Annotated in this window: 182 protein-coding genes (2 of these 182 only partly in view); 80 read left to right on the plus strand and 102 right to left on the minus strand. The window is 61.8% G+C overall.

Annotated elements, in window-relative coordinates; genetic code table 11:
- From ACA046_RS21105 to codA, 5 genes are all read left to right on the plus strand, one after another.
- A protein-coding gene (locus tag ACA046_RS21105; protein WP_459022146.1) for a GNAT family N-acetyltransferase crosses the window boundary here: on the plus strand, positions 1-180 show its 3' end. 273 nt of this gene lie to the left of the window's left edge; 180 of the gene's 453 nt are visible here — the last part of the coding sequence; its start codon lies off the left edge, out of view; it ends in the stop codon at positions 178-180.
- A gap of 10 nt (positions 181-190) precedes the next feature.
- Positions 191-814, plus strand: coding sequence for an NUDIX hydrolase (locus ACA046_RS21110; protein WP_459022148.1), 624 nt, complete (start codon positions 191-193; stop codon positions 812-814).
- A 202-nt stretch (positions 815-1016) separates the two neighbouring features.
- Entirely contained in the window at positions 1017-2285 is a 1269-nt protein-coding gene (gene codB, locus ACA046_RS21115) for a cytosine permease (RefSeq protein ID WP_497674889.1), read from the plus strand.
- The gene (locus tag ACA046_RS21120) at positions 2282-3499 is read left to right on the plus strand and encodes a PucR family transcriptional regulator (RefSeq protein ID WP_497674890.1); all 1218 of its coding nucleotides are present in this window, start codon (positions 2282-2284) and stop codon (positions 3497-3499) included. The genes codB and ACA046_RS21120 overlap by 4 nt, the downstream gene beginning before the upstream one ends.
- Positions 3500-3526: 27 nt before the next feature.
- Positions 3527-4762, plus strand: a complete 1236-nt coding sequence (gene codA, locus ACA046_RS21125; protein ID WP_459022153.1) for a cytosine deaminase — start codon at positions 3527-3529, stop codon at positions 4760-4762.
- 2 nt (positions 4763-4764) lie between these two features.
- Here the strand turns inward: codA and ACA046_RS21130 are convergent, their stop codons facing one another.
- From ACA046_RS21130 to ACA046_RS21155, 6 genes are all read right to left on the minus strand, one after another.
- On the minus strand, positions 4765-6918 hold the full coding sequence (locus tag ACA046_RS21130; protein WP_497674891.1) for a lipase family protein: 2154 nt from the start codon (positions 6916-6918) through the stop codon (positions 4765-4767).
- Between the two features lie 12 nt (positions 6919-6930).
- Positions 6931-7725, minus strand: coding sequence for a hypothetical protein (locus ACA046_RS21135; protein WP_497674892.1), 795 nt, complete (start codon positions 7723-7725; stop codon positions 6931-6933).
- Positions 7718-8560 carry a DUF4123 domain-containing protein gene (locus tag ACA046_RS21140; protein ID WP_497674893.1) on the minus strand — a complete coding sequence of 281 codons (843 nt, stop codon included), beginning with the start codon at positions 8558-8560 and terminating at the stop codon, positions 7718-7720. The genes ACA046_RS21135 and ACA046_RS21140 overlap by 8 nt, the downstream gene beginning before the upstream one ends.
- Positions 8560-10602 carry a type VI secretion system tip protein TssI/VgrG gene (gene tssI / locus ACA046_RS21145; protein ID WP_497674894.1) on the minus strand — a complete coding sequence of 681 codons (2043 nt, stop codon included), beginning with the start codon at positions 10600-10602 and terminating at the stop codon, positions 8560-8562. Before tssI ends, ACA046_RS21140 begins: the two co-directional genes overlap by 1 nt.
- 310 nt (positions 10603-10912) lie before the next feature.
- Positions 10913-11902 (minus strand): diaminopimelate epimerase, encoded by a 990-nt coding sequence (locus ACA046_RS21150; protein WP_497674895.1) that lies wholly within the window; start codon positions 11900-11902, stop codon positions 10913-10915.
- Complete coding sequence (locus ACA046_RS21155) at positions 11899-12660, minus strand: FadR/GntR family transcriptional regulator (RefSeq protein WP_076016736.1); 762 nt, start codon at positions 12658-12660, stop codon at positions 11899-11901. The genes ACA046_RS21150 and ACA046_RS21155 overlap by 4 nt, the downstream gene beginning before the upstream one ends.
- Before the next feature lie 234 nt (positions 12661-12894).
- Here ACA046_RS21155 and ACA046_RS21160 point away from each other — a divergent pair, with 234 nt between their 5' ends.
- From ACA046_RS21160 to ACA046_RS21190, 7 genes are read left to right on the plus strand one after another with little or no spacing between them, the layout of a single operon-like run.
- The gene (locus ACA046_RS21160) at positions 12895-13635 is read left to right on the plus strand and encodes an SDR family oxidoreductase (RefSeq protein ID WP_459022163.1); all 741 of its coding nucleotides are present in this window, start codon (positions 12895-12897) and stop codon (positions 13633-13635) included.
- A 28-nt stretch (positions 13636-13663) separates the two neighbouring features.
- Complete coding sequence (locus ACA046_RS21165) at positions 13664-14509, plus strand: ureidoglycolate lyase (RefSeq protein ID WP_459022165.1); 846 nt, start codon at positions 13664-13666, stop codon at positions 14507-14509.
- A gap of 20 nt (positions 14510-14529) precedes the next feature.
- The gene (locus ACA046_RS21170; protein ID WP_497674896.1) at positions 14530-15807 is read left to right on the plus strand and encodes an L-fuconate dehydratase; all 1278 of its coding nucleotides are present in this window, start codon (positions 14530-14532) and stop codon (positions 15805-15807) included.
- 38 nt (positions 15808-15845) lie between these two features.
- Positions 15846-16706: an amidohydrolase family protein gene (locus ACA046_RS21175; protein ID WP_497674897.1), complete on the plus strand. Its 861-nt coding sequence runs from the start codon at positions 15846-15848 to the stop codon at positions 16704-16706.
- Complete coding sequence (locus ACA046_RS21180) at positions 16703-17476, plus strand: L-fucose dehydrogenase (RefSeq protein WP_497674898.1); 774 nt, start codon at positions 16703-16705, stop codon at positions 17474-17476. The genes ACA046_RS21175 and ACA046_RS21180 overlap by 4 nt, the downstream gene beginning before the upstream one ends.
- The gene (locus tag ACA046_RS21185) at positions 17473-17820 is read left to right on the plus strand and encodes an L-rhamnose mutarotase (protein WP_459022173.1); all 348 of its coding nucleotides are present in this window, start codon (positions 17473-17475) and stop codon (positions 17818-17820) included. The genes ACA046_RS21180 and ACA046_RS21185 overlap by 4 nt, the downstream gene beginning before the upstream one ends.
- 51 nt (positions 17821-17871) lie before the next feature.
- Entirely contained in the window at positions 17872-19092 is a 1221-nt protein-coding gene (locus tag ACA046_RS21190) for a sugar MFS transporter (protein WP_459022175.1), read from the plus strand.
- Here the strand turns inward: ACA046_RS21190 and ACA046_RS21195 are convergent.
- A complete protein-coding gene (locus ACA046_RS21195; protein ID WP_497674899.1) occupies positions 19034-19855 on the minus strand; it encodes an AraC family transcriptional regulator in 822 nt (273 codons plus the stop codon). The two genes, ACA046_RS21190 and ACA046_RS21195, sit on opposite strands and share 59 nt — an antisense overlap.
- A gap of 92 nt (positions 19856-19947) precedes the next feature.
- On the opposite strand from ACA046_RS21195, the gene ACA046_RS21200 reads away from it, so the two are divergent.
- Positions 19948-20193, plus strand: a complete 246-nt coding sequence (locus tag ACA046_RS21200; RefSeq protein WP_459022179.1) for a hypothetical protein — start codon at positions 19948-19950, stop codon at positions 20191-20193.
- Between the two features lie 276 nt (positions 20194-20469).
- Complete coding sequence (locus ACA046_RS21205) at positions 20470-21621, plus strand: MFS transporter (protein ID WP_076016726.1); 1152 nt, start codon at positions 20470-20472, stop codon at positions 21619-21621.
- Positions 21622-21664: 43 nt separating this feature from the next.
- Here the strand turns inward: ACA046_RS21205 and ACA046_RS21210 are convergent, their stop codons facing one another.
- The 7 genes from ACA046_RS21210 to ACA046_RS21240 all read right to left on the minus strand — a co-directional run bounded on the left by ACA046_RS21210 (position 21665) and on the right by ACA046_RS21240 (position 28452).
- Positions 21665-22279: a type III secretion effector protein gene (locus ACA046_RS21210; RefSeq protein ID WP_459022182.1), complete on the minus strand. Its 615-nt coding sequence runs from the start codon at positions 22277-22279 to the stop codon at positions 21665-21667.
- A complete protein-coding gene (locus ACA046_RS21215; protein WP_459022184.1) occupies positions 22269-22616 on the minus strand; it encodes a hypothetical protein in 348 nt (115 codons plus the stop codon). The genes ACA046_RS21210 and ACA046_RS21215 overlap by 11 nt, the downstream gene beginning before the upstream one ends.
- Before the next feature lie 195 nt (positions 22617-22811).
- Entirely contained in the window at positions 22812-23144 is a 333-nt protein-coding gene (locus ACA046_RS21220) for a hypothetical protein (protein ID WP_459022186.1), read from the minus strand.
- Between the two features lie 50 nt (positions 23145-23194).
- Positions 23195-23725 carry a hypothetical protein gene (locus ACA046_RS21225; protein ID WP_459022188.1) on the minus strand — a complete coding sequence of 177 codons (531 nt, stop codon included), beginning with the start codon at positions 23723-23725 and terminating at the stop codon, positions 23195-23197.
- 717 nt (positions 23726-24442) lie between these two features.
- Positions 24443-26848, minus strand: coding sequence for a TonB-dependent siderophore receptor (locus tag ACA046_RS21230; protein ID WP_497674900.1), 2406 nt, complete (start codon positions 26846-26848; stop codon positions 24443-24445).
- A 96-nt stretch (positions 26849-26944) separates the two neighbouring features.
- Positions 26945-27919: a FecR family protein gene (locus tag ACA046_RS21235; RefSeq protein WP_497677123.1), complete on the minus strand. Its 975-nt coding sequence runs from the start codon at positions 27917-27919 to the stop codon at positions 26945-26947.
- Between the two features lie 32 nt (positions 27920-27951).
- Positions 27952-28452, minus strand: a complete 501-nt coding sequence (locus ACA046_RS21240; protein ID WP_318304346.1) for a sigma-70 family RNA polymerase sigma factor — start codon at positions 28450-28452, stop codon at positions 27952-27954.
- 147 nt (positions 28453-28599) lie between these two features.
- Here ACA046_RS21240 and ACA046_RS21245 point away from each other — a divergent pair, with 147 nt between their 5' ends.
- Positions 28600-29157 (plus strand): GNAT family N-acetyltransferase, encoded by a 558-nt coding sequence (locus ACA046_RS21245; RefSeq protein WP_459022194.1) that lies wholly within the window; start codon positions 28600-28602, stop codon positions 29155-29157.
- Here ACA046_RS21245 and ACA046_RS21250 read toward each other — a convergent pair.
- On the minus strand, positions 29135-30019 hold the full coding sequence (locus ACA046_RS21250; RefSeq protein ID WP_459022196.1) for an EamA family transporter: 885 nt from the start codon (positions 30017-30019) through the stop codon (positions 29135-29137). The two genes, ACA046_RS21245 and ACA046_RS21250, sit on opposite strands and share 23 nt — an antisense overlap.
- A gap of 116 nt (positions 30020-30135) precedes the next feature.
- On the opposite strand from ACA046_RS21250, the gene ACA046_RS21255 reads away from it, so the two are divergent.
- The 3 genes from ACA046_RS21255 to ACA046_RS21265 all read left to right on the plus strand — a co-directional run bounded on the left by ACA046_RS21255 (position 30136) and on the right by ACA046_RS21265 (position 32587).
- Positions 30136-30915 carry an AraC family transcriptional regulator gene (locus tag ACA046_RS21255; RefSeq protein WP_497674901.1) on the plus strand — a complete coding sequence of 260 codons (780 nt, stop codon included), beginning with the start codon at positions 30136-30138 and terminating at the stop codon, positions 30913-30915.
- 166 nt (positions 30916-31081) lie between these two features.
- The gene (locus ACA046_RS21260) at positions 31082-32053 is read left to right on the plus strand and encodes a GlxA family transcriptional regulator (RefSeq protein ID WP_459022200.1); all 972 of its coding nucleotides are present in this window, start codon (positions 31082-31084) and stop codon (positions 32051-32053) included.
- Positions 32054-32125: 72 nt separating this feature from the next.
- Positions 32126-32587: a DUF4440 domain-containing protein gene (locus tag ACA046_RS21265; protein ID WP_459022202.1), complete on the plus strand. Its 462-nt coding sequence runs from the start codon at positions 32126-32128 to the stop codon at positions 32585-32587.
- A gap of 124 nt (positions 32588-32711) precedes the next feature.
- On the opposite strand, the gene ACA046_RS21270 is transcribed toward ACA046_RS21265, so the two are convergent.
- Genes ACA046_RS21270 through fmdA form a run of 6 tightly spaced genes read right to left on the minus strand, consistent with a single transcriptional unit; the run spans position 32712 to position 38302 of the window.
- The gene (locus tag ACA046_RS21270) at positions 32712-34067 is read right to left on the minus strand and encodes an MATE family efflux transporter (protein ID WP_497674902.1); all 1356 of its coding nucleotides are present in this window, start codon (positions 34065-34067) and stop codon (positions 32712-32714) included.
- A gap of 22 nt (positions 34068-34089) precedes the next feature.
- Complete coding sequence (locus tag ACA046_RS21275; protein ID WP_459022204.1) at positions 34090-34653, minus strand: DUF2239 family protein; 564 nt, start codon at positions 34651-34653, stop codon at positions 34090-34092.
- Between the two features lie 50 nt (positions 34654-34703).
- Positions 34704-35660, minus strand: a complete 957-nt coding sequence (locus ACA046_RS21280; protein ID WP_497674903.1) for an AAA family ATPase — start codon at positions 35658-35660, stop codon at positions 34704-34706.
- 3 nt (positions 35661-35663) lie between these two features.
- Entirely contained in the window at positions 35664-36707 is a 1044-nt protein-coding gene (locus ACA046_RS21285) for an aliphatic amidase (RefSeq protein WP_497674904.1), read from the minus strand.
- A gap of 15 nt (positions 36708-36722) precedes the next feature.
- On the minus strand, positions 36723-37070 hold the full coding sequence (locus ACA046_RS21290; protein WP_459022210.1) for an FmdB family zinc ribbon protein: 348 nt from the start codon (positions 37068-37070) through the stop codon (positions 36723-36725).
- A 2-nt stretch (positions 37071-37072) separates the two neighbouring features.
- Positions 37073-38302 (minus strand): formamidase, encoded by a 1230-nt coding sequence (fmdA, locus tag ACA046_RS21295; protein ID WP_459022212.1) that lies wholly within the window; start codon positions 38300-38302, stop codon positions 37073-37075.
- 971 nt (positions 38303-39273) lie between these two features.
- Between fmdA and ACA046_RS21300 the strand changes: the two genes are divergently transcribed.
- Positions 39274-40524 (plus strand): IS256 family transposase, encoded by a 1251-nt coding sequence (locus tag ACA046_RS21300; protein WP_497674398.1) that lies wholly within the window; start codon positions 39274-39276, stop codon positions 40522-40524.
- Between the two features lie 95 nt (positions 40525-40619).
- On the opposite strand, the gene ACA046_RS21305 is transcribed toward ACA046_RS21300, so the two are convergent.
- Positions 40620-41090, minus strand: a complete 471-nt coding sequence (locus ACA046_RS21305; RefSeq protein ID WP_076016699.1) for an Lrp/AsnC family transcriptional regulator — start codon at positions 41088-41090, stop codon at positions 40620-40622.
- 124 nt (positions 41091-41214) lie between these two features.
- Between ACA046_RS21305 and ACA046_RS21310 the strand changes: the two genes are divergently transcribed.
- Both ACA046_RS21310 and ACA046_RS21315 read left to right on the plus strand, forming a co-directional pair.
- Complete coding sequence (locus ACA046_RS21310) at positions 41215-42459, plus strand: methionine gamma-lyase (protein WP_459022214.1); 1245 nt, start codon at positions 41215-41217, stop codon at positions 42457-42459.
- 185 nt (positions 42460-42644) lie between these two features.
- Positions 42645-43346, plus strand: a complete 702-nt coding sequence (locus tag ACA046_RS21315; RefSeq protein ID WP_459022216.1) for a helix-turn-helix transcriptional regulator — start codon at positions 42645-42647, stop codon at positions 43344-43346.
- A gap of 123 nt (positions 43347-43469) precedes the next feature.
- Here ACA046_RS21315 and ACA046_RS21320 read toward each other — a convergent pair whose 3' ends face one another.
- From ACA046_RS21320 to ACA046_RS21335, 4 genes are all read right to left on the minus strand, one after another.
- Positions 43470-45428 carry a MacB family efflux pump subunit gene (locus ACA046_RS21320; RefSeq protein ID WP_497674905.1) on the minus strand — a complete coding sequence of 653 codons (1959 nt, stop codon included), beginning with the start codon at positions 45426-45428 and terminating at the stop codon, positions 43470-43472.
- 3 nt (positions 45429-45431) lie between these two features.
- Positions 45432-46583, minus strand: coding sequence for a macrolide transporter subunit MacA (gene macA, locus ACA046_RS21325; RefSeq protein ID WP_318301993.1), 1152 nt, complete (start codon positions 46581-46583; stop codon positions 45432-45434).
- Positions 46584-46906: 323 nt separating this feature from the next.
- Complete coding sequence (locus ACA046_RS21330; RefSeq protein WP_497674906.1) at positions 46907-58324, minus strand: amino acid adenylation domain-containing protein; 11418 nt, start codon at positions 58322-58324, stop codon at positions 46907-46909.
- Positions 58321-71244: an amino acid adenylation domain-containing protein gene (locus tag ACA046_RS21335; RefSeq protein WP_497674907.1), complete on the minus strand. Its 12924-nt coding sequence runs from the start codon at positions 71242-71244 to the stop codon at positions 58321-58323. Before ACA046_RS21335 ends, ACA046_RS21330 begins: the two co-directional genes overlap by 4 nt.
- 1081 nt (positions 71245-72325) lie before the next feature.
- Between ACA046_RS21335 and ACA046_RS21340 the strand changes: the two genes are divergently transcribed.
- Positions 72326-73576, plus strand: a complete 1251-nt coding sequence (locus tag ACA046_RS21340; RefSeq protein ID WP_497674398.1) for an IS256 family transposase — start codon at positions 72326-72328, stop codon at positions 73574-73576.
- Positions 73577-73683: 107 nt separating this feature from the next.
- Here ACA046_RS21340 and ACA046_RS21345 read toward each other — a convergent pair whose 3' ends face one another.
- Entirely contained in the window at positions 73684-79965 is a 6282-nt protein-coding gene (locus ACA046_RS21345) for an amino acid adenylation domain-containing protein (protein WP_497674908.1), read from the minus strand.
- 487 nt (positions 79966-80452) lie between these two features.
- On the opposite strand from ACA046_RS21345, the gene ACA046_RS21350 reads away from it, so the two are divergent.
- Positions 80453-81247, plus strand: a complete 795-nt coding sequence (locus ACA046_RS21350) for a helix-turn-helix transcriptional regulator (protein WP_497674909.1) — start codon at positions 80453-80455, stop codon at positions 81245-81247.
- Positions 81247-82731 carry an efflux transporter outer membrane subunit gene (locus ACA046_RS21355; RefSeq protein WP_497674910.1) on the plus strand — a complete coding sequence of 495 codons (1485 nt, stop codon included), beginning with the start codon at positions 81247-81249 and terminating at the stop codon, positions 82729-82731. The genes ACA046_RS21350 and ACA046_RS21355 overlap by 1 nt, the downstream gene beginning before the upstream one ends.
- Before the next feature lie 777 nt (positions 82732-83508).
- Here the strand turns inward: ACA046_RS21355 and ACA046_RS21360 are convergent.
- From ACA046_RS21360 to ACA046_RS21385, 6 genes are all read right to left on the minus strand, one after another.
- Positions 83509-84849, minus strand: a complete 1341-nt coding sequence (locus ACA046_RS21360) for a PQQ-dependent sugar dehydrogenase (RefSeq protein ID WP_497674911.1) — start codon at positions 84847-84849, stop codon at positions 83509-83511.
- Between the two features lie 134 nt (positions 84850-84983).
- Positions 84984-85949 carry a flavin-nucleotide-binding protein gene (locus ACA046_RS21365; protein WP_497674912.1) on the minus strand — a complete coding sequence of 322 codons (966 nt, stop codon included), beginning with the start codon at positions 85947-85949 and terminating at the stop codon, positions 84984-84986.
- A 2-nt stretch (positions 85950-85951) separates the two neighbouring features.
- A complete protein-coding gene (locus ACA046_RS21370; protein ID WP_497674913.1) occupies positions 85952-86851 on the minus strand; it encodes a LysR family transcriptional regulator in 900 nt (299 codons plus the stop codon).
- Positions 86851-87771: a LysR family transcriptional regulator gene (locus tag ACA046_RS21375; protein WP_497674914.1), complete on the minus strand. Its 921-nt coding sequence runs from the start codon at positions 87769-87771 to the stop codon at positions 86851-86853. The genes ACA046_RS21370 and ACA046_RS21375 overlap by 1 nt, the downstream gene beginning before the upstream one ends.
- A 166-nt stretch (positions 87772-87937) precedes the next feature.
- Positions 87938-88558 (minus strand): glutathione S-transferase family protein, encoded by a 621-nt coding sequence (locus tag ACA046_RS21380; RefSeq protein ID WP_497674915.1) that lies wholly within the window; start codon positions 88556-88558, stop codon positions 87938-87940.
- A 124-nt stretch (positions 88559-88682) separates the two neighbouring features.
- Complete coding sequence (locus ACA046_RS21385) at positions 88683-89555, minus strand: LysR family transcriptional regulator (protein ID WP_497674916.1); 873 nt, start codon at positions 89553-89555, stop codon at positions 88683-88685.
- Between the two features lie 141 nt (positions 89556-89696).
- Between ACA046_RS21385 and ACA046_RS21390 the strand changes: the two genes are divergently transcribed.
- The 3 genes from ACA046_RS21390 to ACA046_RS21400 are packed head-to-tail and all read left to right on the plus strand — an operon-like array spanning position 89697 to position 92903.
- The gene (locus ACA046_RS21390; RefSeq protein WP_459022243.1) at positions 89697-91049 is read left to right on the plus strand and encodes a GntP family permease; all 1353 of its coding nucleotides are present in this window, start codon (positions 89697-89699) and stop codon (positions 91047-91049) included.
- Between the two features lie 20 nt (positions 91050-91069).
- Complete coding sequence (locus ACA046_RS21395) at positions 91070-91843, plus strand: glucose 1-dehydrogenase (protein WP_497674917.1); 774 nt, start codon at positions 91070-91072, stop codon at positions 91841-91843.
- 13 nt (positions 91844-91856) lie between these two features.
- A complete protein-coding gene (locus ACA046_RS21400) occupies positions 91857-92903 on the plus strand; it encodes an L-idonate 5-dehydrogenase (RefSeq protein ID WP_459022247.1) in 1047 nt (348 codons plus the stop codon).
- A 1026-nt stretch (positions 92904-93929) separates the two neighbouring features.
- Here ACA046_RS21400 and ACA046_RS21405 read toward each other — a convergent pair.
- From ACA046_RS21405 to ACA046_RS21415, 3 genes are all read right to left on the minus strand, one after another.
- Positions 93930-94724 (minus strand): ABC transporter permease, encoded by a 795-nt coding sequence (locus ACA046_RS21405; protein WP_076014132.1) that lies wholly within the window; start codon positions 94722-94724, stop codon positions 93930-93932.
- Positions 94721-95398, minus strand: a complete 678-nt coding sequence (locus ACA046_RS21410) for an ABC transporter ATP-binding protein (RefSeq protein ID WP_497674918.1) — start codon at positions 95396-95398, stop codon at positions 94721-94723. The genes ACA046_RS21405 and ACA046_RS21410 overlap by 4 nt, the downstream gene beginning before the upstream one ends.
- Positions 95399-95611: 213 nt before the next feature.
- Complete coding sequence (locus ACA046_RS21415) at positions 95612-96076, minus strand: metallophosphoesterase family protein (RefSeq protein WP_459022251.1); 465 nt, start codon at positions 96074-96076, stop codon at positions 95612-95614.
- 193 nt (positions 96077-96269) lie between these two features.
- Here ACA046_RS21415 and ACA046_RS21420 point away from each other — a divergent pair, with 193 nt between their 5' ends.
- Positions 96270-97475, plus strand: coding sequence for a DUF1835 domain-containing protein (locus ACA046_RS21420; protein ID WP_497674919.1), 1206 nt, complete (start codon positions 96270-96272; stop codon positions 97473-97475).
- A gap of 250 nt (positions 97476-97725) precedes the next feature.
- Here the strand turns inward: ACA046_RS21420 and ACA046_RS21425 are convergent, their stop codons facing one another.
- Positions 97726-98214, minus strand: a complete 489-nt coding sequence (locus ACA046_RS21425) for an Hcp family type VI secretion system effector (RefSeq protein ID WP_497674920.1) — start codon at positions 98212-98214, stop codon at positions 97726-97728.
- A 187-nt stretch (positions 98215-98401) separates the two neighbouring features.
- Here ACA046_RS21425 and ssp4 point away from each other — a divergent pair, with 187 nt between their 5' ends.
- From ssp4 to ACA046_RS21445, 4 genes are all read left to right on the plus strand, one after another.
- Positions 98402-99316: an Ssp4 family T6SS effector gene (gene ssp4, locus ACA046_RS21430; RefSeq protein WP_497674921.1), complete on the plus strand. Its 915-nt coding sequence runs from the start codon at positions 98402-98404 to the stop codon at positions 99314-99316.
- On the plus strand, positions 99313-99873 hold the full coding sequence (locus tag ACA046_RS21435; protein ID WP_307519702.1) for a hypothetical protein: 561 nt from the start codon (positions 99313-99315) through the stop codon (positions 99871-99873). Before ssp4 ends, ACA046_RS21435 begins: the two co-directional genes overlap by 4 nt.
- Before the next feature lie 175 nt (positions 99874-100048).
- A complete protein-coding gene (locus tag ACA046_RS21440) occupies positions 100049-100609 on the plus strand; it encodes a hypothetical protein (RefSeq protein ID WP_459022259.1) in 561 nt (186 codons plus the stop codon).
- 178 nt (positions 100610-100787) lie between these two features.
- A complete protein-coding gene (locus tag ACA046_RS21445; RefSeq protein WP_497674922.1) occupies positions 100788-104258 on the plus strand; it encodes a hypothetical protein in 3471 nt (1156 codons plus the stop codon).
- Positions 104259-104330: 72 nt separating this feature from the next.
- Here ACA046_RS21445 and ACA046_RS21450 read toward each other — a convergent pair whose 3' ends face one another.
- The 14 genes from ACA046_RS21450 to ACA046_RS21515 all read right to left on the minus strand — a co-directional run bounded on the left by ACA046_RS21450 (position 104331) and on the right by ACA046_RS21515 (position 114178).
- The gene (locus ACA046_RS21450) at positions 104331-105041 is read right to left on the minus strand and encodes a hypothetical protein (protein WP_459022262.1); all 711 of its coding nucleotides are present in this window, start codon (positions 105039-105041) and stop codon (positions 104331-104333) included.
- 149 nt (positions 105042-105190) lie between these two features.
- On the minus strand, positions 105191-106237 hold the full coding sequence (locus ACA046_RS21455; RefSeq protein WP_076014141.1) for an EscU/YscU/HrcU family type III secretion system export apparatus switch protein: 1047 nt from the start codon (positions 106235-106237) through the stop codon (positions 105191-105193).
- A gap of 3 nt (positions 106238-106240) precedes the next feature.
- A complete protein-coding gene (gene sctT / locus ACA046_RS21460) occupies positions 106241-107053 on the minus strand; it encodes a type III secretion system export apparatus subunit SctT (RefSeq protein WP_459022265.1) in 813 nt (270 codons plus the stop codon).
- Between the two features lie 6 nt (positions 107054-107059).
- Positions 107060-107329: a type III secretion system export apparatus subunit SctS gene (gene sctS / locus ACA046_RS21465; protein WP_003208314.1), complete on the minus strand. Its 270-nt coding sequence runs from the start codon at positions 107327-107329 to the stop codon at positions 107060-107062.
- Positions 107330-107339: 10 nt separating this feature from the next.
- Complete coding sequence (gene sctR, locus ACA046_RS21470) at positions 107340-107993, minus strand: type III secretion system export apparatus subunit SctR (RefSeq protein WP_003208316.1); 654 nt, start codon at positions 107991-107993, stop codon at positions 107340-107342.
- Positions 107990-108991: a type III secretion system cytoplasmic ring protein SctQ gene (gene sctQ, locus ACA046_RS21475; protein ID WP_459022268.1), complete on the minus strand. Its 1002-nt coding sequence runs from the start codon at positions 108989-108991 to the stop codon at positions 107990-107992. Before sctQ ends, sctR begins: the two co-directional genes overlap by 4 nt.
- Positions 108988-109437: a hypothetical protein gene (locus tag ACA046_RS21480; RefSeq protein ID WP_076014143.1), complete on the minus strand. Its 450-nt coding sequence runs from the start codon at positions 109435-109437 to the stop codon at positions 108988-108990. Before ACA046_RS21480 ends, sctQ begins: the two co-directional genes overlap by 4 nt.
- A 174-nt stretch (positions 109438-109611) precedes the next feature.
- A complete protein-coding gene (locus tag ACA046_RS21485; RefSeq protein ID WP_167664486.1) occupies positions 109612-110934 on the minus strand; it encodes a FliI/YscN family ATPase in 1323 nt (440 codons plus the stop codon).
- Positions 110931-111509: a FliH/SctL family protein gene (locus ACA046_RS21490; RefSeq protein ID WP_497674923.1), complete on the minus strand. Its 579-nt coding sequence runs from the start codon at positions 111507-111509 to the stop codon at positions 110931-110933. The genes ACA046_RS21485 and ACA046_RS21490 overlap by 4 nt, the downstream gene beginning before the upstream one ends.
- Positions 111502-112119, minus strand: a complete 618-nt coding sequence (locus ACA046_RS21495; protein WP_459022273.1) for a type III secretion protein — start codon at positions 112117-112119, stop codon at positions 111502-111504. The genes ACA046_RS21490 and ACA046_RS21495 overlap by 8 nt, the downstream gene beginning before the upstream one ends.
- Positions 112116-112898, minus strand: a complete 783-nt coding sequence (gene sctJ / locus ACA046_RS21500) for a type III secretion system inner membrane ring lipoprotein SctJ (protein WP_459022275.1) — start codon at positions 112896-112898, stop codon at positions 112116-112118. Before sctJ ends, ACA046_RS21495 begins: the two co-directional genes overlap by 4 nt.
- A gap of 4 nt (positions 112899-112902) precedes the next feature.
- Positions 112903-113340, minus strand: a complete 438-nt coding sequence (locus ACA046_RS21505) for a hypothetical protein (RefSeq protein WP_459022277.1) — start codon at positions 113338-113340, stop codon at positions 112903-112905.
- 9 nt (positions 113341-113349) lie between these two features.
- Complete coding sequence (locus ACA046_RS21510) at positions 113350-113580, minus strand: hypothetical protein (protein ID WP_003208330.1); 231 nt, start codon at positions 113578-113580, stop codon at positions 113350-113352.
- A gap of 31 nt (positions 113581-113611) precedes the next feature.
- On the minus strand, positions 113612-114178 hold the full coding sequence (locus ACA046_RS21515) for a type III secretion protein (RefSeq protein ID WP_076014149.1): 567 nt from the start codon (positions 114176-114178) through the stop codon (positions 113612-113614).
- Positions 114179-114226: 48 nt separating this feature from the next.
- Here ACA046_RS21515 and ACA046_RS21520 point away from each other — a divergent pair, with 48 nt between their 5' ends.
- Positions 114227-114991, plus strand: a complete 765-nt coding sequence (locus tag ACA046_RS21520; RefSeq protein ID WP_459022280.1) for a tetratricopeptide repeat protein — start codon at positions 114227-114229, stop codon at positions 114989-114991.
- 542 nt (positions 114992-115533) lie between these two features.
- Here ACA046_RS21520 and ACA046_RS21525 read toward each other — a convergent pair.
- The 7 genes from ACA046_RS21525 to ACA046_RS21555 form a co-directional block, all read right to left on the minus strand.
- Positions 115534-115914 carry a hypothetical protein gene (locus ACA046_RS21525; RefSeq protein ID WP_076014152.1) on the minus strand — a complete coding sequence of 127 codons (381 nt, stop codon included), beginning with the start codon at positions 115912-115914 and terminating at the stop codon, positions 115534-115536.
- A gap of 14 nt (positions 115915-115928) precedes the next feature.
- The gene (locus ACA046_RS21530; RefSeq protein ID WP_497674924.1) at positions 115929-117209 is read right to left on the minus strand and encodes a type II and III secretion system protein family protein; all 1281 of its coding nucleotides are present in this window, start codon (positions 117207-117209) and stop codon (positions 115929-115931) included.
- Entirely contained in the window at positions 117206-119344 is a 2139-nt protein-coding gene (gene sctV, locus ACA046_RS21535) for a type III secretion system export apparatus subunit SctV (RefSeq protein ID WP_497674925.1), read from the minus strand. The genes ACA046_RS21530 and sctV overlap by 4 nt, the downstream gene beginning before the upstream one ends.
- On the minus strand, positions 119341-119676 hold the full coding sequence (locus ACA046_RS21540) for a tetratricopeptide repeat protein (RefSeq protein ID WP_497674926.1): 336 nt from the start codon (positions 119674-119676) through the stop codon (positions 119341-119343). The genes sctV and ACA046_RS21540 overlap by 4 nt, the downstream gene beginning before the upstream one ends.
- Positions 119676-120032: a hypothetical protein gene (locus ACA046_RS21545; RefSeq protein ID WP_497674927.1), complete on the minus strand. Its 357-nt coding sequence runs from the start codon at positions 120030-120032 to the stop codon at positions 119676-119678. Before ACA046_RS21545 ends, ACA046_RS21540 begins: the two co-directional genes overlap by 1 nt.
- A 28-nt stretch (positions 120033-120060) precedes the next feature.
- Positions 120061-120954, minus strand: a complete 894-nt coding sequence (locus tag ACA046_RS21550; RefSeq protein WP_497674928.1) for a SctD/MshK family protein — start codon at positions 120952-120954, stop codon at positions 120061-120063.
- Positions 120955-121069: 115 nt separating this feature from the next.
- Positions 121070-121231 (minus strand): hypothetical protein, encoded by a 162-nt coding sequence (locus ACA046_RS21555; protein WP_003207273.1) that lies wholly within the window; start codon positions 121229-121231, stop codon positions 121070-121072.
- A 563-nt stretch (positions 121232-121794) separates the two neighbouring features.
- Here ACA046_RS21555 and ACA046_RS21560 point away from each other — a divergent pair.
- A complete protein-coding gene (locus tag ACA046_RS21560; RefSeq protein WP_497674929.1) occupies positions 121795-125013 on the plus strand; it encodes a type III effector HrpK domain-containing protein in 3219 nt (1072 codons plus the stop codon).
- 72 nt (positions 125014-125085) lie between these two features.
- Positions 125086-125532, plus strand: a complete 447-nt coding sequence (locus ACA046_RS21565; RefSeq protein ID WP_167664493.1) for a winged helix-turn-helix domain-containing protein — start codon at positions 125086-125088, stop codon at positions 125530-125532.
- Positions 125533-126368: 836 nt separating this feature from the next.
- Here the strand turns inward: ACA046_RS21565 and ACA046_RS21570 are convergent.
- Together ACA046_RS21570 and ACA046_RS21575 are read right to left on the minus strand one after the other, a co-directional pair.
- Entirely contained in the window at positions 126369-127229 is an 861-nt protein-coding gene (locus ACA046_RS21570; protein WP_076014160.1) for a Dyp-type peroxidase, read from the minus strand.
- Positions 127230-127257: 28 nt separating this feature from the next.
- Complete coding sequence (locus ACA046_RS21575) at positions 127258-127980, minus strand: ArsR/SmtB family transcription factor (RefSeq protein WP_497674930.1); 723 nt, start codon at positions 127978-127980, stop codon at positions 127258-127260.
- Positions 127981-128107: 127 nt separating this feature from the next.
- Here ACA046_RS21575 and ACA046_RS21580 point away from each other — a divergent pair, with 127 nt between their 5' ends.
- The 3 genes from ACA046_RS21580 (at position 128108) to ACA046_RS21590 (ending at position 132295) form a co-directional block, all read left to right on the plus strand.
- Positions 128108-129370 carry an MFS transporter gene (locus ACA046_RS21580; protein WP_497674931.1) on the plus strand — a complete coding sequence of 421 codons (1263 nt, stop codon included), beginning with the start codon at positions 128108-128110 and terminating at the stop codon, positions 129368-129370.
- 78 nt (positions 129371-129448) lie between these two features.
- A complete protein-coding gene (locus tag ACA046_RS21585) occupies positions 129449-131074 on the plus strand; it encodes an NADP-dependent glyceraldehyde-3-phosphate dehydrogenase (RefSeq protein ID WP_076014163.1) in 1626 nt (541 codons plus the stop codon).
- A 159-nt stretch (positions 131075-131233) separates the two neighbouring features.
- On the plus strand, positions 131234-132295 hold the full coding sequence (locus ACA046_RS21590) for an FUSC family protein (protein WP_459029359.1): 1062 nt from the start codon (positions 131234-131236) through the stop codon (positions 132293-132295).
- Here the strand turns inward: ACA046_RS21590 and ACA046_RS21595 are convergent, their stop codons facing one another.
- Positions 132296-133159: a LysR family transcriptional regulator gene (locus tag ACA046_RS21595; protein WP_497674932.1), complete on the minus strand. Its 864-nt coding sequence runs from the start codon at positions 133157-133159 to the stop codon at positions 132296-132298.
- A 106-nt stretch (positions 133160-133265) separates the two neighbouring features.
- Here ACA046_RS21595 and ACA046_RS21600 point away from each other — a divergent pair, with 106 nt between their 5' ends.
- Positions 133266-134111, plus strand: coding sequence for an alpha/beta fold hydrolase (locus ACA046_RS21600; RefSeq protein WP_459022305.1), 846 nt, complete (start codon positions 133266-133268; stop codon positions 134109-134111).
- 229 nt (positions 134112-134340) lie between these two features.
- Here ACA046_RS21600 and ACA046_RS21605 read toward each other — a convergent pair whose 3' ends face one another.
- Complete coding sequence (locus ACA046_RS21605; protein ID WP_076014166.1) at positions 134341-135093, minus strand: TetR/AcrR family transcriptional regulator; 753 nt, start codon at positions 135091-135093, stop codon at positions 134341-134343.
- Between the two features lie 366 nt (positions 135094-135459).
- Here ACA046_RS21605 and ACA046_RS21610 point away from each other — a divergent pair, with 366 nt between their 5' ends.
- Genes ACA046_RS21610 through ACA046_RS21625 form a run of 4 tightly spaced genes read left to right on the plus strand, consistent with a single transcriptional unit; the run spans position 135460 to position 140089 of the window.
- Positions 135460-136164 (plus strand): ABC transporter ATP-binding protein, encoded by a 705-nt coding sequence (locus ACA046_RS21610; protein ID WP_459022307.1) that lies wholly within the window; start codon positions 135460-135462, stop codon positions 136162-136164.
- Complete coding sequence (locus tag ACA046_RS21615) at positions 136161-137360, plus strand: ABC transporter permease (RefSeq protein ID WP_318303159.1); 1200 nt, start codon at positions 136161-136163, stop codon at positions 137358-137360. Before ACA046_RS21610 ends, ACA046_RS21615 begins: the two co-directional genes overlap by 4 nt.
- Entirely contained in the window at positions 137353-138834 is a 1482-nt protein-coding gene (locus ACA046_RS21620; RefSeq protein WP_167663121.1) for a TolC family protein, read from the plus strand. The genes ACA046_RS21615 and ACA046_RS21620 overlap by 8 nt, the downstream gene beginning before the upstream one ends.
- Positions 138824-140089, plus strand: coding sequence for an efflux RND transporter periplasmic adaptor subunit (locus ACA046_RS21625; RefSeq protein ID WP_459022312.1), 1266 nt, complete (start codon positions 138824-138826; stop codon positions 140087-140089). The genes ACA046_RS21620 and ACA046_RS21625 overlap by 11 nt, the downstream gene beginning before the upstream one ends.
- A gap of 104 nt (positions 140090-140193) precedes the next feature.
- Here the strand turns inward: ACA046_RS21625 and ACA046_RS21630 are convergent, their stop codons facing one another.
- From ACA046_RS21630 to ACA046_RS21660, 7 genes are all read right to left on the minus strand, one after another.
- Positions 140194-141612: an FAD/NAD(P)-binding protein gene (locus tag ACA046_RS21630; RefSeq protein ID WP_497674933.1), complete on the minus strand. Its 1419-nt coding sequence runs from the start codon at positions 141610-141612 to the stop codon at positions 140194-140196.
- An 86-nt stretch (positions 141613-141698) separates the two neighbouring features.
- Positions 141699-142286, minus strand: coding sequence for a hypothetical protein (locus ACA046_RS21635; protein WP_497674934.1), 588 nt, complete (start codon positions 142284-142286; stop codon positions 141699-141701).
- Between the two features lie 145 nt (positions 142287-142431).
- Positions 142432-143823 (minus strand): LLM class flavin-dependent oxidoreductase, encoded by a 1392-nt coding sequence (locus ACA046_RS21640; protein ID WP_497674935.1) that lies wholly within the window; start codon positions 143821-143823, stop codon positions 142432-142434.
- Positions 143823-144164 carry an acyl-CoA dehydrogenase gene (locus ACA046_RS21645; protein ID WP_497674936.1) on the minus strand — a complete coding sequence of 114 codons (342 nt, stop codon included), beginning with the start codon at positions 144162-144164 and terminating at the stop codon, positions 143823-143825. Before ACA046_RS21645 ends, ACA046_RS21640 begins: the two co-directional genes overlap by 1 nt.
- 12 nt (positions 144165-144176) lie before the next feature.
- Positions 144177-145373, minus strand: a complete 1197-nt coding sequence (locus ACA046_RS21650; protein ID WP_497674937.1) for an SfnB family sulfur acquisition oxidoreductase — start codon at positions 145371-145373, stop codon at positions 144177-144179.
- 237 nt (positions 145374-145610) lie between these two features.
- Positions 145611-145976 carry a GreA/GreB family elongation factor gene (locus ACA046_RS21655; RefSeq protein ID WP_459022322.1) on the minus strand — a complete coding sequence of 122 codons (366 nt, stop codon included), beginning with the start codon at positions 145974-145976 and terminating at the stop codon, positions 145611-145613.
- Between the two features lie 152 nt (positions 145977-146128).
- Complete coding sequence (locus ACA046_RS21660; protein ID WP_003211741.1) at positions 146129-146692, minus strand: helix-turn-helix domain-containing protein; 564 nt, start codon at positions 146690-146692, stop codon at positions 146129-146131.
- A gap of 92 nt (positions 146693-146784) precedes the next feature.
- Between ACA046_RS21660 and ACA046_RS21665 the strand changes: the two genes are divergently transcribed.
- From ACA046_RS21665 to ACA046_RS21700, 8 genes are all read left to right on the plus strand, one after another.
- Positions 146785-147705, plus strand: a complete 921-nt coding sequence (locus tag ACA046_RS21665) for a DMT family transporter (protein ID WP_459022325.1) — start codon at positions 146785-146787, stop codon at positions 147703-147705.
- 139 nt (positions 147706-147844) lie between these two features.
- A complete protein-coding gene (locus ACA046_RS21670) occupies positions 147845-150766 on the plus strand; it encodes a monovalent cation/H+ antiporter subunit A (RefSeq protein WP_076014178.1) in 2922 nt (973 codons plus the stop codon).
- Complete coding sequence (locus tag ACA046_RS21675) at positions 150766-151110, plus strand: Na+/H+ antiporter subunit C (protein ID WP_003192163.1); 345 nt, start codon at positions 150766-150768, stop codon at positions 151108-151110. The genes ACA046_RS21670 and ACA046_RS21675 overlap by 1 nt, the downstream gene beginning before the upstream one ends.
- Positions 151107-152789 (plus strand): monovalent cation/H+ antiporter subunit D, encoded by a 1683-nt coding sequence (locus ACA046_RS21680; RefSeq protein ID WP_497674938.1) that lies wholly within the window; start codon positions 151107-151109, stop codon positions 152787-152789. Before ACA046_RS21675 ends, ACA046_RS21680 begins: the two co-directional genes overlap by 4 nt.
- Entirely contained in the window at positions 152786-153274 is a 489-nt protein-coding gene (locus ACA046_RS21685) for a Na+/H+ antiporter subunit E (RefSeq protein WP_459022330.1), read from the plus strand. Before ACA046_RS21680 ends, ACA046_RS21685 begins: the two co-directional genes overlap by 4 nt.
- Entirely contained in the window at positions 153271-153549 is a 279-nt protein-coding gene (locus ACA046_RS21690; protein ID WP_010209507.1) for a K+/H+ antiporter subunit F, read from the plus strand. Before ACA046_RS21685 ends, ACA046_RS21690 begins: the two co-directional genes overlap by 4 nt.
- Positions 153546-153914, plus strand: a complete 369-nt coding sequence (locus ACA046_RS21695; protein WP_017476995.1) for a Na+/H+ antiporter subunit G — start codon at positions 153546-153548, stop codon at positions 153912-153914. The genes ACA046_RS21690 and ACA046_RS21695 overlap by 4 nt, the downstream gene beginning before the upstream one ends.
- An 87-nt stretch (positions 153915-154001) precedes the next feature.
- Entirely contained in the window at positions 154002-154919 is a 918-nt protein-coding gene (locus ACA046_RS21700; protein ID WP_459022334.1) for an SEL1-like repeat protein, read from the plus strand.
- 155 nt (positions 154920-155074) lie between these two features.
- Here the strand turns inward: ACA046_RS21700 and lepB are convergent, their stop codons facing one another.
- Positions 155075-155743 (minus strand): signal peptidase I, encoded by a 669-nt coding sequence (gene lepB, locus ACA046_RS21705; RefSeq protein ID WP_076014184.1) that lies wholly within the window; start codon positions 155741-155743, stop codon positions 155075-155077.
- 163 nt (positions 155744-155906) lie between these two features.
- Between lepB and ACA046_RS21710 the strand changes: the two genes are divergently transcribed.
- Entirely contained in the window at positions 155907-156458 is a 552-nt protein-coding gene (locus ACA046_RS21710; protein ID WP_076014185.1) for a dihydrofolate reductase family protein, read from the plus strand.
- Between the two features lie 652 nt (positions 156459-157110).
- Here ACA046_RS21710 and cysS read toward each other — a convergent pair.
- Together cysS and ACA046_RS21720 are read right to left on the minus strand one after the other, a co-directional pair.
- A complete protein-coding gene (gene cysS, locus ACA046_RS21715; protein WP_497674939.1) occupies positions 157111-158499 on the minus strand; it encodes a cysteine--tRNA ligase in 1389 nt (462 codons plus the stop codon).
- Between the two features lie 15 nt (positions 158500-158514).
- On the minus strand, positions 158515-160215 hold the full coding sequence (locus ACA046_RS21720; protein WP_076014187.1) for a glutamine--tRNA ligase/YqeY domain fusion protein: 1701 nt from the start codon (positions 160213-160215) through the stop codon (positions 158515-158517).
- Positions 160216-160461: 246 nt separating this feature from the next.
- On the opposite strand from ACA046_RS21720, the gene ACA046_RS21725 reads away from it, so the two are divergent.
- Both ACA046_RS21725 and lpxH read left to right on the plus strand, forming a co-directional pair.
- A complete protein-coding gene (locus ACA046_RS21725) occupies positions 160462-160965 on the plus strand; it encodes a peptidylprolyl isomerase (protein ID WP_076014188.1) in 504 nt (167 codons plus the stop codon).
- Positions 160962-161711: a UDP-2,3-diacylglucosamine diphosphatase gene (gene lpxH, locus ACA046_RS21730; RefSeq protein WP_497674940.1), complete on the plus strand. Its 750-nt coding sequence runs from the start codon at positions 160962-160964 to the stop codon at positions 161709-161711. The genes ACA046_RS21725 and lpxH overlap by 4 nt, the downstream gene beginning before the upstream one ends.
- A gap of 118 nt (positions 161712-161829) precedes the next feature.
- On the opposite strand, the gene ACA046_RS21735 is transcribed toward lpxH, so the two are convergent.
- From ACA046_RS21735 to ACA046_RS21765, 7 genes are all read right to left on the minus strand, one after another.
- Entirely contained in the window at positions 161830-163362 is a 1533-nt protein-coding gene (locus tag ACA046_RS21735; RefSeq protein ID WP_497674941.1) for a DHA2 family efflux MFS transporter permease subunit, read from the minus strand.
- 64 nt (positions 163363-163426) lie between these two features.
- Complete coding sequence (locus ACA046_RS21740; RefSeq protein WP_459022341.1) at positions 163427-164644, minus strand: HlyD family secretion protein; 1218 nt, start codon at positions 164642-164644, stop codon at positions 163427-163429.
- A 15-nt stretch (positions 164645-164659) separates the two neighbouring features.
- Positions 164660-166123 (minus strand): efflux transporter outer membrane subunit, encoded by a 1464-nt coding sequence (locus ACA046_RS21745; RefSeq protein ID WP_497674942.1) that lies wholly within the window; start codon positions 166121-166123, stop codon positions 164660-164662.
- The gene (locus tag ACA046_RS21750; RefSeq protein ID WP_063028678.1) at positions 166120-166593 is read right to left on the minus strand and encodes a MarR family winged helix-turn-helix transcriptional regulator; all 474 of its coding nucleotides are present in this window, start codon (positions 166591-166593) and stop codon (positions 166120-166122) included. Before ACA046_RS21750 ends, ACA046_RS21745 begins: the two co-directional genes overlap by 4 nt.
- A gap of 145 nt (positions 166594-166738) precedes the next feature.
- On the minus strand, positions 166739-170410 hold the full coding sequence (locus ACA046_RS21755; RefSeq protein ID WP_497674943.1) for a translocation/assembly module TamB domain-containing protein: 3672 nt from the start codon (positions 170408-170410) through the stop codon (positions 166739-166741).
- Entirely contained in the window at positions 170410-172137 is a 1728-nt protein-coding gene (locus tag ACA046_RS21760; protein ID WP_497674944.1) for an autotransporter assembly complex protein TamA, read from the minus strand. The genes ACA046_RS21755 and ACA046_RS21760 overlap by 1 nt, the downstream gene beginning before the upstream one ends.
- 64 nt (positions 172138-172201) lie before the next feature.
- A complete protein-coding gene (locus ACA046_RS21765) occupies positions 172202-172852 on the minus strand; it encodes a GNAT family N-acetyltransferase (protein WP_003211798.1) in 651 nt (216 codons plus the stop codon).
- A 202-nt stretch (positions 172853-173054) separates the two neighbouring features.
- On the opposite strand from ACA046_RS21765, the gene xthA reads away from it, so the two are divergent.
- On the plus strand, positions 173055-173867 hold the full coding sequence (gene xthA / locus ACA046_RS21770) for an exodeoxyribonuclease III (RefSeq protein ID WP_459022350.1): 813 nt from the start codon (positions 173055-173057) through the stop codon (positions 173865-173867).
- 97 nt (positions 173868-173964) lie between these two features.
- A complete protein-coding gene (locus ACA046_RS21775) occupies positions 173965-175305 on the plus strand; it encodes a substrate-binding domain-containing protein (protein ID WP_497674945.1) in 1341 nt (446 codons plus the stop codon).
- 58 nt (positions 175306-175363) lie between these two features.
- On the opposite strand, the gene ACA046_RS21780 is transcribed toward ACA046_RS21775, so the two are convergent.
- Positions 175364-176593 (minus strand): acyl-CoA dehydrogenase, encoded by a 1230-nt coding sequence (locus ACA046_RS21780; RefSeq protein WP_497674946.1) that lies wholly within the window; start codon positions 176591-176593, stop codon positions 175364-175366.
- Between the two features lie 150 nt (positions 176594-176743).
- Here ACA046_RS21780 and ACA046_RS21785 point away from each other — a divergent pair, with 150 nt between their 5' ends.
- From ACA046_RS21785 to ACA046_RS21800, 4 genes are all read left to right on the plus strand, one after another.
- A complete protein-coding gene (locus ACA046_RS21785; protein WP_076014198.1) occupies positions 176744-177673 on the plus strand; it encodes a LysR family transcriptional regulator in 930 nt (309 codons plus the stop codon).
- A 144-nt stretch (positions 177674-177817) separates the two neighbouring features.
- The gene (locus tag ACA046_RS21790) at positions 177818-178216 is read left to right on the plus strand and encodes a MerR family transcriptional regulator (RefSeq protein WP_003211806.1); all 399 of its coding nucleotides are present in this window, start codon (positions 177818-177820) and stop codon (positions 178214-178216) included.
- Positions 178217-178228: 12 nt separating this feature from the next.
- Positions 178229-179128 carry a hydroxymethylglutaryl-CoA lyase gene (locus tag ACA046_RS21795; RefSeq protein ID WP_497674947.1) on the plus strand — a complete coding sequence of 300 codons (900 nt, stop codon included), beginning with the start codon at positions 178229-178231 and terminating at the stop codon, positions 179126-179128.
- A 1435-nt stretch (positions 179129-180563) separates the two neighbouring features.
- Positions 180564-181814: an IS256 family transposase gene (locus ACA046_RS21800; RefSeq protein ID WP_497674948.1), complete on the plus strand. Its 1251-nt coding sequence runs from the start codon at positions 180564-180566 to the stop codon at positions 181812-181814.
- Positions 181815-181921: 107 nt separating this feature from the next.
- On the opposite strand, the gene ACA046_RS21805 is transcribed toward ACA046_RS21800, so the two are convergent.
- Entirely contained in the window at positions 181922-183556 is a 1635-nt protein-coding gene (locus ACA046_RS21805) for an AMP-binding protein (protein ID WP_497674949.1), read from the minus strand.
- A gap of 145 nt (positions 183557-183701) precedes the next feature.
- Between ACA046_RS21805 and ACA046_RS21810 the strand changes: the two genes are divergently transcribed.
- From ACA046_RS21810 to ACA046_RS21825, 4 genes are read left to right on the plus strand one after another with little or no spacing between them, the layout of a single operon-like run.
- On the plus strand, positions 183702-184865 hold the full coding sequence (locus tag ACA046_RS21810) for an isovaleryl-CoA dehydrogenase (RefSeq protein ID WP_076014201.1): 1164 nt from the start codon (positions 183702-183704) through the stop codon (positions 184863-184865).
- A 14-nt stretch (positions 184866-184879) separates the two neighbouring features.
- Positions 184880-186487, plus strand: a complete 1608-nt coding sequence (locus ACA046_RS21815; RefSeq protein ID WP_497674950.1) for a carboxyl transferase domain-containing protein — start codon at positions 184880-184882, stop codon at positions 186485-186487.
- 14 nt (positions 186488-186501) lie between these two features.
- Positions 186502-187308, plus strand: coding sequence for a gamma-carboxygeranoyl-CoA hydratase (locus ACA046_RS21820; protein ID WP_076014204.1), 807 nt, complete (start codon positions 186502-186504; stop codon positions 187306-187308).
- Positions 187305-189242, plus strand: a complete 1938-nt coding sequence (locus ACA046_RS21825; RefSeq protein WP_497674951.1) for an acetyl/propionyl/methylcrotonyl-CoA carboxylase subunit alpha — start codon at positions 187305-187307, stop codon at positions 189240-189242. The genes ACA046_RS21820 and ACA046_RS21825 overlap by 4 nt, the downstream gene beginning before the upstream one ends.
- On the opposite strand, the gene ACA046_RS21830 is transcribed toward ACA046_RS21825, so the two are convergent.
- Entirely contained in the window at positions 189239-189886 is a 648-nt protein-coding gene (locus ACA046_RS21830) for a LexA family protein (RefSeq protein ID WP_167663103.1), read from the minus strand. The two genes, ACA046_RS21825 and ACA046_RS21830, sit on opposite strands and share 4 nt — an antisense overlap.
- A 129-nt stretch (positions 189887-190015) precedes the next feature.
- On the opposite strand from ACA046_RS21830, the gene ACA046_RS21835 reads away from it, so the two are divergent.
- Both ACA046_RS21835 and ACA046_RS21840 read left to right on the plus strand, forming a co-directional pair.
- Complete coding sequence (locus ACA046_RS21835) at positions 190016-190378, plus strand: DUF6124 family protein (RefSeq protein WP_497674952.1); 363 nt, start codon at positions 190016-190018, stop codon at positions 190376-190378.
- A gap of 466 nt (positions 190379-190844) precedes the next feature.
- Entirely contained in the window at positions 190845-191996 is a 1152-nt protein-coding gene (locus tag ACA046_RS21840; RefSeq protein WP_459022368.1) for a M14 family metallopeptidase, read from the plus strand.
- A 55-nt stretch (positions 191997-192051) separates the two neighbouring features.
- On the opposite strand, the gene ACA046_RS21845 is transcribed toward ACA046_RS21840, so the two are convergent.
- The gene (locus tag ACA046_RS21845) at positions 192052-192591 is read right to left on the minus strand and encodes a cytochrome b (protein ID WP_076014209.1); all 540 of its coding nucleotides are present in this window, start codon (positions 192589-192591) and stop codon (positions 192052-192054) included.
- A complete protein-coding gene (locus tag ACA046_RS21850) occupies positions 192588-193670 on the minus strand; it encodes a catalase family peroxidase (protein WP_497674953.1) in 1083 nt (360 codons plus the stop codon). Before ACA046_RS21850 ends, ACA046_RS21845 begins: the two co-directional genes overlap by 4 nt.
- A gap of 171 nt (positions 193671-193841) precedes the next feature.
- On the opposite strand from ACA046_RS21850, the gene ACA046_RS21855 reads away from it, so the two are divergent.
- Positions 193842-194348, plus strand: a complete 507-nt coding sequence (locus ACA046_RS21855) for a sigma-70 family RNA polymerase sigma factor (protein WP_167663100.1) — start codon at positions 193842-193844, stop codon at positions 194346-194348.
- Complete coding sequence (locus ACA046_RS21860) at positions 194345-195097, plus strand: anti-sigma factor family protein (protein ID WP_459022372.1); 753 nt, start codon at positions 194345-194347, stop codon at positions 195095-195097. Before ACA046_RS21855 ends, ACA046_RS21860 begins: the two co-directional genes overlap by 4 nt.
- Here ACA046_RS21860 and ACA046_RS21865 read toward each other — a convergent pair.
- The 7 genes from ACA046_RS21865 to ACA046_RS21895 form a co-directional block, all read right to left on the minus strand.
- Positions 195094-196011, minus strand: coding sequence for a Csu type fimbrial protein (locus ACA046_RS21865; RefSeq protein WP_076014342.1), 918 nt, complete (start codon positions 196009-196011; stop codon positions 195094-195096). The two genes, ACA046_RS21860 and ACA046_RS21865, sit on opposite strands and share 4 nt — an antisense overlap.
- An 82-nt stretch (positions 196012-196093) precedes the next feature.
- Positions 196094-198484, minus strand: a complete 2391-nt coding sequence (locus ACA046_RS21870) for a fimbria/pilus outer membrane usher protein (RefSeq protein WP_497674954.1) — start codon at positions 198482-198484, stop codon at positions 196094-196096.
- Between the two features lie 41 nt (positions 198485-198525).
- The gene (locus ACA046_RS21875) at positions 198526-199311 is read right to left on the minus strand and encodes a fimbrial biogenesis chaperone (protein WP_497674955.1); all 786 of its coding nucleotides are present in this window, start codon (positions 199309-199311) and stop codon (positions 198526-198528) included.
- 26 nt (positions 199312-199337) lie between these two features.
- Positions 199338-199838: a Csu type fimbrial protein gene (locus tag ACA046_RS21880; RefSeq protein WP_459022378.1), complete on the minus strand. Its 501-nt coding sequence runs from the start codon at positions 199836-199838 to the stop codon at positions 199338-199340.
- Between the two features lie 4 nt (positions 199839-199842).
- On the minus strand, positions 199843-200379 hold the full coding sequence (locus ACA046_RS21885; RefSeq protein WP_076014343.1) for a Csu type fimbrial protein: 537 nt from the start codon (positions 200377-200379) through the stop codon (positions 199843-199845).
- Positions 200380-200397: 18 nt separating this feature from the next.
- Positions 200398-200940 (minus strand): spore coat protein U domain-containing protein, encoded by a 543-nt coding sequence (locus tag ACA046_RS21890; protein WP_076014216.1) that lies wholly within the window; start codon positions 200938-200940, stop codon positions 200398-200400.
- Entirely contained in the window at positions 200934-201434 is a 501-nt protein-coding gene (locus ACA046_RS21895) for a Csu type fimbrial protein (RefSeq protein WP_442969516.1), read from the minus strand. The genes ACA046_RS21890 and ACA046_RS21895 overlap by 7 nt, the downstream gene beginning before the upstream one ends.
- 218 nt (positions 201435-201652) lie before the next feature.
- Between ACA046_RS21895 and zapE the strand changes: the two genes are divergently transcribed.
- Positions 201653-202768, plus strand: a complete 1116-nt coding sequence (gene zapE / locus ACA046_RS21900) for a cell division protein ZapE (protein ID WP_459022383.1) — start codon at positions 201653-201655, stop codon at positions 202766-202768.
- A 10-nt stretch (positions 202769-202778) separates the two neighbouring features.
- On the plus strand, positions 202779-204101 hold the full coding sequence (locus ACA046_RS21905; protein ID WP_497674956.1) for a leucine-rich repeat-containing protein kinase family protein: 1323 nt from the start codon (positions 202779-202781) through the stop codon (positions 204099-204101).
- A 122-nt stretch (positions 204102-204223) separates the two neighbouring features.
- Here ACA046_RS21905 and ACA046_RS21910 read toward each other — a convergent pair whose 3' ends face one another.
- Positions 204224-204931 carry a YebC/PmpR family DNA-binding transcriptional regulator gene (locus ACA046_RS21910; RefSeq protein WP_459022387.1) on the minus strand — a complete coding sequence of 236 codons (708 nt, stop codon included), beginning with the start codon at positions 204929-204931 and terminating at the stop codon, positions 204224-204226.
- Between the two features lie 109 nt (positions 204932-205040).
- Positions 205041-206354: an MFS transporter gene (locus ACA046_RS21915; RefSeq protein ID WP_459022389.1), complete on the minus strand. Its 1314-nt coding sequence runs from the start codon at positions 206352-206354 to the stop codon at positions 205041-205043.
- Between the two features lie 266 nt (positions 206355-206620).
- Here ACA046_RS21915 and ACA046_RS21920 point away from each other — a divergent pair, with 266 nt between their 5' ends.
- Positions 206621-207493 carry a LysR substrate-binding domain-containing protein gene (locus tag ACA046_RS21920; protein ID WP_076014221.1) on the plus strand — a complete coding sequence of 291 codons (873 nt, stop codon included), beginning with the start codon at positions 206621-206623 and terminating at the stop codon, positions 207491-207493.
- Between the two features lie 125 nt (positions 207494-207618).
- Here the strand turns inward: ACA046_RS21920 and ACA046_RS21925 are convergent, their stop codons facing one another.
- A complete protein-coding gene (locus ACA046_RS21925) occupies positions 207619-208476 on the minus strand; it encodes a LysR substrate-binding domain-containing protein (RefSeq protein WP_093208012.1) in 858 nt (285 codons plus the stop codon).
- A gap of 112 nt (positions 208477-208588) precedes the next feature.
- Between ACA046_RS21925 and ACA046_RS21930 the strand changes: the two genes are divergently transcribed.
- From ACA046_RS21930 to ACA046_RS21940, 3 genes are all read left to right on the plus strand, one after another.
- Positions 208589-209698: a 2-aminoethylphosphonate--pyruvate transaminase gene (locus tag ACA046_RS21930; protein ID WP_459022392.1), complete on the plus strand. Its 1110-nt coding sequence runs from the start codon at positions 208589-208591 to the stop codon at positions 209696-209698.
- Between the two features lie 144 nt (positions 209699-209842).
- Complete coding sequence (gene phnX, locus ACA046_RS21935) at positions 209843-210670, plus strand: phosphonoacetaldehyde hydrolase (RefSeq protein ID WP_459022394.1); 828 nt, start codon at positions 209843-209845, stop codon at positions 210668-210670.
- Positions 210671-210793: 123 nt separating this feature from the next.
- Complete coding sequence (locus tag ACA046_RS21940; protein ID WP_076014224.1) at positions 210794-211354, plus strand: cytochrome b; 561 nt, start codon at positions 210794-210796, stop codon at positions 211352-211354.
- Positions 211355-211451: 97 nt separating this feature from the next.
- Here the strand turns inward: ACA046_RS21940 and ACA046_RS21945 are convergent, their stop codons facing one another.
- Positions 211452-212339 carry a 1-aminocyclopropane-1-carboxylate deaminase/D-cysteine desulfhydrase gene (locus tag ACA046_RS21945; RefSeq protein ID WP_497674957.1) on the minus strand — a complete coding sequence of 296 codons (888 nt, stop codon included), beginning with the start codon at positions 212337-212339 and terminating at the stop codon, positions 211452-211454.
- 57 nt (positions 212340-212396) lie between these two features.
- Positions 212397-214436, minus strand: coding sequence for an oxidoreductase (locus tag ACA046_RS21950; protein WP_497674958.1), 2040 nt, complete (start codon positions 214434-214436; stop codon positions 212397-212399).
- 211 nt (positions 214437-214647) lie between these two features.
- On the opposite strand from ACA046_RS21950, the gene ACA046_RS21955 reads away from it, so the two are divergent.
- From ACA046_RS21955 to ACA046_RS21965, 3 genes are all read left to right on the plus strand, one after another.
- Entirely contained in the window at positions 214648-215778 is a 1131-nt protein-coding gene (locus tag ACA046_RS21955; protein WP_076014227.1) for a carbon-nitrogen hydrolase family protein, read from the plus strand.
- 4 nt (positions 215779-215782) lie between these two features.
- Complete coding sequence (locus ACA046_RS21960; protein ID WP_497674959.1) at positions 215783-216817, plus strand: AraC family transcriptional regulator; 1035 nt, start codon at positions 215783-215785, stop codon at positions 216815-216817.
- 330 nt (positions 216818-217147) lie between these two features.
- Positions 217148-218137 (plus strand): transketolase-like TK C-terminal-containing protein, encoded by a 990-nt coding sequence (locus tag ACA046_RS21965; protein ID WP_497674960.1) that lies wholly within the window; start codon positions 217148-217150, stop codon positions 218135-218137.
- 144 nt (positions 218138-218281) lie between these two features.
- On the opposite strand, the gene ACA046_RS21970 is transcribed toward ACA046_RS21965, so the two are convergent.
- Complete coding sequence (locus ACA046_RS21970; RefSeq protein WP_459022403.1) at positions 218282-218752, minus strand: MarR family winged helix-turn-helix transcriptional regulator; 471 nt, start codon at positions 218750-218752, stop codon at positions 218282-218284.
- A 146-nt stretch (positions 218753-218898) separates the two neighbouring features.
- On the opposite strand from ACA046_RS21970, the gene aceE reads away from it, so the two are divergent.
- Entirely contained in the window at positions 218899-221568 is a 2670-nt protein-coding gene (gene aceE, locus ACA046_RS21975) for a pyruvate dehydrogenase (acetyl-transferring), homodimeric type (protein ID WP_497674961.1), read from the plus strand.
- Here the strand turns inward: aceE and ACA046_RS21980 are convergent, their stop codons facing one another.
- Positions 221569-222399, minus strand: coding sequence for a DUF2242 domain-containing protein (locus tag ACA046_RS21980; RefSeq protein WP_497674962.1), 831 nt, complete (start codon positions 222397-222399; stop codon positions 221569-221571).
- A gap of 89 nt (positions 222400-222488) precedes the next feature.
- A complete protein-coding gene (locus tag ACA046_RS21985; protein ID WP_459022409.1) occupies positions 222489-223388 on the minus strand; it encodes a LysR family transcriptional regulator in 900 nt (299 codons plus the stop codon).
- Between the two features lie 127 nt (positions 223389-223515).
- Between ACA046_RS21985 and ACA046_RS21990 the strand changes: the two genes are divergently transcribed.
- Both ACA046_RS21990 and nhaA read left to right on the plus strand, forming a co-directional pair.
- On the plus strand, positions 223516-224694 hold the full coding sequence (locus ACA046_RS21990; RefSeq protein ID WP_497674963.1) for an MFS transporter: 1179 nt from the start codon (positions 223516-223518) through the stop codon (positions 224692-224694).
- 115 nt (positions 224695-224809) lie between these two features.
- Complete coding sequence (nhaA, locus tag ACA046_RS21995; protein WP_497674964.1) at positions 224810-226144, plus strand: Na+/H+ antiporter NhaA; 1335 nt, start codon at positions 224810-224812, stop codon at positions 226142-226144.
- Positions 226145-226234: 90 nt separating this feature from the next.
- Here the strand turns inward: nhaA and ACA046_RS22000 are convergent, their stop codons facing one another.
- The 3 genes from ACA046_RS22000 to lon all read right to left on the minus strand — a co-directional run.
- The gene (locus tag ACA046_RS22000; RefSeq protein WP_497674965.1) at positions 226235-228109 is read right to left on the minus strand and encodes a SurA N-terminal domain-containing protein; all 1875 of its coding nucleotides are present in this window, start codon (positions 228107-228109) and stop codon (positions 226235-226237) included.
- A 230-nt stretch (positions 228110-228339) separates the two neighbouring features.
- On the minus strand, positions 228340-228612 hold the full coding sequence (locus tag ACA046_RS22005; protein ID WP_003174819.1) for an HU family DNA-binding protein: 273 nt from the start codon (positions 228610-228612) through the stop codon (positions 228340-228342).
- Positions 228613-228758: 146 nt separating this feature from the next.
- Positions 228759-230686: the 3' portion of an endopeptidase La gene (lon, locus tag ACA046_RS22010; RefSeq protein ID WP_497674966.1), read on the minus strand. It continues 469 nt past the right edge of the window; the window shows 1928 of its 2397 coding nt (coding positions 470-2397); its start codon lies off the right edge, out of view; it ends in the stop codon at positions 228759-228761.

A 230686-nucleotide genomic window follows, 5' to 3' on the forward strand; every position in this document is an offset into this window, starting at 1 on the left:
CTATTGCTGGAGTTCACCGAATGCCAGGCCAGGCAGGGCGCCATCCGTCTCTACACGAATGAGGCGATGAGCGAAAACATCATGCTGTACAACCGCAAAGGCTATGTGGAAACCCATCGGGCCCTGGAAAACGGCCTGCGTCGGGTCTACATGCAAAAAGACCTCACCGCCTCGCACTGAAGGAGTTCCCATGGAAAACACCTGGCTGGCCCAGGCCAAGCGCTTGCAAGCATTGGCCTCCACGGGGCTGCACTTCTGCACCGATGACTTCGAGCGCGAGCGCCTCGAGGAAATCGCGCAGATCGCCCACAGCATGCTGGCGCAGTTGGGCGAAGTGCCGCTGGAGCGCATCACCGGGCTGGTGCCGGATTTTGCCAAGCGCTATTCAACGCCGATGATTGATGTGCGGGGCGCGGTGATTGACGGCGACCGGATCCTGTTGGTGCGAGAGCTGACGGATGGCTGCTGGGCGTTGCCCGGGGGTTATGCGGATATTGGCCTGTCGGCGGCTGAAAACATCGTCAAGGAAATCCGCGAAGAGGCCGGCCTGGCGGTCACCGCCCGGGCGCTGTACAGCGTCACCCATAAGGCCAAAGGCTTGTACCGGCCCGATATCCGGGATTTCTACAAACTCTACTTTCTGTGCGAACGGGTTGATCAACTGGCGCCGATGGCCGGTTTCGAAACTACGGAAGTCGGGTTCTTCAGCCTCGACGACCTACCGCCGTTGTCCCGGGGCCGCACGATTGAAAGCGACCTTGAGGCCGCCTTCGCCTTTCATCGCGGTGAGACCACTCACACCCTGTTCGATTGAATAGCCAGTGATCCAATTTGTATCACCACTGCACCGCTTTCGCGCCTGACTGGGCAGAAAGACCAATCCCTGCTGCGCGTCCTCCCTGTTTGGCTATAAATACTGTGCAACCTGCACAGTACTGACCGTGCGCCTGTCACTGCCTTGCACTTGGCACGACGGGTGCAATAGGCCTGCGTCACTCATTCAGGGAGAAAGGCACATGACGCAGAACGAACCGGGCAATGACTACCCTCTCAGCGAGGTGCCCATGCATGCCCGCAAAGGCTTGGCCTCCACCGCCATGGTACTGCTGGGCTTTACCTTTTTTACCGCGACCATGTTCGCCGGCGGCAAGTTGGGGGTAGCCTTCAGCTTTACCCAGATGCTCGGCGTCGTGGCCCTGGGTAACCTGCTGTTGGGTATCTACGCCGCAGGCCTGGGTTACATCGCGTTCAAGAGCGGTTTGAACTCGGTGCTGATGGGGCGTTTTTGCTTCGGTGAAGTGGGCAGCAAGCTGAGCGACTTGATCCTCGGATTCACCCAAATCGGCTGGTACGCCTGGGGCACCGCCACCGCGGCCGTGGTGCTGGGCAAATATTTCGAGTTGAGCCAGGGCAGCGTACTGGGGTTGATGGTGCTGTTCGGCATGGTGTTCTGCGCGACGGCCTACGTGGGCTATCGCGGGTTGGAGATTCTGTCCTACATCGCCGTGCCGGCCATGGGCATTTTGCTGTGTCTGTCGATATGGGTCGCCACGGTAAAGGTCGGCGGGCCGGACGGGCTGCTGGCCGTGGTACCCACCGGTGAGCTGGATATGTCCACCGCCATCACGCTGGTGTTCGGCACCTTCGTCAGCGGCGCGACCCAGGCCACCAACTGGACGCGGTTCTCGCGCTCGGCCAAGGTCGCGGTGCTGGCCAGTCTGATCGGCTTCTTTATCGGCAACGGCTTGATGGTACTGATCGGTGCCTACGGCGCCATCGTCTACCAGCAGCCCGACGTGGTCGAGGTGTTGCTGCTGCAAGGCTTTGCCATGGCGGCCATGGCAATGTTGCTCCTGAATATCTGGAGCACCCAGGACAACACCATCTACAACTTCGCCGTTGCCGGCTGCAACCTGCTGCGCACCAAGCGCCGCAAAACGGTGACCCTGGCCGGCGCGGTGATCGGCACCCTGCTGGCGCTGCTGGGCATGTACGACATGCTGGTGCCCTACCTGATCCTGCTGGGCACGGTGATCCCACCGATTGGCGGGGTGATCATGGCGGACTTCTTCTATCGCTATCGCGGCCACTATCCGCGCCTGGCCGATACGCGGCTGCCGGCTTTCAACTGGCCAGGGCTGATCGCTTACGCCGTAGGTACGGTGCTGGCGTTTCACTCACCTTGGGTGGCGCCGTTGGTGGGGATTGTGGCTGCGTCGCTGACCTACATCGTGCTGACCAGCGTCCTGCGCGTGCGGGCACCGTTGGCTGACGTCCAGGCATGAGCCTGACGATAGCCGATGTGCTGGCCTTGCCTGGCCTTGAGTCGATGTGCCTGCGGGCCGGGGAAGCCGGCCTGGAGAACACGGTGCGCTGGCCCTATGTCGCGGAAAACAGCGGCATTGCCGAATGGGTGTTGGGCGGCGAACTGGTGTTCGTCACCGGCATCAATCACCCACGGGATGAGGCCAACCTGCTGGTGTTGCTGGACGAAGCCTGTCAGCGCCAGGTCGCCGGCCTGGTAATCCTCACGGGGCCGGACTATATCCAGGCAATTCCCCAGCGCTTGCTGGAAGCGGCGCACGATGCGGGCATGCCGCTGATCGAACAGCCGTACTCGTTGAAGATGGTGCTGGTGACCCAGGCCATCGGTTCGGCATTGATCCAGTCGCAACAGCTGGGGCGCTCGCGACATGATGTATTGGAACGCCTGCTGGCCGGTGATTACCAATCCCTGGATTTGCTGTTGCACCGCGCCGCCCAGCTGGGCATGCAGTTGGCCGGGCACTGGCAGCTCGTCCAGCTGCAACTGGACGGCAGCGATGCACTGTTTGCCCAAGGTGAAGCGCCGGTGGTGGAGGCACAGCTTGCCCGTCAGCACGATGCCATTACCCGACGTTTGCGCCAGTTTTCGGCGCAGCATCCGTCGCGCCTGCCTGTGCTAGGGCGTGCCGGACAATGGACGTTGCTGTTGCCAGCGATGGACGCGGGTGCGGCATTGGCCAACCGCCAATTGTTGGCAGGTTGGTTGAAAGCACTGAACCTGCGCCTGGCACCGTTGAAACTGTTTATCGGCCTGAGTGCTGCCGCGCACCCACCCGCGCGACTGGCCCAGGCCCTGGATGAGGCGCGCCAAGCGTTGGCCGCTGCACGACGGTTCAGTGAGCGCGCCGGGCTGTGTGTCTACGACGAGTTGGGGGTACTCAAATTGCTCAGCGGCGTGCGGGATCGCGCCCTGCTCGACCAGTTTCTCAACGAACGCCTGGGGCCGCTGCTGCGGCACGACCTGCATCACGGCCCAAGCCTGATGCCGACCCTGGAGGCCTGGTTCCACGAGAATGGTAACCTTGTGGCCGCCGCCCAGCGGCTGGCGGTTCACCGTAACACCCTGACGCACCGCGTCCAGCGCATCGAAGCCCTGTGCGGACTGACGCTGGACAATTCTTATGACCGCCTGGACATCGGCATTGCGCTGATGATCTGGCGGCTGTCTGCCTGACTGTTTTTTGCCAAGAGGAACTTGCCCATGCACATCATCAACGCCCGCCTGCGCAACCGTGAAGGCCTGCATGATCTGCACCTGGAACACGGCCGGATCGCCAGCATCACCCAACAAGGCGCGGCTCCCATAGCGGGCCCCGACGACCTGGACGCCGCCGGCAACCTGGTGGTACCGCCCTTCGTCGAGCCGCACATCCACCTCGACGCCACCCTGACCGCCGGCGAACCGCGTTGGAACATGAGCGGCACACTGTTTGAAGGCATCGAGTGCTGGGGTGAACGCAAGGCCACCATCACCCAGGAAGACACCAAGACCCGTGCCAAAAAAACCATCCAGACCCTGGCTGCCCATGGCATCCAGCATGTGCGCACCCATGTCGACGTCACCGATCCGGACCTCACCGCGCTCAAAGCCATGCTCGAAGTGCGCGAGGAAAGCGGCCACCTGATCGACCTGCAAATCGTCGCCTTCCCCCAGGAAGGCATCGAGTCCTACCGCAATGGACGCGAGTTGATGGAAGAGGCTATTCGCCTTGGCGCCGACGTAATCGGCGGCATCCCGCACTTTGAATACACCCGCGACCAAGGGGTGAGTTCGGTGAAGTTCCTGATGGACCTGGCCGAGCGCACCGGTTGCCTGGTAGACGTGCACTGCGACGAAACCGACGACCCGCATTCGCGTTTTCTTGAAGTGCTGGCCGAAGAAGCCCGCAGCCGCGACATGGGTGCCCGCGTGACGGCCAGCCACACCACGGCCATGGGCTCTTACGACAATGCCTATTGCGCCAAACTCTTCCGCCTGCTGGGGCATTCGGGCATCAGCTTTGTCTCCTGCCCAACCGAAAGCATCCACTTGCAGGGCCGCTTCGACACCTTCCCCAAACGCCGCGGCGTGACCCGGGTCAACGAACTGCTGGAGGCCGGCATGAACGTCTGCTTCGGCCAGGACTCCATCGTCGACCCTTGGTATCCACTGGGTAACGGCAATATTTTGCGGGTGCTGGAAGCCGGGCTGCATATCTGCCACATGCTCGGCTACCGCACCCTGCAAAGCGCCCTCGACTTGGTCACCGATAACAGCGCCAGGGCCATGGCCTTGGGGGATCGTTATGGCCTGGAGCCAGGGCGTCCGGCGAACCTGTTGATCCTGTCTGCGGACAGCGACTATGAAGTGATTCGCAGTCAGGGATTGCCGCTGTATTCGATTCGCGCAGGCAAGGTGCTGATGAAGCGCCAGCCGGCGCAAGTGGAGTTTTTGTAGGCTCATACGATTGAGTCGATATCGAGGGTTTGCGGCTTTCCCCAGCCGTCATCCGGTTGTGGCGGGATGCTCGCCACTTGGGTGAGTTCGCGGTTTTGCGGGTGGGTGAACCAGCGTTTCAGGCTGGATTGAAGGATGGGTGATGAAGCTTGGCTGCCGTAGACGTCGCGGGCCTGGAGGCGGCGCCAGCGGAGAGTTTCCAGGCGGGCGCGACTGTCTTTCAGCCGGTCTACTTCCTGGCTCATGGGGTCGTGGGGTTCATAGCCACGCTGGTTGGCAGGACGATGCAGATCCAGCTTTTTTCGTTGTTCCCGTAGCTGGTGCTGCATGGTGAACAAGGCTTTGTCGATCAGTTCAAATTCACGGGAAGTCACGAGGGTGCCATGGGTGTCGAGGGTTTGTTGCCAGCGGCGCAACGTGGCCCAGGCGGCGGGGATGTAGCTGACGACCATGGAGTGATGGGCACTCTGAACAAGCTGTTTGATCAGGTTGGCGCGATCCGGCATATCGCCATTGAGCCTCAATGCGCGTTTGCAGGCCGCGTCCTCAATGGATTCACAGCCAGGGGTCCACAAGACGGAGGACTGTGTACCGTCCGGTAGCAGTATCGGCATGAAGTGCTGCTGCGCGCCGTGGTGCTGGTAAGGGTTGCCAGTCAGCCGTACCAAACCCAAGGCAAATAGCAGACCGCCGGGCGCAGGGTTGCTGAATAGCACCACGGCGCCAGGAATCCAGATTTTGGCGGTGGTGTTCATCCAGGGCGCAGGCACACTCGGGACAGGGTCGTTGTGGTTGACGATGCGGTGATGCACCAGAGCGGAGGCACCGTCGGTGAATTCGGAGTCGGCAGCTCGGGGGGCTCCGAAGGTGTATAGGAGGATGTTGTAGTGGGCATCTTCGGTTCGACGTAATCCCTCAGCCAGTAACAAGGCAATCGCACCGCCGAGGCTATGGCCGCAAATGACGATGCGCTGCCCTGTATAAAATTGGTCAAGGTAGCGCCGTACAAAATCATGCATGGCCTGATAAGCCTTGTGAAAGCCTTCATGAGCCTTGCCTACACCCTCGACAAATGCCACTTGATGGGCATTTGCATCCCGCAGTTTATCGGCGCCACTGGCCGTGCCCCTTATCGCAACAAGGATCACTTCATCGTGATGGCAGATATAGGCCTGGGTGTCAGTGCCGTGCTTTTTATCATCGAAAAAGTGCAGTCGTTCCGGATGTTCCTGCTCTGCCCCTAACTCAATGCGATTTTGCTGATACAACTCAGGGTCGAAGGGCAAAATTTCGAAACGTCGGGAATACGGTACGTCTTCATAAACGGGGTAAAAATGTTGCACCAGCTCAACATCGACTTTCCAGGGTTCCTGATAGCCCGATAGCCTGTCGGCAAAGAAATGACCAACGCTGGGCTCCAGTGGAAAGCTGACTTGATCGATGGGTTTTGTTGGAGGCTCTTGTCCAAAATCGCAATAGCTCAACGTGGACATCAGTGCCAATTGATAGACGTTCAAGGCACAGAATTGATCTTCGGTGGACAGCATGGGGCGCAGCGCTCGCAACGGCCGGACCTCAAGTACTGTGTGCCGGTTGGGAAATAAAACGACGCCGACCAACGTCGGCTGAGGCGGCCCGAATCCAAGGTCAGCCATCATTGTTAGAGCATGCCGCGGGGGCCGATGAGTGCGGGATGCCACGGGTGGAAGGTGAGCTGCATGTCGGACCAAATCACGCACTTCAACCTGATAGAAGTGGTCCGTCTGACTCTTCGTAACACTTCGTTCCACACGTTGACCGTCGGGGCGTAGAAAGCGGGTTTGCTCCGCGCGAACCTGCAGTTCAGTAATAGGTAGAGGGTAGCTGTCACGATGTTGCAAAGAGTCATAATAGTCAGCGCCAGCCGCCACATAGGTCGTGTCAAAAATCAGGACAACCGGGCCCCGGTACTGATTCTCCAACTTCGTATAACCTTCTCCATTTAACCGTCCCCTGTATCGTTGCCCTCCGCTGTCGAACGTTGTAAAGGCAAGCCCGCCATACGCTTTTCCGTCGCCCGCTTCGTCAACGAGAGCAAAACTCAGCCAGCATCCACGAAGCTGACATGCAGGCATATATTCACTAAAAAACGGCTGTTTCCATTCATCAAGTGCCATGGCTGAATATCCTTATTCAGTGCAGGTTGGGTAAATCATGCATTCGCGGCCGTCAGGCATTTTGAAAGGTTTAAAATTAGTGGTATTTCCCCGGCAAAAGGCAAATTGATCTTCCTGACTTTTCCCGAAGCAACGCTTCCACCCCTGGGGGAACCGAACCCAGTTATCACCCATGTAAGGTCGCTCTTCGCGCATTAACTCCAATACCATGCGGACGTTTTTTCCATTTAACTGGTCTCGCTGCAAAACTCCACCCGCACGCGCTTTGAGTAGCCGCCCTCCACCGTCCAATGAATTGCACTTCAGGATTTTTCTTATTGCATGCAGCGGACCTACCGTCCGGAACAACCACTGACACCGCCCCCGTAACTCCTGAACACCCGACTCAGGCATCCCGGCCCTACCTTCTTCCAACCGATCCAGCACATTGATGAATGCGAAATCCCCTCCAACATCCGCCGACCGCTCTCCCCACTTCGCATACATATCAAACGTAATACTGCGCAACACCAACGGGCACCCATCCACCCTCTCCGTCAGTGGTACCTCAAAGCTCACCCGATGGGCCACCGGCTTCCCAAGGGTGTCAAAAACTTTGTCCTCCGGCCGCTTACCCCGGCGTTTGGGCAGGGTGCAGGTCTCACCCGTTGCGGGCCGGTAAGCCGCATCACTCTTGAAGCGAAAATTCGCCGGCAAATCGACCTCCAGGGTGAAACTGTCCGCCGGTTTCATCGCACAACCGGAAGCAGCCAACACGCCACAAACGAGCAACCCTCGCCGCACTCTCAACATAACTCCCCTACGCATCCTGCTTCTCCCGCTCCATCCGACTCCACTCCCCAACCACCCGCTGAAAATGATCCTCCGCCACTTCCCCACGCATCGGCTGCCATCGAATAAGCACTTCCCCAGTGGCTTCCACCAATCGCCGCACCACCAAAAACTCCAGCTGTTCCGGCTTCTCCCATTGCCAAGCCCGCGCTTGTTCCAGCACTTGCTCCAGCCAGATTCTCGGGTCCTGAAATTCAGCCAGTTGACTGAGCGCCTCGCTGTACTCAGCCAGCAGATAACGCAGGATGTTGGCCTGCAGAATCGCTCCCGCCTGAGGATTCGGAACCTCCAGCCACGGCGCAGGGTCAGGCACCGGATACATCCCAGGAGCCGGGTTATCACCACGGCACCAACGCTCACCCTGCCAGTAACACACGCTGATCAGCGGCCCGAGAAAAGCGGACCAGTCCTGAGCAGGCAGGTGAACCAAAGCCCGCGCCAAGGTGCGGTTATCGTGGAAGCGGTACAGCGCCTGGCTCCCCGGCGCTCCCACCACTAACCTGTCGCGCCAATGCCGGGTAACACCCGATAAATCATCACCAAGCAGGCTGCCCAACCATCCCCAATTACGCTGAGGGTTTTGCAACAAGCCCACCAATCCGGGCTCGTTGACGTGGTCGAGCAACAGGAACATCGGCCCATCCGCCGCCATTTCCGATGCGACGGTTTCACCATAGAGGCTGCGATACTCAGCGACCGTGCGTGTCGCCAGCAGTACCCCACGCGCATCGCTTTCACCCTGTAGAACCAGGCAAAGCCGGCGCCCTGCCTGCTGCTGTTCAGCCATCCACTGGCCAGGCGCGATCTCCATCAAGCCGCCCTCCCCGTGGATTCGCACAGACCTTCGCGGCAGCGCTCGCACACTGGACAGAAGTCCGCATCCAGTCGTCTGGCCAGCTCCATGATTGCGCCTTGGGTAACCGAAGCCTTCGGCCCGTCCGCTACAAATGTGGCTGAGGCAGTCACGGCGCCCGGCCCGACAGGGTTGGCTGTGCGAGTTCCGGCAGGCACACCGCCCAACGTGATCGGGCGACTGCTGAAGATCCCGCCGGCCTGAATCAGCAAATGCTCACCACCAGCCTTGAGGCTCAACTGCGCGCCGGCATCGATAACCAGGTTGGCACCCGCCTTCAGATGGACCTGTTGTCCCGCTTCGATCACCAGGGTCTGGCCTACATGGGTTTGGCTGTTGCCCTGCACGTGCAGGTGATCATCCGCCTCAAGCCGGACCTTGCGGTGCCCGGCAATGCTGCGATGTTCCTCACTCCCAAGAGTGGCCGCACTCAAGCCGTGAATGGTTTCCTGGCGTTCGCCCAGCACCTCCAGCCGACTGTCATGGCCGACCTGCTGCTCCAGGTCGCGCTGGGCGCGCAGGTAGATGAGCTCCTGGCCGCTGCGGTCCTCGAGGTGCAGCTCGTTAGCTCCCGCCCCGCCCGGCGAACTGCGGCTGCGCAGAACGCTACGGGTCTTGTGTTGCGGCAACGGATAGGCGACCGGTTGCAACGTGTTAGGCAGGCAACCATTGATCACTGGCCGGTCCGGGTCGCCCTCCAGGAACGTCACCAATACCTCCATGCCCACGCGCGGGATCATCACCGCACCAAAGCTGTCACCCGCCCAACCGGATGCCACCCGCACCCAGCAGCTGCTCTTGTCGTCGTTCTTGTCAAGCCGGTCCCAATGAAAGCGAATTTTCACCTGCCCGTGTGCGTCGCAATGCACGTCCTCACCCACGGGGCCGGTGACGGTTGCAGTCTGGCTGCCGCTGATACGCGGTTTGGGGTGCTTGAGCGGCGGGCGGTAAGCGGCGCGCCAGGGCGTTGCGGTAAATCGATTGCGATAGCCTTGAAATGCCTCGGTATCCACCACCGCCTCCTCCAGCACCTGCGGTTGATAGCCTTCGTGGCGCACGCTGGTGATCAGCCACAAGTCGTTGCAGGAGAGGTCCGGGTGGTCGCGCAGTTCCAGGAAATGCCCACTGCGCAAAGCCGGCTGATCACTGCGGCCCAACGCACGATGGCGGTCTCGCTGATGACGTTCCAGGCCCCGACGGGCCAACTGCGAACCTCGCAGGTGCCCCGTGAATCCCGCTGGGTATTGATAGTCCTCAAGTGCCGGGGAAGATCCGGCCTGCTCGTGCAGGCGCGATGACGGATGTTCAAAGTCATAGTCACGCAGAACAACTTGAGCGCTGCGTGTGGCCAGGCGCACATCGAAACGCTGGATCACCAATGCTTCGGCCGCTGGGCCACCGGCCGCACAATAGTGCTGCGCCGGCAAACGACGAAACACCGTCTGATCATCACCAAACACCAGTACATGGCCGTCCGCACTGTGGCGAAAGTGATAGTGGATGCCCTCTTCCTCGCACAGCCGCTGGATAAAATGCAGATCGGTTTCCGCGTATTGCACACAGAACGTGCGTGGCGGGTACACCACCGGCCCTAACTCAAACGCATAGGCATCGGCGAAAATACCGTGATGCTCAAGCACCGCCGCGATGATTTGCGGCACGCTGCGCTGCTGGAAAATCCGCTGGTCGCTACGGTGGACCAGGTACGCCAGACGCGGAGCAAGGGTCAGGTGGTAGCGGGTCAGACGCCGCCCCGGGTCGTCCCGGCCAACGGCATAGATCTGCCCGTGAAGGCCTTCACCCGGCTCACCAAAATCCAGATAGGCCGGTTGGTGAAGCAGCTCCTCCAGATCAAGGCAGGGGTTTTCACTGACCCACTGCACTTCAATGAAAAAAGGCTGGTCAATACTCTCGCTGCCTTTAAACGCCAGCACCTGAACTTCCTGTTTTATTCCTGCGACGATCAACTTGAAGCGTGACGAAACAAGCGTGTTAAACATCCGTTGTTACCCGCCATTCATTGTCGAATTGAAATACCCCCTTCAGAAAACGAAGAGAAAACCACTCAATTCGAAGCCGATAAAAATTGCCAGAACCCCAGGAATACTAGCGCCTTCAGGCAAAAATCGACCGCCTAAAAATAAAAAAGAAGATTCGTACATTGATATTGGAAGAGTCTTTTATGAATTACGGAAATACAGTTAAACAGCCAGCATTCAACAACAGGAATACTCCTACACAACCATTCACCAAGATTACTTATTTATTAAGAACCGACTGACAAAGATAATTAAGCCAGTCATGCCTCTTTCAGAGTTCTTGCACCCGCGCCGTCCCGAACAGGCTGACGCTCAACACTTCACCCGCCTCAGCCTGCAGCCGCACCGGTGCAGTACCGCCAGGCATCACCACCGCCACCTCACCCGCAGTCACCCATCCTACAGACCAAGCGGCGCAAGCCACCGCACTGGCGCTGGTCCCGGAGGACGCCGTCGGCCCCTCACCACGCTCAAACACCCGCGCGATGACGCGGTTGCCTGAATCCCGTGCAACCCATTGCAGGTTGACCCCGGAAATACACGGTTGGCCGGCCCCGACAGGTGGTGCAAAAGCAATCGCCTTAAGCGGATCGAACAACGCTGGCCGATGCATCTGCGCGTTGTCCGGCAACGCCGACGCATCCTGTACCAACGTCACACAATGAGGATTACCCACCCGTACAAACTGGCTGTGGCGCCACTCAGGATTAAGCGCAGCCAGTGGTAAAACATGGCTCACCTCGGCTCCCTCAAGCGAGACCAAGCCAACGCCAACAGCCCCTACCGCCACAGGCCCGAATTCGGGACGCCCCAACGCCAGCCAGAAGCCCTGCACCTGTTCATACTCCGCAGGCTCAACTCGCGTAAGCACTGGCGACAATGCATCCATCTTGTCGTGATGCACCCGCAGGTCGCAGCCTTGCGCCATCAATCCCTGGTCGGTCAACGACTGCGCAAAAATCGTCAGGCCATTGCCACTGCGTTCGGCCAGGGAGCCATCCGTGTTGACGATCAACAGGTCAAAGGGCGGCGCTGCCTGAAACGGCCCCACCAACAAGCCGTCACAGCGATGCTCCTTGGCCTCTGCCGGGCGCGGCAAAGTACCCCAACCGCACTCGGCAGCAATCGCCGCCGATGCCCAGACACCCCGGGTGCCAGCGGCCAAGTCGGCGCGGTACGGCACGTCGATTCCCTTGTTGCGTAACTGCTCCGGGCTTACCACACCGTAGATGTTGCCGCGGGCGTCGTAGAACACAGTCATTGCGCAGTCCGCATAAAGATCCGTACCACTTCCTCCAGATGCTTGCGCATGGCTTGTCGCGCACCTTCCACGTCCCGTTGTTCCAGTGCATCAAGGATCTTGCGGTGTTCGTCTTCCGAGCGATGGGGCATGTCGTCCGAGGTGTAATGCGCCTGCAACCGCTGGAACATGCTGCCGTAACGATGCCCCAGCAGGTGCGCAATCATCAGCGCATAGGCCGGATTGCCCGAGGCCTGGGCGATACGGATGTGAAACAGGCGATCGCCCGGATGGGTGTGGGAGCCTTCGCGATTGTCCTGCACGTTGCGCTCGAACGCCTCGCGGATGCCTGCGAGCTCCTCGTCAGTTGCGTGTTTGGCCGCCAGGGCGGCGGCTTCCGGCTCAATCAGGCGACGGGCCTGGAGCAAGGAAAACGGCGGAATCTCGGCGTTGAAATCGACATGCAGGTTGAGTTCCGGATCGAACTCTTTCCATTGATCCCGGGTGGCCTGGGCCATTACCGGTTCCTGGCTGACTTTCGGTTGCACCGGCTCACACACCAGCACGCCGTTGCCCACCCGCACGTCCACCAACCCGATCACCTCCAGGGCAATCATCGCTTCACGAACGGAGGCGCGACTCACCCCCAACAGCTTGGCCAGTTCGCGTTCAGCCGGCAGACGGCTGCCCGGCGGAAATTCTCCACTGTCGATCAACGCCCGCAACTGGTCGGCGATCTGTCGATAAAGACGTTGGTTATCAATCACTTGAAATGGCATCTAGGCTCAGCTCGATTCATGCACGGCACGGTCCAGGTGATCAACCCGCGAAAAAGCCGCTTGTTGACCGGGAAGACCCATGCTAAAAATTGGATCAATGGCCTGACCATTGGATCGTTTCCAGTGTGCTGATCATAGCAAACCCTCCGGGGTTCGCTATGCCGCAGATGCAGGCGTTTTACGCCCTCAATGGCCTGACCATTGAGCCAATAATAACAATCAAGGGAGTCTGTCATGGACCTCACCGGTAAACGCGTGCTGATCACCGCCGCCGCCCAGGGGATTGGTCGCGCCAGCGTCGAAGCCTATCTGGCGGCCGGCGCCGAAGTGATTGCAGCCGACATCAATCAACAAGCGCTCGCCGAACTGCCGGGCGCGCAAACGGTATTGCTGGATGTCACCGACGCCAGCGCCATCCAACGCCTTGCTGCCGAAATCGGCCCGCTCGATGTGCTGTTCAACTGCGCAGGCGTGGTGCACGCCGGCAATATTCTTGAATGCCCGGAAAGCGACTGGACGTTTGCCCTGGACCTGAACGTCACCGCCATGTACCGCATGATCCGCGCATTTCTGCCGGGGATGCTCGCGGCGGGCGGCGGTTCGATCATCAATATGTCGTCGGTAGCCTCCAGCCTCAAGGGCGTGCCCAACCGCTTTGCTTATTGCGCCAGCAAGGCCGCGGTCATCGGCCTGACCAAGTCGGTCGCGGCGGATTTTGTCACCCAACGCATTCGCTGCAACGCCATTTGTCCCGGCACCGTGGAGTCGCCTTCGCTGCAGCAACGCATCATCGAACAAGCCAGCCGTGAAGGTCGCCAGCAGGATGAGGTGTACGCCGCCTTCACCGCGCGCCAGCCGATGGGCCGCCTGGGCACACCCCAGGAAATTGCCCAATTGGCGCTGTACCTTGGCTCCGATGCGAGCGCCTTTACCACCGGCACCACCCAGATCATTGACGGCGGCTGGAGCAACTGACCGCCCACTTCCAATAAGAGGATTGCTCATGAAACTGCTGCGCTATGGTGAAAAAGGCCAGGAACGTCCGGCCCTGTTGGACGCTGATGGACGTCTGCGTGACCTGTCCGCTCACATCAGCGATGTCGCCGGTGACGCCCTGCTCCCGCAAAACCTCGCTCGCCTGCAAGAGCTCGACCCCGCGAGCCTGCCCCTGGTACCGGGCAATCCGCGTTTGGGTGCCTGTGTCGGCCAAGTAGGAAAATTCATCTGCATCGGCCTGAACTACGCCGATCACGCCGCCGAAACCGGAGCGCCGATCCCTGACGAACCGATCATCTTCAACAAATGGACCAGCGCCATTGTCGGCCCCAACGACAACATCGAAATCCCCCGCCACTCCACCAAGACCGACTGGGAAGTCGAACTGGGCGTGGTGATCGGCCAGGGCGGTCGTTACATCGATGAAAGCCAGGCCATGCAGCACGTGGCCGGCTACTGCGTGATCAACGACGTCTCCGAGCGCGAATTCCAGCTGGAACGCGGCGGCACCTGGGACAAGGGCAAAGGCTGCGACACCTTCGGTCCGCTGGGCCCTTGGCTGGTCAGTCAGGATGAAATCGCCGACCCGCATCAACTGTCGATCTGGCTCGAAGTCGACGGCCATCGCTACCAGAACGGCAACACCCGCACGATGATTTTCCAGATCCCCAAATTGATCAGCTACCTCAGCCAGTTCATGAGCCTGCAACCAGGAGACGTGATTTCCACCGGCACCCCGCCCGGTGTCGGCCTGGGGATCAAGCCCACGCCGGTCTACCTCAAACCGGGGCAAAAGATCCGCCTGGGCATCGAAGGCCTTGGCGAACAGAACCAGATCACGGTCGACGCCTGACTAGAACCAAGGAGCCGTTCATGACCACCATTACCGCGATTCGCGTCGAAGATATTCGCTTTCCTACGTCCCAGTCCCTGGACGGTTCCGACGCCATGAACCCGGACCCGGACTACTCGGCCGCCTATGTGATTTTGCAGACCGACAACCCGGCCCTTGAAGGCCATGGCCTGACCTTCACCATCGGCCGTGGCAACGAGATTTGCTGCGCGGCGATCCAGGCCATGCAGCCGCTGCTGGTGGGCTTGACCCTGGAATGGATCGCCGAAGACATGGGCCGTTTTTGGCGCCATGTCACCAGCGACAGCCAGTTGCGCTGGATTGGCCCAGACAAGGGCGCCATCCACCTGGCCACCGGCGCGATCGTCAACGCCGCGTGGGACTTGTGGGCCAAGGCCGAAGGCAAATCCCTGTGGCGCCTGGTGGCCGACATGAGCCCGGAACAACTGGTGCGGTGCATCGACTTCCGCTACATCACCGACTGCATCACCTCCAGCGAAGCCCTGGCCTTGCTGCGCCAACGCGCTGAAGGCAAGGCCGAACGCATGGCCGACCTGCAAGCCCATGGCTACCCCTGCTACACCACCTCGGCCGGTTGGCTCGGTTATGACGACGAAAAGCTGCGCAGGCTGTGCCAGGAAGCAGTGGATGCCGGGTTCAATCACGTCAAGCTCAAGGTCGGCCACGACTTGCAGGACGACCTGCGCCGCGTGCGCATCGCCCGCGAAGTACTGGGGCCGGACCGCCAACTGATGATCGATGCCAACCAGGTATGGGAAGTCGACACCGCCATTGATTGGGTGCGCGAATTGGCGTTTGCCAAGCCGTGGTTTATCGAGGAGCCCACCAGCCCCGACGATATCGAAGGCCATCGCAAGATTCGCCTGGGTGTGGCACCGGTCAAAGTCGCCACCGGCGAGATGTGCCAGAACCGGATCATCTTCAAGCAATTGATCATGCGCGAAGCCATCGACGTGGTGCAGATTGACGCCTGCCGCCTGGGTGGGGTCAACGAGGTGCTGGCAGTGATGCTGATGGCGGCCAAATATGGCCTGCCGGTTTGCCCCCATGCTGGTGGCGTAGGGCTTTGCGAGTACGTGCAGCATTTGTCGATGATCGATTACCTGTGCATCGCCGGCACTCACGAAGGCCGGGTGATCGAGTATGTCGACCATTTGCACGAGCATTTCGAGGAACCGTGTGTGGTGTGCGATGCGGCTTATCTGCCGCCCAAGGCACCGGGTTTCTCGATCCAGATGAAAGCCGCGTCCCGGGAGCAATTCCGCCACCGGCCGTGACCTGAAGCACACATTTAAATGGACGGAGCACAATAATAATGTCGTCCCCATCACCTCTGAGGCTCGATGCGCACCAGCATTTCTGGCGCTACCGGGCCGCTGATTATCCGTGGATCGGTGCGGCTGAGGCTGACCTGCGGCGGGACTTTCTCCCACAGGATCTACGGCCGTTACTCGACGTTGCCGAACTGGACGGCTGCATTGCGGTGCAGGCCCGCGCGGGTGAGCAGGAAACCGACGCGCTGCTGGATATGGCGCGGCAGCACCCGTGGATACTCGGCGTCGTCGGCTGGGTCGACCTGTGCGACCCAGGCCTTGAACAACACCTGGAACAGTGGCGCGACGCACCGAGACTCAAGGGCTTTCGGCATCAGATTCAGGACGAACCTACACCCGCCAGTTTCATGGCTGACCTGGGATTCGCCCGCGGCCTGCGTCACCTGCAACAACAAGGCTACGTCTATGAGGTGCTGATCCGCTGCGCCGACCTCGACGCCGCCACCGCCCTGTGCCAACGCCACGACCAGCATCATCTGGTGCTGGATCACCTGGGCAAGCCCGACATCGCCAACGGCCCGGCCGGGTGGGCAGAACACCTTGCGCCGCTCGCCGCCCTGCCCCACGTCAATTGCAAGCTGTCGGGCCTGCTCACCGAAGCCGGGCCCGACCAGCGCAACGCGCGTGCATTGCGCCCTTATATCGAATTGGCACTGGAATTGTTCGGCGCCGAGCGCTTGATGTTCGGCTCGGACTGGCCGGTGTGCCTGTTGGCCGGGGAATACCAGGGCACCTGCCAATTGCTGCAACAGACCCTCGGCCAGCTGTCGCCCAATGAACAGCAGGCGATCTGGGGCGGCACCGCCCAGCGGGTCTATCACCTTGAAGGAAACTGCCCATGAATCTGCATTTGCAGGACCGCGTGATCATCGTCACCGGCGGCGGCTCGGGGATTGGCGCCGCCATCTCCCTGGGGCTGATTGCCGAAGGCGCGATCCCGGTGATTTTCGGTCATCAACCGTTGTCGCCAGCGTTCGCGGCAGAGCTGGAACAGCAAGGCCAAAGCCACTTCATCCGCGTCGAGTTGCGTGATGAAGAAGCCTGCCGCGCGGCCGTCAACGAAGTGTTGCAACGTTTTGGGCGCATTGATGGCCTGGTGAACAACGCCGGGGTCAACGACGGTGTGGGGCTGGACGCCGGCCGTGCTGCCTTCGTTGAATCCCTGGAAAAAAACTTGATTCACTACTACCTCATGACCCACCTGTGCCTCGACGCCCTCAAGGCCAGTCGCGGGGCGATCGTGAATATCAGCTCCAAGACGGCCCTCACCGGCCAGGGTGGCACCAGCGGTTATACCGCCGCCAAAGGTGCGCAGTTGTCCCTGACTCGGGAATGGGCAGCCTCCTTGCTGGAGTTCGGCATCCGGGTCAATGCCGTGGTGCCTGCCGAAGTGCTGACACCGTTGTACCAGCGCTGGATCGACGGCTTCGACAACCCCGAGGCCAAGCTCGCCGCCATCGTCGAAAAAATCCCCTTGGGCAAACGGATGACCACCCCCGAGGAAATTGCCGACAGCGTGTTGTTCCTGCTCTCACCCCGCGCCTCCCACACCACCGGGCAATGGCTGGTGGTGGACGGTGGCTACACCCATCTGGACCGGGCGCTGACATGAACGGCCGACGTTACTGCCTGGCCCTGGACCTGGTCGACGATGCGGCATTGATCGACGAGTACCAGCAGTTGCATCAACGCATCTGGCCGGCCGTGGCCAGACATCTGCGCAGCCAGCACATCGTGGAGATGCAGATCTGGCGCCTGGGCACGCGGCTGTTCATGGTCATGGACACTGCGGCCGGGTTCAGCTTCGAAGGACTGGACCACGCCGCACGCGCCAACCCTGAAGTGCAAGCCTGGGAAACCCTGATGTGGTGTTTCCAGGCGCCCACGCCATGGACTGATCCTGGCGGCAAATGGCAGCCGCTGACGCAGGTTTTCAGCCTCACCGACCAACCCTAGCACCCGCTGCATCGCACGCCTTGATCCCATAAAAACAACAGGAGAAGCGTCATGTTAAGCAAAGACACACACCTGGCAGGCACCCGTGCCGTGCCGACCTATCGCTGGGCGCTGATGTTGGTGACCAGTCTGTTCTTCCTCTGGGGCTTGTCCTACGGTTTGCTGGACGTACTGAACAAGCATTTCCAGGAAGTGCTGCACGTCAGTAAGGCCCAGTCCGGGCTGTTGCAAAGCGCGTATTTCGGCGCGTATTTCCTGATCGCCCTGCCGGCCGGATTACTGATGGACCGCCACGGCTACAAGGCCGGGATCCTGTTGGGGTTGTGCCTCTATGCAGCGGGCGCGTTGCTGTTCATGCCAGCGGCAGCGGCGGCGAGTTTTCCGTTCTTCCTGTTCGCGCTGTTCGTCATCGCCTGCGGCCTGGGCTGCCTGGAGACCGCTGCCAACCCGTACGCCACGGTGCTGGGCGAGCCCCAGGGCGCCGAGCGGCGGTTGAACCTGGCGCAATCGTTCAACGGCCTCGGTCAGTTCTTCGGGCCGCTGATTGGTGGCGCAATGTTTTTCAGCGCCGGCAGTACGCCGGCGTCGGACATGAGTTCGCTGCAAACTACCTACGTGGTGATCGCCGTTCTGGTGTTGCTGGTGGCGCTGTTGATCGCCCGCACGCCGCTGCCGGACTTGCGCGCCCAGGAGCAGGCACTGCAACCGGAGACTGGCAAAGGGCTATGGCAATATCCGGAATTCGTCGGTGGGGTGATCACGCAGTTTTTCTACGTGGCGGCCCAGGTCGGGGTCGGTGCATTTTTTATCAACTACGTCACCGAGCACTGGGCACAGATGGGCAATCAGCAAGCGGCTTACCTGCTGTCGATCGCGATGCTGGCCTTCATGTTCGGGCGTTTTTTCAGCACCTGGTTGATGGGACGGGTCAGCGCGCAGAAGCTGCTGCTGATGTATGCGCTGATCAATATCGCATTGTGCGCGCTGGTAGCGATTGGCCTCGAAGGCATCTCGGTGATCGCGCTGATTGCGGTGTTCTTCTTCATGTCGATCATGTTCCCGACGCTGTTCGCCATGGGCGTGAAAAACCTCGGGCCGCATACCAAGCGCGGGAGTTCATTCATGATCATGGCGATTGTCGGCGGTGCCCTGATGCCCTACTTGATGGGCAAGGTCGCGGATAACAGCACGGTGGCGCTGGCTTATTTATTACCTATGGGCTGTTTCGTGATTGTGGCGGTGTATGCCCGTAGTCGGTTGCGCCATCCATGAAGTACCGCCCCGGCGTCGTCCCGAACGTGCGTCGAAACATGGCAATAAAGGCACTGACGTTTTCATAACCCAGGTCCAGCGCAACCCGGGTCACCGGTGCATGGGCCGCCAGCAACTCCAACGCGCGCAACAATCGCGCACGCTGGCGCCATTGGCTGAAGGTGAACCCGGTCTCGGCGCCAAACCGTCGGGCCAGTGTGCGGGCAGAGACTCCGGCCCACTGCGCCCATTGTTCCAGCAGGCGGTTGTCGTCGGGGTTGTCGGCCAGCGCCTGGGCGATGCGCAGCAGGCGTGGGTCCTGGGGCAGCGGCAAGCCGAATGGCTCTTGGGGCAAGCCGGCGATTTCATCAAGGATCACCTGGGCAATCCTTACCTTTGGCGGTTCCAGCATGGGCTCGGCCCAGGTTGCCGCACGTCTGACAGCCTCCAGTAACAAGGCCGACGTGCCGATGACGCATGTCTGTTGCGGCAGACCGGCACACGCCTGAGGGTCGACATACACACTCCAGCCATCAAACGGCCCGTGGGAACGCAAGGCGTGGGAACAACCGGGGGCAATCCACACCGCGTGAGTGGCCGGCACCACCCAATGCTGATGCGCCGCCTGCACCGAGAGCAACCCGCGCTGGGCTCCGAGCAATTGCCCCCGGGCATGCTGATGGGGCGCGGTGGTGCGCTCGACGGGGCTGCTCCGCAACGTTGCCACCAGCAAGGGACCGCCGATTGCGTTGGCGAGTTGAGGTGAAACGAGGGTTGGCAGCATATGGCAGCTTTACCGTATCGAATGGCCCGAATAAGGCAGTGTAGCCATATGTGTGCGCCTAGACTGCGGATTCATTCATTGAGGACTCCGTCATGCGTGCAGAAGATCTGCTTCCCGATCATCTCGACCAAGGCCAGTTCAATGGCGTGACAGTGCGCAAAGGCACGGTGGGGGCATTCCTTGCGAATGCCAGAACCTGGTGCAATCCGGCCACCCCGGGTGAACAGCGATTAGTGGCCGAACAGGACATGCTGCAAGCCCTGCCCGCCCTGCAAGCCCTGGGCTTGTTTGAGGTGTTGCAGGTGCGGGATCCCGAGTTGGCCCGGCTGCTGAAGTGAGAGGATCGGCCTGGAAGGTGGTAATCCACCGCAAGAATCCCGGGGTTCGCCAGTTCTCGCGGGGATTACGCACCTTCCAGACCACCTCGCACAGCAGACGATTACTCGTCCTACAGGCTGATAGTGGTTGGAAAGGCCGATCGCGTTCCATGATTCAGAAAAAATTGTTGCCCCGTGTTCAGGTACACCCAAGGAACCCGGCTCGCTCGATACGGCCTGATGTGCAAGGATGTTGCGCTGCACATCGTTCGTTGAACGCAAAACCAAGGATTTTTCATGACCGCCATCAGCACCCCAGCGCCCGTGGTACCCGGACGGCTGGAACAAATGTCGACCCGCATCGCGTTTTTTATCGCAGGTTTCGGCATCGCCGCCTGGGCACCGCTGGTGCCTTATGCCAAGGCCCGCGCCCAACTCAATGAGGGCACCCTCGGCCTGTTGCTGCTGTGCCTCGGCGTGGGATCGATGATCGCGATGCCGGTCGCGGGTGCCCTGGCCTCGCGCTACGGCATCCGCCGAGTGGCCACTGGCGGGACGATCCTGATTTGCCTGGGCCTGCCGATGCTGGCAACGGTCACTTCGATTCCGCTGTTGATGGCCGCGCTGTTCGTGTTTGGTGCCGGCCTCGGCACGGTGGACTCCACGGTCAACCTGCAAGCGGTGATGGTCGAACGGGCCAGCGGCAAGACCATGATGTCGGGCTTCCACGGGCTGTTCAGCCTGGGCGGGATTGTCGGCGCGGCGGGTGTCAGCGGGTTGCTGGGGTTGGGCTTGTCGCCATTGCAGGCCACCCTCGCCGTCATCGTCGTCATCGCGGTGGCCTTGCTCAAGGCCGGACCGCACTTGCTGCCTTACGGCAGTGAAAGCTCCGGACCGGCCTTTGCCATACCCCACGGCGTGGTGCTGTTTATCGGCTGCCTGTGCTGCATCGTGTTTCTCGCCGAAGGCGCCGTGCTGGACTGGAGCGCGGTATTCCTGAGCGCCGAGCGCGGCCTTGACGAGGCCTATGCGGGCCTCGGCTACGCAGCCTTTGCCTTGACCATGACCGTCGGCCGCCTCACCGGCGACAGGATTGTTCGCCGCCTGGGCGCAACCCGGGTGATTGTATTCGGCGGCGCCCTCGCGGCGGCCGGCATGCTGCTGGCGACGCTATTCCCGGCGTGGGAAACCGCCCTGCTGGGCTATGCGCTGGTCGGCGCCGGGTGTTCGAACATCGTACCGGTGCTGTACACCGCCGTCGGCAAGCAGACCGTCATGCCGGAACACATTGCCGTGCCTGCCATCACCACCCTGGGTTACACCGGCATTCTCGCCGGCCCTGCGGTGATCGGTTTTATCGCCCACGGCAGCAGCCTGAGCACAGCCTTTGTGCTGATTGCCGTGCTGCTGATCGGTGTGGCGATCAGTGGAAAAATACTGCGGGTATGACGGGTAACCCCGTAACGCCTCATTCGTTGAGGCGTTACCCAGGCTATCGGGTTTTGTTGTGCTCGAGCCAGCGATCAAGGGTTTTATTACTCAGCCAACCCTCTTGGTGATAGCTGCCAAAAATACGCCGACCGCCGCTGTGGGCGTTTTCCAGGGACTGCAATAACCCGGGCCGATCCACAATATTCTTTGCCATGTACACCTGCTGCTCATCGTATTTTTTCCGCGCCAGTCCGGTGGCAGGGTCCAGGAGAGGCTCACCCTGGCTGTCGACTTCGTCCGGGTCCTTGCTCATGGCAACCAGCAACTCGATGTTGACGTAGCCGATCTGTTCAAAGAACCCCTTGCGGTCCTGGGACCTGTCACGCAACTCGGTAAACATTGCCTTGAATACCTGGACAAGTTCGGCGTTGCTCTTGGCGTGGAAAGGGTCCGGGCTGAAGGCGCTTGGATCGCTGTTGCCGAACACCACGCTTTCGGCCCTCGACAGGCTTTCCCGGGTGATGTAACCGTTCTGATCGGTGATCGCATCGATCAAGCGCGGGCGCTGGACCAGCGCCTTGGCCAACAGAATCGCAGCGTTGAACACCGGGTTGTCGCCGATTTTTTTGCCGGCGATTCGCTGCAGTGAAGACAGTGTCAGCCCGTCACTTTTCATGAAGTTCTTTCAACGTTGAAAAACTGGTTTTCAGCGCTTTCACCAACTCGCTGTCTGGCAGTTGAAGATTGGGATTCGGTGACCCGACGCGCGGGGCAACGCCGTTTTGCAGCGTACGATGATGGGGCACCACCTCATAGGGCCTGGCCGAGCGCAAAGGGGGCCGGTAACCGGAGGACCGAACAACCGTGGCGCCAGGTTGATGATTGGCTTGCCTACCCGCATCACCCGGTTCACTTGACGTAGCCTGAGCGGCGCGCGGCGCCTCATCCGGTTTTGCGTCAAATCGGCCTGTACCGCCGTGCTGCAAATAGCCTGACCCGTGATCAATTCTCATGATTCATCTCCACCAATTTTAGACCCACGCCTGCCTGGTCATCACCCGGGTAGCGACCGTATCGCTCGCGCGACGTACAAGCCAAAAGTGTGTGGTGTGTTGCAGGCAATGGTTCCTCAGCCACGAAGTGTTCCAATGACAACATGTAAAAACCAAAAAAATCAGGCAGCTTTCCGGGCCTCCGCAAGCCCGCTTTCACCTCCTGCCAAAGGCCTTGATCGCACCCACCAAAGACCCCATCGCTGCGCAAAACTGGCGTAACACAGAAGCTTCAGTCGCCGGCATCTGCCCATTGGGCAACATGCCTTTGATGAAGTCGTCGGCAGCCGGCACGTGAAACGTGTGCTGCCCGGTGAAGTTCTTCACTCGCCGGGCCTCGGCCCCCTGCTCGCGATTTTTACCCGGCGGCGAAACATCACCACCCGACGGCGGATCGCATGCTGGCTGGGGGCCGGGATCGCGCGACCCAAACGGCATTGACGTCATGTCTAAGCCCTGGCTGGGAGAGTAAAGCAACGGATTGATCAAGACGTCATCACGCCACGAAGGACTCGCGGCGTGATCAGGTCATGACAGGGTTAGCGAGACAACTCACGCAGCGCGTGCTTGTTGATTTTGCCGTTGGCATAACCGCTACCCGCCTTGTCCATGGCCTCCAACAGGCTTGAACGCTGAGTGACTTCCCTCGCCAGTTGAATGAGTGCGTCCGCCTGCGGGCGACCGGTCAGCGGCATGGCAGCCAATCGATTCAGATCATTGGTTTTTATCGAATTGCTGAAAAATCCTCCCTTCAACGCGTTGAAATTCTGAAGCATCAGTTGGGCAAGCTCTTTGTCGTCTTGATACTTCAAGGCGTTGTCTGAGCGAACTAACGCATCGATGTCTTGCCTGGTGAGTCGACCGTCCAGTTCGCCGGTCGAGCCGCTACGATCAAGGCCTAGCATCAGGTCTGGACGTCGCAGGATATCCCTGGCCAAGAGGATATTCTGGTCAACCGCCGGGTTGCCTGTTAACCGCCTGCCGGCCATGTTTTCCAGGCCCTGCTGCGTGATGTGTTGCGTTCCCCGGTCCCTGAAGGCATTGAAGCCGCTCAGAAGTCGTTCGGCCAACTGGTCATTCTTGGAATAATGCGGATCCGGCCTTCCATAAACTGGCCCGCAATACCCCGGATCCGGCTTCGGCGGTTTACCGGTACAGGGTCGGCACGGTTCTGGATCCGGCTTTGGCGGTTTGCCAATGCCTGGCCGGCATGCCTCCGGGTCTGGCTTTGGTGGCCTGCCGATGCCCGGCCGGCATGCCTCTGGGTCTGGCTTTGGCGGCCTACCGATACCTGGTCGGCATGCCTCTGGGTCTGGCTTTGGCGGCCTACCGATACCTGGTCGGCACGGTTCTGGATCCGGCATCGGTGGCTTGCCGATGCCTGGCCGGCATGCCCCCGGGTTCGGCTTTGGCGGTTTACCGATACAGGGTCGGCACGGTTCTGGATCCGGCATCGGTGGCTTGCCGATGCCTGGCCGGCATGCCCCCGGGTTCGGCTTTGGAGGCTTGACGATGCAAGGTGGGCACGGTGGCGCAGGGTGGTTATGGATTGAGGCGGTGGTCTGATTGGACACGGATACCGACATAGGCATCTCCTGTTCGGCTGGTTTCTGGGAGCGCCTCATCCTCCAGAGCACCACGACGAAGTGATCGTCCAGGCACTGTATGAAAAGTGGGCAAACCTGTGTGGCCGAACGGTCGGATTCAGTTCCTGAGAAAGCGAGGAAAGGTCGCAGCCCGTGCCGACAATGCCGGTGCAGGCTGCGACCTCTTAAATCAACTGCGGGTCAAAACCCGACGCTGGCCTGCACGAAGAACGTGCGCGGCTCGCCCAGGTAGATCCCGGAGTTGTTGTCGCTGGAGCGGGTGTAGTGCTCCTGGTTGAACAGGTTTTTAACCCCGGCGCCCAGCTTCAGGTTCGACAGACGCGCACCGAAGTCATAACCGCTGCGCACGTTGACCGAGACGTAACCGGGAATATCCCCGTACTGGCCGTCAGCGGTCGGCTGGGTGATATAGGTGGTGCCAGTGCCCGGCGCACGCTGACCAGACTGGGCGTAGACGTCCAGGTTATGGGTCCAGTGGTTCACGTCGTAACGCAGCCCCACGGTAGCCACTTCACGGGAGTACAGCGGCAAGTCGCGACCCTTGAAGGCAACGTCGCCTTCGGACGTGGCCTTGGTGTAGGTGAAGCCGGCGTTGGCGGTCAGGCCATCGAGGCGTGGGTCCAGGTTCGACAGGTCGTAATGGGCCGACGCTTCGATACCTTCGTGCTTGGTAGCGCCGAGGTTGGTCCAGCCCACATCGTTGCTGACGTATTGCAGTTCGTCCGAGAAGTCGATGTAGAACAACGTCACTTCGCCGCCCCAGACGTTGTCGTTGTAGCGGGTACCGATCTCGTAGGTCTTGGCTTTTTCCGGGTTCAGACCGTTCGCGGTCTGGTCTCCGTTACCGCCCTGACCCAACTGGAAGTACTGCAGGCTGCCGAAGGACGTTTCGTAGTTGGCGAACAGTTTCCAGGCATCGGAGACGTGGTACATCACGCTCAGGGCCGGCAGCGGTTCGTTGTTGTGGATCTCGCGACGCTTCTCCTGGACCGTGGTGCCATTCAGGGCGACTACCGGACGGTCGTGCCATTCGGTACGGATCTGCTCAAAGCGGATGCCCGGGGTAACGGTCCATTTGCCGATATCAATCTTGTTATCGATATAGAACGAGTTGGCCTCGGTACCACCGGTACGGTCCTGGTAAACGTGGCCGTCATTCTGGCCCACCGGCGTCGGCACGTTATTGACCAGCGCCAGGCTGGTGGCTTGCTCGTGCATGCCTTCCTTGAGGTAGCGGTAACCGACGCTGACTTCCTGGGTACTCGGCCCCAGGTCAAACACGCGGGACACTCGCGGCTCGATGCCGAAGGTGTAGTAGGTGCGCGGGTAGGAACCCAGGGTTTTCAGGTCGCGGTTGGCGATGTTGCTGCCGCGGAAACTGTCGGAGTAATACGTCAGCACTTCAGCCTGGGTACGGTCGTCGATCTGCCGGATGTACTTGAAGGACATATCCTTGCGCCGACCGCTGAAGTTGTCCCAGTCACGCACCGACTGATACGGGTTGGCGTCGTACTGCTTCTGGGTCAGGCCGCCGGGCATGTCGGCGCTGGCGTCGTAGTAGTGGAAATTCAGCGAGAAATCGTCTTGGTCGGTCGGCGCCCAGTGGGTCTTGAAGATCACGTCGTCGATGTCGTTGGAGTTGTTGCGATCGCGGTAGCCATCACCCTTGGTCCCGGAATACAGCAACGCCGCGCCGATACCGTTGTCAGCGGTGCCGCCGATGAAGGCGTTTTCGATGTGCTTCCAGCCGCCGTGGGCCGCCGTTTCCAGGGTGGTGCCGACCTCACCGGAGAATTTTTCCGGAATGGCGCGGGTGACGAAGTTGATCACACCGCCGACGTTTTGTGGCCCATAACGCACGGAGCCCGCGCCGCGGACCACGTCGATGCTGTCGAGGTTGCCGGAGGAAATCGGTGCCATCGACAACTGCGGCTGACCGTACGGGGCAAACGCCGCCGGTACGCCATCGATCAATACCGTGGAGCGTGGCGACAGGCGCGAGGTCAGGCCACGCACGCCGACGTTGAGGGAAATATCACTGCCGCCGGTACCGTTGGCTTCCTGCACTTGCACCCCGGGAATGCGCCGCAGCACATCGCCGACGTTCATCGCGCCCTGCTCCACCATGGCCTCACGACGGACCACGGTGCGCGCGCCGGGGTGGTTCTGCACCACTTCGGCATTCGCATCGCCCAGCCAGTCGCCCACGACCTTGATGTCGGTGGCACCCAGCTCCAGCGGCGAACCTGCTTCGCCGGTGCCTTTGCCAAGCGGGCGCAGGGTCACGGAGCCGGCGTCGATCTGATAATCCAGGCCGCTGCCTTGCAGCAATTGGCGCAGGGCTTGTTCCGGCGACAGGTTGCCGTCGACGGCCGGGGCTTGTTTGCCGGCCACCATGTCGGGGCTGAAGAACACTTGCAGCGACGTCTGCTGACCCAACTGGCTCAACGCCGACCCCAGGGACTGGGCCTGGATATGAATGGCGTCGTCAGCATAGGCTGCAGGCACTGCGGCACTGACGGCCAGCACCAGCACCAGCGGTGCCCAGCGGGATGATTTATTGTTTTTCATGGCGAGTTTTTTCACGTCGAACGGAGTCCTGTGATCGCAAGAGAGTGCGGCTGTTAATGCAAACCAGTTGCAGTTGCACAAGAAGACGAAGAACTCGGAAAAAACCTGAATCTATCGTGAAACTATTTCCTGGCTACCGTCGGGCAAGGTGCGCACGGCCACCGGAAGAATGTGCGGCAAGGCCTTGAGCAAGGCATCGGTGTCGGTGGATTTGAACACGCTGGTCAAGCGCAGGTTGCTCACCGCAGGCGTACTGACCCGCAATGGTTGCTCGCGGTAACGCGAGACTTCACGGGCCACTTCGCCGAGGGTAGCGTTGTTGAACACCAGTTTGCCGGTGCGCCAGGCCGTGAGCTCTTCGGGGTTGACGGCGTAGGCAGCCGCCACCTGGCCCCGGGCATCCACATGGGTGCCCCGGCCAGCGGTAAGCATCACGATCTCATCGGGTGCGCGCCCTTGCACCTTCACCGTACCGGCCTCGACCACCACACGGGTCTGGTCGTCATCACGGCGCACGTCAAAACGCGTACCGGTGACTGTCACCTGCCCTGCCCCGGCTGCCACCACAAAGGGCCGGCTGGTGTCGTGCTCGACACTGAACATCGCCTCGCCCTGCTTGAGTTCAATGCCGCGCTGGCCTTTTACGTAGTGCACCGCCACCACACTGCGGCTGTTCAAATCCATCAGCGAACCGTCGGGCAGCGCCACCTGCCGGCGCTCTCCCAGCGCGGTGCTGAACTCAGCATTATACGTCGCCGGATGATCCAGGCCACTGAACAACCCAAGGCCCAGGGCCACCGCCAGCACACTCGCCGCCACCGCATAGCGCAGCACTGGCCGGCGCTTCGCACGCGGTTCTGGGGAATCGCACAACGCCTGCAAGCGTGCCTTGGGCACCAGGTCGGTGGCGCTCCACAAGCCTTGCAGCACATCAAATTCGTACTGGTGTTCGGCATGCTCTGCACGCCAGGCATCAAACCGTTCGCGTTCTTCGACGCTCAGTTGGCTGTCCTGCACACGCACAAACCATTGCGCCGCCTCATCGCGGGCCGTCGCACTGCCGCAGGCACACTCACGGGTATCCATCATGGAAGATCCTGTTTCAAAGCGGGGCTTGGTCATGGTGCCATCGCGTCCAGGCGGTCGCGTAGATGCCGCAGGGTGCGGATCATATACTTTTCCACCATGTTTTTAGACAGGCCCAGGCGTTCGGCGATTTCCTGCTGGGTCAGGCCCTCGATTTTCTGCCAGATGAAAATCTTGCGACAGTTCAGCGGCAACTCGGCCAAGGCCCGCTCGATGGAGTCTGCCAGTTGGATCGCGTGCATGAAATGCTCCGGGTCGCCGCTGTTGGGCGAGCTCTGATCAAAGGCTTCCAACGCCATCGCTTCCCGGCGGTCTTCGCGACGATAGGCGTCAACTGCGATATTGCGCGCCGTTTGATGCAGATAGGCGCGAGGTTGCTCAACCGCGGTAGGCTTGGCCTCAAGCACCCGTACAAAGGTGTCGTGGGCCAGGTCCTCGGCCTGCTGACGGTTTCTCAGGCGGCGCGTCCAGGTCCCGATCAACTCTTCGTAGTGCTCGAAAAAGCCTGTTCTGCGGGGCGGCTGAGGAGTCATCAAGGGAGCACTGGGGAGGCGGGGCGTGAATAGTAATGCTTCCTATTAAGCGGAGCAATTGCTTCCCGTCGCCCTCCTTCCTTGACCCTTGTACAACCCGCCCAATCCCGGCAGCATTCGCCCGTGACTTTCACGGACGAGCACCTTATGACCCTGCCCTTTTTCGCCCCCGTTCTCCTCACCACCGAGCGCCTGGGCCTGCGCCCTCCCCATCAGGACGATTGGCGCGCGCTGTTTGCCATCTGGTCCGACCCCGAGGCCATGCGCTACTTTTCCTTCCCTACCATGACCCACGCCGACCAGGCCGTTGAGCGCTTCGGCCAACTGATGGAAGCCTCGATTACCGGTGAAGACCTGGTGTGCATGGTGGAGTTGCTGGCCACCGGCGAGGTGATCGGCAGTTGCGACCTTTTCAATGTCGATGAGCAATGCCGTCGGGCCGAAATCGGCTTTACCCTGAACCGTCAGCATTGGGGCAAGGGCTACATGAGCGAAGCCGCCCACGCCGTGATCGACCACGGCTTCAACACTGCCGGACTGCGCCGCCTTGAAGCCGATATCGACCCACGCAACTTGGGCTCCGCAAAGCTGCTTGAGCGCCTGGGCTTTGTGCGCGAAGGCCTGCTGCGCGAACGTTGGGTGGTCGGCGATGAGATCTCGGACAGCGCGCTGTATGGCCTGCTCAAGCGTGACCGCCCTGCCTGACCCACAGCGAGCGCCCCTTCTTCATTCCCACGATCAAGGCCAACAGAATCAACCCCATGGCCTGCCACTGGGAAACCCCGGGGCGCTCACCCAGAATCAGCATTGAGCTGACGATGCCAAACACCGGGATCAGCAGTGACAGGGGCGCCACCCGGGAAACCGGGTATTCGCGCAACAACAGGTTCCAGCCCCAGTAACAGAAGTGCGTAGCGCCATACACCTGGAACGCCAGCGAGCACAACGCCATGCCGTTCAACTGAGCAGGCAACGCGATAAAGGCTTGCGAGCCATCCAGCAGCCACGTCAACAGCACCAGCGGCAACGGTGCAAACAGGCTGGCCCAGACCACGAAGGCAAAGATCTCCCGTACCCCGGAGACCTTGATGATGATATTGCCGATGCTCCAGGCCAACGCGCTGAACAGCACCAGGGCAAACCCCAGCATCGTGGCCGTGCCCTGCACACTCAACAGCATGCCCACCAGGCCCATGGCCGCCAGCGCCACGCTGATCAATTGCGGCACGGACAGGCTTTCACGAAACAGCAGCACGCCCCAGCCCATGGTGAAAAATGCGCTGAACTGGATCAGCAACGACGCGCTGCCGGGCGGCACGCCCATGGCGATCCCAAGGTTGATCAAGGCCCACATCGCCACGCCGAAGATCAAGCCATAGGCCGCCAGCCACTTCACCGCCACCTGGGGGCGTTTCACCAGAAACACCCAGGGCAACGCGGCCAGGGTGAAACGCAGGGCCGTGAGCAACAGCGGGTTGATCTCGGCCAGACCCAGCTTGGTGATGGGGAAGTTGAATCCCCACACGGCCGTCACCAGGACGGCCAGTAACAGGTGTTTGTGCTTCATGGTGACGGGGTCCATTTGCGGGTTGGCACGACAAGAGGCCGTGCATCCGGCAGATTTTTTCGCAATCCGCGTTGGCCCGCCTGCGATTGTGGGTCAACAAAGGCTAGAATCAGGCCATGCCCGATATTCATCCCTACGAAAACACCCCACGTGACGTGGTCGTGACCGCCATCGACTATGCCGACGGCGAGCTATTCCCCGACCATGCCCACCCGCGCGGGCAGTTTGCCTACGCCAGCCGCGGTGTGATCACCGTGTATACCGCCACCGGTAATTGGGTTGTGCCGCCGCACCGTGCTATCTGGGTGCCGCCGCATGTGTCCCATTCCATGCAGATGCGCGGGCCGGTGACGATGCTTAACACCTACATTCGCCCGCAGGCGGCGCGGCGGCTGGAGTTGCCGCAAACGTGCCAAGTGCTGGATGTGTCGCCGCTGCTCGGGCAGTTGTTGGAGAAGGCCGTGGAGGTGCCAGCGCGTTACGCGATGGGGGGTCGCGATAGCTATTTGATGGGCTTGCTGCTGCACGAGATTGCCCAGATGCCGCGGTTGCCGCTTTGTGCGCCGTTGCCCGCCGAGCCGCGGTTGGCGAAGGCTTGCGAAGAGTTCCTGGCTGGGCCTTCGTTGGAGATCAGCATTGATGCCATGGCGCTCGGCGCGGGGATGAGCCGCCGGACGTTTACTCGGCAGTTTCGTCAGGCCACGGGTATCAGTTACTTGCAGTGGCGCCAGCAAGCCTGCCTGCTGGCGGGGATTGTGCGGCTGGGCAATGGGGAACCGGTGACCAGGGTGGCGCTGGATTTGGGGTATAGCAGCCCCAGTGCGTTTGCGACGGTGTTCAAGCGTGTGTTGGGTGAGGTGCCGAGTCGTTATTTCAGCAACGAGTTGCGGCGGTGATTGAGACCGGTGGGGGAGATTTGTGGATGGGTTGGGCCGGGGTATATAGCCGTTGCTGCAATAACGGCGTCAATGACTTTACCGACGCGGTACTACGGGAAAAAGCCCGCTTCAGGTAATCTGTCTGTCACCTTGATTGACGGATCAGACGGTTTTGGAGCGCCCTATGCAACGCATTGGTTTCATCACCTTTTCCGGTTTCGGCGTCATGAGTTTCTCTGCACTGTCAGTTTTCGAGAGTGCCAACAATGCCTTGGGTAAAACCCATTACGACGTACGCCTGATCTCGGAGCACGGCGGGCCGGTACGCAGTTCACTCGGCGTGGTGGTGCAGACTGAAGCCTTCGGCAAGACCGCATTCGACACGGTGATCATCGGTGGCGGCAATGACCGCGAATTCACCCCCGGCCTGCTGGATTACCTGCGTCAGGCCGCCAGAAATAGCCGGCGCCTGGCTGCCACCTGCTCCGGAACCTTCTTCCTGGCCCAAGCCGGTTTGCTTGACGGTATGCGAGCGACCACCCACTGGTTTTTCGCCGCAGAATTCCGCAAACGCTACCCCAAGGTGCGACTGGAAGAGGAGCGTTTGTTTATCGTCGACGGTTCGCTCTGGACAAGCGCCGGCATGACCGCCGGCATCGACCAAGCCTTGGCGATGGTCGAAGCCGATCTTGGCGCGACGGTAGCGCGGGCGGTATCGAAAACCTTCATCCTGCAAAGCCGCCGTGCCGGGGGGCAGCCACAGTCCTCAGCACTGCTGGACATGGAACAGAAGTCTGACCGTATCCAGACTGTCATGGCCTATGCGCGCAACAACCTGCATCGCAGCCTGAGCCTCGACGAACTGGCCGAAGCTGCCCATTTAAGCCTGCGCCAATTCAGCCGGGCGTTTCGAGCACAGACCGGCGTATCCCCAGCCAAAGCCATTGAAAAGCTGCGGATCGAAACAGCCTTGGTGCTGATCCAGGACGGCCGTCATCCTATCGAAGGCATTGCCCGCCAGACCGGCTTTGGCGACAGCGAACGCATGCGCAGGGCATTTATCCGCGAGTTCGGCAAACCGCCGCAGGTGATGCGGCGCACGGCAAGAAGCCGGTCGGAAACGACGGTATCGGGAATGTCCAGAAACGAGGGTTAAATGGCCTTTGCTTCGCCCTGCCCGAGCCTAGGCTAAACCTCAGGTCACTCAACCCGATTCCCGAGGAACATCATGAAACCATATGCCCTGGCCTTCGGCGCCTTGCTCAGCCTGCTTAGCGCCACCACAAGCTTCGCCGCCACCAAAGAGGATGACGCTCGCGCCTTCTTCACCCGGTTTGTCGCCGCTCAAAACGCCCACGACCTCACCCAGATCAAGGCAATGCTCTGGGACTCGCCAAAAATGCTCTGGTACGCCCGGGGTGGCGCAAACTGGGGGCCGGATGCGGTGGTCAGCAAGCTCAAGGTGTACTACCAGGGCGCCTGGCAACTAAAGCCCGACATGAGCCACTTCAGCGTGGTGCTGGTGGCCGATAACGTTGCGCAACTGATGGTACCGATCACCTTCACCCGTAGCCACGCCGGTGAAACACCTACCGACAGCACCTTCCTGATCAGCCAGACGCTGGTCATGGGCAAGGATGGCTGGCGTGTAGCGAGCATCATGCCGATCGCCGATACCAACTTCAAATAAGCCGCTGCCCGAAAACGAGACCTTGGCGCAAACGCTTACGCGTCTTAGCGTTGCGTCATCAATCTGATAGTTCTGGGTGGCCGGTACCTATATGACGAATAGGTACCCGCTCGCCCCCACACACTCACACCAACCGCTTGATCTGCTTATGCCGCCAAACCAACCGGTAATACGCCGTCTGCAACCCCAACATCGCCAGATACGTCACCGGAAACGCCATCCAAACCCCTTCCAGCCCAAACCGCGCATTCAGCAGATAAGCCACCGGCAACTCCACCCCCAACACGCAAACGATCGAAATCCCCACCGGCACCAGCACCACCCCGCTGGCCCGCATGATCCCGCCCACCACCGCCTGGAACCCAAACACCAAAATGCTCCAGAGCATGATATGCAACAGATGCTCAGCCTTGACCCGCGCATCCACATCGGTAATGAACAACCCCAACAACCAGTGCGACAACCCATACCCCAACACAATCAACCCACCCGTCAGGCACAGGTTGATCAAAATCCCCGTACGCAGGATCGGCCCAATCCGCTCCAGCCGCCCCGCCCCGATCGCCTGCGCCCCCAAAATCGACGCCGTGATCGCAATCGACAACGCCGGAAACTGCACATAGTTGACGATCTGCGTCACCGCCCCATACGCCGCCGTCGCCTGGGAACCATGGCTGTTGACCAGCGCCAGAATCACCAACTCCGACAGCGACAACACCACCATCTGCAACCCCGTCGGCAAGCCGATGCGCAGCACCTTACCCAGGATCACCCGGTCCAGCCGCAGCGCCGCCATCAACTCACGGTCCGGCGCCATCACGTGTTTTTTATGCCGCAGCCGCAACACCAGAAACGTCATGGCCAAGGCGTTACCCACCAGCCCTGCCACCACCGCGCTCTGAATGCCCATTGGCGGCAAACCCAGCCAGCCCTTGATCAGTGCCGGAGTCAGCAACAGACCCACGGTGGTCGACACCACCAGCGCCAGCAACGGCGATACCGTGTCACTCACGCCCCGCAACAGTTGGGTGAACAGGATGAACACCAGCAGCAGCGGCATGATCAGCATCATCATCTGCGCATAACCCACCGCGTCATCCAGCACATCTACCGGTGTGCCCAGCGCCTGCATCGCCGGGCCCGCAAACACGCTGCCCAGCACCGCCGCGATCACCCCGATCAGGGCGCCAAGGGTCAGGGTGGCGCCGGTGATCGACTTGACCATCGAGGTTTCCTGCGCGCCCCATGCCTGGCCGATCAGCACCGAAGCGCCCGCCCCCAGGCCGATCACCAGGGCGATAAAGAAAAACACGATGGGGAACATCCCCGACACCGCCGCCAACGCCTGGGTACCGAGCATCTGCCCGACATAGATCCCGTTCAGCGTGCCGGAAAAGCTCTGGAGGAAATTGGACAGCACCATGGGTGCCAGAAAGATCAGGTAGATCTGCCACAACGGGCGTTGCTGGGTGACTTCCATGAAGGTTCGGATCTCAATGCAATTAGGCAGGGAAAGCGTTGCGTGTTAACCAGGCCAGGTACAACTTCACATCCACCGGCCAGTGCGCAATCTTGTTGGAAAAGTCAGCGCCGTCCTGGGCAAACAACGCCCGCGAGGCTTCTTCAAAACCCGGCAGGTCACCGCCCAGGGCGCTCATGAAACGATAGCTGGATTCCTTGGCCTGACGTCGCTCATCGTGCTCGGCATGGGCGTTGCGCGCTTCATCCACCAGCCGGCGCAAGGCCGCCGAGGCGCCGCCGCGTTGTTGCCCCAGCCATTCCCAATGCCGTGGCAGCAGGGTCACTTCACGTGCGACCACGCCCAGCTTCGGGCGGCCTACGGTAGGTGACACTGGCACTTCGGCCTCCGTCACCGCGACTGTCGACTGCTGGGGTGCATAACCGGCTGGCCAGGGATAGTCGACTTGAACACCGCTGGCGTCATCAAACACCAACAAACTGCCGGTCGACAGGTCGAGACTTTTCAAGTTTTTGGCGACGTCGGCATAAGAGCCGGCGGCCACGCGTTGGTGGCCAAGAAAGGCGGTGCAGTGTGATGCGCTCATGACTTTTACCCGGAATATATTGTTTTACCCGGGTCATATTAGCCTGAATTTTATTTGTTGCAAGCCGCTCGTTGCGAAACCACCAAACGATTACTGATGGCAGTCGCACCCATGGAGCCCACACCCGGATCACGCAACAGGCACTCGGCAATCGCCGGCTCAAGCTCTACTCGCAATCGGCGGCCCAAGGCGCGGGCACCAAACCGTACGTCATGGTCGCGGCATAGCCAGGCCCGTGCCGACTCATCCAGCACCAGCGACCGCTGCTGTGCCGCTAGGCGTTGATTGAGTTTGCCGAGTTCCACCTCAAGCAGCGCTTCAAGCCACTGATGGTCGATGGGCTCGAACATTAGGATACGGTCGATGCGATTGAGAAATTCCGGCTCGAAATGGCTGTGCAAGGCGTCCTCCAGTACCGCCGCCTCCCCGCGCCCCAACCAGCGCAACGGAGCAAAACGCTGTCGATGGCGGCGCGCCTGTTGCGCGCCGATATTGCTGGTCATGAAGATCAGGCTGTTGCGAAAGTCCAGCGTGCGAGCCCCGCCCGTCAACGTCAGCTGGCCGTTTTCGAGGATGCCCAACAGGCTGCGCACCACTTCCTGGCTGGCCTTTTCCAGCTCGTCGAACAGCACGATGCCGGGGCGACTGTAGCTCCCCTGGATCAGCTCCCTGTTGAACAGGCTGATGCCCTCCTTGCTGCCGACATAGCCTGGTGGTGCTCCGGTCAGGGCGGCGGCGTAATGCTCCTGGGCCAGGGTGTGCATGTCGATACGGCAGAAACCGTCGGCGCGGCCGTGCAAGGCCAGGGCCAGCAGACGGACGATTTCCGTCTTGCCGACCCCGGTAGGCCCCATGAACAGGTTGACGCTCAACGGCCGCTCACGCTCGCCGATGTCGGCCTTGACCACCTTGAGCAGCCCTTCCACCTGGGCCAGGGCCGCGTCCTGGCCGACGATACGGCTGCGCAGCAAGGCCATGACCTGGGCCGGTTCAAAGGTAAACCGCATGCCTCAACCCGCCGTTTTTTCTTTACCGCCATGGGGCAACTGCCCCACCGGGCATTCAGCGACACCCACGGTGCTGCGGGTAAATGCCTCGACATTTTCCTGGGCCTTTTGCGCGTCCAGCACCCAGGTGCGATAGAACTCGAACGGGCAATCCGCCACGCCCTTGTCCCCGTTGCCCGAGGCGTGCATGCCGGTGTAGCCACGGTGCAGCAGCTTGAACAGATGGTTCTGCGACTGATCATTCGCCCGCGCATCGCGGATCTGTGACACCGACAACTGGGCGTACTGAATGCCCATTTCTTCCTCGCCGCACTCCCCCAGGGTACGGCCATCGAAACCAATGATCGCCGAGTGCCCGAAGTACGAATACACCCCGTCGAACCCCGCCGCATTTGCCACCGCCACGTAGCAGTTGTTTGCCCAGGCCATGCTCTTGGACATCTGCACCTGCTGCTCCTTGGCCGGGTACATATAGCCCTGGCAACGCACGATCAGCTCGGCGCCTTTCATTGCACAGTCGCGCCAGATCTCCGGATAGTTGCCGTCGTCGCAGATGATCAGGCTGATCTTCATACCCTTGGGCCCATCGCACACGTAGGTGCGGTCGCCCGGGTACCAACCCTCGATCGGGCACCACGGGATGCACTTGCGATAACGCTGGACGATCTCCCCCAGGTTATTGATCAACACCAGCGTGTTGTACGGCGCCTTGTGCGGATGTTCTTCATGGCGCTCACCGGTCAGGGAAAACACGCCCCAGGTATTGGCCTGGCGACAGGCCGCCGAGAAAATCGCCGTCTCCTCGCCGGGAATGCTCGCGGCGGTGGCCATCATCTCGTCGTGGTCGTACATGATGCCCATGGTGCTGTATTCGGGGAACACCACCAGGTCCATGCCGGGCAAACCCTGCTTCATGCCGACGATGATCTCGGCAATCTTCTTCGCGTTATCGATGACCTCGGCCTTGCTGTGCAGGCGCGGCATCTTGTAGTTCACAACAGCAACGCCGACCGTGTCCGGGCTGCTGGAAATATCGCCATGGCGCATTGCAAATCTCCTCGGTCAGTGACTGATCATCCAGGGCCGTGGCCCGGTCTTGGTCTTGAGCCCCAGCGGGTTGGCCTTGCTCGGCACCACCGGTTTACTGCTGCCACAGCAACTGCAGCCCGCCGGGTGCTTGCGCGCCTCCTGATACTCACCGACGGTTTGCGGCGCGTGGGCGCTGCGTTCATTGCCGGCGATTGCCTTGCGCTGGTTGGCCGACAAGCTGGTCAGCGCCGGTGCCGACAACTGCAACGGCCCGCCCGGGCTGTCGCAGTACGGGCACTGGCTGGGCTCGTGACGCTGGGCCATCGGCCGCAACATCGTGAAGGTGCCGCAGGACTCACAGGCATATTCGTAGGTCGGCATGGCTACAGGTCCGGTGCGATGGGCAGGTCGATGCTGCCGTCGAGGAACTTGGTGGGGCCGTTGGCGTTGGGGTTGATGTCGAACTCGAAGATTTCAGTCGGCAGCCACAACGTCGCGCAGGCGTTGGGAATGTCCACCACGCCGCTGATATGCCCCTGCACCGGCGCCGAGCCGAGCAACGCATAACCCTGGGCCGGCGAGTAGCCGAACTTGGTCAGGTAGTTGATCGCATTCAGGCAGGCCTGACGGTAGGCGACATTGACGTCGAGGTAGTGCTGCTGGCCCTGTTCGTCGACAGAGATGCCTTCGAAGATCAGGTAGTTCTTGTAATTCGGGGTGATCGGGCTTGGCTTGAACACCGGGTTCTTGATCCCGTACTTGGCCATGCCGCCTTTGATCAGCTCGACCTTCATGTGCACCCAGCCGGCCATTTCGATGGCGCCGCAAAAGGTGATTTCGCCGTCGCCCTGGCTGAAGTGCAAGTCCCCCACCGACAGGCCGGCGCCGTTGACGTAGACCGGGAAATAGATCTTCGAACCGCGGGACAAATCTTTGATATCGCAGTTGCCGCCATGCTCACGGGGCGGCACCGTGCGGGCACCGGTGGCGGCGGCGTCGTCACGGGCCGAGCCCTTGAGTTTGCCCATGTGTGCGGTGGCGGCCAGCGGGGCGTTGGCCAGGGGTGGTACGCGGGTCGGGTTGGTGTCGATCAGTTCCTGCTCGCGGCGGTTCCAGTCGGCGAGCATCACCGGGTCGGGCAGGCAGCCGATCAGGCCGGGGTGGATCAGGCCGGCGAAGTTCACGCCAGGGATATGCCGGGAGCTGGTGAACATGCCCTTGAAGTCCCAGATGGCTTTTTGCGCGCTGGGGAAGTGATCGGTGAGGAAGCCGCCGCCGTTCTGGCGGGAGAAGAAGCCGTTGAAACCCCACTGGGAGTCGGCTTTGGCGCCGATGTCGAGCAGGTCGACCACCAGCAGGTCACCGGGTTCGGCGCCGTGTACGCCCACCGGGCCGGAGAGGTAGTGCACGGTGGAGAGGTCGACGTCGCGCACGTCGCTGGCGTCGTCGTTGTTCTTGATAGCGCCGGCGGTCCAGTCGTAGGTTTCGAGGATGAAATCATCGCCGGGTTTGACCCAGCAGGCCATCGGGATATCCGGGTGCCAACGGTTGTGGATTTGCTCGTTTTCGGTGACGGGTTGGTTGAGGTCGACTTTGATCAGGGTGTCGGTCATCGAGGTGCTCCCGGAGGTGGCTTGGCTGTGGGAGCAGTCTCGCGGGGATGGGGTTGGGCGGGGAATACGTTGGATGACGTATGCGTCTTTGGGGTTGGGGGCATATCCGTTATTTAGGTAACGGCCGCGTATGGTTCCGCTCTTACAGCGGCTCACTTTTGAACAGCGCAAAAGTAAGCAAAACGCTCTTGCCCCACCACTCGGCACCTCGCTAATGCTCGGTGTGCCCTCAGCTCCGGCAGCACGAAGCGGGCCGCCGCGACGGGGCGTCCCTGCCCCGTCGCGGCTAAACCGGCGTCCTGCCGGTTTACCCGCTCCGTACTGCCTGCGTTCGGCCAGCGTGGTTTAACGGGGCGCCTAAGATCAAAATCAAAAGCAGATCAACAGCACAGCGGCCTACCGGCCGGCTTGAGTGTAGTGAAGCAACAGCAACAGCAAAATCAGAAGCTAAAGCGGGCACGGTCCAAATGTGGGAGCGGGCTTGCTCGCGAAGGTCGTTAACGATGACGTGGGCATTCTGGTTCAACGCGGCGTTCTCAGGTTTTTCGCGAGCAAGCCCGCTCCCACAGAAAAGCAGCCCTGCTTTCGCTCTGGATCTTGCCTCTGCTTCTAACACTCAAGCCGGCCTGTAGGCCGCTGTGCACTTGCTTTTGATCTGCTTGTGATCTTGATCTGCGGGCCCCGTTAACCACGATGGCCGCAAGCAGGCACGGTGGAGCGGGTAAATCGGCAGGGAAGCCGATTTAGCCGCGCCGGGCCATGGATGGCCCGTCGCGGCGGCCCGCGGAATCGGGCCGGAGTGCGGGCATGCCGAGCCCAGGCGAGGCACCGAGTGGTGGGGCAAAGACCTTTTGGTTACTTTTGGGGCGTTTGCCAAAAGTGACCCGCTGTAAGAGCGGAACCATACGCGGCCGTTACCGGGGGTGTCAGAAATTTTGTGTTCGGGCATACCATGAGCAAGAGGTGCATGTATGCCAACCAAAAAGAAACCACCGCTGCGTGAACTACCAAAAATCCCGAAAGAGCTGCTCGAGCAGTTCGCTGACGGCATGATGACCGCCGAGGCCATCGAAGACGCCTCAGCGGCTTTCAAGAAGGCTCTGATCGAGCGAGCCTTGAATGCCGAGCTCGGCCATCACCTGGGCTATCCGCCGGGCGCGCAGCGCCCAGAGGATGAAACCAACCAGCGTAATGGCAAAAGCGGCAAGACGGTTCTCACGGGCGATGGGCCGCTCCGGCTGGATATTCCGCGTGACCGGGACGGCAGTTTTTCGCCCATTCTGATCCCCAAGCACGAACGCCGTTACACCGGTTTCGATGACAAGATCATCGCTATGTACGCCCGCGGCATGACGGTCAGAGAGATCCGCGCGTTTCTCTCCGAGCAGTACGGTACGGACGTTTCGCCTGATTTCATCAGCTCGGTGACCGACGAGGTCATGGCTGAGATCGGCGCATGGCAACAGAGGCCCTTGGAGCCGATGTATCCGGTTATTTTCTTCGATGCCCTGCGGGTCAAAATCCGCGAAGAAGGACTGGTGCGTAATAAGGCGATCTACTTGGCACTGGGTGTTCTGCCTGACGGCACACGGGATATTCTCGGCATTTGGATCGAAAATACCGAGGGCGCCAAGTTCTGGATGAAGGTGTTCAACGACCTCAAAACACGCGGTATTGAAGATGTACTGATCGCCGTGACAGATGGACTCAAAGGCATGCCAGAAGCCCTTGGCGCTGTCTTTCCAGCGACGACACTGCAAACCTGCATTGTTCATCTGATCCGTAACAGCCTTGATTACGCAGCGTGGGATAAGCGTCGCGAACTGGCCAAGGCGCTCAAGCCGATCTACCAGGCGGTCACCGCCGAAGCGGCTGAACAGGCGCTGGACGCGTTTGAAACCGGGCCCTGGGGCAAGCAATACCCGACGGTAGTGGCTGCTTGGCGAAGGGCCTGGGATCGAGTCATTCCATTTTTCGTCTTCCCGCCAGCAATCCGAAAAGTGATCTACACCACCAACGCCATCGAGAGCATCAACGCTCAGCTACGAAAGATCATCAAGACTCGCGGCCACTTCCCGACCGACGATGCGGCAACCAAACTGATCTGGCTCGGGCTGCGAAATATCACTGCAAACTGGGGCTCGGCGGCCCATGACTGGAAAAGTGCGATGAATCAATTTGCGATTCTGTACGGAGATCGATTTATCAGGCCAACCTGGTAAAAGCACGGCCTGCCTGACGGCAGGCCGTTACCGGCCCGCACACAAAAAAACTGACAGTCCCCCGTTACCTAAATAACGGATATGCACACCGTCAATCACTCAGGAAGCGGAATCACCCGCAACGGCCGCACCGACTTATAAGAAAAACTCGAATAAATCTCCTTAACACACGGCAAACTCTGCAACACCTCCCGCGCAAACTCCCCAAACGACTCCAGATCCTTCGCCACCACTTCCAACAAAAAATCATACCTCCCCGAAACGTTATGACACGCCACAATCTCGGGAATCTCCAGCAGCCTTTGCTCAAACGCCCGGGCAACTTCGCGGGAGTGCGTGTCCATCATGATGCTGACAAACGCCGTCACCCCATACCCCAGCGCCTTGGGCGACAAGATCGCCTGATACCCCCCGATCACCCCGCTGTCCTCAAGGTTCTTCACCCGCCGCCAACACGGCGAAGTGGTCAGCGACACCCGCTCCGCCAACTCCGCCACCGTCAACCGCGCATTGCCCTGCAAGGCGTTTAAAAGCGCCTTGTCAGTCCGATCCAGATTCATGGGCATACCTTGCCTCAAAACGTCGTTTTTATTGTTTTTCATCCCAATCTACCGGCTTTTCCCAGCAAACTATGGAACGTTCAGCCGCGATTATAAGCATAGCATTGTAGGAAATAAGGAGCGTCCGGCCATGAAAAATAAACACAATACGTTCGGCTTTTCCACCCGTGCCATCCACCACGGCTACGATCCCCAGGACCACCACGGCGCCCTCGTGCCACCCATCTATCTATCGGCCACCTTCGCCTTCCCCACCGCCGAATACGGTGCCGCCTGCTTTGCCGGTGAAGAGAACGGGCACTTCTACACCCGCATCTCCAACCCCACCCTGGCCCTGCTGGAAGCGCGCATGGCCACCCTGGAAAACGGCGAAGCCGCCGTAGCCTTCAGCTCCGGCATGGGCGCAATTGCCGCGACGTTCTGGACCCTGCTGCGCCCCGGTGACGAAATCATCGTCAGCCAGACCCTCTACGGCTGCACCTTCGCCCTGCTGCATCACGGCATCGGCGAATTCGGCATCAAGGTGCGCCACGTCGACCTCACCGACCTGGCCGCCCTGCGCGAGGCCATCAACCCGGCCACGCGCATGATCTATTTCGAAACCCCGGCCAACCCCAACCTGCAACTGGTGGACATCGCCGCCGTCGCCGAAATCGCCCACCAGCAACCCGGCATCACCGTGGTGGTGGACAACACCTACTGCACGCCCTACCTGCAACGCCCGCTGGAAATGGGTGCTGACGTGGTGGTGCACTCGGCGACGAAATACCTCAGCGGCCACGGCGATATCACCGCCGGCATCGCCGTCAGCAGCCAGGCCCTGGCCCAGCGCATTCGCCTGCAAGGGCTCAAGGACCTGACCGGCGCGGTGATGTCGCCTCAAGATGCCGCCCTGCTGATGCGCGGCCTCAAGACCCTGGCCCTGCGCATGGACCGCCATTGCAGCAACGCCCTGGCCATCGCCGAAGCCTTGCAGGCCCACCCCTTGGTGGAATGGGTGACTTACCCCGGCTTGCGCTCCTTCCCCCAATACGAATTGGCCGCCCGGCAGATGAAGCAGTCCGGCGGCATGATCGCGTTTGAACTCAAGGGCGGCATCGAGATGGGCCGGCAATTCATGAACGCCCTCAAGCTGTTCACCCGGGCGGTGAGCCTGGGGGACGCCGAGTCACTGGCCCAGCACCCGGCCAGCATGACCCACTCCACCTACACCCCGGAACAACGCGCCCACCACGGGATTTCCGAGGGGCTGGTGCGGCTGTCGGCGGGCCTTGAGGATGTCGCCGATCTGTTGGCGGACGTTGAGCAGGCACTGCACGCCTGCGCCCTGAAACCGAAATCCAGGGTTGTGCAGCAAAACGTTCATCACGCTTGAGGTAAATTCACAACCAGGCGCGACGTTTACCAATAGCCCGGCCTGAAAAGGTCGGGCTTTTCCCGTTGCGCCCTGCACCGCAAAAAATTTGATCCATTCATTGGCCCGTTTGCGAAAGCCTGTACTAGCATACGAGGCGGCAGTCATGGAGATCACTGCCCTGTACGCCGCCCTCATTGAAACTCATGGATGAAATGATGAACTCACACCTGTTCCCCCACATTGGCAAAGTCATCGCCAGCACCGGCAGCCGACATTTCCCGCGCATGCTGCATGACCTGATCCTCACCCAACTGGCGGTCGATGCCACGCACATCACCCAAATGCCCGTGAGCCCAAGGGAACAAGCCCCGCGCAAGGCCGGCGGTTCGCGAATGCTCGGGATCAGCCCGGTGTATACCGACCCGGTGCCCGGGCTCGACGAAGCCCAGGCCGCCGCACAATTGCACCTGACCCGGCGCAAGGATGACGTCAGCTACGTGCTGTCGGTGTATCGCTCGAACCCCTCCGAAAGCTTTTCCCAGCAGGAACGGATCATCCTGCAAGACTTCTCCTCATTGCTGCTGCCGATGGTTGAAAAGCACATCAGCGCCCTGCAACCCTGCGGCCCCGACAGTGAAGCGCCGCAGCAACCAGGCATCGACACCTTGCGCCGGCGCTTTGAAGAACGCCTCGCGCAATCGGGGCTGGCCCTGTCCAGCCGTGAACTGGAGGTGTGCGTGGGGCTGCTGGCCGGGCGCACTGCGCCGGAACTGGCGGAGCAGTTGGCGTTGAAGGTCAACACCATCGAAAGCTACCTCAAGCGGGCGGCGATCAAGATGGGCATCAGTGGCCGGCATTCGTTGATGCGGTGGATGTACTCCACAGAAGAAAACGCCACTCTCTAGAACACCGCAGGACAAATGTGGGAGCGGGCTTGCTCGCGAATGCGGTGTGTCAGTCAATACATGTGTGACTGATCCACCGCATTCGCGAGCAAGCCCGCTCCCACATTTTGATCTCTACCTGGCTTAATCCCGGGCCAGGGCTTCAATCGGATCCAACCGCGCCGCATTCCTCGCCGGCACAAACCCGAACACAATCCCGATCAACGTCGAACACGCAAACGCCGTCACCACCGACCCCAGGGAAAACACCATTTCCCACTCTTTCACAAACAACGAAAACAGATAGCCAATGGCGAATGACAGCGAGATGCCGATCATCCCGCCAATCAGGCAGACCATCACCGCTTCCACCAGGAACTGCTGGCGAATATCCGACTGCCGCGCGCCCACCGCCATGCGAATCCCGATCTCGCGGGTACGCTCGGTCACCGACACCAGCATGATATTCATCACCCCGATGCCCCCCACCAGCAACGAAATCACCGCGATCAACGACAGCAGCAACGCCAGGGAGCGGCTGGTTTTCTGTACCGTCTGCATGATGCTGTCGAGGTTGTTGGTAAAGAAATCCTTGGTGCCGTGGCGCTGCAACATCAGCTTGGTGACGTTCTCTTCCACCACTTTGCTCGGCTGGCCGTCCTTGATACGCACGGTGATGCTGTCCAGATGGCGCTGGCCCAACAGCCGCCCGGCCGCCGTCTCATACGGCACCCACACGTTCAGTGCCTTGCTGGCGGCAAACATGTTTTTGTTGTCCGCCGTCACCCCGATCACCGTGCACGGCAGGCTGCCCACCAGGATCACCTGGCCCAATGGATCCACCCCGGGCCCGAACAACCGATGGCGCGTATTGTGGTCGATCACCACCACCTGGGCCTGACGCCGGGCGTCGCTTTCGCTGAAGGTAATCCCGGCTTCGAGTTTCAGGCCCTTGACCTGGAAGTAGCGGTCGCTGACGCCATTGACCTGGGCATCCAGGTCGATGTTGCCGTAGCGCAATAACAGGTTGCGCCCCACCACCGGCGTCGCACTGTCGACGTAATACAGCTGGTTCAGCGCCTCCACATCCGACGGCAACAATGTCTCGATGGCCGAAGCGCGGCTGTCGCCGAAACTCTTGCCGGGGAAGATATCGATGGTGTTGCTGCCAATGGCCTGGATGTCCTTGAGCACATAGCGCTTCGCGCCTTCACCGATGGCCGAGATCGACACCACCGAGGTAATGCCGATGACGATGCCGAGCATGGTCAGCAAGGTGCGCATGCGATGGGAAATCAGCGCAACCCAGGCCATGTTGAAGGCCTCCTTGAACAGCCCGAGGCTCGCCACCAACTTGCGCGCACCGCTGCGCTTGGGCTCGATGGGCGCTTCGGTGGGCAGGCCGAGGCCGACGCTCTCATTGGCGCGGTCACTGACGATCTCGCCATCGCGCACCTCAATGATCCGCTGGGCATTCGCCGCGACTTTCGGGTCGTGGGTGACGATGATCACGGTGTGCCCGGCGGCGTGCAGCTCGGCCAGGATGCGCATCACTTCCTTGCCGCTGTGGGTGTCGAGGGCCCCGGTGGGTTCATCGGCGAGGATCACTTCGCCGCCGTTCATCAAGGCCCGGGCGATACTCACCCGCTGCTGCTGGCCGCCGGAAAGCTGGCTCGGCCGATGGGTCAGATGCCCCGACAAACCCAGGCGTGCCAGCAACTCCCCTGCCCGGCTATGCCGCGCGGTTTCCGGGGTACCGGCATAAATCGCCGGCATCTCCACGTTGTGCAACGCGCTCAAATGCGCCAGCAAGTGGTAACGCTGAAAGATAAAACCGAAGTAGTCGCGGCGCAGTTCGGCCAATTGCTCATCCCCCAGGGTGCGGGTTTCGATGCCGTTGATCTTGTAGCTGCCGGCGGTGGCGTAGTCGAGGCCGCCGAGGATGTTCATCAGGGTCGATTTACCCGAGCCCGAGGCGCCGGTGATCGCGACCATTTCTCCGGCATGGATGGTCAGGTCGATACCCTTGAGCGCAATGAATTCGCGGTCACCGGCCATGAAACTGCGGACGATGCCTTTAAGCTCCAGCAGTGGCTGAGTCATCAATCAGCCCCCCGCCACGGCGGGCGATGGATCACCGATCACCACCTTGTCGCCTTCGGCCAGGCCATCAAGGATCTGCACCTTGACGTTGTTGTTGATGCCGGTCTTCACCTGTCGCGTGTTGGCCTTGCCCTTGGCGTCCAGCACCCGCACCGGGAAGCTGCCGTCGGCATTGCGCGGGCCGAGTGCGGCCACCGGCACGGTCAGTGCAGCCTTGGCGGTGTCGAGCACGATCCGCACCTGGGCAGTCATGGCGATGCGCAGGCGGTGGTCGGGGTTGGGCACGTCGAACAGCGCGTTATAGAACACCGCGGTGTTTTGTTTTGGGGTGCCGGCGGTCTGGGTTTCGAGGAAGTTTTGCGGGGCGGGTTCAGTGCCGCGCAATTTGGCGTAGTAGCGTTTGTCGGCCTCGCCGAGGATGGTGAAGTACACCTGTTGGCCAGGGCTGATATGGATCACGTCGGCCTCGGAGACCTGGGCCTTGACGGTCATGGTGTCCAGGTCTGCCAGCTTGAGCAGGACCGGCGCCAGTTGGCTGGCGATCACAGTCTGGCCTTCCTGGGTGACGATGCCCACCACATCGCCGTCGATCGGCGCGACGATGCGGGTGTAGGCCAGGTTGATCTTGGCGGTGTCGATCTGGATGTGGGCGCTTTTGATCTGGGCGTCGAGGGACATCAGATTGGCGCGCTGTACCTCGTAGTTGGACTCGGCGGTTTCGAAGTCCTGGCGGGACACGGATTCGTCCTCTTGCAGGCCCTGGTAGCGTTCGTAGACGGATTTGGTTTCCTTGAGTTGAGCCGCGGTGGCGCGGCGCTGGGCCTGGAGGTTTTCTTCGTCGACCTCGGCTTTGCGCAGGGTGTTTTGCAGGATCAACGGGTCGATTTCGGCGAGCCATTGGCCCTTCTTGACCTTGTCGCCGACCTTTACCTTCAAGGATTTGAGCTGGCCGGAGACCTGGGCACCGACGTCGACCTGCTTGACGCCTTCGAGCAAGCCGGTGGCCAGGACGGCGTTTTCGATGTCACTGCGTTCGGCGGTGGCGGTCAGGTATTGCGGCGCGTCTGCCGGGGCCTGCACGGTGTAGATAATCAGGCCCGCTGCGACGGTCAACACCAAGGCCAATCCTGCTTTTCGATACTTTGACTTTTCCATAAATGACCATAAGAGGTGTTGAAATGGGTCCGGCTTTTGGCTCGGAGTACATATCCGTTTTTTGGGTAACGGCTGATATAGGTTCCGCTCCTACAGCGGCCAGCGTGGTTTACCGGGGCGCCTAAGATCAAAAGTGGGCACGCTCCAAATGTGGGAGCGGGCTTGCTCGCGAAGGTCGTTAACGATGACGTTTGCATCCTGAATGAACGCGGCGCCCTCAGGTTTTTCGCGAGCAAGCTCGCTCCTACAGGCGTTTGCCAAAAGTGACCCGCTGTAAGAGCGGAACCCTAAGCTACCGTTACCGAAGAATCGGATATGTACACTCACGAAACCCGCTCCCCAACCACAACCCCATCCCGCCACCAAGCCGCCAAACTAAAAACATTCGGCGCCTTGAGCAGCGAAAAATGACTCCCGGGCCCGTACCAAACTTCCAACCCCCCCACGCACCCGCGCCACCCCTCAACCATCAACCCTTGCTCCCGCAGATTCCCCGCCGCATCCAGGGTCGGATCCTCCGCCAACACCAACCGCACCACCCCCTCATACCGCCGAACAGGCCGATAAACCGTACGCAACGCCGACGCATACGTCCGCGCCGGCCCATCCATCGCCTCCACCGAAGACCGCGCAGGCAACAACCCAACCCCCACCATCCCCCCATGCAACAACCGCCGCTGCTCCACCTCATCCCTCCCGGCAAAATCCACCGCATCAATCCCCAGGGACTTACCCGAAGCCACCTGCATCGACTCAATCAACCGCAACAACGCCGCCGTCGTCGTATAGGGCCTACCCACCACCCCATTCCCCCCGGGCGCCTCACTGTCGATCAACGTCAACGAAGCCACCTCACGCCCCTGGGCTTGCAACCGCACGGCCATCTCAAACACCACCCAACCGCCAAACGAATGCCCGACCAAATGCACCGGCCCCGAAGAACACTCCTGTTCCAAGGCCTGCAAATAACAGCGCGCCGCCGCCTCGACCTGACTGTGCGGCACCGCCTCCCCGTCCAGCCCGCGCGGCTGCAAGCCAAAGATCGGCCAGTCCCGGCCCAACGCCTCGGTCAATCCCACAAACCCCGTCACGCTATCCCCCGCCCCCGGCACACAGAAAATCGGCGCATGCCCGGCGCGACCACTCTGGATCCGCAACAACGGTTGATGCACCGCCACACTCGGCGCCTCACTCAATGCCAGGGTTTCACCCAACGCCTGCCCCAACGCCTGGATATGCGGCGCCTGCATCATGCTCTGGTGATCCCCCGGCACTTCAATCCGGCGCAATTGCCCCGGCGCCAGCGCCTCATCCCAACCCAAATCCAGGCTACGTCGCGACAGTTCCGTCGGCCGCTCTGCGGCGCTGAACAGGTGCACCGCCAAAGGCATAGGGAACAGGCTGTAATGCGCCAGCGCATGCCCATGCCCGACTTCTCGCTCGATAAAACTCAACAGGTCCGCGTCCGAAGCCGCCGCCATCTGCGCGTACAACAAATGCCGATCGCGGCAGCGTTGCAACAGCCCAGCAAAATCCAGCTGTCCAATCTGCGCGTCCAGTTGCTCAAGGCTTGCCAGCTCATCCACACCTCCCTGTGCCTTCCAATACGCCATGCACTGCAACAGCAAATGCCGCTTGAGGGCATCCGGTCCGGCCCAGCGCGCCTTGCCCTGGTCGGTCATGCGCGGCAAATAGCTGTCGATCAACCCGAGGAACGCCACCGGCTCGTCCAGCCCCTGCAGTTGCATCGCCACTTCGTAGGCCAACACCCCGCCAAACGACCAACCCGCCAGCCGATACGGCCCATGGGGTTGCACAGCCCGAATAATCCCCACCAGCCGCGCCGCCAGGCCTTCCATGGTCTGCAACTGCGGTTCACCGAGAGGCGCGCCGGGCAAGCCGTAGATCGGGTAATCCCCCGGCAGATGCCGGCCCAGCGCCGGGAAATACACGTCCATGCCGCTGAACTCATGCACCAGGAACAATGGCGGCTGGCTGCCGCTGGCGCGCACGGTGATCAGCGAGCTGTCGTCCTCCCGCACCGTGCGTTGACTGAGCATCGAGGCGACCGAGGCCACGCTGGCGTGCTGGAACAGCTCCGCCAGAGACACCGCAAGCCCCGCCTCTTCCATCAGGTTGACCAGCCGAATCGCCAGCAACGAATGGCCGCCCAGTTCGAAGAAACTGTCATGCCGACCGACCTGTTCCAGCCTCAACACCTCGGCCCAGAGGCGGGCCAGGGTCTGTTCCAGCTCATTGGCCGGTGCTTCAAACACACGGCTTACCAGCGCTTCCATCGCGGGCACTGGCAGGGCCTTGCGGTCGACTTTGCCGTTGGCCGTCAGCGGCATTTTTTCCAGTGGCACATAGGCCGACGGCACCATGTAGTCCGTCAAATGCTGCAACAGATGACTGCGCAGCACGTCGATCGCGAGTGGCTCACCGGTGTAGTACGCCACTAGGCGCTTATCGCCAGGCGCATCTTCCCGCGCAAGCACCACCACATCCTTGATCCCGCTGCAGGTCGCCAGACGCGCTTCGATTTCACCCAACTCGATGCGGAAGCCACGGATCTTCACCTGATCGTCATTGCGCCCGATGCACTCCAGCAGCCCGTCCGCCGACCAGCGCCCAAGGTCGCCGGTGCGGTACAACAAGCCATCGACAAATGGATCATCGACAAATTTTTCGGCCGTCAGCTCCGGCCGGTTCAGATACCCCTTGGCCACACCGTGCCCGCCAATGCAAATTTCCCCGACCACACCCAGCGGCACCGGCTGCAAGTGCGCGTCCAGCACATGGATTTGCGTGTTGGAAATCGGCCTGCCGATCGGCACGCTTTCAGCATCGGCGGCGATAGCCTGCACCTCATAGGTGGTGGCGTAGGTGGTGGTTTCCGTCGGGCCGTAGCAGTGCACCAGGCGCAATGCGGGCGCCTGGGCCAGCAGGCTGCGGAATGCCGCCGGGTCCGCCCGTTCGCCACCGCACAGGAGGATGCGCAGCCCGGCCAACGCGTCGGGAATCAGCTGCACGTACTGGTTGAACAGCGCGGTGGTGACGAACAGGATCGTCGCCCCGCCCGCCTTCAATACTCGGCCAAACGCACCCGGGTCGAGCAAGGTGGCATGGTCGATCACCAGCACCTGGCCGCCGTTGAGCAACGGCCCCCACACGTCCATGGTGCTCGCGTCGAACGCCGGGTTGGAGGCGAACGCCACGCGATCATGGGCGTTGAAATCGGCATAACCGTTGTTGATCACCAGCCGCGTGATGCCCCGGTGCGGCACCAGCACGCCCTTGGGGGTGCCGGTGGAGCCGGAGGTGTACATGATGTATGCCACCCGCTCGGAGGACTGCGACAGGTCCGGGTTATGACTCGGTTGCGGGTCCAGGGCCAGGGTGTCGAGGTCGATGCGTCGGGCCGGGTACTCGACGGGCTCACTGCTGTGGGTCAGCAGCCAGACCGCGCCGCTGTCCTGCACCATAAAGGCCTGGCGCTCGGCCGGAGCATTGATATCCAGCGGTACGTAGGCCGCCGCGCATTTCAGGATTGCCAGTTGACTGAGCAGCAGGTCAATCGAGCGCGGCAGCAGGATTGCCACGTGGTCGCCGGGCTGCACGCCCAGGGTGCGCAGGTGATGGGCCAGTTGGTTGGCGCGGGTGTTCAGCACGCCATAAGTCAGGGTGTCCTCGCCATGCACCACAGCGATGGCGCTCGGACGTGCCTGGGCCTGGGCTTCGAACAGACGCTGCACGGTATGTTCGTGAGGGAACTCCCGTTGAGTGGCGTTGAACTCCACCCGCAGCTTTTCACGCTCCGCCGGCGGCAATATCGACAGTTGGCTGATTGCGCCTCGGGCATTCTGTTCCAACGCCTGCACCAGCTGTTCCAGGGCGACATGCAGGTACTGACAGAGACGCGGCGCGCCTTGCCCCATGACGTCAAAGCTAAACCCGTCACCCAGGTCATCGACACTCAGGGACAGCGCAAAGTTGGTGCGTTCCTCGGCCTTGAGCATTTGCATGCCCTGCCAGGCCTCGGCCACCCCGCCAGCGTGCGGCGCGCTGTGGCGATAGTTGAACAGCACGCTGAACAGCGGTGTATTGGCCGGCAGCCCGCTGCAACGCTGGGCCAAGGCCAGTGGCGCATGCTCGTGACTGAGCAGTTTGGTCAGGCTGGCATGGGTCGCCATCAGCGCCGCGTGCACCGTGCGCTCACCCAGGTCGACCCGCAGCGGCAGGGTGTTGATGAATACACCCAATGCGCGTTCGGCGCCTTCACCGCCTTGTAACCGACCCAGCAATACGGTGCCGAACACCACCTGCTCACGGCCAGAAACCTTGCCCAATACCTGCGCCCAAGCCAGGTGCATCAGGCTCGCCGCACTTACCCCAAGATGACGCGCCAGGGTGCGCAGGCGCCCGCTCAACAGTGGGTCAACGCTCAGGCGTGCCTGCTGCGCTTCACCCGGTGCATTCAGTGCCAGCGTCGGCTCATCGATCTCCCCGAGCATCTCGCGGAAGAATGCTTCGTGCTCTTCCTCACGCATTCCCAGGCGTGTCTGCGCCACATAGTTGCGATACGGCACCGCCGCCCCCAACTGCTCGTGATGGCCCAACAGACAGGCTTGCATCTCGTGTTGCAATACTTCCAACGCCACGTGATCCATCACCAAATGATGGAACAGCAACAACGCAACCGCCCGTTGGTTGGCCGGGTCCTCGGCGTACACCAGGCGCATCAAAGGTGCCTGCCCCAGGTCCAGGCGATGCTGATGGAAGCGCGCCTGCAATTGCCCCAGCACATCGCCCGTCGCCTGAATCGCCTCGACCTGCAACGATGCCTGGCGCCACACCACTTGCACCGGTTCTTCCAGCCCGTCCCAGTGCATCGACGAGCGCAGGATGTCATGCCGTTCAATCACCGCCTGCAAGGCCTGGGCAAACGCTTCAAGGCGCTCGACGCTGGCGAAGGCGAACTGCGCCTGCAACAGGTACGCATCACCCTGTTGCACTGCGCGATGGTGATACAGGATCCCGGCCTGTAACGGCGCCAGCGGGTAGATGTCCTGCACGTTGGCCGCGCCGCCGGGAATGCTCGCGACAAGGCGGTCGATGGCGGACTGCTCCAGGTTCACCAGCGGGAGCATGTCCGGGGTGATCCGCCTGCAATCCGCGGCAATCCCATTGGCCGGCACCACCACTTCGCGACCACCACCCACGGCAGCCGCCAAGGCTGCAAGGGTGGGCTGGCCAAACAACACTTTCACATCCGCCGACAACCCGACGCGGCGCATGCGGCCGATCAAGCTGGCGGCCAACAGCGAGTGGCCGCCCAGCTCGAAGAAATGGTCATGCCGCCCCACCCGCTCCACCTTGAGCAAATCAGCCCAGAGGCCAGCCAGGGTGATTTCGGTTTCACCCACGGGCGCAACATATTCCCGGGCGATCACCGATTCCAGACCCGGTACCGGCAATGCCTTGCGGTCGAGCTTACCGTTGGGACTCAGGGGCAAGGCCTCCAAGTGCATGAAGGTCGCCGGCACCATATAGTCGGGAAGCTGTTCCAGCAGGTGGCTGCGCAGGGCATCGATGTCGGCCTGCACGCCGGTGTAGTAGGCCACCAGACGGGAATCGCGGGCGACCACAGCGGCTTCGTTGATCTGCGGGAATTGCAGCAGTCGCGCCTGAATCTCACCCAGCTCGATGCGCAGGCCACGGATTTTCACCTGGTCGTCATTGCGGCCCAAATACTCGATGGTGCCGTCCGGCAGGTAGCGCCCGACGTCGCCGGTGCGGTACATCCGGCCGTTGCTGAACGGGTCCTTGAGGAAGCGTTCGGCCGTCAGCTCAGGACGGTGCAAGTAACCCCGCGCCACTTGCACGCCACCGATGAACAGCTCGCCCACCACACCCAACGGCACCGGCTGCAACTGCCCGTCCAGGAGGTACATGCGGGTGTTGGCAATCGGCTTGCCGATAGGCGTGTTGTCTGGCGTAACCGGTCCGGCGCAATCCCAAGCCGTCACGTCCACCGCCGCTTCCGTTGGGCCGTAGAGGTTGTACAAACCGATGCCCGGCAACTGCTGTTTGAAACGGCGCACCAGGCTGCCGGGCAGCGCTTCACCGCTGCACATCACCCGCACCAGCCCGGCGCTCTGGCTGACGTCGCCATGGGCCAGGAACACGTCCAGCATCGAAGGCACAAAGTGCAGCGTGGTGATCTGCTCGGACTCGATCACATCACACAGGTAGGCCGGGTCTTTATGCCCGCCAGGACGCGCCATCACCAACCGGGCGCCGGTGAACAGCGGCCAGAAAAACTCCCACACCGACACGTCGAAGCTGAACGGAGTTTTCTGCAACACCCTGTCCTGCGCAGTCAGCCCGTACTCGTCCTGCATCCACAGCAGGCGGTTGACCACGCCTGCGTGCTCGTTGATCACGCCCTTCGGTTGGCCGGTGGAACCCGAGGTATAGATCACATAGGCCTGATGCTGCGCGGTCAGCCCATCCACTCGCGGGTTGGACGTTGCTTGGTGCTGCCAGGTGCTCCGGTCCAGATCCACCACCGGCACTGTGACGCCGCCCAGCAGCGCACGGGTTTCGCCCTGCACCAGCACGGCTGCCGGGGCGCTGTCCTTGAGCATGTAGGCGATACGTTCCAGCGGATACGCCGGGTCCAGCGGCACATAGCCGCCGCCCGCCTTGAGGATCGCGAACAGGCCAATGACCATCTCCAGGCCGCGCTCGACGCAAATCGCTACCCGCGAATCCGGCTGAACACCCAGCTCCCGCAGATGGTGCGCCAACTGATTGGCCCGTTCGTTCAGCTCGCGATAGCTCAGGCACTCCGAGCCTGCCTTCACCGCCAGCGCATCCGGCGTTCGTGCAACCTGGGCTTCGAACATACCGTGCAGCGTCTGCTCGAGGTTGTAATCCACGTCGGTGTCGTTGAAGTCGAACAGCAGGTGCTGGCGCTCCCGCGCGTCCAACAATTCAGCGTGCTCCAGCACCGCCTGATCGTTATCCACCATGGCCTGCAGCACCCGGGTGAAGTAGCCGACATAACGCTGCATGGTCGACTCATCAAACAAGGCGATGGCGTATTCCAGAGTGCCGCGAATTTCGCCCCGGGTCTCGCCGAGGTTCAGGGACAGGTCGAACTTGGCAAAGTGACTGTCCTCCACAATCCCTTCAAGGCTCAAATCCCCCAGGGCCAGGACCGGCGCGTCACTGTCCTGCCACGTCAGCATCGTTTGGAACAGCGGGCTATGAGCCAGGCTGCGCAATGGCCGGGTGATTTCCACCACCTGCTCAAACGGCAGATCCTGATGAGCCTGGGCGTCCAGGGCCAGCCCCTTGACCCGCGCCAGCAGCGCCTCGGCATTCAGCTCGCCCGAGGTATCGATGCGTACCGCCAGGGTGTTGACGAACAGCCCGATCAAGCCTTCCACCTCGGCCCGCTGGCGGTTGGCGACGGGCGAGCCAATCACCACTTCCTCCTGCCCGGCCAAGCGCGCGAGCAACGAAGCCCACGCCGTCATCATCACCATATACAGCGTGGTGCCGTGGCGCTGGCTGAGGGCCTTGAGCCCGGCGGTAAGGCGTTCATCCAGGCGCACGTCGACACTGCTGCCGGCGTAGTCCTGTTGGGCCGGGCGTGGGCGGTCGGTCGGCAACATCAGCAACGCCGGGGCACCGGCCAGGGTTTGTTGCCAGTAGCTGCTCTGGCGATGCAACACTTCGCCGCTGAGCCACAGGCGCTGCCACACGGCGAAGTCGCTGTACTGGATCGGCAATGGCGGCAATGGGTCAGCCTCACCACGGCTGAAGGCTTGGTACAACGCCATCAATTCGCGGGTCAGCACGCCCATGGACCAGCCATCGGACACGATGTGGTGGAGGGTCAGCAGCAACACGTGATGATCCTCGGCCATGATCACCAGGCGCCCGCGCAGCAACGGGCCGCGCTGCAAATCGAAGGGCGCCGAGGCTTCGCCCTGGATCAACGCTTCCAGCACCTGCTGTGCTTCGGGGTGACGACGCAGGTCCTGCACTTGCAGCGGCATCACCTCTTCAGGCGGCACGATCAGCACGTGGGCGTGGTCATCCTGCTGGGCGAACCGGCTGCGCAAGGTCTCGTGCCGCGCGACAATCCGCGCCAGGGCCCGTTGCAGCGCGTCGACGTGCAACTGCCCACGCAAACGCAGGCCGATAGGAATGTTATAGGCGGTGTTGGCGCCTTCCATCAGCGCCAGAAACCACAAGCGTTGCTGGGCAAACGACAACGGCAAATCCGTGTCCCGCGCCGCCGGCAGGATATCCGGCAAGGTGCTGCGCCCGGACTGGGCAAGCACCTGCGCCACCGCCGCCAGTTCGGCATTGGCAAACAAATCGCCCAGCGCCAGATCAACCCCAAGCCGCTGGCGAACCTGGGACACCATGCGCATGGCCAGCAACGAATGGCCGCCCAACTCAAAGAAATGATCCTGGCGCCCAACACGTTCCACTTGCAGCACATCGGCCCAGATCTGCGCGAGTACCGTTTCGATATCGCCATGAGGCGCCGCGTACTCACGGGTGAAGACGGCGGCCAGGTCCGGTTTTGGCAGGGCCTTGCGGTCCAGCTTGCCGTTGGCAGTCAGGGGCAATGCATCGAGTTTTACGTAGGCCACCGGAACCATGTAGTCCGGCAGATGCGCCACCAGGTGCGCGCGAATCTCGCCCACATCGAGGGGGTCGAACTGCGGGTTTTCGGTGAAGTAAGCCACCAGCCGGGGCTGGCCGGGCTGGTCTTCACGGGCCAGCACCACCACTTCCTGAAGGCCGGGCAACTGGTTGAGGCGGGTTTCGATTTCTCCCAGTTCGATGCGCACGCCACGGATTTTCACCTGGTCGTCGTTGCGGCCCAGGTACTCGATATTCCCGTCCGGCAACCAGCGCGCGAGGTCGCCGGTTCGGTACAGGCGGCCCGGATTGAAAGGGTCATCCAAAAAGCGTTCGGCGGTCAATTCCGGCCGGTTGAGATAACCCCGCGCCACGCCCTTGCCGCCCACATACAGTTCACCGGCAACGCCCATGGGCACCGGGCGCTGCAGTTCGTCCAACAGGTAAACCGTGGCATTGGCGATAGGTTTGCCAATGTGCAACGGCTGCCCAGGTTCAATCCGCCCGGAGGTGGCGACCACCGTGGCTTCGGTGGGGCCGTAGTTGTTGATCACCTCGAAACGCTGGGCCCGGGTGAACTGGCGCAGGCGGTCGCCGCCAATCAGCAAGGTGCGCAGGGTCGGGTGTTCGATGTTCTGGCTGAACGCATATTCGGCCACCGGCGTGGGCAGGAAACACACGTCCAGCGGTTGCGCGCGCCACCACTCCAGCAGCGCGTCGATGTCCTCTGCACCGTCGTGGGCCGGCGGCAGGTGCAAGGTCGCGCCCACGCACAGGGCCGGCCAGACTTCCCAGGCCATCGCATCAAAGCCGAACCCGGCGACGCTGGCGGTGTGACGGCCGGCGCACAGGTCAAACGCGGTGCAATGCCAGTCCACCAGGTTGGCCACGGTGTGGTGTTCCACCATCACGCCTTTGGGCAGGCCGGTGGAGCCAGAGGTGTAGATCACGTAGGCCAGGTTGGACGGTGTGACAGCGACCTGCGGGTTGCTGGCCGTATGGTGATGCCAGGTAAAACGGTCCAGGTTGATCACCGGCACGTCGAGTGCGGGCAGGCGCTCCAGCAGCGCGTGTTGCGTCAGCACCGCGACCGGGGCGCTGTCACTGAGGAGGTAGCTCAGGCGCCCGGCCGGGTGCGACGGGTCCACCGGTACGTAGCAGGCGCCAGCCTTGAGAATCGCCAGCAATCCGGCCAGGGTGTCCAGCCCGCGCCGGGCGACGATGGCCACACGGTCGTCGGGTTTTACCCCCAGGGCCAGCAGGTGATGGGCCAGCAGGTTGGCTTGTTGGTTCAATTCGGCGTAGGTCAGCTGACGGCCTAGATACACGGCGGCCACCGCGTCCGGGGTCAGCAACGTTTGCGCTTCGATACGCCCGTGCAGGGTGGTGCCTTGGGGGAAGTCGACCGCTGTCGCGTTGAATTGCTCCAGCAGATGCCGCCGCTCAGCCTCGGGCAGCACCGACAGACGATTCAACGAGGTGTCGGGCGCCTGCTCCAGCGCCTGTACCAGGTTTTCCAGTGCGGTTTGCAGATAGCTGCACACCCGCTGCGGATCCACCTGGGCACTGGCCAACAGGCTCAGGCTGAAGTCTTCGCCCAGGTCGTCGACGCTCAGGGTCAACGGGTAGTTGGTGCGTTCCTCGGAACGCAATGCCTGAATACCCTGCCAGGCCGATGCCGCCTCGGCACTCGCGCTGCCGGCGCTGTGGCGGTAGTTGAGTAACGCGCTGAACAGGGGCGTCGGCGCCACCACGCCGCTGCACCGTTGGGCCAGGGCCAGCGCTGCGTGTTCGTGGCGCAGCAAGGTGGTGAGCCGGGCATGGGTGGCCTTGACTCCGGCGCGCACGCCTTCGGCGCCCACATCCACCCGGAACGGCAAGGTGTTGATAAAGATCCCCAGGGCACGGTCGGTGTCGTGGCTGCCCTGCATGCGACCCATCAGCACCGTGCCGAACACCACCTGTTCCTTGCCCGCCAGCACTCCCAGCACCTGGGCCCAGCCCATATGGAACAGGCTCGCGGCACTCACTCCCAACTGCCGGGCCTGGGCACGTAAACGCCGGCTCAGTTGCGGGGCCAGCGCCAGGCTGATTTCTTCGATGTTGTCGCCGTCACCCTGCACATCCTGCAAGCCGTAGGGCAAGGTGGGTTCGCTGATGTCGCCGAGCATCTCGCGAAAGAACGCTTCGTGTTGCTGCTCGCTGATTCCCAGCCGCGCCTGGGCGACATAGTTGCGAAACGGCACGGCCTGGCCCAACAGCTCGGCCTTGCCCAGCAGGCAGGCCTGCATCTCGTGACAGATCACTTCCAAAGCGCTGTGGTCCAGGGCCATGTGGTGGAACAACAGCATCGCCACCACACGCTGGCCGGCTGCATCCCGGGCGCGCACCAGCCGCAGCAGCGGTGCCCGGGTCACGTCCATGCGGTAATGACGGCCATCGAACAATCGGTGCAACTGGGCAGCGATATCACCGTCGGCCGGGTCCAGCTCAATCGCCTGCACCGGCAGGCGTGCCGTGCGCCAGACCACTTGCGACGGTTCTTCCAGGCCTTCCCACACCACCCCGGTACGCAGGATGTCGTGGCGGTCGATCACCTGTTGCAGGGCCTGGGCAAACCCCTCGAAACGCTCGAGGCTGTCGAAGGCAAACAGCGACTGCATGATGTACGGGTCGCCGTGTTCGGCACTCACATGGTGGTAGAGGATGCCCTCCTGCAACGGCGCCAGCGGGTAGATGTCCTGCACATTGGCGACGCCACCCTCGACGGTCTCGAGGATGCAGTCGATGGACGCCTGGCTGAGCGTCGACAGGGTCAGCATCTGCGGGGTAATCAAGGTAGCGCCCGGCGCAATGCCATTGGCCGGCACCTGCACCTCACCAGCCTTGGTCGCCGAGTAATCCCCGGCCTTGATCAGCTCGATCAGCGCCGGCTTGTGTTCGCGCAGCGAGGCCACCAATGCCGTGTCGCTCAAGGCCTGTTTGTTGCCTTGCACCGACAGCTGATCACCCTTGAGCGCCAGTTGCACGTCCTTGGCCTTGAGTGTCGCCAACAGTTCGATGATGCTCACAGGACGATCTCCATTCGTTCGGTAATTGCGGCGTAGCCGGCCAGGGTCGGTTGTTCAAACAGGCCCCGCACATCGGCTTCCATGCCTTCCTGACGCAAGCGTCCGATCAAACTGACGGCCAGCAACGAATGCCCGCCCAGTTCAAAAAAGTTGTCGTGTCGCCCTACCCGCTCCACCTTCAGCAGCTCGGCCCACAGCCGCGCCAGGGTGATTTCGGTGTCACCCAGCGGGGCTTCGTACTCGCGCACGATCTGCGATCCCACACCCGGCACCGGCAGGGCCTTGCGGTCCAGCTTGCCGTTGGGACTCAGGGGCCAGGCGTCCAGGTGCACGAACACGGCGGGCACCATGTAGTCCGGCAAGCGCGCCAGCAGGTGCGCCCGCAGCTGTTCGATATCGGCCTGCACGCCGGTGTAGTACGCCACCAGCCGCTCATCCCGGGCCAACACCGCTGCTTCCTTGACCTGCGGGTATTCGGTCAGCCGCGCCTGGATTTCCCCCAGTTCGATGCGCAGGCCACGGATTTTCACCTGGTCATCGTTACGGCCCAGGTACTCGATATTGCCGTCTGGCAGGTAGCGCCCGACGTCACCGGTGCGATACATCCGGCCGGCATTGAACGGGTCCTTGAGGAAACGTTCGGCGGTCAGTTCAGGACGATGCAGGTAGCCGCGAGCGACTTGTACACCGGCGATAAACAGCTCGCCCACCACCCCCAGCGGTACCGGTTGCAACTGGGCGTCCAGCAGGTACATGCGGGTGTTGGCAATCGGCTTGCCGATCGGTGTGTTATCCGGCACCTCGGGCCTTGCGCAGTTCCACGCGGTCACATCCACCGCCGCCTCGGTCGGGCCATACAGGTTGTACAAACCGATGCCCGGCAACTGCTGCTTGAAGCGTCGCACCAGGCTGCCCGGCAAGGCTTCGCCGCTGCACATCACCCGCAGCAGGCCGGCACTCTGGCTGACATCGCCGTGGGCCAGGAACACGTCGAGCATCGACGGCACAAAGTGCAAGGTGGTGATCTGTTCCGCCTCGATCACTTCGCACAGGTAAGCCGGGTCCTTGTGCCCGCCGGGGCGCGCCATGACCAACCGTGCCCCGGTGAACAAGGGCCAGAAGAACTCCCACACCGATACGTCGAAGCTGAACGGGGTTTTCTGCAGCACCGCGTCAGTGGCGTTCAGGCCATAGGCGTCCTGCATCCACAACAGGCGGTTGACCACACCGGCGTGCTCATTGATCACGCCCTTGGGCTGGCCGGTTGAGCCAGAGGTGTAGATCACATAGGCCTGGTGCTGCGGGGTCAGTCCTTCGACCTGTGGGTTGACCACTGGCAGGTGCTGCCAGGCGTTCCGGTCAAGATCCACCACCGGCACCGTCACATTGCCCAAGAGCGAACGGGTTTCGCCCTGCACCAGCACCGCTGCCGGCGCGCTGTCTTGTAGCATGTAGGCCAGGCGCTCCAGCGGGTAGGCCGGGTCCAGCGGCACATAACCGCCGCCTGCCTTGAGGATCGCGAACAGGCCGATGACCATTTCCAGGCCGCGCTCGACGCAGATCGCCACCCGCGAATCCGGCTGCACACCGAGCCCGCGCAGGTGATGGGCCAACTGGTTGGCCCGCTGGTTCAGCTCGGCGTAAGTCAGGCGTTGCTCGCCCGCCTTCACCGCCGGCGCATCGGGGGTGCGCTCAACCTGGGCTTCGAACATCCCGTGCAGGGTCTGCGCCAGATCGTAATCCACCTCGGTGGCGTTGAAGTCAAACAGCAGCTGTTTACGCTCTGCATCCCCCAGGATCGGCAGGCGATCAAGAGCCTGGTGCGGCGCATGCTCCAGGGCATCCACCAGCTGGGTCAACGCCGTCTGCATATAACCGCAGGCCCGCTGTGCACCCACCTGCGCCAGGGTCAACGCGGTGAAGTCATAACCGTCCCCCAGATCATCGACGTTCAGGGTCAACGGGTAGTTTGTGCGCCCGTCGTTGGTCAGGGTCTGCATGCCTTCCCAGGCGTGTTGCGCGTCCTGTGACCGGGTGGCGCCGCCACGGTGACGGTAGTTGAGCATCGAGCTGAACAGCGGCAACGGCGCCGCCACCCCGCTGCAACGCTGGGCCAGGGCCAGGGACGCATGCTCATGCCCCAGCAGCGCGGTGAGCCGGGCATGGGTGCCGCACACGCTGTCGCGCACGTTTTGCCCGTCGATATCCAGGCGCAATGGCAGGGTATTGATGAACACACCGAGGGCGCGATCCGCCCCCTCGCCCCCCTGCATCCGGCCCACCAGCACGGTGCCAAACACCACGTTCGGCTTGCCCGACGTCACCGCCAATACCTGGCCCCACGCCAAGTGGAACAGGCTCGCGCTGCTCACGCCCAGCAGGCGCGCCTGGGCCCGCAAGCGACGGCTGACAGCCGCGTCCAGGTGGTGGGTGAATTCTTCGATATCCCGACCATCGCCCTGCACATCCTGCAAGCCGAAGGGCAGCGTCGGCTCATGGATATCACCAAGCATCTCGCGGAAGAAGCCTTCGTGCTCCTGCTCGCTGACACCCAGCCGCGCTTGGGCCACGTAGTTGCGATACGGCATCGGCGCGGCCTGCGGTGCGGCGTGGCCCAGCAGGTAATCCTGCATTTCCCGCAGCACCACGTCGAACGCGGTGTGGTCCAGCACGATGTGGTGATACAGCAGCACCGCCACCACGCGCTGATTGGCCGGGTCATTGGCGTACATCAGGCGGATCAGCGGGGCCTGGTCGATGTCAAGGCGATAGCGTCGGGCGTCGAAACGCTGATGCAGGCCGGCCAGTACGTCCCCCTCCAGGTGCAACGCTTCGACCTGCAATTCAGCCTTGCGCCACACCACCTGCACCGGCTGCGCCAGGCCTTCCCAGACCACGCCGGTGCGCAGAATGTCGTGGCGATTGATCACCTGTTGCAGGGCCTGGGCGAAGCTCTCCAGGCGCGCCTGGGTATCGAACGCCAGGTGCGATTGCAGCAGGTACGGGTCACCCTGCTCCGCCGTGATGTAGTGGTAAAGAATACCTTCCTGCAACGGCGCCAGCGGGTAGATGTCCTGCACATTGGCGGCGCCACCTGGCACGCTGGCGACGATCAGGTCGATGGTCGGCTGATCCAGCTCCACCAGGGACAGCATCGAAGGCGTGATGCGCTGGCAATCGGCAGCGATGCGATTGACCGGCACCACCACTTCCCGGCCACTGCCCACCGCCGCTGCCAATGCGGCCAATATCGGCTGGCTGAACAGCACCCGCACATCGGCGCTCAGGCCGACCTGGCGCATGCGCTCGATCAGACTCACCGCCAGCAATGAATGCCCGCCCAGTTCAAAGAAGTGGTCATGGCGGCCCACTTGCTCCACCTGCAACACCTCGGCCCAGATCCGCGCCAGGGTGGTTTCGACGTCGCCTTGTGGCGCTTCGTATTCACGGCTGAGCATGGCGGCCTGATCCGGCGCCGGCAGGGCCTTGTGGTCGAGCTTGCCGTTGGCGGTCAGGGGCCAGCTGTCGAGTTTGACGTAGGCCACCGGCACCATGGCCTCGGGCAATTGGCTGTGCAGCTCGGCGCGCAGGGTTTCGATATCCAGCGGGGTTTGCTCGGTGAACCAGGCGACCAAGCGGCCGTCGCGCACCAGCACCACGGCTTCCTTGACGCCATCGACGGCGGCCAGGCGGGTTTCGATTTCCCCCAGCTCGATGCGCACACCCCGGACTTTTACCTGGTCGTCGTTGCGGCCCAAATACTCAATATTGCCGTCCGGCAGCCAGCGCGCCAGGTCGCCGGTGCGGTACATGCGGCCCGGGTTGAACGGGTCATCAAGGAAGCGTTCGGCAGTCAGGTCCGGGCGATTCAAATAGCCACGGGCCACGCCGCTGCCACCTACATACAGTTCGCCTGCCACACCCACCGGCACCGGACGCTGTTGCTCATCAAGCAGGTACACCGCGGCATTGGCCATCGGTTTGCCGATATGCAGCGGCTGACCGGTGTGCACGCGGCCAGAGGTAGCGACCACCGTGGCTTCGGTCGGGCCATAGTTGTTGATCACCGCGAAACGGCGCTCCTGATTGAACTGGCGCAGGCGATCACCGCCGATCAACAGGGTGCGCAGGCTTGGGTGTTGAAGCTCCTGGCTGAAGGCGTACTCGGCCACCGGCGTGGGCAGGAAGCTCACGTCCAGCGGTTGGGCCAGCCACCAGGCCAGCAATTCATCGATGTTTTCATTGCCCACCTGGGCCGGTGGCAGGTGCAAGGTCGCCCCTACGCACAACGCTGGCCAGACTTCCCAGGCCATGGCATCAAAGCCGAAACCGGCCACGCTGCTGGTGTGGCTATGGGCGTGGAGGTCAAAGGCTTCGCAGTGCCAGTGCACCAGGTTTTCCACGGTTCGGTGTTCCACCATCACCCCTTTGGGCTGGCCGGTGGAGCCGGAGGTGTAGATCACGTAGGCGAGGTTCGTCGGGGTCAGGCTGGCGATCTGGGGATTGGTCTCACCGCAATACGCGCCATGCAGGTCGACGATGGCCACCTCACCGAGCACGCCACGGGTGCTCTCCTCGGCCAGTACCGCGACCGGTGCGCTGTCTTGCAGCAGGTAAGCGATGCGCTCGGCCGGATAAGCCGGGTCTACCGGGACGTAGGCGGCGCCCGACTTGAGAATCGCCAGCAGGCCCACCAGCATCTGCGGCCCGCGTCGGCAGCAGATTGCCACGCGGTCGTCGGGCTGCACACCCAATGCCAGCAGGTGATGAGCCAGTTGGTTGGCGCGCTGGTTGAGCTGTTGGTACGTCAGCTGCTGGCCGTCCTGGGTCAGCGCAATTGCCTGCGGCAGGCGCTCGGCCTGGGCTTCGAAAGCAGCGTGCAGGGTTTGCCCTTGGGGGTAATCACGGGCGGTGGCGTTGAAGGTACGCAGGAGTTTTTCGCGCTCGCCAGCAGGCAGTACCGGCAACTGATTCAGCGGCGTTTGCGGCGCTTGCTCAAGGGCCGCCACCAGCTGTTCCAGCGCGCTGTGCATGTAGTCACACAGGCGCTGCGCACCGATGGACTGCAGAGCCAGCACCGTCAAACCGAAGCCTGTGCCCAGGTCGTCCACGCTCAAGGTCAGCGGGTAATTGCTGCGCTCTTCGCCGCCCAGCAACTGCACACCTTCCCAGATGCCGTGGCCGTCGCGGGCCATTTCACCCGGGGTGCTATGGCGGTAGTTGAGCAAGGCGCTGAACAACGGCATCGAGGTCGGCACACCGCTGCAACGCTGGGCCAGCGCCAGGGATGCATGCTCATGGCCCAGCAACGCGCTGAGCCGGGCGTGGGTCGCCTTGACCCCGGCACGAACCGCGCTGGCGCCCACATCCACCCGCAACGGCAAGGTGTTGATGAACATGCCCAGCGCGCGGTCGGCGCCTTCGCCGGCTTGCATGCGGCCCATCAATACGGTGCCGAATACCACGTCCTGACGGCCCGATGCGAGGCCGAGTACCTGGCCCCAGGCCAAGTGCATCAGGCTCGCAGCGCTGACCCCCAGTTGCCGGGCTTGCTCGCGAATCCGCAAAGCCAGCCCTGCATCGACGGGCAATTCGGCCTCTTCGATATCCCGGCCATCGCCCTGTACATCCTGCACGCCGAAAGGCAGCGTGGGCTCGTCGATGTCGACGAGCATTTCACGGAAGAACTGCTCGTGCTCCTGGGCGCTGACACCCAGGCGAGCCTGGGCCACGTAGTTACGGAACGGTGCCGCAACCGGCAAGTCATCGACCTGGCTGAACAGGAACGCACGCATTTCCTGGCCGACCACTTCCATGGCGGTGTGGTCCAGCGCCAGGTGATGGAACAGCAGGATCGCCGCGACCCGCTGGTTGGCCGGGTCCTGCGCATACACCATGCGCAGCAACGGCGCCTGGGTGATGTCCAGGCGATAGTGGCGGGCATCGAAGCGTGCGTGCAGTTGTTCGATCACGTCGCCATCAGCCGGGTCCAGCGCAACGTTCTGCACCACCAGTTCAGCATGGCGCCAGACCACTTGCACCGGGCTGTCCAAGCCTTCCCACACCACGCCGGTGCGCAGGATATCGTGGCGCGCCACGACCTTTTGCAGCGCGCCCATGAAGGCCTGCAAACGCTCGACACTGTCAAACGCCATGCGCGATTGCAGCAGGTACGGGTCGCCCTGTTCGGCGCTGATGTGGTGGTAAAGAATGCCTTCCTGCAACGGTGCCAGCGGGTAGATGTCCTGCACGTTGGCCGCACCGCCAGGCACCGTGGCCACAATACGGTCGATGGCGGCTTGATCCAGCTTGACCAGGGTCAGCATCGACGGCGTGATGCGCTGGCAATCCGGCGCAATGCCGTTGGCCGGTACCACGATTTCCCGGCCACTGCCTACCGCCGCCGCCAGCGCCGCGAGGCTTGGCTGGTTGAACAACACCCGCACATCGGCGCTCAGGCCGGCCTGGCGCATGCGTTCGATCAGGCTTACCGCCAGCAAGGAATGGCCACCGAGTTCAAAGAAGTGATCAAAGCGCCCGACCCGCTCGACCTTCAATACGTCCTGCCAAATCTGCGCCAGCAGGATTTCTACCTCGCCCTCGGGGGCTTCGAAACCACGGCTGAGCAACGAGTCTTGATCGGGCGCAGGCAGGCCCTTGCGGTCCAGCTTGCCATTCGCGGTCAGCGGCAACAGTTCCAGCCAGACATAGGCCGACGGCACCATGTAGTCCGGCAGCCGGCTTTGCAGGTGCGCACGCAACGCCTCAATGCTCAACGGCGCCTGGGCGGTGTAGTACGCCACCAGGCGCTTGTCGCCGGGTTCATCTTCACGGGCCAGCACCACCGTGTCTTTCACGCCGGGAAAGTCGGCCAGGCAGCTTTCGATTTCACCGGGCTCGATACGGAAACCCCGGATTTTCAGCTGATGGTCGTTGCGGCCCTGGTACAGCAAGGTGCCGTCAGCCTGCCAACTCGCCAGGTCGCCGGTGCGGTACAGCAGGCCGTCGCCGAACGGATCGACGATAAACTTCTCGGCGGTCAGTTGCGGCTGGTTCAGGTAACCCTTGGCCACGCCCGCGCCACCGATGTACAGCTCGCCGACAACGCCCAGCGGCACCGGCTGCTGCCGCGCATCCAGCACGTAGGCACGGCTGTTGCCAATGGGTCGGCCAATCGGAATACCGCCCTCACCCACTGACGTGATCTCGAAGGTGGTGGAAAACGTGGTGGCTTCGGTGGGGCCGTAGCCATTCAGAAGATGCTGCGGCGCGCCGTGCTCAAGCACCCGGCCGATCACCTGCGGGTCGAGCACATCGCCGCCGACGATCAGGTAGCGCAGCTGGCGGAACATCGGCATCAACCCATCGGCGTATTGGTGGAATAGCCCCGCCGTCATCCACAGAACGCTGACGGATTGCTCCTGCAACAGGGCGGCGAAAGCAGCCTGGGACAGCAAGGTGGCGTGTTCGACCACCACCACGCAGCCGCCATTGAGCAGCGGCGCCCACACGTCGAGGGTACTGGCGTCGAACGCCGGGTTCGAGGCGAAGGCCACCCGGTCACGCGAGTTGAAGTCGGCGTAGCCATTGTTGATGACCAGCCGGGTGACCGCGCGATGGGGCACCTGTACACCTTTCGGTGCACCGGTGGAACCGGAGGTGTACATGATGTACGCCACGCTTTCCGCCGACTGGGCGAGGTTCGGGTTATGCGTTGGCTGCATGTCGAGGTTCAGCGCGGCGATGTCACGCAGCACGTGCTTGGCATGGCTGTCCTGCACCATGAACGCCTGGCGCTCTTCAGGCGCGTTGACGTCCAGCGGTACGTAGACCGCCGCACACTTGAGGATCGCCAACTGGCTGACCAGCAGGTCGATGGAGCGTGGCAGCGCGATGACCACGCTGTCCCCCGGTTTTACGCCTTGATCGATCAAGTAGTGAGCCAGGCGATTGGCCCGCAGGTTGAGGTCGCGGTAACTCAGCGACGCATGGCCGTGCACCACCGCCACGGCTTCCGGGCTGGCCAGGGCCTGGGCCTCGAAGAGAGCGTGAACGGTGCTCCCAGCCGGGTAAGCGCAGTCCGTGGCGTTGAATTCCACCAGCACTTGATGGCGCTCGGCGGCTGGCAGGATCGACACTTGATGCTGCGCAGTAGTCGGCGCCTGTTGCAGCGCCGTCACCAGGTTGCGCAAGGCACTGAGCATGTAGTCGCCAACGCGCTGCACATCCACCTCGGCCACGCCCTGCACCGTGAGCGCAAAGCCCACACCGAGGTCATCGACGTTCAGCACCAGCGGGTAGTTGCTGCGTTCCTCGGAGCTGAGAATTTCGATCCCGGCGTCGGCGAACGGGCTGGCTCCCGGCGCTTCGCCCGGGGCACTGTGGCGGTAGTTGAGCAAGGTACTGAACAGCGGCAGCGCACCGGACACGCCACTGCAACGCTGGGCCAGGGACAGCGACGCATGTTCATGCCCCAGCAACTGCGCGAGCCGCGCGTGGGTGGCGCGTACGCCGGCCTGCACACCCACCGCGCCGACGCTGACCCGCAACGGCAAGGTATTGATGAACATCCCCAGCGCCCGGTCGGCGCCCTCGCCGCCTTGCAGGCGGCCCAGCAATACCGTGCCGAATACCACGTCGTCCTGGCCCGATACCTGGCCGAGGACTTGCGCCCATGCCAGGTGCACCAGGCTGGCGGCGCTGACGCCGAGCTGCCGGGCTTGCTCCCGCAGGCCGAGGCTGAGGGCCGGGTCCACTGGCAAGTGCGCTTCCCGCACACCGCTGCCATCGCGATTCACGTCGTGCAAACCGAAGGCCAGGGTCGGCTCGTCGATATCGCCGAGCATCTCGCTGAAGAACGCTTCATGCTGCGCAGCGCTCACACCAAGGCGCGCCTGGGCCACGTAGTTACGGTATTGCACGGCGTCCGGCAGCAAGCCGGTTTCGCCTGCGAGGCTCGCGCTCATTTCTTCCACCAGCACCTGCAACGCGGTGTGGTCCAGCAGGATGTGGTGCAGCAGCAGGATGCCGACATGACGGCCCTGCTCTTCGGCGTAGGCAAAACGCATCAGCGAGGCACGGGACAGGTCGAGGCGATAGTGGCGTGGGTCGAAGCGTGCTTGCAGTTGTGCCAGAACGTCGTCGTGTGGATCGACGTCGACCCGCTCAACCACCAGCAGTGCCTGGCGCAAGACCACCTGCACCGGCTCGTCCAGGCCTTCCCACATGATGCCGGTACGCAGGATATCGTTGCGCTCGATCACGCTTTGCAGCGCACGGATAAACGCCTCGACCGGCTCATGGCCGCTGAAGCTGAACTGCACCTGCAACACGTAGGGATCGCCTTCGGTGGTCGCCAGGTGGTGGTAGAGGATGCCGGCCTGCAACGGGGCCAGGCCGTAGATGTCCTGCACGTTGCCGACGCCGCCGGGTACGTTGGCGACGATGTGGTCGATGGCCTGTTGGTCGAGGTCCACCAGCGGCAGCATGTCCGGGGTGATGTGCCGGGTTGCTTCGCTGATCAGGTTGGCCGGGACCTGCACTTCATGCTGCCCGCCCACCGCAGCGGCCAGCGCGGCCAACGTTGGCTGGCCGAACAGCACCCGCACATCGGCGCTCAGCTCCAGCTGGCGCATGCGCTCGATCAGCTTGACCGCCAGCAAGGAGTGGCCACCCAGTTCGAAAAAGTTGTCCTGGCGCCCGACCCGGTCGATTTTCAGCAGGTCTTGCCAAAGATGGGCGATCGCGGTTTCCACCGGGCCTTGTGGCGCTTCATAACCACGACGGGCCAGGGCGTCGGTGTCGGGTGTCGGCAAGGCCTTGCGGTCGAGCTTGCCGTTGGTGGTGAGCGGGAACGAGTCCAGCAGCACAAAGGCGCTGGGCATCATGTATTCGGCCAGGGACAGCAGCAGGTGGTCCCGCAGCTCGGCGGCCGTGGGTGCGTGATCCTGCTGGGGGATAACGTAGGCCACCAGCCGCTTGTCGCCCGGCTCGTCTTCGCGGGCAATCACCACGGCTTCGCGCACGCCTTCACAGGTAGCCAGGCGTGCTTCGATTTCCCCCAGTTCGATACGGAAACCACGAATCTTCACCTGGTCATCGTTGCGCCCCAGGTACTCGACACTGCCGTCGGCCAGCAACCGGCCGAGGTCACCAGTCTTGTACAGGCGCAGGCCGGTGACGGGGTCCGCCAGAAAACGTTCGGCGGTCAGCTCATCGCGGTTGAGATAACCCCGCGCCACCCCGGCACCGCCGACGTACAACTCACCGACTACACCGCTCGGCACTGGCTCGCGGCGGGCGTCCAGCACGTACAACTGCAAATCGGGAATGCGCACGCCAATCGGGCTCACGCCCACCAGCAGTGCATCTGCTGCTTCCAACGCACGATAGGTCACGTGCACGGTGGTTTCGGTGATGCCGTACATGTTGACCAGCCGCGTACCCGAGTTGGTCACCCGGGCGTACCACGGTTTGAGAATGCCCGGCTCCAGGGCTTCACCGCCAAAGATCACCTGGCGCAGGGAATGCAGTTGCTGGCTGCGGCCCTGTGCCGCGATCAACTGGCGGAACGCGCTCGGCGTCTGGTTGAGGATGCTCACACCGGCTTCACACAACAGTGCATAACACTCGTCCGGTGAACGGCTGACCAGTTGCGGTACCACCAGCAACTGCCCGCCGTGCATCAGCGCGCCCCAGATTTCCCACACGGAGAAGTCAAAGGCAAACGAATGGAACAGCGCCCAGGTGTCACTGGCGTTGAACTTGAACCAGTGCTCGGTGGCGCTGAACAACCGCGCGACGTTGCGGTGTTCGATCATCACCCCCTTGGGCAAGCCAGTGGAGCCGGAGGTGTAGATCACATAGGCGAGGCTGGACGAGCTGATCGCAACGTTGGGGTTAACGATGGGCTCGTGCTGCTGGCTGTTGAGGTCGATCGACGTGACGTCGCCCACCAGGTGGCGGGTGTTGTCCTGCACCAGCACTGCCAGCGGCGCGCTGTCTTGCAGGGTGTAGGCGATGCGGTCCAGCGGGTAGGCCGGATCGATCGGCACATAGCCCGCCCCGGACTTGAGAATGCCCAGCAGGCCGATGATCATTTCCAGGCCGCGCTCGACGCAGATCGCCACCCGGTCGTCGGGGCGAATGCCATGCCTGAGCAGGCAGTGCGCGACCTGGTTGGCGCGTTCGTTCAGCTCGCGGTAGCTCAGATGTTCGTGTTCAAAGCGCAGCGCGATGGCCTCGGGATGGCTGGCGGCGTGGGCTTCGACTTGCTGGTGGATCAGGGCTGAATCGGCGTAGTGCTGGGTGCTGGCGTTAAGGCCGTGCAGCAGATGTTGGCGTTCGGCAGCAGGCAGGATGCCCAGCCCGTGCAACGGTGCGTCTGGTGTTTGCTCCAGGGCCAGCACCAGGTTTTCCAGGGCGGTGTGCAGGTAATCGGCGATGCGCGTCGCGCCGATGGAGGCGTCCACCATCACGGTAAAGGCAAAGCCCTCGCCCAGGTCATCAACGTTGACCGTCAACGGGTAGTTGGTGCGCTCTTCGGCGCCGAGCACCTGGATGCCTTCAGCGATGTCGATCACCGCCTGGGTGTCCGATGCATCGCTGTGACGGTAGTTGAGGATTGCACTGAACAGCGGTGTGGGCGCGGCCACGCCACTGCAACGCTGGGCCAGGGCCAGGGAGGCGTGTTCGTGGTTGAGCAATTCGGTCAGGCGTTTGTGGGTGGTTTGCACCCCGTTGCGCACGCTTTGCTCGCCCACGTCCACCCGCAGTGGCAGAGTATTGATGAACATGCCCAGGGCCTGATCGGAGCCCTCGCCTGCGCCCATGCGGCCGAGCATCACGCTGCCAAATACCACGGACTCGCGGGCGGAGACCTTGCCCAGCACCTGAGCCAGTGCCAGGTGCATCACGCTGGCGGGGCTGACACCCAACGGCCTGGCCTGGGCCCTTAGACGGCGACTTAGATCGCTGTCGACGGCGATGCGGGTTTCGTCGATGCCATGGCCGTCACCCTGAACATCCTGGAGGCCGAACGGCAGGGTTGGTTCATCGATGTCGGCGAGCATTTCGCGGAAGAACGCTTCGTGGGCCTGTTCGCTGACGCCGTGGCGGACCTGGGCGATGTAGTTGCGAAACGGCACCGGGGCGCCGGCCTGTTCGGTCTGGCCGGCGAGGTGCAGCTGGATCTCGCGGCGCACCACGTCGAGGGCGGTGTGGTCGAGGATGGTGTGGTGGAACAGCAGCATGGCAACCACGCGCTGGTTGCGCGGGTCTTCGGCAAACACCAGGCGCAGCAGCGGCGCCTGGCCGAGGTCCATGCGGTAGTTGCGGGCGTCGTAGAGGGCTTGCAGTTGGGTCATTGCATCGCCATCGAGGCGGGCTTCTTCACAGGCCAGCGAGGCTTTGCGCCAGACCACTTGCAGGGGTTCGTCGAGGCGCTCCCAGGCCATCGACGTGCGCAGGATGTCGTGGCGGTCGATGACCCATTGCAGGGCCTGGGCAAAGGTTCCAAGACGGGCGCGGCTATCAAACACGAACTGGGCGTGCAGCACATAGGGGTCGCCCTGGTGGGCTGACAGGTGGTGGTAAAGCATGCCTTCCTGCAGCGGCGCCAGGGGGTAGATGTCCTGCACATTCGCCGCACCGCCGGGGATGTTGGCGACGATACGGTCGATAGCGGGTTGGTCGAGGTTGACCAGGGGCAGCATGTCCGGGGTGATGCGATAGGCCGGGCTGAGCCAGTCGCCGCCGTGTTGGGCGACGAGGTCGAGCAGTTGGGGTTTGTGGGCGATCAGTTGGTCCCATAGGGCGTCATCCAGCGCGTCGTCGTCACCCAGGATGATCAGGTCGCCTTCGTCCATTTGCAGGCGGATCGGGTGGGTGGAAAGAGCTGCCAGTAATTTGCTGAACTGCATGGGGTAACCTGCTGTTTTGAGTCGGATACGGTTGAGGAGAAAGTCCGTTTTCAGCTGTCGCGTAAGCGCCTGGGAGGCCCGGGTTAAAGCGCGGGCGCGGTCGAGGATCGGGTGGCGTCCCGCAGGGTTTGGAAATTAGAGGATTCGGGGGGTGGGGGGTGACATGGGAAGCGGGGACAAAGCGGTTGGCTTTGGGGGAGTTTCGTATTTTTTGGGGTGGCTTGGAGGGGGGGGCATATCCGTTGCTGCGGTCAGGGCCGCTATTGGTTCCGCTCTTACAGCGGCTCACTTTTGAACAGCGCAAAAGTAAGCAAAACGCTCTTGCCCCACCACTCGGCACCTCGCTAATGCTCGGTGTGCCCTCAGCTCCGGCAGCACGAAGCGGGCCGCCGCGACGGGGCGTCCCTGCCCCGTCGCGGCTAAACCGGCGTCCTGCCGGTTTACCCGCTCCGTACTGCCTGCGTTCGGCCAGCGTGGTTTAACGGGGCGCCTAAGATCAAAATCAAAAGCAGATCAACAGCACAGCGGCCTACCGGCCGGCTTGAGTGTAGTGAAGCAACAGCAACAGCAAAATCAGAAGCTAAAGCGGGCACGGTCCAAATGTGGGAGCGGGCTTGCTCGCGAAGGTCGTTAACGATGACGTGGGCATTCTGGTTCAACGCGGCGTTCTCAGGTTTTTCGCGAGCAAGCTCGCTCCTACAGAAAAGCAGCCCTGCTTTCGCTCTGGATCTTGCCTCTGCTTCACCACACTCAAGCCGGCCTGTAGGCCGCTGTGCTTTTGCTTTTGATTTTGATCTGACTGCCCCATTCAGCCCGAGGCCGAACGCAGGTATTGAGGAGCGGGTAAACCGGCAGGACGCCGGTTTAGCCGCGCCGGGCCATGGATGGCCCGTCGCGGCGGCCCGCGGAGCAATGCCGGAGTGAGGGTACGCCGAGCCTAGGCGAGGCGCCGACAGGCGGGGCAGAGCGTTTTGGTTACTTTTGCGCTTTTCAAAAGTGACCCGCTGTAAGAGCGGAACCATAGGCAGCGGGGGTGTCAGAAATTTTGTGTTCGGGCATACCATGAGCAAGAGGTGCATGTATGCCAACCAAAAAGAAACCACCGCTGCGTGAACTACCAAAAATCCCGAAAGAGCTGCTCGAGCAGTTCGCTGACGGCATGATGACCGCCGAGGCCATCGAAGACGCCTCAGCGGCTTTCAAGAAGGCTCTGATCGAGCGAGCCTTGAATGCCGAGCTCGGCCATCACCTGGGCTATCCGCCGGGCGCGCAGCGCCCAGAGGATGAAACCAACCAGCGTAATGGCAAAAGCGGCAAGACGGTTCTCACGGGCGATGGGCCGCTCCGGCTGGATATTCCGCGTGACCGGGACGGCAGTTTTTCGCCCATTCTGATCCCCAAGCACGAACGCCGTTACACCGGTTTCGATGACAAGATCATCGCTATGTACGCCCGCGGCATGACGGTCAGAGAGATCCGCGCGTTTCTCTCCGAGCAGTACGGTACGGACGTTTCGCCTGATTTCATCAGCTCGGTGACCGACGAGGTCATGGCTGAGATCGGCGCATGGCAACAGAGGCCCTTGGAGCCGATGTATCCGGTTATTTTCTTCGATGCCCTGCGGGTCAAAATCCGCGAAGAAGGACTGGTGCGTAATAAGGCGATCTACTTGGCACTGGGTGTTCTGCCTGACGGCACACGGGATATTCTCGGCATTTGGATCGAAAATACCGAGGGCGCCAAGTTCTGGATGAAGGTGTTCAACGACCTCAAAACACGCGGTATTGAAGATGTACTGATCGCCGTGACAGATGGACTCAAAGGCATGCCAGAAGCCCTTGGCGCTGTCTTTCCAGCGACGACACTGCAAACCTGCATTGTTCATCTGATCCGTAACAGCCTTGATTACGCAGCGTGGGATAAGCGTCGCGAACTGGCCAAGGCGCTCAAGCCGATCTACCAGGCGGTCACCGCCGAAGCGGCTGAACAGGCGCTGGACGCGTTTGAAACCGGGCCCTGGGGCAAGCAATACCCGACGGTAGTGGCTGCTTGGCGAAGGGCCTGGGATCGAGTCATTCCATTTTTCGTCTTCCCGCCAGCAATCCGAAAAGTGATCTACACCACCAACGCCATCGAGAGCATCAACGCTCAGCTACGAAAGATCATCAAGACTCGCGGCCACTTCCCGACCGACGATGCGGCAACCAAACTGATCTGGCTCGGGCTGCGAAATATCACTGCAAACTGGGGCTCGGCGGCCCATGACTGGAAAAGTGCGATGAATCAATTTGCGATTCTGTACGGAGATCGATTTATCAGGCCAACCTGGTAAAAGCACGGCCTGCCTGACGGCAGGCCGTTACCGGCCCGCACACAAAAAAACTGACAGTCCCTAGGCAGCCGTTACCTAAATAACGGATATGTACCCAACACCACCCCTCAAATCCTCCGCCTACGACCAAGCTCCGGAATCCCCACCGCAGGCGCCACCTCCACCCGCTCCACCCTCCTCCCAACTACCCCCGCCAACCCCACCACCGTCGGCTGACTGAACAACGAACGAGCATCCACCTCCAACCCCGCCTTACGCATCCGCGCCACCACCCCCACGGCCAACAACGAATGCCCCCCCAACTCAAAAAAGTGATCCTGGCGCCCTACTCGATCCAGCTTCAACACCTCCGCCCAAACCCCAGCAATCACCGTCTCCACCTCCCCCCGAGGCGGTTCATAGGCACGACTCAAAACCGCCTCCACCCCAGGCTCCGGCAGCCCCTTGCGATCCAGCTTCCCCGCCGGGTTAAGCGGCCACACCTCCACCCGCACAAACGCCGAAGGCACCATGTACTCAGGCAACCCCTCCACCATGTAACTGCGCAACGCCTCTAAACTCGGCGCCCCATCACGCACGGTGAAATACGCCACCAACCGCTCATCCCGAATCAACACCGCCACCTCGCGCAACGCAGGATGCGCACCCAACCGCGCCTCAACCTCCCCCAGCTCCAGCCGCACCCCGCGCAGCTTCACCTGAAAGTCATTACGCCCCAAAAACTCCAGATTCCCATCCGGCAAATACCGCACCAGATCCCCGGTTCGATACAACCGATCCCCCACCACAAACGGGCTATCGATAAACCGCTCGGCAGTCATCTGCGCCAACCCCAAATACCCCCGGGCCACGCCCACCCCGCCAATGTGCAACTGCCCACTGCACCCCAGCGGCACCGGGCGGTCATGCTCGTCCAGCACATACAACCGGGTATTGCTGATCGCCCGCCCAATCGGCAACTGCAACCCAGGCACCGGCGCGCCCGGCTCCAGGGTCCAGGCGCTGCTGTCCACCGTCGCCTCGGTCGGCCCGTAAACGTTGTGCAAACGCACCCCGGGCAACCGCGCCTGAACCCCACGAGCCAAGGCCTCGGTCAACTCGCCGCCGCCGCATAAGACGTCGGTAAGACTGGTGCAGTGAGCGTACTCTTCCAGCTCCAGAAACTGCTGCAACATCGCCGGCACAAACTTGATCACGCTGATCTGTTGCTCACGAATCACCTGCGCCAGGTACGCCGGTTCACGGTGGCCATCGGGCCGTGCCAGGACCAGGCGCATGCCGTTGGTCAACGGCCAGAACAGCTCCCACACCGAACCGTCAAAACTGAACGGCGCCCGCTGTAACAACGCGCCACCCTCGGCATTCGGGCACAGTTGCGAGCCCCAGTGCATCAAGTTACCCAAGCCGCGATGCTCGATCATCACGCCCTTGGGCGTGCCGGTGGAGCCGGAGGTGTACATCACGTACGCCAGGTTGCCGACGCTCAAGCCCGGCACCAGCGGATTGCCTTCGGGCGCGTGCTGCCAGGCGCAGTGGTCGAAATCGATCACCGGTATCGACACCTCCCCCGGCAAATCGCGGGTCGCGCCGTGTACCAGCAAGGCCACTGGCGCGCTGTCTTGCAGCATGTAGGCGAGACGCTCGCGGGGGTAGCCCGGGTCCAGCGGCACATAGGCGCCGCCTGCCTTGAGGATCGCCAGCAAACCCACCACCAGGTCCAACCCGCGCTCGACACACAGCGCCACCCGCGAATCCGGCTGCACCCCGCGCTCGCGCAGGTGATAGGCCAGGCGGTTGGCGCGCTCGTTGAGTTGGCGATAAGTCAGCTGTTGCTCACCGGCCTGCACCGCCACCGCGTGGGGTGTTTGCCGGGCATGGGCTTCGAACAGGGCGTGAACGGTCAGGTCCACGGGGTAGTCGGTTTCGCTGGCGTTGAAGTCCACCAGCTGCTGTTGCAGTTCGGTCGCGGGCAACACCTCCACGTCGAATAGCCGCGCTTCTGGGGTCTCCATCAATCCCGCGAGCACCGTGCCGAGGTAGTCCAGCAGGCGCTGGGCACCGACCTTGCGGGGCGCCTTGGCCTTGAGCCGGAAACCGCTGGGCAGGTCGTCCACCGTGAGCATCAGCGGGTAGCTGAGGATGTCTTCGCTGCTGAGCAATTCGATGCCGGCCTGCAGCGCCTGGAGTTCCTCGGCCGAGACATGTCGGTAATTCAGCAGGCTATTGAACAACGGCGTGACGCCGCTGCAACGCTGGGCCAACGCCAGCGAGGCTTGCTCATGGGCGAGCAAGGCGCTGAGTTGCTGCTGCGTGTCCTTGATCGCCTCACGCACCGTCAACCCGGCCAGGCGAACCCGCAGCGGCAAGGTATTGATGAACATGCCCAAGGCACGGTCGGCGCCCTCACCTGCTTGCAAACGTCCCAGCAGCACCGTGCCGAAGACCACATCGTCACGGCCCGAGACGCGCCCCAGCACCTGGGCCCACGCCAAGTGAAACAGGCTCGCCGCACTGACACCCAAGGTGCGCGCCTGCTCCCGCAGCCGCTGGCCGAGTGCGTCGGGGAGCAGCACATCAGCTTCCTCGGTCGCTTGGCGATCCGCCTGGCGCTCCTGCAAGCCGAAGGCCAGGGTCGGCTCGTCGACATCCGCCAGTCGCTCGCGAAAGAACGCTTCGTGCGCGGCCTGGCGTGCCGGTGAACGGGTCTGGGCGACCACGTTGCGATAGGGCACCGGCTCCGGCAGTTGGTGTTGCTGGCCGAGCAGATGTGCCTGGATTTCTGCCATCAGTACTTGCGTCGATGTGGCGTCGTTCACCAGATGATGGAAACGCAGCATGCCCACCCAACGGCGGTTCTGCGGGTCTTCGGCGTAATCCAGGGCCATCAGCGGCGCCTTGCGCAGGTTCAGTGGGCGCTGGCGTTCGCGCAGTTGTTGGAGGATTGAATCCCCCTGGAGGACCAACGGCTCCACGTCCAGAAGCGCCTTGCGCCACACCACTTGCATCGGTTGCTCGATGGCATCCCACGCCAGGCTGGTACGCAGGATGTCATGACGGTCGATCACCTGTTGCAGCGCCTGGGCGAAGGCATCGAGCTGTTCACGGCAAGCAAAGCTGAACATCGCGTGTTGCTGGTACGGATCACGCTCGTCGGTGATGTGGTGATAGAGCAAGCCCTCCTGCAACGGTGCCAGCGGATAGATCTCCTGCACATTGGCGCCGCCGCCGGGGATCGCGGCGACAATGCGCTCGATCGTCGGCGGGTCCAGCTCGGCCAGTACCAGCAGGTCCGGGGTAATCAATGTGCAATCTGCAGGAACGCGGTTGGCCGGCACCTCAAGCTCGGTGCCCTGGCCGACCGCTGCCGCCAGCGCGGCCAATGTCGGCTGGCCGAACAGCACCTGCACATCCGCCTGCAACCCGGCTTGGCGCATGCGCTGCACCAGCTGCACCGCCAACAACGAATGGCCGCCCAACTCAAAGAAATGGTCATGCCGCCCCACCTGCTCGACATGCAGCACCTCGGCCCAGATCTGCGCCAGGGTGATTTCCGTGGTGCCTTGGGGAGCTTCGTAGATTCGGCTGACAAACGCATTGGCACCGGGCGCCGGCAAGGCCTTGCGGTCGAGTTTGCCGTTGGCGGTCAGGGGCAACACGTCCAGTTTTACGTAGGCCTGCGGCACCATGTAATCCGGCAAGCGTGATCTGAGATGGGTACGAAGCAGGTCAATCGTCACCGGCGCGTGCTCGGTGAACCAGGCCAATAGCTGCCCCTCACGCACCAGGACCACCGCTTCAGTGACCCCCTCATAACTCGCCAGGGAGGATTCGATTTCACCCAGTTCGATACGCACGCCACGGATTTTTACCTGGTCGTCGTTGCGCCCCAGGTATTCGAGATTGCCGTCCGGCAGCCAGCGCGCCAGGTCGCCGGTGCGGTACATACGGCCCGGGTTGAAGGGATCATCGAGGAAGCGCTCAGCGGTCATTTCCGGACGGTTCAAATAGCCGCGCGCCACACCTTTACCACCGACGTACAACTCGCCCGCGATCCCGATGGGCACCGGCCGCTGCTGCTCATCCAGCAGGTAGACCGTGGCGTTCGCAACGGGCTTGCCGATGTGCAGAGGCTGCCCGACCTCAACCAGGCCAGAGGTGGCAACTACGGTTGCTTCAGTGGGACCGTAGTTGTTGATCACCGCGAAACTGCGTGCCTTGTTGAACTGGCGCAGGCGGTCGCCACCAATCAGCAAGGTGCGCAAGGTCGGATGCTCGATGTTCTGGCTGAAGGCGTACTCGGCCACCGGCGTGGGCAGGAAGCACACGTCCAGCGGCTGAGCGCGCCACCAGTCCAGCAGCGCGTCGATGTCTTCTGCGCCGTCGTGGGCCGGCGGCAGGCGCAAGGTCGCGCCCACGCACAGCGCCGGCCAGACCTCCCAGGCCATGGCGTCAAACCCGAAACCGGCAACGCTGGCGGTATGGCCACCCGCGTGCAAGTCGAAGGCCTGGCAATGCCAGTCCACCAGATTGGCCACGGTGTGGTGTTCCACCATCACGCCCTTGGGCAGGCCGGTGGAGCCCGAGGTGTAGATCACATAAGCGAGGTTGGCGGGCGTCATCACCACGGGTGGGTTGCTCGCCAACTGCACCGTGGCTTGATCCAGATTGATCACCGGCACGGTCAGTTCCGGCAAGCGCTCAAGCAAATCCGTCTGCGTCAGCACCGCCACCGGCGCGCTGTCATCGAGCAGGTAGTTCAGGCGTTCGGCAGGATGGGCCGGGTCCACCGGCACATAGCAGCCACCGGACTTGAGAATGCCCAGCAACCCCACCAGCGTTTCCAGGCCACGCCGGGCGACGATGGCCACCCGGTCGTCAGGCTTTACCCCAAGCTCCAACAGTTGATGAGCCAATGCATTGGCTCGTTGATTCAACTCGGCGTAGGTCAGTCGCTGGCCCTGGTACACCGCGGCTACCGCATGCGGGGTCAGCGCGGCCTGGGTTTCGATACGCCCGTGCAGGGTTTGTGCAGCCGGGTACGCTTGGGCCGTGGCGTTCCAGCGTTGCAACTGCGCGGCTTCCTCCGGCGTGATCAATGAAAAATCAGCCAGGGGCAGCGCCGTATTTTCCAGGCCCTGTTCCAGCAGATACACCAGACGTTCCGCCAGGGCCTGCACCTCGTGTTGCTGGAAATACGCCTCGTTGTAGACGCAGTGCAGGCACGCCGTGTCGTGGTAGCGATTGCTGCGCAGGTGAATCGAAAGCGGCAACGGCTCATGGTGGTTGGAGACTTTGATCGCCCGCGCGGATGCCTGGCCGTAGCGAAATTCATGGTCGTCCTGTTCATAGGACACCGACAGGTCGAACAGCTGGCCACGGTCGGCGCGCAGCAGACCCAGCTCGCGGTTCATCTCGCTCAGGGGGAAGCGCTGATGCCGGAAATCCTGCTTGAGCTGGTCTCGTACGCCACGCACTAACGCGCTGAACGGCAGGTCGTCGCTGAACTGCAAGCGCACGGCACTGACCTGAGTGAACAGTCCCAGGGTCGAACGGAAGCGCGCATTGGAACGGTTGAGAATCGGCAGCCCCACCACCCATTCCTGGCGCTGGCCGGTGCGGCTGAAGTACAGGTACATCGCGGCCAATAGCACATGGAACGCCGATGCCTCGTAGTGGTTCGCCACCCGCGCCATACGGTTGAGCAGCGTCGCCGGAAAGGGTGCCACGTAGGTGTTGCTCGGTGCCTGACCCTTGGCATGGTAACGGGGGGTCAGCAGCGGCTCGGGCAGCGCCTGGTATTTGTCCAGCCAGTAACTGCGGTCGCGGGCGTAACGGGCCGACTCGCGATAGCGTTCATCGCTGTCGATAAAGTCTATATAGGACGGTGCCGACAGGTCCGGTTGCCGTCCCTGCTCCAGGGCGCTGTAGATAACGGCCAGCGATTGCAGCATCTGGCCAAAGCCCCAGCCGTCGAGAATCAGGTGATGGGCCTGGGTGCCGAGGCGGTAATGCTGCTCATCGAGCTTGACCAGGAAGAAGCGGAACAACGGCTCGTCGACCAGCCCATAGGCCCGGGCCATTTGCGCCTGCAGCAAGGCCTCGGCCGCCGCCTCGGGGTCCGGCTGCCGCGAGACGTCATGCCGGGGCACCGATACCACCATCGACTCGGCAAACGCCTGCCGGGGCAAGCCATCGTCCGCCACCTTTAACACCGTACGCAACGCGTCGTGCTTGGCCACCAGTTGCTCAATGGCGCGCTGGATCAATGCGGGGTTCACCGGGCCTGTGAGGTCGACATAACCGCCGATGTTGTACAGCGGCGAATCGCCGAGGCGCAGTTGGTCCAGCCAGATATCCCGCTGGGCGGCGGTCAGAGGGAAATACGTCATAAGATCCTTCTCATGTGAGGTGTCGATAAGGCGCACAACGCCCCATTGAGGCGAAATCAACGGAATTTAAGCATCGCCCCCAAGGGCCGTATGTCACCCGAAACCCGGACAGCCAGGTACCGCGCCGGGGTTGGCTGATGGTTCAGTGCTGAATCGATTAAATGGGTGTAGGAAATTGGCTATCCCTGACCGCTGCCTTGCAGACGAGGCTTTTCCTAAAGACAAATAAAATTGTTCTATATCAACTAGTTAACAAACTCTAAAACACCCTCCCTGTGTAGCCCCGCGTTATTTGCCCGTCAGAAATGACGAAATAATGGCGCGCTTTTTATGGCAGGTTGTGTCCCTCGTTTCCGCTACATACGTAGGACAAATCCCCGTGGCTAAATAAAGCCTCGAGCACCGACCCAGGTTCAAGGAGAACGGGAGGCCTGCAGACGAACGGGGGCAACCGTCGACGGTTTTCGACATCAAGGATGAGATGGCTATGAGTCTGACCAGCAGTATTCGGAATATGGAAAGTCCGCATTTTTATTTCGAGTTGGGGGAATTGATTTCAAGCACAGGCACTGAACGCTTCGCAGCGAACATGCTGCAACTGGTCAACAAGCTGGTACCGGTTCACCTGGTGGACCTCAGTGAATGGACCCTCGACGAGCACCAGGCCTGCGTGCTCGATATCAAGCTACTCGGCAGCGATGGGTTGAAGCAGGACTTGCCGCCACCGCGCACCCTGCATCACCGCGACGATCATCCGCTGCTGAAGAAAATGCTCGGCATGAATGATCCGTTGTTGATCCAGATGAATGCCAAGGCCAACAGCACTCACATCCGCGGCACCTCTCATCAGTGCAACCTGGTATCGCGCCAGGCCAATCGGCGTTGCGTGATTTCGTTCTATCGGCCCCATACCCAACGCGCCTTTTCCCTGGCGGAGTTGTCGTTTCTCAAGAGCCTTTCGGAAACCTTGCTGCCCTTGATCGAGCGCCACGCGCAGATCAATCGACAGGCGCCGCGGGTGGCTCCCGAGCCCTCTAAAACCCTGTTGGAGCAGTCGCAATTGCAGCGCGAATTCTACAAACGCCTGTCACTCAGTGACATCACCTTATCGGCGCGGGAGCAAGAGGTGTGCCTGGGACTGTTGACCGGCGGAACCGTGCCGCAGATGGCCGAGAAACTCAGCGTGAAAAACAGCTCCATCGAAACCTACCTCAAGCGCGCGGCGGCCAAATTGGGCGTGAGTGGCCGCCATGGCCTGGCCAAATGGATGGTTGGCGCGTGATGAAAAAACTGATGCTCGGCGTGGTGTGTGTGCTTGGCGGGTGTTCGCTGATCCCGGACTATCAGCGGCCCAAGGCGCCAACGCCGACGCAGTACCCGGTGTACAACGCGGACAAGGTAGGCCCATCGGCCGCCGGGCCTGACTGGCAACAGTTGTTCCGTGACCCGGTGATGCGACAGTTGATTGGCCAGGCACTGGTGAATAACCGTGACCTGCGGGTGGCGGCGCTGAATGTCGAAGCGTTCCAGGCGCAATACCGCATCCAGCGTGCGGACCTGTTCCCGGCGGTGTCTGCCACGGGCGCCGAAAACCGGCAGAAAGTCCCACGGCGTGCCACGGGCACCGGCAAATCGGCGATCACCTCCACCTACTCCGCAACGCTGGGCGTGAGTGCCTATGAGCTGGATTTTTTCGGCCGGGTGCGCAGCCTCAGTGAGCAGGCGATGCTGCAATACCTCGCCACTGAAGAAGCCAGGCGCAGTGCGCAACTGAGCCTGGTGGCCAACGTGGCCAACGCCTACCTGACCTGGCGCGCTGACCAGGAACTGCTGGCCCTGGCCCAGCAGACATTGGCCTCGGACGAGCACAGCCTGCGCCTGACGTCGCGCAGCAAAACGGCGGGCAAGGCCACGTCGATCGATGTGATCCAGGCCCAGACCAGCGTCGAGAGCACGCGAGCAAGCATTGCCCGCTACCAGCGCCAGGTGGCCCAGGACCTCAACAGCCTGGCGTTGCTGGTGGGCGGGCCGGTGCCGGATTCTTTGCCGGCACAGCCGCTGTCCGACGACTTGGTGGCGCGCGTGCCGGCCGGGTTGCCGTCGGACCTGCTGCAACGGCGGCCGGATATTGTTCAGGCCGAATATCAGTTGCAGGCGGCCAACGCCAATATTGGCGCGGCGCGGGCGGCGTTTTTTCCTTCGGTTACGCTGACGGCCAACGCGGGGACCTCCAGCAAGGATTTGTCGGGATTGTTCCAGGGGGGGTCGGGGAGTTGGGCGTTTCAGCCGCAGATCAATCTGCCGATCTTTAATGCGGGGAGTCTGAGGGCGAGTCTGGATTACGCGAAGATTCAGAAGAACATCTTTGTCGCGCAGTATGAGAAGTCGATTCAGACGGCGTTTCAGGAGGTCTCGAACGGGTTGGCGGCGCGCCAGACGTATAACGAGCAACTGGCGGCGCAGCGGGATTTTGTTCGGGCTAACCAGAAGTATTACGACCTGGCCCAGCACCGGTATCGCAGTGGGGTGGACAGTAATCTGGTGTTTCTGGATGCGCAGCGGTCGTTGTTCAGTTCGCAACAGGCTTTGATTGTGGATCGGTTGGCGCAGTTGGTGGCGGAGGTGAATTTGTATACGGCGTTGGGTGGGGGGTGGGATTTGGGTTCCGCTGGGGTTGGGGGTGGGGGCATATCCGTTTCTTCGGTAACGGCTACTTATGGTTCCGCTCTTACAGCGGGTCACTTTTGGCAAACGCCCCAAAAGTAACCAAAAGGTCTTTGCCCCACCACTCGGTGCCTCGCCTAGGCTCGGCATGCCCGCACTCCGGCCCGGCTCCGCAGGCCGCCGCGACGGGCCATCCATGGCCCGGCGCGGCTAAATCGGCTTCCCTGCCGATTTACCCGCTCCACCGTGCCTGCTTGCGGCCATCGTGGTTGACGGGGCCCGCAGATCAAGATCACAAGCAGATCAAAAGCAAGAGCACAGCGGCCTACAGGCCGGCTTGAGTGTGGTGAAGCAGAGGCAAGATCCAGAGCGAAAGCAGGGCTGCTTTTCTGTAGGAGCGAGCTTGCTCGCGAAAAACCTGAGACCGCCGCGTTCATCCAGAATGCCCGCGTCATCGTTAACGACCTTCGCGAGCAAGCCCGCTCCCACATTTGGACCGTGCCCGCTTCTCGTTTTGCTGTTGCTGTTGCTGTTGCTTCACCACACTCAAGCCGGCCTGTAGGCCGCTGTGCTGTTGATCTGCTTTTGATCTTGATCTTAGGCGCCCCGTTAAACCACGCTGGCCGAACGTAGGCAGTACGGAGCGGGTAAACCGGCAGGACGCCGGTTTAGCCGCGACGGGGCAGGGACGCCCCGTCGCGGCGGCCCGCTTCGTGCTGCCGGAGCTGAGGGCACACCGAGCCCAAGCGAGGTGCCGAGTGGTGGGGCAAGAGCGTTTTGCTTACTTTTGCGCTGTTCAAAAGTGAGCCGCTGTAAGAGCGGAACCATAGGCGGCCATCACCCAAATAACGGATATGCCCCCAACATCAGCACCCCGCCTTAAGGCTTCAACCGCGCCACCCGCCATACCTTGTTCCCCACATCATCCGCCACCAGCAAAGCACCCTGCCCGTCCAGTGTTACGCCGACCGGGCGGCCCTGGGCTTCTCCGTCACCATTCAAAAACCCGGTCAGAAAGTCAACGGGCACACCCGAAGGCTTACCATCCCGGAACGGAACAAACACCACCTTGTACCCCGCCTGCGGGTTACGGTTCCAAGACCCGTGCTCCCCCACAAACACCCCATCAGCGAACCCCGCCGGCATCCCCCGCGCATCCGAAAAGGTCAACCCCAACGGCGCCACGTGAGTCCCCAGGGCATAGTCCGGCGCGATAGCCTGGGCAACCTTGTCCGGACGCGGAGGCTGCACCCGCGTATCAACATGAGCCCCGTAATAACTCCACGGCCAACCGTAAAAAGCGCCCTCCCGCACCGAAGTCAGGTAATCCGGCACCAGATCACTGCCGATCTCATCGCGCTCATTCACCACCGTCCACAGTTGCGAGGAACCAGGCTTCCACGCCAGCCCATTGGGATTGCGCAACCCACTGGCGAACAAACGCTTCTGCCCACTGGCAAGATCCAACTCCCAGATCGCCGCACGCCCGTCCTCGGCTTCAAGCCCGTTCTCACCCACATTGCTGTTGGACCCCACCGTCACGTAAAGCTTGGTGCCCTCAGGATTGGCCAGAACGTTCTTGGTCCAATGATGATTGATCCCGGCCGGCAGATCAGTAACCTTCACCGGCGCAGCATCGATGTGAGTCTGGCCCTGAACATAAGGCACCCTGACCACCGCATCGGCATTGCCGATATACAAGGCATCACCCACCAACGCCATACCAAACGCCGACGTCAGCCCACTGAGAAACACACTCTTCACCTCGGCATGCCCATCACCATCAGCGTCCCGCAGCAGCGTAATCCGATCAGCACTCGGCGTGTCGGCACCCACCCGCCCCATCACAAACCCCATCGCCGTACGACGCGCCCAAGCGAGCAGGCCGGTGCCGCCGTCCGTGGCGCCTTCAGGCATGGGCGGATGGTTACTCTCGGCGACCAATACGTCGCCATTGGGCAAGGTGTACACCCAGCGTGGATGGTCCAGGTTCTCGGCCAACGCCGTCACCGCAAACCCTTCCGGCGCCGTCGGTTGGGCATCGCCTGGCCAACCAACGGCCTTGGACACCTTAAGTGTCGGGATCAGCGATTCGGTGGGTTCGGGCAGTTGCGGGCTTGGCCCTACCCCGGCCTGAAACGGCAGTTTGGAGGATTCGCCACAGGCGCTCAGGGCAGCAGTGGCGGTGATCAGCAGCGCAAGGCGGCTTGGTGCATTCATTGGGAAACCTCGGGACAGCCCTTCATTGGGCAGGCAAAATCCCGACGGAGTATTGCGTCATTCCCCTGCACCAAACACCGCCTCCCGCGCAATTGAGTTTTAACTCAGTCGCACGAGTGGCTCGCCAGCACCTCTCAGGTTCTCCAAGGTCCCAATGACAGACTGTAGGGCGAAAACGCTTCGAACTGCCAACGCAGCGCCAGCGCCGCCTCCCGCCGAACCACATGCTCCACGGTCACCCGCCATAACCGCTCGGCGCCCTGGAACGCCATCACCTCGGGCCCTTCAAGAATCACCTCGGCCCGCCCGGTAACCTGCAACACATCACCCGTGGCAAAATCCACAAACAACAACCCGGCAACCGGGTTGAGCTGCAAATTGCCCAAGGTGTTGAAAAACGAGTTGCCGGTAAAATCGGGAATCGTCAGCACGTCCCCGTCCACCCGCACAAACCCACGGTCGCCACCCCGGTGCGAAACGTCCACCGAACGCTTGGCCGCATCCCCCTCCAGGTCCACATAACTGGCGACGAAGAACGTATCCGCGCTACGAATCAGCGCCCGGGCAGACTCATCGAGCGAGTTGGCCCTCTGCACCGCACCTTCAGCAGAACGCTGCCCCCGAACACCCGGGTCCACTGCACGCAACTGGATGTACTTCGGACAATTGCCAAAGGTGTGCACCACTTCCACGGCAAAACCGTCGACGCCGGCGGTACCTATAATGCCGTTCATGCGATTGCGCCGCCGCGTATTCAGATCAATGCCCAACAGCCCCACCGCCGCGCCTTTTTTCAACCCGGCCGCGGCGGGGTCATCCACCGCTGGCCAGCTGTCGATACGCAAACTGTGAGGATCGGGCGAATGAACAAACCCCGGCGAACCCTCCAACAGCGTGGCCCAGGGAAGCCCCTGAACATCCACGGCGCCCACCACCAGATAGGGCAACAACTCATAAAAAGCCCGATGCTGCTCCGGCAAGTGATCCCGTATGACCTTCGCGCCGATCACCTCCATGCGCTCAGCCACGCCGGCACTTTGCTGCAACTGCCGCTCGCCGGCATGCCATGGCGAGACGGGGGACGCGTCCTGGTAATTCATGATCAAGCCCTCGGTGGATGAAACGCCGGATGTTCACGCAAAGCCGCCACACTGAAATCGACGAAACTGCGCACCCGCATCGAAGCGTTGCGCCCTTCGCGGTAGACCACATGCACCGGCAGCGGCGGCGGTTCATGGGCCTGCAATACCCGACGCAGTTCGCCGCTCTCCAGGTAATCGTGGACCGGATAACTCAAGCACCGGATCAATCCTGCGCCCTGCACCGCCGCATTGATCGCGCCCTGCACGGTAGTGCAACCGAGGCGCGCGCGGGCCTTGATGCTGGAGGCCTGGAAATCCCATTGCACCCAGTCCGAATAAGCTTGGCTGGCGACCAGTCGATGCTGCTTGAGCGCTTCGGGTTGCAGCGGTTCGCCATGGGCACGCAGATAGCCAGGGCTGGCGCAGACGATGTTGCGTACATGACCCACGGGCCGCGCAATCAGGGATGAACCGGGCAACTCTCCCACCAGGATTGCCACGTCCAGACCGTCTTCATTCAGGTTCGGATAGTGATCGTAGTAGTGGGCAAACACCCGGACCCCGGGATAGAGATCCAGGTAGTCGGCCAATAGCGGCGCCATCACATAACGGCTGAACAAGAACGGAAAAAACACCCGCAGATTGCCCTCGGCCTGCGCATGCGCGCCCTTGGCAGACGCTTCGGCGGCGCTCACGCCGTCCAGGATCCGCGAACAGTCCGCCATGAACGTCGCTCCGGCTTCAGTGAGGCGAATACCCCGGGTGCTGCGCTGAACCAATGGCACCCGCAAGCGCGCCTCCAGCCGGTCAATCGCACGAATCACTGTAGGCCCCGAGACGCCCAGGCAGCGGGCTGCCGCAGCAAGGCTCGGCTGCCGGGCCAACGCCTGGAAAATCTGCATGTCGCGATAGCGGTCCATCAGGCAGGCCGCTTTATCGCGGGGTTGAGCGCGGCGTCCTGCCCGAGCCGACTGACCAGAAAGTCCACGAAGGTATTGATTTTCGCCGGCACCCGGGCGCTGTTCTGGAACACCACCTGGATCGGTAATGCCGGCGGCTCGAAGTCTTGCAGGATGATTTCCAGTGCGCCTGCACGCACATCGCTGGCTACCTGATAAGACAGCACCCGCGTGACGCCCCAGCCGAGGCGCGCCAGGTTGATTGCCGCGTTGTTGGCGGTGACCACCAGGCGTGGCTCAACGGCCACGCTCAATGGCTGGCTGCCCTCCCTGAACTGCCATTCGCTGACCAACTGGCTGGAAGACGAGGTGACAATCTTCGCCTCCCGCAGTTGCCCGGGGTGCAGTTGCCGACCGTGCCGCTCAAGGTAAGCCGGTGCTGCGCATACCACGCGGCGCACTTCGCCGACCTTGATCGCTTGCTGGCCATTTTCCTGCAAATGCCCGATGCGCACGGCCACGTCGACGCCTTCGTCGGTCATATTGACCACACGGTCCACCAGCAAAGCGTTGATGCTGACCTGGGCAAACTGGTCCAGGTACTCCCCCAGGATCGGTGCGACGAACAACTCACCAAACAACACGGGCGCGGTGACCGTCAGGTGCCCCCACGGGATCGAGAAGCTGCCGGCCGCCGCCTCTTCGGCCTCGGTCAGCTCGGCGAGGATGCGCCGGCAATCGTCCAGGTAACGCTGGCCAGCCTCGCTCAGGTGCAGGCTGCGGGTGGTGCGCGAGAGCAACTGCGTGCCGATACGCGCCTCCATCGCAGCAATCGCGCGGGTCACGCTGGGGGGCGAGATTTTCAGGCGCCGGGCCGCCGCGGCAAAGCCCTGTTCTTCGGCGACTGCGAGGAAAATCTGCATTTCCTGGAAACGGTCCATGAGCCCCCTTAATCGAATGTAGTCCACCAAACCAGTGGCTTGGGAGCGGTGGTGGCGAGGGAGCTTGCTCCCGCTGGGCTGCGTAGCGGCCCCAAAATACTGGGAGCGCTGCGCACTGGAGCGCCAGCCCGGTCCAGCGGGAGCAAGCTCCCTCGCCACAAAATCTTCAAGCCTTCGCCAGTCCCACGGCGGTGCGTTGCATACCGACAAAACCCGGCAGCGCCTCGATACTGCCCAGCCAGGCGCGAACCTGCGGATAGTCGTCCAGCGAGACGTTACCTTCCGGCGCATGGGCGATGTAGGTGTAGTGCGCGATATCGGCAATCGTCGGCAGGTCACCGGTGAGAAAACGGCCCTGTCGCAACTGTTGCTCCACCACGTTGAGGAACGCATGGGAACGGCTGATGGTCGCCTCGGCATCCAGTGCGGCACCGAACACAGTCACCAATCGCGCAGCGGCCGGTCCTGTATGCAGCGGGCCCGCAGCCGCCGAAAGCCAACGCTGCACACGGGCCAACGCCAAAGGCTCGGTCGGCAGCCACTGGGTGTTGCCATATTTGCCGGCGAGGTACACCAGGATCGCGTTGGAATCCGCCAGCACCACACCGTTGTCATCGATCACCGGCACCTGGCCGAAGCTGTTGAGGGTAGCGAGGAACTCAGGGGCTTTATGTGCGCCTTGCTTCAGGTCCACCAGCACCAGTTCGGCGGGCACGCCCAGCAGCGACAGCATCAGCTCGACCCGGTGGGAATGGCCAGACAAGGGGTAACGATACAGTTTGATCATGACAGGCTCCGCGATGTGCCAGGGACTCGACCCGGTGATCGTGTCGATGGCGCTATCTTCCGCCGCTACGGCACGCAGCAGAATAGCCAGTTTTTACAATCGAGCATTTCACCAGGTGAAATAATCACTCGCCAAACAACTCGCCGATCAGGTTGAACACGGTGGTTTTCACCGCGCTGTCGAGTTCGGTCCAGGCCAGGCCGGTCCTGGCCCGGAACGGCCCCAGTTCAAGGTGCCTGGACACGCAGTTGGCCGGCAACGCCCGGGCCGCCTGCAGCGGCAACACACCGACACCCAGCCCGGCCGAGACCAGCGCCAGCATGGTGGTGAATTCCCCGAGTTCAGAGGCAATCTCCAGCGGCACGCCCACGGCCTGGACGAACTCGTCATAGAACCCCGGGGCATACCGTCGGGCCAGGATAAACACCGGGACCTTGAGCAAATCCGCCGGTTGTATCGACTGCTGCGATGCCAACGGATGATCCGCGGGCAAGGCAACCACAAAACTTTCTTGCAACACCGCGCGGGTCTGCACGCCGGGATAGGCCGCCGGTAAACGCATCAGGCCGAAATCCAGCTGGCCGTTTTTCAACGCCGCCGCCTGATCCGGGCCGGGCATGTCCTTGAGTTCCAGTTCAATTCGCGGGTAGCGCTGATGCACCGCGCGAATCAACCCCGGCAGCAATTCCGGCAACACCGAGGAGACAAATCCCAGGCGCACTCGGCCGATTTCCCCACGGTTCGAAGCACGGGCGGCATCGGCGGCGCGGGCGGCCTGGTGCAGGGTGGCCTGGGCTTCCGGCAAAAACACTCGCCCGGTTTCGGTCAACGTCACCGAGTGCCGATTGCGGTCGAGCAGGCGCACGCCCAGGCCGCTTTCGAGCAGCTTGATCTGCATGCTCAGCGCCGGTTGCACGATCGACAGCTGCGCCGCCGCCCGGCCGAAATGCAGTTCCTGGGCGAGCACGACAAAGGCGCGCAGGTGCTTGAGTTCCATCAGGAGGCTCCGGTTATCACGGTTTTTGATCACTGGATCACAAATGAAAATTGGACGCTGAACCCGTGCTGCGGTGAAGTAAGGCCCGTCATACACGATATGACAGGGTTTGGCCTATAACAATGAGAACAAGGAGGCACCATGCTCGGCATGGCTAACGACACGTATCTGCTGCTCGATGCATTGGTCACGATTATCGGATTGATATTGTTGATCACCCATTTCAAGGTTCACCCCTTTGTCGCACTGACCCTCGCCGCAGGCTTTCTCGGCCTGACCTCCGGGATGCCGGTGGACAAGGTGATGAAGGCGTTCCAGGACGGGTTTGGCGGGGTGCTGGGGTTTGTCGGGATCATCCTCGGCCTGGGTACCATGCTCGGCAAACTGATGGCGGACTCCGGCGGTGCCGACCAGATTGCCCGCACGCTGATCCGCGCTTTCGGCAAACAGCGGGTGCACTGGGCGATGATGTTTTCCGCATTCCTAGTGGGCATCCCGCTGTTTTTTGAAATCGGCTTTGTGCTGCTGATTCCCCTGGTGTTCATCGTGGCCCGGCGTACCGGGCTGTCGCTGATCAAGATCGGCATGCCGCTGCTGGCCGGGTTGTCGGTGGTGCACGGCCTGGTGCCGCCGCATCCGGGGCCGTTGCTGGCCATCGGGATCTTCGGCGCGGATATCGGCAAGACGATTTTCTACGGGCTGGTAGTCGGCCTGCCCACGGCGATCATCGCCGGGCCGCTGTTCGGCAACCTGATCTCGCGCTACGTGCCGGGCAGCCCGTCCCCGGAATTGATGGAGCAGTTGGCGAAAGAATCCTCCGGCGAAAACCTGCCCGGTTTCGGCATCACCGTCACCACGATCCTGCTGCCGGTGTTCCTGATGCTGCTCAAGACCTTCGCCGATGTGGCGTTCGCCGTCGACAGCACGTTCCGCGTGTGGATGGACCTGATCGGCCACCCGATCACCGCCCTCCTCGCCGCCTTGCTCCTGGCGTTCTATACCTTTGGTGCCGCCCGAGGTTTTTCCCGCGAGCAACTCAGCAAGTTGCTGGACGCGAGCCTCGCGCCCACTGCCGCCATCGTGCTGATCGTCGGCGCCGGCGGGGGTTTCAAGCAGATGCTGGTGGCCAGCGGCGTCGGTGATGTGATCGGGCATATGGCGGTGCGCGCCGAGATTTCGCCGATTCTGTTGGCCTGGCTGGTAGCAGCAGTGATTCGCGTGGCGACCGGCTCGGCCACCGTGGCAACCATCACCGGCGCCGGGATCGTCGCGCCAGTGATCGGCTTGATGCCCGGGGTCAACCGGGAACTGCTGGTACTCGCTACAGGCGCCGGTTCGCTGGTGCTGTCCCATGTAAACGACGCAGGTTTCTGGCTGGTGAAGCAGTACTTCAACATGACCGTCGTCGAAACATTCAAGACCTGGACGCTGATGGAGACCGTGCTCTCCTTCGCCGCCCTGGGGTTCATCATGCTGCTGTCGTTGGTGGTGTGAAGCTTTAGGAGATCTATCCCATGCAAAGCGTTTTAGACAACTTCCGCCTCGATGGCCGCCTGGCCTTGATCACCGGCTCCAGCGCCGGCATCGGCCTGGCCATCGCCCGTGGCCTGGCCCAGGCCGGTGCGCGGGTGGTGCTCAACGGGCGCAACCGCAGCACCTTGCGTGACAGTGCCGCGTTGCTGGCGGCGGAAGGACTGGAGGTGCACACCCAGGCGTTCGACGTCACCGACGGCGCGGCGGTGCTGGCCGCCGTGGCGGATATCGAAGAGCGCCTGGGCCCGCTGGAAATCCTCGTGAATAACGCCGGCATGCAACGGCGCGGACCGCTTGAGGATTACAGCGAAACCCACTGGCGCGAGTTGATGAGCACCAACCTCGACAGCGCCTTCCTTGTCGGCCAGGCCGTGGCCCGGGCAATGATCCCGCGCAAGCGCGGGCGCATCATCAATATCTGCTCGGTGCAAAGCGAACTGGGGCGCCCGGGCATCGCCCCGTATGCCGCCAGCAAAGGCGCGCTGAAGATGCTCACCAAAGGCATGGCCATCGATTGGGGCCCACACGGGCTGACGATCAATGGAATCGGCCCTGGCTATTTCAAGACTGAACTGAACGCCAATCTGGTGGCCAACCCCGAGTTCAGCGACTGGCTGGTGCAACGCACGCCGAGCCGGCGCTGGGGCGACGTCGCCGAACTGGCGGGCGCTGCGGTGTTCCTTGCCAGCGACGCCGCGAGTTTCGTCAACGGTCATATCCTGTACGTGGACGGTGGCATCACCGCCTCGCTGTAACCCGGAGAATTTCATGCACGCTATCGTCTGCCATGCCTCGAAAGACCTGCGGGTAGAACCGCAAACCGAACCTCACACCCTCGGCCCCGACCAGTTACGGGTGCGCATTGCCCGGGGCGGAATTTGCGGCTCGGACCTGCATTACTACCAGCACGGCGGCTTCGGCACTGTGCGCCTGCGCGAGCCGATGGTGCTGGGCCATGAAGTGTCGGCGGTGATCGATGCCGTGGGCAGTGAGGGCGGCCCGTTCAAGGTCGGCCAACGCTTGTCGGTCTCGCCCTCGCGACCTTGCGGGGGTTGCCGCTATTGCCATCAAGGGCTGCCGAACCATTGCCTGAACATGCGCTTTTACGGCAGTGCGATGCCCTTCCCCCACGTGCAAGGCGCGTTTCAACAGTCCCTGGTGATCGAGACTCACCAGGCGCACCTGTTGGCCGATCACGTCAGCCTCGCCGAAGGTGCGATGGCCGAACCCTTGTCTGTGGGTTTGCATGCGATCCAGCGCGCCGGGGCGATCTTCGGCAAGCGTGTGCTGGTGACCGGCTGCGGCCCCATCGGCAACCTGTTGATCGGCAGCCTGCGGGCAGCGGGTGCGGGAGAAATCGTCGCCGTCGACCTGGCCGCCGGGCCGTTGGCCTGCGCCGAGAAAATGGGTGCCAGCCGCACTCATAACCTGGCCGAAGACGCCGACGCGTTGAAGCGCTATACCGCCGAAAAAGGCTACTTCGACGTGATGTTCGAAGTCTCCGGCAGCGCCCAGGCCCTGCGCAACGGCCTGGAATGCATGGCCCCGCGCAGCGTGCTGGTGACCGTTGGCCTGGGCGGCGAAGTCTCGCTTCCGCTCAACCTTTTGGTGAGCCGTGAAATCGACCTGCGAGGCACCTTCCGCTTTCATTCGGAGTTCGCCCAGGCGGTGGATTTGCTGAATCGCCAGCTGATTGATGTGCGCCCGGTAATCTCCCACACCGTGCCATTCAGCGAGGCGGTCCAGGCCTTTGAACTGGCGGCGGACAAGAGCCAGGCGATGAAGGTGCTGCTGGATTTCGGTGTGAGTGATTGAACCGGACTGGAACGGCTCCCATGGTGGTCTACGCTCTGACCTGAGTGGAGCAAGGAGTCGTTCCAGTCGCTCCACGGGGGCGTTTCAGCGTCTTAATTTGCGCAAGGATAGGCGAAGCTGTGGGAGCTGACAGATATCTACGGAGCTGTTAGGGCTGAGGAAGTGGGTTGGTGGAGATGGACCGGGTGTATATCCGTTATTTGGGTAACGGCTGCTTATGGTTCCGCTCTTACAGCGGCTCACTTTTGAACAGCGCAAAAGTAAGCAAAACGCTCTTGCCCCACCACTCGGCACCTCGCCTAGGCTCGGTGTGCCCTCAGCTCCGGCAGCACGAAGCGGGCCGCCGCGACGGGGCGTCCCTGCCCCGTCGCGGCTAAACCGGCGTCCTGCCGGTTTACCCGCTCCGTACTGCCTGCGTTCGGCCAGCGTGGTTTAACGGGGCGCCTAAGATCAAGATCAAAAGCAGATCAACAGCACAGCGGCCTACAGGCCGGCTTGAGTGTGGTGAAGCAAAAGCACAATCAGAAGCTAAAGCGGGCACGGTCCGAATGTGGGAGCGGGCTTGCTCGCGAAGGTCGTTAACGATGACGTTGGCATTCTGGATGAACGCGGCGATCTCAGGTTTTTCGCGAGCAAGCTCGCTCCTACAGAAAGCAGAAAAGCAGCTTTGCTTTTGCTTTTCACACTCAAGCCGGCCTGTAGGCCGCTGTGCTCTTGCTTTTGATCTTGATCTGACTGCCCCATTCAGCCCGAGGCCGAACGCAGGCAGTGCGGAGCGGGTAAACCGGCAGGACGCCGGTTTAGCCGCGCCGGGCCATGGATGGCCCGTCGCGGCGGCCCGCGGAGCAATGCCGGAGTGAGGGAACACCGAGCCTAAGCGAGGTGCCGACAGGCGGGGCAGAGCCCTTTGCTTACTTTGGGGCTTTTCCAAAGTGAGCCGCTGTAAGAGCGGAACCATAGGCGGCCGTTACCGAAGAAACGGATATGTACACAGTAGATCCCCCCAAAAAACCTTCCCCTCCAGGGTCACACCCGCTCTTCAAGCCGGTAGCGCAAAAACCGATGCCCCGGAGAAAACAACCGCCGGTAGGTAAGCAACACCGCACCTACCGTGCCCAGCGCCGACGCCGCAGCAATCAAAAACATAATCACGATCTGATAACGCACCGCGTCCACCGGGCTTTCTCCCGCCAGCACCTGACCAGTCATCATCCCCGGCAAGCTGACTATCCCCACCACCGTCATCTGGTTCAGCGTCGGGATCATCCCCGCCCTGACCGCCTGGCGAATCGCATCCTGCGCCGCTTCCCAACGTGAGCCACCCAGGGCCAGGATCATCTCGATGGTGTTGCGCCCCGAGGTCAGTTCCTGGGTCATGCGCTCAATGCCCAGGGACACGCCCGTGAGCGTATTGCCGAGAATCATGCCGAGGATCGGAATCGCATACTGCGGCTCGTACCACGGGTGAATCCGGATGATCGCGAACAAGCCGATGGCCGTCACCAACCACGAACTGCCCCACACCGACACAATGCTGTCGGCCCGCTGGCCGGCGTAGGTCCGCTTGCCGCGCCCGGCGGCCGAGAGCCCGGCGATCAGGGTCATCAGGCACATCAGCGGCAACACCACGTACCAGTAGGCGAACTCGAACACCCAGCCCAGCAGGTAACCAATCGCCAGCAGTTGCACCACCGTGCGCACGGCGGCCCAGAACAGCTGACGTTCCAGGCCCAGGCGCAGCAGCAGTGACAGCGCGCCGTTGATCAAAATCAGCGAGGCGGCGATGGCCATGTCCAGTGCCGTAAGGTCGTGATAGTTCATGGCTGCACGGCTCCCGTCAGCACGCCGGCGTCCATATGCAGGTGGGTGGTGCTCATGCGTTGTGCCTGCTCAAGGTCATGGGACACCCAGATGTAGGCGTGGTCGTTATCCGCTTCGGCCCAGGCGTTGATCAACGCCTCGACGTCTCGGGATGACGCCGGGTCGAGGGCGGCGGTGGGTTCGTCCAGCAGCAGTACATCAGGATTGAGTTGCAGGGTGCGGATCAGCGAAACCACCTGGGACTCACCGCCGGATAAATCGCCGGCATTTTTTGCCAGGAAGCCAGGTTCTTTTCCCGCGTGGGCCAGCAGTGCCTTGACCGCATCCGCATCGAAACTCAGGTGGTGCAGGGCCTTTAGGCTGTAGGGGAAACGCAGGTTGTCCTCCACCGAGCCTTCGATCAGTGCCGGGCGTTGGGAGAGGTAGCTGATACGGCTGCGGTACTGCGGGATTTGCGCGTTGGCAATGGGTTGCCCGTGCCAGAAGATTTCCCCTGAGGTGGGCGCGTCGAGCAAGGCAATTGCCCTTAGGAATACGCTTTTTCCGGAACCGGATGAGCCGGTAATGGAGATGCGGTCGGCACGGTGCAACTGGAAATCCGTCGGGTGCAGCAGTTGAAGCTGACGGCGCTCGTCCATACGCGTGAGCGCCCGGGTTTCTACTAATACGCTCATGGACTTGATGATCCTTGTTCCTGATTTAGACGCAATGGTAAGACAGGGTACGTCCCCCTGTGGCGAGGGAGCTTGCTCCCGCTGGGCTGCGCAGCAGCCCCAAGAAATTAACGGTGTTTTTTCAGGTGTATCGCAGTGACTTTATTGGGGCCGCTTCGCAGCCCAGCGGGAGCAAGCTCCTTCGCCACAACAAGCCCCCTCGCCACAGGTGCTTCAGCGCTTGGGCTCAAGCGACACCAGCCGCGGCTTGAGCGATTTCTCCTGCACCTCAAGCAGCGCCAGGGTCACCGGCAACTTGAAGCGCCGCCGCCCTGCACTGCCTGGATTGAGAAACAACCGCTCGCCGCGCCACTCGATCAATGGCTTGTGAGAGTGACCTGTGATCACCAGCCTGATACCCGGATCCAGTTGCTTCGGCACATCGGCGATGTCATGCACCAGCAGTGCCCGCCAGCCATTCAGCTCGAAATCCAGGCGGTCCGCCAGATGCTCTGCCCAGGAGGCGTCCAGGTCGTTGTTGCCGCGCACCACGTGCAACGGCGCGATCGAGGCCAGCAGCTCAAGAATTTCCGGGCTACCGATATCCCCGGCGTGAACAATCTGCTCGCAGCCTTCCAGGGCCGCCAGGGCCTCGGCACGGAGCAAGCCGTGGGTATCGGAAATCACACCAACTTTCATTTCGCTCTCCTGCTCAACTCAGCCGCACTATCCACCGCGCGGCTTGCAATCAATCATTGCACTGCCTATATTTCCCGCCTGGCGTCATCTACGCCACCATCCGCGGAAAGGGCTGCGCCCAAGACCTTGACTGAATATCACATTTCTACGACTCCCAACCTTAAAGCGGACAAGGTTTGTGCAAGGAGATCGTATGTCGCAATCATTATCGTCCTCTAATGGCCGTATCAACCTTGAGCAGCAACGCAAGCGCGCCAAGGTGCTGTTGCGCCGCCTGAAAAGCGCCGATGCCGCCGTTACGCCCACCTTATCCGATGCTCAATGGCTGATCGCCAAGGAACTCGGTTTCCCTAGTTGGCCCAAACTCAAAGCGCACGTAGACGCAGTGGATTTTGCCGCCCGCCATCCGGGTTTCGAGGCCAGCGACGAGGCCCGCACCACCCACTGGCGCTGCGGCAATGACATTGCCCACAGCCTGGGTGTGGCGGGGTTCAAGGGGCACTTTCGGATGCTGATCGATCCGCTGTGCATGGGCCCGGTCCAGGACGTGCCAGCCGAGCAATACCTGGCCGTTCGCAGCCGTTATATCAGCCAGGTGTTCGCGATAGACGAGGCCGAGGTGTCCCGCCGGCATGCAGACGAATACAAGCATCTTGAGCAACTGGGCAACGCCGGTCATAGCGTGTTGTGGTGTGAGGCGGATGCTTACGACCAGTTGTTCCTGATTCGGGCGCTGGCAGGGCTTGAGCGTTTGCCTGAAAAGCTCGAGCTGATCGAGGTCGACCGTATCCCCGGCGTGCAACGTTTTATCGGCATTGGCCAACTGGCGCCTGAAGTGTTGGCGTGGCTATGGCCACAGCGTCGGCGGGTCGATGAGGACATGCTGAATCTGGCGCGGCAGGCCTGGCTGGCGTACTGCGAGAGTTCGCCGGTCAAGCTGGCGGAACTGGCCCGGGGCAACCACCCATCCCTGCCCTTCCTGGCCCCGGCGTTGCGTCGACAGTTGCAGGAGTTACCGGGTGTGCGGGACGGCTTGTCACTGACCGAGCGCCTGTCCCTGCACTACGTGGATGAGGCCGGGCCTGTGCCGTTTGGCAGGGTGTTTGCCGAGTTGATGGGCAAACGTGAACCGCTGCCGTACCTGGGGGACATGATGTTCCATGCGCTGATGCGGCCACTGATTGATGGCGATAATCCACTGTTGATCGAGTCCGAGACTCAACTACCGTGGCCTCAACGTTTGTTGGCGTTGACTGCGTTGGGTCGTCAGGTTCTGAACGGCAAGGCTTACTGGCCGGACCACGCCTGCCAGGAACGCTGGATCGGTGGTGTCTGTATCCAGCCCGGCCAACCTCACTGGGTGATTGACGAGGGTCTCGTTCCTCTCTGGCGCAGCTAAAATACAGAGCTACGTATGTCGCGCAGTAGCTCGCCTGTTGCGTGACTAAAGCGCTCGGTCAAGATATCCAGTAGGGCACGCAAGGTCAGGCTGAAACAATCGGTACTTCCCAGGCTCGCTCACAGATCCCCGGCGTTTTTTTGAGAGTCTCGTCGACGACTGCGCGCGATTGTGTTCATCCCAATAGCACAAGGTCCGGGGAAAATAGAGGGTCGTCCTGACCTATAGCAGGTCATGCCTGCTTCACCCGTCAAATCTTGACGTTCTGCCGGATGTTCCAGCCAAACTTCACCGGGCCGCCTTCCTTGGCACCGTCGGCCTTTTGCGCCTGGTAGCTGACTTCCACGCTGGCAAAATTCAGGGCGATGTTTTCCTGAAGTCGTTCACTGTCATCTTCAGTGCGGATGTCGTAGCCGCACACCAGCACCTCCTTCAAGGTGATGATCAAATACTCCACTGCGCTTGGGCCGCCCGCCTTGCGCACCACCAGACGCGCCTCCGGATAATGCTTGCCACTGGCACATGCCATCATCAGATTGGGGCTGGATTTATCCAGCGCTTTCTTGAGATTCAGGTTGGCAATGCTGACCTTCCCCGCCCCACCACCCGTGCCGGTATGCATGGAACCCTCCTGGGACAAACCCCATGCCCAGCTGGCGATATCGATCTCGTCGCGATGGCTCTGGTCCCGCGACTCACCCTTGATATCGCCCAGTTTCAAAAACATATCAGTGGCCATGCTTACTCCCTGTGTTGGTTTTCGCCGGTAGTGGCGAGGGGCGCACTCTTCCTTATGCGGCGTGGTGCTCACAAGACGCCCAAGCGGGATCGGGAAGTGCCTGTCTTGAAAAAGCGAACGCTCCTACATTCATGTGCGCCACGCCCTCTCTACTCTCTCGGCTCTCGCAAACTCCAGGAGTTAAGGAATGGCTGCTTCCCTGCTGAAAGACGGATTCCCTTCAGCCCATCTCACCACCCGCCAACGGATTGAAAGCAGCCTCGACCTGCACCGGTTGTTCTTCGCCATCGACAGCGATCCGGCGCTGATCGGCGCCGGCGTGGTGTACATCGATGAGCAGTTCAACGTAGTGACCCTGCGCGAATTCCAGCCGATTTGCAGCGTGGTGCCCAAGAAGGTGGTGTTGCGCGAGGCGCCCAGGTATGTGGGGCCTTCAGAGTTCAAGCGGATGCTGGCCCACGAACCTCGGGAGTCGAAACGGGTGGCCGAGGCGTTGAATACTGCAGTGACGTGCACGGGGGCGATACTGAGCTGGGTGGTGATTTCAAGTGGGATTGCGCTGATGCCGTTTACGGCCGGGACCAGTGCGGTGATTACGTTTATTGGGAAAGCGGCTGCAACAGCGAGTATCGCGCAGTGCGTTGCGGGAGTGCTTCGAACTGGATTTGAAGTTGCGCTTCCTGCAGCTTATGACTACCTGGACAACGAAGCCTGGTATCGGGCCGTAATGGTTTTATTGGACAGCGTTGCCTTGCTGGGCATCGCGACCTCAACGTTGACCACGATAAAAGCGATCAATACGACCACAAAAGTAACCGGCAAGCCCTTACGACAAGTGCTGAGAGGACTTACCCGTCAAGAACGAGCGAAGCTGAATGATGAGCTGCTCAAGATCAGGGACCCGCGCCTGACACCGAAGCTACTCAAGTTAAAACAGGCTTCCGGTGCGGCCACCAAGCGCATCAGTGCAACACAAATGCAGAAAGCGACCACCAACCACATCAGAGATGCCTTGGCAGCAACGCTGGGTTTCACCAGCAGCGCCATGTCAGGAAACGTCAAGACACTGGCTATTGGTATCTATGAAGAGGTGAGCCAGTGAACAAGCATAAAAAGACAGCCCCCCTGGACAACCTGAGTGGCGACTTAAAAAACTGGAAAACAATGAGCGGGAAAGATCTTTATTACTCGGCTTTTTATATTGAAGACCCGCGCCCTCTGCTAAAGCGTTACATGCCGGTCATAGGGGGAGATCTTCTTGCTGGATGTTTTTCGATTGCGATGGCCGCTCTCTTGGTGGCAGTAAGTTATCTCTCCGGACTCCAAATAGACGTGGTCACCAAAAGCGTTTTTTTCGGAGCGTTGGCGTTGAGCGTGGTGTTTTCTCTCGCCAAGGCGCAGGTGTTGGCCGGGCGAACTCATTGGGTCTGGATACATATAGGGGTTTATCTTATCTGCCTGCTGATATCTCTCCCTGCCATCACCTACCGCCCCAACACCTACCTCTACTCCATGGCCCTTCTTGGCCCACTCGTGGGCTTGCTGATCCTAAACAGCAACCGCTGCCGGGAAATGCACCAGAAAATGCTTGAGATCCGGCACAAACGCGAAGCCATCATTGCGACGCTGAAAGAACAGGGAAGATGGAAGTGGTGGTGACCTGCGCCAACAGGAACAATAAGTGAGCGTGCCATGCCCGCTTCATCCTGATGATCAAAGGCGCCGCCACCAACCACATCAGAGACGCCTTGGCTGCAACGCTGGGTTTTACCAGCAGCGCGGTATCAGGAAACGTCAAGACGCTGGCAATCGGAATCTATGAAGAGGTTAGCCAGTGAACATACGCAAAAAGACAAAAGATCTGAGCAATGTGGACGGCGACTTTAAAGACTGGAAAACAATGAGCGGGAAAGACCTCTACTATTCATTTTTTTTCATTGAGGATCCGCGACCACTGCTGAAGCGCTATATGCCGACCATTGCGAGCTGGATGCTTGCAGGATGTTTTTCCATCGCAATGATGGGGATCCTGGTTTTAGTGACCTACCTTGACAATGCCCTCGAAGATCGCACGCTACGTAATTGGTTTTTTGGCGGATTGGCTGTAAGCATATTGTTTTCCCTGGCGCAGATTCAGGTTGTGTCCGGGCGGCCTCATTGGGTCTGGATAAACGTAGGGATCTATTTCGTCTGTCTGCTGATATCTCTCCCCGCCATCACCTACCGCCCCAACACCTACCTCTACTCCATGGCCCTTCTTGGCCCACTCGTGGGCTTGCTGATCCTCAACAGCAACCGCTGCCGGGAAATGCGCCAGAAAATGCTTGAGATCCGGCACAAACGCGAAGCGATCATTACGACGCTGAAAGAGCAGGGAAAATGGAAGTGGTGGTGACCTGAACCTGATGTCGGGATGCGTTGCCCACTGCGATGGAGACGCTGAGAGGCATCGAGGACATTCCCGCGAATTCACACCCGTGAAAGCTTGTGACTTGTTGCCAACAAACCCGCTTTTACCCGCTTTCAGCCCCTAAGATCGAGTCCTCGTGCGCCCCCTCACATGGACTGAACCGATGATCACCCGTCCCGAAAAACCCGCCTCTCCCCGCGTCGATCAACCCAACGCTCCCGAGCGCGTTTTCGACGCAGTCCTGAACAAAGCCAAAGTCCTCGCCAGCAGCGGACCGGGCGACAAAACCCTTAAGCCCGAGGACTATAAGGAAGTCACCGCCCTGCCGGGCAAACTCGACATCGACAAGCTCAAGGTCATCTCCCAGGACAAAGACGCCGGGGTGATCTACTTCGAACAGGACGGCGCCAAATACAAGATCAGCGCCGAGGGTGCGGCCAACGCCCAGGACGGGTTCGACGTGCTGAAAAACCTGCGCTTCGGCCATGCCGTGGCCCCGGTCAACCAGGGCGGTCCCGACGAAGGCACGCCGTTGTACACCTTCCTCCAGACTCTCGCCGAAACCCAGGGCACCCCGGCCGGCAAGGCCATCGTCGAAAGCCTGAAGAACCCCGACCAGCAACTGCTGCGCGAAGACGGCGACGGCGTACGCCTGGCCAATATCAAATCCGTGGGCAAGGCCGAAGACGGCATCCTCAAGGTGAGCCTGGAAAACGGCAAGACCCTGGTCATCTCCGAATTGCTCACGCCTCAAGCCTTCAGCACCTACACCCAGGCTGGGGTGACCAAGCAGGCTCTGAATGACGGCAAGACCAAGGGTTATGAAGCAGTCACCAGCCTGCCGGGAGACCTCGATTTCAGTCAGTTGAAAGTGGTGTCCGAAGACAGCAGCGCCGGGGTGATCCTGTTTGAACACCAGGGCCACAAGTACATGATCAGCAAGTCCGAAGCCGACCTGCCGCAACCCGGCGCCGATCTCAGTAATCCCAACCCCAATGCCGGCGGGACGTTCTACAACTTCCTCCACGCCGTGCACGCCAGTGAAGGTTCGCAAGCCTTCGACTACATCAAGAACGCCCAGTCCCTGCCCGGCCAGGCGCTGCTGCGCAAGGACGAAGCCAGCCTGAAGCTGGGGGACATCAGCAAGGTTGACGCGCCCATGGACGGCATCCTCGTGGTCAACCAGGCCGACGGCAAATTGCTGGTGGTGTCCAAGGACATCACCCCCGAAGCCTTCGCCGCCTACACCAGCAAGGGCCAAACCCTGGCCGGCATCGAAAAGGCCAAGGGCGACGGTTATACCCTCGCCGGCCCGGACGCGTACCTGCCCTCCACCGAGGACATCATGAGCGTTGGCGGTGCCGGTGATTATGGCCCCGGCCTGATCGCGTTCACCCAGCACAAGCCGGGGGGCAGCGAAGAGAAAATCGTGGTGTCGGAAGACAGCAACCCACCGCTGTTCGAGCAGATTTCCAGCTACCGCAGCGACATCGCCGCGCAGACCACCGACGTTGACAAGCTGCGCACCGACAACGGCCTGCCGCCCCTCAAGGACGTGTCCGTCGACAACCTGGCCACCACCGAAAAAGATGAAAGCGGCAACCCGCTGTCGGTGCAGGACCTGTCGATGAAAACCCTGGTGGACAGCTACCGCGCCGGGGTCAAGGACGGCAGCATCGGCAAGGACGACCCGCGCGCCAAGTTCCTGCGAGCGGTGGAAGCCCGGAGCATGGCCGACAACGGCATGTCGATCATTCCCGAGCACGGGTTCGGCAACCAGGGCATCGCCACCACGCCCATCGACGTGACCTCGCGGGACGTGCGCGACAACATCTTCGACACCAAGGCCATCGACCAGACCATCAACGACCTGCTCGGCGACTCGACCATCCAGCACGACATCAAGGCCAACCACGACGCGGCCCTGGGCAAGGTCGACGGCGGCCAGGCCAAGGTCGAGGAGACCCGGCAGAAACTGATCGACAGCACCTCCTCGGAGAATTTCACCAAGTACATCAAGTCCTTGCAGGACAGCGGCAAGACCGAACTGGCCACCCAGGAAATCCAGACCGCCTACACCGCCCTCGCCGACATCGACCCGGCCAAGGCCGACAACTTCCTGCAAAACCTGCAGATCGACGGCTACACCGATGCCGTTGAAAAGCTGATGGACGATCCCACCAAGATTTCCGACGACAATACCGCCCTGGCCACCACCGACAACACCATGGCCATCCTGTCGATGCTCAAGGGCAGCGCCGACGGCCTGCCGCGCCAGGCGCTGGGGGTGTATTCGAAATTCGTCGACCAATTGCTCAAGGACAAAAACGCCGCCGCCGACTTCGGTAAGGCGATGATTTCCCTCGGCGATACCTGGCAGAAAAACGGCGTGATCAGCTTCAGCGACATCGACAAGGCGGTGAGCAAGGAAATCATGCCGGGCCTCAGCGAAGAGAACCGCAGCTCCTTCGTGAAGAACCTCAACTTCCTCAAGGACAACGGCGTACTCGGCTCGGTGGGCGGGGCGATCGGCATGGGCCGGATCGTCTACCAACTCGCGGGCCAGGGCGGCAAGCTCGCCGACACACCGATGAAGCGCCTGGGCATCGCCAACGACTTCCTTGGCTTCCTCGGCACCGGCTCACACTTCGCCACGCTGGGCTTGAAAGTCTATGACAAGTTGCGCGGCACCAACGCCTACAAACTGATGGGCTTCGACCGTTCCCTGCCCGACCTGTGGGCCAAGCCCGGCGAGGGTTACCACGCGCTGCCCAAGGACGCCGAGGCGGTGCAAAAGAAGTACTTCGACATCGTCGACCAGGCCATGGACGACGGCAAGGACGTGGGCAAGGCCCTCAACAGTGGCGGCTGGAGCGACGAAGGCGCGAAGAAGGTCCAGGAAGGTATCGAAAAAGGCATCGCCAGCCGCGGCGGCGTGGCAGGTGCCGGGTTTGGCGCGAAGTTCGCCAGCAGCGCGATCAAGGTGATCGGCATGGCCACCGACGTGGCGGGCGGCGTGATCAGTGTGGTCCAGGCGGCGTTTACCTTGCGTGATGGCGTGCGCGAGAAAGACCCGGTGAAAATCGCCTCCGGTTCACTGTCCATGGCCGGTGGCGTCAGCAGCCTGGTAGCGGCTGGCGGCGGCGTGCTCACCACCCTGGGGGTAACCGGGCGGATCATTCCGTTCCTGGGGCCGGTGGGCTTTTTGATCTCCGGCGCGCTGTCGTTTGTCGGGGCGATCCTGAGCACCGTGCAGTCCCACAAACTGCACAAGATCTCGATGCAGAACTGGAACCAGATCCAGGACTTCAAGCAGGACGGGCTGCTCAAGCCCAACGGGGATGAGGCGTATGTGTGGTTGCAGACGTACCTGTCCGACTGGGGCCAGCGGGATGCGCCGCAGGACCAGAGTATTTTTGATTTCCGCAAGGAAGAGTGGGGTGCACGCTCGAGCATCCGTGGCGGCGATCATCGGCGGGACCATCCGGACTTTATCGGCGACGGGAACAACCGCAATTCAGAGGACTACAAATACTCACTGAAACCGTCGGAGTGGACCAATGAGAACCACGACATCATCTGGCGCGTGGGGGATGGGTATGGCGGTGAGTATCATGATGTAGACAAGCCCTGATCGCCCTGACACAAGGTAAAAACCCTGTGTAGCTTAACGGCTCCACAGGGGTTGAGGACCAGGGCGGTGTGCTTAGCGGCGCGCCAGGTGAGCGGATGTCAGTTGTGCATTGCGATAACCGATAATGCCGTCCTGCCTGCCGTTGTCATCGATGGAGTCCAACGCGTGGCTCACATGAGACCGCTTGACGATTTCTCGGGCAAGCAACGTCATGTTGTCCTCTGCCCAGTTGCCAGACAGCTGACGCCCCGCAATGTTGTAGATCTGCTCAACGTCGGCCACGCCATTTTCCGGTTTGCCAAACGCCTTGTAGTTATTACCAAACGCCAGCGCCAGGCTCGAATCCGGCATTCGATCATAAATATTGAACGGTTTGGCGCAGCAAGGCTTGGGAGGTGGCGGTGGCGTGTGACAGTTCGACAACTGCTCAGCCGCCAGTTTAGGGTTCCAGGGCCCGATCACTCCATCGCGCACGCCTTTGTCATCCACCGAATCCAATGCGTCGAGCACGTTGTCGCGCTTGATCACTTCCCTGGCCAACATCGTCACTCTGTCCTTGGCGGCATCGCCCGTCAGCGATTGCGCTGCGACTTGCCTGATTTTTCCGACAGTGGCGTTCGGCGTTGTCGGGTGTTTGAACGACTGGAAGTGGTGGCCAAACGCCGAAGCTACTGCGGAATCCGAATACTGCTCGAACGGGTTGGTGGGAGGGCGCACAGGATGCGCGTGAGAAGCAGCGTTCAAGCTCGCAGTGTTGGAAGAGAGATGAGAGTTTATCGCCATAATTGATATTCCTGATGCGTTCAACAGAACCGTTTCCCATCTGCCCGACCTGTCTCGCCTGAACCGTGCACAGGCGAAATAGAAGCCAATGGGTTATTGGTCTGTGGCGTCCCGTTTCGAATCAGTTCCAGAGCAGCGACCGTCAGCCTTCAAATCAACCGCGCCGCCACCAACCAATCCGCCACCGCCTGAAACGAAGCATCCGGTACCGGATCTCCCGGTACGGTCTTTCTTGCAATCGCCTCCGCCAGGTTTTTGTCTGGCGCCTGCGGAATGCCCAAATCAAACGCCTCCTGCAGCATCCCCAACGCCTCCTCCGGCGAAGCCCGGCACACCACCACCGGCACCGGCGTTTCCCCACGCACATAGCGCACACCGATTACCCAGCCATCGGTGGTGCCGATCATCATCGAAGCCCGGCCCAGCCCCAGCTTGGTGGCAAGCGCCTGCATCTCCTGGCGCTGGCGCCGCCTCTCGCTCTTGATCAGCGGGTCGCCATCGATATCCTTGCGCTCGCGCTTGGTCTCGCTGCGGGTCATTTTCATGTCGCGGCCAAACAGCCAGCGTTGCATCAACACGTCTACCCCGCCCACCAGGATGAAGGCCGCCAGTACAGTAAACACCAGCGGCTTGAGCACCAGGAAAAACGTCGATTCGATACACCCGGCACCACACCGCGAAGACTCCATCAATGCCTGCAACGCGTGCCGCCCCACCACGTAGAACGCTACGGCCAGCACATGCACCTTGATCAGGCCCTTGATGAATTCCACAAAATTGCGCAAGGCGAACAGCTTCTTGAAGCCTTCCGCCGGGTTGATGCGCTTGAACTCCGGCTTGATCGGTTCCACGGAAAACACAAAGCCGCGCATGGTGATGATATTGGTCAGGATCACCACCCCGGTGGTCACCGCCATCACCGGCAAGGTGATGCCGATCACCAGTTGCTCGGCATGGTCCAGCACCCGAGGCCACACCGTGGCGAAGGGTTCGATGTAGATCTGCGCGGTGAGGTCGATCAGCGCGGTGACCTGGGCCTGGGCCCGTGGCGCGAGGATTGAGATGCACAGGGTGCAAAACAGGATGACCATGCCCGAGACCAGGTCCTGGCTCTTGGCGACCTGGCCTTTCTTGCGCGCGTCCTTGAGCTTTTTGTCCGTGGCCGGCTGGGATTTTTCTTCGCTGGTATCGCCCATGCGTTACTCCATGCCCGCCAGGGTTTTCAGCAGTTCCACGGTGCCGCGAAACTCCGCCAGCTGGTCCAGCATCAATGGAATCAGGAAGCCGATGTAGATTACCATCAGGATCGAGAAAAACAGGTTTTTCACCGGCAGCGACAGGTCGAAAATATGCAGGTTCGGCGCCATGCGCGACAGGTACGCGAGCATCAGGTCGGTGATCAGCAGCGAGATGATCAGCGGCGAGACCATCAGCACCCCGACGCGCATGATCTGGTCGAGAATCGACAGCACCGCCAGCAACGCGGAGCTGGCAAATACCGGGGTGAACGCGGTGACCGGCCACAATTGGTAGCTGTGGTAATAGCCGTCGACCATCAGGATAAAACCGCCGGACATGAAGAACAGCGTGATCAACATCACCGTCAGCAACGTGGACATCACACTTGATTCCCCGGTGGACAACGGGTCCACCAGTTGCGCCATGGTCGAGCCGCGCTGCAGGTCGATCAACTCCCCCGCCACCTCCGCCGCCCAGAACGGGATGCCGAACAACAGGCCGATCAGGATGCCGATCAGGAATTCCTTGATCAGCAACCCGGCGATAAACAGGCTGCCGTGGTTGGGCATCGAGGTCATGGCGTCGAACACCGGCATGAACATCGGGATCGAAATCGCCACGGCCACGCAGCCGCGAATCATCCCGGTGAGCCCAAGGCGGTTGAACGCCGGGGTGATCACTACCACGCCCATGGCCCGGCAGGCCGCCAGCGAGGCCGAGCTGATCACCGGGTAGGCGACTTCGAGAAACTGTGCGGTAAGGCTGGCATCCATGGGCAGTCAGCGCGTCCACAACGGGAAGTTATCCAGCACCTGGCTGCCGAGTTCCGCCACTTGCCCGGCCAGCACCGGCCCCAGGAACACGATGGTCAGCAGCACCGCCACCAGCTTCACCACTTGGGGCAGGGTCTGGTCCTGGATCTGGGTGAGCGCCTGGAACAGGCCCACGCTCAAGCCGACGATAATTGCCACCCCGAGCGCTGGCGCGGAGAGCATCAGCACGGTCATCAGTGCCTGTTTCATCAATGACAGGAAAACGTCCTGGCCCATGGGTCGTGCCTCAGCCGTAACTCAGAATCAAACCGTGCATCAGGCGCGACCAGCCGCTCAATGACACGAACAGGAAGATTTTCAGCGGGATCGAAATCAGGTTCGGCGAGACCATCGACATGCCCATCGCCATCAACACGTTGGACACCAGCAAATCCACCACCAGGAACGGGATATACAACAGGAACCCGATCTCGAAGGCCCGGGTCAGCTCCGAGCTGACGAACGCCGGGATCAGCACCACCAGGTCGTCATCCCGCAGGTCGGCACGGGCTTCCGGCGACCAGATGGTCTCGGTGGCCTGCACGAAAAAGCCGCGCTCGGACTCATTGGCGAACCGCGCCAGGTGCGCCTGTAGCGGCGGGCGCAAGGCGTCGCCTAGGTCCTTGAGTTGCTCGACGTGCTCGATGTTCAGGTCGCGCCCTTCCACCTGGCGGTACATGTCGCCAATCAACGGCGTAGTGACGTACACCGAGAGAATCAGCGCGATGCCGTACAGCACCAGGTTCGGCGGCGTTTGCTGCACGCCCAGGGCGTTGCGGATCAGGAACAGCACCACCGAGATTTTCATGAAGCCGGTGAGGGTCACCACCGCCAGCGGGATCAACCCGATGGTGGCAACCACCAGGATGATCTCGATCAGGTTCGGCTGATAACCGGTCATGGGGTGGCGAAACTCAGCAGGCGCACACCCAGGCCGTCACCGATTTTCACCAGTTGGCCCTGGCCGACGCGGCGGCCGTTGACCATCAGGTCAACGCCATCCACCGTCGGCGTATTCAGTTGCAGCAGGCTGCCCGCGCCCAACTCCCGCAGTTGCGCCAGGGTCAGTTCCAGGCTGCCGACCTGGCACACCAGCTTGAGGGGCAAATCGTCCAGGGCCGCGGCGGCATCGACATCAGTCATTGTGTTCTCCATGTCCAAAAGGGGCGATTTCAAAGGTTCCTGTAGCTGCAGCGATGAGCCGTCGCGTCGGCAGCGGGCTTGCAGGCGGCCCTCAAGGTCCAACAGCAGGCCGCTGCCGGCTTCGAGCATCAGCACATCGCCGGGCTGCAGGCTGCGCAACTCACCGAGGCTCAGCCATTGCTGCCCGGTGAGCACCGAGAGTGTCTGGCGCAGCGCGGGCAACGGGTCGGCTTGGACCTGGCCGTGTTGCTCCAGCAACTGCGCCACAAGGAACGCAGCGCTTTCGCTCAGGTCGAGCTGGGCGGCCATTGGCGGGGTGTTGCCGAAGGTCAATGTCAGCGCCAGGTGCACGGGGTAAGACCGCGCCTCGTCACTGGCTTCGAGCAACTGCACGGGGTGGCCGAGCAACGGTTCGAGGCGCTCGATCAGATCCAGCACGGCCAGCTCCAGCAACAGCGAGCGCGGCAATGACGGCAGCACCTGCGCGTCGAACTGCAACGCCAGCGGCACCAGCACTTGTTCCACAGCGGCGGCGGACAGACGCAGGCGCACCGGTGACTGGCCGAGCAACAGCTGCACATCCCGAGGCGATTTCAGCGGCTGGGGATCGGCGGCCCAGGCGACGCTCAAGTCCTGCCCGGCACAACGGCCCTGCCACGCATGGCGCCGGCGGTGCAGCTGGTTATGCACGGTGAGCAGCGCCAGGTCGTGGTGTTCGAGCCAGGGGCCCAACGGGTCGGCAAGGGCGACGATCATGTGCCGAGCCCTTGTTCTTCACGCAACTCACCGGCGACCCGCTCGCAGCTTTCACGCCCGTCCAGCAGGCTTTGCCAGGCGTCGGACTGGCGCTGGCGGCTCAGGCGTTCCTGGCGAAACAGCTCACGCTCGCGTTCCTGGGTTTGCAGGGTGCTGGACACGTGGGTGACGTCGCCCTCGAGCAAGCGCTCATCGTCGGACAAGCCCCGCAGGCGATCCTGGGCTGCCTGCCAACTGGCCACCGACAAGCCCTCTGTGAGTGAGGCGTAAATCTCGCCGGCCTCACGGGCAACGGCTTCGCGGTGCAGGCGCAATTGCTCCTTGGCATCAGTCAGGGCGCCGTGGGTTTGCGCGCAACGTTGCTGCTGCGCCGCCAACTGGCTGGCCGCCCGTTGTTCCCGCAGCACCCGCAGAGTTTGCAGGGTGCGCAGTTGTTCAGTCTTCATCGGTTCTTTTCTCCATCGTCATACCAACAGCGCACTCACTGAGTGCATGAAGATTGAATGTGGGAGCTGTTGAGCCCCGGCGAGGCTGCGATAGCGATGTCGGCAGTGCTGACGCCATCGCAGCCTCGCTGAAGCTCGACAGCTCCCACACTGGATCTTGCTGCGCTTTCGGGCTCATGCCAGCACCTGGCGCATGCGGGTCAAGGTGTGTTCGGGGCTGCTGGGTTCGTCGGCGTTCTGGCGCAGGAAGGCTTCGATCGCGGCATGGCGGGCGATCGCTTCGTCGGCCAGGGGGTCGCTGCCGGCGGAGTACTCGCCGACGCGGATCAGCATTTCGATTTCGCCGTATCGCGCCATCAATTCACGGATGCGCATTGCCAGGCGTTTGTGTTCGTCACCCGCCACCTGCTCCATCAACCGGCTGCGACTGCGCAGCACGTCCACCGCCGGGAAGTAGTTGCGCTGCGCCAGTTCGGCGCTGAGGGCGATGTGCCCGTCGAGGATCGAACGTGCTTCCTCGGCCACCGGATCGCTGGCGGCGTCGCCTTCGGTGAGTACGGTGTACAGCGCGGTGATGCTGCCTGTGGGGCCCGGGCCGGCGCGCTCCAGCAACTTGGGCAAGGTGGCAAAAAACGACGGCGGATAACCGCGACGTGTCGGTGGCTCACCCACGGCCAGGCCGATCTCGCGCTGGGCCCGGGCGAACCGTGTGAGGCTGTCCATCAGCAGCAGTACGTTACGGCCCTGGTCGCGGTGGTACTCGGCCAGGGTGGTGGCGACAAACGCCGCACGTACTCGCTCGGCCGCCGGGCGATCCGAGGTGGCAACCACCGCGACGGTGCGCGCGCGGGCCTGGGCGTCCAGTTGCACGTCCAGCAGTTCGCGCACTTCCCTGCCCCGCTCGCCAATGAGGCCGATGACAATCACATCGGCTTCACTGTTACGGATGATGCTCGCCAACAATGAGGACTTGCCCACCCCGGGCTCGCCAAAGATGCCCATGCGCTGGCCTTGTGCAAGGGTCAGCAAACCATCGATGGAGCGAATACCCAAGGCCATGGAGCGTACGATCAATTGCCGCGAGAACGGTGCCGGAGGCTCGGCATGCAAGGGATAGGTCTGCAAGTTCAGGGTCGGCGATACACCATCACCGTCGAGAAACTCGCCCATGGGGCTGATCACTCGTCCGAGTTGCGCATCGCCTACCGCCACACCGAGGCTTTCGCCGGTGGCGATGATTTGCGTGCGGGTCGACAGGCCTTCCATGGAACCGATGGGCGACAGGATCGCTTCGTCACCATCAAAACCAATCACCTCGGCGCTGAGGCTGCGGCCACTGACCGGGTCGCGCAAATGACACAGCTCGCCGATGCTCGCCCCCGCCACGCTGGCCCGCAGCAACACCCCGCGAATACTCAGCACCGTGCCTTGCATCGGACGCAAGCGGGCCAGGGACAAGCGCTCGGTCAGGCGCGGCAGCAACTGATTGAGGTTCATGCCACGCCCTCTTCGGCAAAGGGCAACAGGCTGCGACGCAGGGTTTGCAACTGCGCTTCCAGCCCCAACTCAACCGAGCCCGCCGGACTGCTGAGGCGGGCCTGGCCAGCGCTCAGTTGCGCATCGGCCTCCACGGCGATGCCGTCCTTCAGCAACGGTTGGCGCAGCGCGTTCACTTCGGCCGGTGGCACCCACAAGATCAGCGCCTGGCCTTGGCGAAACGCGCTCAACGCCTGGCGCGTGCAGCGCACCACGCGGTCGGTGTCGTCCAGCTCGCCGAGCACTTCACGCACGATGCCCAGGGCCAAATCCGCCAGCGATGCTTCAAGCCCGGCCAGGTAATGCTGGACCTGGGCCTGGGTTTCCAGCAGCAACTGCGCGACCTGTTCGGCGCCTTCGCGCCGCGCGCTTTCAAAGCCTTCGGCACGTGCGGTGTGCAGCCACTGGTCGCTGTCGGCCTTGATCTGTTCGGCGTGTTCCTTGGCGGCTTGCACGAAGGCGAAACCATCGGTCCACAACGCCGCTTCATCGGCGCGCAAAATCCGCGCCGCAGGACGGCTGGGTAATTCACTCATGGGCATGCTCCTCGGCGAGCAACCGGGCGGCGACGGTCTGGACAATTTCCAGGTCGCGGGGCAAGCGCCCGCTATAGCCTTTGGGTGCGACAAAACGCAGGGGCAGCCAGCCCTGCAACTCGGCGGGCTGGGCCTGCAGCCAGGCGGCGACACAGGTGAGGCCATCGCGGTCGATGGCGTCGATCAACTCGGCGGGTTCACGCAGCAGGTCGGCCGCGCCGCCCAACTGCCGGTTCGCCAGGGCCAGGGCAAAGGCTTCCTGGCCGAGGCCTTCGCGCAGCTCATTGACCACTTCGCGGCGGATCTCCCGGCTCAAGGTCGACGCATGCCAGATCGCACCACACAGCCTGGGCAGGCGCTCAAATTGCGCCGGGCTCAGCAGCAGCACCGGCAAATCGGCGGCCGGCGGCGTGACCAGATGCGCAAGCGGCGCAAGCTGATAATGCCTGGCCAGCAACTGCTCCAGGCGCGACCGAAAACGCGGCTGCCCGTGCAAGGCTTGCAGCACCTCAGTGGGCAGGCCTTCGCCAAAACATTCGCCGAGGCTTTGCTCGCGCACAAACTGCAACGGTTGGGCGATCAGGCCCTGCCAACGCTCCAACAGGCTCATTCACCCTCCTTGAGCACATACAACGCCTGGGACTGGCGCCGCGCCCATTGTTGACGGGCCAACACGCCGCATGCGCCGAGGGCGAGCAGCAGCAAACCGCCGAACAGCAACCGCGCCTGGTTGAGGTTGTCTTCCAACAGCCACAGGCCCATGAAGCGCGCCAATCTCGGTTGCGCCGGGTTCTGGCTGATGGACACGGCGGCCTTGATCGCCGTCACCGAGACGCCGTCATAGCTCAGGCCGGAAATACCGTTGGCTACCAGGGTCTTGATCTGCGGGATCAGGGTGTTGATATCGGTGCCCGGGTCGTAGCGCACCAGTACCGAGGCCGACGACGGCGAGATCACTCGCTTGAGCAGGTCATTGTCCGGCAGCACTACATGCACCCGCGCCGAGACGATGCCGTCGATCTGCGACACCGAGTGGGACAGTTCTTCGCTCAGGGCGTAGATCATCTGCGCCCGCTCCTGCACCGGCGACGACACCAGGCCGTTGCCCTTGAACACCTCGCCCATGTTGGAGAAGCTCTGCTGCGGCAGGCCGGCGTTGTCCAGCAGGGTCATGGCTTCGGCGAAGCGCTGTTCGTCGACCACCACTTTCAGCTGGCCGTTGTCCTGCACCTTGCGCGTCGCCGGGATGCCGTCGCGCAGCAGCACCGCGACCATGGCGTTGGCGTCGCGCTCGCTGAGGTTGGTGTAGAGGTCCATGTCGCAGGCCTGCAAGAGGCTGGCGAGCATGCCGATCAGCAGCAGGCGCAGGGCACGGTTTGGGCTTGGCATGGCGTTATTGACCCTTGAGCAGCGTGTTGGCGGAACCGGAAATCTGCGTCGCACCGCGCACCACCATCTGGGTTTCGATGGAGTAGTCGAACATCTTGCCCAGTGAATGGACGATCTGGTCGACCTGCTGCTCGGCGACTTTCTTGCCCGGTTCTGCAGTGGGCGAGGCACCCGAGGTGCGGACATCCGCAGCGGCAACTGGCGGCGGCGCCGACGGGTTATTGGTGAGCAAATCGGCGCGCTCGGAAAAGGTCCGGGAGCGGTCGATAAAACTGTTCAGGCGCTCCATCAGGCCCGAGCCGATCTGATGGGGGCTGGCGCCCTCGGGCATGCCCTTGGCCGTATTGGCCATGTGCTCGAACAGATTCTGCGAGGCCCCGGCGGGCCCCGCGCCGGCGGACGGCGGCAAGGCCGTGGCGCTGGCAGCGAGACTGATGGTCATGGGTGCGCCCTACTCTTCGTCGTCATCGGACATGGCGTCATTCAGCATTTCCTGCGCCTTGGGCATGATGATGAATTGACCGCCGATGGTGACCGCCTGGGTGATCAGGGCATCGGTGAATTCGGCGTCGGTCATCTCCGGTTTGTCGGCGCTCTTGGCGTTATCCACCGCGGCGTTGAACTTGGCTTCAGGGCTGGCGCCACCGGGGGCGAGGTTGCTGTCTACGGCGGTTACGGACATGGTCATGCTCCTTTACTGGGGTTGGGGTGAATCAAGGGGTTTCAGTGCTCACCTGAGCACCGCGAAACACCCGCACGCCGTGCTCGCGCGCGACGACGGGCGCCGCGGCCTTGGGTTGCAGGTGATCCACATGCTGCTGAACCAGCGCCAGGTACGGCGGCGGCCCGGACACAAAGACTTCATCGCCCTCGGGACCATTGCGCATCGACAACTGCTGGCCGAACACATCGAGGTTGTTCAAATACGCCTGCAACTGGTCCAGGTTCAGGGCACTGGCCTTGAACAACTTGGTGGTGATTTCGTCGCTGGCATTGAGGTACAGCAGGTTGCCGTCGAAGTACCAGGTCAGGCCGTTAGTGCTGCACAGCGTCTGCAAAAACTCCCCGGCGGTGGCGGCGCGCACGGTGCTGCGGGCCTTGCCACGCACCTTGTCCGAGAGCACCAGCGGGATGTCGAGGTTGTGGCCGAACTCTTCGAGGGCGGCGCGCACGTCCTGATCCACCAGTACGTAGGCGTAGGGTTTGGCAAACCATTCGGGCTCTTCGTCGGCGTGGGCAATCGAGGCGCCAAACAGCACCGACAGACATAGGAGCGCCATGGAAAATATGCTTACATGACGTCCGCCTTCGCCCAACGAGTTGTGACGATGACCAAACACTTTTTGCTTGCCGGCAGCCTGTTGCTGGCCGCCTGTTCCAGTACTGCACCGAGCGATACCGATCGCTCGGTGCAGCTGGCCAACGACCTGAACAAACGCGGCGACTACGCCAGCGCGGCGGCGCTGTACGAACGTGCGGCCCAGCAACCGGGCGCCGGCATCGACCTGTGGCTCAAACTCGGCCAGGCGCGGCTCGACGGCAACGACGCGCCCGGTGCCGAACGCGCCTTCCAACAAGCCCTCGGCCTCCAGGCGCACAACGCCGACGCCTTGCTGGGCCTGGGCACCGCGCAACTGCGCCTGGGCAAAACCCAACGCGCCGTGACGGCCCTGGGCCAAGCCGCAGAGGCCAGCCAGTCGCCGGTCGCGTACACCCGACTGGGCGTCGCCCAAGTGCTGAACGGCCAGGCGGTGGCGGCACAAACCGCCTTCGCCAAAAGCCTGGGTCTGCAACCCGACGACCTCGACAGCCGCTGCAACCTGGCCCTGGCCTACGCCCTTGGCGGCCAGTCGCAACAGGCTTTGGACACCATCGCCCCCGTCACCCAATCGCCCCGCGCGTTGCCACGGCATCAGCGAAATGAATTGTTGGTGCTGGTATTGGCGGGATACGAACAACGAGTGGCCAGCTTGCCGCTGGACGATATACCGGCGGCTGAGCGTGCACGCCTGATCACAGAAGCCAACCGCATCAAAGCCATCAGCGATCCGGTCGCGCAAGCGCGTGAATTGGGGTTGGTGGACACGCACTAAAGCGTAACCTTGCCGTTGCTGTTGCCCTGCTTTTGATCTTGCTTTTGATCTATCAGGCCCCGTCAACCACGATGGCCGCAAGCAGGCACGGTGGAGCGGGTAAATCGGCAGGGAAGCCGATTTAGCCGCGCCGGGCCATGGATGGCCCGTCGCGGCGGCCTGCGGAGCCGGGCCGGAGTGCGGGCATGCCGAGCCTAGGCGAGGCACCGAGTGGTGGGGCAAAGACCTTTTGGTTACTTTTGGGGCGTTTGCCAAAAGTGACCCGCTGTAAGAGCGGAACCATAAGAAGCCGTTACCGCAGGAATGGATATGTACACGGTAAGCTTCAAGATCCCGGTCGCCTGCCAGACCGCTTTCGCGAGCAAGCCCGCTCCCACATTTGGGCAGTGGTGGGACAGACATATCTGCTGGGCCTGGAATACCGCTATCGCAGGCAAGCCAGCTCCCACAGTTGGACTGTGGTGTGACAGACAGATCTGCCGGGCCTGGAATACCGCTATCGCAGCCAAGCCAGCTCCCACAGAGGAAATGTGAACGCCGGTTCATTGCTCCGCTCCCGGAGCGCCCGCCTTGGCCTCTTGCTGAGCCTGACGCCGCTGCAACTGCTCCCGATCAAACCCCTCGATATACACCTGCGCCGCCCGCCCAACCGGCGCCGCCATCGCCGGGCCAGTGGCCCGCCCCTGATTCAAATCCTGCCGCTGCTCCACCATCTGCATCAAATTCAAATTGTTGGCACACCCCAACGGCAAGGTCGCCTTGAAATCCTCATCCAGCCCAATCTCATCCTTGGCCGGCGGCTGCTGGCACTGGCTCGGCAACCCATCCGCCTGATACTGCGGCGAGTAATACACCGGTGCCAAATGCGTCTTGCAGCCCACCACCAACAAGGGCAAACACATCAACAAACGCGAAACTTTCATGACATGCCCCCTCATCAATTCATGTAAAAACCAAACGCCCCACCACTGCGCGGCCCCGCCGTTGCGGCGGTCGCAGGCTGCGCATCCAGCGGCGTGGCCAACGTGCGGCTGCGCACCGGCTCCACCAGATACGGCGTGATCAAAATCACCAACTCGGTTTCGTTGCGCTGAAAACGCTTGGAGCGAAACAGGTTGCCCAGGATCGGCAAGTCCCCCAGCAACGGCAGCTTCTCGATGTCCTGGCTGCTCTCACGCTGGAACAGCCCGGCAATCGCGAACGTCTGCCCGCTGCCCACTTCCACCCGCGTATCGGCCCGGCGCACGCTGAACGACGGCACATGGAAGTTGCCGAAATCCACGGTGCCGCCACTCACCACACTGCTGACCTCCGGACGCACTTGCAGGGCGATCCGGCCGTTGGGCAGCAGGGTCGGGTTGAACAGCAGCGACACGCCGAACGACTTGTATTCAATCCCCACCAGATCCCGATTCACCGGCACCGGAATCGCCACTTCGCCGCCCGCCAGGAAGCTTGCGGTCTGTCCGGTCATGGCGGTGATATTCGGCTCGGCCAGAATTTGCAGAATCCCGTTGGCCTGCAACGCGTCGAGCATGCCGTCGATATTGGTGTTGCCCGAACCGCTGCCCGCCGCCGCCAAGCCACCCGCGGTCGCCGCTGCCAGTGGCCCACCGGTGATCAGCCCGAAGGAAAACGTGCCGTTGCTGAACATCGCGTTCCAGTTCACGCCGTAGTGCAGCAGCTCCGAGCGGGACACTTCAGCGAACCGCACGCGCAAGTTGACCTGGGCCGCACCGGCATATTCAGTGGTGTTGACCGCGCTCTGAAAACCCTGGCCCTGGGGGTTGAGCAAGGCATTCAAATCCGTCGCCTCGCCCACGCTGCGCACCGTGCCCTTGGCGATCAAGCGATTACCCGCGCCGCTGATCTGCGCGCCGTTGCCGGGATGCAATTCCTGCATCGGCGCGGTCACCGCCTGGGTGGCGCTGCTGACAGCCAGGGACAGGCTGGCGAGCTGTTTGCCATCGCTGCCGAGGGCAATCAGGCTAGTATTGCCCGGGGCTTTGCCGAAGATGTAGATCACACCGGGCGACACCACTTGCAGGTCGGCAACCCCCGGTTCGGCCACCAGCACCGACTCCACCGGAGCCACAAAATGCAAGATCCGGCCTTCTCCGGAGGCCAGGCTGATGGAGCCTTGGGCGCCATTGGCAATGTCCTGGGCGCTGCACAAAAACGACGCCAACGTCAGCAACAACAGAGAAAAACGGATCATGAGGCAGACGCCAGGGAAGTGACGGAAGCCGCGGCAGGTGCACAGCGGTTGGAGATATCGGTGAGGCTGATGGTCACCAGCGCTTGCAGGTTGTATTCGGTGGCCAGTTCGCGAAACGACAGCACCGCCAGTTCCAGTTCACCGCGCAGCACCAAGCGGCGCAGGCTGCGGCGCAATTCCGGATGCACCAGCAACACCGCGCTGTTGGCCTCGAGGGTTTTGTCGCAGGCCTGGCGCAGTTGGGCGAGCAAGGCGCGGTTGACCTCCTCCGGAATCACTTCGCGGCTCGGCTCCTGGCGACGCAGGGACGCGCGCAGTTGGTCTTCCAACCCCGGCGCCAGTACCAAGGCGCCAATCACCCGATTGCGGTCGGCGTATTGATGGCTGATCTGCCGCGCCAACGCGGCGCGCAGGTGTTCGGCGAGGCGGCCGGCGTCGGTTTCCCGGGCGCCCCACTCCACCATGGCTTCGAGCAAGGCCCGTTGATTGCGGATCGACACGCCCTCGCCCACCAGCAAGCGCAAGGTCTCGGCCACCCGCTGCAACGGCACCAGGCGCAGGGCTTCCTTGACCAGTTCACCGTAGGTGGCTTCGGTACGTTCAAGCAGCAGGCGGGTTTCCTGGATCCCGAGGAAGTCCGCGGCATAGCGGCGCAGGCTGCGCTCCAGCACGCCGCGCAGCACTTCGTCCGGCAGCAGGAAACCGATGCCGGCAGCGCGCAACGCGTCTTCGTGCTGGCGCTCGATCCAGTGCGCGGCGCGGCCATTGAGTGGCGAATCGGCTTGCAGGGTGGCGATGTCCAGCAGTTGCACGTGCACCGGATCGTCCTGCAACAACAGGCAGTTGATCGGCATCTCGCCTTCGCTGACCGGCACCCCTTCCAGGGACACGCGGAAGCTGCCCGGCGTGGCCTTGGCGTCCATGTGAATGCCCGGCACCGGCATATCGACGCCAAGGTCGCTGCGAATGTCGTGACACAGCGCTTCGATGCGTTGGCTCAGTAGCTGGCGTGGTGCACTCTGGGCCAAGGCGCTGCCGAGGGTCAGCAGCACCCGAGTGTCGGGGGCCACGCCGTAATCCTGCTCGGCCTGCACTTCCACCTCCGGTTCCAGGGTCTCGATCAGCGCCTCGGGTTCCACCTGATGTTCACGGGTATGGCGGCGGTACATCACGAACGCCGCGCCACCAAACACCAGTGACAACCCCAGGAATACCCAGGTCGGAAAGCCCGGGATCACGCTGACGCCGACCATGATCAATGCGGTCAGACCGAGGGCCCGGTAGCTGGCGCCCAACTGCTTGAGAATCTCGCTGCCGAGGTCACCCGCCTCGCCGTCGCTGTTGACCCGCGTCACCACGGTGCCCGCCGCGACGGAGATCAGCAGCGCCGGGATCTGTGCGATCAAGCCGTCGCCCACGGTCAGCAGCGAATAGGTGTGCACCGCCGCGCCGAACGCCATGTCGCGCTCGATCATGCCGATCAGCATGCCGCCCAGCAGGTTGACCGCAAGGATCACCAACCCGGCAATCGCGTCGCCCTTGACGAACTTCATCGCCCCGTCCATCGCGCCGAACATCTGGCTCTCGCGCTCCAGGCGTGAGCGCCGGCGACGGGCTTCGGCCTGGTCGATATCGCCGTTGCGCAGGTCGTTGTCGATACTCATCTGTTTGCCGGGCATCGCGTCCAGGGTGAAGCGCGCCGCCACTTCCGCGACCCGCTCGGCGCCCTTGGTGATCACCACGAACTGCGCCACGGTGATGATCAGGAACACCACCATGCCCACCACCACCTGGCCGGCAATCACGAAGTCGCCGAAGGCCTTGACGATGTGGCCGGCGTCGCCGTGCAGCAGAATCAAGCGGGTGGTGGTGATGGACAGCGACAGGCGAAACAGGGTGCTGAGCAGAATCAGCGGCGGCAGCGCCGAGAATTCCACCGAGTGGCCGATGTAGAAGGCCACGATCAGGATCAGGATGCTCAGGGCGATGTTCAGGCCGATCAGCATGTCCACCAGGTAGGTGGGCAGCGGGATGATCATCATCACAATCGCCATCAGCATGAACGCGACGATGATCACGTCGGTACGCTGGGCGGCCATGCGTGCGATACCGTTCAGGCGGTTGAGCAGGTTCATGGCGCCACTCTCCGTGCAGCCAGGTAGCGTTTGAAGCACTGGCGCGCTTCGTCCTTGCGTTCGCCGTACCACAACGCCCGGGCGCGCAGCAGCAACAGGCTGGCGGACTCGCCTTCCAGCGCCACCAGGCGGTCCAGGGCCGCGAGTGCGCGGGTAAAGTCGCCGCTGTCGGTGAACGCCAGCACCAGCGAGCGCAGCAGCAGGCCGTCGTCGGGCGCCACGCTCACGGCAATCAGCAACATCACCAGCGCACGCTGGGACTGGCCGTTGCGCCGGTACAGCTCGCCAATGCCCTTGAGCAATTGCACCGCGTCATCGTTATCCCGGGACATCAGGCCTGGACCTCCGAGCGTTGTTGTTCGAGGGTGCGGCGCATCTCGATTTCCTCGCTGATCAGGTCGTGGGCCAGCGCCTTGATCTCCGGCTCGGCGTCGAGGTTCGGCAACAGGTGCTGCATCACGTGATCCAGCAACTCCAGGGAACGTGCGCTGCCGAACAGCAGCGAGTCGACGCCGGCGGCGCTGGTGAGCTCTTCCAGGTCACTGCGCAGGGAGCGGCGGGACTGGACCTTGCGGGTTTTCAGCACCGCCTCGAAGACGGTGGCATGGCGCGAATTGACCGGGCGGATCGCCTCGACCGGCGCGCTGCGCACATCACTGGGAATCAACGGACGGGGTTCGACTTTCATCCCGGGGCCTTAGCTGAAAAAAGCAGCGTCATAGGGTGAAGGTGAAGCGTTCTTCGCCACGGGCGAGGATCACCTGGTTGTTCTCGATGCGTTCCAGTACCCAGTTGTCGGACAGGGCCGCGCCGGGGTACAGGCGCTTGCCGCTGTCGTTGATCACATAGGGATGGGTGCCGAACCACACCGCTTGAAAGCGCACCCGGGGCCGCGCCGCATCCGCGCGCACCGCAACCCGCGGGTTGAGCACAATCTGCTGGCCATAACGCTGGTCGAAGGCTTGTTGCAAGGCGACCCACTGGGGCTTCTGTGCCCGCTCGAAGGAGCCGACGGCGTTGAGTTGGCCATCGACGTCGTTGACCTTCACGGCGTCCAGGTGGGCGGCTTGTAATTGCCCTTCGAACCAGGCCTTGGCCTCGGCACGGGAAGGCTTGGCCACGGTTTTTTCGGCGACTGGCAGTACGGCCTGCGCTTGCGGTGGATCGTTGCGAAATGCCAAGGCACCTGCGCACACGAACAGCAAGGCGCTGGCGATGATCCACGGGGTGAATGTGCGTGTTGCCACAAGCGGTTTTTCAGGGCTGCCCGGCAGCGCCAGGCTCACACCCGCCGTGCCGATGCGCAGTTGCAGCGGCAGCCGCGCGCGATGGCCGCTGCCTTGGGGAATACGAATATCACCGGCAGTGCCAGTGATCAAGACATCACCGCCAAGGGCTTCGACGGCCACCTGTGCACCTTCAAAACGCAGGCGCAGATGCAGTTCGGCGATTCCGGGATCGCTGAGCAGAAGGTCGGCAGCCAGCGCGGCGCCAAGGGTGTAGACCGGCTGGTCGAGCATCAGGGAACTGCCCTGGTGCAAACCGTGGGTCACGAGCAGGGTCGGCGCGCCGTTCGCGGCGGGCAGGCCCAGGGAAATCAAGGCTGTCATGGTTGGGTTTGCCCCCTTGAGAATCACAGGTCGCAACCACACCTGTGCCGATCAACAACGGTGCAACGGGGTAACGCAGGTATACGGGCAGCGCCGGCGCTGCCCGTATGGCGAATCAGTTCTGCGGACGCTGTTTGGTGGCGTCGAGCTCTGCTTTTTTCGCGGTGCTGATCTCGGTGATCTTGGCCGACTTCTCGATGGCCATGTTGAAAGTTGCTTCCATCTTCGCGATAGCGTCGTCGGCGCCGCCTGCACTTACTGGTGGAGTAGTAGCCATGTTCAATCTCCTTGCATCGATAGGGAAGTTAAGCCGCATGCAAACCGAACCGAACTCCCAGCGTCAGACAGTGAGTTGGCAATGCAGCTGTCGGTTTGCATGGGACCCATACTACTCACGAATAAAACGCCTTCGCTGTGAAAGCTTGTGAAACGTTCGCGGCGGTCGCTGTGAAAAAACCGGCTCAATGCGGCGTTGAGAAAATCTCATCGCCGTACGGGTGTTGAACTTTTCCTGAAAAACCGATACACGCCACGGCCCAATGATTACAGGGCTTTTGCGCTCTAAAATGAACCACCTTGAACCATTCGACACCCTTAACACCCATGAAAAACCGTCGACCACTCAACATTCCTTAAAAAATAAGCCGACAACTTCACACTTTTAACTAATAGCCATTTGCCCAACTTCCAAGATATTTCCATTTGTAACAAAACCGACTTGATCATCGCGTTTTATAGCTCGGCGCGGGCCGGATCAATAACACTTCGCAACTTTATCTGGCCCCAGTTAGTGCACTTGCACTAAATACCGACTTATATAAAACAACTTCCAGGTGATCTATGACTGCGATCCCAAATGGCCTTGATCCTGCTGACAACAAGGGCCCGGATGGCTCCCGGGGCACGTTCGAAAAAGCCCTGTTCACCGCCGTCGACCGGCCGGTATTCGATCCCTCGAAAATCCGCGGCCCGTCCATCCCGCTGCCTTACCAGAACGTGCAGGCACCGGTGAACAACAGCATCACCTACACCCCGCTGGGCAGCGACAAGCCGGTGACCCTCAAGCAGATCGACAACCCCCGGCTGTTTGAGCAATTGGTCAACCAGTACAACGCGCAGCAAAGCGATGCGACGCTTGAGAAGAACCTGGCTGACAGCAAAAGCGCCGGCTACAAGGAGGCCGACGCCAGCACCGTGGCGCCCGGCTTGGGCAATTACAAGGCGATCGGCAGTACCACGGAATTGGGTCCGGGGTTGATCCGCTACGAGACCAGCGCCGGCGACAAAATCGTGGTCAGCCAGAAGGAAACGCCCGCGCTGTTCGCTCAGGTCAGCGGCGATTCGGCCAAGCTTTTTGCGATCAACGCCAGCCAGGCCGAGGGCTACCGCCTGGCCGGCCCCACCGAAACCATGGACCCGGCCGCGAAGATCGGCCCACCCGAGGAAGTCGGCCCAGGCCTGATTCGCTATACCACCGCCGCAGGCGACAAGGTTATCGTGTCCCAGGACATCACCCCGGCGCTGTACGACCAAGTGGCCAAACTGTATGCCGGCAGCACCGGCGCCGCGGGTGCCTCGGACACGTCCTGGATCGACACGTCGTCGTTCGGCGTATCCGGCGCCAAGGACTGGGACACCATCACCGGCAACACCAGCGGCACGCCGACCAAGGAAGAACTCGACCTGAACCGGCCGAAGGCGGCCGCGCAATTGCTCTCGCAAAACTGGGACGCCTGGGGCCTGCACGGCGCGCCGATCGACTTCGCCAACCCGCCGACGACCCTGCCGCCCGAAGCCCAGGCCGTGCTCAAGTACGTGGCCAGCAGCCCGAGCCTGATGGCCGCGCTGGACACCGGCGGGCGCGGCAAGGCCGACAACGTGATCACCCATTCGGACGTCGACCACTTCATCGACAACGCCGGCAAGGACCTCGGCGCCGCGTCGAAATCCTATGGCAGCTTCCTCGGCAGCCACCCCGGCGACCTGGCCAAGGCCAACGCCAAGTCCGCGGCGATCCTGATGGCCAACGAAAGCCTGTCTGCCGGCGCGGGTCCGGCGATGCGTCCCGGTGACGCCAACGAGCGCAGCAACGACGGCATGCTGCGCACCGACAACCTGCAAGCCTTGGGCAGCGATTCGGCACTGAGTACCGAGCTGACCGGCGCGGCGGCCATGTGGTCCAGACCCGGGATGTTCCATGCCCTGGAAACCGGTGGCGACAACCCGGCCACCGGCAAGTCGGACGGCATCGGCACCCGCGACAACATCGGCGCCTGGCTGGAAAAACAGGCGCCAAAATCCGACAGCGACACACTGACCTTCCTCGACGGCGCCGCCACCCGTGATGCCGTCGCCGGCGTCGACACCTCGGGCCTGACCGCCGACATCCTGGCCAACCCGCAGAACTACAGCGGCGAACAGAAAGCCGCGGTACTGGTGCAACTCACCGATGCGCAAACCCGCCTGCTGGTGAGCGACTACGTGCCCCACTCCGGGCTGATGGACAAGTACACCTCGCCCCACTACGGCCTCAACCCCAACGAAGACAAGATCAAGGCGCAGCTGCAAAGCGGCATCGAAACCCTCTCGGCCGATCCGGACGTGCAAGGCTTCCTGCAAAACAATCGCGGCCCGGCACTGGCCGACATCGTCGACAGCAACCCGACCCTGAAAGTCGCGATGCAGAACTACTACACCCACTCCATCGAGACCGGCCAAAACCTCAACGACAACCTCAACGCCAAGGACCAGAACGGCAAGCAGATCGACATGGGCATAGGCCTGCAAAACGCGGCCAACGACACCACCATCGCCAACCTGGCGCTGGCGGGCAACGGCCATGTGGACCTGACCGGCATCGCCGACAAGGCCGGGCAAAGTGACAACATTCAGCAGTACTACAAAAACCAACTGGTGACCGGCAAGGCCTTTACCGACGCAGTGGCCGGCGGCATGGACCCCACCGTCGCGGCCAGCAGCTTCGCCGCCAGCACTGCCTCGGCCCAGGCCTTCCTCGGCGACAAAGCCTCAGCAGAGGACGCCGCCACCTTGCAGGTGAACTTCAACGAAGCGCTTGGCGATGCGCTGCTCGGCGGCGCCACCACCGACACCCTGAACATCACTTTGGGGGACGGCAAGGGCAACTTCGACGAAGCCAAAGTCACCGCGGCGATCAACGACGCCCAGCAGAAAGACCCGCAGATGTTCGTCACCTCGGACGGCGGCAAGATCGACCCGGCGCAAGTGGTGTCGATGCTGCGTTCGGTGTGGGACATCGGGCGCCAGGGCGACAAGATCGCCGACGCATTGCCCAAGGCCATCGAAGGCATGAAGTTCGGCGACGTCAGCCCGGCGTTCAAACAAGGCCTGCTGCACATCGGCAGCGCGGTGCTGATGAGCGGCGTGCTGATGGCCCGTTCGGCCAGCGGCAGCAACACGCCGGTGGCGGATGCGAACCGGGTATCCGCCGGCCTGCAATTTGCCGGGTTGTTGATGGAGGGTGGTACCAAATACGCCAAGGAGGCGGGTTACGGCATCACGTGGGTCAATCGTCCGGACGGCGGCACCATCGGTGACTTCCCCGGCAAGGTGCCCGTGGGCAAGGGCCCGCTGAGTCCGCAGCAAATCGCCAATCTCGGTGCGGTCGGGAAGATTATCGGGTCGGCGGGCGGGATTATCGGCGGCGTGATCGGGGTGATTGGCGGTGTCGACTCGTTGAAAAAAGGTGATTACCTGAGCGGCAGTTTCTCGGTGGCCACCGGTGTGCTGGGCACGGGTGCGGCGGTGGCCGGATTGGTGGAGGCCGGGGCCGGGTTGTATGGCGCTACGGAAATCGGTGCGGTGGCCGGGACCATCAGCGGCATCCTCGGCGGGGCTACGGCGATACTCGGCGGGATCGGCAGCGCCTTCCTGCCCTTCGCCCTGGCCGATGCTCATGGCAAGGCGCAGGACGCGTTCTATGGGCAGCTTGTGCCGGTGCTCAAGCAATATGGTTTGACTGGCGGGCCGACGGAGCCGGGCGATTATCCGGAAGATCCGATCCCTGCGATCAACACCTGACCTTCCCTTGCAGCCTTGCGCGAAGGGAGCCGTGCGGGGTTGTGTTTTTGAACATGCATAAAGGTTAATCACATGACGTATTCACAACGCAGCCGACTTGAAGACAGCGCTTTTGAAATTCACTTTGGGCCTTATCGCCTGCTGCCCAAACGTCATCTGCTGCTGAAAAACGGTGAGCCGGTGAGTTTGGGGAATCGGGCCCTGACGTTGCTGATTGCCCTCGCCTCCCGGCCTGGTGAGCTGTTGGAGAAGACCCAATTGCTGGACATCGCCTGGCCACGGTTGGTGGTGGAGGAATGCAACCTGCGGGCGCAGATCAAGGCGATCCGCCGGGCGTTGGGGGATGAAGATTCGGTGTACATCGCGACGGCGACGGGCCAGGGGTATCGGTTTGTCGCGCCGACCTGGGTTGAGCGTGAGGCGCTGAAAAAGCCCGTGGTGTTGGGGGTTTATAGTTGTCGGCGTTGTTTGGGGGGTGATTTGGATCGGGGGCATATCCAGTATTTGGGTAACGGCTGAAATGGGTTCCGCTCTTACAGCGGCTCACTTTTGAAAGGAGCCGGAATGCCGGCCCAGCCAAAAGTAACCAAAAGGCTCTTGCCCCACCACTCGGCACCTCGCTAATGCTCGGTGTGCCCGCACTCCGGCAGCACGAAGCGGGCCGCCGCGACGGGGCGTCCCTGCCCCGTCGCGGCTAAACCGGCGTCCTGCCGGTTTACCCGCTCCGTACTGCCTGCGTTCGGCCAGCGTGGTTTAACGGGGCGCCTAAGATCAAGATCAAAAGCAGATCAAGGGCACAGCGGCCTATAGGCCGGCTTGAGTGTGGTGAAGCAACAGCAACAGCAAGATCAGAAGCCAAAGCGGGCACGGTCTAAATGTGGGAGCGGGCTTGCTCGCGAAGGTCGTTAACGAAGACGTTGGCATTCTGGATGAACGCGGCGGTCTCAGGTTTTTCGCGAGCAAGCTCGCTCCTACAGAAAAGCAGCTCTGCTTTTGCTTTTAACACTCAAGCCGGCCTGTAGGCCGCTGTGCTGTTGCTTTTGATCTGGCTTTTGATCTTGATCTGCGGGCCCCGTCAACCACGATGGCCGCAAGCAGGCACGGTGGAGCGGGTAAATCGGCAGGGAAGCCGATTTAGCCGCGCCGGGCCATGGATGGCCCGTCGCGGCGACCCGCGGAATCGGGCCGGAGTGCGGGCATGCCGAGCCTAGGCGAGGCACCGAGTGGTGGGGCAAAGACCTTTTGGTTACTTTTGGCTGGGCCGGCATTCCGGGCGTTTGCCAAAAGTGACCCGCTGTAAGAGCGGAACCCTAAGTGGCCGTTACCTAAATAACGGATATGCACCCAAAACCACCTCAGAGAACCAAGCTCAAATCCACCCGCCCATCACGCACCGGCGGACACCAGTAATACCCACCAGTCAAAGGCTTACTAATGCGATACAACCCATCAACAATCCCATCCTCAAGCCCACTCATCCGCCGCAGTTGCGCTTCAAACGCATCAAACGAATGCCCAAACGCCAGGAACATCAACCCCGCCTGACCATTCTCGGCCCAAGGCATCGACCGCCGCACCACAAACGCCTCAGGGGTAAAACTCTCCTGAGCCGTACGCTTGGTGTGCGCCGACTCCGGCGCGTCCTCCAGCTCCTCGTTATCACCATGACGCCGACCAATAATGTGATCCCGCTCCAGAGCCGGCAACGCCGCAAACCCATCCAGATCATGCTGCCACTGCTGGATCGCCGCAAAGCTCGCACCACCCGGCGCCACCGCCGCATCCACCGCCGCATCATCATGCGGATTCTCAGTACCATCCTCATAATCAGTCAGGTCAAACCCGGTCTTGTAGCGAAACCCCTCGGTCATCTGCACCAGACCAAACCCCGGCGCCAGGGCCTTCTCGAATGCCCGGCTGCGCAACAGCAACTCACCGCGATCCACACCATGCAACCAGACCCACAGCGCCTGCTGGGTCGACGGATTCTCCGCCCCCGGCCCGCTCACATGAGGGAACGCCCGCAACCCGTCAATCCGGGCACCAAGGGCATTGACCAGCGGCTCACCAAAACCGACCACCGCATTGGCGTCCACCAGCTGCACCAGCGCATCCAGTGCGGCAGGCACGGCATCCAGCGACTCAATGGCAAAAAACAGATGGCGTGCCTGCAACGGCACCGGTGCGGCAAGAATGCCCGGCTGGTACTGACTCATGTGAACTCCTTTAAGAAAGCCGCGCAGTTTACCCGGCGAGCGCCCGGTTGTGCTCAAGGTTTTCAAGGGCTCGCGGGTCGAGGTTCAACTGCGCCTTGAGTTGCGCCCAGCCTTTGGGCGTGACCAGCACCGCGCGGGAAGTTTTCGAGCGGCGCAGCCAGTCGGCTTCGCACAGGGCATTCAGCAGTTGAACGCCCAGGGGACCCGCCAGGTGATGGGTGCGTTCGGTCCAGTCCAGGCACTGGCGCGCCAAACCCTCCCGCGTGGGCTTGAGAGCTGCCACGTCGACGCCGAGCCCGGCAAACCACTGCGTCCCAGCCGGAAGGAGTTCGTAGCGTTTGTCCTCCACCGCAAGGATATAGCCGCCGTTCTCCAGGGCCTGGGTGATGGCGACGCCCATTTGCCCGGCCAGGTGGTTGTAGCAGCAGCGGGCAAATCGCAGGCCCTGTGCCTGGCGCTCCAGGGGTTTGGCCGGCACCGGTGTGATCACGCTGAGGTACTCGATGGCCCGCGCCACGTGCGCACCGGCCAGGCGGTAATAACGATGCCGGCCCTGGGTTTCGCAGGTCAGCAAACCACCGGCCAATAGCTTGGCCAAGTGGGTGCTGGCGGTTTGCGGGGTGACGGAAGCGGCATGCGCCAGTTCACCGGCCGGCAACGCGCGGCCGTCGAACAGCGCCAACAGGATCGCAGCGCGGGCAGGCTCGGCGATCAGGGCGGCGACGTCGGAAAAGTTGGCAGCAATGGGCATGGCAGGTCTCCAGCAGGACCGCGCCAGTATAGGCGCACCGGACGACGCCATGCTTCGATCACCGTCGAAGCATCGGCCCGGGCGCTCACGCTAGATTCGCCGCCTGGTTCTTCAAGGATGATCCGTAATGCCTTCTCCTCTTCTTGCACAACGCCGGGTACTGGCCGCCACCAGCCTGAGTTATGTGTTGGTGATACTCGACACCTCCATCGTCAATGTCGCCCTGGAACGCATCGCAACCACGTTGCACACCGGCATCAGCGGGCTGCAATGGATGGTCAGCGCCTATACCTTGAGCTTTGCCAGCCTGTTGCTCAGTGGCGGCGCGCTGGGGGATCGCTTCGGCGCCCGCCGCCTTTATCTGGTGGGGTTGCTGTTGTTTACCCTGGCCTCGTTGCTGTGTGGTGTGTCCGGGGACTGGATGACCCTGGTGGCAGCGCGGGTGTTGCAAGGCGTGGGGGCGGCGCTGTTGGTGCCCAGTTCGCTGGCGCTGATCAACCAGGCGTTTGTCAACGACGCGGCCGGACGCGCGACGGCCATCGGGGTGTGGGCGGGTTGCGGCGGTATTGCGATGGCGGCCGGGCCGCTGGTGGGCGGCGTGCTGATCGAGCTGTTTGGCTGGCGCAGTATTTTCCTCGCCAACCTGCCGCTGGGGCTGATTGCGATTGCCTTGAGTGCCCGCCTCAACGCCAGTGAGCGCTCGCCAAGGGCGCTGGACCTGCGCGGTCAGTTAAGCGCGATCCTGGCACTGGCAACGTTGATCGGCGTGCTGATCGAAGGCCCGGTGCGCGGTTGGTCTTCCACGCCGATCCTGTTGGCCAGCCTGCTGAGCGTTGTGGCCTGGATCGCCTTCCTGCGGATTGAAACCCGCCAGGCGCAGCCGATGCTGCCGCTCAAGTTGTTCGCCAACCCGGTGTTCAGCGCCTGTGTCGCGGTGTCGCTGATATCGGCGCTGATGCTCTACGGCCTGGTGTTTCTGCTGAGCCTGTATTTCCAACGAGTACTGGGCTACTCCCCGTTATGGACGGGCCTGGCGTTTCTGCCGCTGACCGCGCTGGTGAGCCTGGGCAGCCTGGTCGCCAGCCGTCTGGTCCGAGCCTGGGGCAGCGAACGGTTGATTGGCGTCGCGTTGCTTTTATACCTGGCGGGTTTCGGCCCGATGTTGCTCTACGGCCCCACCACATCCTACCTGTGGATCGCCCTGCCGATGCCGGTGATCGGCCTCGCCGCCGGGTTGATCACCCCCGCCGCCACCAGTGCCTTGATGGGCGCCGTGGACAAGCACCGCGCGGGCATTGCCGCCAGTACCCTCAACGCCGCCCGACAGGTGGGCGCGGCGCTGGGGGTGGCGCTTTTCGGCGGCCTGTTGGCGGGCCACTTGTGGGCGTAATGCGTCTAGCCCTTGCCACGCGGGGCGTTGATGGGTGAATCTCTAGTCACGTTTTGCATCCATTCCAGGGGTAGCGACATGACCACCGACAACCTGCTCGCCCAGCTGTTTCCCACTGCCGCCGAGATTCCCGAGCAATTCCGGCTCGCGGCGCCCATTGAACAACGTGATTACCTGGTCGGCGGCCAGTTGCATGTGTGGAACGGCCCCTTGGCCGAAGTGCGTAGCCCGGTGCAGTTGCGCGGCGCTGACGGCGACACGCCGGTAATCATCGGCAGCACCCCGCTGCTGGACGCCGACACGGCCTTGACCGCCCTCGACGCCGCCGTGGCCGCCTACGACCGTGGCCAGGGCGCGTGGCCGACCATGCGCGTGGTGGATCGCATCCAGCATGTCGAAGCGTTTTTGCGGCGCATGCGTGAACAACGGGACGCGGTGGTCAAGCTGCTGATGTGGGAGATCGGCAAGAACCTCAAGGACTCGCAGAAAGAGTTCGACCGCACCTGCGACTACATCACCGACACCATCAATGCCCTCAAGGAACTCGACCGCCGCTCCAGCCGCTTCGAGCTGGAACAGGACACCCTCGGGCAAATCCGCCGGGTGCCGCTGGGTGTGGCGCTGTGCATGGGGCCTTACAACTACCCGCTGAACGAGACCTTCACCACGTTGATCCCGGCGCTGATCATGGGCAATACCGTGGTGTTCAAGCCGGCCAAGCTCGGCGTGCTGCTGATTCGCCCGTTGCTGGAGGCGTTCCGCGACAGCTTCCCGGCCGGCGTGATCAACGTGATCTACGGCAGCGGCCGCGAGACGGTCAGCGCGCTGATGGCCAGCGGCAAGATCGATATCTTTGCGTTTATCGGCACCAACAAGGCCGCCAGTGACTTGAAGAAACTGCACCCGAAACCGCACCGCCTACGCGCGGCGTTGGGCCTGGATGCGAAGAATCCCGGGATCGTGCTGCCTCAGGTCGACCTGGACAATGCGGTCAGCGAAGCGGTTACCGGTTCGCTCTCTTTCAATGGCCAGCGTTGCACCGCGTTGAAGATCCTGTTTGTGCATGAAGATGTGGTGGACAGCTTTATCGAGAAATTCAACCGCAAGCTGGCGACCCTCAAGCCTGGCATGCCGTGGGAAGACGGCGTGTCGCTGACGCCGCTGCCCGAGCAGGGCAAGGTCGATTACCTCGGCGGCCTGGTCACCGACGCGCTGGCCCACGGCGCCAAGGTGGTGAACGAAAATGGCGGCGCCAGCCGTGGCTCGTTCTTCTACCCGGCGGTGCTGTACCCGGTGAACCCGCAGATGCGCGTGTACCACGAGGAGCAGTTCGGCCCGGTGGTGCCGATCGTGCCTTACCGCGACCTTGAGACGGTGATCGACTACGTGCTGGAATCGGACTTCGGCCAGCAACTGAGCATCTTCGGCACCGACGCGGGTGAAGTCGGACGGCTGGTGGACGCGTTCGCCAACCAGGTGGGCCGGATCAATATCAATGCCCAATGCCAGCGCGGGCCGGACAGCTTCCCGTTCAACGGGCGCAAGAACTCGGCCGAGGGCACACTGTCGGTACATGATGCGCTGCGGGTGTTTTCGATCCGTACCCTGGTGGCAACCAAGTTCCAGGCGAGCAACAAGGAGCTGGTGAGCGATATCCTGCAGGAGCGCACGTCGAGCTTCTTGACCACTGACTATATTTTCTGAGCCCTACACCGATCTAAAAATGTGGGAGCGGGCTTGCTCGCGAAGGCGTGGTTCAGTCGCCGGATGTATTGACTGACACGCCGCCTTCGCGAGCAAGCCCGCTCCCACATTTGGACCGTGTGAATCCTTACTGACGAGGCCACATCCAGATTGATGAACCTGCACTTGCCCCTCTTCGCGCGCCGCTTGCTGCGCCCGCTGCTGGACCCGTATCGGCGCTACCGTCACGCCAAATTGATCCATGCGGTACGGGTTTCCATTGGGTTGCTCGCGACGATCCTGCTCACCACCGGCATCAACCTGCCCCACGGTGAATGGGCCTCGGTGACGATGCTGATCGTGATCGGCGGTTTGCAGCACCACGGCAATATCGGCAAGAAAGCCGTCGAACGCGCCTACGGGACGTTGATTGGTGCCAGCGTCGGCTTGCTGCTGGTGGTGCAGGAGACGTACCTGGGCCAGCCGCTGTTGACCTATTTGCTGATGTCGGTGGTGTGCGGGTTCTTTTCCTATCACGCCATCGGCAAGGGTGGGTACATTGCGTTGTTGTCGGCAATCACCGTGTTTATCGTCGCCGGCCATGGCGACAATCCGTTGTCGGACGGGTTGTGGCGCACCGTCGACATTCTGATCGGCATCGTGCTGGCCCTGGCGTTTTCCTTCGCCCTGCCGCTGTATGCGGTGTATTCCTGGCGCTACAACCTGGCCAGTGCCTTGCGCGATTGCGCAGCGATTTATAGCCGGATCATCAGCGGCCAGTCGGTCACCGATGATGAGCACCTCAAGCTGCTGAATCGACTGAATGCAGCGATGCTGCAATTGCGCTCGTTGATGCCGTCGGTGTCCAAGGAAGTGCGGATTTCCATGACCGAGCTGGACACCCTGCAGCGGCATTTGCGGATGTGCATCAGCACCCTGGAGATTCTCGGCAACACCCGGCCCGATCCACGGGACAAGGAAGCCCTGGCGCGGATGCAGGTGGGGTTGAAGGCCGAGCATCGGCAGATTCGGGTGCAGTTGATCGGCATGGCACGGGCGCTGCAATCCGGGGCGACCGACCGGCTGGAACGACCGAGTAGTACGCCGACCCACGAGCAGACCTTTGAAGTGCCGGTGGTCAACGCCCTGGATGGTTACCGGTTATTGACCCTGCAACTGGCGGCCAATATTGATGGCATGCGCCAGCGGCTGGCTAAAACCGCCAGCCATTGGAAAATCTGATCAGCCGCGGTGCAGCGCCTGTACCAACAGTTGCTGCAACGCCTGCAACCGGGGCTCGGGGCTGTGCTCGGCAAAGCGCAACACGTTCGCCACTTCGGGCAACGGCATCTGCTGGTCGAAGGGGCGATGCACTTCCACGCGCTTGTCGAGGTGGTCGCTGCTGAGCAGGCCGACGCCCAGCCCGGCGGCGATGGCCGATACCACGCCTTCCACCGACCCGCACTCCACCACCACCTGCCAACGAATCCCCACTGCACTCAGGCGTTCCTGCGCCAGTTGCCGGTAAAAGCAGCCGGGGCCGAAGGTGACCAGCCGCACGCAAGCATCAGCGGTGTACTGCCAGCCGGGCCGGGCGCACCAGTGCACCTGTTCGGTCCACAGCAACTGGTCCCGCGCTTCGATATGCGGGATGAAATCCTGGTGCAGCGCCAGGTCCAGCTCGCGGTCCACCAGGGCCTGGCGCAGCACGTGGCTCTGTTCGACCACGATCCGCACATCCAGCTGGCGGTGCTGCCGAGAAAACTGGCCGAGCAAGTTCGACAATTCGGCCATCGGCACCTGTTCGGTGGCGCCCAGGCGGATGGAGCCTTGCAATTGCACTGGGTTGAAATGCGCCAACGCGGCGTCGTGGGCCTCGATGATGCGCCGGGCGTGGACGAGCAGTTGCGCGCCGTCGTCGCTGGCAACCAGGCGCTGACCCTCGCGCTGGATCAATGGCCGTTCGAGTTGTTTCTCCAGGCGCTTGATCCTCCAACTGACCGCCGACTGGCTGAGGTTGAGGCGCTCGGCTGCACGGGTGACGCTGCCGGTTTCGACCACGGTTTGCAGGGCTCGCAGCACATCGATGGGCAGTCGCTGGTTCATGATCAACACCTATGACAAAAACAGGATTGGTTGAGAGTAAGTTGTCATTGGCGTCATGACCAGCGGCACTTTAGGGTAAAGCCTTCATTCACCGCGAGGATTTGCCATGACTGCCCTGCTTAACGAAACCGCTCTGATCAACGGTTGGCGCATTGCCACTGGCCGCCATGGCGAGGGGCTGCCGGTGCTGTTGCTGCACGGCACGCCCGCCCACTCCATCATCTGGCGCAAGGTGGTGCCGCGCCTGACTGCCGCCGGCATGCAGGTCCATTTGTTCGACATGTTGGGTTTTGGCGCTTCGGAGCGTCCACTCCAGGGGGATACGTCGGTGGCTGTGCAAAGCCGCTTGATTGGCGATTTGCTGGACCACTGGGGGCTCGAGCGTGTGCACCTGGTGGGCCATGACATCGGCGGCGTCAACGCGCTGCTGTTTGCCCTTGACCATCCACAGCGGGTGCACTCATTGACGGTCGCCGACGCGCCCAGCTATGACTCGTGGCCATCGCCCACCTGGCGCGGGATTCATCAGCGATTTGCCGAACATGCGCGCATGGCGCCGGATGAACACCGCACGTTGATGACCCGACAACTGGCCATGGCCGTGTCCGACAAGAGCGTGATGCAGGGTGCGCTGCTGGAGGAATACCTGGCGCCGATCAGTGGCGTGATCGGCCAGCCGGCGTTCTACCAGCATCAGGTGGCGCATTACGACTCGCGGTATACCGCCGATTTCGCTGAGCGCCTGCCGGGCCTGGACATGCCGGTGCAGATTTTGTGGGGCGCTGAAGATGAATGGCAGCCGCTGGTTTATGCACATCGCTTGCAACAGGACATTCGTGGGGCAGAGCTGCACGTGGTGGAGAACGCCGGGCACTTTCTGATGGAGGATGCGCCGGAACGGGTGAGCAAGTACCTTTTGGACTTTATTGGCCGGGCTCACTGTCAACGCTGACAGCCATTTGTCGGGTTTACACAAGCCATTAGACTTCACACTTTCTCTTACATATTTTTCACGTTTTATTCACATCCAGAGACGTAGGGTAAAGCCTCATCCGTTACAAACGTTGCACATCAAGGCCCGCCGCCCCAGCGGGCTTTTTTTTGCCCGGGATTTGAGTTTTCGCAAGGATGTGTACAGGTGGATCAAGCAAGCCGGCTCATTGCGAGCCGGCCTTGATGTGTCAGCGAGCAACCTTGTTGACAGGCGACGACGCTTGCTCACGAATCGCACGCTGAGTGTCGAGCACCCGCGCCAGAGCCGTTTCAGCTTCAGGGCTTTGCTGCGGCACGCGAATCGCAGCCGACACCAGGGTGATCAGCTTGGCCATCACCTCGGCGTCCGTCGCCGGCCGCCCCAGGCTCATGGAATTCATCAGCAAACGCAGCTCGGTACCGGCCATTACCCCGGAGATTGCCTTGAGGGCAAATTGCAGGCGCACCCCCAACTCATTACGCGGCAAGTCCGGCAAGGCCAGGGCGAATGCTTCAAAGAAGCGTTGGAACACCGGCTGGTAATGCACCTTGAGGTATTCCTGGATAAACGGCGAAGTGTCGCTGTACACCCGTCCCAGGAAGCGGATGAATGAACGCCCCTCCCCACTGGCCGGATCGCTGCGCTCCAGGCCCATGGCCGGCGCGAACAGCACACCGAGCAAGGTGTCGCAGTCCAGCGGGCCGTCGGATTCGGCTTCGCACCTTGCCAGCAACTCCAGGCGCTGCTCGTTGAGCGGCTCCAGGCGCTGCATCAGCAGGGTTTTCATCAGGGAATCCTTGTCCCCGAAGTGGTAGTTCACCGCAGCGAGATTGACCTGGGCCCTTTCGGTTATCTGCCGCAACAAAACCGCGTCATAGCCGTATTTGATGAAAAGAGCCTCTGTCGCATCCAGCAATCGAGTCTTGGTAACGTTTGGAGCGCTGAGTTTCTTCGCGACCATAGGGGGTGGGGTTCCACTGCGGAAATATTGTTTTAAAAAATAATTTGATTTTTTATACCGGGGCCGCTGCCCGAAAGCAAGTAGTGACACTGCGCCATACTATTCAAAGCCAACAGCGACGGGCTCGTTGAGGGTAGTCGAAGGACTTTTGAAGCGCTTGAAATGCCTCTTTCAAGAATCGTTTCAAAGGGTAAAACCGCTCTATATCCATGGCTGGCGGAACAGCTGGATCGCGGTTAGTATTCAAACAATATTTTAAAAACAAGAAATAAAACCAGTCCGTGACGCGTACCAGGCGGCTCCTGAACTTGTTACAAGGATTTTCGGGGGAAGCACGGCGCTGTCGAGGCTGCAGGCGTAGTCACGATGACAGATACCCCCGCGCACCCAGGCTTCATCTCCCTGCAAGGCATCGGCAAAAGCTATCAGCTGGCCGGGCAACACCTGTCGATTCTCACCGATGTATGCCTGGCCATCGAAACCGGCGACAGCTGCGGCATTCTCGGCGCGTCCGGCTCCGGTAAAAGTACCCTGCTCAATATCCTCGGCCTGCTCGACTTGCCCGACTGTGGCCAGTACCGCTTTGCCGGCCATGACATCTTCAGCGCCAGCCCCGACCAACTGGCCGCGATCCGCAATCAGCAGATCGGTTTCGTCTTTCAAAGCTTCAACTTGCTGCCACGCCTCAGTGCACTGGACAACGTTGCCCTGCCCCTGAGCTATCGCGGCGTATCACGCCATGACTCGGTGGAACAGGCTTTGCGCATGCTCGACCAAGTGGGCCTGGCCGACCGTGCTCACCATCGCCCGGCCGACCTTTCCGGCGGCCAGCGCCAACGGGTCGCCATCGCGCGGGCGTTGGTCGGCAACCCGTCGGTGATCCTCGCCGACGAACCCACCGGCAACCTCGACAGCACCACCGCCCAGGAGATCATGGACCTGCTGCTGGCGCTCAATCGCGAGCAGCAGGTGACGCTGATTATTGTCACCCACGACCCGCACATCGCCGAGCGCCTGAATCGCAAGATCCTGGTGCGTAATGGCGTGGTGCAAGAGGCCGGGCGCCTATGAGCCTGCGGATCGAACAAAGCCTGAGCCAGTTGCTGCACGAGGCGTTTGTCAGCCTGCGCACCCTGGGCAAGCGCTCGATCCTGGCCCTGTTGGGTATCGTCATCGGCAGTTCCTCGGTGGTGGCACTGATCAATATCGGGCACAACGCCGCCGAGGACGCGGCGATGATTTTCAAGGACATGGGCACCGACACCCTGGTGGCGCAATTTCCACCCAAAGGCGCCAGCAACGCACAGATGCCGGCCAGCCTCGACCTGGAAGCCGTGCGCCGTAGCGTGCCCGGCATCGCCCATATCGCCTCGGTCTCGCTGTTCAGCGGGCCAGTGGTGTTCCACGGCCGCACCTTCAACGCAAGCTTTGTTGGCACGACGCCAGACTTGAAGGACGCGATGCGTCTATCCGTGCGCGACGGGCGTTTCCTGTCGAGTTTCGATGCGGGCGAAACCTATGTGGTGATCGGTGACCAAATCGTCCAGGCCTTGAGCGCGCCCGGCGACCCGCTGCAACTGGGCGACCGGGTGCGCATCAACGATTACCTGTTCCTGGTGGTCGGGATTCTGCACAGCCAGCCCCGGGCGATGCTGATCCCGGTACAGGCCAACGAATCGCTGTTCTTGCCCGCCCCGGGCATGCGCCGGATCTATGCCAGCCCGCAAGTCGGCAATGTGATTATCCGCGCCACTCCCGGCCAGGATATGGAACGTGTTGCCCAAGAGGCGACCGTGGCGCTAAGCAGCCAACTCACCGACCACGATGTCGACATCCAGGTGCCCCAGCAAATGATCGACGGCATGACCCGGCAAAGCCGCACCTTCGCCTACCTGCTGCTGGCCTTGGGCGCGATATCCCTGGTGGGCGGCGGCGTCGGGGTGATGAACGTGATGCTGATGAACGTCTCGGAACGACGCCGGGAAATCGGGATTCGCATGGCCCTCGGCGCGCGCCAACGAGACATTCGCAACCTGTTCCTGCTGGAGGCCGTGACGTTGACTGCCGTGGGGGCACTGTGCGGCGCAGTGCTGGGCATGACCGCCGCGTATCTGTATGCCTGGCTGTCCGGCTGGCAGTTTTCCCTGGCGGTGGCCGCGCTGCCGCTGGGGGTGGGGAGTACGTTGCTGGTAGGCCTGTTTTTCGGGATCTACCCGGCAGTCTCCGCCTCGCGGCTGCAGCCGGTGGAGGCCCTGCGCGATGAATAAACGGCTGCTGTTGTTGATCGCCCTGGTGAGCTTGCACAGCGTGGCCGCCGACGTGGTGATTCGCCCCTCCGCGCCCAGTACCACCCGCAGTGGCTACGAACGCAGTGTGTCGCTGAATGCCCAGTCCACCACCCTGACCCTGGGGGATGCGGTGTACCTGGGCCTGCGCAACAACCCGGCGATTCGCAGCGCCTACCTGCAGCGGGTGGCGCAGAAATTCGACCTGCGGGTGGCCGAAGACACCTTCAACCCCAAGCTGACCCTGAACAGCTACTACCGCACCACTAAAGGCACTGAAGACAGCTCCCGCAACGCCAACCTCGCGCCCAATGCCACCTTGCTCAGTGAGTACGGCACGCGGCTGAGCATGAACTGGACCCAGCAACTGAACAATGCCGATCGCGCCGGGCGCTACCGCAGCGACGGCCTCGACCTGTCGGTGATCCAGCCCCTGATGCGTGGCGCCGGCTGGAACGCCACCACCGCGCCGCTGCGCCTGTCACGCCTGGCGGAGCAGGCCAACCGCCTGAACCTCAAGGCCAACGTGGCGCAGACCATCAGCAATATCATCGCCACCTACCGCGAACTGCTGCGGGCCCAGGAACAGTTAAGCATCGTCCAGGACGCCCTCAAGCGCTCCGACACCTTGCTGGAGGTCAACAAGGCGCTGATCAGTGCCGGGCGCATGGCCGAGTTCGAGATCGTGCAGACCGAAGCCGATATCGCCACCCAGCAACTGGGGGTGGAAGAAGCCCAGAACCAACTGGACACCAGCCGCCTGGCCCTGCTGCGCCTGCTGGCCCTCGACCTGTCGACACCTATCCGTGCTACCGAAGCCCTTGAAGCCAAGCGCATGGACATCGACAAGCACCAGGCTTTCCTCCTGGCGCAGAACCAGCAACCGGAATACCTCGCCACCCTGCTCGGCAGCCAGCAGGCCGACCTCAACCTGGTGATCGCCAAGGACTCCGGACGCTGGCAAGTGGACCTGGTGGCCGGCGCCAACCAGATTCGGGCCGCCACCGACAACGACAACGGCTCTTCGAATAACCGGCGCTGGGACAGCTACGCCGGTGTGCAGGTGCAGATTCCCATCGGTGATATCAGCACCCGCCAGGCCGAGGTGCACGCGCGAGTCGACGTGGAAAACCAGGAGATCATCATCGCCGACGCCCGCCAGCAACTGGAGCGCGACGTCAACGACGTGGTGCGCGACCTGGGCACCCGCTGGCGTCAGTATGAAATTTCACAGCGGGCGGTGGAGTTGTCCAAGCGCAAGATCGAAATCGAACGGGAAAAACTCAGCGCCGGGCGCTCCACCAACTTCCAGGTACTGAGTTTCGAAACCGACCTGCGCAACGCCGAGAACTCGCGACTCAATGCACTGATTGCCTATTTGAACGCCCAGACTCAGTTCGACCTGACCCTGGGCATGACCCTGGAAAGTTGGGAAATCGCCCTCAATGACTACTAATAAAAAGCGCCTGCTGGGTGCCGTGTTGATTGTGCTGGTGGCCGGTGTCGGCATCACGCTGCTCAGCCGTCAAAGCCCGGCCGCCAACCCGCCCGGCAACGCCGAACAGTGGCTGGAGGTGAAAGTCGACCCACTGGTGCATCAGATCGGCCTGGTGGGCAAGATCGAGCCTGACACCACCATCACCCTCACCGCGCCGTTCGACGGCAATGTGCAGGCCAACCTGGTGGAACAGGGCCAGCGGGTGGAAGCCGGCCAGGTGCTGCTGCGCATGGACCCGGCCACCGTTGAAGTGCAACTGCGCGACGCCCTCTCGGCGCAGCTCAAGGCCCGACGCACCGTGCAGGAAATGCAGGACTGGGACAGCGGCCAGCAAGTCGGGCGCGCCCGCCGCACCCTGCGCACCGCCGAGATGACCGCCAGCAACACCCAGCGCAAACTCACCGAAAGCGAGAACCTGTTCAAGCGCGGCATCATCCCGCGCAACGAACTCGATGACCTCAAGCAACAGGCCACCCAGCAACAGCTGGACCTGGTGGCCGCCCGTGGCGAACTGCAACAGGCGATGGAGCAAGGCAAGGGCGAATACCGACAGATCGCCGATATGGAGCTGACCAACGCCACGGTGAAATATGACGCCCTGCGCACCTTGCTGGATGGCAAGGAGGTCAAGGCGCCGTTCTCCGGCATTGTGGTGCCGGCGCCGGGCAGTAACTCATCGGCCCAGGGTGGCGGGAACAACAACACGCCGGTGCAGGCCGGGAGCAAGGTCAGCCAGGGCCAGGTGCTGTTTGGGCTGGCGAACATCGAGAAGCTGAAAATCGTCGCCAAGGTCTCGGAGCTGGATATCAACCAGTTGCATCAGGGCCAGGCCGTGGAGGTAATGGGCGACGGGTTTGACGGGGAACGGCTGACGGGGTCGGTCAGTGTGGTCAGTGGCTTGGCGATTGCCAGCGACAGCCAGGGCAGCGCGCAGTTTCCGGTAACCCTGTCGATTCCCAAGCTGACTGCGCAACAACTGCAACGGGTGCGGCTGGGGATGAGTGCGCGGTTGACCATCGTGACCTACAACAATGACCAGGCGATTGTCGTACCGGCCCAGGCGATCAGTCGCGGGGATGGGGTGACGACTGTGGAATATCGCGCGGCGATGGATAAGCCGATGGAGCGAGTGACGGTGAAAACCGGGCAGTCGACGGCGCAGGGGGTGGAGGTGTTTGGGTTGAAGCCGGGGTTTGTGAAGGTCGGGCCATGAACCCCGACCTGTAGGAGCTGGCTTGCCTGCGATAGCAATCTGTCAGTTGATAAAGATGCAGCTGACCCACCGCTATCGCAGGCAAGCCAGCTCCCACATTAGATTTAGAGGTGTGCCAACCTGGCGGCGAGGGCCTTGGCCTGGATCGCTACATCCGTCACCGCGGTACTTTCCCACCACATCCCGCGCAACGGTGGGCCCATGGCAAACAGTCGCTGGCTGACCTGCCCGTTGGCATCCAGCACCGCCCCCGACACAGCCGCCGCAATCCCCAAGGCCAACGGCCCGGGTTGAATCAACCCACGTTTGAGCAACTGTCGGGGCAGCGGCCTGGCCACCCGCCGCCAGTCATATTCAATCCCGCTGGAGTTGATCAGCGCCGCCCCTGACACCTGGACGACTTCCTGCTCGCCACGAGGGCGCAGCCGGATGGTGACATCACCCTCGGAAGGCACCAGCCCCTTGTACGAAGCTGCCCGAATCCGCAACCGCCCTTCCCCCTGCAACCGCGCCACCAACTCGGCACTCAGGGGTGGCGAGCGGTGGTGATGGCTTTCCCACCAAGGCCGAATATGCCACACGAACTGGCGTTTCTCGGCCTCGCTGGCCTGGCTCCACAAACGCCCGATATTGGCGCGCACGGTGTCCAGCGGCGCTTGCCAGTCAATCCCCTGCTCCAGCGCGAGCTTGCATTGGCGGCGTACTTCCCGCAGCAATTGCCGAGGGCTGCGCAAGCGGTGGTCTTCTCCCAGGAAATCGACCCAGGCCGGCGGCTGCCGGCGCACGTGGGGCAGCAGGCCGTGGCGCGAAAAAATCTCGATGGGCCCGCGATGGCCGGCCTGTTCCAGTGAGACTACGGCATCCACCATGGTCAGCCCGGAACCGATGATCAGCACCGTGGAGTGCGGGTCCAATTGGATCATGGCCTGCACATCCCACGGGTCGACCGCCGCGGCATTCAAGCCGCTGGATTCGGTCTGAGGTGTACGCGCTGCCGGGAACATGCCGGTGGCTAACACGGCAAACGCACCGCGCAGTTGCTGGCCGTCGCTCAAGGTCAGCAGCGTGGCGTGTTCATCCACCTCAAGGTCTGTCACCTCAGCCCGGACATGCTCGACGGTCGACGCCGATAGCGCCCTGGCCTCCGCCAGCCGTTGTTGCGCATACAAGCCAAAAATTCCGCGGGGCGGAAACAGTTCGCTGATGGGCACGTGTTGTTGGTCCGACTCCGGCCAACCGCCTTTGGCAATGTAATCCGTCAGCCATTGGGTCAGGTCATCGGCGTTGTCCGGGTCGACGCTCATGCGTGCGGCGTTGCCGTTCAGGGTGTGGCCGAGTTCCACCGCACTGTAGGCCTCGCCGCGCCCCAGTTCCTGACGCGGCTCAATCACCAGGATCTGCCGCTTGCCCGGCAGGCGCAGCAGTTGCACCGCCAGCATCGTCCCGCTCAAGCCGCCGCCGACAATCAGCACATCAGCGTTGCGAATGGCGCTCGTCGCCTGTCCGCGTTCGGTTTCACTCATGAAATTGCGCCCTTACTGTCTGCCTGAATGGTTGTGGTAAAAATCGCCCCGCGCAGTATCCAGCACATCGACCCGGGACGCCTAGTTCAGCCCGACTGCGGGAAGCCCAGGCTTTGGCCGCTGCTCAGCCATTGCGCCAGCACCGCCGCCAAGCCGCCTTGCCAGTGGGTGCTCTCCTCGCTCCACAATTGGGTTTTGCCGGATGGCTGCCACCAGCGGCAGAGCCGTTGCGAGGTGTCCACGGGGCCGACCTGTCGCACAAGCGCCACCGGCAGCAGCCCATGGATGTACGCGTGGGTAGGACGAATGCGCCACACCTGTTGCTGCAAGGCGGCGGGCTCCAGGTCGTCCGCCAGGGTCAGAATTTGGCCACCGATCACCTGGGCGGCCAGGGCCAGCAGCAACAAACCGGGTTCGAAGGCACCGCTCAGGGCCAGCCGCGACTGCTCGGTAAAACCCTGCTGACGCAAGCCATCGGCCAGACGCTCGACGTCGCGCAGGGTGTCAATCCAGCGCCAGGCGTACCACTGGCCGTCACGTTTGTGGCGCAGGGCGTTGTGCAACGGGGTCACCTGCGCCCAATGGTGCAACTGCGCCAATGCCTTGGGCAACATCGTGACCCGTTCGGCGGGCCATTCCACATCCAGCGGAAGTTCGAGTTCATGCACGCTCATAGGGTGATGCTCCTATTGGTGAAACGAGCATGCGGTGGTCCGCTGGCCGGGTTGACTCACGTAGCAGCTGCCGAGCCTTGGCGAGGTTGCGTTTGCGGTGTGTCAGGCAGGCCGCTGACGCAGCCTCGCCAAGGCTCGACAGCTGCTATGCGACGTTTGTCTTGCGCAAGAGACCAAGGTCACGATAGCTGGCCCCGGTATGGTTGTCCGCCAACCGCGCGCCGTCTCCAAATAACTTTTCCCGCAGGGTGCCTTGGGCGTATTCAGTTTTGTACACACCGCGCTTCTGCAGCTCAGGCACCAGCAACTCGACTGCATCGATAAAGGTTTCGTGGGTCAATGCATAGGCCAGGTTGAAGCCATCCACATCGGTCTCCTCAACCCACTCCTGCAACAGGTCGGCCACGGTTTCCGGGCCGCCGACAAACAACGGGCCGAAGCCGCCGATGCCGACCCAGTCTGCCAGTTCATTCGGGGTCCAGACCTTGTTCGGGTCTGCGGTGGAGAAGGCTTCCACGGCCGATTGAATGGCGTTGGTGTGCACATGCTTGAGGGGTTCATCGGGCTTGAACTGGCTGAAATCGATACCGGTCCAGCCGGAGATCAGGGCCATTGCGCCTTCATAGCTGACGTAGGATTTGTATTCGTCGAACTTGGCCTTGGCCTTGGCGTCGGTTTCGGCAACGATCACGGTCTGCAGGTTGAAGATCAGGATTTTCTTTGGATCACGGCCTGCCTCAGCCGCACGCCGGCGGATGTCAGCGACGGTTTTCTTCAGCAGCACTTTCGACGGTGCGGCGACGAAGACGCATTCGGCCTGCTCGGCGGCGAACTGCTTGCCCCGGCTGGAAGCGCCGGCCTGGTACAGCACCGGGGTGCGTTGTGGCGAAGGCTCGCAGAGGTGAATGCCGGGCACCTGGAAGTGTTTGCCGACGTGACGGATCTCGTGGATCTTGCTCGGATCACTGAAGATCCGCCGCTCGCGGTCGCGTAACACGGCGCCCTCTTCCCAGCTGCCTTCCCAGAGTTTGTAGCAAACCTCCAGGTATTCCTCGGCGTAGTCGTAGCGCGCGTCGTGTTCGGTCTGGGCTTTCTGGCCGAGGTTCTTCGCGCCGCTTTCCAGGTACGAGGTGACAATGTTCCAGCCGACGCGGCCCTTGGTCAGGTGATCGAGGGTGGAAAGGCGCCGGGCGAACGGGTACGGGTGCTCGAAGGACAGTGAAGCCGTCAGGCCAAAACCCAGGTGTTCGGTGACCAGCGCCATCGGTGCGATCAGCGACAGTGGGTCGTTGACCGGCACTTGGGTGGCCTGGCGAATCGCCGCGTCACCGTTGCCGTTGTAGACGTCGTAGATGCCCAGCACGTCGGCGATAAACAGGCCGTCGAACTTGCCGCGCTCGAGGATTTTCGCCAGGTCGGTCCAGTATTCCAGGTCCTTGTACTGCCACGAGCGGTCACGCGGGTGCGCCCACAAACCCGGTGACTGGTGGCCGACACAGTTCATGTCGAAGGCATTCAAGCGGATTTCACGAGGCATTAAACAGTACTCCGGGGGGCGACACCGTTGAGGTGGTAGTTGCCGACAATCTGGTATTTCCAGCGCAAGGGATCATCAAGGGTGGGTGGCAGTACGGTGCGCTGGCCGGTGAGTTCGAATTCGGCGTTGCTGGCGGCGATGAGGGCTTCGGCGGCTGCGATCTGCGCTTCGGTGAGGGCAACCGGGCTGGGGTGGGTTTCGGCACGTTCAAACAAAGCGGCCGCGACCTCCACGCGAATCTGCAAATCGCCGAAGCGGCTGATCACGTAGGGGTCATCACTTTTCTCGACAAAGCGCCGGGTGCTTTCCAGCAGTTGGCGCGCCTGATTCAGTGCGGTCATGGATAAAGCTCCTCAGTTCCAGGCATGGCGTGCAGGCTTGACGCCGTTGAGCACGAAGTTGCCGATCAGGTGGTATTTCCAGCGGGCCGGGTCATGCAGGGTGTGGGTGCGTGCGTTGCGCCAGAAACGGTCGAGGTTGTGCTTGCCGGACACCGAGCGGGTGCCAGCCAGTTCGAAGAGCTTGCTGCTGGCGAGCAGCGCGGTTTCCGCCGACAACACCTTGGCCTGGGCGACCACCAGCGACGCGTTGGCCACCGTGTCTTCGTTGGGATTGGCCAAGGCCTGGTCTACGGCAACGCCGGCCTTGGCGAGGATCGCTTCGGTGCCGTGGACCCGCCATTCCAGGTCGCCTATGGCGGCAATGGTGAACGGGTCTTGCCAGCCGTGATCCTGCTGGCTGTCGATCCAGGGCCGGGCCTGGCGGGCATGAATCTTGGCTTGTTCCAGGGCACCGAGGGCGATGCCTGTGTCGACGGCCGCCTGGATGATTTGCGAAATCGGGCCGTTGGCGGTGGGCTGATCGAAGGCCTGGTGGGCGGGAATCACCGCACTGAGCGGCACCTTCACGCCGTCGAGGGTCACGCCCCCGCTGGCGGTGGTACGTTGGCCAAACCCGTCCCAACTGTCGACCACTTGCAGGCCCGGCGCGTCGCGTTCGACAAAGGCAATGAAGGCCTGGTCTTTTTCGTTGACGCCCACAGTCGGCACGATATGGGCGAACAGTGCGCCGGTGCAGTAGAACTTCTCGCCATTGATGTACGCGCTGTCGCCGTCAAAGCGCACTTGCGTATCAAAGGTGCCGGCGTTTTTGCTCTTGGCCTCGGAGAAGGCATTACCGAAGCGATAACCCTGCAAGACCTTCGCGAAGTAGTGCTGCTTTTGTTCCTCGCTGGCGGTTTGCAGGAGGATGTCGACGACGCCCAGGTGGTTCTGCGGAATTTGCCCCAGCGACGGGTCGGCGGCGGATATCAGCTTGATCACCTCGGCCACCGTCACATTGGACACCCCGGCGCCACCGTAGGCCTTGGGAATGGTGATGCCCCACAGGCCGCTGGCGGAAAATTCATCCAGCTCGGCTACCGGCAGGCGTCGTTCGCGGTCACGCACACCGGCCTCGACGGCAAAACGCTTGGCCAGCTCGGTGGCGACGGCAATGGCTTCGGCGTCTGAACGAATGATGTGGGCAGGTTGCAGGGGTTGGGCTGACATGGGCCGACTCCAGGCTCCAGAGAGATACTGGGGTAATTGCAGGAGTCGTGCCTGAATCCAATGATCAATGAAATCAGCGGGTTGCCGGTAAATCAGGGAAGTCGTTGGCGGTTCAAAACAGCAAAGTGTCCAACCACTGTTGCGCTGCCAACAGTTGATCATTCGGGAGCAAGGCCCCGTGGTGGCTTTCAATACCGGCGACACTGACTTCGGTATTGAAAGCCAACTCACTACCACTCAGGCGTCGGTAGGACGGTCGTTCACGATATAAAAACTGTGGTCAGAAGGACGCTCGTCATGTCCATCTTGACGCACGCTATATTTTCCCTCCACCACCTCATGGCGGAAGACAGTACCGTTCACAACAGCTTTGTATTGGTTCTCCAGCGACTCTACCTCGATGTAACCAAACAGCAAGCCATTCCCCCTGACCGTCCACCTGATTGTTTGCCCGATGGCCAGTCCCGGATACGCGGGAATAATGATCGAGGCTTGCCCACCCTGCATCTCGGGATAATTCACATGGTTTCCGTAAGAGGGATTAATCCGTGGACGGGGAAGCAAGTCACTACTCTTTATGTGCTTTGAGTCTTGCGTTGTCATCAGTCTGCTCTCCATTTAGTGAAGCCAGCTGCCCCTTCCTCCCGCGCTCCGATTGAGCCAGTTCTCTGAGCAGTAACTCCCACACTAGATTCAACCCAACGCTGATGTAAGCTGTGAAATCTGACAGTTGACAACACTTAAAACCGAGAGTCTTAAATCACCACGTTACGCACAAACCGCACCGCCACGTCGCCGTCATTGCGATAGGCGTGAAGGTAGCGACTGGCGAACATCAGGAACTCACCGGTGGCGACGTTTTTTTCCTCATCACCCAGCACCAGCGTCAGCGTGCCTTCGAACACAAACAACTGCACGCTCCAGCCCTCGGGGTCCGGCTCGGGCATGTAGCGATCGCCGGGCTCCAGGCGCATCTCCCATAGTTCCACTTCGCGACGCGCGGTGGCTTTGGCCAGCAGCACGGCTTTGCTGCCGGGGATGTCACCGGCCCAGGCCAGTTCGTTGATACGGCTGTGATCAGCGGCATCCGGGGCCTGGATCAGGTCGCTGAAGGCCACGTCCAGGGCTTCGGCCACTCGGTCAAGGGTCGACAGGCTGACGTTCTTCTCCCCCGCCTCGATTGCCACCAGCATGCGCCGGCTGACACCGGACTTTTCGGACAACGCCGTCTGGCTCAATTCGGCCGCATGGCGCAAACGCCGAACGTTCTGGCTGACGTGTTGCAGGACCGAGGCCCGTTGTGGATTTTCTTTGTGCACTATATTGCTCACAGGGTGGGGTTGCGCAGTATACTGCCCAGCTTGCGGCGCATTGTGCGGTCCGCGCCCCTACTGTGCAAGACCGAGCCGCCATGACCACCTCCCCCTTTTTTTCCCGTTTCAGCAAAGCCGAATGTGTATTGGTGGTGATCACCATGTTTTGGGGCGGCACCTTTTTGCTGGTGCAGCACGCCATGGCCGTGAGCGGACCGATGTTTTTTGTCGGCCTGCGGTTTGCGGCGGCGGCTGTGATCGTCGGGGCGTTCTCATTGCGCAGCCTGCGAGGCCTGACGCTGTTTGAGTTGAAGGCCGGGTGCTTTATCGGTGTGGCGATCATGTTTGGCTACGGTTTGCAGACCATTGGCTTGCAGACGATCCTGAGCAGCCAGTCGGCATTTATTACTGCGCTGTATGTGCCGTTCGTGCCGCTGCTGCAATGGCTGGTGCTGGGACGGCGGCCGGGGTTGATGCCGAGCATCGGCATCATGCTCGCGTTTACCGGGCTGATGCTGCTGACCGGCCCGGCCGGGGCATCACTGAATTTCAGCCCCGGTGAAATCGCCACGCTGATCGGTGCGGTGGCGATTGCCGCCGAGATCATCCTGATCAGCGCCTTTGCCGGGCAGGTGGATGTACGCCGGGTGACGGTGGTGCAACTGGCCACGGCCTCAGTGCTGTCGTTCCTGATGGTGGTGCCCATGGGAGAGGCGCTGCCGGGGTTTTCCTGGTTGCTGCTGTTCAGCGCGGTGGGCCTGGGGCTGACCAGCGCGGTGATTCAGGTGGCGATGAACTGGGCGCAGAAAAGCGTCTCGCCGACTCGCGCCACACTGATTTATGCCGGTGAGCCGGTGTGGGCCGGCGTGGTCGGGCGGATTGCCGGCGAACGCTTCCCGCCGATTGCCATGGTGGGCGCGGCGTTGATTGTGGCGGCGGTGATTGTCAGTGAGATGAAAACCCGGGGGCAGAAAGCGCTTGAAGCGCAGGATGAGTTGGAACAGGAAACCCAGGGCTAGGGTTTGCTGTCCCACCCACTGAAACAATGCCAAACAGTCTTTTTCAGCCTACCTTGTAGGATCCTGCCACATCTTGCCGTTTGGTGATCAAGATTCCGGCACGTATGATGCATCCCAAACTCCCGCAGATTAGAAGCCTATGTCCCTGATAGTTCTACTGCTTCTGCCCTTTATCGGCAGCTGTCTCGCGGCCTTGCTGCCGCACAACGCACGTAATACAGAGTCCCTGTTGGCCGGCCTCGTTGCCCTGGTCGGGACTGTTCAAGTCGCCCTGCTCTACCCCCAGATCGCCCACGGTGGTGTGATACGTGAAGAATTCATGTGGTTGCCCAGCCTCGGGCTGAACTTCGTATTGCGCATGGACGGTTTCGCCTGGTTGTTCTCGATGCTGGTACTGGGCATCGGGACCCTGGTGTCGCTGTACGCCCGTTATTACATGTCGCCGGAAGACCCGGTGCCGCGTTTCTTCGCGTTTTTTCTGGCGTTTATGGGCGCCATGCTTGGCCTGGTGATTTCCGGCAACCTGATCCAGATCGTGTTTTTCTGGGAGCTCACCAGCCTGTTCTCGTTCCTGTTGATCGGCTACTGGCACCACCGCGCCGATGCCCGGCGTGGCGCCTATATGGCGCTGATGGTCACCGGCGCAGGCGGCTTGTGCCTGCTGGCAGGGGTGATGCTGCTCGGGCATATCGTCGGCAGCTACGACCTGGACCAGGTCCTGGCTGCAGGTGATCAGATCCGTGCCCATTCGCTGTACCCGATCATGCTAGCCCTGGTGCTGATCGGCGCCCTGAGCAAAAGTGCGCAATTCCCCTTCCACTTCTGGCTGCCCCACGCCATGGCTGCACCGACGCCGGTGTCGGCCTACCTGCACTCGGCAACGATGGTGAAGGCCGGCGTGTTCCTGCTGGCCCGCCTGTGGCCGTCGCTGTCCGGCAGCGAAGAGTGGTTCTGGATTGTCGGCGGTGCCGGCGCCATTACCCTGCTGCTCGGCGCTTATTGCGCCATGTTCCAGAACGATCTCAAGGGCCTTTTGGCCTACTCCACCATCAGCCACCTCGGGCTGATCACCTTGCTGCTGGGCCTCAACAGCCCGCTGGCTGCCGTCGCCGCGGTATTCCATATCCTCAACCACGCCACCTTCAAGGCGTCGCTGTTCATGGCGGCGGGGATCATCGACCACGAAAGCGGCACCCGTGACATTCGCAAGCTCAGCGGCTTGGTGAAGCTGATTCCGTTTACCGCGACGCTGGCGATGGTCGCCAGTGCGTCCATGGCCGGCGTGCCGCTGCTCAACGGTTTCCTGTCCAAGGAAATGTTCTTCGCCGAAACCGTATTTATCTCCGCCACTGCCTGGGTTGAAATCGCCCTGCCGGTTATCGCGACTATCGCCGGTACCTTCAGCGTGGCCTATGCCCTGCGCTTTACCGTGGATGTGTTCTTCGGCCCTAAAGCCACCAACCTGCCTCATACTCCGCACGAGCCACCACGCTGGATGCGCGCGCCGGTGGAATTGCTGGTGTTTACCTGCCTGCTGGTGGGGATTTTCCCGGCCCAGGTGGTCGGTTCGATCCTCGCGGCTGCCGCCCTGCCGGTGGTCGGCGGCGAGCTGCCGGAGTACAGCCTCGCCATCTGGCACGGCTGGAACGCACCAATGATCATGAGCCTGGTGGCCATGTCCGGCGGTGTCGTGCTCTACCTGCTGCTGCGCAAGCAGCTCAAGCTGGGCCGCTTCAAATACCCGCCGATCATCAGCTACTTCAACGGCAAGCGCGGCTTCGAGCGCTGCCTGGTGGTGATGATGCGCGGGGTGCGCAAGATCGAAAAACGCATCAGCACCAAGCGCCTGCAAACCCAGTTGTTCCTGCTGGTGCTGGCGGCGGTGATCGCCGGCTTGATCCCAATGCTCTACAGCGGTATCAGTTGGGGCGACCGGCCAAAGATCCCGGGTTCCATCGTGTTCGTCACCCTGTGGTTGCTGGCAATTGCCTGCGCCTTGGGCGCCGCCTGGCAAGCCAAGTACCACCGGCTGGCGGCCCTGACCATGGTCAGCGTGTGCGGCCTGATGACCTGCGTGACTTTCGTCTGGTTCTCCGCGCCGGACCTGGCGCTGACCCAATTGGTGGTGGAAGTGGTCACCACCGTGCTGATCCTGCTGGGCCTGCGCTGGCTGCCACGGCGGATCGAAGAAGTTTCGCCACTGCCGAGCTCGTTGCGTAAGGCACGCATCCGCCGTCTGCGGGACTTCCTCCTGTCCACCGTTGTTGGTGGCGGCATGGCGCTGCTCTCCTACGCGATGCTGACCCGCCAGACCCCGAACGATATCTCGTCTTTCTACCTCAGCCGTGCCCTGCCCGAAGGCGGCGGCAGCAATGTGGTGAACGTGATGCTGGTGGACTTCCGTGGGTTCGACACCCTGGGCGAAATTACCGTGCTCGGCGCCGTGGCGCTGACTGTCTACGCCCTGCTACGCCGCTTCCGCCCTTCGAAAGAAAGCATGGAATTGCCAGCGCAACAGCGCCAGTTGGCACCCGACGTAGCCACCGACCTGGTCAACCCGCGCCAGGCCAGCGACACCGCCTTGGGCTTCATGATGGTGCCGGCCGTGCTGGTGCGCCTGCTGCTGCCGATTGCCCTGGTTGTCTCGTTCTACCTGTTCATGCGTGGCCACAACCAACCGGGCGGCGGTTTTGTTGCCGGGCTGGTGATGTCGGTGGCGTTCATCCTGCAATACATGGTTGCCGGCACCCAGTGGGTCGAGGCGCAGATGAGCCTGCGACCGATGCGCTGGATGGGCTTTGGCTTGCTGTCGGCAACGTTGACCGGGCTTGGCGCACTGTTTGCCGGCTACCCCTTCCTCACTACCCACACCTGGCACTTCAGCCTGCCGGTGCTGGGCGACATCCACGTCGCCAGCGCGCTGTTCTTCGACGTCGGCGTGTACGCCATGGTGGTCGGCTCGACCTTGCTGATGCTCACCGCCCTGGGCCACCAATCGGTGCGTGCCCATAAACCCAGCAACCAGGCGAAAGCCGTTGCCAGCCAAGGAGGAGCCGCCTGATGGAAGAAGTCATCGCAATTGCCATTGGGGTCCTGGCGGCCTCCGGCGTCTGGCTGATCCTGCGGCCACGAACGTTCCAGGTAGTAATGGGCCTGTGCCTGCTCTCCTACGGGGTCAACCTGTTCATCTTCAGCATGGGCAGCCTGTTTATCGGCAAGGAGCCGATCATCAAGGACGGCGTGCCGCAAGACTTGCTCAACTACACCGATCCGCTGCCCCAGGCCCTGGTGCTGACGGCGATCGTGATCAGCTTCGCCATGACCGCGCTGTTCCTGGTGGTGCTGCTGGCGTCCCGGGGCCTGACCGGCACTGACCATGTGGATGGCCGGGAGCCCAAGGAATGACCTGGATGAATCAACTGATCATCGCGCCGATCCTGCTGCCGTTGCTGACCGCCGCGCTGATGCTGATGCTCGGCGAGAAACACCGCCCGCTCAAGGCGCGGATCAACCTGTTCTCCAGCATGGTCGGCCTCGGCATTGCCGTGCTGTTGCTGTACTGGACCCAGCAAGGCGGCCCCGGTTCCATCGGTGTGTACCTGCCGGGCAACTGGCAGGTGCCATTCGGCATCGTGCTGGTAGTGGACCAACTGTCGGCGATGATGCTGGTGCTCACCGGGATCATCGGCGTCAGCGCGCTGTTGTTTGCCATGGCCCGTTGGGACCGTGCCGGCACCAGCTTCCATGCACTGTTCCAGATTCAGTTGATGGGCCTGTATGGCGCCTTCCTGACCGCCGACCTGTTCAACCTGTTCGTGTTTTTCGAGGTGCTACTGGCGGCGTCCTACGGCTTGATGCTCCACGGCTCCGGTCGGGCGCGGGTGTCATCGGGGCTGCATTACATCTCGATCAACCTGCTGGCTTCGACCTTGTTCCTGATTGGCGCAGCGCTGATCTACGGCGTCACCGGCACCCTGAACTTTGCCGACCTGGCACTGAAAATCCCCCTGGTACCCGAGGCCGATCGCGGCCTGCTGCACGCCGGTGCGGGTATCCTCGCCGTGGCGTTCCTGGCCAAGGCCGGCATGTGGCCGCTGAACTTCTGGCTGGCGCCTGCCTACTCCTCGGCGAGTGCGCCGGTGGCGGCGATGTTTGCGATCATGACCAAGGTCGGCGTGTACACCGTACTGCGCCTGTGGAATCTGCTGTTCTCCGGCCAGGCGGGTGCCTCGGCGCTGTTTGGCGGCGACTGGCTGATCTATGGCGGCATGGCGACCATCGTCTGCGCGGCGCTGGCGATGATCGCCGCGCAACGCCTGGAACGCATGGCCAGCCTGAGCATTCTGGTGTCCGCCGGGATCCTGCTGTCGGCGGTGGGGTTTGCCCAGCCAAGCCTGACCGCCGGGGCGCTGTTTTATCTGGTCAGTTCCACCCTGGCGTTGAGCGCGCTGTTCCTGCTGGCCGAGCTGATCGAGCGTTCGCGCTCGGCCAACGACATGCCCCTGGACGATGAAATCGAAGCCCTGCCCAAGGCCATGGAATCCCTGCATCCACCGCCCGGCACCAACCTCGACGATGAACAGAAAGCCGTAGTCGGCCAGGTCATTCCCTGGACCGTCGCCTTCCTCGGCCTGAGTTTTATCGCCTGTGCCCTGCTGATCATCGGCATGCCGCCGCTTTCCGGGTTTATCGGCAAGCTGAGCCTGCTCAGCGCGCTGATCAACCCGATGGGGCTGGGCAATGCCGTCGACGAACCGGTGCGCCCGGCGGCGTGGGGCCTGGTGGCGCTGTTGATCTTCTCCGGCCTGGCCTCGCTGATCGCCTTCGCCCGCCTCGGTATCCAGCGTTTCTGGACCCCGGAAGAACGCCCGTCGCCGCTGTTGCGCCGCTTCGAGTGCGTGCCGATTTTCTTCCTGCTGGGCCTGAGCATCGCCCTGACCTTCAAGGCCGAGCCGCTGATGCGCTACACCCAGGCCGCCGCCGAGAGCCTGAACAACCCGGAGCATTATGTGATGGCGGTCATGGCCACGCGCCCGGTGCCGAGCCCTGAAGCCAAGGCCGCCGCATTGGAGATGCAGCCATGAAGCGTCTGTTCCCTGCCCCGTGGCTGTCGTTGGCGCTGTGGTTGTTGTGGCTGGTGTTGAACCTGTCTGTCAGCCCCGGCAACCTGCTGCTGGGTGCGATTCTCGGTTTTGCCGCACCGCTGATGATGGCGCCGCTGCGCCCGTTGCCGATCCGCATCCGCCGCCCGGGCGTGATGCTTCGCCTGTTCTTCATGGTGGGCCGTGACGTGATCCTCTCCAATCTTGCCGTGGCCTGGGGCATCCTGGTCTGCAGTTCGCGTCCTCCGCGCTCGCGCTTTATCAAGATCCCGCTGGACCTGCGGGATGCAAACGGCCTGGCCGTGCTGGCGATGATCACCAGCGTGACGCCGGGCACCGTGTGGTCGGAACTGGCCCTGGACCGCAGCATCCTGCTGATTCACGTGTTCGACCTGGATGACGAAGCGCAGTTTATCGAGCACTTCAAACACGCCTACGAACGGCCCCTGATGGAGATCTTCGAATGAGCGCCCTGCTCTCCAATGCGATCCTGTTGAGCCTGTTCCTGTTTTCCCTGGCCATGGTGCTGACGTTGATTCGCCTGTTCAAAGGCCCGTCGGCCCAGGACCGGGTCCTCGCGCTGGATTACCTGTACATCCTGGCCATGCTGATGATGCTGGTGCTGGGCATTCGGTATGCCAGTGACACGTATTTTGAAGCGGCATTGTTGATTGCGCTGTTTGGTTTTGTGGGGTCGTTTGCCCTGGCGAAATTCCTGCTGCGTGGGGAGGTGATCGAATGATCAATGTGGGTGTGTTACCGCTGTGGGTTGAAGTGATCGTCGCGGTTTTATTGGTGCTTAGCAGCCTGTTTGCGCTGATTGGAGCGATTGGGCTGTTGCGGATGAAGGACTTCTTTCAGCGCATGCACCCGCCGGCACTGGCCTCGACGCTGGGGGCGTGGTGTGTGGCGTTGGCCTCGATTATCTACTTTTCGGTGCTCAAGTCCGGGCCGGTGTTGCACGGTTGGTTGATTCCGATCCTGCTGTCAATCACGGTACCGGTGACCACCTTGTTACTGGCCAGGACCGCGTTGTTTCGCAAGCGCATGGCCGGGGACGATGTGCCGGCTGAAGTCAGTAGCCGTCGGACCGACAGCGGCAGCTGAAAATACAGATAACTATCTGTCACCCCGGCCCTGACTCCCCCACGTACCTTTATCGGACAACCTACCTTTCCGATACAGGTAAAGACCATGTATACCCATTCCGATGCACTGACCACGCTGTTTGATTTACTCAACTCGCTGAACGCGCTGATTTCACAATTGACCACCCAGCAACAGGCCGCCAAAAAGCGAGGTCTCGAGTTGTATCAACTCGGTGAATTCGAAGAGTGCGAAACTCACCTGACCATCTCCGCTGCGGCCGGCGATGCCCCCTCCCAATACACCTTGGGCGAAGCCATTCGGCGCCGGGTCGGCAGTGTCAGCCCCGAGGCCCAGACATGGTATCGCCTGGCCGCCGACCAGGATCATGTGTACGCCCTGATGCGCCTGGGTGGCGAAACCAACCTGGCCAAAGCCAAGACCCTCGCCCAGTCGGGTGCCGACGCAGGCGACGGTGAGGCGATGCTGCAACTGTACGAGCTGACCCAAGACCGTTCATGGCTTGTAAAGGCAGGTGATGCAGGCTGCGCAGAGGCCTATTACATCGCCGCGCTGCTGTTTGACAAAAACCAGGCCAGTGACAATCGCGACTCCATGTTGAGGTATGCGGCCTTCAAGGATTTTCCACCCGCGATGACGTGGCTGTGCAACATGCCAACCTATTACCGAAACCTTGACTACCAACGCACTTACTTGCAGAAAAGACTGGCCCTCAATGAACTCGATGGAGTGATGACCTACGCCGCAGCGCTCGCCCGTTTCAATGTCGAAGAGACCAGCCGCTACTACTATCCTACGAACCTGGTCCATGCGTATGGGCTGTATTGGTTGGTCATGGACAGTACCCGGCAGAATGCGCGGCATCAGGAGGCTGCAGCCTATCTGCAGCAACTGAGCGAGTTGAGCGCCACGCAAATAGAAACCGCCAAGGCGTATGGCCTCCAATGGAAAGCCGATCACCCAGCCCTGTCGGAGTTCAGGTTGACCTACAGCGATTTGAAATAACCGAGGGCCCGAGGTGACCGTGGCAAGCCCCCCAACATTCGCCCGCGCCCCCCCGTGCTGCGAGCGCTTATTGGAGTTTCTGCGAGTGGTTTTTTTCACGGCCCCGGCTGATGGTCCGCGCTAAGGGCGCTGGGTCCGAAAGCGTGATCAGCCCACTACAGTATCGGCGCGCCAAATCGGCCCAATCGTGGCATCCAATGGTCCAGGATCTGCGCTGACGCCAGGATATGGTGGGCGTGTCCGATCAACAGCCGACGCGGCACGAACCCGATGTATCGGGAGTCATCGCTGTTGTCGCGGTTGTCGCCCAGCATGAAGTAACTGTCGGCAGGCACCACCACCGGGCCGAAGTTTCGTAACGCCCGTACTGTCGGCATGAACTGAATCGTGCGCTGGCTGTTGTTCGCAAGCTCGGTCAGTTTGATCCCTGGGACGGTCTGGCCAGGTGCGATAGGCTCGCTGATGTCCTGGCCATGGCTGTAGGTGGCCGGTGTGCCGTTGACCCACAGCACCTCATCGCGCATTTCCAGGGTGTCGCCGGGGATGCCGACGATGCGTTTGATCAAACGGATGCCGTCCTTGGGTGAGGAGAACGTGACTACATCGCCGCGCTGGGGGTTATCCAGTTTGGCCAGGGATATGTCCGTCAGGGGCAACTTGAGGTCGTATGCCACGCGGTTGACCAGTACCACGTCGCCCTCTAGCAACGTCGGGCGCATGGAGCCGGACGGGATGGGGTTCCAGTCGGCCAGGGACGTGCGGAACACGCCGAAGCACAGCCAGAAGATGATTGCGTAACGGTAGCGGATTAACCAACGGCGCATAGAGCCTCGCACTGCAAAAAAAGGGGTGTCGGCCTGCGCCAGGCAACCCATGGTTATTTTTGGTAATGGTCGCTTATTGCATCGGAAGATTAAATTAACATTAGCGTTACCGGCCAATCACAGCCGGTGTTTTCAAGCCCACAGAAAAGGAGTTTCACGCCCCATGGATATCAAATGCTCGGTCTTTATCGCAGCCAGCGTCGATGGCTTTATTGCCCGGCTTGACGGGGATATCGAGTGGCTTCATCGGCCGGAGTACGACGGGGCCGAATTGAGCGGTGTGACCTATGAAAACTTCATTGGCACGGTTGATGCTTTGGTGATGGGACGCAAGACCCTGGAGAAAGTGTTGTCCTTCCCGGAGTGGCCCTATGAGGGTATGCCGGTTATAGCGCTCTCTCGGCAATCGGTTGAGATACCTGCGGAGTTGAAGGGCAAGGTTGAGGTGGTGAGCCAGGATGTCACCAGCCTCGTGGCAGCGTTAGCCGAGCGCGGGATGAAACACCTGTATATCGATGGAGGCCAGACGATTCAGGCGTTTCTTGAGGCGGGGTTGATTGACGAGATGATCATCACGCGTATTCCGGTTGTGCTGGGTCAGGGGATTCCCTTGTTCAGCCAGTCGGGTGGCGAGCATGAGCTTCGGCATATCGGCACGTATGCGTCGGATAATGGGTTTGTTCAAAGCCTGTATGAGGTCAGTGGCAAGCGCTGATGCTCATTGAGCGATTGGGTTGAATCGAGTACATATCCGTTTTTTTGGTGAGGGCAGATATGGGTTCCGCTCTTACAGCGGCTCACTTTTGAACAGCGCAAAAGTAAGCAAAACGCTCTTGCCCCACCACTCGGCACCTCGCTTGGGCTCGGTGTGCCCTCAGCTCCGGCAGCACGAAGCGGGCCGCCGCGACGGGGCGTCCCTGCCCCGTCGCGGCTAAACCGGCGTCCTGCCGGTTTACCCGCTCCGTACTGTCTACGTTCGGCCAGCGTGGTTTAACGGGGCGCCTAAGATCAAGATCAAAAGCAAGAGCACAGCGGCCTACCGGCCGGCTTGAGTGTGGTGGAGCAACAGCAACAGCAAAATCTAAAGCGGGCACGGTCCAAATGTGGGAGCGGGCTTGCTCGCGAAGGTCGTTAACGATGACGTTGGCATCCTGGATGAACGCGGCGTTCTCAGGTTTTTCGCGAGCAAGCTCGCTCCTACAGGGGAGCAGCTTTGTTTTTGAACTCGAGCAGGCTTTGCCTGCACTTGAATGTGTCAACTATGTCTGCGCACAGGGGTCCGGTCAGCGACCCGTTGTAAGTTATGCACCAAAAAAAACGCCCCGAACCAGTCGGGGCGTTTTCATTCAGCATTCAGCATTCAGCAATCAAGCCTGATCAGCCAACCGCCACGTCGTCCCACCCTTCCCGTCTTCCAACACCACACCCATCGCGGTCAGTTGGTCACGGATACGATCAGACTCCGCCCAGTCCTTGTTGGCCCGGGCAGTCAAACGCGCCTGAATCAGCGCATCCACTTCAGCGGCATCCACACGCCCTTCAGCGCCCGCCTGCAGGAAGTCATCGGCTTCCATCTGCAGCACGCCCAGCACGCTTGCCAGCTCTTTCAAACGTGCGGCAAGCCCCGCCGCTGCGTCGAGATCGCTCTCGCGCAGGCGGTTGATCTCGCGCACCATTTCAAACAGCACCGCGCAGGCTTCCGGTGTACTGAAGTCGTCGTTCATCACTTCGGTAAACCGCGCAACGAACGCTTCGCCGCCCGCAGGTGCCACGGAGGGCAGGCCTTTCAGCGCGTGGTAGAAACGCTCCAGGGCGCCTTTGGCGTCCTTGAGGTTGTCTTCCGAGTAGTTGATCGCGCTGCGGTAGTGGCTCGATACCAACAGGTACCGCACCACTTCCGGGTGGTATTTCTCCAGCACGTCGCGGATGGTGAAGAAGTTGTTCAAGGACTTGGACATCTTCTCGCCATTGATGCGAATCATGCCGCAGTGCATCCACGCGTTGGCGTAGGTCTTGCCGGTGGCCGCTTCGCTCTGGGCGATTTCGTTTTCGTGGTGCGGGAACTCGAGGTCGCTGCCGCCGCCATGAATGTCGAAGGTCTCGCCCAGGCAGCAGGTGGACATCACCGAGCATTCAATGTGCCAGCCCGGACGCCCGGCGCCCCATGGCGACTCCCAGCTCGGCTCGCCGGGCTTGGTGCCTTTCCACAGGACGAAATCCAGCGGGTCTTGCTTGGCTTCGTCGACTTCGATCCGCGCACCAATGCGCAGGTCTTCGATTTTCTTGCGCGACAGCTTGCCGTAGCCCATGAACTTGGCGACGCGGTAGTACACGTCGCCATTGCCCGGGGCGTAGGCGTAACCCTTGTCGATCAGGGTCTGGATCATCGCGTGCATGCCCGGGATATGGTCCGTGGCGCGCGGTTCCATGTCCGGTTTAAGGATGTTGAGGCGTGCCTCGTCCTCGTGCATCGCAGCAATCATGCGTTCGGTCAGCGCGTCGAACGACTCGCCGTTTTCGTTGGCGCGATTGATGATCTTGTCGTCGATGTCGGTGATGTTGCGCACATACGTCAGGTCATAACCGCTGAAACGCAACCAGCGGGTCACCAGGTCAAAGGCAACCATGCTGCGGCCGTGGCCGATGTGGCAGTAGTCGTATACGGTCATGCCGCACACGTACATGCGCACCTTGTTGCCATCCAGCGGCTTGAAGACTTCTTTGGTTTTGCTGAGTGTGTTGTAGATCGTTAGCACGATGAATCCCTTAGATCACTGGCCCCACGAATCACGCAAGGTCACGGTACGGTTGAATACCGGAGCACCGGGTTTCGAGTCCTTGATATCCGCGCAGAAGTAACCTTCGCGCTCGAACTGGAAACGGTCTTCCGGCTGTGCGTCGCCAAGCGATGGCTCGGCACGACAACCAGTGAGAACTTGCAGCGAGTCAGGGTTGATGTTGTCCAGGAAACTGGCGCTGTCTTCGGCCTTCTCGGGGTTAGGCGAGCGGAACAGGCGATCGTACAGGCGCACTTCACATTCGATGCTGGCCGCAGCCGGTACCCAGTGCACGACACCTTTGACCTTGCGGCCTTCCGGGTTCTTGCCCAGGGTTTCCGGGTCGTAGGAGCAACGCAGTTCGACGATGTTGCCATCGGCGTCCTTGATCGCTTCGTCGGCACGGATCACGTAGCTGCCGCGCAGGCGCACTTCGCCGTTCGGCTCCAGGCGCTTGTAGCCTTTTGGCGGCTCTTCCATGAAGTCATCGCGGTCGATGTAGATTTCACGGGCGAACGGCAGCTTGCGCACGCCGAGTTCTTCTTTCTGCGGATGACGCGGCAGTTCGAGGTTTTCGACCTGGTCTTCCGGGTAGTTGGTGATCACGACTTTCAACGGACGCAGCACGCACATGGCGCGCGGTGCGTTCGCGTCGAGGTCCTGACGGATGCTGAATTCGAGCATGCCGAAATCCACCACGCCGTCGGAACGGTTGGTGCCGACCATGTCGCAGAAATTGCGGATCGACGCCGGGGTGTAGCCGCGACGGCGGAAGCCCGACAGCGTCGACATGCGCGGGTCGTCCCAGCCGAATACGTGCTTTTCATCAACCAGTTGCTTGAGCTTGCGCTTGCTGGTGATGGTGTAGTTCAGGTTCAGGCGACTGAACTCGTACTGACGCGGGTGCGCCGGTACCGGCAGGCTGTCGAGGAACCATTCGTACAGCGGACGGTGGCTTTCGAACTCCAGTGTGCAGATGGAGTGGGTGATGCCTTCGATAGCGTCCGACTGACCGTGGGTGAAGTCGTAGTTCGGGTAGATGCACCACTTGTCACCGGTCTGGTGGTGGTGGGCGTGGCGGATGCGGTACATGATCGGGTCGCGCAGGTTCATGTTCGGCGAGGCCATGTCGATCTTGGCCCGCAGTACGCGCTCGCCGTCCTTGAATTCGCCGGCTTTCATGCGGGCGAACCAGTCCAGGTTCTCTTCTACCGAACGGTCGCGGAACGGGCTGTTCTTGCCCGGCTCGGTCAGGGTGCCACGGTATTCCTTGGCTTGTTCCGGGCTCAGGTCGTCGACGTAGGCCTTGCCTGCCTTGATCAATTCCACCGCCCAGTCGAACAACTGGTCGAAATACTTGGAGGCATAGCGCACTTCACCGGACCATTCAAAGCCCAGCCACTTGATGTCGCTTTCGATGGCGTCGATGTATTCCTGGTCTTCCTTGGCCGGGTTGGTGTCGTCGAAACGCAGGTGCGTGACGCCACCGAACTCCTGGGCCAGGCCGAAGTTCACACAGATCGACTTGGCGTGGCCGATGTGCAGGTAACCGTTGGGCTCAGGCGGGAAGCGGGTGACGATCTGCGTGTGCTTGCCCGAATCCAGGTCCGCCTGGATGATCGGGCGCAGGAAATTGACCGGGACGGCAGGTCCGGCCTTGGAATTCGAGGTAGGGTCGACAGTGGGCTTGCTCATAGGATCCTTGAACAGACGAAGTACTTGGCCGGGTGAGGCCGACAAACAAAGGGCTTATCATAGCCGATGCTGTCAAGGCCCTGACAGAGCGTGGCCAAAAACTGCTGCATTTATTGCACGGGCGGTAAAAAACCACCTCGAAATTCCCGCAGGTCACGCTAAACTGCGCGCCTTGGCTGCCGTTTTTGCCAAGCAGGTAAGGCGCAAAACGCCCAAACCCACGAATTCCTTGAAAGAGTAGTGAACATGACTCAAGTCAAACTGACCACCAACCACGGTGACATCGTCATCGAGCTGAACGCCGAGAAAGCGCCGATCACCGTCGCCAACTTCATCGAGTACGTTAAAGCCGGCCACTACGAAAACACTGTTTTCCACCGTGTCATCGGCAACTTCATGGTCCAGGGCGGCGGTTTCGAGCCTGGCATGAAAGAAAAGAAAGACAAGCGTCCTAGCATCCAGAACGAAGCGGACAACGGCCTTTCCAACGACAAGTACACCGTCGCCATGGCCCGTACCATGGAGCCGCATTCGGCCTCCGCGCAGTTCTTCATCAACGTGGCCGACAACGCCTTCCTGAACCACAGCGGCAAGAACGTGCAGGGCTGGGGTTACGCGGTATTCGGTAAAGTCACAGCCGGCACCGACGTTGTCGACAAGATCAAAGGTGTGCAAACCACTGGCAAGGCAGGTCACCAGGACGTACCGGTAGAAGACGTTATCGTCGAGAAAGCCGAGATCGTTGAGTGATATTGCTGATTTCAGATTTGCATCTGGAAGAGGAGCGCCCGGACATAACCCGGGCGTTTCTGGATTTACTGAACGGCCGCGCCCGTTCCGCCCAGGCGTTGTACATTCTGGGGGACTTCTTCGAAGCCTGGATTGGCGACGATGGGATGACGCCCTTCCAGCGCTCGATTTGCGAGGCTCTGCGCGAGCTGAGCGACAGCGGCACCCAGATTTTTATCATGCATGGCAATCGGGATTTCCTGATCGGCAAGGCGTTCTGCAAAGCCGCAGGCGCAACCTTGCTCAAGGACCCGAGTGTGGTGCAGCTCGCAGGCGAGCCCGTGCTATTGATGCACGGCGACAGCCTGTGTACCCGCGACCTTGGCTATATGAAGCTGCGGCGCATCCTGCGCAACCCCATCACGCTGTTCATCCTGCGCCACCTGCCCTTGGGCACCCGGCACAAGCTCGCGCGCAAGCTGCGCAGTGAAAGCAGCGCCCAGGTGCGGATGAAGGCCAACGATATTGTCGATGTGACGCCTGAGGAAGTACCGAGGGTGATGCAGGCGTTTGGCGTGCGTACGTTGGTGCATGGCCACACCCACCGCCCGGCGATTCACAAACTGCAGATTGGCGAGCAGGCGGCCAAGCGCATTGTGCTGGGGGATTGGGACAAGCAAGGGTGGGCGTTGCAGGTGGATGAGCAAGGGTTTCAACTGGCGGCGTTTGACTTCGTCAACCCACAGTTGGCACTGCCCGGCGCATAACAACTGCCCCCTCTGCGTAGCAGCTGTCGAGCCTTGGCGAGGCTGCGTTCGCGGTGTGTCTGATACACCGCTGACGCAGCCTCGCCAAGGCTCGACAGCTGCTACGTCAGGGAAAGGCTTAGTGGCCCGAAGCCTCCGGCCCGGCCTTCGCCGCAAACGGCGGTTTCGCCAGCCACACAATCACGATCAACGCCATGAACATCCACCCCAGCAACGTGAAGTAATCCACGGTGGACATCATGTACGCCTGGCTCGTCAGTATCTGATCCAGCTGCGCATACGCCTTGTGCCCTGCCCCACCGAGCGCCTGCAAGGCGTCCCGGGTGGCCGAGTCGTAGGTGGTCATGTTTTCGCTCATGTAGGCATGATGCTGGTCCGCCCGGCGAATCCAGATCCAGGTGGTCAACGAGGCTGCAAAGCTGCCGCCCAGGGTCCGCAGGAAGGTCGCCAGGCCTGCGCCGTCGGCGATTTGCGCCGGGGGCAGGTCGGACATCAGGATGCTCAAGGTCGGCATGAAGAACAACGCCACGCCGATCCCCATGAACAGCTGCACCAGGGCGATGTGCGTGAAGTCGACTTCATTGGTGAAGCCGGCCCGCATGAAGCAACTCAAACCGATCGCCAGGAACGCCAGGCCAGCCAGCAAGCGCAGGTCGAACTTGTGCGCATACTTGCCCACAAACGGCGACATCAACACCGGCAGAATCCCGATCGGCGCCACCGCCAGGCCCGCCCAGGTGGCGGTGTAGCCCATCTGGGTTTGCAACCACTGCGGCAGGATCAGGTTGATCCCGAAGAAGCCGGCATACCCCAACACCAACACAATCGTGCCGATGCGGAAGTTGCGGTAGGCAAACAGCCGCAGGTTGACCACCGGGTGCTCGTCGGTCATTTCCCAGATCACGAACACCGCCAGGGCGATGACCGAGATTACCGCGCCGATGATGATGAAGTTCGACTCGAACCAGTCCAGGTCGTTGCCCTTGTCGAGGATGATCTGCAAGGCGCCGACGCCGACGATCAGGCTCAGCAAACCGACGTAGTCCATCGGCTGGTAGCTGGTGACCACCGGGCGTTTCTTCAGCTGCGAACGCACCACCATCACCGCAAAGATGCCGATGGGTACGTTGATAAAGAAGATCCACGGCCAGCTGTAGCTGTCGGTAATCCAGCCGCCGAGGATTGGCCCGGCAATCGGCGCCACCACCGTGACCATCGCCAGCAACGCCAGGGCCATGCCTCGCCTTGCGGGGGGATAGACCGCGATGAGTAGCGTCTGGGTCATCGGGTACAGCGGGCCGGCGACCAGGCCTTGCAGCACCCGGAAGCCGATCAGCTCGGGCATCGAGGTGGAGATGCCGCAGAGAAACGAGGCCAGCACAAACAGGATGGTGGCCCACAGAAACAGCTTCACCTCGCCGAAGCGACGGCTCAACCAGCCGGTCAGCGGCAGCGCGATGGCGTTGCTCACCGCAAACGAGGTGATCACCCAGGTGCCCTGCTCCGAACTCACACCGAGGTTGCCGGAAATCGTCGGCAACGCCACGTTGGCGATGGTGGTGTCGAGCACCTGCATAAAGGTCGCCAGGGACAGGCCGATGGTGGCCATCAGCAAGCTGGGCGGCGTGAAGGAGGCGTTAGCGTTACTCATCGCGAATCCTGTGCAACATGATTGGCGCTACGGCCGCCGGGGCTGTAGCTGATGGATTGGCGAATCAGCGCTGGGCAGCCTTGGGAGCGGCAACGCTGTTGTCATGGATCAGTTGGGTGATCATCGCGTCAGCTTCGGCCAACTGGCGGTCGTACACGTTGGTGGTGAACGAGGCCTTTTGCGGCGCCTGCTGGGCCAGTACCGGGCCGCTCTGGTCGTGCAGGTCGACGTTGACCACAGTGGACAAGCCCACACGCAGCGGGTGCTTGGCCAACTCTTCGGCGTTCACATGGATACGCACCGGTACCCGTTGCACGATCTTGATCCAGTTGCCGGTAGCGTTCTGCGCCGGCAGCAAGGCAAACGCACTGCCGGTGCCCGCGCCGAGGCTGTCGACGGTGCCGCTGAATTTCACGTCGCTGCCGTAGATGTCAGATTCGATATCCACCGGCTGGCCAATACGCATATCCCGCAGTTGGGTTTCCTTGAAGTTGGCGTCGATCCACAGTTGATCCAGCGGGATCACGGCCATCAGCGCAGTGCCCGGCTGAACCCGCTGGCCCAGTTGCACGGTACGTTTGGCCACATAGCCGGTCACCGGTGCAATCAGGGTGCTGCGGGCGTTGGTCAGATAGGCCTGGCGCAACTGCGCGGCGGCGGCTTGCACGTCCGGGTGGGACGAAATCACGGTGTCGTCCACCAGCGCGCTGGTGGTCTTGAACTGCTGCTCAACGTTGGCCAGGGCGTTTTGTGCCGAGGTCAGGTCATCACGAGCGTGGGACAGTTCCTCTTGGGAAATCGCCCCGCCGGCCGCCAGGTTTTTCCGACGGGCGAAGTTGTCCTGGGCCTTTTGCACGTTGGCTTTCTGCGCCAGCACCTGGGCTTTCATGCCATCGACGTTGCTGTACAAGCCACGCACCTGGCGCACGGTGCGGGCCAGGTTGGCCTGGGCACTTTGCAGGCCGACGGCGGCATCGTTGGGGTCGAAGTTGATCAGCACCTGGCCTTCATGGACCAAGTCGCCATCGTCGGCGCCGATGCTCACCACGGTGCCGGTCACCAGCGGGGTGATTTCCACCACGTTGCCGTTGACGTAGGCGTCGTCGGTGCTTTCGCTGAAGCGGCCATACAGTTCGTACCAACCCCACACGCCAACGGCGCCGAGGATGACGATCAGCGCCAGGACAAACAGCATGACTTTGCGTTTGCGCGGGTTGCTGGTGGACGGTTGTTCAGCCTTTTTTGTTTCAGGAGCGTTGTTGCTGGTTTCGGCAGTGGCCATGACAAGTACCTTGAATTATTCAGTGCGCGTGGCTGGGGTGGTCGAGGCCACGTTATCGGCGTGAAAACCGCCGCCCAGGGCCTGCATCAATTGAATCGAAAGATCGATTTGCTCGGCATTCAGGGTGGCCAACTGGCGTTGGGCCTGGAGTAATTGCTGTTCGATGCTGAGCACGTCCAGGTAATTACCGATACCTGAACTGTACCGCTGGACCCCGGTGTCGTAGGACTGCTGGGCAATGTCAGCGGCGTGTTGCTGGGCCTGGATCTGCCGGCCGGTCTCGCGCAATTGCACAAGGGTGTTGCCGATATCGCCCAAGGCTTGCACCAGGGTTTTGTTGTACTGGGCCACGGCCACGTCGTAGTCGGCGTCGCGGGCATCGAGGTCGGCACGCAGGCGGCCACCGTCGAAGATCGGCAGCGAGATGGTCGGCGCAATGCTGAAGAAACGGCTGGCCGAACCAAACATCGCATCTCCCAGCAACGACTCGGCCCCAGCGCTCGCGCTCAGGTTGAGGTTGGGGTAGAAACGGGTCTTGCTGGCCGCGATATCTTTGCTCGCCGCTTCAACACGCCAGCGTGCGGCGATCAGGTCCGGACGACGGCCCACCAGCTCGGCAGGCAGCACCGAAGGCACGCTAACGGCGCTGGGCTTGAGCACGTTGGGGCGTACCAGTTCGCCACCACGGTCGGGGCCTTTGCCGAGCAACACGGCGAGGGCGATCTTGGCGCTCTGCAGTTGTTTTTCCGCATCGATCAGTTGCGACTGGGAGCTGGCTTCCAGGCTCTCGGTTTGCTGGTACTGGTACTGGCTGTCGATCCCGGAGTTCAGGCGACGCTGGCCCAAGTCGAGCATTTGCCGGGTGCGCTTGAGGTCATCGTTGGCCAGGTCGCGCACGATATGTGCTTGGCCCAGGTCGCTGTAGGCCTTGGCGACGTTGGCCGCCAGGGTCAGGCGCGCGGCCTGTTGATCGACTTCGGCGGCGCGGGCCTGGCCCAGCGCGGCTTCCCAGGCGGCGCGCTGGCCACCCCACAGGTCGAAGTTGTAATTGAAGCTGGCACCGATGTTGCGCACGGTGGCGTAGGCATCGCCCTCGCCCCGCGGGTCCTGGTCCTTGGCCAGGCGCGAACGGCTGACACCGGCGCTGGCATCCAGGGTCGGCATGCGCGCCGCATTGGCGGCATAAGCAGCAGCTTCGGCCTGGTGGGCGCGGGCGCTGGCCACTTGCATATCGGGGCTGTTTTGCAGGGCTTCCTGGATCAGCCCGTCGAGCTGTGGGTCGCCAAGGCCTTTCCACCAATCGGCGGTGGGCCAGGCGGCGGCGGACAGGGTCACGCCACTGAGAGACTTGCCGGTTTGCAGGTTATTGGCTTCGAGGCGTTTGCCTTCTGTGTTCAAGCCGCTGAAATTGGCACAACCGGCCATAGTCATGGCCACCAGCACAAGGCTGAGGCCGGCACGCAAGGAGCGATTGTTCATGCACCACCTACCCGCTGAATGGTGATGGGGTCACCCGCAGCTATAAGAATTTTCTTCAAGATTTTTTCCAGGGTTTGCAGTTCACCCGGTTCCAGCGCGCCTGCCAGTTGGTTCAAGGCCTGGGCGCCGATGTGCGGCAACATGTCCGCCACGCGTTGGCCTTCCGCGGTCAGCACCAACTGCACCTGGCGCCGGTCCTGTTCGGAGCGCTTGCGCGCCAGCAGGTCCTTTTGTTCCAGGCGGTCGAGCATGCGGGTCATGGAGCCGCTGTCCAGGGACAGGTTGCGGCACAGTTCGGCCGGGGTGTCGACGCCGTACTGGGCCATGATGATCAACACCTTGAACTGCGCGGCAGTGATGCCGTGGGGTTCCATATGGGTGTCGATGATCTTGTCTTTGAGCAGCGCAGCCCGGCCCAGCAGCAAGCCGAGGTGGCAGTTGTGAAAGTTTTCGGGGGTGAAGTGCTTCATCGTGACCAGCCTATTAACTGCCTAAGCAGTGAATGTGTGACACGATGTTACTGCCTAGGCAGCGAATGTCAAACGAATAGTTAGGTTGCTTGGTAATTAGCGGATAAAGGGTGGGAGCCGGGCTCCCACCATGAATGTATACGGATCAGAAATCGCGCTTGTAGAAAATATCCAGGGAGCTGGCGACGCCGCTGGCCACTTCCAGGTACACCTTCTTGCTCAGCAGGTAGCGCAAGGCAATGGTGTTGGCCGGTTCGAAAACCCCGACGCCATAACGAAGGCTGAGCTTCTCGGAGATCTTGCCGCTGGCGACCACGGCGGTGTTGTTGCCACTGCCCTGGGTGTCCAGTTCAAAATCCTGGATGCCCAAGTTCTTGGCAATGTCCGACGTCACTCCGGCACTGCCCATCAACCCCAGCCCCAGCGCTGCCTGGGCCAGCATGTTGTTGTCTTCCCCCGTGGTGCTCAGCGGTCGACCCAGTACCAGGTAAGACAACGCCTGCTCCTGGCTCATGGCCGGTTCCGAGAAGATTTGCGTGGTGGGCTGCTCGGCGCTGCCGCTCAGGCGAATCCCGGCGGTTACGTCATCCGTCTGGCGGATGGCTTCGATGTCGAGGTAGGGCTGGTCAATCGGTCCGGCGAACAGCAGCCGCGCACGGCGCACCGTGAGCCGCTGGCCGTAGGCACGGTAGCGGCCGTCGTTGAGCCACAGTTCGCCACGGGTGTCCATGTTGTCGCCGATGTGTACGTGGCCTTGCAGGTTGGCGGTGAGGCCAAACCCGGCAAAGCTCAGTTTGTCCTTGCCCACTTCGACGTCGATGTCCATTGCCATGGCCATCGGCGGCTTGCCCTCCTCGGTCTGGCTGCCGACGATCACCGTGTCATCCGAGACCTTGACCGTCGATGGTGGCAGTTCGCGCACAGTGATCTCGCCCTTGGGAATCTGCACCTTGCCGGAGATCGCCAGCTTGTCGTTCTTCATGCTGATTTTCAGGTCGGGTGCCACTTCCAGGTCGGCGTACGGCTCCACGGTGACCGGCAGTTGCGTGCCTTGCAGGGCGATGTCCACCGCCAGGGCCTGGCCCCAGTCGATCTGGCCCTTGATGGTGCCCTGCCCGGCCTTGCCACTGCGCCAGCCGCCATTGAGCTGCACGCTTTCGCCGGCAATCAATGCCTGGATATTCAGGCCTTCGAAGCTGGTGGGCAGTTCCGGGCCGGAGATTTCGCCGCCGACCAGGTTGACGCTGCCATTGACCTGGGGCGACAGCAGGCTGCCGCCGATTCGCCCGCTACCGTTGAGCTTGCCGTTGAGTTTCTCGACCATGGGTACAAAGGGCCGGGCGACGGCGAGGTCGAGGCCGGTCAGGGTGAAATTGCCGGTGACCGGTTTGTTCTTCGGCAGCGGATTGATCTGCGCCTGCAACAGCAACTCGCCGAGCTTGCCGCCACGGAAGTTGAGCTGGGTGTCGATGCGCGTGGGGTTGAGGGTGGTTTCCAGCTTCAGCGTGTCGTACGGAAAGTCCAGCCACTGGTCCTTGTCCTTGACCCGCAGGGTGCCGCCGCTGGCATCCACCGAGACCACGCCTTTAGGGCCGCTGGCCGGCAGGTCAAGCTGCACGTCGGCATTGAGCTTGCCCTGCCAGGCGAAATCCTTGGGCAACCACTGGGCCAGGCTGTCGATGGGGAACTGCTTGAGGTGGTAACGCAGCTTCGGCTCGGGCATCAGGCGCTGGTCTTCGCCGCACAGGCTCGCCGGGCCGGAGACCCAGCAATGGGCTTCAAAGGTCAGTCTGCCGTCGGCCAGGCGCTCGATTTTCGCCGGGGCTTGCAGCTTCCAGTCCTGGCCACCGGCTTGCACATCACCGCTGGCCAGGCGCCCGCGCCAGTTGCCTTTGTCGAGATTGCCGTCCAGGGCCAGGGCCAGCTTGAGTAGCGGGCCGGCCAGGTCGAGCTGGACTTTCTGGCTTTTGATATCGCCCTGGGCGCTGGCGGTCAAGGTGCCGAGCTGGGTTTCACCGGCCTGGATACCACTGCCCCTCAAGTCGATTTTGGCGCGCTGGGCGTTATCAAGGTTCGCGTCCAGGGTCAGGTTTTGCAGGCGGTTGTCCTCAAACGCCAGTTGTTGACCCACCAGGTTCAGCTTGCCTTGGGGCGCCTGCAGAGTGCCCGCGACGTCGATGCGGCAGTTCATCTGCCCGCGCAGTTGCGGCCAGAGTTGGGCGAGGCGCGTCAGTTTGATGTCGATCTGCCCGGCCAGCCGTTGTTGCAGGCTGCCGCTGCCGTAGATGCGGTTGTCGCCGAGGCGGATGTCGAGGGCGCCGAGGGTCCACTGCTCGCCTGCGCCTTCGGCCTTGGCCTGGAGCACGGCGGGCTGGCCGCGCAGACGGCCCTTGAGGTCGAGGTCGGCGTTGAGCTTGAGTTGCTCGTTCTTCATTTCACCCTTGCTGCGCAGCGGGCCGGCCAGAGTACCCGGCAGTTCCGCGACCCAGTACGCCGGGTTGATGGCCGACAGGTCCAGCGCAGTGTCCCAGGCGATGCCATCGGCAAACTGCAGGTTCAGGTGGCCTTCGGCCTTGCCCTGACCGGCGGCGAGTTTCAACTCGGGGAGGAACACTTGCTTGAGGTCGCCGCTGAACGGGCTGGCCAGGCTGAACTTGCCCGCAGGGCCGTCGAGGTCGGCCTTGAAGTTGCCCAGGTAGTTACCGTCCTTGTAGGAGACTTCGCCATTGAAGGTACGCAAGGCGACTTGGGGTTCGTCGATCACCGGGTACAGGCGATGCCACGGGAAATCCAGCCAGTCGATTTTCGCGTCGGCGCTGAAGCCTTGCTGCCAGTCCAGATTGGCACTGAGCCTGAGGCTTTGCTTGTCGCCGGCCTTCAGGTCCAGCCCGGCGATCTGCGCGCCCTTGGCGTCGACCTTGCCTTGCAGCAGCAGGTCCACCGGGCCTTTTTCCGCCGGCAGGACGGCTTTGCCCAACAGTTGGTAACCGTTACTCAGGTCGCCCTTGGCCGTCAGGTCCAACTGATTGAGTTGCAGGGTATCGGGCAAATCGGCGCTGGGTTTAAAGCCGTCGGCGGTGATGTGCAGTTGCGCCGGCAGGTTTTCCACCAGGGGTTGCAACTCGCCGCTGAGCTTGGCAGGCAGGTAGCCGCTGCTGTCGGCATCGAGCTTGAGGGTCTTGAGCAAATCACCATCGACCTTGAGCGCCAGCGTCCAGGGCGCACCGCCCGGAGCGTAAGGCAGGCTCAGGTTGCCGCTGGCGGCCAACGGCCAGTTGCCGGTGGGTTGCAGCAAGCCGGACAGGTCGAGTACCAGGCCCTCCCGTTGCAGGTGCACCGAGTCGATCTGCATCCCGGCGGCAGTCCAGTGCGCCGCCAGTTTCAGGCCCTGGAGTTCTTCGCTGCCATTGAACAGCAGGCTGCCGACACGAATGTCACCCAACTGAATGGCGACCGGCAGTTTCAGGTCCGGCAGGGTAATCGGGCCGCTGCTTTCTTCGGTGCTGGGCGGAAATTGCAGGCTCACCTGCTCTACATCCAGTTGGTTGATGCACAAGGTCATGCGCATCAAACAGGCCGGCGACCAGTCGAACTTAGGCGCCTGCAGCTCCACGCGGCTGCTGTCTTGCTGCCATAACAGATGGTCGGCACTCCACTGGCCGCCCAGGCGACCCTGGAAATTCTCCACGGTCAAACCCGGCACCTGGCCCAGCACCCATCGGCTGCCGACTTGAGTACCCAGCACCGTCCACAGCGCCAGCAGTATCACCGCGAGGACCGCCAGAATGGCCAGCCCCGCTATTTTCAAACCACGCATCACAGCTCAGGCCCCATGGAAAAGTGCAAACGAATGCCGCCCGGATCTTCGAGGGCATGGGCCAGGTCGAGGCGGATCGGGCCGACCGGCGACACCCAGCGCACGCCCACACCCACGCCGGTTTTCAGGCTCGGCATTTCCAGGGTGTTGAACGAGTTGCCTTGGTCGATAAAGGTCGCGATCCGCCATTTTTCGGCGATGGAATATTGGTACTCGGCGCTCAGGGCCACCATGTAGCGGCCGCCGATGCGGTCGCCGCGATCGTTTTCCGGAGACAGGGTCTGGTACTCGTAACCCCGTACGCTCTGGTCGCCACCGGCAAAAAAGCGCAACGACGGCGGCACGGATTTGTAGCCGTTGGTGGCGCTGCCGCCAAACTGCGCCCGGGCCAGGAAACGATGGTTATCCCACAGGGTGGTCAAGCCCTTGATCGTCGCCGTGCCGTAAAGCAGGTTGGTGTCGGAGCCCAAGCCTTCCTTGGCGACCTTGGCGTCGAACAGCAGGCGATAGCCGTTGTGCGGGTCGATGCGATTGTCGCTACGCAAGTAGGAATAACTGATACCGGGCATCAGCAGCGTACTCAGGCCCGAGTCGTTGCCCAGGCGATATTCTTCACGCTGCCATTTGAGCGAGATCACCCGCGTCCAGCCGCTGGGCAACTTGCTGTGCCACTCGGGGCCGAGGGTCAGCAATTTACTCAGGGTGTCGGTGTTGGCGATTTCTTCATTCTGGTAGCCGCCGGCGAAACGCAGTTTGTCGGTGAGTGGCGGGTCCATGGGAATGTCGTACCACAGCCCGACGTTCTGCCGCGGCGCCGACAGTTCGGCTTCCCAGCCATAACTGTGGCCCTGGGGGTTGACCCAGTGGCGCGTCCAGTTGGCCTTGCCGCGCGGTCCGACGTCGGTCGAGTAACCAAGGCCGAGGCCCATGGTGCGGGGCTTGCGGGTTTCCAGTTGCACGGCCACCGGGATCACGTCATTGGCCGAGGCGGCCGGGGCAGCGTCCACGCGCACGCCCTCGAAAAAGCCGCTGGATTGCAGGTTCTGGTTGAGTTCGGCGATCAGTTCGGAGTCGTAGGGCGCACCGCTCTTGAACGGCACCATGCGTTGCAGCAGGTCTTCATCAAACGGCGTGTCGCCGGCAAAGCTGACCTTGCCCAAGGTGTAGCGTGGGCCACTGTCATAAATAAGTTCGATATCGGCCACACCCGCCTTGGGGTCGACCGAGAGTTTCTGGCTGGTAAAGCGCCCGCTGAAAAAGCCGAAGCGTGACGCCTGGTTCTGGATGACACGCTTGGCGTCTTCGTAGTTGCCGTGGTTGAGCACGGCGCCGGATTTGAGTTGGTCGCTGGCGGGCACGCGAAAGGCTTTGAGGTCGGCGGCCTGGCCATCGACCCGAATCGTCACATTGCGCAAATGCACCGGTTCGCCGGGATCGATGGTGAGGATCAGGCGCGGGTTCTTGCCGCCCTTCACATCGCTGGCAATCTGCGGTTGATAGTAACCCAACGCCTGGGCGGCCTTGCGGGCCTGCTCCTCGGCGCCACGGCTGAACCGCAGCAGGGCTTCTTCGTCACGATCGCCAACCCCGCCGATATAGCCTTCGATGTTGGCTTTCAACGCGTCGTTTGAAGGCTTGATGCGCACATCCAATTCGCTTTGCGCCAAGGCGCCGCAGCTCGTGAACAGCAGAATCAAGCCGCTGGTAAATCTTTCTGGAAACTTCATAGGCCGGGATGCTACACGAGCTTGGGAGCGGGTTAGAACCCGGATTTGTCTGAATAATTCTGTCTCAAACCGTTGCAGCCTGTAACACCTGCGGATTTGCGTGAAAGAACACGTGTTCCAGAACAGGTCCTACAGCCACCTCGCCAATCTCTTCATAGCCCTGGCGCTTATAGAACTCCAGATAGCGAGAATTCCCCGTATCCAGTACCACGCCCGAAGAATGCGGGTCTTCGGCGCACCAGTTGTGCACCGCTTCCAGTAATTGCTCACCGTAGTGTTTGCCCTGGAATTGCGGGTGAATCCCCAGCAACGGCAGCACATGCACCGAATCCGAGGGCAGGCACGCCAGCACCGCCTGATGGTATTCCAGGTAGCGCCGGGTGCCGCGCACACCGGTGCTCAGCCACATCCGCAACTGCCAGGCCCAGCTTTCGGTGATGCCCAGGCGGCGTGTCGGTGGCGCGATCAGGGCGATGCCGATCAGTCGGTCGTTGACCAACAGGCCAATGGCCGGCAGTTTCTGGAAGAAGTGTTGCTTGACCAGTTCACGCACCGTGGCGCGCACCCGCTGTTCGTAGCCTGGACGCTCGGCTTCGAAGATGTAGGCGAACGTCGGCTCATGGCGATAGGCCTGGTACAGCAGGGAACGGGCTTCGCGGGAATAGCCGCTGTCGAGCATGTGGATCTGGGCGATGGCAGTCGAGGTGTCAGGCATAACAGTGAATCTCCCCTGGGCGCTGACTCAAAAGGTTGCGCTCTTGTTATTACGAACGTCTGCGGCACTGTTTCGTTCAGTGTAGCCACCGGGGGCCGCTTCGCAGCCCAACGCAGCCTCGTGCCTCGGCAGCGGCTACAAGGCTGGCCCCCGTCCGACTTGTCGGCTAGCATCGCCCTTTTGCCAGACTGGACCGCCGACCATGAAAATTGTGTCTTTCAATATCAACGGGCTGCGTGCCCGCCCTCATCAGCTGGCGGCACTGATCGAGAAACATCAGCCGGACGTGATCGGCCTGCAGGAAACCAAGGTCCACGACGACCAGTTCCCGTTGGCCGAGGTGCAGGCCCTGGGCTATCACGTTTATTACCACGGGCAGAAAGGCCACTACGGTGTCGCCCTGCTCTCGCGCCAGGAACCGCTGGCGCTGCACAAAGGCTTCGCCAGTGACGAAGAAGACGCCCAGCGCCGCTTTATCTGGGGCACCTTCGCCGACGCCAACGGCAACCCGATTACCATCATGAACGGCTATTTCCCACAGGGTGAAAGTCGCGACCACCCCACCAAATTCCCGGCCAAGCAGCGCTTCTACGAGGACCTGCAAACCTTGCTGGAGTCGCAGTTCAGCAATGACCAGGCCGTGGTCGTAATGGGCGATGTGAATATCTCACCGGAAGATTGCGACATCGGCATCGGTGCCGATAACGCCAAGCGCTGGCTGAAGACCGGCAAGTGCAGCTTCCTGCCAGAAGAGCGCGAATGGATGGCACGCCTGAAGAACTGGGGCCTGGTGGACAGCTTCCGCCACCTCAACCCGGACGTGGCGGACCGCTTCAGTTGGTTCGATTACCGCAGCCGTGGTTTTGAAGACGAGCCAAAACGCGGGCTGCGGATCGACGTGATCATGGCCTCCCAAGGGCTGCTACCCCGGGTGAAGGATGCCGGTGTGGATTACGACCTGCGCGGCATGGAAAAACCCTCCGATCATGCGCCGATCTGGCTGGAATTGAGCTGATTTAGCACACAGGGTCGGGAAACCGGCCCTCGTCACATTTATGCAACCTGCCTGACTTAATCTCGCGGCACTCCCTTTGGCTTGAGAAGGTGCCGGCATGATGCTGCGCGTTCTATCCCTGCTGGCACTGCTCAGCGCATCTCCCCTCGCCGCTTTTTCCACCCCACTGCCCTTCCCCGAACATGGCCCGGCCTTGCGCATCCAGGGTTCCAACACTATCGGCGCGGCGCTTGGCCCGGCACTGGTCAAGGGGCTGATGGAGCAACAGGGGTTGCAAGCGGTGCACAGCGAGCCATCTGACCAAGCCAACGAACAACACATCATCGGCAAGACTCGCCAGGGCCAGCGGGTGACGGTGGAAGTGGCCGCCCATGGCTCCAGCACCGGGTTTGGCGCACTGAAAAAAGCCAGCGCCGATCTTGCGGCGTCTTCCCGGCCGATCAAGGACAGTGAACTGGTGGACCTGGAATCCCTCGGCGACCTGAAGAGCCCGGATGCTGAACAAGTCATCGCCATTGATGGCCTGGCGATCATCCTCAACCCGCGCAACCCGTTGGGTACGTTGAACACCGAGCAACTGGCGCAGATTTTCAGCGGCGAGGTTTCGACCTGGGAGCAAATTGGCGGCATCGGCGGCCAGATTCACCTGTACGCGCGGGATGATCAGTCCGGCACCTACGATACCTTCAAGGAGCTGGTGCTCAGCCGTCGCGGCAAAGCATTGGATGGCAGCGCCAAGCGGTTCGAGTCCAGCGAGGCGTTGTCGGATGCCGTCAGCCATGACCCGCAGGGTATCGGTTTTATTGGTTTGCCTTATGTGCGCCAGGCCAAGGCAGTCGCCATTGTCGATGGCGACTCACAGCCCATGCTGCCGTCGAACAGCCTGATTGCCACCGAGGATTACCCGCTGTCACGCCGGTTGTTCTTCTATTTGCCGCCGATTGAGCACAATCCCTGGGCCAAGGCCTTGGTGGACTTTGCGCAAAGCAGCAAGGGCCAGGCGATTGTGGCCGCCAACGGCTTTATCGCCCAACAGGTACAGGCCATGACCGTAGAACCGCGAGCGCCGATGCCCGAGGATTACCAGGCGATTGCCCGGCAGGCGCAGCGGCTGACGGTGAATTTCCGGTTTGAGGAAGGCAGCGCCAGCCTCGACAACAAGGCGCGCCAGGACTTGATGCGGGTGGTGGCCTATATAAAGCGCCACGGCAAGCTGGACAAGCAGGTGACGCTGGTGGGGTTTGGGGATGCCAAGAGTGATGCGCAACGGGCGGCGCTGTTGTCGAAGTTGCGGGCGATGGCGGTGCGGCGGGAGTTGGTCAAGAGCGGCGTGGTGCTGAGGGACATACGCGGGTTTGGTGCGGAGATGCCGGTGGCGGCGAATACGGCGGATGAGGGACGGATCATGAACCGGCGGGTGGAGGTTTGGGTGTATTGAGGACGCGGAGCGTCCGGGGCGGAATTCCCACGCAGAGCGTGGGAACGATCATCCGGGGTTACTGGCCGCTACGCATCATCTCCCGCGGCACGTATTTGCCGATCTCGAACTTGCCGATCGCCGCGCGGTGCACTTCGTCCGGGCCGTCGGCCAGGCGCAGGGTGCGCTGCATGGCGTACATATAGGCCAGCGGGAAGTCGTTGGAGACGCCAGCGCCACCGTGGATCTGGATGGCGCGGTCGATCACCTTCAACGCCACGTTCGGCGCCACCACCTTGATCTGGGCGATTTCGCTTTTCGCGACCTTGTTGCCCACGGTGTCCATCATGTAGGCGGCTTTCAATGTCAGCAGGCGCGCCATGTCGATTTCCATCCGCGAGTCGGCGATCTTGTCGATATTGCCCCCCAGGCGAGCCAGCGGTTTGCCGAAAGCGGTACGGCTGACGGCGCGTTTGCACATCAACTCCAGCGCGCGCTCGGCCATGCCGACGGAGCGCATGCAGTGGTGGATACGGCCCGGGCCAAGCCGACCTTGCGCGATTTCAAAGCCCCGGCCTTCGCCCAGCAGGACGTTTTCGTACGGCACACGGACGTTTTCGAAGAGCACTTCGGCGTGGCCATGGGGCGCGTCGTCGTAGCCGAACACCGGCAGCGGGCGCACGATTTTCACACCCTGTGCATCTACCGGTACCAGGATCATCGAGTGCTGCTGGTGGCGCGGCGCATCCGGGTTGCTCAGGCCCATGAAGATCAGGATCTTGCAACGCGGGTCGCAGGCGCCGGAGGTCCACCATTTCTTACCATTGATCACCCACTCGTCGCCGTCGCGAACCGCACGGGCCGCCATGTTGGTGGCATCGGAAGACGCCACGTCCGGCTCGGTCATGGCGAATGCCGAGCGGATCTCGCCGCGCAGCAACGGCTCCAGCCAGCGCTGTTTCTGTTCTTCGTTGGCGTAGCGCACCAGCACTTCCATGTTGCCGGTATCCGGCGCCGAGCAGTTGAACGGCTCCGGCCCCAGCAAGGAGCGGCCCATGATTTCCGCCAGGGGTGCGTATTCCAAGTTGGTCAGGCCCGCGCCCAGTTCGGATTCCGGCAGGAACAGGTTCCACAGGCCTTCGGCTTTAGCCTTGGCTTTCAACTCCTCCATGATCGCGGTGGGCTGCCAGCGATCACCTTCGGCAACCTGGCGTTCGAATACAGGCTCGGCCGGGTAAACGTGGGCGTCCATGAACGCGGTGACGCGTTCACGCAGTTCCTGAACCTTGGGCGAATAGGCGAAATCCATGGGCAGCACCTTCTCAATGGAGGTTGTTGAGGTCATGAATCGATGCTAGAACAGCGTTGATAATTTACCTAGCCTATTCTCGGCGTGTATTAACATTCATCACCGATATATGATCGGCGTATGGACACCTAACAATAAGAGCGCAGCGAAATGAATCTGAGCAAGGTCGATCTCAACCTCTTCATCGTCTTTGACGCGATCTACACCGAAGCCAACCTGACCCGCGCCGGGCAGATTGTCGGGATTACCCAGCCGGCGGTGTCGAACGCTCTGGCCCGCCTGCGGGAGACCTTCAACGACCCGCTGTTCGTGCGTACCGCCCAGGGTATGGTGCCCACGCCCATGGCCCAGAACATCATCGGCCCGGTACGTAATGCGCTGTCGTTGCTGCGGGTGTCCGTGCAGGAAAGCCGGATTTTCAACCCGCAACAGGCCGCCAAGACCTATCGCATCAGCATGACCGACCTCACCGAAGCGGTAATCTTGCCCGCACTGTTCCAGCGCCTGCGCCGCCTGGCGCCGACGGTGGTGATCGAGAGCTTTCTGTCCAAACGCCGGGAAACCACCAAGGAACTGGCCGCCGGTCGTCTGGACTTTGCGGTGGATGCGCCGCTCAACACCGACCCGCAAGTACGCCATGTGAAGCTGATGGAAGACCGCTACGTGTGTGCCATGCGCAAGGGGCATCCGATGGCGGGCAAGGACAAGCTCACCCTGGATGACTACCTGTCGCTGACCCACATTCATATCTCCAGCCGACGCAACGGCCTGGGCCACGTTGACCTGGCACTGGGCAAGATGGGCCTGCAGCGCAAGATCGCTCTGCGTTCCCAACATTACTTGATGGCCTCACAAGTGTTGCAGCAGACCGACATGGTGATGACCGTGCCGGAGCGGTTTGCCCGGCGCCATGAACTGCACTGGTTCAACCTGCCGGTAAATGATGTGCCCATGGTGGAAACCCATCTGTACTGGCACGAAAGCACCGACCAGGACCCGGCCAACCGCTGGATGCGCGAGCAAATGATCGAGTTATGCCAGCAAGTCACGGCCCATGAGAAGAAGCTGGATAAACTGTAGGAGCGAGCTTGCTCGCGAAAAACCTGAGAGCGCCGCGTTGAACCAGACAGCCCGCGTTATCGTTAACGTTGCAGTGGCAATGCGCTTGACGTTAACGTCAACCAGCCATTAGCTTAACGCTCAAGACACTCCTTGAGCGCCCCCATGAGCACGACCTACAGCATCTCCGACCTCGCCCGCGAGCTCGACATCACCACCCGCGCCATTCGCTTCTATGAAGAACAAGGCCTGCTGTCCCCGGAACGCCGGGGCCAGGAGCGCATTTATTCGCCCCGGGACAAGGTCAGCCTGAAGTTGATCCTGCGGGGCAAGCGCATCGGCTTCTCCCTGGCCGAGTGCCGGGAGCTGATCGAACTCTACGACCCCACCAGCGGTAACCAGAAACAGCTGCACAGCATGCTGGCGAAAATCGCCGAGCGCCGCGAGCAGCTGGAACAACAGTTGCTGGACATCGAACAGATGAAGCTGGAGCTGGACACCGCCGAAGAGCGTTGCACCCAGGCGCTGGAACAGACCATTCAGGGCCAGGTTGGCCATTCATAAAAGGTAGCTGCCATGTCCCTTCCCTCTCATGTGCGCCTGGTGGAAGTCGGTCCGCGCGACGGCCTGCAGAATGAAGCGCAACCCATCAGCGTCGCCGACAAGGTGCAATTGGTGGACGCCCTGAGCGCCGCCGGCCTGGGTTACATCGAAGTCGGCAGCTTTGTGTCGCCCAAGTGGGTGCCGCAGATGGCCGGGTCGGCCGAGGTGTTTGCGCAGATCCAGCGCAAGGCCGGGGTGACCTATGGCGCACTGGCGCCGAACCTGCGGGGTTTTGAAGATGCACTGGCGGCGGGCGTGAAGGAAGTCGCGGTGTTTGCGGCGGCGTCCGAGGCGTTTTCCCAGCGCAATATCAACTGCTCCATCAGCGAAAGCCTGGAGCGCTTCGTGCCGATCATGGACGCGGCCAGGCAGCATGCCGTGAGTGTGCGGGGTTATGTGTCGTGTGTGTTGGGTTGCCCCTATGAAGGTCAAGTCGCACCGGAACACGTCGCGGTAGTCGCTCGCGAGCTGTTTGCCATGGGCTGCTATGAGGTGTCCCTGGGCGATACGATCGGCACGGGCACTGCAGGCGCCACGCGGCGGATGTTCGAGGTGGTGGGTGCGCAGGTGCCACGGGACAAGCTGGCCGGGCATTTCCATGACACCTATGGCCAGGCCATCGCCAATATCTACGCCAGTCTTGAGGAAGGTATCCAGGTGTTCGACAGCTCTATTGCGGGCCTCGGCGGCTGCCCCTATGCAAAGGGTGCCAGCGGTAACGTTGCCACGGAAGATGTGCTGTACCTGCTCAATGGCCTAGGCATCGAGACGGGTATCGACATGGACAAGCTGATTCTGGCGGGTCAGCAGATTTGTACGGTACTCGGCCGCCCCACGGGTTCGCGTGTGGCGAAGGCTCGAAGCTCCGGTTGAGTAGCGCGCCTGTGACGATGTGTTACCTCGCGGCTACACATCGGGTAACACGGGAACATATCTTGTCGCATTTCCTGAAGGAAATTTCCCTCTTAAAAATCAAACCATTGATTTTAAAGGACTTTAAAAAGTTGGCACGGCTTCTGCTATCTCTATTGCATAACAAGAATAAAAAGCACCAAACCTAATAAAAATAAGACGTAACGACTCTGACATAACAAAAACAACACGGCAGAGACGCAGCTAACAGATTTTTTTGGAGAAGATGTGCTTCGCAGGGTACGGCAGATGCCGAAACCCGCAACCGGATAGAGAAGAACAAAACTACCTTCAGGTAGCTACCCACTGGTTGGATCGCGTGCGAAGAAGCAGATCAGCGCTCAAAAAAATACGTTTGCTCTTGACCCCGGATGGGGGTCGACAAAAACAGCGGTAAAGGGCCACGGTTGCCAAAAACAACAACAGACCGCCCCTCAATAATAAAAAAAGAGCACGCAACGACAAATTAAAGGGGACCTTCGGGTCCCCTTTGTGCTTTCTCGGGGAGGGTGATTTGTGTGTATATCCGTTGTTTGGGTAACGGCCTCCTATGGTTCCGCTCTTACAGCGGCTCACTTTTGAACAGCGCAAAAGTAAGCAAAACGCTCTTGCCCCACCACTCGGCACCTCGCTTGGGCTCGGTGTGCCCGCACTCCGGCTTTGGAGCGTGGGCCGCCGCGATGGGCCATCCTTGGCCCAGCGCGGCTAACCCGGCGTCCTGCCGGGTTACCCACGCTCCAAAGCCTGCGTTCGGCCAGCGTGGTTTAACGGGGCGCCTAAGATCAAGATCAAAAGCAGATCAACAGCACAGCGGCCTACAGGCCGGCTTGAGTGTGGTGAAGCAACAGCAAAATCAAAAGCTAAAGCGGGCACGGTCCAAATGTGGGAGCGGGCTTGCTCGCGAAGGTCGTTAACGATGACGTGGGCATTCTGGATGAACGCGGCGTTCTCAGGTTTTTCGCGAGCAAGCCCGCTCCCACAGAAAAGCAGCTCTGCTTTCGCTCTGGATCTTGCCTCTGCTTCTCACACTCAAGCCCGCCGGTAGGCCGCTGTGCTCTTGCTTTTGATCTGCTGTTGATCTTGATCTGACTGCCCCATTCAGCCCGAGGCCGAACGCAGGTATTGCGGAGCGGGTAAACCGGCAGGACGCCGGTTTAGCCGCGCCGGGCCATGGATGGCCCGTCGCGGCGGCCCGCTTCGCGGTGCCGGAGTGAGGGAACACCGAGCCTAGGCGAGGTGCCGACAGGCGGGGCAGAGCGTTTTGGTTACTTTTGACTGGGCCGGCATTCCGGCTTTTCAAAAGTGACCCGCTGTAAGAGCGGAACCATAGGCAGCCGTTACCGCGGGGGTGTCAGAAATTTTGTGTTCGGGCATACCATGAGCAAGAGGTGCATGTATGCCAACCAAAAAGAAACCACCGCTGCGTGAACTACCAAAAATCCCGAAAGAGCTGCTCGAGCAGTTCGCTGACAGCATGATGACCGCCGAGGCCATCGAAGACGCCTCAGCGGCTTTCAAGAAGGCTCTGATCGAGCGAGCCTTGAATGCCGAGCTCGGCCATCACCTGAGCTATCCGCCGGGCGCGCAGCGCCCAGAGGATGAAACCAACCAGCGTAATGGCAAAAGCGGCAAGACGGTTCTCACGGGCGATGGGCCGCTCCGGCTGGATATTCCGCGTGACCGGGACGGCAGTTTTTCGCCCATTCTGATCCCCAAGCACGAACGCCGTTACACCGGTTTCGATGACAAGATCATCGCTATGTACGCCCGCGGCATGACGGTCAGAGAGATCCGCGCGTTTCTCTCCGAGCAGTACGGTACGGACGTTTCGCCTGATTTCATCAGCTCGGTGACCGACGAGGTCATGGCTGAGATCGGCGCATGGCAACAGAGGCCCTTGGAGCCGATGTATCCGGTTATTTTCTTCGATGCCCTGCGGGTCAAAATCCGCGAAGAAGGACTGGTGCGTAATAAGGCGATCTACTTGGCACTGGGTGTTCTGCCTGACGGCACACGGGATATTCTCGGCATTTGGATCGAAAATACCGAGGGCGCCAAGTTCTGGATGAAGGTGTTCAACGACCTCAAAACACGCGGTATTGAAGATGTACTGATCGCCGTGACAGATGGACTCAAAGGCATGCCAGAAGCCCTTGGCGCTGTCTTTCCAGCGACGACACTGCAAACCTGCATTGTTCATCTGATCCGTAACAGCCTTGATTACGCAGCGTGGGATAAGCGTCGCGAACTGGCCAAGGCGCTCAAGCCGATCTACCAGGCGGTCACCGCCGAAGCGGCTGAACAGGCGCTGGACGCGTTTGAAACCGGGCCCTGGGGCAAGCAATACCCGACGGTAGTGGCTGCTTGGCGAAGGGCCTGGGATCGAGTCATTCCATTTTTCGTCTTCCCGCCAGCAATCCGAAAAGTGATCTACACCACCAACGCCATCGAGAGCATCAACGCTCAGCTACGAAAGATCATCAAGACTCGCGGCCACTTCCCGACCGACGATGCGGCAACCAAACTGATCTGGCTCGGGCTGCGAAATATCACTGCAAACTGGGGCTCGGCGGCCCATGACTGGAAAAGTGCGATGAATCAATTTGCGATTCTGTACGGAGATCGATTTATCAGGCCAACCTGGTAAAAGCACGGCCTGCCTGACGGCAGGCCGTTACCGGCCCGCACACAAAAAAACTGACAGTCCCGCGGAACCATAAGCCGCCGTTACCCAAATAACGGATATACACCCAATCACCCCCCCTCCCCCAACTCCTCAATCATAATTTCCCGCATCCGAAACTTCTGAATCTTCCCCGTCACCGTCATCGGAAACTCATCCACAAACTTGAAATGCTTAGGCGTCTTGAAGTGCGCAATCCGACCCTTGCACCACGTCTGCAGCTCCAGCTCATTGGCCACATGCCCCGGATGAAACTTGACCCACGCCACAATCGCCTCACCATAGCGCTCATCCGGAATCCCGATCACCTGCACATCCGCCACCGCCGGGTGGGTGAAGAAAAACTCCTCCAACTCCCGCGGGTACACATTCTCGCCGCCACGAATAATCATGTCCTTGTTACGCCCGGCAATGCACACGTAGCCGTTTTCATCCATGGTCGCCAGATCGCCAGTGTGCATCCACCCCGCGTCATCAATGGCCTCCCGAGTGCCGTCGGGGTTGTTCCAGTAACCGAGCATCACGCTATAGCCACGGGTGCACAACTCACCCACCTGCCCCCGCGCAACCGTGTTGCCCGCCTCGTCGATGATCTTGCTTTCCAGCTGTGGCTGGGTACGACCGACGGTGGTCACCCGCCGCTCAAGGTCGTCATCCGGCCCGGTCTGCAACGACACCGGGCTGGTTTCAGTCATGCCATAGGCAATCTGCACCTCGCTCATGTGCATCTCGCTGATGACCCGGCGCATCACCTCGATCGGGCAGGTGGCGCCGGCCATGATCCCGGTGCGCAGGTGTGACAGGTCGAATTCGGCACGGCGCGGGTGATCAAGCATGGCGATAAACATGGTGGGCACGCCGTAAAGCCCGGTGGCCTGTTCTTCGGCGACGGCGGTCAAGGTCAGCAACGGGTCGAAACCGTCATTCGGGTAAATCATTGTGGTGCCGTGGGTGATACAGCCCAGGTTGCCCATCACCATGCCGAAGCAGTGGTATAGCGGCACCGGGATCACCAGGCGGTCTTGCGCGGTCAGGCCCAGGCTTTCGCCAACCATGTAGCCGTTATTGAGGATGTTGTGGTGACTGAGCGTGGCGCCCTTGGGGAAGCCGGTGGTGCCGGAGGTGTACTGGATGTTGACGGGTTGATCGAAGTGCAGGCTGGCCTGGCGGGTGTGCAGTTGCTCGGGTGGAATGCCCGCGCCGAGCGCCGCCAATTGCGACCAGGGCGTGAACCCCGGGGGCGGGCTGGGATCCAGGCTGATGATGCCGCGCAGGTCGGGCTTCAATTCCTGCAGCATGCCGTGGTAATCGGAGGCCTTGAACGACCCCGCGCACACCAGCCACTGGCAACCGGATTGCTTGAGTACGTACTCCAGTTCACTGCTGCGATACGCCGGGTTGATGTTGACCAGAATCACGCCGAGCTTGGCGCTGGCAATCTGGCTGATGCACCACTCGGCGCAGTTGGGGGCCCAGATGCCCAGGCGGTCGCCGGTTTGCATCCCCATGGCCAGGAACGCACGTGCGTGCAAATCAACCGTCTCTGCCAGTTGCCGCCAGGTATAGCGATGCGGTTGATGGCACACGACCAGGGCTTCGCTGTCGGGGTAGCGCGAAACCGTGTGATCGAAGGCTTGGCCGATAGTCATGGCCAGCAGGGCTTTGTCCTGAGAGCCACGGCTGTAGCTCTGATTCGATTGATCCATAACGACCCCTGTTGTCTTTTTTGTAGGTTGACGTAAACGTAAACTACGATTGACAGGCCTGCAACGCAAGTTTACGTTAACGTAAAGGTGATCGCCCTCCCCGGCGCATTGACCACACAAAAACAACGCTAGAAGGTGCCCGTCCATGAGTTACCCCTCCCTGAACTTCGCCCTCGGTGAAACCATCGACATGCTGCGCGACCAAGTGCAGTCCTTCGTGGCCAAGGAGCTGGCGCCGCGGGCTGCGCAGATCGACATCGACAACCTGTTCCCCGCCGACATGTGGCGCAAGTTCGGCGACATGGGCCTGCTGGGCATCACCGTGCCGGAAGAATACGGCGGCGCCGGCCTGGGCTACCTGGCCCATGTGGTGGCCATGGAAGAGATCAGCCGGGGTTCGGCTTCGGTGGCGTTGTCCTACGGCGCGCACTCCAACCTCTGCGTCAACCAGATCAATCGCAACGGCACCCACGAGCAAAAACTCAAGTACCTGCCCAAGCTGATCAGCGGCGAACACGTTGGCGCCCTGGCGATGAGCGAGCCGAACGCCGGTTCCGACGTGGTCTCCATGAAGCTGCGCGCCGATAAACGCGGCAGTGTGTATGTGCTCAACGGCAGCAAGACCTGGATCACCAACGGCCCCGACGCCAACACCTACGTGATCTACGCCAAGACCGACCTCGAAAAGGGCGCCCACGGCATCACTGCGTTTATCGTCGAGCGCGACTCGAAAGGCTTCAGCCGCAGCAACAAGTTCGACAAGCTCGGCATGCGCGGCTCCAACACCTGCGAGCTGTTTTTCGATGACGTCGAAGTGCCGGAAGAAAACATCCTCGGCGCGTTGAATGGCGGCGTGAAAGTGCTGATGAGCGGCCTTGATTACGAACGCGTGGTGCTCTCCGGCGGTCCGACCGGGATCATGCAGGCGTGCATGGATTTGATCGTGCCCTACATCCACGACCGCAAACAGTTCGGCCAGAGCATCGGCGAGTTCCAGCTGATCCAGGGCAAGGTCGCCGACATGTACACCCAACTCAACGCCAGCCGCGCCTACCTGTACGCGGTGGCCCAGGCCTGCGAGCGCGGCGAGACCACGCGCAAGGATGCCGCCGGGGTGATCCTGTACAGCGCCGAACGCGCCACCCAGATGGCCCTCGACGCGATCCAGATTCTCGGCGGCAATGGCTATATCAATGAATTCCCGGCGGGCCGCCTGCTGCGTGACGCCAAGCTGTATGAAATCGGTGCCGGCACCAGCGAGATCCGGCGCATGTTGATCGGTCGCGAACTGTTTAACGAAACCCGCTGAACGGAGCGCGCACCATGGCTACCCTGCACACCCAGCTCAACCCGCGCTCGGCGGAGTTCGCCGCCAACAGCGCGGCGATGCTCCAACAGGTCGACGCCCTGCACAGCCTGCTCGCCCAGGTGCAGCAAGGCGGCGGCGCCAAGGCCCAGGAGCGTCATACGTCCCGAGGCAAATTGTTGCCGCGCGAGCGGATCAATCGCTTGCTCGACCCAGGCTCGCCGTTCCTTGAACTCAGCCAACTGGCGGCTTATCAGGTGTATGGCGAAGACGTGCCGGCGGCCGGGGTGATTGCCGGGATTGGTCGGGTGGAAGGCGTCGAGTGCATGATCGTCGCCAACGACGCCACCGTGAAAGGCGGCTCGTACTATCCACTGACGGTCAAAAAACACTTGCGCGCCCAGACCATCGCCGAGCAGAACCGCCTGCCGTGCATCTACCTGGTGGACTCCGGCGGCGCCAACCTGCCGCGCCAGGACGAAGTGTTCCCGGACCGCGAACACTTCGGGCGGATCTTCTTCAACCAGGCCAACATGAGCGCCCAGGGCATTCCGCAGATCGCCGTGGTGATGGGCTCCTGCACCGCCGGTGGTGCCTATGTCCCGGCGATGGCGGACGAAGCAATCATGGTTCGCCAGCAAGCCACGATCTTCCTCGCCGGCCCGCCGCTGGTGAAGGCGGCGACCGGTGAAGTGGTCAGCGCCGAAGACTTGGGCGGTGCCGATGTGCACTGCAAGATTTCCGGGGTCGCCGACCACTATGCCGACAGCGACGAACATGCGCTGGCCCTGGCCCGCCGCAGTGTGGCCAACCTCAACTGGCGCAAGCTGGGGCAATTGCAACAACGCACGCCGCTGGCGCCGCTTTATAGCAGCGAGGAGCTGTACGGCGTGATCCCGGCCGACGCCAAGCAACCATTCGATGTGCGCGAAGTGATCGCACGGTTGGTGGACGGCTCGGTGTTCGATGAGTTCAAGGCATTGTTCGGCACCACCCTGGTGTGCGGTTTTGCGCACTTGCACGGCTACCCGATTGCGATCCTGGCCAACAACGGCATCCTCTTCGCCGAGGCCGCGCAGAAAGGCGCGCACTTTATCGAGCTGGCCTGCCAGCGCGGGATTCCGCTGCTGTTCCTGCAAAACATCACCGGCTTTATGGTCGGCCAGAAATACGAAGCCGGCGGTATCGCCAAGCACGGTGCCAAGCTGGTGACGGCCGTGGCGTGCGCCAAGGTGCCGAAATTCACCGTGATCATCGGCGGCAGCTTCGGCGCCGGTAACTACGGCATGTGCGGCCGCGCCTATGACCCGCGTTTCTTGTGGATGTGGCCCAACGCACGTATCGGCGTGATGGGCGCTGAGCAGGCGGCTGGCGTTTTGGTGCAGGTCAAGCGTGAGCAGGCTGAGCGCGCAGGCCAGGGTTTCAGCAGCGACGAGGAAGCCGCGATCAAGCAGCCGATCCTCGACCAGTACGAAACCCAGGGCCACCCCTACTACTCCAGCGCACGGCTGTGGGACGACGGCGTCATCGACCCGTTGCAGACCCGCGACGTGCTGGCCCTGGCCTTGTCCGCCGCGCTGAACGCCCCCATCGAGCCGAGCCGCTTCGGCGTGTTCCGCATGTAAATGGAGCTGCACCCATGAGCGATTTCAATACCCTCGAACTGGTCATCGACCCGCGTGGCTTTGCCACCTTGTGGCTCAGTCGTGAAGCCAAGAACAACGCGTTCAACGCCGAAATGATCCGCGAATTGATCATTGCCCTGGACCAGGTGCAAGGCGACCCCGCCCTGCGCTTCCTGGTACTGCGCGGGCGCGGCAAGCATTTCAGCGCCGGTGCCGATCTGGCCTGGATGCAGCAGTCCGCCGAGCTGGATTATCACACCAACCTGGACGATGCCCGTGAGCTGGCAGAGCTGATGTACAACCTCGCCAAGCTCAAGATCCCGACGCTGGCAGTGGTTCAGGGTGCGGCCTACGGCGGTGCCCTTGGGTTGATCAGTTGCTGCGACATGGCGATTGGTGCCGATGATGCGCAGTTCTGCCTCTCGGAAGTACGCATTGGCCTGGCGCCGGCGGTGATCAGCCCGTTCGTGGTGCAGGCAATCGGTGAGCGGGCTGCCCGCCGCTATGCCCTGACGGCGGATCGCTTTGGTGGCCAGCGGGCGCGGGAAATCGGTTTGCTGGCGGAAAGTTATCCGGCTGATGATTTGGACGTCCACGTCGAAGTGTGGATTACCAATCTGCTGCTCAACAGCCCGGCGGCCATGCGCGCCAGTAAGGATCTGTTGCGCGAAGTCGGCCACGGGGCTCTGACGCCAGCGTTGCGTCGCTATTGTGAAAACTCCATCGCCCGAATCCGCGTCAGCGCCGAAGGCCAGGAAGGCTTGCGAGCCTTTTTGCAAAAACGCGCGCCCAACTGGCAGCCTCAGGAGCCGCGTTCATGAAGACGCTTACCACTGTATTGGTGGCCAATCGCGGCGAAATCGCCTGCCGGGTGATGCGCACCGCCAAGGCCATGGGCTTGACCACCGTGGCCGTGCACAGCGCCACGGACCGCGACGCGCGGCATGCCCGCGAAGCGGATATCCGCGTTGACCTGGGCGGCAGCAAGGCCGCCGACAGTTACCTGCAAATCGACAAATTGATCGCCGCGGCCCAAGCCAGTGGCGCCCAGGCGATTCATCCGGGTTATGGGTTTCTTTCGGAGAACGCAGGGTTTGCCCGCGCGATTGAAGCGGCCGGGCTGATCTTCCTCGGCCCGCCCGCCTCGGCCATTGATGCCATGGGCAGTAAATCTGCGGCCAAGGCGCTGATGGAAACCGCCGGTGTGCCGTTGGTGCCCGGCTACCACGGTGACGCCCAGGACCTGGAGACCTTTCGCCAGGCGGCCGAGCGTATCGGTTACCCGGTGTTGCTCAAGGCCACGGCAGGCGGTGGCGGCAAGGGCATGAAAGTGGTCGAGGACGTCAGCCAACTGGCCGAAGCCCTGGCCTCGGCACAGCGTGAAGCGCTGTCCTCGTTTGGCAACGCGCAGATGCTGGTAGAGAAGTATTTGCTCAAGCCGCGCCACGTGGAAATCCAGGTGTTCGCCGACCAGCACGGCCATTGCCTCTACCTGAATGAGCGTGATTGCTCGATCCAGCGCCGCCATCAAAAAGTCGTCGAAGAAGCCCCCGCGCCGGGCCTGAGTGCCGAGCAACGAAAGGCCATGGGCGAAGCAGCGGTGCGTGCCGCACAGGCCATCGGATACGTGGGCGCGGGCACGGTAGAGTTTCTGCTGGATGCCCGGGGCGAGTTTTTCTTCATGGAGATGAACACCCGGCTGCAGGTGGAACACCCGGTAACCGAGGCAATCACCGGCCTGGACCTGGTGGCCTGGCAGATCCGTGTGGCTCAGGGCGAGCCACTGCCGATGACTCAGGAGCAAGTGCCGCTGCTGGGGCATGCAATTGAAGTACGTTTGTACGCCGAGGACCCGGCCAATGATTTCCTGCCAGCCACCGGGCACCTGGCGTTGTACCGCGAATCCACGCCAGGCCCGGGGCGCCGGGTGGACAGCGGTGTCGAGCAAGGCGACAACGTCTCACCGTTCTACGACCCGATGCTGGGCAAGCTGATTGCCTGGGGCGAAGACCGCGAGCAGGCGCGCCTGCGGTTGCTGGGGATGCTCGATGAGTTTGCCGTGGGGGGCCTGAAGACCAACCTGGGCTTTTTGCGACGCATCATCGGCCATCCGGCGTTTGCGGCCGCTGAACTGGATACCGGGTTTATCCCGCGTTATCAGGATGAGCTGCTACCTGCACCAGGCGATCTGAGCGATGAGTTCTGGCAGGCAGCCGGCCAGGCGTTCATGCAGACCCAACCGAGCAGTGATTCCAGTTCGCCTTGGGCAGACATGCGCGGCTTTCGCGCCGGTTTGCCGGCCGAGGTTTCCCTGCATTTGAGCTGCAACGGCCAGGATCGCCTGGTGACGCTGCAAGCCGGCGTTAACCCGCCACAGTTGCGTGGTGAGCAGTTGCTGATCGACAAGCAAGGCGTACGCCGTTCCCATCTGGCGGTCCGCGAGGGCGGCAGTGTGTTTTTGCGTTGGGATGGCGAGGTGCATAGCGTCAGCCTGTTCGACCCGATTGCCGCCGTCGACGCCAGCCAGTCCCATCAGGGCGGCCTGACCGCGCCGATGAACGGCAGCATCGTGCGGGTGCTGGTGGAGGTCGGGCAAACGGTTGAAGCCGGTACGCAGTTGGTGGTGCTGGAAGCCATGAAGATGGAACACAGCATCCGCGCGCCCCATGCCGGGATGGTCAAGGCGCTGTACTGCCAGGAAGGTGAAATGGTCGGTGAAGGCAGCGCCCTGGTGGAACTGGAAGCCGCGAGCTAAAACCTCGTGACCGCCTGCACCACCACGCCGATGATCCGGCATTCTTCGCTGAAGAGCATTTTCGGGTAGGTCGGGTTGAGCGGTACCAGGTAAAGCTGGCCGCTTTGCTTCACCAGTTTGCGCAAGGTCGCCTGGGGATTGAATGCCCATTGGGCCACCACTAGCTTGCCGGGTTCGGCCTTGATGGCCGGGTCCACCAGAACCATCATGCCCTCGCGAATACTCAAGCCGCTGGGGGCAGCCATGGCATCACCGATCACCCGCATCCAGAACGCTTTGCCACGGGCGTGATAGTCGCTCATCTGGAAACGGGCAGCGTTGTAAGGCCGAGATTCTTCCTGCACTTGGTACGCTCCCTTTCCGTCGCTCAGCGGGTACCGGTAATTCGGGTTGTAGTGCGGCACTGGCTCCAATTCCTGCTCCACCGGTGCAAGCGCTTTTTCGCGAATCACCAGCGCCACCTCGAGATAATCGAGGCCCAGCTCCTGCATCACCCGGTTCATGTCGGCGAGGCTCGGCACCCGGCGCTTGTTCAGCCAGTGGCCGACTCCGCCCTGAGACATGCCCAGGCGCGACGCCAGTTGGTCCTGCGTGACCTTGCGGTCTTTCATGCTGGCCTTGACCAACGCTATCCACTTATCCATGGGGCCTGACAATACGTTGTGTACTCACAACGACAATAAACAGTTTGTAGTAATCAATAAAACGCCATAAATACGATTAGTACTAATATCGGTTGCAGGCTTTCGACATCCACCCAGAGCACCGACCTTATGACAATAAACTCGTATCCCCTGCCCGAAACCTGCGATGAAGACGAGCAGTTGTTCATCCGCAGCAGTGGCGCTGCCCAGCGCGCACTGGATTATTACTTGAAAGAAGATCTCGCCCCGGCATCCGTTGACGACACCCTGTTCGCGGTCAAGCCAGGCATCAGCGACGAGGAAGCCCTGGTCCACGCCTCCGACCTGCTGCGCAGCGCGGCGGCCACCGCATACGAATCGGCAAACAGCGCCCACGGCAATAGCCGGGACCTGGCGTTTTCAGTGGTCTATTTGATTGATATGGCGAAGGTGATGGTGGAGCGGTCGCTGCGGGTTTCGGCGAGGGACACCGAACAGTCGGCCAGGATGTAACAGACGCGAAGGAAAAATATTTCTATCTGAGGGATAAAAACATTTGACTTGCAAATGATAATGATTATTATTGGACCCAGCTGATCGCGAGATCAGTCGATAGACCAAGAGACCTTAGGTCGGACTCTTGGAATATCTCCTCATCAGGCTAATCACGGTTTTTGACCCGGCTCTTTGGCCGGGTCTTTTTTTTGCCAGTTTTTCCTGGCGTGGCTTCAGGCTAATGAAGACTGTGTGTTGCTTGATGGCGCGCATGGTAGCAAAAGACCATCGCCAAAAGAAAGTCGATCGAGCGCTCTAGGCCGGTTCTTCCCAAAATAGCACTTGAGAATCAATCTCATAGATTCTAAGCTGCTGCGGCGTCAAGGACGACGCCCCCTCTATTCCCCGCAAAAATTGCATCCAGGCTTTACCCCGCTCCGGTGTAAAATGCCCGCCACAACACTCATATTCAGGCAACCAGACTATGACCGTGGCCTTGACCTCTATCAAGATCAGCACCGACTTCGACAGCGGCAATATCCAGGTGCTCGACGCCAGTGATGCCCACCAGTTGCTGCTGGCTATCAAGCCCGATACGCGCAGCCAGCACTTCCAGTGGTTCCACTTCAAGGCCGAAGGCATGCACGTGGGCCACACCCACACGTTCCGCCTGAGCAACGCGGGCCATTCTTCCTACAAGCACGCCTGGAGTGGCTACAACGCAGTAGCGTCCTACGACCATATCAACTGGTTTCGGGTGCCCACCCGCTTTGATGGCGAGACACTGCACATCACCCTCGAAACCCGTGAAAAACAAGCCTGGTTCGCCTACTTCGAACCCTACAGCCGCGAACGCCACGACTGGCTGATCGACCAGGCGCTGAACCGCGCCGGCACGCAATTGCTGGCCACCGGCAAAAGTGTCGAAGGCCGTGATATCCCACTGCTGCGCCGTGGCAAAGGCGAAGCCGGCAAGCGCAAGGTCTGGATCATCGCCCAGCAGCACCCCGGCGAACACATGGCCGAATGGTTTATGGAAGGCGTCATCGAACGCCTGCAACAGGACGGTGACACCGAGCTGAAAAAACTGCTGGCCGCCGCCGATCTTTACCTGGTGCCGAACATGAACCCCGATGGCGCGTTCCACGGCCATCTGCGCACCAACGCCATGGGCCAGGACCTCAACCGCGCCTGGCAAAGTGCGAGCCAGGAGATCAGCCCGGAAGTGCTGTTCGTGCAGCAGCAAATGGAAAAATACGGCGTCGACCTGTTCCTGGATATCCACGGCGACGAAGAAATCCCCTACGTGTTCACCGCCGGTTGTGAAGGCAACCCCGGCTACACACCGCGCATCGAGCAGTTGGAGAAACACTTCCGCAGCCACTTGAGCGGCCTCACCCGCGACTTCCAGACCGTGCACGGCTACACCCGCGACCTGCCGGGCGAAGCCAACATGACGTTGGCGTGCAACAGCGTCGGCGAGAAGTTCGATTGCCTGTCGCTGACCCTGGAAATGCCCTTCAAGGACAACGACGACGCGCCCAACCCCCTCACCGGCTGGTCGGGCAAACGTTCGATGCAATTGGGCAAGGATGTGCTGAGCAGCGTGGCGGATATCGTCGGCGTATTGCGCTAACCCTCCACTGTCCCCGACGACGGCGGCACCACGGCAGCCGTCGTCGGGCAAGGCTTCAGTCCTTGGTCCCGGTCATGCTTTGCAGCACGCCGTCACGCCGGATCAAACCGTGGAACAGCGCCGCCGCCAGGTGCAGCAGCACCGTCAGAAACAGCAAATAAGCCAGGTAACCGTGAGCCTTGCGCAACACCGCAAACAGCGGCGCATTCGCCCCCACCAGTGCCGGCAATTGCACCGAGTTGCTGAGCATCACCGGATCACCCGCCGCCGAAATCATCGCCCAGCCCAACAGCGGCAATACCAGCATCAACGCATACAGCACCACATGGGACGCCTTGGCCGCCAGCACTTGCCACAGCGGCAAGTCCGCCGGAAGCGGCGGCTGACGGGTGGAAAACCGCACCACCAAGCGCACGATCACCAGCGCCAGGATCGCAATCCCCAACGGCTTGTGCAGGTGGATCAGCCACTCGTGGCGTTCCGATACCGAGGCCACCATGCCCGCGCCGATAAACAGCATGGCGATGATCATCAATGCCATCAGCCAATGCAGCAGCCGCGCCAGTGGGGCGAAAAACCGGGGTTGGGCATTCATGGCTTCGACTCCTGAGGGGCGCTGTGCAACTGGCTGACTTCGCTGGTGCGACGCAGGTAGGAACTGGCGTACGCCGCCGAACGGGCAGCCAGCAGCGGGTCATTCGAGGCTTCGATACCGCTCGGCAGAACCAGTGGATCAAAGTTGATGTCGCGGCAATCGCCGTCCATTTGCGGCTGGCTGCTTTCCAGCACCAGGGTGCCGGCGTTCAATACTTTGTGCTCACCGGTCCAGGTCTTGCTGGCGTCATCCACCGGGTCTCCCGGGTTGGCCAGAGTGACGTTCAACTGCCAGCGCAGCGGCCCGGCCACCAGGCGCTGGGCCAGGTCTTTTTCGAGGACATCGCTGCCGGCGGGCGCCGTGGCCCCCGCTGCATCCTGGCTTTGGGGCACGACGCCCCAGCGCACGGCCTGGCGTTGACCGCTGGCGTTTACCAGGTAGAACGCGTTGATCCCGTTATAGGTCTCGGTGGCGTAGCTGGCGGAAGGCTTGGCGGTCTTGACCCAGGCCAGGAACGGCGCGGTCTCGGGATGCGCCGCGAAGAACGCCGGCATACCTGCCGGGTTCGGCTTGCCAGTGGCCGGGTCAGGTGCGCCAGCCTTGAGCATCTCAAAGAAGGCCTCAGGCGTGCCCACCGGGAACACCGGCATGCTGTTCATCCCCGTGCGCCATTGCTGGCCGTTGGCCAAGCTGAATTGCAGGGCAAAACTGCGGATCGGCACGCTGCTGTCCGGCGCATACGGGTTACCGCTGGGCAGCGCAAAGCGCCCGATCACCGGGGTGCGCGCTTCGCTGAATACCTGGGCACTGGAGTACTGGCGCGCCTCGGGGCTGCTCTCGAAATAACCGGCCACGCACACGCCCTTGGCGTGGTTGCGACGGTAACCAGGGTGCAGGCCGTTGTTGGTTTCCAGGGCGTTGACCAAGGTTTTGGGGCGCAACCGTTGTGGGTCGAGGCTGCCGTTAACGTAGGCAAACGCCCCGGCCACAACCGCAACCACCACGCCGATGCTGGCCAACCGAATTATCAGGCTTGCGGTGCTCAGCGGCGGACGGGGCGGAGATGAGTGATCTACCATGAAATAACTCCAGGGCCAGGGGCCTTGAGTGGGTGAAACATAAGGTCGGAACATTTGGGACGAACGCCAGCGCACTCTATTCCCTGGCCTGCTGTTTATTTTTATTGGCCTGGAATAACCTTCAACGCCGGACGTCTTCCTAGTCCCAGCGTAGTGACTAGCCAGAATCCCATGCACGAACTCGACGAACAGTTACGTGAACTCATCCCCAGGCTGCGGCGATTTGCCGTGTCGTTGACGCGTAACAGCAGCAGCGCCGACGACCTGGTACAGGCCAGCCTTGAACGCGCGATCATCAGTTGGGCTGACAAACGCCTCGAAGGCGACTTGCGCGCCTGGCTGTTCTCGATCCTCTACCGGCAGTTTCTAGATGCCCATCGACGTTCCCGGCGGTACACGCGCATGTTGGAATTTTTCACTGGCCGCGATGATTCGCAGCCGTCGGTCGAGCGCACCGTCATCGCGCAATCGACCCTGCAAGCCTTCGATAAATTGAACACTGAGCAACGCGCGCTGCTGCTGTGGGTGTCGGTGGAAGGCTTGAGCTACAAAGAAGTCGCCGACATCCTTGAGGTGCCCCTGGGCACCGTGATGTCTCGCCTGTCCCGTGCGCGCCAGGCCCTGCGCCAGCTCAGCGACGGCGAAATCACCAGCCCTGCCCTGCGGATACTCAAATGATCAGCTTGCCTCCCAGCGAACGCGATTTGCATGCCTACGTCGATCACCAGCTCCTGGACGCTGACCGCCGCCAGCTCGAAACCTGGCTGGCAGCCCACCCGGACGTCGCCGCCCAGGTGCACGCCTGGCAACAGGACGCGCAGCACCTGCGGGCGTCCTTGAGCGGCGTGCTGCAACAGCCGGCCAACCCCGAGCTGGACCCGGCCCTGATCCGTCAGCGGATCAAACGCCAGTCACGCCGCCATCTCGCGACGGCCGCCATGCTGTTGATTGCCGTCAGTGTCGGCGGCCTCGGTGGCTGGCAGGCCCGCCAGGCCACCCTCCTCGAGAGCATGGCGCCCATGAGCGACGCGATGCAGGCCTACCGCCTGTTTGCCCAGGACGGCATCCTGCCCGCCGACTACCACGTGCAAGGCGGTGGCGACATGCAAGGCTGGCTCGACCGTTACTTCAACCAGGCCTACCGCCTGCCGGACCTGAGCCAGGCCGGGTTCAAGGCGGTCAGCGGGCGCCTGCTCAGCACCGAACAAGGCGCCGCAGCCATGGTGCTGTATGAAGACCCCCAAGGGCGACGCATCAGTTTCTATATCCGTCCGCCGGGCCCGGAAAACAAATTCCTGCCCCGTGGCAGCCGCAGTGCCGACGGGCTGCAGGCCGAATACTGGTCGGGCGCTGGCTATAACTATGCGATGGTCAGCCCGCAAGACCCGTCGACCACGCAGATGCTCAAGCAGACGATGCGCTTTTAGAAACCTACATCCAGCACCACGTTGTCGACGTAGACGCCCGCCGGCGGTGTGGCCTGGTTGGTATAGATCGCCGCGTTGTAATTGAACACCTGGCTGCCGGTGCCCAGGCCATTCCCGGGATTTACCTCAGCCGTGGAGCTGGCGCGCCGGGCGGTGCTCACGCTGCCCCAGCGGGTGGTGGTGGCGCTTTTGAAAATGTCGTAATTCAGGAAATTGCTGCCAGAAACCATCCGCCGCTGCCCACCCACACTCACCGGGTTCTGGCCGTCGCTGATGCCCACGGTGTAGGCGCTGCCCTTGGTGCAGGCAATCGTGGCCTGCCCGGTCACACTGGAAAAGCCACTGATCACCGGCGCGCTGCCGAAGCTGATGTTGGGCGCGGTGATCTGGCAGTCGTTGCTCACCGTCATGCTGACCGTCAGGGAAGATGTGCCCGAGCCGGAATCCCGGAAGACACACAGCGACCCAACCCCCAGCACCGAGCAATAGTTCCAGACCCAGGCGATGCTGAGTGTCTCCGTGTAGAGGCCGGCCGCCACGTTGCTGCCGGTGATCGAGCTCAGGTAAAGCGGCAAGGTCTTCGTGCCCGGCCCGGAAACCAGGCCAACGCTTTGGGCAATGCCCGTCGCGCCGAAATCGAATTGGGTGCCACGGTTGATCGGGTAACTGGTGCTGTTGTTGCCGTAAATCGTATAACCGATGACATCCCCGGTAGGGCCGACCATGCCGCTGGTGGCCGAGGTGATGGTTGCATAGAAGTGATCACTCGCTGCCAGCAGCGAAATCAACGTGGCCCCGCAGTTCAAGCCAGCGTTGGTGGTGGAACTGGTCTGGGGGGCGGTGCGCACCGTCATCGAACTGATCGAGCCAAAGCTGGCCGGCGACGTAGCTCCCGGCGCCGAACACGCGGCCATACCCTGTGCCGAAAACCCCAGCCCCACAAGCCCCAGCAGTCCAACTATCCATTCCTTGCCCCGCACACTCACACTCCTTATTTCATTGGCAAACCAGCGGCCCGATCAGCGGCACCTGCTCCTCGTTGATATCCAGATCAAACGTTGCCTGGCAGGTACGGCCCTCACCCACAGTGACTTGCAAGGTGTTGTGGGCCGCCAGGTTCTCCAGGTACACCAGGCCATCCCAACCCACTACCGCTCGCGCCCCGGTCTGCTCATGGCGCACCTGGCTGCCCAGGGGCAGGTCCTGATGCTGGGCATCCACCAGGGTGATACTGGCCGCGATCACCCGGCGCACCGGGAACTCCAGCAGGTAGCCGCTGCCGCGACGCACCGCCACGCGCTGCTCGACATTCGGGGTCTGCACGTTGACCGGTAGGTTCAGCGGGTCGATTTCATACTTGCCGCGGTAATAAGCGCTGCTCCACGGCACCAGCAGATGCCCGTTGCGATCGGTTTCACCCACCAACTGGTTTTCATAGAGCACCGGCACCCCGGCATAGCCGTCGGTGCTCACCACCACAAACGCGTCATTGACCCGGTTGGCCGCGAACACTTGCTTGTCCATCCACACCAGCGAGCCGCTGGCATCCGCCCAACGGGTCTCGGCGTCGTTGCTGCCATACACGCCTGCCTGCAATTGCACCGATTGCATGCGCCAGGTCAGGTCGGCCTGGCGATAGGCCGGCCCGTCGCCGCTGGCATACCCCAGGTTGTAGCCCACGCCGCCTTCGGACGGCACCGCCCGGCTGTAGTTGACCCGCTGGCGACTCTCGCCGGCCTGGCTGCGCTCGTTGCTCAGGGCCAGGCTGCCGTAGATGTCGAACGGGATGACCAGCTGCGCCTGCATGGCCCAGTTGCTGTCACCGACCTCGCGGTTGGCAGACAGGTAGAAACTGGTGTTGCGCCACAGCTGTTTGCTCCAGGTGAGGTTCATCAGCCGGGTGCGGGAGTCATCGGCCGCCTGCACATCGAAATAGCCGGCACCGATGCTGCCGAAATCGTTGAGGTTCAGGCTCAGGGTCACCTGCTCACTGCGTTTGCTGAGGCTCGCATAAGGGGTGTCGACCAAGGTCAGGTCGGCGTACTGGTCGCGACGCTCTACCCGCTGGTAAGACAGGCTGTAGCGCTGGTTGCTGTATTGATAACCGAAGCTCAGTTGCTGGCCGGTCTCGCCGTCAAACTGGCTTTGGCTGAGGGCCGTGTTGAGCACCCCGAAGTTGCCCAGCCGCACGTTGCCGCCGAGACCACCCAGGGTCAGGTCGCCCGAGGCTTCGGCATGGCTTTCCAGGGTGAAGTAGTCCGACACCCCGTATCGAAACGTGCCGCTGGCCACGCCGGGGCCGTAGCCAAAATCCCGAATGGTGTAGTCCCTGCGCAAATTACCGGCCGCCACCGAAAAGTCCGACAGGCCTTTTTGCAGCAAGGTACTGGTGACGTAGAACGGCACCGTGGTTGAAACCTGCCGACCCAACGCATCGGTGGTGACGACCACCGCTTCGCCGGCACCGTTGATAAACGGCACGTTGGTCAAGGTGTAGGGGCCTGGCTGCAGGTCGGCGCTGCTGGACTTGTAGCCGTTGATAAACAGGTCCACCGACGACGGCACCGCCGCCTCCCCGGCAAACTGCGGCAAGGGATAAGTCACCAGGTCCGGGCGTACACCGAAGTCTCGCGACACTTGCACCCCGCCCAGGCGCACCGAACTGCTCCACGGCAACGCGCCGCTGATCACATCGCCCGCTTCGTAGGTCAGCAGGCGTTCATCGTCGGAAAAGCGCCAGGTGGTGTCATAGCGCCGGTAGCCATTGTCCAGGGTACTGCCGCTGGTCTGGCCGCCAAAGGTGGTGCGGTACTGGCCGGTATTGGACAGCGTGCCCCACGTGTCGAACAGCCGCACTTCGTTGAAGATGCCCAGGTAAGTGCCTGCATCATCGGTGTCATTCAGGTAGGCGTCGTAGTTGAGCAACGCACCGAAACTGGTGAGCGCCTGGGTGCGCGGGTAGTTATTGCGGTTGCCGATGAACTGCGCCGGCAACCACGCCGGCGGTACTGTCAGCATCAGGCGCTGGCCCTGGCTGTCGTAATCGGTGTGCAAGTCGGGCACCTGGTCCAGTGCGACTTCAGTGGTGATGCCGGCCGGCAGTTTCATACCGATATCCCGTAAGGTCGCCGCCGGCAAAAACAAGCCGCCGGCGCGTTGATCCACGGCGACCACCCGGCCGGTGTCCAACTGGTTGACCACCAGTTCGAGGAACAACTGTGCATCGGCCACAGCCTCCATGTTGCTGGGGGGCGGCGGCAGCGGCGCGGCCATGCCAAGCGGCGCAAGCGCCAGGCCAGACAGGCCACCCACCCACACCGATCGCCATCGACTACGAGCCCGTTCATGGCTCACCAAGGCATTGTGTCCATCAATGGACATCTCCATCCGTTAAGACCAAGGGCGACTCCATGCCCTATTCCATTGTGTCACCGTCCCGGTACAAGGTTCTCCAGTTGCGTTGCGCCATTGACCCGTACCTGCAACGGCTGGTCGCCCGCGACACCTTCCGGCACCGGCCAGCGCATGGTTGCGCCCGGCAGCACGTAGCCCAGCAAGCCGTCCACCAGCGGCCGGGTTTGCCCGCCCTGCTTGAACGCCACATCGGTCAGCCGCGCATGCACCGCGCCCTGGTTGCGCATCTCCACATAGTTGCGCCCGCCCACCGTGACCTTCTTCCAGCTCAGGTCAGGTTTGCCCGCGCCCTTGGGGTCGCGCTGGCGGGTCGCGTCGTCCTTGCTCCACAGGCCTGCGCCGTAGGCGAACAAGGGCACCGAATAGCGCATCTGAAAGCGGATTGCGGCGGCCGTCTTGCCATCGGCGGCAGGCGTTTCAGGCACGGCGCCAGGAATTTCGTCGATGATGATCCGATACGCCAGCTCCTGGCCCGGCGGTATTTCTCGCGTGCGGGTCAGGCGCACCAGTTGCTTCTGCCCCGGCTCGATCTTCGCCACCGGCGGGCTGCCGATCACGTCGCGCTGGTTCTGGTATTGCTCGTCGAAACCGCCCTGGCTCCAGGCAAATACCCGAATCTGCAGGTTGGCGGTCTCTGTACCGCGGTTCTCCAACCACAAGGCGCTGGCCTGTTGATCGGCTTCCAGCACCGGGTCAATGGGCCAGATCAGCACCGAGCTGGCGGCCTGGACCTGCCCGGCGCCCAATGCCACCAAGCCGATAAAACCCGCGACCCAATACCGCCGGGAAGCTGCAAACATAGATTCCACTCCTCATGCCAATCGCCTTACCAGGACAGCTGCACCTGCAGCACGTCGCTGTACGTCCCCCCAGGCTGATTACCCGGTAACACCACCCGGCCGTAAATCGGCAGGGTTATATTGTTTGCGTTGCTATAGGCCACGCTGACGCTTTGACTGATCCCCAGGCTCTGACTGAACGCCGCGTCCCGAAACAGCTGATACGCCACTTGGGCACTGCCGCTATTGAGCTGCATGCGCCGGCCACTGACGTTGTGCAAACCGCCATCGACGGTCATGTTCAAGGTGACTCCCGGCGTGCACTGCAGCGTGACCCCGCCGCTCAGCGCCACCGACACCGTGCTGGTGGACAACGATGAATAGCTGCCGAACGCCAGGCTGCCGTAATTCGTGCCACCGCCCACCACCAGGCAGCCTGCGGCAATCGTCGCGCTGACCTGGATTGTCTGGGTGGTCACCGCCAGCAACGACAACGGCATCCCCCAACCCGTGATGACCGCCAGCACCGCCCAGCAGGCCCGTTTCATGGCACTAGAACGTCAGTTGCACGGACACCGTATCGGTATAGGTACCGGCCGGCAGCCCTACCTTGCCCACGGCCTGGCCGTAGATATTCACGGTTTGCGCAACGCCCGTGCTCGCGCCTACGTTGATGGTTCCGTTGATCGCCAGGAGCGTCGAATGCCCGGTGTCGGTGTAGAAGTCATACGGCACATAGTTGGCAACACCGTCGTACAGCGCCCGGGTGCCGCCAGTGGACTGGCCGTCATGGGAGCCGGCGCCGACGGTGATCACCGGCGAGGTGCCCGACGAACACTGGATCGACAACGCGCCCCCGCCACCACCCAGCACTTGGCCGGACTGGGTGGTGAACTGGCTGTTGGTGGTGCCGAAATTGATCGTACCGAAGTTCAAACCGGTGGTGCCGCCCACGCCGTTGACCAGGCAACTGTTGGTCAGGATCAACGTGGAGCTGATCTGCCCGGTGACCGTAGTGGCCGCTTGGGCGCCCGACACCCACACCAGTGCGATTAATGGAAAAACTGCTTTAGATACAAGTGCATGCATGATGTCCATCCTCATGATTTACCAATCCAGAGTCACCGTCAGGGTGTCTGTGTAGATGCCGGCCGGTAGGGCCCTGGTATTCGCCACCACCGAGCCGAATACCGGGATCGGTACCTGTGCGCCCTTGGTCACGACGAAATTGCGTTGCTGGCCGATGCTGTAGGTGCTCAGGCCTGCGGGGTCGGCCGACAGCCGATACGGTATGGTTTGCCGGCCATTGCTCAGGCGCCGGGTGGTGCCGTCGCCATGGGCGCCACCGTCGATGGTCACGGTGAAGCTGCTCACCACCGAAGGGTTGCAGGACACCGCCAGCGCCGCCTTGTCGCCATCACTGATGCCGGCGCCCAGGCCCTTGTCCCAGGTGGGCCCGTGGCTGCCGAAATCCAGCAAGGCCGAGCCGCCATCCGGGCTCACCGGCGCGCTTTCGGTGCCCTTGCTCACCTGGCAACTGGCGGTGATCACCAGCCGTGCATGAATCTGCCCGGCCACCGCCGCCTGGGCGTCCTCGGCCAGCAGCAACAGGCCGCCCAGCGCCACGCAGGCCAGGCCGCGGCTTACCATGTCACCGTCACTTTGAGCAGGTCGGAATAACGCCCCACGGCGGGAATGTCCTTGAGCGGTTCGATGCGCCCGTAGAGGGGCAAGTCCACGGTGCCGGAATCGGGCACGCGCCCACTCACCGGCACGTCCACAGCCAGGGGGATGCGACGCGCGGCGTCGGCATAAATTCGGTAGGGAATAGGCTTGATCGAAGGGGTTGCGGCGCCCAGGTAACGCACTTCGCCGACGCCGCCATGCAGGCCGCCGTCGACACGCATCTGATACGGCGTGTCGGGGTTGCACTCAAGGCGTGGTTGGCGCTGACTGATCAAGGCTGCACTCAAGGGGCCTGCCGGGTCATCCAGGCGGGCGCCACTGCCAAAATCCAGCACACCGAGCTGCTCGATGCCGGCCTCACGCGTGGTGCCGACCAACTGGCACCCCCGCTGCACGTCGATGCGCACTTCAACCTGGAGCTGAGCGCCATAAACCGTGTTGCAGAGCATCGCGCTCATGATTGCCAAGACTGCTTGTCCCTTCACTGCCCCAAATCCTTATACAGGGGTGACTGCTGTGTATGAGGTTAGTCACTTGAGGGGAATCCGCCAGTCAAGTCGTTGTTTTGGATCCATTCAGCCATGCCTTTTCCAGATAGCTCACCCTGTGCTTCTCTATTGGTCAAACCGCAACCGGCGCTCTAAAGTGAGCGACCACCGAAACAGAGTGACTGACATTGGCTGCTTTACCGCCCCTGCTCAAACGGTTGCTGGGTAAACCGGCGGCCACCGACGCCGACCCACGCATCGCGGCTTTTTTTCAAGCCAAGGCCCGGCAACAGGGCTATACCCTCAGCCCCAGCCAGTTGCAGGTCATCGAGACCATGGCCCGACAAACCGCGCACCTGCTGGCCGGGCGCCCTACCCGCAGCCTGTACCTGCACGGCGCCGTGGGCCGGGGCAAAAGCTGGCTGCTGGACGGGTTTTTCCAGGCACTGCCGATGGCCGAGAAGCAGCGCGTGCACTTCCACGACTTCTTCGCCCACCTGCACCGCGGCATGTTTACCCATCGCCAGCAGCGCGATGCCCTGGGCGTGACCCTGGATGAACTGCTCGATGGCTGCCGCGTGCTGTGCTTCGACGAGTTTCACGTGCACGACATCGGCGACGCGATGCTGATCAGCCGCCTGTTCAAGGCCCTGTTCCGGCGCGGGGTGTGGGTGCTGGTGACCTCCAATTACCCGCCTGCCGGGCTGTTGCCGAACCCGTTGTACCACCAGCGATTCAAGCCGGTGATCGAGCTGATCAGTGCGCGCATGGACGTGATGGAAGTCAGTGCCCCCCAGGATTATCGCGGCCTGGCCCAAGCCCATGGCGAGCAGCGCTTTACGGCAGGCCGGTTCGTCTGGCCCGGCACACCTGCGCAACGCGAGGCCCTGGGCCTGCCGTCAGCGGATCACCCGCCACTGAGCCTGGCGGTCGGTGCCCGGCAACTGATTGCCCGCAGGCGTCAGGGCCGCAGCATCGCCTTCACCTTCAGCGACCTGTGCGAACAACCGACCGCGGTCATGGACTACCTGCAACTGTGCCGCGACTACGACCATTGGATCATCGATGGCCTGCCGCATCTGGCGGAGTGCCCGATTGCCACCCAGCAACGGTTCATCAACCTGGTAGACGTGCTCTACGACCAAGACAAACACTTAGTGCTCATCGGCGAGCAGTCGCTGGAAGAATCCCTCAGTGGCCAGGCGATCGACTTGGCCCGCACCGCCAGCCGTCTGGGGCAATTGCAGAAGATCGGGCCGCAACCCGCTATCATGAGCGCCATTCACGCCCCTATTGCCGAGTGACGCGCCGTTCATGGATACCCTTGCCCAACTCAAGGCCGGCCAATTGGCCGGCATCAAACGCCTGGACCTGTCCTGCGGACTGACCGAGTTCCCCCGGGAAATCTTCGACCTGGCCGACTCCCTGGAAATCCTCAACCTCACCGGCAACGCCCTCAGCAGCCTGCCGGATGACCTGCACCGCCTGCCGCATCTGCGCGTGCTGTTCTGTTCGGAAAACGCCTTTACCGAAGTGCCGGAATGCCTGGGCCAGTGCGCGCAGCTGAGCATGATCGGCTTCAAGTCGAACCAGATCAGCAGCGTCCCGGCGGCATCGCTGCCGCCACTGCTGCGCTGGCTGATCCTCACTGATAACCGCATCAGCCAGTTGCCGAGCGAGCTGGGTGAACGGCCGTTGCTGCAAAAGCTGATGCTGGCCGGCAACCACCTGGAGCAGTTGCCGCCAAGCCTGGCCCGGTGCAAAAACCTCGAACTGATCCGCATCGCCTCCAACCGCCTGACTCGTCTGCCCGACTGGCTGCTGACCTTGCCGAGCCTGACCTGGCTTGCCTACGCCGGCAACCCGGTGGAAATGGCCGTGGAAGAGGCCCGGCATGACGCGACGCCAAACATTCCCTGGTCAGAATTGGTGTTGGACGACGTATTGGGCGAAGGTGCTTCCGGGATCATCCGCAAGGCGTCCTGGATCCCGCCAAACGGGCCGGCCAAGGCGGTCGCGGTCAAGCTCTATAAGGGCAGCATTACCAGCGACGGCTCGCCCCTGCACGAAATGCACGCCTGCATCGCTGCCGGACTGCATGCCAACCTGATCAAGGTAGAAGGCCGTGTCGTCGACCACCCGCAAGGCCAGGCGGCGCTGGTGATGCAACTGATCGAGCCGAGCTACCGCAACCTCGCGGCCTTGCCGAGCCTGGCGTCGTGCTCCCGGGATATCTACGAGCCCACCACCCGCTTCAGCGCGGACGTGGCGTTGCGCATGGCCCGGGGCATCGCTTCGGTGGCGGCGCACCTGCACGCGCAAGGCATCACCCACGGCGATTTGTACGGCCATAACATTCTGTGGAATGAGGCCGGTGAGTGCTTGCTTGGGGACTTTGGTGCCGCGTCGTTTCATGCCACGGTTGACAGCCAGGAAACCCGCGCATTGCAGCGTATAGAAGTGCGGGCGTTCGGCGTGTTGCTGGGGGAGTTACTGGAAAGGATTGATACGGGGTTAGGCGAGGAAAAGCGCGTGGCGCTGGAAGCTTTGCGGGATGACTGCTGCCAGCCGGATGTGCTGGCCCGGCCAGGGTTCGAGGAAATCACAACCCTCTTGCAGTCTTCTAAACACCGCTAAACCCATGTGGGAGCGGGCTTGCTCGCGAAGGCGGTGTGTCAGTCAATACATACTTGGCTGGTACACCGCCTTCGCGAGCAAGCCCGCTCCCACATTTGGACCGAGTTCACATCAGATTAGAATTAACCCGCCAACCCGACGAACATGTCCTGCACGTCATCATGGTTGTCCAAGCCTTCCAGGAAGGCTTCGACTTCAGCCATCTGCTCATCGCTCAAACCGCTTACCGGGTTCTTCGCGATGTAGCCCAGCTTGGCCGACAACACGGTGAAACCCTGCTCCGGCAAGGCTTTCTGCACGGCGTCCAGGTCGGTGGTCTCGGTGATGAACAGGGTCGTGCCCTCTTCTTCGCCTTCTTCGAAATCCTGGGCACCGGCTTCAATCGCGGCCATTTCCGGATCGGCGTCCGGGCTGTCCGGCGAGGCTTCGATCAGGCCCACATGGTTGAAGTCCCAGGCCACGGAGCCGGACGCACCGAGTTGGCCCTTGCGGAACGCCACACGGATTTCTGCCACGGTGCGGTTGATGTTGTCGGTCACGCATTCAACAATCAGCGGCACTTGGTGCGGGGCAAAACCTTCGTAAGTCACGCGGTGGTATTGCACGGTCTCACCGAGCAGACCGGCGCCTTTCTTGATCGCGCGTTCCAGGGTTTCCTTGGGCATCGAGGCTTTTTTGGCCTGCTCCACCACCAGGCGCAAGTGTGCGTTGGTGGAGGTGTCGGCACCGTTACGGGCAGCAATGGTGATCTCTTTCACCAACTTGCCGAAGATCTTGCCCTTGGCATTGGATGCCGCTTCTTTATGTTTGACTTTCCACTGTGCGCCCATGACTCACTCTCTTCTGTCCATCGCGCCGAGACGTCTACTGGCCGGCGCTTTGGGGGCAGAGTTTATAGCGCTGAAACACTCTAATCCACCAAAAAACCGGCCATGCCCCTCAGGTCCGCAAGGGATTGATTGCGCGCTCACGGTCGGGCACGAAGTCACCCACCTGCGCCAGCACCGCCGGCCTGGCGTTCCAGTACGGCATCAACACCAGCGAGGAAAACAGCGCGGCACCGGCAAACACAATGAACACTGTGACCGTGTCGAAGTAGCCCGGCAGCAAGCCGCCAAGGATCGCCCCCACCGAACCGCAGCCGTTGACGAACCCCGCCGCCGTCGCGCCGGCCTTGGCGGTGCCGAAGTCGATGGCGGCGGTGCTGCTGATCATTGAGTCCGGCCCGTACAGGGTCAGGCCCATCACAAACAGCAACGCCATCACCAGCGCCACACTGCCGGTGTGCAAGGCGCCCATGAACAACGCCAGGGCCACCGTCAGCGCCAACAGGCTGAGGACACAGGCCGGCATGCGCCGGGCGCCGAACAGTTTGTCGGACGCCATGCCGATCATGATCGGCCCCAGCAACCCCGCCAGCTCGAACGCCGTGGGCACAATCGCTGCACCGACCTTGCCCACCGACGGCATCTGCTCATACACAATCACCGGCCCCCACAACAGGATCGCGTAACGCGCCGGTTTCAACAGAAAGTACGCCAGCCCCAGGGTCAACACCGTACGGTTGCGCAAAATGGCACGCAGCGGCGCCAGCACACTGGCGTTCTTTTCAGCAGCAGTCTGTTCCGGCTCCGGTTCCACCGCCGGCAAGCCCACATCCTGTGGCGTGTTGCGCTGAAAAATGAAAAACAGCACCGCGACCACGGCGACCACAGCGGCACTGGAGATAAACGCCGCATGCCAGGTGCCGATCAGCGTATACGCCCACCAACCCGCAAAGGGCGACGCCACCAGGCCACCAAAGGCGTAGCACGAACTCCATAACCCCAGCACCCGCCCACGCTGCTGCGCCGGGAAGAAGCTGCCGAGGTTCTTGCACAACCCCGACCAGCCGGTGGACTGGGCCAGGCCCTGGATCAACATGCAGGTGACAAAGATCGGCAAAGTGGCAAACGTGCCCATCACCAGGGCGGCGGCGGCTGAAATCAGCAACCCGCCGAGTACCACCACACGTGGCCCGAAACGGTCGGCAAGCATGCCCCAGGTGAACTGGCCAACGGCGTAGGCCGCCAGGTAGATGCCATCCAGGTTGGCCATCATCATCTTGTCCAGCGGGAAACTCGGGTCGTCGACGATCCCCAGTTTGGCCACCGAAAAGGCTTTGCGGGTGAAGTAGAAGGCGGCGTACGCCAGCCAGGTGATGGCGAAAATCTGCACGCGCCAACGCTTGATGCTACTCAAGGGAGTATTCATGGTGGTTCTGACCTCGGGTGTGAGTGTGCCGGCAGAATGAAAAACAAACGCCTGTATTTTTATTGTTGAGCACTGCAGTACCGGCGCCTGGGAGGCGGCGGTGCTGGTCAGATGAGTCCTGCTGGTAAGCACGCAGAAGACCCATGGCCGCCGTAGGTGTAGGACTCGACCTACGGCGACTGGGGCTATAAAAGCAATGGCTGACTAATAGGTAAAATCGATTTATCGTATTTCAAATATAAGCTGAGCTTGTAAGAGGATTCGCAATGTCGGTGTCCCACGCCCAACTCAAAGCCTTCCATGCGGTGGCCGTGCACGGCAGCTTTACCCATGCCGCCGAGCGCTTGTTCCTCAGCCAGCCGGCCATTTCCGACCAGGTGCGCAAACTCGAAGAACGCTTCGGCGTGCTGCTGTTTCATCGCAACAAACGCTCGGTGCGATTGACCGACCTCGGAGAGCGCCTGCTGAGTATCACCCAGCGCTTGTTTGCCGTCGCGGCGGAAGCCGAAGAGCTGCTGCAGGATTCCCGCGCCTTGCAAACCGGCACTCTCACGCTCGCGGTGGACGCGCCTGTGCATGTGTTGCCGCAGATCGCGCGCTTCTGCCAGTTATATCCGGGCATCAGCGTGAAGATCGAAACCGGCAACACCGATGAATCGCTGTTTCGCCTCTACAACTATCAGGCCGACCTCGCGCTGCTGGGGCGCGATGTGGACGACGAGCGGCTGCTGTCACTGCGCTTGCCCGATGATCAATTGCTCGCGTTTGTCGCCCGCAACCATCCGTGGGCGGGGCGCGAGTCGATCTGCCTGGCGGACCTGGACGATACGCCGCTGGTGTTGCGGGAAATCGGCTCGGTGACCCGTCAGACCCTGGAACAGGAGATGCACCAGGCCGGGCTGCGGATTCGCCCGGCGATCCAGGTGGAAGGCCGCGAAGCCGCGCGGGAAGCGGTGGTGGTGGGGATTGGCGTGGGGGTGGTGTCTGCCGCGGAGTTTGGGGCCGATTCGCGGGTGTACGCGATGCCGATCCGTGATTGTACGCAGCGGATGAAGGAAACCCTGGTGTGTTTGAAAGAGCAGAGTTCACGGCGGGTGGTGGCGACTTTTCTGGAGATTGTGCGGGAAAGTTTGCGGTGAATTTGAGGGCCCCTTCGCGAGCAAGCCCTCTCCCACACTTGACCGAGCTCTACCCATGGAATGCGGTCAACTGTGGGAGCGGGCTTGCTCGCGAAGGGGCCAACTAGACCTTAAGCCAACACCCTCTAAGGCGCCAACTCGAAAAACGCCTGAATCAACCGCAACTCCCGCCGCCGCTCCATGCACCCGATCACATGCCGGTTCACCAGCCCCTCACCCTGGATCGGAATCGCATGCACCCGCGGGTCCCGACTGACCTCCATCGACGACACCACCCCAACCCCCAATTCCGCCGCCACTGCTTCCGTCACCGCCTCTCGGCTGTCCAGCTCCAGCAACACCTTGGGCTGCACCCCGGCCTGTGCACAGGCATCGTCAAAGGTGCGCCGGGTGATTGAGCTGGGCTCACGCAGCACCATGATGACCTGATCCAACTGCTCCAACCGAATCCCCGCAGGCTCCGCCAACCACGGATGCCCGGCAGGCACCAACGCGCAAATCCGGGACTCGATCAACGGCTGCAAATGCAAACCCTTGCGCGGCTCCACCTCCGTCAACACCGCCACATCGGCGCGTTCCGACAACAGCGCCGCGAGGGTTTCCTGAGCGTTGCCCAGCCGCAAATTGACGGTAATACCCGGATACCGCTGCCGCAGGCTGGCCAACATCGGCATGACCATGTGCGGCCCGTCCGCCGCTACTTCAAGGCGCCCGGTGAGCAGTTGCCGGTTGGCCTCCAGCAAGGTCTGCGCCTCCTCCACCAGGCCGAAGATCGCCCGGGTGATCGCCGCCAGCTTGGTGCCCTCCTCGGTCAACTCCACCCGCCGCGCGGTACGCCGCAGCAGGGCAATCTGGTAGTGCTCCTCCAGCGCCTTGATATGCCCGGTCACCGCCGGCTGGCTGATGAACAGGCGCTCGGCCGCCCGGGTAAAACTGCCCTCGCGGGCCACCGCATCAAACGCACGCAGTTGAAACAGGTTCATAGCTATCGGCCTCACTGATAGCTCGCATAACAACAAACAATTTGATTGATGACAAGCCAAACTGCAATTTAGGCGCCGTAAGTTCATCCCATTGTTTTGCGAGGACACACGAATGAGCACTGCCGCGCCGATCCTGCTGACCCCCGGGCCCTTGACCACCTCGGCCCGTACCCGCCAGGCCATGATGGTCGACTGGGGTTCATGGGATGACCGCTTCAATCAACTGACCGCCAGCCTCTGCGAGCAGCTGCTGGTGATCGTCAACGGCACACACAGCCACGATTGCGTGCCGTTGCAAGGCAGCGGCACCTTCGCCGTGGAAGCGGCCATCGGCACCCTGGTCCCACGAGACGGCAAGGTGCTGGTGCTGATCAACGGCGCCTACGGCAAACGCCTGGCGAAGATTTGCGAAGTGCTCGGCCGCAAGTTCAGTACCTTTGAAACCGCCGAAGACGAACCCACCACCGCCGCCGACGTCGACCGCCTGTTGAACGCCGACAAGGGCATCACCCACGTCGCACTGATCCATTGCGAAACCAGCACCGGGATTCTCAACCCGCTGCCCGAGATCGCCCAGGTCATCGCCCGCCACGGCAAGCGCCTGATCATCGACGCCATGAGTTCCTTCGGCGCGCTGCCGATCGACGCCCGCGAGGTGCCATTCGACGCGCTGATCGCCGCCTCCGGCAAGTGCCTGGAAGGCGTACCGGGGATGGGTTTTGTGTTCGCTGAAAAGCAGGCGCTGGCCGCTGCCCAAGGCAACAGCCATTCCCTGGCGATGGACCTGTTCGACCAGCACAGCTACATGGCCAAGACCGGCCAGTGGCGCTTCACTCCGCCGACCCACGTGGTCGCCGCACTGCACGAAGCGCTGCTGCAATACAACGAAGAAGGCGGCCTGCCCGCCCGGCACCAGCGCTACGCCAACAACTGCCAGGCGCTGCTGGACGGCATGGCCGAACTGGGCCTGCGCAGCTTCCTGCCTGCCGCGATCCAGGCACCGATCATCGTCACCTTCCATGCGCCGAAAGACCCGCGCTACCAGTTCAAGGAGTTCTACGAACGGGTCAAGGCCAAGGGCTTCATCCTGTATCCCGGCAAATTGACCCAGGTGGAAACCTTCCGCGTGGGCTGCATCGGCCATGTAAACCAGGCCGAGATGCAAGCCGCTGTCGCGGCGGTGGCCGAGGTGCTGCAAGAAATGAACGTGCTCGAGATATAAAACTGAATTCCCCCCTGTAGGAGCGAGCTTGCTCGCGAAAAACCCGAGGGCACCGCGTTCATTCAGGATGCCAACGCCATCGTTAACGACCTTCGCGAGCAAGCTCGCTCCTACATAAATCCGCTTTTAAACAGGATCTGAACCATGAACTACGCAAACCCAACCCAGCTTCAAGCCGCGATCCTCGACTGGGCCGGCACCGTGGTCGATTTCGGCTCGTTCGCCCCTACGCAGATTTTTGTCGAAGCCTTCGCTGAATTCGACGTGCAGGTCTCCATCGAAGAAGCCCGTGGCCCGATGGGCATGGGCAAGTGGGATCACATCCGCACCCTGTGCGACCAGCCGCAAGTGGCCGAGCGCTATCGCAAGGCCTTTGGCCGCACACCGACTGACGATGACGTGACAGTCATCTACCAGCGCTTCATGCCGCTGCAAATCGAGAAAATCGCCGAGCACTCGGCGTTGATCCCCGGCGCCCTGGACACCATCGCCAACCTGCGCAAGCAAGGGATCAAGATCGGCTCGTGCTCCGGCTACCCCAAGCAGGTGATGGACAAAGTTGTCGAACTGGCCGCCACCAACGGCTACGTCGCCGACCACGTGGTCGCCACCGACGAAGTACCCAACGGTCGCCCATGGCCGGCCCAGGCCCTGGCCAACGTGATCGCCCTCGGGATTGATGATGTCGCGGCCTGCGTGAAGATTGACGACACCGTGCCGGGCATTCTCGAAGGCCGTCGCGCCGGGATGTGGACCGTGGCGCTGACCTGTTCGGGCAACGCCCTGGGCCTGACCTACGAGCAGTTCCGCGCCCTCGATGCCGGCACGCTCGCCAGCGAACGCACACGCATCGAGGCCATGTTCGAAGGCTCGCGCCCGCACTACATGATCGACACCATCACCGACCTGCCTGCGGTGATCGCCGACATCAACCAGCGCCTGGCACGGGGTGAAATGCCGCAGGGCAACTGATCGAGATCAAAAGATCGCCTATACACCCTCCTCTCACGGGCAAACCTCGTAAAACAGGCTTACATTGGAAGGACTCCGTCGCGAAAGAACGGAGGTTTGCCCTGATGAGTGAGGAAGAAAGCGATGCCCTGGAAAAATTCCGATACGCGTTACAGCACCATGTCGATTGCGTTGCACTGGCTGATGGTGGTGCTGCTGGCGGTGGTCTACGCCTGCATTGAGTTACGCGGGCAGTTTCCCAAAGGCAGCGGCGCACGTACGTTGATCGTGGAAATGCACTTCATGTTCGGCCTGACGGTGTTTGTGCTGGTGTGGCTACGATTGTTCGCCCGCAGCCTGGGGGTGGCGCCGAAGATCGTGCCGGCCCCACCGCAATGGCAATCCTTCCTGGCCACCCTGATGCACATGGCGCTGTATGCCTTGATGATCGGCATGCCCATCGCCGGCTGGCTGATCGTCAGCGCCGAGGGGCATTCGGTGATGTTCTACGGCATCGAGTTGCCGCCGCTGATTGCCGAAAACAAGGCGTTGGCCAAGGAGATTGAAAGCTGGCATGTGCTGTTCGGCAAGGTCGGTTACTGGTTGATCGGGCTGCATGCGTTGGCTGCGATCGTTCACCATTACATCCTGCGCGATACTACAGCGCTGCGAATGATGCCGGGTCGCGAGCGAAATCATGGATGACTGTAGGAGCGAGCTTGCTCGCGAAAAACGAATAGGCGACACGGGCAACCTGATAGCGCTGCGTTATCGTTGACGTTTTTCGTGAGCAAGCTCGCTCCTACAGAAAGCCCCGGCGGCCTTGCAGGCCGCCGGTGTGGACGAAGATCAGGCGGGTGCCGGGGGAAAATCTTCCGGCTTCAATCTGCTGCTTCAACGCCAATAACGCTTTGCCGGTGTAAAGCGGCTCCAGGGGCAGGCCACAGGCTTGCTCGGTGGTGTCGATAAAGGCCAGCAACTCCGGATCGACCTTGGCAAAGCCGCCCCGGCTGGTCTCCAGCAATTCATAACCCTCTTGCACAAGCGCCTGTACCTGCTGCGCCACGCCGTGGTCGTCGGGCACTGCCAGCGCGCCATACACCGGATGCGCGCCCGCCTCGGCCAGCACCAATCCCGCCAGCGTTGTGCCGGTGCCTGCTGCCAGCCACCAACCGTGATAGTCCGCCCAGCCCAGGCCGCCTAACTGCGCCTGCGCCTGACTGACCAACACCCCGCAGCCCAACGCACCGGCCAAGCCACCACCGCCTTCAGGCACCGGGTGCAGGTGCGGGTACTGCTCGCGCCAGGGCAGCCAGAAGCCCGGCTCATTGCGCGCGCGATAGCCGCCATACCCCAGCCAATGCAGTTGCATGCCGAAGGCCTTGAGGTCGAGCACCGTGGGCGTGTCTTGTGGATGGCCACGCAGCAAGCCAACGGTGGGAAAGCCGAAGCGTTTCCCGGCCGCCGCCAGTGCATGCAAATGATTGGAGTAAGCCCCGCCCAGGCTGATGATCCCGCGGGCCCCCGCCGCCCGGCCTTGCGCCAGGTGCGCGGTGAGCTTGAACCACTTGTTGCCGCTGATCAGCGGGTCGATACGATCCAGGCGCAGCACGGCGACGTCCACCGGCCCCATCCAGTCGAGCTTCAGGGGTTCAAGGGGCGCGTGGGGAAGCCAGTCGAAAGGACCCATAAGGGCGGTTCTGCACAAGAAAAGGGGCGGTAGTCTACCACCGCCCCTTTTGAGTGTTTACAGCTCGGCCGCCAGGCGCGAACCCTGGTTGATGGCGCGCTTGGCATCCAGCTCGGCCGCCACATCCGCACCGCCGATCAGGTGCACGTTCTGCCCGGCTGCGACCAGGCCATCCTGCAACTCCCGCAGCGGGTCCTGGCCGGCACAGATGACGATATTGTCCACCGCCAGCACCTGCGGCTCACCCTCGGCGCCAATGCGGATATGCAGGCCTTCGTCGTCGATCTTCAGGTACTCGACGCTGTTGAGCATCTGCACCTGTTTGTTCTTCAGACCGGTGCGATGAATCCAGCCGGTAGTCTTGCCCAGGCCGTCGCCGACCTTGGACGTCTTACGCTGCAACAGGAACACTTCACGCGCCGGCGCATGGCGCTCGGGCTTGATCCCGGCCACACCGCCGCGGGCTTCAAGGTGGGTGTCGATGCCCCACTCTTTCCAGAACGCCTCGCGGTCCAGGCTGGTGGACACGCCCTGGTGCACGAGGAATTCCGACACATCAAACCCGATACCGCCGGCACCGATCACGGCCACGCGATGGCCCACTGGCTTGCGCTCCAGAATCACGTCCAGGTAGCTCAACACCTTGGCGTTTTCCACACCCGGGATGGCGGGCGTGCGCGGCGCGATGCCGGTGGCGAGGATGATCTCGTCGTAACCGCCCGCAACAAGCTGCTCAACGTCGACCCGAGTGTTCAGGCACAGCTCGACGTGAGTGGTCTGCAACTTGCGCTTGAAGTAGCGCAGGGTTTCAAAGAACTCTTCCTTGCCCGGCACGCGCTTGGCGATGTTGAACTGGCCGCCGATCTCGCTGGCCGAATCAAACAGCGTCACTTGATGCCCACGCTCGGCGGCAACGGTGGCGGCCGCCAGGCCCGCAGGACCGGCACCGACCACGGCGATTTTCTTGATCTGCTTGACCGGCAGGTAGTTGAGTTCGGTTTCGTAGCACGCACGCGGGTTGACCAGGCAGGTGGTCAGTTTGCCGCCGAAGGTGTGGTCCAGGCACGCCTGGTTGCAGCCGATGCAGGTGTTGATTTCATCGGCGCGGCCTTCGGCAGCCTTGTTGACGAAGTCCGGGTCGGCCAGGAATGGGCGGGCCATCGAGACCATGTCGGCGTCGCCTTCAGCCAGGATCTGCTCGGCGATTTCCGGGGTGTTGATCCGGTTGGTGGTGATCAACGGAATCTGCACCGCCCCGCGCAACTTCGCGGTGACCTTGCTGAACGCGCCACGCGGCACCTTGGTGGCGATGGTCGGGATGCGCGCTTCGTGCCAGCCAATGCCGGTGTTGATGATCGTTGCACCCGCCTGCTCGATGGCCTTGGCCAACTGCACGATCTCTTCCCAGGTGCTGCCGCCTTCCACCAGGTCGAGCATCGACAGGCGGAAGATGATGATGAAATTCGGGCCTACGGCTTCGCGCACCCGGCGCACGATTTCCACCGGCAGGCGCATGCGGTTTTCGTAGCTGCCACCCCAACGGTCGGTGCGGTGGTTGGTGTGAGCCGCGAGGAACTGGTTAATGAAGTAGCCTTCGGAGCCCATGATTTCCACGCCGTCGTACTCGGCGACCTGGGCCAGTACCGAGCAGGTGACGAAATCATTGATCTGCTTTTCGATACCTTCTTCGTCCAGCTCTTTGGGCTTGAACGGGTTGATCGGTGCCTGGATTGCGCTTGGCGCTACCTGTTTCGGGCTGTAGGCATAACGCCCGGCGTGGAGAATCTGCATGCAGATCTTGCCGCCCGCCTCGTGCACCGCTTTCGTGACGATCTTGTGCTTTTGCGCCTCTTCGTCGGTGGTCAGCTTGGCTGCACCGCCATACACCCCACCTTCATCGTTCGGGCCAATGCCGCCGGTGACCATCAGGCCCACGCCGCCACGGGCGCGCTCGGCGAAATAGGCCGCCATGCGTTCGAAGCCGCCGGGTTTCTCTTCAAGGCCGGTGTGCATCGAGCCCATCAGGGTGCGGTTACGCAGGGTGGTAAAACCCAGGTCCAACGGGGCCAGCAGGTGCGGGTAGGCAGCAGCGGTCATGGTACAGCTCCACAACGGATCATCACGGGACGTGGAGCGCTCGAATGGCACTCCATCGGTTTATGTCCCACAGACTAAGAGCCTGCCGGTTGCCGCTCAATGACTGTAACTGACAAGTTATTGATCCAAATGCGCAGCGCCCCTTGGCAACTGCGTACATGAGCCCTACCCTAGGTACCGAACCCTGCACCCGGTCCGTTGTCTTTTTCCCATGCGTAAACTTCTTGGATTCACCCTTATCATGGCCCTGGTCGCCGCCGTTTCCGCCTATCTGGTCTGGACCCAGGAACGCCCCGTGGGCCATTACCTGTCCGACCTGCGGATCAACCTGGCCGTCGACCAAGGCGTACCCGCCGACCGCGGCAACCTGCTGGGCATCCAGCCGGAACTGTTCCCCGCCGACTACCAGAGCCTGGAACGCCTGCACCTGAAGCTGGCGGCCTACCTGCAAAAGGCCCGCGACCAGGGCTTGATCAACGACAAGACCATCGTGGTGCTGCCGGAACATATCGGCACCTGGCTGATGGTCAGTGGCGAGAAGAACGAGCTGTACCAGGCCACCAACCTCAAGGAAGCGATGAACTGGCTGTCGGCGAGCAACCCGTTGTTGTTCGTGCGGGCGTTGATCAGCGCAAAGGGTGATGACCGCATCGACGACGCCTACCTGCGCATGAAGGCCCCGGCAATGGCCCGCGACTATCAGGTGCTGTTCGGCGGCCTGGCCAAGGAATTCGGCGTGACCCTGGTGGCCGGCTCCATTGCGCTGCCCAACCCGAGCGTCAGCCAGGGCCAACTGCAGATCGGCCACGGCGCGTTGTACAACACCAGCGTGGTATTTGACCGTGATGGCTTGGCGGTGGGCCAGCCGCAACGCCAGCTGTATCCGATTTTCGACGAGCGCGGCTTTATCGAGCCCGGCGACGAAAACACCGTCAGCGTGGTCGATACCCCGGCCGGGCGCCTGGGCATCCTGATCGGCAGCGATAGCTGGTACCCGGACAACTACCGCAAGCTCAACGAGCAAGGCGCCCAGTTGGTGGCGGTACCGGCCTTCGTGATTGGCCGCGAGACCTGGGACAAACCGTGGCGCGGTTTCAAAAGCGTGTCGACACCACCGGAAATCAGCCTCAAGCCCGAAGAGCTCAGCGAAGGCGAAGCCTGGCACCGCCTGACACTGATCAGCCAGCAACCCATCAGCCAGGCCACCGCCGGCATGAGCGTGTTCCTGCGTGGGCAATTCTTCGACATGGGCAGCGCCGGGCAAAGCTTCCTCAGCAGCAACGGCCAGGTGTTCGCCGACGGCAATGCCCGTGGCGCACGCCTGCTGAACGTGTGGCTGTAACGCGATGAAACCGGTGCGGCTTGGGGACCTGTCGGTAGGCTTTGTCCACACCTTGGCCGATGCGATCCACAGCCATGGCCTGGACCCGCAACCGTTGTTGCTGCAATACGGCTTCGACCCTGCGCGATTGGCCGAGGCGGGTGCTCGCTTGTCGATCCCGCGTTATATGCGCCTGGGCCACGCCGCCATCCAGTTGACCGGCGACCCCAGCCTGGGCCTGCGCATGGGCCAGCTCAGCCGCTTGAGCCAGGCCGGCCTCGCCGGTGTCACCGCCGCCCAAGCGCCCACCGTGCGTGAAGCCGCCCGCACCCTGACGCGCTTCGAAGCCTTGTACGGCTCCAACTATCGAGGCCAGTCGAGCTTTCACGAGGACACTGACGGCGCCTGGCTACGCTTCTATTCCATCAGCCCGTACAACGCGTACAACCGCTTCGTGGTGGACTCGATCATCGCCGGCTGGCTGCATCAATTGTCGAGCATAAGCTTGCAACCGGTGCAGGCGCAGCGCATCGAAATCGAATTCGAGGCCCCCGACTACAGCGAACGCTATAGCGTGCTGGGGGACTGCTCGATCCAGTTTGGCGCCGAGCACAATCAACTGCGCCTGAGCCAGCAAACCCTGGCCATGCGCAACCCGGAACATTGCCCGAGTACCTGGCAATTACTGGTGCAGTTGTGTGAACGGGAATTGGAGCAGTTGACGCGCACCCGCAGCCTGCGCGAGCGCATTACCCGGTTGCTCGGGCCGATGCTCAATGGTGGCCGGGAACCCGACCTGGAAGAAGTGGCGTCACGCTTGAAACTGCCGACCTGGACCTTGCGGCGCAAGCTGGCGGAAGAAGGGACGCAGTTCCGGGCGATTCTCAATGACACTCGCCGCGACCTGGCCATGACCTACATTCGCGATACCGAACTGGCGTTCGGTGAAATTGCCTATTTACTCGGTTTTGCCTCAGCGGAAGCCTTTCAACGGGCCTTCAAGCGCTGGAACAGCCAGACCCCAGGGGAATTTCGCCGCAGTCAGCGGCATTCCGCCTGACGTCTGTCTTACAGCTCGGTGGCATCATCGGCCGGATCCAGCGGATCCAGTTCGAAGGCGTGGTACTCCAGCAGTTCTTCCTGGTAATCGTCCATTGTTGACTCCTTGTTTTATGAAAAGGGGTTGCTAAGTGACCTGCACAACCAGCCTAAAGTGCCGTCATGACGAAAAAATGTCCGTGGCATGACGTTCCTGCACTTCAAGATTAAACGTAGCAGGGTTGGGTTGATTTAGCCGGGTGAATTTTAGATGCAACTGCAATCATTGCAATTGCAATCACAAGCCGAATTCCATTAGGGTAAGGGCACCCGTTGCCAAGCGACCCTGCTCATGACTGCCAGCACCGCACGCTCTGCCCTGATCTGTATCGACGCCCTGAATGCAACGCAGCAGCGCCGCTGCTCGCCCCTGTATAGCGTGATGACCATGGCCAACACCCTGGAGTCCAGCCGGCAGGCATGGGTGATTCGCGGCCAGTCGCGCTCCCGCCGGGTGATGAGCTGGCCCACGTGGTTCGCGCGCAACACCGGGGAAAAACCCATGTTGTACCTGCACACGGCCGCGTCATCGGCGCAGTTGCGCGCGCTGTCCAGCGAGACCCGCCAGCGGGGCATCTTGTGCAACGACAATGAAACCCGGCCCTCCCCTTCACTGCCCTTATGGCTGGCCAGCAATCCCCACTGCACACCTTATGACCCGGCCTCCGGCGAGGAAGCCCGGGCGATTGTGCTGGCAGGTTTGCAGGCGCTGTATGTCGACGGCCAGTCGGGCTTTTACTACCTGGCACTGCACGACCAGCACGACGGGCCGAGGTTGAGCCCGCAGGATTGTGACCATGCGCTCAGGGGCATGTACAGGGTCCGACGCTCATACACGAGCAAGTTGAAGGTGCGGTTGCTGGGCGCGGGTCGAGCGTTTGAAGAAGTCGTGCACGCCGCGCGGTTGCTAGAAACGGAGTGGAACGTCGAGGCACAACTGTGGAGCTGCCCCAGCTACACACGGCTGGCCCGCGAGGCGGAGGCGGCGCAACGCTGGAATCGCCTGCACCCGTTGGTACCGAAGCGCAGTTGCCATCTAAGGGATTGCCTGGCTGGGGATGGCGCGCCGGTGGTCGCGGTCACCGGGTATCCGCAGCCGATCGTCGATCAGTTGGCGGGGTATGTGGATGCGCGGTTTGTGGCGTTGGGCGCGGGCTCGATAGAGGCGTCAGCACCCGGTCGATATTGGATCGCGGTGCTGGCATTGAAGGCTTTGGCGGATGACGGCTGGATCGAAGCAGAACAGGTGGAGACCGCCCTGCATCGATATCACCTGAAATGACGATCTGTAATCCATCACAGATCAAATGTGGGAGCGGGCTTGCTCGCGAAGTCGGTGTGCCTGTTGATCTTTCTGTTGCTGACACACCGCTTTCGCGAGCAAGCCCGCTCCCACACTGGATCTTCGTCGCCTGGAGTCTTTGCTTCAGGTCTTACGCCGCCCACGGGTCTGCACGCCCGCCTCCATCGCCAGCCCCGCCGTGCGTTCCAGCGCCTCGGCAAAGCCCCGGCGTTGCTCGCTGTCGAGCTGCGACAAAAACAACTCTTCCACGCTGCTTTCGTAGATTTTCCACATCTTTTTACGCAACACCCGGCCCGCGTCGGTGATCGATACAAAGGCTGCACGCCCGTCACCGTCGGAGCGCGAACGCACTACCAGGCCGTCCTTTTCCAGGCGGTCCACCAGGCGCGTCAGGTTGTAGCGTTCGATGGCCAGCACATCGGCCAATTCGTGCATGCGCCGGGTGCCATCGGGGCCACTTTCCAGGCCCCATAAAGCGTCGTACCAGGCATACGGCGGCAGACCGGCATCGGCCAGGCGCCGTTCGATTTCACGGATGACCGTCCTGTGGGCCCGAACAAAACGGAACCAGACATCAGGCTCTTTCGACGACATGCAACACCATCCGGGGAATTTCAAGAAGGTTGCAATAGTAGCTCATCCCGCGCTAGATTCAGTCATGTAGTTGCAATTGCAACTATATTCGCGAAGCTCCCACAAGGAGCCCACACGCTGAAATCCGTCCACCCCTGGAGCCTGACATGACCCCGAACACTGCAGTACGCCTCGACGACGATCCACAGGAAACCCGCGAATGGCTGGAGTCCATCGAATCGGTGCTGTCCACCGAAGGCCGCCCGCGCGCGCATTACCTGATTGATCAGTTGCTGGATTTCGACGTGGCGCGGCATGGCGACTTCTACGGGCGGGTGACCACGCCTTACGTCAACACCATCCCGGTGGACCGCCAGTTGGCTTACCCCGGCAACCTGGCCACCGAGCGCCGGCTGAATGCGTTTATCCGCTGGAACGCGATGGCCATGGTGCTGCGCGCCGGCAAACATTCCGGCGTGGGTGGGCATATCGCGACCTACGCGTCGGCTGCCGTGCTGTATGACGTAGGCTTCGACCACTTTTTCCGTGGGCGTACCGAGAGTTTCGATGGCGACCTGGTGTACATCCAGGGCCACTCGGCCCCGGGCATTTACGGGCGGGCGTACCTCGAAGGCCGGATCAGCGAAGCGCAACTGGACAACTTCCGACGGGAAGCCGGTGGCGACGGTTTATCGTCCTATCCGCACCCACGGCTGATGCCCGACTTCTGGCAGTTTCCTACAGTATCCATGGGCCTCGGACCGATTACCGCCGCCTACCAGGCGCGCTTCATGCGCTACCTGGAGTTCCGCGACCTCAAGCAACATCAGGGCCGCAAAGTGTGGGCGTTTCTCGGTGACGGCGAGATGGATCAGCCGGAATCCCTGGCGGCCATTTCCCTGGCCGGGCGCGAGAAACTCGACAACCTGATCTTCGTGGTCAACTGCAACCTGCAACGACTCGATGGCCCGGTGCGTGGCAATGCCAAGGTGATCCAGGAATTCGAGAGCCTGTACCGCGCCGCCGGCTGGAACGTGATCAAGGTGATCTGGGGCGGCGGCTGGGATGCGCTGCTGGAAAAGGATAAAAGCGGCTTGCTGCGCCAGCGCATGATGGAATGCGTGGACGGCGACTATCAGAACTACAAATCGCAAAACGGCGCCTACGTGCGGGAACACTTCTTCGGCAAATACCCGGAGTTGCTGGCGCTGGTGGCGGACATGTCCGACGACGATATCTGGAAACTCTCACGAGGCGGCCATGACCCGGACAAGGTCTACAACGCCTATGCCGCCGCCGTGCGCCACAGCGGCCAGCCTACCGTGATCCTCGCAAAAACCGTCAAGGGCTTCGGCATGGGCGAGGCCGGCGAAGGCCAGAACATCAACCACCAACTGAAAAAGATGGGCGCTGAAGCCGTCAAAGCTTTCCGCGATCGCTTCGGACTGGAAGTGGCCGACGATCAACTGGCCGAAATCCCTTATCTCAAACCCGCTGCCGACAGCGAAGAAGCGCGCTATTTCGCCGCGCGCCGCCAGTCGTTAGGTGGTTACGTACCGGCTCGCCACAGCGCGGTCGAGTCGTTGAAGATCCCGGAACTGGAAGCCTTCGCCACCCAGCTCAAGGACACCGGCGAGCGCTCGATTTCAACCACCATGGCCTTCGTGCGCATCCTCGGCACCCTGCTCAAGGACCCGAACCTGGGCAAGTTGATCGTGCCCATCGTGCCGGACGAGTCCCGCACCTTCGGCATGGAAAGCCTGTTCCGCCAGATCGGCATTCACTCCGCGGTCGGACAGCTCTACACCCCACAGGATGCAGGTCAGCTTTCCTACTACAAGGAGAGCAAGGACGGACAGATCATGCAGGAAGGCCTGAATGAATCCGGCGCCATTTCCTCGTGGATCGCCGCGAGTACGTCCTACGCCAACCACGGGTTGATGACCGTGCCGTTCTACATCTTCTATTCGATGTTCGGCTTTCAGCGGGTCGGCGACCTGGCCTGGGCCGCAGGCGATGCGCGGGCACGGGGCTTCCTTCTGGGGGCCACCGCCGGGCGCACGACCCTGATGGGCGAAGGCTTGCAGCATGACGATGGCCATAGCCATGTGCTGTCATCGGTGATCCCGTGCTGCATTTCCTACGACCCGACCTTTGCCTTCGAACTCGCGGTGATCATTCGCGAGGGCATGCGCCGGATGTACGTCGAGCAGGAGGACATTTACTACTACATCACCCTGCTCAACGAAAACTACCCGCACCCGGCGATGCCCGACGGCGTCGAGGATGGGATTCTCAAGGGCATGTATCGGTTGAAGGCGGCTGAAGACACCGCGCAACCACGGGTGCAACTGATGGGCAGCGGTTCGATCCTGCGGGAAGTCATCGCCGCCGCTGATTTGCTGCGGGATGACTTCGCCGTGGGCAGCGACGTGTGGAGCGTCACCAGCCTGACCGAGCTGCGCCGGGAAGGCCATGCCGTGGAGCGCTGGAACCTGCTGCACCCGGAAAGCGAACCGCGTACCAGCTATGTCGAGCAGTGCCTGGAGGACCAGGCCGGGCCCGTGGTGGTCGCTACCGACTACATGAAGATCTTTGCTGACCAGATCCGCCCGTTCGTACCGGGCCGGCGCTTTGTGGCGCTGGGCACTGATGGCTTCGGGCAATCGGATACCCGCGAAACCTTGCGTGAGTTCTTCGAGGTGGACCGTTACTTCATTGCACTGGCGGCCTTGAAGGCGCTGGCGGATGACGGCCTGATCAGCCGCGCCAAGGTGGCGGAGGCGATCAGCCGCTACGGGATCAACGTCGACAAGGCCAACCCCGTAGCGGTGTAGTTACTGCGCAGGCGTCGGCAGAGGCGGAATCGCTTCGGTCGGTGCCGGCAGCGTTGGTTGGGTAGCCTCCGGCGCAGGTGCCGGGGTTTCCTTTGGCGCAATCGGTGCAGGTTCTGCCAGCGGTACGACCGGCTCCGATGCCGCTGGCTCAACCGCCGGCGTCACGGGGGCCGCCGGGGTGGCGGGCACTTCTTTCGGCGCTTCTTTAGGCGCCTCCACCTTATCGGCCACCGGAGCTGCCTTCGGTTCCGGAATGCCCAGGTCAGCCTTGGGTTTCTCTGGAATATGCGCAGCCTTTTTCACTTCCTGGGGCAGGAAAACATCCACCAGCGCGAAATAACGCTCATAGAACTTTGGCGCAGACACCGTCTCGCTGGCCACCTTGACCATCGAGTCATCGGTGGAGCCAATCGGCATCGACACCGAACCCAACACTCCCACGCCGAGACTCGCGGAGTTGTTAACCTTCTTCAGCGCGTAGCGATCCTGCAAGGCGTTGGCGAACATCGTCGAGTGATGATTGCCACTGCCATCGTCGGCACACACCACGTTGAAACTGATCTGCAGGTGAGTTTCGCCGGTCTGCTGGAAGCTCTTGTTACCCGCCACCAGCTTTGGATCGCTGCTGGTAATGATGTAACCCTGGCTCAACAGCGCACGCCGCGCCGCTTCGCAGGCCGCGGTGTCACTGACCGGGTAATCCCGGGAAAACGTACCGGAGTCGTCGAAATTCTCATGTTCATAAATAGCGGTCTTGGGTGACGAGCAGCCCGCAGCGCCCGCCAGCACCAGCGCCAACCCGAGGCTACGCAAGTGAAATGATGTCGACATCGAAAATCCTGAGGAAAACAGTCAGGGCGGTATTGTGCAACAGAACGTGGCCTTGGCGCGCGAATTCCTGTCGGTAAAACGTCACAGCCTTATGGGACGGTGTCTGCGGGAAAAAGCCGCTCGCCCATATGGTCAATAAACACGCGCAATTTCGCCGAAGCATGGCGACTTGATGGCCAGAGCATCCAGAAGCTGCCGCTGTGGTCCAGGTAATAGTCCAGCACCCGTTGCAACCGGCCCTGCTCCACCGACTCGCGGACCATGAAGTCCGGCAGGCAGGCAATCCCCAGGCCTGCATGGGCCACGTGCATCAGTGATTCGATGGTGGTGGAGACCAGCGGCGCTCGCAGGACCGGCTCTGGCAGGCCGGGCTCCGGGCGCAATGGCCAGGCTTCCAGCTTGCCGGTGGCGCAGAACTTGTGACGCAGGCAGGCGTGGTCGTTCAAGTCCCGGGGCTGGCGCGGCGTGCCGTGCAGGCGCAGGTATTCCGGGGACGCCACCAGCACCAGGCGGTAATACCCGAGGTGGCGTGCCATCAAGCGCGAATCCTCGGGTTTGCCGGTGCGGATCACCGCGTCGAAGCCTTCCTCGATCACGTCCACCATGCGGTCGGAGAAGTCCACGTCCAGTTCGATCTCGGGATAGGCCCGCATGAAGTCCGTCAGCACCGGCATCAACAGGCCGCGCACTTGGGGCAGGCTCACACGCAGCTTGCCTCTGGGTGTGGCTGACGCCTGGCTCAGTTCCTGTTCCGCGGCCTCGACTTCGGCCAGGATCCGTCGGGAGCGTTCGAGAAACAGCGCGCCCTCGCTGGTCAACGTGATACTGCGGGTGCTGCGATGGAACAGGCGCACACCCAGGCGCTCTTCGATGCGCGCAATGCTTTTGCCAATCGCCGAGGACGACACCCCCAGCAGGCGCCCGGCCTCGGTAAAGCTGCGGGTTTCCGCCACCTGCACAAACACTGAAATACTGCCGAGGCTGTCCATCGTCTCGCTCCCGAGGATTGCGGACGTTGGCGTCCGATAAGTTCGGAACCTTAGCCTGTTTTTCTACACCTCGCAGCACCCTACTCTGGCTCCCTGCCCTTTCGTTTGAAACCCGGAGCCAATAAACATGAGCGACAACGCCTTACCCTCCCCGGCCCTTGCGGCGAGCCGTGAACGCCTGCCACTGGGCGGTTTGCTGGCATTGGCAACCGCCGGCTTCATCACCATCCTCACCGAAGCCATGCCAGCGGGCTTGCTCCCGCAAATGGGCGCCGGGCTCGGGGTGTCGGAAGCCTTGGTGGGCCAATTGGTGACCCTTTACGCCCTTGGTTCGCTGCTGGCCGCGATTCCCCTGACCATCGCCACCCGGGGCTGGCGCAGGCGGCCGTTGCTGATGATTGCCATCGGCGGGTTTGCCTTGGTTAACAGCGTGACAGCGTTTTCCAGCGATTACCTGCTGACCCTGGTGGCGAGGTTCTTCGCCGGGGTGTTCGCGGGGTTGCTTTGGGCGCTGCTCGCCGGTTACGCCAGCCGCATGGTTGCGCCACACTTGCAAGGCCGGGCGATTGCCGTGGCCATGCTCGGGGCGCCCTTGGCGCTGTCACTGGGCGTGCCCGCCGGGACATTCCTGGGCACCACGGTGGGCTGGCGCCTGAGCTTTGCGATCATGACCGGTCTTACGGTTGTACTGCTGGCCTGGGTGCGCTGGCAGGTCCCGGACTTTGCGGGGCAGCGAGCGGAAAAACGCTTGGGGCTACGCCAGGTGCTGGCACTGCCCGGGATTCGTCCGGTGCTGTTTGTAACCCTTACCTACGTACTGGCCCATAACATTCTCTACACCTATATAGCGCCATTCCTGGTACCTGCCGGGATTGCGGCGGACATCGATCAGGTGTTGCTGGTATTTGGCCTGGCGGCGCTGCTGGGCATCTGGATTGTCGGCGCGTTGATTGATCAGCGGCTGCGTGCGTTGTTGGTGATCAGCTGCGCAATGTTCGCACTGTCGGCCCTGGCGCTGGCGTTCTGGATCACCTCGGCGACCGTGATCTACACCACAGTGGCATTATGGGGGCTGGCGTTTGGTGGCCTGCCGGCATTGCTGCAAACAGCGCTGGCCAAGTCGGCCGGGGATTCAGCCGATGCCGCGCAGTCGATGCTGGTGACGGTGTGGAACCTGGGCATCGCCGGCGGTGGGCTGCTGGGCGGGATGTTGCTACAGGGTTGGGGCGTGACAGCGTTTCCGTGGGCGGTCGTCGCGTTGGTCGTGCTGGCCCTGATGGCGACGCTGCGTTTAACCGATGTTTAAACGAAACGTGACGTAATGTTTCTTAACTCTTATGATCGCCCTGGGTGCGCTGCTGCATACGGCACAGCGCAGGTTAAAGGATAAGCATTGGTCGGGCCGCCAATGGAGATTTGTCGTGCCTGATAAACACCCTGCTATTCCTCGCCCCCAGGTTTTGGTCGAAGGCGCCCTGTCTGCATTGGAGCGGTTTTCACGCATCGAGGCCGTCAGCGGCATCGTGCTGCTGCTGGCGGCGATTGTCGCGCTGATCTGGGCCAACAGCCCCATCGCCGATTCCTACGAACACTTCTGGAACACCCCACTCACTATCGGGCTGGGAGACTTCACGGTCTCGCGCTCGTTGCACTTCCTGGTGAACGACGGGCTGATGACCATCTTCTTCCTGGTGGTGGGCGCCGAGATTCGCCAGGAGATCAGGGACGGTGCACTCGCCAACCTGAAACTGGCCACCCTGCCCTTGGGCGCTGCACTCGGTGGCGTGCTGATGCCGGCGCTGCTCTATACCCTGCTCAACCATGGCACTGAAGCGGCCAGCGGCTGGGCGGTGCCCACCGCCACCGACATCGCGTTTGCCGTAGGTGTGCTGGCGCTGTTGGGTAAATCCATTCCGGCCGGCGTGCGCATTCTGTTGCTGGCGTTGGCGATCATTGATGACATCGTCGCCATCCTGATCATTGCGATCTTCTACACCGCGAGCCTGGACTACATGGGCCTGGTGATCGCAGCCTGCGGGCTGGCACTGGTGCTGGTCTTTCAGCGGATGGGGATTGGCAAGGCGGTTGTGTACCTGCTGCCCGGGGCGATTGTCTGGTTCGGGCTGCTGAAGACAGGTGTACATCCTACGCTCGCCGGCGTGGTGCTTGGCTTGATGACGCCTGTCATTTCAAGGCCCACCCGTGAACGCCCCCTGGACACCATCGGGCGCACATTTAACGAACTGATGGACCGGCTTTCGCATCCCGCTGAAAGCGCTCATCAGGTGGCCAAACCGTTGCAGCAGTTGAGAAAGGCCCAGCGAGAAATGTTGCCGCCGGTGCAGCGGATTCAAGCCGGGTTACACCCGTGGGTAGCCTTCGGCGTCATGCCGCTGTTTGCCCTGGCCAACGCGGGGGTGAGCCTGCAAGGGTTCAATCTGGACGACCCGCTGCCCCACGGCGTGTTCATGGGCGTCATCCTGGCCTTGGTGCTCGGCAAGCCGCTGGGGGTGATGCTGGCGAGTTTCGTACTGGTCAAACTGAACATCTGCCAACTGCCGGAAGGCGTGACCTGGAACGGCGTCGCCCTGGTGGGCCTCTTGGCCGGGATTGGTTTCACCATGTCGATTTTCATCTCGTCGCTGGCCTTCTCCGATCCGACGCTGTTGTCGGCCGCCAAGCTGAGTGTGCTGAGCGCTTCGACCCTGGCGGCTGTGATTGGCTTGAGTTGGGGCAAGCTAAAGTTTGCGCGTTGAATCAAGGACTGGTTGAGTCAGCTGCTTGAGTGGATAAAAAAGACCCCGGCCTCTTCAGGCCGAGGTCTTTTTATTCAGGCAGTAACGAGATCAGAACTTCTTGATCTCAGCCTTGGTTTCCAACTGCTTGCGATAGGCGGCGAAGTCTTGCTGGCCCACACGGGACGCGAGGAAGCGGCGGTACTGAGCCTTCTCGTCATCGGTCGGGGCAGCGGCTTCGTTGACCGCGTTCAAGCGCACGATCACCAGGCTACCGTCTGGCAGAGTCACGCTGGTGAAGGTCGGCTTGTCCTTGGCCGCAGGCTTTGGCATGCGGAACAGGGCTTGCAGCACGGCTGGTTCGACGCCTTCCTGGCCACGGGTGGCCGCTTCGGTGACTTTCCAGGCCTGGCCATCCACCGGCTGATTCAGCGGTGTCTTGCCATCACGCAGGTTGGCAATCAGCTCGTCCGCGTGAGTCTTCGCCGCAGCGCTTGCGCGCTCCTTGGTCAACTGGGCACGGATGGCCGTGGCAACGCTTTCCAGCGGCAGCTGGGTAGGCTTCAAGTGCTCTTTGGCACGCAGCACCACGATGGTTTCCGGATCCAGCTCGATGGCGGTGCTGTTGGCACCTTCATCCAGTACTTCAGGGCTGAATGCAGCGGTCACCACGGCACGGTTGGCCGCGATACCTTCGCCACCTTCACGGCCAAACGGCGCGGAGGTGTGCACGGTCAGCTTCAGGTCAGACGCCGGCTGGGCCAGGTCGGAAGCTTCGAATGCAGCGTCTTCCAGTTGCTTGGTCGCGTCGACGAAACGCTGTTCAACCTGCTGGGTCTTGAGCTCGCGGGTCAGCTTGTCTTTCAGGCTGGCGAACGATGGCACTTCAGGTGCTTCAACGCCCAACAGCTTGATCAGGTGCCAGCCGAAGCTCGAACGCACCGGCGCCGAAACCTGGTCCTTGTTCAACGCGTACAGCGCTGTTTCGAAGGCAGGGTCGTAGACGCCAGGGCCGGCGAAACCGAGGTCACCGCCGTTGTTTGCAGAACCCGGATCCTGGGAGAACTCTTTGGCCAGGGCTTCGAACTTCTCGCCTTTGGCCAGGCGTGCCTGGATCTGTTCGATCTTGGCCTTGGCCTGCTCGTCGGTGGTCTTGTCGTTGACTTCAATCAGGATGTGCGCCGCGCGACGCTGTTCAGCGAGGTTGGCGGTTTCTTTCTGATAGAGAGCCTGCAGCTCATCGTCCTTGACCGCGACCTGGTCGAAGAAGGAAGCCTTCTTCAGCTCCAGATAGTCGATGACCACCTGGTCCGGGGTCATGAACTCTTTGGCGTGCTGGTCATAGTAAGCCTTGACCTCGTCGTCGGTGAGTTTCACCGCCGCAGGGTTGGCCTTGACGCTGGCGGTGGCGAAATCGCGGGTCTGTTTTTCCAGACGGGCAAAAGCCAGCACTTCGGCATCAGTCACAAAACCGCTGCCGGCAATACCAGCACGAACCTGGCCGATCAGCATTTCCTGGCTCAGCATCTGGCGGAATTGCATACGGCTATAGCCCAGCTGACGGATCACCTGGTCGAAACGCTCAGCGTTGAACTGGCCATCCACCTGGAATTCCGGTGTCTGCAGGATCACTTGATCCAGCGCGGCTTCGGAGAAAGCGAATTTCGAATCGGCCGCGCCCTGCAGCAGCAGTTTGCGATCGATCAGGCTCTTGAGCGCGGCGTCGCGCAGCAGCTTTTCGTCCAGCAAGGAAGCATCGAAGTCCTTGCCCAGCTGTTGCATCAGCTGACGACGTTGCATGTCGACGGCCTGGCCCAGTTCACTTTGGGTGATTTCTTCACCGTTGACCTTGGCCACGTCCTGCTTGTTGTTGGTCGAAGCCTGAAAAATAGCCTCGATACCGGTGAACGCCATCAATGCGACGATGATCCCGATAATGGTCTTGGCAATCCAGCCTTGTGAATTGTCCCTGATATTCTGCAGCATGCGTCCCCCAGAAACGGTTGAACTTCAAAATTAGGCAACCGTGGAGCGTGGGTAGAGTCCGGATAGAAGAAAGGCGCATCCGAGGATGCGCCTTCTCGTAACTGGCGGAGCGGACGGGGGTTTGAACCCACACCCCCGGCGTGGCGACCCGATGGATACTTGGGTCAGCTGCCGCTCCGCTGCCAGGTCAGACCTGCGTCCGACCCGGATGGGTAAGGCTTGAGCGAAGCTTAGTTAACGGCTTCTTTCAGGGCTTTACCGGCTTTGAAACCTGGCTTTTTGGCAGCGGCGATTTGCAGAGCCTTGCCAGTCTGTGGGTTACGACCAGTGCGAGCTGGGCGATCGGTCACAGAGAAAGTACCGAAACCAACCAGTACCACAGAGTCGCCGGCCTTGAGAGCGCCAGTGACGGATTCGATTACTGCGTCCAGCGCACGGCCAGCAGCGGCTTTCGGGATATCAGCAGATGCAGCGATAGCATCAATCAGTTCCGACTTGTTCACTCTAAGTCCCCTTATATCTATTGAGTATGATTCTAAGTTTTTTGGTGAAAGCAAAAACCAGTGCTGAATGGCCTACAGACACTTAAGAGCCGCTTTATAACAAGGGCTCTAAAAAGCTGTCAAGGAAGCCCCCAGGCTTAAACGTATTAATGCGTGCTAATTCTTTCCTTAGAGTCAGTCTCGCGTTTTTCATCCTTTGCAACTATCTCCGGAGCCACATCCGGCAAGGGCTCCGGCGCGTATTGCAGCGCAATTTGCAGGACCTCGTCAATCCATTTAACCGGTTTAATCTGCAGATCCTGCTTGATATTGTCAGGAATCTCCTTCAAGTCGCGAACATTCTCTTCAGGAATGATCACCGTCTTGATACCACCACGGTGTGCAGCCAACAATTTCTCTTTGAGGCCACCAATGGCCAGCACTTGCCCACGCAGGGTTATTTCCCCAGTCATGGCAACATCGGCACGCACCGGAATGCCAGTCAGGGCTGATACCAGTGCCGTGCACATGCCTACGCCTGCGCTAGGGCCGTCTTTCGGCGTCGCCCCTTCCGGCATGTGGATGTGGGTGTCGTGCTTCTCGTGGAAGTCCAGGGGGATCCCCAGGCTCTTCGCGCGGCTGCGCACCACGGTCTGCGCGGCGGTGATGGATTCGACCATCACGTCACCCAGGGAACCGGTCTTGATCAATTGCCCTTTGCCCGGGATAACAGCGGCCTCGATGGTCAGCAATTCGCCGCCCACTTGAGTCCACGCCAGGCCCGTGACCTGACCCACCTGGTCCTGCTGCTCAGCCAGGCCGTAGCGGAATTTGCGCACGCCCAGGAAGTGTTCCAGCAGCTCCGCGGTGACCTTCACCGAGAAGCGTTTTTCCAGCGCATGTTCCTTCACGGCCTTGCGGCAGATCTTCGCCAGTTGACGTTCAAGGCCCCGTACACCGGCCTCGCGGGTGTAGAAACGAATGATGTCGCGGATCGCGTCGGCATCAAATTCAATCTCGCCTTTTTTCAGGCCGTTGGCCGCAATCTGCTTGGGCGAGAGGTATTTGACAGCGATGTTGATCTTCTCGTCTTCGGTATAACCCGGCAGACGAATCACCTCCATCCGGTCCAGCAAGGCTGGCGGAATATTCATCGAGTTGGAGGTGCACAGGAACATTACGTCGGAAAGGTCGTAGTCGACTTCCAGGTAATGGTCGTTGAAATTGTGGTTCTGCTCGGGATCGAGCACTTCCAGCAAGGCAGAGGCCGGATCGCCACGCATGTCGCTGCCCATTTTGTCGATTTCATCGAGCAGGAACAGCGGGTTGCGCACACCCACCTTTGTCATCTTTTGAATCAATCTTCCTGGCATCGAACCGATATAAGTCCGGCGATGACCACGAATTTCCGCTTCATCACGCACACCACCCAAGGCCATGCGTACGAATTTACGGTTTGTTGCGTGAGCAATCGACTCAGCCAGCGAGGTTTTACCCACACCAGGAGGACCGACCAGGCACAACACCGGTCCACGAATTTTCTTCACGCGCTTTTGCACGGCGAGGTATTCGAGGATGCGTTCTTTGACTTCTTCGAGGCCGTAGTGATCGGCGTCCAGAATATCTTCGGCGCGGGCCAGGTCCAGGCGCACTTTGGTCTGGGCCTTCCACGGCACCTGCACCAGCCAGTCGATATACGAGCGAACCACGGTGGCTTCGGCCGACATCGGCGACATTTGCTTGAGCTTGTTCAGCTCGGCAGTGGCCTTGGTCAAGGCGTCTTTTGGCAGGCCGGCGGCATCGATGCGCTTTTTCAGCTCTTCGATTTCGTTGTGGCCTTCCTCGCTGTCACCCAGCTCTTTCTGAATGGCCTTCATCTGCTCATTCAGGTAGTACTCGCGCTGGCTGCGCTCCATTTGCTTTTTGACACGGCCGCGAATGCGCTTCTCGACCTGCAGCAGGTCGATTTCGGCATCCAGCAGCGCCAGGACGTGTTCGACCCGGGCAGACAAATCGATGATTTCGAGAATGTCCTGCTTCTGCTCGATTTTCAGCGCCATGTGCGCGGCCATGGTGTCGACCAGGCGGCTTGGCT

The organism is Pseudomonas sp. LBUM1641, assembly GCF_059716235.1.

What these genes read in the sequence shown, in the direction of transcription:
- ACA046_RS21110 (WP_459022148.1), top strand. Translation starts at nt 191, where the DNA reads ATGGAAAACACCTGGCTGGCCCAGGCCAAGCGCTTGCAAGCATTGGCC.
- codB (WP_497674889.1), top strand. Translation starts at nt 1,017, where the DNA reads ATGACGCAGAACGAACCGGGCAATGACTACCCTCTCAGCGAGGTGCCC.
- ACA046_RS21120 (WP_497674890.1), top strand. Translation starts at nt 2,282, where the DNA reads ATGAGCCTGACGATAGCCGATGTGCTGGCCTTGCCTGGCCTTGAGTCG.
- codA (WP_459022153.1), top strand. Translation starts at nt 3,527, where the DNA reads ATGCACATCATCAACGCCCGCCTGCGCAACCGTGAAGGCCTGCATGAT.
- ACA046_RS21130 (WP_497674891.1), bottom strand. Translation starts at nt 6,918, where the DNA reads ATGGCACTTGATGAATGGAAACAGCCGTTTTTTAGTGAATATATGCCT.
- ACA046_RS21135 (WP_497674892.1), bottom strand. Translation starts at nt 7,725, where the DNA reads ATGCGTAGGGGAGTTATGTTGAGAGTGCGGCGAGGGTTGCTCGTTTGT.
- ACA046_RS21140 (WP_497674893.1), bottom strand. Translation starts at nt 8,560, where the DNA reads ATGGAGATCGCGCCTGGCCAGTGGATGGCTGAACAGCAGCAGGCAGGG.
- tssI (WP_497674894.1), bottom strand. Translation starts at nt 10,602, where the DNA reads ATGTTTAACACGCTTGTTTCGTCACGCTTCAAGTTGATCGTCGCAGGA.
- ACA046_RS21150 (WP_497674895.1), bottom strand. Translation starts at nt 11,902, where the DNA reads ATGACTGTGTTCTACGACGCCCGCGGCAACATCTACGGTGTGGTAAGC.
- ACA046_RS21155 (WP_076016736.1), bottom strand. Translation starts at nt 12,660, where the DNA reads ATGCCATTTCAAGTGATTGATAACCAACGTCTTTATCGACAGATCGCC.
- ACA046_RS21160 (WP_459022163.1), top strand. Translation starts at nt 12,895, where the DNA reads ATGGACCTCACCGGTAAACGCGTGCTGATCACCGCCGCCGCCCAGGGG.
- ACA046_RS21165 (WP_459022165.1), top strand. Translation starts at nt 13,664, where the DNA reads ATGAAACTGCTGCGCTATGGTGAAAAAGGCCAGGAACGTCCGGCCCTG.
- ACA046_RS21170 (WP_497674896.1), top strand. Translation starts at nt 14,530, where the DNA reads ATGACCACCATTACCGCGATTCGCGTCGAAGATATTCGCTTTCCTACG.
- ACA046_RS21175 (WP_497674897.1), top strand. Translation starts at nt 15,846, where the DNA reads ATGTCGTCCCCATCACCTCTGAGGCTCGATGCGCACCAGCATTTCTGG.
- ACA046_RS21180 (WP_497674898.1), top strand. Translation starts at nt 16,703, where the DNA reads ATGAATCTGCATTTGCAGGACCGCGTGATCATCGTCACCGGCGGCGGC.
- ACA046_RS21185 (WP_459022173.1), top strand. Translation starts at nt 17,473, where the DNA reads ATGAACGGCCGACGTTACTGCCTGGCCCTGGACCTGGTCGACGATGCG.
- ACA046_RS21190 (WP_459022175.1), top strand. Translation starts at nt 17,872, where the DNA reads ATGTTAAGCAAAGACACACACCTGGCAGGCACCCGTGCCGTGCCGACC.
- ACA046_RS21195 (WP_497674899.1), bottom strand. Translation starts at nt 19,855, where the DNA reads ATGCTGCCAACCCTCGTTTCACCTCAACTCGCCAACGCAATCGGCGGT.
- ACA046_RS21200 (WP_459022179.1), top strand. Translation starts at nt 19,948, where the DNA reads ATGCGTGCAGAAGATCTGCTTCCCGATCATCTCGACCAAGGCCAGTTC.
- ACA046_RS21205 (WP_076016726.1), top strand. Translation starts at nt 20,470, where the DNA reads ATGACCGCCATCAGCACCCCAGCGCCCGTGGTACCCGGACGGCTGGAA.
- ACA046_RS21210 (WP_459022182.1), bottom strand. Translation starts at nt 22,279, where the DNA reads ATGAAAAGTGACGGGCTGACACTGTCTTCACTGCAGCGAATCGCCGGC.
- ACA046_RS21215 (WP_459022184.1), bottom strand. Translation starts at nt 22,616, where the DNA reads ATGAGAATTGATCACGGGTCAGGCTATTTGCAGCACGGCGGTACAGGC.
- ACA046_RS21235 (WP_497677123.1), bottom strand. Translation starts at nt 27,919, where the DNA reads ATGGATACCCGTGAGTGTGCCTGCGGCAGTGCGACGGCCCGCGATGAG.
- ACA046_RS21240 (WP_318304346.1), bottom strand. Translation starts at nt 28,452, where the DNA reads ATGACTCCTCAGCCGCCCCGCAGAACAGGCTTTTTCGAGCACTACGAA.
- ACA046_RS21245 (WP_459022194.1), top strand. Translation starts at nt 28,600, where the DNA reads ATGACCCTGCCCTTTTTCGCCCCCGTTCTCCTCACCACCGAGCGCCTG.
- ACA046_RS21250 (WP_459022196.1), bottom strand. Translation starts at nt 30,019, where the DNA reads ATGAAGCACAAACACCTGTTACTGGCCGTCCTGGTGACGGCCGTGTGG.
- ACA046_RS21255 (WP_497674901.1), top strand. Translation starts at nt 30,136, where the DNA reads ATGCCCGATATTCATCCCTACGAAAACACCCCACGTGACGTGGTCGTG.
- ACA046_RS21260 (WP_459022200.1), top strand. Translation starts at nt 31,082, where the DNA reads ATGCAACGCATTGGTTTCATCACCTTTTCCGGTTTCGGCGTCATGAGT.
- ACA046_RS21265 (WP_459022202.1), top strand. Translation starts at nt 32,126, where the DNA reads ATGAAACCATATGCCCTGGCCTTCGGCGCCTTGCTCAGCCTGCTTAGC.
- ACA046_RS21270 (WP_497674902.1), bottom strand. Translation starts at nt 34,067, where the DNA reads ATGGAAGTCACCCAGCAACGCCCGTTGTGGCAGATCTACCTGATCTTT.
- ACA046_RS21275 (WP_459022204.1), bottom strand. Translation starts at nt 34,653, where the DNA reads ATGAGCGCATCACACTGCACCGCCTTTCTTGGCCACCAACGCGTGGCC.
- ACA046_RS21280 (WP_497674903.1), bottom strand. Translation starts at nt 35,660, where the DNA reads ATGCGGTTTACCTTTGAACCGGCCCAGGTCATGGCCTTGCTGCGCAGC.
- ACA046_RS21285 (WP_497674904.1), bottom strand. Translation starts at nt 36,707, where the DNA reads ATGCGCCATGGCGATATTTCCAGCAGCCCGGACACGGTCGGCGTTGCT.
- ACA046_RS21290 (WP_459022210.1), bottom strand. Translation starts at nt 37,070, where the DNA reads ATGCCGACCTACGAATATGCCTGTGAGTCCTGCGGCACCTTCACGATG.
- fmdA (WP_459022212.1), bottom strand. Translation starts at nt 38,302, where the DNA reads ATGACCGACACCCTGATCAAAGTCGACCTCAACCAACCCGTCACCGAA.
- ACA046_RS21300 (WP_497674398.1), top strand. Translation starts at nt 39,274, where the DNA reads ATGCCAACCAAAAAGAAACCACCGCTGCGTGAACTACCAAAAATCCCG.
- ACA046_RS21305 (WP_076016699.1), bottom strand. Translation starts at nt 41,090, where the DNA reads ATGCCCATGAATCTGGATCGGACTGACAAGGCGCTTTTAAACGCCTTG.
- ACA046_RS21310 (WP_459022214.1), top strand. Translation starts at nt 41,215, where the DNA reads ATGAAAAATAAACACAATACGTTCGGCTTTTCCACCCGTGCCATCCAC.
- ACA046_RS21315 (WP_459022216.1), top strand. Translation starts at nt 42,645, where the DNA reads ATGGATGAAATGATGAACTCACACCTGTTCCCCCACATTGGCAAAGTC.
- ACA046_RS21320 (WP_497674905.1), bottom strand. Translation starts at nt 45,428, where the DNA reads ATGACTCAGCCACTGCTGGAGCTTAAAGGCATCGTCCGCAGTTTCATG.
- macA (WP_318301993.1), bottom strand. Translation starts at nt 46,583, where the DNA reads ATGGAAAAGTCAAAGTATCGAAAAGCAGGATTGGCCTTGGTGTTGACC.
- ACA046_RS21335 (WP_497674907.1), bottom strand. Translation starts at nt 71,244, where the DNA reads ATGCAGTTCAGCAAATTACTGGCAGCTCTTTCCACCCACCCGATCCGC.
- ACA046_RS21340 (WP_497674398.1), top strand. Translation starts at nt 72,326, where the DNA reads ATGCCAACCAAAAAGAAACCACCGCTGCGTGAACTACCAAAAATCCCG.
- ACA046_RS21345 (WP_497674908.1), bottom strand. Translation starts at nt 79,965, where the DNA reads ATGACGTATTTCCCTCTGACCGCCGCCCAGCGGGATATCTGGCTGGAC.
- ACA046_RS21350 (WP_497674909.1), top strand. Translation starts at nt 80,453, where the DNA reads ATGAGTCTGACCAGCAGTATTCGGAATATGGAAAGTCCGCATTTTTAT.
- ACA046_RS21355 (WP_497674910.1), top strand. Translation starts at nt 81,247, where the DNA reads ATGAAAAAACTGATGCTCGGCGTGGTGTGTGTGCTTGGCGGGTGTTCG.
- ACA046_RS21360 (WP_497674911.1), bottom strand. Translation starts at nt 84,849, where the DNA reads ATGAATGCACCAAGCCGCCTTGCGCTGCTGATCACCGCCACTGCTGCC.
- ACA046_RS21365 (WP_497674912.1), bottom strand. Translation starts at nt 85,949, where the DNA reads ATGAATTACCAGGACGCGTCCCCCGTCTCGCCATGGCATGCCGGCGAG.
- ACA046_RS21370 (WP_497674913.1), bottom strand. Translation starts at nt 86,851, where the DNA reads ATGGACCGCTATCGCGACATGCAGATTTTCCAGGCGTTGGCCCGGCAG.
- ACA046_RS21375 (WP_497674914.1), bottom strand. Translation starts at nt 87,771, where the DNA reads ATGGACCGTTTCCAGGAAATGCAGATTTTCCTCGCAGTCGCCGAAGAA.
- ACA046_RS21380 (WP_497674915.1), bottom strand. Translation starts at nt 88,558, where the DNA reads ATGATCAAACTGTATCGTTACCCCTTGTCTGGCCATTCCCACCGGGTC.
- ACA046_RS21385 (WP_497674916.1), bottom strand. Translation starts at nt 89,555, where the DNA reads ATGGAACTCAAGCACCTGCGCGCCTTTGTCGTGCTCGCCCAGGAACTG.
- ACA046_RS21390 (WP_459022243.1), top strand. Translation starts at nt 89,697, where the DNA reads ATGCTCGGCATGGCTAACGACACGTATCTGCTGCTCGATGCATTGGTC.
- ACA046_RS21395 (WP_497674917.1), top strand. Translation starts at nt 91,070, where the DNA reads ATGCAAAGCGTTTTAGACAACTTCCGCCTCGATGGCCGCCTGGCCTTG.
- ACA046_RS21400 (WP_459022247.1), top strand. Translation starts at nt 91,857, where the DNA reads ATGCACGCTATCGTCTGCCATGCCTCGAAAGACCTGCGGGTAGAACCG.
- ACA046_RS21405 (WP_076014132.1), bottom strand. Translation starts at nt 94,724, where the DNA reads ATGAACTATCACGACCTTACGGCACTGGACATGGCCATCGCCGCCTCG.
- ACA046_RS21410 (WP_497674918.1), bottom strand. Translation starts at nt 95,398, where the DNA reads ATGAGCGTATTAGTAGAAACCCGGGCGCTCACGCGTATGGACGAGCGC.
- ACA046_RS21415 (WP_459022251.1), bottom strand. Translation starts at nt 96,076, where the DNA reads ATGAAAGTTGGTGTGATTTCCGATACCCACGGCTTGCTCCGTGCCGAG.
- ACA046_RS21420 (WP_497674919.1), top strand. Translation starts at nt 96,270, where the DNA reads ATGTCGCAATCATTATCGTCCTCTAATGGCCGTATCAACCTTGAGCAG.
- ACA046_RS21425 (WP_497674920.1), bottom strand. Translation starts at nt 98,214, where the DNA reads ATGGCCACTGATATGTTTTTGAAACTGGGCGATATCAAGGGTGAGTCG.
- ssp4 (WP_497674921.1), top strand. Translation starts at nt 98,402, where the DNA reads ATGGCTGCTTCCCTGCTGAAAGACGGATTCCCTTCAGCCCATCTCACC.
- ACA046_RS21445 (WP_497674922.1), top strand. Translation starts at nt 100,788, where the DNA reads ATGATCACCCGTCCCGAAAAACCCGCCTCTCCCCGCGTCGATCAACCC.
- ACA046_RS21450 (WP_459022262.1), bottom strand. Translation starts at nt 105,041, where the DNA reads ATGGCGATAAACTCTCATCTCTCTTCCAACACTGCGAGCTTGAACGCT.
- ACA046_RS21455 (WP_076014141.1), bottom strand. Translation starts at nt 106,237, where the DNA reads ATGGGCGATACCAGCGAAGAAAAATCCCAGCCGGCCACGGACAAAAAG.
- sctT (WP_459022265.1), bottom strand. Translation starts at nt 107,053, where the DNA reads ATGGATGCCAGCCTTACCGCACAGTTTCTCGAAGTCGCCTACCCGGTG.
- sctS (WP_003208314.1), bottom strand. Translation starts at nt 107,329, where the DNA reads ATGGGCCAGGACGTTTTCCTGTCATTGATGAAACAGGCACTGATGACC.
- sctR (WP_003208316.1), bottom strand. Translation starts at nt 107,993, where the DNA reads ATGACCGGTTATCAGCCGAACCTGATCGAGATCATCCTGGTGGTTGCC.
- sctQ (WP_459022268.1), bottom strand. Translation starts at nt 108,991, where the DNA reads ATGATCGTCGCCCTTGCCGACCCGTTGGGCCCCTGGCTCGAACACCAC.
- ACA046_RS21480 (WP_076014143.1), bottom strand. Translation starts at nt 109,437, where the DNA reads ATGAAGACTGAACAACTGCGCACCCTGCAAACTCTGCGGGTGCTGCGG.
- ACA046_RS21485 (WP_167664486.1), bottom strand. Translation starts at nt 110,934, where the DNA reads ATGAACCTCAATCAGTTGCTGCCGCGCCTGACCGAGCGCTTGTCCCTG.
- ACA046_RS21490 (WP_497674923.1), bottom strand. Translation starts at nt 111,509, where the DNA reads ATGAGTGAATTACCCAGCCGTCCTGCGGCGCGGATTTTGCGCGCCGAT.
- ACA046_RS21495 (WP_459022273.1), bottom strand. Translation starts at nt 112,119, where the DNA reads ATGAGCCTGTTGGAGCGTTGGCAGGGCCTGATCGCCCAACCGTTGCAG.
- sctJ (WP_459022275.1), bottom strand. Translation starts at nt 112,898, where the DNA reads ATGCCAAGCCCAAACCGTGCCCTGCGCCTGCTGCTGATCGGCATGCTC.
- ACA046_RS21505 (WP_459022277.1), bottom strand. Translation starts at nt 113,340, where the DNA reads ATGACCATCAGTCTCGCTGCCAGCGCCACGGCCTTGCCGCCGTCCGCC.
- ACA046_RS21510 (WP_003208330.1), bottom strand. Translation starts at nt 113,580, where the DNA reads ATGTCCGTAACCGCCGTAGACAGCAACCTCGCCCCCGGTGGCGCCAGC.
- ACA046_RS21515 (WP_076014149.1), bottom strand. Translation starts at nt 114,178, where the DNA reads ATGGCGCTCCTATGTCTGTCGGTGCTGTTTGGCGCCTCGATTGCCCAC.
- ACA046_RS21520 (WP_459022280.1), top strand. Translation starts at nt 114,227, where the DNA reads ATGACCAAACACTTTTTGCTTGCCGGCAGCCTGTTGCTGGCCGCCTGT.
- ACA046_RS21525 (WP_076014152.1), bottom strand. Translation starts at nt 115,914, where the DNA reads ATGAAAGTTTCGCGTTTGTTGATGTGTTTGCCCTTGTTGGTGGTGGGC.
- ACA046_RS21530 (WP_497674924.1), bottom strand. Translation starts at nt 117,209, where the DNA reads ATGATCCGTTTTTCTCTGTTGTTGCTGACGTTGGCGTCGTTTTTGTGC.
- sctV (WP_497674925.1), bottom strand. Translation starts at nt 119,344, where the DNA reads ATGAACCTGCTCAACCGCCTGAACGGTATCGCACGCATGGCCGCCCAG.
- ACA046_RS21540 (WP_497674926.1), bottom strand. Translation starts at nt 119,676, where the DNA reads ATGTCCCGGGATAACGATGACGCGGTGCAATTGCTCAAGGGCATTGGC.
- ACA046_RS21545 (WP_497674927.1), bottom strand. Translation starts at nt 120,032, where the DNA reads ATGAAAGTCGAACCCCGTCCGTTGATTCCCAGTGATGTGCGCAGCGCG.
- ACA046_RS21550 (WP_497674928.1), bottom strand. Translation starts at nt 120,954, where the DNA reads ATGACAGCCTTGATTTCCCTGGGCCTGCCCGCCGCGAACGGCGCGCCG.
- ACA046_RS21555 (WP_003207273.1), bottom strand. Translation starts at nt 121,231, where the DNA reads ATGGCTACTACTCCACCAGTAAGTGCAGGCGGCGCCGACGACGCTATC.
- ACA046_RS21560 (WP_497674929.1), top strand. Translation starts at nt 121,795, where the DNA reads ATGACTGCGATCCCAAATGGCCTTGATCCTGCTGACAACAAGGGCCCG.
- ACA046_RS21565 (WP_167664493.1), top strand. Translation starts at nt 125,086, where the DNA reads ATGACGTATTCACAACGCAGCCGACTTGAAGACAGCGCTTTTGAAATT.
- ACA046_RS21570 (WP_076014160.1), bottom strand. Translation starts at nt 127,229, where the DNA reads ATGAGTCAGTACCAGCCGGGCATTCTTGCCGCACCGGTGCCGTTGCAG.
- ACA046_RS21575 (WP_497674930.1), bottom strand. Translation starts at nt 127,980, where the DNA reads ATGCCCATTGCTGCCAACTTTTCCGACGTCGCCGCCCTGATCGCCGAG.
- ACA046_RS21580 (WP_497674931.1), top strand. Translation starts at nt 128,108, where the DNA reads ATGCCTTCTCCTCTTCTTGCACAACGCCGGGTACTGGCCGCCACCAGC.
- ACA046_RS21585 (WP_076014163.1), top strand. Translation starts at nt 129,449, where the DNA reads ATGACCACCGACAACCTGCTCGCCCAGCTGTTTCCCACTGCCGCCGAG.
- ACA046_RS21595 (WP_497674932.1), bottom strand. Translation starts at nt 133,159, where the DNA reads ATGAACCAGCGACTGCCCATCGATGTGCTGCGAGCCCTGCAAACCGTG.
- ACA046_RS21600 (WP_459022305.1), top strand. Translation starts at nt 133,266, where the DNA reads ATGACTGCCCTGCTTAACGAAACCGCTCTGATCAACGGTTGGCGCATT.
- ACA046_RS21605 (WP_076014166.1), bottom strand. Translation starts at nt 135,093, where the DNA reads ATGGTCGCGAAGAAACTCAGCGCTCCAAACGTTACCAAGACTCGATTG.
- ACA046_RS21610 (WP_459022307.1), top strand. Translation starts at nt 135,460, where the DNA reads ATGACAGATACCCCCGCGCACCCAGGCTTCATCTCCCTGCAAGGCATC.
- ACA046_RS21615 (WP_318303159.1), top strand. Translation starts at nt 136,161, where the DNA reads ATGAGCCTGCGGATCGAACAAAGCCTGAGCCAGTTGCTGCACGAGGCG.
- ACA046_RS21620 (WP_167663121.1), top strand. Translation starts at nt 137,353, where the DNA reads ATGAATAAACGGCTGCTGTTGTTGATCGCCCTGGTGAGCTTGCACAGC.
- ACA046_RS21625 (WP_459022312.1), top strand. Translation starts at nt 138,824, where the DNA reads ATGACTACTAATAAAAAGCGCCTGCTGGGTGCCGTGTTGATTGTGCTG.
- ACA046_RS21630 (WP_497674933.1), bottom strand. Translation starts at nt 141,612, where the DNA reads ATGAGTGAAACCGAACGCGGACAGGCGACGAGCGCCATTCGCAACGCT.
- ACA046_RS21635 (WP_497674934.1), bottom strand. Translation starts at nt 142,286, where the DNA reads ATGAGCGTGCATGAACTCGAACTTCCGCTGGATGTGGAATGGCCCGCC.
- ACA046_RS21640 (WP_497674935.1), bottom strand. Translation starts at nt 143,823, where the DNA reads ATGCCTCGTGAAATCCGCTTGAATGCCTTCGACATGAACTGTGTCGGC.
- ACA046_RS21645 (WP_497674936.1), bottom strand. Translation starts at nt 144,164, where the DNA reads ATGACCGCACTGAATCAGGCGCGCCAACTGCTGGAAAGCACCCGGCGC.
- ACA046_RS21650 (WP_497674937.1), bottom strand. Translation starts at nt 145,373, where the DNA reads ATGTCAGCCCAACCCCTGCAACCTGCCCACATCATTCGTTCAGACGCC.
- ACA046_RS21655 (WP_459022322.1), bottom strand. Translation starts at nt 145,976, where the DNA reads ATGACAACGCAAGACTCAAAGCACATAAAGAGTAGTGACTTGCTTCCC.
- ACA046_RS21665 (WP_459022325.1), top strand. Translation starts at nt 146,785, where the DNA reads ATGACCACCTCCCCCTTTTTTTCCCGTTTCAGCAAAGCCGAATGTGTA.
- ACA046_RS21670 (WP_076014178.1), top strand. Translation starts at nt 147,845, where the DNA reads ATGTCCCTGATAGTTCTACTGCTTCTGCCCTTTATCGGCAGCTGTCTC.
- ACA046_RS21675 (WP_003192163.1), top strand. Translation starts at nt 150,766, where the DNA reads ATGGAAGAAGTCATCGCAATTGCCATTGGGGTCCTGGCGGCCTCCGGC.
- ACA046_RS21680 (WP_497674938.1), top strand. Translation starts at nt 151,107, where the DNA reads ATGACCTGGATGAATCAACTGATCATCGCGCCGATCCTGCTGCCGTTG.
- ACA046_RS21685 (WP_459022330.1), top strand. Translation starts at nt 152,786, where the DNA reads ATGAAGCGTCTGTTCCCTGCCCCGTGGCTGTCGTTGGCGCTGTGGTTG.
- ACA046_RS21690 (WP_010209507.1), top strand. Translation starts at nt 153,271, where the DNA reads ATGAGCGCCCTGCTCTCCAATGCGATCCTGTTGAGCCTGTTCCTGTTT.
- ACA046_RS21695 (WP_017476995.1), top strand. Translation starts at nt 153,546, where the DNA reads ATGATCAATGTGGGTGTGTTACCGCTGTGGGTTGAAGTGATCGTCGCG.
- ACA046_RS21700 (WP_459022334.1), top strand. Translation starts at nt 154,002, where the DNA reads ATGTATACCCATTCCGATGCACTGACCACGCTGTTTGATTTACTCAAC.
- lepB (WP_076014184.1), bottom strand. Translation starts at nt 155,743, where the DNA reads ATGCGCCGTTGGTTAATCCGCTACCGTTACGCAATCATCTTCTGGCTG.
- ACA046_RS21710 (WP_076014185.1), top strand. Translation starts at nt 155,907, where the DNA reads ATGGATATCAAATGCTCGGTCTTTATCGCAGCCAGCGTCGATGGCTTT.
- ACA046_RS21720 (WP_076014187.1), bottom strand. Translation starts at nt 160,215, where the DNA reads ATGAGCAAGCCCACTGTCGACCCTACCTCGAATTCCAAGGCCGGACCT.
- ACA046_RS21725 (WP_076014188.1), top strand. Translation starts at nt 160,462, where the DNA reads ATGACTCAAGTCAAACTGACCACCAACCACGGTGACATCGTCATCGAG.
- ACA046_RS21735 (WP_497674941.1), bottom strand. Translation starts at nt 163,362, where the DNA reads ATGAGTAACGCTAACGCCTCCTTCACGCCGCCCAGCTTGCTGATGGCC.
- ACA046_RS21740 (WP_459022341.1), bottom strand. Translation starts at nt 164,644, where the DNA reads ATGGCCACTGCCGAAACCAGCAACAACGCTCCTGAAACAAAAAAGGCT.
- ACA046_RS21745 (WP_497674942.1), bottom strand. Translation starts at nt 166,123, where the DNA reads ATGAACAATCGCTCCTTGCGTGCCGGCCTCAGCCTTGTGCTGGTGGCC.
- ACA046_RS21750 (WP_063028678.1), bottom strand. Translation starts at nt 166,593, where the DNA reads ATGAAGCACTTCACCCCCGAAAACTTTCACAACTGCCACCTCGGCTTG.
- ACA046_RS21755 (WP_497674943.1), bottom strand. Translation starts at nt 170,410, where the DNA reads ATGCGTGGTTTGAAAATAGCGGGGCTGGCCATTCTGGCGGTCCTCGCG.
- ACA046_RS21760 (WP_497674944.1), bottom strand. Translation starts at nt 172,137, where the DNA reads ATGAAGTTTCCAGAAAGATTTACCAGCGGCTTGATTCTGCTGTTCACG.
- ACA046_RS21765 (WP_003211798.1), bottom strand. Translation starts at nt 172,852, where the DNA reads ATGCCTGACACCTCGACTGCCATCGCCCAGATCCACATGCTCGACAGC.
- xthA (WP_459022350.1), top strand. Translation starts at nt 173,055, where the DNA reads ATGAAAATTGTGTCTTTCAATATCAACGGGCTGCGTGCCCGCCCTCAT.
- ACA046_RS21775 (WP_497674945.1), top strand. Translation starts at nt 173,965, where the DNA reads ATGATGCTGCGCGTTCTATCCCTGCTGGCACTGCTCAGCGCATCTCCC.
- ACA046_RS21780 (WP_497674946.1), bottom strand. Translation starts at nt 176,593, where the DNA reads ATGGATTTCGCCTATTCGCCCAAGGTTCAGGAACTGCGTGAACGCGTC.
- ACA046_RS21785 (WP_076014198.1), top strand. Translation starts at nt 176,744, where the DNA reads ATGAATCTGAGCAAGGTCGATCTCAACCTCTTCATCGTCTTTGACGCG.
- ACA046_RS21790 (WP_003211806.1), top strand. Translation starts at nt 177,818, where the DNA reads ATGAGCACGACCTACAGCATCTCCGACCTCGCCCGCGAGCTCGACATC.
- ACA046_RS21795 (WP_497674947.1), top strand. Translation starts at nt 178,229, where the DNA reads ATGTCCCTTCCCTCTCATGTGCGCCTGGTGGAAGTCGGTCCGCGCGAC.
- ACA046_RS21800 (WP_497674948.1), top strand. Translation starts at nt 180,564, where the DNA reads ATGCCAACCAAAAAGAAACCACCGCTGCGTGAACTACCAAAAATCCCG.
- ACA046_RS21805 (WP_497674949.1), bottom strand. Translation starts at nt 183,556, where the DNA reads ATGGATCAATCGAATCAGAGCTACAGCCGTGGCTCTCAGGACAAAGCC.
- ACA046_RS21810 (WP_076014201.1), top strand. Translation starts at nt 183,702, where the DNA reads ATGAGTTACCCCTCCCTGAACTTCGCCCTCGGTGAAACCATCGACATG.
- ACA046_RS21815 (WP_497674950.1), top strand. Translation starts at nt 184,880, where the DNA reads ATGGCTACCCTGCACACCCAGCTCAACCCGCGCTCGGCGGAGTTCGCC.
- ACA046_RS21820 (WP_076014204.1), top strand. Translation starts at nt 186,502, where the DNA reads ATGAGCGATTTCAATACCCTCGAACTGGTCATCGACCCGCGTGGCTTT.
- ACA046_RS21825 (WP_497674951.1), top strand. Translation starts at nt 187,305, where the DNA reads ATGAAGACGCTTACCACTGTATTGGTGGCCAATCGCGGCGAAATCGCC.
- ACA046_RS21830 (WP_167663103.1), bottom strand. Translation starts at nt 189,886, where the DNA reads ATGGATAAGTGGATAGCGTTGGTCAAGGCCAGCATGAAAGACCGCAAG.
- ACA046_RS21835 (WP_497674952.1), top strand. Translation starts at nt 190,016, where the DNA reads ATGACAATAAACTCGTATCCCCTGCCCGAAACCTGCGATGAAGACGAG.
- ACA046_RS21840 (WP_459022368.1), top strand. Translation starts at nt 190,845, where the DNA reads ATGACCGTGGCCTTGACCTCTATCAAGATCAGCACCGACTTCGACAGC.
- ACA046_RS21845 (WP_076014209.1), bottom strand. Translation starts at nt 192,591, where the DNA reads ATGAATGCCCAACCCCGGTTTTTCGCCCCACTGGCGCGGCTGCTGCAT.
- ACA046_RS21850 (WP_497674953.1), bottom strand. Translation starts at nt 193,670, where the DNA reads ATGGTAGATCACTCATCTCCGCCCCGTCCGCCGCTGAGCACCGCAAGC.
- ACA046_RS21855 (WP_167663100.1), top strand. Translation starts at nt 193,842, where the DNA reads ATGCACGAACTCGACGAACAGTTACGTGAACTCATCCCCAGGCTGCGG.
- ACA046_RS21860 (WP_459022372.1), top strand. Translation starts at nt 194,345, where the DNA reads ATGATCAGCTTGCCTCCCAGCGAACGCGATTTGCATGCCTACGTCGAT.
- ACA046_RS21865 (WP_076014342.1), bottom strand. Translation starts at nt 196,011, where the DNA reads ATGGCCGCGTGTTCGGCGCCGGGAGCTACGTCGCCGGCCAGCTTTGGC.
- ACA046_RS21870 (WP_497674954.1), bottom strand. Translation starts at nt 198,484, where the DNA reads ATGGAGATGTCCATTGATGGACACAATGCCTTGGTGAGCCATGAACGG.
- ACA046_RS21875 (WP_497674955.1), bottom strand. Translation starts at nt 199,311, where the DNA reads ATGTTTGCAGCTTCCCGGCGGTATTGGGTCGCGGGTTTTATCGGCTTG.
- ACA046_RS21880 (WP_459022378.1), bottom strand. Translation starts at nt 199,838, where the DNA reads ATGAAACGGGCCTGCTGGGCGGTGCTGGCGGTCATCACGGGTTGGGGG.
- ACA046_RS21885 (WP_076014343.1), bottom strand. Translation starts at nt 200,379, where the DNA reads ATGCATGCACTTGTATCTAAAGCAGTTTTTCCATTAATCGCACTGGTG.
- ACA046_RS21890 (WP_076014216.1), bottom strand. Translation starts at nt 200,940, where the DNA reads ATGGTAAGCCGCGGCCTGGCCTGCGTGGCGCTGGGCGGCCTGTTGCTG.
- ACA046_RS21895 (WP_442969516.1), bottom strand. Translation starts at nt 201,434, where the DNA reads ATGAGCGCGATGCTCTGCAACACGGTTTATGGCGCTCAGCTCCAGGTT.
- ACA046_RS21905 (WP_497674956.1), top strand. Translation starts at nt 202,779, where the DNA reads ATGGATACCCTTGCCCAACTCAAGGCCGGCCAATTGGCCGGCATCAAA.
- ACA046_RS21910 (WP_459022387.1), bottom strand. Translation starts at nt 204,931, where the DNA reads ATGGGCGCACAGTGGAAAGTCAAACATAAAGAAGCGGCATCCAATGCC.
- ACA046_RS21915 (WP_459022389.1), bottom strand. Translation starts at nt 206,354, where the DNA reads ATGAATACTCCCTTGAGTAGCATCAAGCGTTGGCGCGTGCAGATTTTC.
- ACA046_RS21920 (WP_076014221.1), top strand. Translation starts at nt 206,621, where the DNA reads ATGTCGGTGTCCCACGCCCAACTCAAAGCCTTCCATGCGGTGGCCGTG.
- ACA046_RS21925 (WP_093208012.1), bottom strand. Translation starts at nt 208,476, where the DNA reads ATGAACCTGTTTCAACTGCGTGCGTTTGATGCGGTGGCCCGCGAGGGC.
- ACA046_RS21930 (WP_459022392.1), top strand. Translation starts at nt 208,589, where the DNA reads ATGAGCACTGCCGCGCCGATCCTGCTGACCCCCGGGCCCTTGACCACC.
- phnX (WP_459022394.1), top strand. Translation starts at nt 209,843, where the DNA reads ATGAACTACGCAAACCCAACCCAGCTTCAAGCCGCGATCCTCGACTGG.
- ACA046_RS21940 (WP_076014224.1), top strand. Translation starts at nt 210,794, where the DNA reads ATGCCCTGGAAAAATTCCGATACGCGTTACAGCACCATGTCGATTGCG.
- ACA046_RS21945 (WP_497674957.1), bottom strand. Translation starts at nt 212,339, where the DNA reads ATGGGTCCTTTCGACTGGCTTCCCCACGCGCCCCTTGAACCCCTGAAG.
- ACA046_RS21950 (WP_497674958.1), bottom strand. Translation starts at nt 214,436, where the DNA reads ATGACCGCTGCTGCCTACCCGCACCTGCTGGCCCCGTTGGACCTGGGT.
- ACA046_RS21955 (WP_076014227.1), top strand. Translation starts at nt 214,648, where the DNA reads ATGCGTAAACTTCTTGGATTCACCCTTATCATGGCCCTGGTCGCCGCC.
- ACA046_RS21960 (WP_497674959.1), top strand. Translation starts at nt 215,783, where the DNA reads ATGAAACCGGTGCGGCTTGGGGACCTGTCGGTAGGCTTTGTCCACACC.
- ACA046_RS21965 (WP_497674960.1), top strand. Translation starts at nt 217,148, where the DNA reads ATGACTGCCAGCACCGCACGCTCTGCCCTGATCTGTATCGACGCCCTG.
- ACA046_RS21970 (WP_459022403.1), bottom strand. Translation starts at nt 218,752, where the DNA reads ATGTCGTCGAAAGAGCCTGATGTCTGGTTCCGTTTTGTTCGGGCCCAC.
- aceE (WP_497674961.1), top strand. Translation starts at nt 218,899, where the DNA reads ATGACCCCGAACACTGCAGTACGCCTCGACGACGATCCACAGGAAACC.
- ACA046_RS21980 (WP_497674962.1), bottom strand. Translation starts at nt 222,399, where the DNA reads ATGTCGACATCATTTCACTTGCGTAGCCTCGGGTTGGCGCTGGTGCTG.
- ACA046_RS21985 (WP_459022409.1), bottom strand. Translation starts at nt 223,388, where the DNA reads ATGGACAGCCTCGGCAGTATTTCAGTGTTTGTGCAGGTGGCGGAAACC.
- ACA046_RS21990 (WP_497674963.1), top strand. Translation starts at nt 223,516, where the DNA reads ATGAGCGACAACGCCTTACCCTCCCCGGCCCTTGCGGCGAGCCGTGAA.
- ACA046_RS22000 (WP_497674965.1), bottom strand. Translation starts at nt 228,109, where the DNA reads ATGCTGCAGAATATCAGGGACAATTCACAAGGCTGGATTGCCAAGACC.